Annotated in this window: 210 protein-coding genes and 4 pseudogenes (2 of these 214 cut by a window edge); 86 read left to right on the top strand and 128 right to left on the bottom strand. The window is 63.8% G+C overall.

All coding sequences use genetic code 11. From position 1 onward, the window contains the following. Positions 1 to 1,729, top strand: the 3' portion of a protein-coding gene (locus tag RMET_RS20235; protein ID WP_011518422.1) for a mechanosensitive ion channel family protein. Its footprint begins 587 nt before the window's first position; 1,729 of the gene's 2,316 nt are visible here — the last part of the coding sequence; its start codon lies off the left edge, out of view; the stop codon is at positions 1,727 to 1,729. 374 nt (positions 1,730 to 2,103) lie between these two features. Further along, positions 2,104 to 3,282 carry a helix-turn-helix transcriptional regulator gene (locus RMET_RS20230; RefSeq protein WP_011518421.1) on the top strand — a complete coding sequence of 393 codons (1,179 nt, stop codon included), beginning with the start codon at positions 2,104 to 2,106 and terminating at the stop codon, positions 3,280 to 3,282. Positions 3,283 to 3,303: 21 nt separating this feature from the next. Here the strand turns inward: RMET_RS20230 and RMET_RS20225 are convergent, their stop codons facing one another. From RMET_RS20225 to RMET_RS20210, 4 genes are all read right to left on the bottom strand, one after another. Further along, on the bottom strand, positions 3,304 to 4,842 hold the full coding sequence (locus RMET_RS20225) for a SpoVR family protein (RefSeq protein ID WP_011518420.1): 1,539 nt from the start codon (positions 4,840 to 4,842) through the stop codon (positions 3,304 to 3,306). Positions 4,843 to 4,879: 37 nt separating this feature from the next. After that, positions 4,880 to 6,151, bottom strand: coding sequence for a YeaH/YhbH family protein (locus RMET_RS20220; protein WP_011518419.1), 1,272 nt, complete (start codon positions 6,149 to 6,151; stop codon positions 4,880 to 4,882). 96 nt (positions 6,152 to 6,247) lie between these two features. Next, positions 6,248 to 8,170 (bottom strand): PrkA family serine protein kinase, encoded by a 1,923-nt coding sequence (locus RMET_RS20215; protein ID WP_008647020.1) that lies wholly within the window; start codon positions 8,168 to 8,170, stop codon positions 6,248 to 6,250. Positions 8,171 to 9,047: 877 nt separating this feature from the next. After that, the gene (locus RMET_RS20210; protein ID WP_024568962.1) at positions 9,048 to 9,962 is read right to left on the bottom strand and encodes an SDR family NAD(P)-dependent oxidoreductase; all 915 of its coding nucleotides are present in this window, start codon (positions 9,960 to 9,962) and stop codon (positions 9,048 to 9,050) included. Positions 9,963 to 10,098: 136 nt separating this feature from the next. Between RMET_RS20210 and RMET_RS20205 the strand changes: the two genes are divergently transcribed. Further along, entirely contained in the window at positions 10,099 to 11,001 is a 903-nt protein-coding gene (locus tag RMET_RS20205; protein WP_011518416.1) for a LysR substrate-binding domain-containing protein, read from the top strand. Between the two features lie 22 nt (positions 11,002 to 11,023). Here the strand turns inward: RMET_RS20205 and RMET_RS20200 are convergent, their stop codons facing one another. Further along, entirely contained in the window at positions 11,024 to 12,049 is a 1,026-nt protein-coding gene (locus RMET_RS20200) for a tripartite tricarboxylate transporter substrate-binding protein (RefSeq protein ID WP_152560190.1), read from the bottom strand. Positions 12,050 to 12,331: 282 nt separating this feature from the next. Here RMET_RS20200 and RMET_RS20195 point away from each other — a divergent pair, with 282 nt between their 5' ends. From RMET_RS20195 to RMET_RS20185, 3 genes are read left to right on the top strand one after another with little or no spacing between them, the layout of a single operon-like run. Continuing rightward, on the top strand, positions 12,332 to 13,501 hold the full coding sequence (locus RMET_RS20195; protein ID WP_011518414.1) for an acyl-CoA dehydrogenase family protein: 1,170 nt from the start codon (positions 12,332 to 12,334) through the stop codon (positions 13,499 to 13,501). Between the two features lie 8 nt (positions 13,502 to 13,509). Next, positions 13,510 to 14,889 carry an MmgE/PrpD family protein gene (locus RMET_RS20190; protein ID WP_011518413.1) on the top strand — a complete coding sequence of 460 codons (1,380 nt, stop codon included), beginning with the start codon at positions 13,510 to 13,512 and terminating at the stop codon, positions 14,887 to 14,889. A gap of 26 nt (positions 14,890 to 14,915) precedes the next feature. Then, entirely contained in the window at positions 14,916 to 15,776 is an 861-nt protein-coding gene (locus tag RMET_RS20185; protein ID WP_011518412.1) for an HTD2 family dehydratase, read from the top strand. A gap of 66 nt (positions 15,777 to 15,842) precedes the next feature. Here the strand turns inward: RMET_RS20185 and RMET_RS20180 are convergent, their stop codons facing one another. The 4 genes from RMET_RS20180 to RMET_RS20165 form a co-directional block, all read right to left on the bottom strand. Further along, complete coding sequence (locus RMET_RS20180) at positions 15,843 to 17,384, bottom strand: acetolactate synthase large subunit (protein ID WP_011518411.1); 1,542 nt, start codon at positions 17,382 to 17,384, stop codon at positions 15,843 to 15,845. A gap of 45 nt (positions 17,385 to 17,429) precedes the next feature. Continuing rightward, positions 17,430 to 18,179, bottom strand: coding sequence for a GntR family transcriptional regulator (locus RMET_RS20175; RefSeq protein ID WP_011518410.1), 750 nt, complete (start codon positions 18,177 to 18,179; stop codon positions 17,430 to 17,432). A gap of 110 nt (positions 18,180 to 18,289) precedes the next feature. Further along, positions 18,290 to 19,168, bottom strand: a complete 879-nt coding sequence (locus RMET_RS20170) for a VirK/YbjX family protein (protein WP_231138529.1) — start codon at positions 19,166 to 19,168, stop codon at positions 18,290 to 18,292. Positions 19,169 to 19,615: 447 nt separating this feature from the next. Beyond that, positions 19,616 to 20,569: a LysR family transcriptional regulator gene (locus tag RMET_RS20165; RefSeq protein WP_011518408.1), complete on the bottom strand. Its 954-nt coding sequence runs from the start codon at positions 20,567 to 20,569 to the stop codon at positions 19,616 to 19,618. 137 nt (positions 20,570 to 20,706) lie between these two features. On the opposite strand from RMET_RS20165, the gene RMET_RS20160 reads away from it, so the two are divergent. Both RMET_RS20160 and RMET_RS20155 read left to right on the top strand, forming a co-directional pair. Beyond that, complete coding sequence (locus RMET_RS20160) at positions 20,707 to 21,441, top strand: SDR family NAD(P)-dependent oxidoreductase (protein ID WP_011518407.1); 735 nt, start codon at positions 20,707 to 20,709, stop codon at positions 21,439 to 21,441. A gap of 93 nt (positions 21,442 to 21,534) precedes the next feature. Then, complete coding sequence (locus RMET_RS20155) at positions 21,535 to 22,023, top strand: RidA family protein (RefSeq protein WP_080710335.1); 489 nt, start codon at positions 21,535 to 21,537, stop codon at positions 22,021 to 22,023. 52 nt (positions 22,024 to 22,075) lie between these two features. Here RMET_RS20155 and RMET_RS20150 read toward each other — a convergent pair whose 3' ends face one another. Together RMET_RS20150 and RMET_RS20145 are read right to left on the bottom strand one after the other, a co-directional pair. Then, on the bottom strand, positions 22,076 to 22,846 hold the full coding sequence (locus tag RMET_RS20150; RefSeq protein WP_011518405.1) for a substrate-binding domain-containing protein: 771 nt from the start codon (positions 22,844 to 22,846) through the stop codon (positions 22,076 to 22,078). 180 nt (positions 22,847 to 23,026) lie between these two features. Continuing rightward, positions 23,027 to 23,749: a GntR family transcriptional regulator gene (locus tag RMET_RS20145; RefSeq protein ID WP_011518404.1), complete on the bottom strand. Its 723-nt coding sequence runs from the start codon at positions 23,747 to 23,749 to the stop codon at positions 23,027 to 23,029. 187 nt (positions 23,750 to 23,936) lie between these two features. On the opposite strand from RMET_RS20145, the gene RMET_RS20140 reads away from it, so the two are divergent. The 4 genes from RMET_RS20140 to RMET_RS20125 all read left to right on the top strand — a co-directional run bounded on the left by RMET_RS20140 (position 23,937) and on the right by RMET_RS20125 (position 28,250). Continuing rightward, positions 23,937 to 25,238, top strand: coding sequence for an MFS transporter (locus tag RMET_RS20140; RefSeq protein ID WP_011518403.1), 1,302 nt, complete (start codon positions 23,937 to 23,939; stop codon positions 25,236 to 25,238). A gap of 95 nt (positions 25,239 to 25,333) precedes the next feature. Next, entirely contained in the window at positions 25,334 to 26,062 is a 729-nt protein-coding gene (locus RMET_RS20135) for a maleate cis-trans isomerase family protein (RefSeq protein WP_011518402.1), read from the top strand. Further along, positions 26,007 to 27,506: a dihydropyrimidinase gene (hydA, locus tag RMET_RS20130; RefSeq protein ID WP_227874008.1), complete on the top strand. Its 1,500-nt coding sequence runs from the start codon at positions 26,007 to 26,009 to the stop codon at positions 27,504 to 27,506. Before RMET_RS20135 ends, hydA begins: the two co-directional genes overlap by 56 nt. 6 nt (positions 27,507 to 27,512) lie before the next feature. Then, positions 27,513 to 28,250 carry an aspartate/glutamate racemase family protein gene (locus RMET_RS20125; RefSeq protein ID WP_011518400.1) on the top strand — a complete coding sequence of 246 codons (738 nt, stop codon included), beginning with the start codon at positions 27,513 to 27,515 and terminating at the stop codon, positions 28,248 to 28,250. Positions 28,251 to 28,314: 64 nt separating this feature from the next. Here the strand turns inward: RMET_RS20125 and RMET_RS20120 are convergent, their stop codons facing one another. From RMET_RS20120 to RMET_RS20095, 6 genes are all read right to left on the bottom strand, one after another. Next, positions 28,315 to 28,755, bottom strand: coding sequence for a MarR family winged helix-turn-helix transcriptional regulator (locus RMET_RS20120; protein WP_029308874.1), 441 nt, complete (start codon positions 28,753 to 28,755; stop codon positions 28,315 to 28,317). Between the two features lie 224 nt (positions 28,756 to 28,979). Next, entirely contained in the window at positions 28,980 to 29,735 is a 756-nt protein-coding gene (locus tag RMET_RS20115; RefSeq protein ID WP_011518398.1) for a DUF4410 domain-containing protein, read from the bottom strand. 123 nt (positions 29,736 to 29,858) lie between these two features. Then, the gene (locus RMET_RS20110) at positions 29,859 to 31,172 is read right to left on the bottom strand and encodes an ATP-binding protein (protein ID WP_011518397.1); all 1,314 of its coding nucleotides are present in this window, start codon (positions 31,170 to 31,172) and stop codon (positions 29,859 to 29,861) included. Beyond that, positions 31,172 to 31,885, bottom strand: coding sequence for a response regulator (locus RMET_RS20105; RefSeq protein WP_011518396.1), 714 nt, complete (start codon positions 31,883 to 31,885; stop codon positions 31,172 to 31,174). Before RMET_RS20105 ends, RMET_RS20110 begins: the two co-directional genes overlap by 1 nt. A gap of 18 nt (positions 31,886 to 31,903) precedes the next feature. Then, positions 31,904 to 32,242 carry a hypothetical protein gene (locus RMET_RS20100; protein WP_029309810.1) on the bottom strand — a complete coding sequence of 113 codons (339 nt, stop codon included), beginning with the start codon at positions 32,240 to 32,242 and terminating at the stop codon, positions 31,904 to 31,906. Between the two features lie 71 nt (positions 32,243 to 32,313). After that, positions 32,314 to 33,177, bottom strand: coding sequence for a hypothetical protein (locus RMET_RS20095; RefSeq protein WP_011518394.1), 864 nt, complete (start codon positions 33,175 to 33,177; stop codon positions 32,314 to 32,316). Between the two features lie 251 nt (positions 33,178 to 33,428). On the opposite strand from RMET_RS20095, the gene RMET_RS20090 reads away from it, so the two are divergent. Both RMET_RS20090 and RMET_RS20085 read left to right on the top strand, forming a co-directional pair. Beyond that, positions 33,429 to 34,352: a sterol desaturase family protein gene (locus tag RMET_RS20090; protein ID WP_011518393.1), complete on the top strand. Its 924-nt coding sequence runs from the start codon at positions 33,429 to 33,431 to the stop codon at positions 34,350 to 34,352. A gap of 105 nt (positions 34,353 to 34,457) precedes the next feature. After that, a pseudogene (locus RMET_RS20085) lies at positions 34,458 to 35,246 on the top strand (YoaK family protein); the annotation flags it as partial. Positions 35,247 to 35,288: 42 nt separating this feature from the next. Here the strand turns inward: RMET_RS20085 and RMET_RS20080 are convergent. Beyond that, positions 35,289 to 38,210: an HD domain-containing phosphohydrolase gene (locus RMET_RS20080; protein WP_011518391.1), complete on the bottom strand. Its 2,922-nt coding sequence runs from the start codon at positions 38,208 to 38,210 to the stop codon at positions 35,289 to 35,291. A 38-nt stretch (positions 38,211 to 38,248) separates the two neighbouring features. Continuing rightward, the gene (locus RMET_RS20075; RefSeq protein ID WP_011518390.1) at positions 38,249 to 39,172 is read right to left on the bottom strand and encodes a LysR family transcriptional regulator; all 924 of its coding nucleotides are present in this window, start codon (positions 39,170 to 39,172) and stop codon (positions 38,249 to 38,251) included. Positions 39,173 to 39,284: 112 nt separating this feature from the next. On the opposite strand from RMET_RS20075, the gene RMET_RS20070 reads away from it, so the two are divergent. The 4 genes from RMET_RS20070 (at position 39,285) to RMET_RS20055 (ending at position 42,643) form a co-directional block, all read left to right on the top strand. Continuing rightward, positions 39,285 to 40,055, top strand: a complete 771-nt coding sequence (locus RMET_RS20070; RefSeq protein ID WP_011518389.1) for an SDR family oxidoreductase — start codon at positions 39,285 to 39,287, stop codon at positions 40,053 to 40,055. A 233-nt stretch (positions 40,056 to 40,288) separates the two neighbouring features. Next, a complete protein-coding gene (locus RMET_RS20065) occupies positions 40,289 to 40,807 on the top strand; it encodes a MarR family winged helix-turn-helix transcriptional regulator (protein ID WP_011518388.1) in 519 nt (172 codons plus the stop codon). A 278-nt stretch (positions 40,808 to 41,085) separates the two neighbouring features. Next, positions 41,086 to 42,072, top strand: coding sequence for a YeiH family protein (locus RMET_RS20060; protein ID WP_011518387.1), 987 nt, complete (start codon positions 41,086 to 41,088; stop codon positions 42,070 to 42,072). 139 nt (positions 42,073 to 42,211) lie between these two features. After that, positions 42,212 to 42,643 (top strand): hypothetical protein, encoded by a 432-nt coding sequence (locus RMET_RS20055; RefSeq protein WP_011518386.1) that lies wholly within the window; start codon positions 42,212 to 42,214, stop codon positions 42,641 to 42,643. Between the two features lie 151 nt (positions 42,644 to 42,794). On the opposite strand, the gene RMET_RS20050 is transcribed toward RMET_RS20055, so the two are convergent. Continuing rightward, complete coding sequence (locus RMET_RS20050) at positions 42,795 to 43,664, bottom strand: LysR family transcriptional regulator (RefSeq protein WP_011518385.1); 870 nt, start codon at positions 43,662 to 43,664, stop codon at positions 42,795 to 42,797. A gap of 173 nt (positions 43,665 to 43,837) precedes the next feature. Here RMET_RS20050 and RMET_RS20045 point away from each other — a divergent pair, with 173 nt between their 5' ends. Beyond that, entirely contained in the window at positions 43,838 to 44,917 is a 1,080-nt protein-coding gene (locus tag RMET_RS20045) for an alkene reductase (RefSeq protein ID WP_011518384.1), read from the top strand. 77 nt (positions 44,918 to 44,994) lie between these two features. Here the strand turns inward: RMET_RS20045 and RMET_RS20040 are convergent, their stop codons facing one another. After that, complete coding sequence (locus RMET_RS20040; RefSeq protein WP_011518383.1) at positions 44,995 to 46,416, bottom strand: cytochrome P450; 1,422 nt, start codon at positions 46,414 to 46,416, stop codon at positions 44,995 to 44,997. Positions 46,417 to 46,502: 86 nt separating this feature from the next. On the opposite strand from RMET_RS20040, the gene RMET_RS20035 reads away from it, so the two are divergent. The 4 genes from RMET_RS20035 (at position 46,503) to RMET_RS20020 (ending at position 50,212) form a co-directional block, all read left to right on the top strand. Then, positions 46,503 to 47,441 carry a helix-turn-helix domain-containing protein gene (locus tag RMET_RS20035; RefSeq protein ID WP_011518382.1) on the top strand — a complete coding sequence of 313 codons (939 nt, stop codon included), beginning with the start codon at positions 46,503 to 46,505 and terminating at the stop codon, positions 47,439 to 47,441. 99 nt (positions 47,442 to 47,540) lie between these two features. Beyond that, positions 47,541 to 48,548, top strand: a complete 1,008-nt coding sequence (locus RMET_RS20030) for a chromate resistance protein ChrB domain-containing protein (RefSeq protein WP_011518381.1) — start codon at positions 47,541 to 47,543, stop codon at positions 48,546 to 48,548. Positions 48,549 to 48,567: 19 nt separating this feature from the next. Continuing rightward, positions 48,568 to 49,740, top strand: coding sequence for a chromate transporter (locus RMET_RS20025; protein ID WP_011518380.1), 1,173 nt, complete (start codon positions 48,568 to 48,570; stop codon positions 49,738 to 49,740). 13 nt (positions 49,741 to 49,753) lie between these two features. Then, positions 49,754 to 50,212, top strand: coding sequence for a chromate resistance protein ChrB domain-containing protein (locus RMET_RS20020; protein WP_011518379.1), 459 nt, complete (start codon positions 49,754 to 49,756; stop codon positions 50,210 to 50,212). Between the two features lie 153 nt (positions 50,213 to 50,365). Here the strand turns inward: RMET_RS20020 and RMET_RS20015 are convergent, their stop codons facing one another. Continuing rightward, positions 50,366 to 51,262: a LysR family transcriptional regulator ArgP gene (locus RMET_RS20015; RefSeq protein ID WP_011518378.1), complete on the bottom strand. Its 897-nt coding sequence runs from the start codon at positions 51,260 to 51,262 to the stop codon at positions 50,366 to 50,368. A 74-nt stretch (positions 51,263 to 51,336) separates the two neighbouring features. Between RMET_RS20015 and RMET_RS20010 the strand changes: the two genes are divergently transcribed. The 5 genes from RMET_RS20010 to RMET_RS19990 all read left to right on the top strand — a co-directional run bounded on the left by RMET_RS20010 (position 51,337) and on the right by RMET_RS19990 (position 57,472). Beyond that, positions 51,337 to 51,987 (top strand): LysE/ArgO family amino acid transporter, encoded by a 651-nt coding sequence (locus tag RMET_RS20010; protein WP_011518377.1) that lies wholly within the window; start codon positions 51,337 to 51,339, stop codon positions 51,985 to 51,987. Positions 51,988 to 52,170: 183 nt separating this feature from the next. Next, complete coding sequence (locus tag RMET_RS20005) at positions 52,171 to 53,835, top strand: rhomboid family intramembrane serine protease (protein WP_011518376.1); 1,665 nt, start codon at positions 52,171 to 52,173, stop codon at positions 53,833 to 53,835. A 108-nt stretch (positions 53,836 to 53,943) separates the two neighbouring features. Further along, entirely contained in the window at positions 53,944 to 55,017 is a 1,074-nt protein-coding gene (gene selD / locus RMET_RS20000) for a selenide, water dikinase SelD (protein WP_011518375.1), read from the top strand. After that, entirely contained in the window at positions 55,014 to 56,075 is a 1,062-nt protein-coding gene (gene mnmH, locus RMET_RS19995) for a tRNA 2-selenouridine(34) synthase MnmH (protein WP_011518374.1), read from the top strand. The genes selD and mnmH overlap by 4 nt, the downstream gene beginning before the upstream one ends. 131 nt (positions 56,076 to 56,206) lie before the next feature. Then, the gene (locus RMET_RS19990; protein WP_029309808.1) at positions 56,207 to 57,472 is read left to right on the top strand and encodes an acyl-CoA dehydrogenase family protein; all 1,266 of its coding nucleotides are present in this window, start codon (positions 56,207 to 56,209) and stop codon (positions 57,470 to 57,472) included. Positions 57,473 to 57,531: 59 nt separating this feature from the next. Here RMET_RS19990 and RMET_RS19985 read toward each other — a convergent pair whose 3' ends face one another. From RMET_RS19985 to RMET_RS19970, 4 genes and pseudogenes are all read right to left on the bottom strand, one after another. Beyond that, a complete protein-coding gene (locus tag RMET_RS19985) occupies positions 57,532 to 58,176 on the bottom strand; it encodes a methionine ABC transporter permease (RefSeq protein ID WP_029308855.1) in 645 nt (214 codons plus the stop codon). Positions 58,177 to 58,213: 37 nt separating this feature from the next. Continuing rightward, a pseudogene (locus RMET_RS19980) lies at positions 58,214 to 58,993 on the bottom strand (methionine ABC transporter ATP-binding protein); the annotation flags it as partial. 15 nt (positions 58,994 to 59,008) lie between these two features. Further along, positions 59,009 to 59,830 (bottom strand): MetQ/NlpA family ABC transporter substrate-binding protein, encoded by an 822-nt coding sequence (locus RMET_RS19975; protein WP_011518370.1) that lies wholly within the window; start codon positions 59,828 to 59,830, stop codon positions 59,009 to 59,011. Positions 59,831 to 59,949: 119 nt separating this feature from the next. Further along, complete coding sequence (locus tag RMET_RS19970; RefSeq protein ID WP_029309807.1) at positions 59,950 to 61,290, bottom strand: LLM class flavin-dependent oxidoreductase; 1,341 nt, start codon at positions 61,288 to 61,290, stop codon at positions 59,950 to 59,952. Between the two features lie 213 nt (positions 61,291 to 61,503). On the opposite strand from RMET_RS19970, the gene RMET_RS19965 reads away from it, so the two are divergent. The 5 genes from RMET_RS19965 to RMET_RS19945 all read left to right on the top strand — a co-directional run bounded on the left by RMET_RS19965 (position 61,504) and on the right by RMET_RS19945 (position 66,263). Then, positions 61,504 to 62,031, top strand: a complete 528-nt coding sequence (locus RMET_RS19965; RefSeq protein WP_029309806.1) for a GbsR/MarR family transcriptional regulator — start codon at positions 61,504 to 61,506, stop codon at positions 62,029 to 62,031. Between the two features lie 73 nt (positions 62,032 to 62,104). Further along, positions 62,105 to 63,427, top strand: coding sequence for an SDR family oxidoreductase (locus tag RMET_RS19960; protein WP_080710334.1), 1,323 nt, complete (start codon positions 62,105 to 62,107; stop codon positions 63,425 to 63,427). Then, on the top strand, positions 63,403 to 63,867 hold the full coding sequence (locus RMET_RS19955) for a DUF2269 family protein (protein WP_029309805.1): 465 nt from the start codon (positions 63,403 to 63,405) through the stop codon (positions 63,865 to 63,867). The genes RMET_RS19960 and RMET_RS19955 overlap by 25 nt, the downstream gene beginning before the upstream one ends. 48 nt (positions 63,868 to 63,915) lie before the next feature. Beyond that, entirely contained in the window at positions 63,916 to 64,797 is an 882-nt protein-coding gene (locus RMET_RS19950) for a thiol-disulfide oxidoreductase DCC family protein (protein WP_011518365.1), read from the top strand. Then, positions 64,794 to 66,263 carry a TIGR01777 family oxidoreductase gene (locus RMET_RS19945; protein ID WP_011518364.1) on the top strand — a complete coding sequence of 490 codons (1,470 nt, stop codon included), beginning with the start codon at positions 64,794 to 64,796 and terminating at the stop codon, positions 66,261 to 66,263. Before RMET_RS19950 ends, RMET_RS19945 begins: the two co-directional genes overlap by 4 nt. Positions 66,264 to 66,271: 8 nt before the next feature. On the opposite strand, the gene RMET_RS19940 is transcribed toward RMET_RS19945, so the two are convergent. Continuing rightward, complete coding sequence (locus tag RMET_RS19940; protein WP_011518363.1) at positions 66,272 to 66,757, bottom strand: VOC family protein; 486 nt, start codon at positions 66,755 to 66,757, stop codon at positions 66,272 to 66,274. Positions 66,758 to 66,962: 205 nt separating this feature from the next. Between RMET_RS19940 and RMET_RS19935 the strand changes: the two genes are divergently transcribed. The 3 genes from RMET_RS19935 to RMET_RS19925 all read left to right on the top strand — a co-directional run bounded on the left by RMET_RS19935 (position 66,963) and on the right by RMET_RS19925 (position 68,452). Continuing rightward, positions 66,963 to 67,202, top strand: coding sequence for a DUF2789 domain-containing protein (locus RMET_RS19935; RefSeq protein WP_011518362.1), 240 nt, complete (start codon positions 66,963 to 66,965; stop codon positions 67,200 to 67,202). A gap of 69 nt (positions 67,203 to 67,271) precedes the next feature. Next, positions 67,272 to 68,090 carry a class I SAM-dependent methyltransferase gene (locus RMET_RS19930; RefSeq protein WP_011518361.1) on the top strand — a complete coding sequence of 273 codons (819 nt, stop codon included), beginning with the start codon at positions 67,272 to 67,274 and terminating at the stop codon, positions 68,088 to 68,090. A 131-nt stretch (positions 68,091 to 68,221) separates the two neighbouring features. Then, a complete protein-coding gene (locus tag RMET_RS19925; protein ID WP_011518359.1) occupies positions 68,222 to 68,452 on the top strand; it encodes a hypothetical protein in 231 nt (76 codons plus the stop codon). A 32-nt stretch (positions 68,453 to 68,484) separates the two neighbouring features. On the opposite strand, the gene RMET_RS19920 is transcribed toward RMET_RS19925, so the two are convergent. Further along, the gene (locus RMET_RS19920) at positions 68,485 to 69,345 is read right to left on the bottom strand and encodes a sigma-70 family RNA polymerase sigma factor (RefSeq protein ID WP_011518358.1); all 861 of its coding nucleotides are present in this window, start codon (positions 69,343 to 69,345) and stop codon (positions 68,485 to 68,487) included. After that, positions 69,345 to 69,815 (bottom strand): carboxymuconolactone decarboxylase family protein, encoded by a 471-nt coding sequence (locus tag RMET_RS19915; RefSeq protein ID WP_029308846.1) that lies wholly within the window; start codon positions 69,813 to 69,815, stop codon positions 69,345 to 69,347. The genes RMET_RS19920 and RMET_RS19915 overlap by 1 nt, the downstream gene beginning before the upstream one ends. Before the next feature lie 148 nt (positions 69,816 to 69,963). On the opposite strand from RMET_RS19915, the gene RMET_RS19910 reads away from it, so the two are divergent. Further along, positions 69,964 to 70,494 carry an ATP-binding protein gene (locus RMET_RS19910; protein ID WP_011518356.1) on the top strand — a complete coding sequence of 177 codons (531 nt, stop codon included), beginning with the start codon at positions 69,964 to 69,966 and terminating at the stop codon, positions 70,492 to 70,494. Positions 70,495 to 70,514: 20 nt separating this feature from the next. On the opposite strand, the gene RMET_RS19905 is transcribed toward RMET_RS19910, so the two are convergent. From RMET_RS19905 to RMET_RS19875, 7 genes and pseudogenes are all read right to left on the bottom strand, one after another. Continuing rightward, entirely contained in the window at positions 70,515 to 72,329 is a 1,815-nt protein-coding gene (locus RMET_RS19905; RefSeq protein ID WP_011518355.1) for a tannase/feruloyl esterase family alpha/beta hydrolase, read from the bottom strand. A gap of 296 nt (positions 72,330 to 72,625) precedes the next feature. Next, positions 72,626 to 73,642 carry a GGDEF domain-containing protein gene (locus RMET_RS19900; protein ID WP_011518354.1) on the bottom strand — a complete coding sequence of 339 codons (1,017 nt, stop codon included), beginning with the start codon at positions 73,640 to 73,642 and terminating at the stop codon, positions 72,626 to 72,628. 217 nt (positions 73,643 to 73,859) lie between these two features. Further along, positions 73,860 to 76,985, bottom strand: a pseudogene (locus RMET_RS19895) (efflux RND transporter permease subunit). A gap of 13 nt (positions 76,986 to 76,998) precedes the next feature. Then, complete coding sequence (locus RMET_RS19890; protein ID WP_049799793.1) at positions 76,999 to 78,198, bottom strand: efflux RND transporter periplasmic adaptor subunit; 1,200 nt, start codon at positions 78,196 to 78,198, stop codon at positions 76,999 to 77,001. 1 nt (position 78,199) lies between these two features. Then, on the bottom strand, positions 78,200 to 79,537 hold the full coding sequence (locus RMET_RS19885; protein WP_011518352.1) for a TolC family protein: 1,338 nt from the start codon (positions 79,535 to 79,537) through the stop codon (positions 78,200 to 78,202). Between the two features lie 330 nt (positions 79,538 to 79,867). Next, the gene (locus RMET_RS19880; RefSeq protein ID WP_011518351.1) at positions 79,868 to 80,698 is read right to left on the bottom strand and encodes an HpcH/HpaI aldolase/citrate lyase family protein; all 831 of its coding nucleotides are present in this window, start codon (positions 80,696 to 80,698) and stop codon (positions 79,868 to 79,870) included. A 12-nt stretch (positions 80,699 to 80,710) separates the two neighbouring features. Then, complete coding sequence (locus RMET_RS19875; RefSeq protein ID WP_011518350.1) at positions 80,711 to 81,883, bottom strand: CaiB/BaiF CoA transferase family protein; 1,173 nt, start codon at positions 81,881 to 81,883, stop codon at positions 80,711 to 80,713. A 142-nt stretch (positions 81,884 to 82,025) separates the two neighbouring features. Here RMET_RS19875 and RMET_RS19870 point away from each other — a divergent pair, with 142 nt between their 5' ends. The 3 genes from RMET_RS19870 (at position 82,026) to RMET_RS19860 (ending at position 85,031) form a co-directional block, all read left to right on the top strand. After that, positions 82,026 to 82,964 carry a LysR substrate-binding domain-containing protein gene (locus tag RMET_RS19870; protein WP_011518349.1) on the top strand — a complete coding sequence of 313 codons (939 nt, stop codon included), beginning with the start codon at positions 82,026 to 82,028 and terminating at the stop codon, positions 82,962 to 82,964. Positions 82,965 to 83,148: 184 nt separating this feature from the next. Further along, positions 83,149 to 84,117, top strand: a complete 969-nt coding sequence (locus RMET_RS19865) for a Bug family tripartite tricarboxylate transporter substrate binding protein (protein WP_011518348.1) — start codon at positions 83,149 to 83,151, stop codon at positions 84,115 to 84,117. A gap of 149 nt (positions 84,118 to 84,266) precedes the next feature. After that, a complete protein-coding gene (locus RMET_RS19860) occupies positions 84,267 to 85,031 on the top strand; it encodes a sulfite exporter TauE/SafE family protein (RefSeq protein ID WP_017511504.1) in 765 nt (254 codons plus the stop codon). Positions 85,032 to 85,154: 123 nt separating this feature from the next. On the opposite strand, the gene RMET_RS19855 is transcribed toward RMET_RS19860, so the two are convergent. The 5 genes from RMET_RS19855 to RMET_RS19835 all read right to left on the bottom strand — a co-directional run bounded on the left by RMET_RS19855 (position 85,155) and on the right by RMET_RS19835 (position 89,945). After that, the gene (locus tag RMET_RS19855; RefSeq protein ID WP_231138530.1) at positions 85,155 to 85,841 is read right to left on the bottom strand and encodes an RES domain-containing protein; all 687 of its coding nucleotides are present in this window, start codon (positions 85,839 to 85,841) and stop codon (positions 85,155 to 85,157) included. 20 nt (positions 85,842 to 85,861) lie between these two features. Beyond that, the gene (locus RMET_RS19850; RefSeq protein WP_011518345.1) at positions 85,862 to 86,419 is read right to left on the bottom strand and encodes a hypothetical protein; all 558 of its coding nucleotides are present in this window, start codon (positions 86,417 to 86,419) and stop codon (positions 85,862 to 85,864) included. 171 nt (positions 86,420 to 86,590) lie between these two features. Further along, positions 86,591 to 87,181 carry an HD domain-containing protein gene (locus RMET_RS19845; protein ID WP_029308835.1) on the bottom strand — a complete coding sequence of 197 codons (591 nt, stop codon included), beginning with the start codon at positions 87,179 to 87,181 and terminating at the stop codon, positions 86,591 to 86,593. An 80-nt stretch (positions 87,182 to 87,261) separates the two neighbouring features. Next, on the bottom strand, positions 87,262 to 87,876 hold the full coding sequence (locus RMET_RS19840; RefSeq protein ID WP_011518343.1) for a DUF938 domain-containing protein: 615 nt from the start codon (positions 87,874 to 87,876) through the stop codon (positions 87,262 to 87,264). An 80-nt stretch (positions 87,877 to 87,956) separates the two neighbouring features. Next, positions 87,957 to 89,945, bottom strand: coding sequence for a PhoX family protein (locus RMET_RS19835; RefSeq protein WP_011518342.1), 1,989 nt, complete (start codon positions 89,943 to 89,945; stop codon positions 87,957 to 87,959). A 198-nt stretch (positions 89,946 to 90,143) separates the two neighbouring features. On the opposite strand from RMET_RS19835, the gene RMET_RS19830 reads away from it, so the two are divergent. Together RMET_RS19830 and RMET_RS19825 are read left to right on the top strand one after the other, a co-directional pair. Further along, positions 90,144 to 90,755 (top strand): IMPACT family protein, encoded by a 612-nt coding sequence (locus tag RMET_RS19830; protein WP_029308832.1) that lies wholly within the window; start codon positions 90,144 to 90,146, stop codon positions 90,753 to 90,755. Next, positions 90,752 to 91,060: a 2Fe-2S iron-sulfur cluster-binding protein gene (locus RMET_RS19825; RefSeq protein ID WP_011518340.1), complete on the top strand. Its 309-nt coding sequence runs from the start codon at positions 90,752 to 90,754 to the stop codon at positions 91,058 to 91,060. The genes RMET_RS19830 and RMET_RS19825 overlap by 4 nt, the downstream gene beginning before the upstream one ends. 69 nt (positions 91,061 to 91,129) lie before the next feature. On the opposite strand, the gene RMET_RS19820 is transcribed toward RMET_RS19825, so the two are convergent. The 7 genes from RMET_RS19820 to RMET_RS19790 form a co-directional block, all read right to left on the bottom strand. Further along, complete coding sequence (locus RMET_RS19820; RefSeq protein ID WP_011518339.1) at positions 91,130 to 92,254, bottom strand: extracellular catalytic domain type 1 short-chain-length polyhydroxyalkanoate depolymerase; 1,125 nt, start codon at positions 92,252 to 92,254, stop codon at positions 91,130 to 91,132. Positions 92,255 to 92,357: 103 nt separating this feature from the next. After that, the gene (locus RMET_RS19815; protein WP_011518338.1) at positions 92,358 to 93,113 is read right to left on the bottom strand and encodes a sulfite exporter TauE/SafE family protein; all 756 of its coding nucleotides are present in this window, start codon (positions 93,111 to 93,113) and stop codon (positions 92,358 to 92,360) included. Positions 93,114 to 93,131: 18 nt separating this feature from the next. Then, on the bottom strand, positions 93,132 to 93,488 hold the full coding sequence (locus RMET_RS19810; RefSeq protein ID WP_011518337.1) for an antibiotic biosynthesis monooxygenase family protein: 357 nt from the start codon (positions 93,486 to 93,488) through the stop codon (positions 93,132 to 93,134). A gap of 15 nt (positions 93,489 to 93,503) precedes the next feature. Next, positions 93,504 to 94,655, bottom strand: a complete 1,152-nt coding sequence (locus tag RMET_RS19805) for a cytochrome P450 family protein (RefSeq protein ID WP_011518336.1) — start codon at positions 94,653 to 94,655, stop codon at positions 93,504 to 93,506. Between the two features lie 119 nt (positions 94,656 to 94,774). After that, positions 94,775 to 95,749 carry a cysteine synthase A gene (locus RMET_RS19800; RefSeq protein WP_011518335.1) on the bottom strand — a complete coding sequence of 325 codons (975 nt, stop codon included), beginning with the start codon at positions 95,747 to 95,749 and terminating at the stop codon, positions 94,775 to 94,777. A gap of 123 nt (positions 95,750 to 95,872) precedes the next feature. After that, entirely contained in the window at positions 95,873 to 97,378 is a 1,506-nt protein-coding gene (locus RMET_RS19795) for a class I adenylate-forming enzyme family protein (protein WP_011518334.1), read from the bottom strand. A gap of 138 nt (positions 97,379 to 97,516) precedes the next feature. After that, the gene (locus RMET_RS19790) at positions 97,517 to 99,163 is read right to left on the bottom strand and encodes an acyl-CoA dehydrogenase family protein (RefSeq protein WP_011518333.1); all 1,647 of its coding nucleotides are present in this window, start codon (positions 99,161 to 99,163) and stop codon (positions 97,517 to 97,519) included. A 97-nt stretch (positions 99,164 to 99,260) separates the two neighbouring features. Here RMET_RS19790 and RMET_RS19785 point away from each other — a divergent pair, with 97 nt between their 5' ends. The 4 genes from RMET_RS19785 (at position 99,261) to RMET_RS19770 (ending at position 102,697) form a co-directional block, all read left to right on the top strand. Continuing rightward, the gene (locus RMET_RS19785; RefSeq protein WP_011518332.1) at positions 99,261 to 99,956 is read left to right on the top strand and encodes a TetR/AcrR family transcriptional regulator; all 696 of its coding nucleotides are present in this window, start codon (positions 99,261 to 99,263) and stop codon (positions 99,954 to 99,956) included. 186 nt (positions 99,957 to 100,142) lie between these two features. Next, the gene (locus tag RMET_RS19780; protein WP_035820883.1) at positions 100,143 to 101,693 is read left to right on the top strand and encodes a L,D-transpeptidase family protein; all 1,551 of its coding nucleotides are present in this window, start codon (positions 100,143 to 100,145) and stop codon (positions 101,691 to 101,693) included. After that, positions 101,690 to 102,301, top strand: a complete 612-nt coding sequence (locus tag RMET_RS19775) for a YcbK family protein (RefSeq protein ID WP_011518330.1) — start codon at positions 101,690 to 101,692, stop codon at positions 102,299 to 102,301. The genes RMET_RS19780 and RMET_RS19775 overlap by 4 nt, the downstream gene beginning before the upstream one ends. A 216-nt stretch (positions 102,302 to 102,517) precedes the next feature. Continuing rightward, positions 102,518 to 102,697 (top strand): hypothetical protein, encoded by a 180-nt coding sequence (locus tag RMET_RS19770; protein ID WP_008651488.1) that lies wholly within the window; start codon positions 102,518 to 102,520, stop codon positions 102,695 to 102,697. 14 nt (positions 102,698 to 102,711) lie between these two features. Here the strand turns inward: RMET_RS19770 and RMET_RS19765 are convergent, their stop codons facing one another. Genes RMET_RS19765 through RMET_RS19755 form a run of 3 tightly spaced genes read right to left on the bottom strand, consistent with a single transcriptional unit; the run spans position 102,712 to position 105,164 of the window. Further along, positions 102,712 to 103,629, bottom strand: a complete 918-nt coding sequence (locus RMET_RS19765) for a tripartite tricarboxylate transporter substrate binding protein (RefSeq protein WP_231138531.1) — start codon at positions 103,627 to 103,629, stop codon at positions 102,712 to 102,714. 49 nt (positions 103,630 to 103,678) lie between these two features. After that, positions 103,679 to 104,149 carry a MaoC family dehydratase gene (locus tag RMET_RS19760; protein ID WP_008651486.1) on the bottom strand — a complete coding sequence of 157 codons (471 nt, stop codon included), beginning with the start codon at positions 104,147 to 104,149 and terminating at the stop codon, positions 103,679 to 103,681. A gap of 31 nt (positions 104,150 to 104,180) precedes the next feature. Further along, positions 104,181 to 105,164, bottom strand: coding sequence for a tripartite tricarboxylate transporter substrate binding protein (locus RMET_RS19755; protein ID WP_011518328.1), 984 nt, complete (start codon positions 105,162 to 105,164; stop codon positions 104,181 to 104,183). Between the two features lie 205 nt (positions 105,165 to 105,369). Between RMET_RS19755 and RMET_RS19750 the strand changes: the two genes are divergently transcribed. Further along, a complete protein-coding gene (locus RMET_RS19750) occupies positions 105,370 to 106,281 on the top strand; it encodes a LysR family transcriptional regulator (protein ID WP_029309804.1) in 912 nt (303 codons plus the stop codon). A 94-nt stretch (positions 106,282 to 106,375) separates the two neighbouring features. Next, positions 106,376 to 107,578, top strand: coding sequence for a CaiB/BaiF CoA transferase family protein (locus tag RMET_RS19745; protein ID WP_029309803.1), 1,203 nt, complete (start codon positions 106,376 to 106,378; stop codon positions 107,576 to 107,578). A 55-nt stretch (positions 107,579 to 107,633) separates the two neighbouring features. On the opposite strand, the gene RMET_RS19740 is transcribed toward RMET_RS19745, so the two are convergent. The 6 genes from RMET_RS19740 to RMET_RS19715 are packed head-to-tail and all read right to left on the bottom strand — an operon-like array spanning position 107,634 to position 113,777. Beyond that, on the bottom strand, positions 107,634 to 108,926 hold the full coding sequence (locus RMET_RS19740; protein ID WP_011518325.1) for a CaiB/BaiF CoA transferase family protein: 1,293 nt from the start codon (positions 108,924 to 108,926) through the stop codon (positions 107,634 to 107,636). A 17-nt stretch (positions 108,927 to 108,943) separates the two neighbouring features. Then, the gene (locus RMET_RS19735; protein WP_011518324.1) at positions 108,944 to 109,837 is read right to left on the bottom strand and encodes a MaoC/PaaZ C-terminal domain-containing protein; all 894 of its coding nucleotides are present in this window, start codon (positions 109,835 to 109,837) and stop codon (positions 108,944 to 108,946) included. Positions 109,838 to 109,850: 13 nt separating this feature from the next. Then, positions 109,851 to 110,249, bottom strand: coding sequence for a Zn-ribbon domain-containing OB-fold protein (locus RMET_RS19730; RefSeq protein WP_008651474.1), 399 nt, complete (start codon positions 110,247 to 110,249; stop codon positions 109,851 to 109,853). A 14-nt stretch (positions 110,250 to 110,263) separates the two neighbouring features. Further along, the gene (locus RMET_RS19725; protein ID WP_008651473.1) at positions 110,264 to 111,430 is read right to left on the bottom strand and encodes a thiolase domain-containing protein; all 1,167 of its coding nucleotides are present in this window, start codon (positions 111,428 to 111,430) and stop codon (positions 110,264 to 110,266) included. A 26-nt stretch (positions 111,431 to 111,456) separates the two neighbouring features. Then, positions 111,457 to 112,566, bottom strand: a complete 1,110-nt coding sequence (locus tag RMET_RS19720) for an acyl-CoA dehydrogenase family protein (RefSeq protein WP_011518323.1) — start codon at positions 112,564 to 112,566, stop codon at positions 111,457 to 111,459. Between the two features lie 17 nt (positions 112,567 to 112,583). Then, on the bottom strand, positions 112,584 to 113,777 hold the full coding sequence (locus tag RMET_RS19715; protein WP_011518322.1) for an acyl-CoA dehydrogenase family protein: 1,194 nt from the start codon (positions 113,775 to 113,777) through the stop codon (positions 112,584 to 112,586). A 212-nt stretch (positions 113,778 to 113,989) separates the two neighbouring features. On the opposite strand from RMET_RS19715, the gene RMET_RS19710 reads away from it, so the two are divergent. Next, positions 113,990 to 115,504 carry a class I adenylate-forming enzyme family protein gene (locus tag RMET_RS19710; RefSeq protein ID WP_029309802.1) on the top strand — a complete coding sequence of 505 codons (1,515 nt, stop codon included), beginning with the start codon at positions 113,990 to 113,992 and terminating at the stop codon, positions 115,502 to 115,504. A gap of 10 nt (positions 115,505 to 115,514) precedes the next feature. Beyond that, entirely contained in the window at positions 115,515 to 116,507 is a 993-nt protein-coding gene (locus tag RMET_RS19705; RefSeq protein WP_011518320.1) for a tripartite tricarboxylate transporter substrate binding protein, read from the top strand. Positions 116,508 to 116,570: 63 nt separating this feature from the next. Here RMET_RS19705 and RMET_RS19700 read toward each other — a convergent pair whose 3' ends face one another. Beyond that, positions 116,571 to 117,368 (bottom strand): enoyl-CoA hydratase/isomerase family protein, encoded by a 798-nt coding sequence (locus RMET_RS19700; protein ID WP_029308818.1) that lies wholly within the window; start codon positions 117,366 to 117,368, stop codon positions 116,571 to 116,573. A gap of 174 nt (positions 117,369 to 117,542) precedes the next feature. Between RMET_RS19700 and RMET_RS19695 the strand changes: the two genes are divergently transcribed. After that, on the top strand, positions 117,543 to 118,445 hold the full coding sequence (locus RMET_RS19695; RefSeq protein WP_011518318.1) for a LysR substrate-binding domain-containing protein: 903 nt from the start codon (positions 117,543 to 117,545) through the stop codon (positions 118,443 to 118,445). Between the two features lie 34 nt (positions 118,446 to 118,479). Here RMET_RS19695 and RMET_RS19690 read toward each other — a convergent pair whose 3' ends face one another. Then, on the bottom strand, positions 118,480 to 120,012 hold the full coding sequence (locus RMET_RS19690; protein ID WP_011518317.1) for a class I adenylate-forming enzyme family protein: 1,533 nt from the start codon (positions 120,010 to 120,012) through the stop codon (positions 118,480 to 118,482). A gap of 204 nt (positions 120,013 to 120,216) precedes the next feature. Then, the gene (locus RMET_RS19685; protein ID WP_011518316.1) at positions 120,217 to 121,179 is read right to left on the bottom strand and encodes a Bug family tripartite tricarboxylate transporter substrate binding protein; all 963 of its coding nucleotides are present in this window, start codon (positions 121,177 to 121,179) and stop codon (positions 120,217 to 120,219) included. A 314-nt stretch (positions 121,180 to 121,493) separates the two neighbouring features. Here RMET_RS19685 and RMET_RS19680 point away from each other — a divergent pair, with 314 nt between their 5' ends. The 3 genes from RMET_RS19680 (at position 121,494) to RMET_RS19670 (ending at position 124,462) form a co-directional block, all read left to right on the top strand. Further along, on the top strand, positions 121,494 to 122,627 hold the full coding sequence (locus RMET_RS19680; RefSeq protein ID WP_011518314.1) for an esterase/lipase family protein: 1,134 nt from the start codon (positions 121,494 to 121,496) through the stop codon (positions 122,625 to 122,627). Further along, positions 122,614 to 123,669 (top strand): lipase secretion chaperone, encoded by a 1,056-nt coding sequence (locus tag RMET_RS19675; RefSeq protein ID WP_011518313.1) that lies wholly within the window; start codon positions 122,614 to 122,616, stop codon positions 123,667 to 123,669. Before RMET_RS19680 ends, RMET_RS19675 begins: the two co-directional genes overlap by 14 nt. A gap of 190 nt (positions 123,670 to 123,859) precedes the next feature. Next, positions 123,860 to 124,462 carry a TetR/AcrR family transcriptional regulator gene (locus tag RMET_RS19670; RefSeq protein WP_011518312.1) on the top strand — a complete coding sequence of 201 codons (603 nt, stop codon included), beginning with the start codon at positions 123,860 to 123,862 and terminating at the stop codon, positions 124,460 to 124,462. Between the two features lie 11 nt (positions 124,463 to 124,473). Here RMET_RS19670 and RMET_RS19665 read toward each other — a convergent pair whose 3' ends face one another. After that, positions 124,474 to 125,388, bottom strand: coding sequence for a LysR substrate-binding domain-containing protein (locus tag RMET_RS19665; protein WP_011518311.1), 915 nt, complete (start codon positions 125,386 to 125,388; stop codon positions 124,474 to 124,476). A gap of 147 nt (positions 125,389 to 125,535) precedes the next feature. Here RMET_RS19665 and RMET_RS19660 point away from each other — a divergent pair, with 147 nt between their 5' ends. From RMET_RS19660 to RMET_RS19650, 3 genes are read left to right on the top strand one after another with little or no spacing between them, the layout of a single operon-like run. Continuing rightward, positions 125,536 to 126,516: a Bug family tripartite tricarboxylate transporter substrate binding protein gene (locus RMET_RS19660; protein ID WP_011518310.1), complete on the top strand. Its 981-nt coding sequence runs from the start codon at positions 125,536 to 125,538 to the stop codon at positions 126,514 to 126,516. A gap of 15 nt (positions 126,517 to 126,531) precedes the next feature. Continuing rightward, positions 126,532 to 127,755 carry a CaiB/BaiF CoA transferase family protein gene (locus RMET_RS19655; protein WP_011518309.1) on the top strand — a complete coding sequence of 408 codons (1,224 nt, stop codon included), beginning with the start codon at positions 126,532 to 126,534 and terminating at the stop codon, positions 127,753 to 127,755. A gap of 60 nt (positions 127,756 to 127,815) precedes the next feature. Beyond that, the gene (locus RMET_RS19650; RefSeq protein WP_011518308.1) at positions 127,816 to 129,606 is read left to right on the top strand and encodes an acyl-CoA dehydrogenase family protein; all 1,791 of its coding nucleotides are present in this window, start codon (positions 127,816 to 127,818) and stop codon (positions 129,604 to 129,606) included. 163 nt (positions 129,607 to 129,769) lie between these two features. On the opposite strand, the gene RMET_RS19645 is transcribed toward RMET_RS19650, so the two are convergent. From RMET_RS19645 to RMET_RS19560, 19 genes and pseudogenes are all read right to left on the bottom strand, one after another. Beyond that, positions 129,770 to 130,750, bottom strand: a complete 981-nt coding sequence (locus tag RMET_RS19645) for a Bug family tripartite tricarboxylate transporter substrate binding protein (RefSeq protein WP_011518307.1) — start codon at positions 130,748 to 130,750, stop codon at positions 129,770 to 129,772. 65 nt (positions 130,751 to 130,815) lie between these two features. Continuing rightward, positions 130,816 to 132,387 carry an AMP-binding protein gene (locus tag RMET_RS19640; protein WP_011518306.1) on the bottom strand — a complete coding sequence of 524 codons (1,572 nt, stop codon included), beginning with the start codon at positions 132,385 to 132,387 and terminating at the stop codon, positions 130,816 to 130,818. A gap of 340 nt (positions 132,388 to 132,727) precedes the next feature. Continuing rightward, positions 132,728 to 133,159 carry a hypothetical protein gene (locus RMET_RS19635; RefSeq protein ID WP_011518304.1) on the bottom strand — a complete coding sequence of 144 codons (432 nt, stop codon included), beginning with the start codon at positions 133,157 to 133,159 and terminating at the stop codon, positions 132,728 to 132,730. A 372-nt stretch (positions 133,160 to 133,531) separates the two neighbouring features. Beyond that, the gene (locus RMET_RS19630) at positions 133,532 to 134,707 is read right to left on the bottom strand and encodes a porin (protein WP_011518302.1); all 1,176 of its coding nucleotides are present in this window, start codon (positions 134,705 to 134,707) and stop codon (positions 133,532 to 133,534) included. 140 nt (positions 134,708 to 134,847) lie between these two features. Then, entirely contained in the window at positions 134,848 to 136,029 is a 1,182-nt protein-coding gene (locus RMET_RS19625; protein WP_011518301.1) for an MBL fold metallo-hydrolase, read from the bottom strand. A gap of 35 nt (positions 136,030 to 136,064) precedes the next feature. After that, positions 136,065 to 137,021: a Bug family tripartite tricarboxylate transporter substrate binding protein gene (locus RMET_RS19620; protein WP_011518300.1), complete on the bottom strand. Its 957-nt coding sequence runs from the start codon at positions 137,019 to 137,021 to the stop codon at positions 136,065 to 136,067. Between the two features lie 155 nt (positions 137,022 to 137,176). Continuing rightward, positions 137,177 to 137,866: a TetR/AcrR family transcriptional regulator gene (locus RMET_RS19615; protein ID WP_017512666.1), complete on the bottom strand. Its 690-nt coding sequence runs from the start codon at positions 137,864 to 137,866 to the stop codon at positions 137,177 to 137,179. Positions 137,867 to 138,068: 202 nt separating this feature from the next. Continuing rightward, positions 138,069 to 139,316 carry an MFS transporter gene (locus RMET_RS19610; protein WP_011518298.1) on the bottom strand — a complete coding sequence of 416 codons (1,248 nt, stop codon included), beginning with the start codon at positions 139,314 to 139,316 and terminating at the stop codon, positions 138,069 to 138,071. 65 nt (positions 139,317 to 139,381) lie between these two features. Further along, entirely contained in the window at positions 139,382 to 140,140 is a 759-nt protein-coding gene (locus tag RMET_RS19605; protein ID WP_011518297.1) for a maleate cis-trans isomerase family protein, read from the bottom strand. Between the two features lie 20 nt (positions 140,141 to 140,160). Then, positions 140,161 to 140,610 carry an acyl-CoA thioesterase gene (locus RMET_RS19600; RefSeq protein ID WP_011518296.1) on the bottom strand — a complete coding sequence of 150 codons (450 nt, stop codon included), beginning with the start codon at positions 140,608 to 140,610 and terminating at the stop codon, positions 140,161 to 140,163. Continuing rightward, complete coding sequence (locus RMET_RS19595; RefSeq protein ID WP_011518295.1) at positions 140,607 to 141,767, bottom strand: FAD-dependent monooxygenase; 1,161 nt, start codon at positions 141,765 to 141,767, stop codon at positions 140,607 to 140,609. Before RMET_RS19595 ends, RMET_RS19600 begins: the two co-directional genes overlap by 4 nt. Then, positions 141,764 to 142,642 (bottom strand): VOC family protein, encoded by an 879-nt coding sequence (locus RMET_RS19590; RefSeq protein WP_011518294.1) that lies wholly within the window; start codon positions 142,640 to 142,642, stop codon positions 141,764 to 141,766. The genes RMET_RS19595 and RMET_RS19590 overlap by 4 nt, the downstream gene beginning before the upstream one ends. 13 nt (positions 142,643 to 142,655) lie before the next feature. Then, positions 142,656 to 144,359 (bottom strand): AMP-binding protein, encoded by a 1,704-nt coding sequence (locus RMET_RS19585; protein WP_011518293.1) that lies wholly within the window; start codon positions 144,357 to 144,359, stop codon positions 142,656 to 142,658. Between the two features lie 43 nt (positions 144,360 to 144,402). Next, positions 144,403 to 145,590 (bottom strand): hypothetical protein, encoded by a 1,188-nt coding sequence (locus RMET_RS19580; RefSeq protein ID WP_011518292.1) that lies wholly within the window; start codon positions 145,588 to 145,590, stop codon positions 144,403 to 144,405. A gap of 674 nt (positions 145,591 to 146,264) precedes the next feature. Further along, the gene (locus RMET_RS19575; RefSeq protein ID WP_011518289.1) at positions 146,265 to 147,980 is read right to left on the bottom strand and encodes a TnsD family Tn7-like transposition protein; all 1,716 of its coding nucleotides are present in this window, start codon (positions 147,978 to 147,980) and stop codon (positions 146,265 to 146,267) included. After that, a complete protein-coding gene (locus RMET_RS34220) occupies positions 147,977 to 148,702 on the bottom strand; it encodes a TnsD family Tn7-like transposition protein (RefSeq protein WP_231138532.1) in 726 nt (241 codons plus the stop codon). Before RMET_RS34220 ends, RMET_RS19575 begins: the two co-directional genes overlap by 4 nt. A gap of 120 nt (positions 148,703 to 148,822) precedes the next feature. Further along, positions 148,823 to 149,272: pseudogene (locus RMET_RS34540) on the bottom strand (TniQ family protein); the annotation flags it as partial. An 8-nt stretch (positions 149,273 to 149,280) separates the two neighbouring features. Continuing rightward, positions 149,281 to 149,547 carry a hypothetical protein gene (locus RMET_RS19565; protein ID WP_029309798.1) on the bottom strand — a complete coding sequence of 89 codons (267 nt, stop codon included), beginning with the start codon at positions 149,545 to 149,547 and terminating at the stop codon, positions 149,281 to 149,283. A gap of 88 nt (positions 149,548 to 149,635) precedes the next feature. Continuing rightward, positions 149,636 to 150,822 (bottom strand): IS3-like element ISRme13 family transposase gene (locus tag RMET_RS19560; protein WP_085960481.1). Its coding sequence is split into 2 segments (ribosomal slippage): positions 149,636 to 150,567 and positions 150,567 to 150,822, totalling 1,188 coding nucleotides; the frame shifts between segments, so codons are not numbered across the junction. Between the two features lie 114 nt (positions 150,823 to 150,936). On the opposite strand from RMET_RS19560, the gene alkB reads away from it, so the two are divergent. The 8 genes from alkB to RMET_RS19515 all read left to right on the top strand — a co-directional run bounded on the left by alkB (position 150,937) and on the right by RMET_RS19515 (position 156,295). After that, positions 150,937 to 151,581, top strand: a complete 645-nt coding sequence (alkB, locus tag RMET_RS19550; protein WP_029309694.1) for a DNA oxidative demethylase AlkB — start codon at positions 150,937 to 150,939, stop codon at positions 151,579 to 151,581. An 84-nt stretch (positions 151,582 to 151,665) separates the two neighbouring features. Beyond that, positions 151,666 to 151,857, top strand: coding sequence for a hypothetical protein (locus tag RMET_RS19545; RefSeq protein ID WP_011518285.1), 192 nt, complete (start codon positions 151,666 to 151,668; stop codon positions 151,855 to 151,857). Between the two features lie 48 nt (positions 151,858 to 151,905). Continuing rightward, a complete protein-coding gene (locus RMET_RS19540; RefSeq protein WP_011518284.1) occupies positions 151,906 to 152,457 on the top strand; it encodes a methylated-DNA--[protein]-cysteine S-methyltransferase in 552 nt (183 codons plus the stop codon). A gap of 2 nt (positions 152,458 to 152,459) precedes the next feature. Further along, entirely contained in the window at positions 152,460 to 153,116 is a 657-nt protein-coding gene (locus RMET_RS19535) for a DNA-3-methyladenine glycosylase family protein (RefSeq protein ID WP_011518283.1), read from the top strand. Between the two features lie 83 nt (positions 153,117 to 153,199). After that, a complete protein-coding gene (ada, locus tag RMET_RS19530; protein ID WP_011518282.1) occupies positions 153,200 to 154,264 on the top strand; it encodes a bifunctional DNA-binding transcriptional regulator/O6-methylguanine-DNA methyltransferase Ada in 1,065 nt (354 codons plus the stop codon). A 14-nt stretch (positions 154,265 to 154,278) separates the two neighbouring features. After that, entirely contained in the window at positions 154,279 to 154,983 is a 705-nt protein-coding gene (locus RMET_RS19525) for a 2OG-Fe(II) oxygenase (RefSeq protein ID WP_011518281.1), read from the top strand. Between the two features lie 19 nt (positions 154,984 to 155,002). Further along, entirely contained in the window at positions 155,003 to 155,311 is a 309-nt protein-coding gene (locus RMET_RS19520; RefSeq protein ID WP_035820196.1) for an Ada metal-binding domain-containing protein, read from the top strand. A gap of 645 nt (positions 155,312 to 155,956) precedes the next feature. Then, positions 155,957 to 156,295 carry a hypothetical protein gene (locus RMET_RS19515; protein WP_029309692.1) on the top strand — a complete coding sequence of 113 codons (339 nt, stop codon included), beginning with the start codon at positions 155,957 to 155,959 and terminating at the stop codon, positions 156,293 to 156,295. A gap of 450 nt (positions 156,296 to 156,745) precedes the next feature. Here the strand turns inward: RMET_RS19515 and glsA are convergent, their stop codons facing one another. Both glsA and RMET_RS19505 read right to left on the bottom strand, forming a co-directional pair. Continuing rightward, complete coding sequence (gene glsA, locus RMET_RS19510) at positions 156,746 to 157,744, bottom strand: glutaminase A (RefSeq protein ID WP_011518277.1); 999 nt, start codon at positions 157,742 to 157,744, stop codon at positions 156,746 to 156,748. Between the two features lie 88 nt (positions 157,745 to 157,832). Next, positions 157,833 to 158,285, bottom strand: a complete 453-nt coding sequence (locus RMET_RS19505; RefSeq protein ID WP_080710318.1) for a PH domain-containing protein — start codon at positions 158,283 to 158,285, stop codon at positions 157,833 to 157,835. An 897-nt stretch (positions 158,286 to 159,182) separates the two neighbouring features. Here RMET_RS19505 and RMET_RS19500 point away from each other — a divergent pair. Further along, complete coding sequence (locus RMET_RS19500; protein WP_011518273.1) at positions 159,183 to 159,806, top strand: RidA family protein; 624 nt, start codon at positions 159,183 to 159,185, stop codon at positions 159,804 to 159,806. An 83-nt stretch (positions 159,807 to 159,889) separates the two neighbouring features. Here RMET_RS19500 and RMET_RS19495 read toward each other — a convergent pair whose 3' ends face one another. From RMET_RS19495 to RMET_RS19470, 7 genes are all read right to left on the bottom strand, one after another. Then, positions 159,890 to 160,141, bottom strand: a complete 252-nt coding sequence (locus RMET_RS19495; RefSeq protein ID WP_008641190.1) for a DUF1488 family protein — start codon at positions 160,139 to 160,141, stop codon at positions 159,890 to 159,892. 69 nt (positions 160,142 to 160,210) lie between these two features. Continuing rightward, positions 160,211 to 160,528 (bottom strand): hypothetical protein, encoded by a 318-nt coding sequence (locus RMET_RS19490; RefSeq protein WP_008641189.1) that lies wholly within the window; start codon positions 160,526 to 160,528, stop codon positions 160,211 to 160,213. 335 nt (positions 160,529 to 160,863) lie between these two features. Next, positions 160,864 to 161,166, bottom strand: coding sequence for a hypothetical protein (locus tag RMET_RS19485; protein WP_011518271.1), 303 nt, complete (start codon positions 161,164 to 161,166; stop codon positions 160,864 to 160,866). Between the two features lie 589 nt (positions 161,167 to 161,755). Beyond that, positions 161,756 to 162,058, bottom strand: a complete 303-nt coding sequence (locus RMET_RS32505; protein ID WP_080710317.1) for a YkgJ family cysteine cluster protein — start codon at positions 162,056 to 162,058, stop codon at positions 161,756 to 161,758. After that, the gene (locus RMET_RS19480; RefSeq protein WP_011518270.1) at positions 162,034 to 163,659 is read right to left on the bottom strand and encodes a hypothetical protein; all 1,626 of its coding nucleotides are present in this window, start codon (positions 163,657 to 163,659) and stop codon (positions 162,034 to 162,036) included. Before RMET_RS19480 ends, RMET_RS32505 begins: the two co-directional genes overlap by 25 nt. A 58-nt stretch (positions 163,660 to 163,717) precedes the next feature. Then, on the bottom strand, positions 163,718 to 164,824 hold the full coding sequence (locus RMET_RS19475; RefSeq protein WP_011518269.1) for a hypothetical protein: 1,107 nt from the start codon (positions 164,822 to 164,824) through the stop codon (positions 163,718 to 163,720). A 19-nt stretch (positions 164,825 to 164,843) separates the two neighbouring features. Next, a complete protein-coding gene (locus tag RMET_RS19470) occupies positions 164,844 to 165,197 on the bottom strand; it encodes an SHOCT domain-containing protein (RefSeq protein WP_231138533.1) in 354 nt (117 codons plus the stop codon). Between the two features lie 327 nt (positions 165,198 to 165,524). On the opposite strand from RMET_RS19470, the gene RMET_RS19465 reads away from it, so the two are divergent. From RMET_RS19465 to RMET_RS34210, 4 genes are all read left to right on the top strand, one after another. Continuing rightward, positions 165,525 to 166,604, top strand: coding sequence for a helix-turn-helix transcriptional regulator (locus RMET_RS19465; protein WP_011518266.1), 1,080 nt, complete (start codon positions 165,525 to 165,527; stop codon positions 166,602 to 166,604). A gap of 38 nt (positions 166,605 to 166,642) precedes the next feature. Beyond that, positions 166,643 to 166,849 carry a hypothetical protein gene (locus RMET_RS19460; protein WP_011518265.1) on the top strand — a complete coding sequence of 69 codons (207 nt, stop codon included), beginning with the start codon at positions 166,643 to 166,645 and terminating at the stop codon, positions 166,847 to 166,849. 44 nt (positions 166,850 to 166,893) lie between these two features. Further along, complete coding sequence (locus RMET_RS19455; protein WP_231138534.1) at positions 166,894 to 167,223, top strand: hypothetical protein; 330 nt, start codon at positions 166,894 to 166,896, stop codon at positions 167,221 to 167,223. A 775-nt stretch (positions 167,224 to 167,998) separates the two neighbouring features. Beyond that, the gene (locus RMET_RS34210) at positions 167,999 to 168,682 is read left to right on the top strand and encodes a GGDEF domain-containing protein (protein WP_231138535.1); all 684 of its coding nucleotides are present in this window, start codon (positions 167,999 to 168,001) and stop codon (positions 168,680 to 168,682) included. A gap of 362 nt (positions 168,683 to 169,044) precedes the next feature. On the opposite strand, the gene flgL is transcribed toward RMET_RS34210, so the two are convergent. From flgL to flgB, 11 genes are all read right to left on the bottom strand, one after another. Further along, complete coding sequence (flgL, locus tag RMET_RS19445) at positions 169,045 to 170,283, bottom strand: flagellar hook-associated protein FlgL (RefSeq protein WP_011518262.1); 1,239 nt, start codon at positions 170,281 to 170,283, stop codon at positions 169,045 to 169,047. A gap of 55 nt (positions 170,284 to 170,338) precedes the next feature. Continuing rightward, a complete protein-coding gene (flgK, locus tag RMET_RS19440; RefSeq protein ID WP_011518261.1) occupies positions 170,339 to 172,234 on the bottom strand; it encodes a flagellar hook-associated protein FlgK in 1,896 nt (631 codons plus the stop codon). A gap of 265 nt (positions 172,235 to 172,499) precedes the next feature. After that, entirely contained in the window at positions 172,500 to 173,522 is a 1,023-nt protein-coding gene (gene flgJ / locus RMET_RS19435) for a flagellar assembly peptidoglycan hydrolase FlgJ (protein ID WP_011518260.1), read from the bottom strand. Then, positions 173,522 to 174,706, bottom strand: coding sequence for a flagellar basal body P-ring protein FlgI (locus tag RMET_RS19430; protein WP_011518259.1), 1,185 nt, complete (start codon positions 174,704 to 174,706; stop codon positions 173,522 to 173,524). Before RMET_RS19430 ends, flgJ begins: the two co-directional genes overlap by 1 nt. A gap of 7 nt (positions 174,707 to 174,713) precedes the next feature. Then, positions 174,714 to 175,427 (bottom strand): flagellar basal body L-ring protein FlgH, encoded by a 714-nt coding sequence (flgH, locus tag RMET_RS19425; protein WP_011518258.1) that lies wholly within the window; start codon positions 175,425 to 175,427, stop codon positions 174,714 to 174,716. Between the two features lie 6 nt (positions 175,428 to 175,433). Then, positions 175,434 to 176,219, bottom strand: a complete 786-nt coding sequence (gene flgG / locus RMET_RS19420; protein ID WP_008641159.1) for a flagellar basal-body rod protein FlgG — start codon at positions 176,217 to 176,219, stop codon at positions 175,434 to 175,436. Positions 176,220 to 176,267: 48 nt separating this feature from the next. After that, the gene (flgF, locus tag RMET_RS19415; protein ID WP_011518257.1) at positions 176,268 to 177,011 is read right to left on the bottom strand and encodes a flagellar basal-body rod protein FlgF; all 744 of its coding nucleotides are present in this window, start codon (positions 177,009 to 177,011) and stop codon (positions 176,268 to 176,270) included. 26 nt (positions 177,012 to 177,037) lie between these two features. After that, on the bottom strand, positions 177,038 to 178,285 hold the full coding sequence (gene flgE, locus RMET_RS19410; RefSeq protein ID WP_011518256.1) for a flagellar hook protein FlgE: 1,248 nt from the start codon (positions 178,283 to 178,285) through the stop codon (positions 177,038 to 177,040). A gap of 73 nt (positions 178,286 to 178,358) precedes the next feature. Further along, positions 178,359 to 179,027 carry a flagellar hook assembly protein FlgD gene (locus RMET_RS19405; protein ID WP_011518255.1) on the bottom strand — a complete coding sequence of 223 codons (669 nt, stop codon included), beginning with the start codon at positions 179,025 to 179,027 and terminating at the stop codon, positions 178,359 to 178,361. A 41-nt stretch (positions 179,028 to 179,068) separates the two neighbouring features. After that, positions 179,069 to 179,476 carry a flagellar basal body rod protein FlgC gene (gene flgC / locus RMET_RS19400; RefSeq protein ID WP_011518254.1) on the bottom strand — a complete coding sequence of 136 codons (408 nt, stop codon included), beginning with the start codon at positions 179,474 to 179,476 and terminating at the stop codon, positions 179,069 to 179,071. Between the two features lie 11 nt (positions 179,477 to 179,487). Then, positions 179,488 to 179,895 (bottom strand): flagellar basal body rod protein FlgB, encoded by a 408-nt coding sequence (flgB, locus tag RMET_RS19395; protein WP_024570479.1) that lies wholly within the window; start codon positions 179,893 to 179,895, stop codon positions 179,488 to 179,490. Between the two features lie 275 nt (positions 179,896 to 180,170). Between flgB and flgA the strand changes: the two genes are divergently transcribed. From flgA to RMET_RS19370, 5 genes are all read left to right on the top strand, one after another. After that, positions 180,171 to 180,908 (top strand): flagellar basal body P-ring formation chaperone FlgA, encoded by a 738-nt coding sequence (gene flgA / locus RMET_RS19390; RefSeq protein WP_011518251.1) that lies wholly within the window; start codon positions 180,171 to 180,173, stop codon positions 180,906 to 180,908. 178 nt (positions 180,909 to 181,086) lie between these two features. Beyond that, positions 181,087 to 181,467: a flagellar biosynthesis anti-sigma factor FlgM gene (gene flgM / locus RMET_RS19385; protein ID WP_008641152.1), complete on the top strand. Its 381-nt coding sequence runs from the start codon at positions 181,087 to 181,089 to the stop codon at positions 181,465 to 181,467. Between the two features lie 7 nt (positions 181,468 to 181,474). After that, positions 181,475 to 181,939 carry a flagellar protein FlgN gene (locus RMET_RS19380; protein ID WP_008641151.1) on the top strand — a complete coding sequence of 155 codons (465 nt, stop codon included), beginning with the start codon at positions 181,475 to 181,477 and terminating at the stop codon, positions 181,937 to 181,939. A gap of 121 nt (positions 181,940 to 182,060) precedes the next feature. Continuing rightward, a complete protein-coding gene (locus tag RMET_RS19375) occupies positions 182,061 to 183,092 on the top strand; it encodes an FUSC family protein (protein ID WP_029306948.1) in 1,032 nt (343 codons plus the stop codon). Positions 183,093 to 183,459: 367 nt separating this feature from the next. Continuing rightward, positions 183,460 to 185,703, top strand: coding sequence for an NADP-dependent isocitrate dehydrogenase (locus RMET_RS19370; protein ID WP_011518249.1), 2,244 nt, complete (start codon positions 183,460 to 183,462; stop codon positions 185,701 to 185,703). 152 nt (positions 185,704 to 185,855) lie between these two features. On the opposite strand, the gene RMET_RS19365 is transcribed toward RMET_RS19370, so the two are convergent. Beyond that, the gene (locus RMET_RS19365) at positions 185,856 to 187,001 is read right to left on the bottom strand and encodes an acyl-CoA dehydrogenase family protein (protein WP_011518248.1); all 1,146 of its coding nucleotides are present in this window, start codon (positions 186,999 to 187,001) and stop codon (positions 185,856 to 185,858) included. 23 nt (positions 187,002 to 187,024) lie between these two features. Further along, positions 187,025 to 188,224: an acyl-CoA dehydrogenase gene (locus RMET_RS19360; RefSeq protein WP_011518247.1), complete on the bottom strand. Its 1,200-nt coding sequence runs from the start codon at positions 188,222 to 188,224 to the stop codon at positions 187,025 to 187,027. A 193-nt stretch (positions 188,225 to 188,417) separates the two neighbouring features. On the opposite strand from RMET_RS19360, the gene RMET_RS19355 reads away from it, so the two are divergent. Next, positions 188,418 to 188,903, top strand: a complete 486-nt coding sequence (locus tag RMET_RS19355) for an LEA/WHy family protein (protein ID WP_017512617.1) — start codon at positions 188,418 to 188,420, stop codon at positions 188,901 to 188,903. An 82-nt stretch (positions 188,904 to 188,985) separates the two neighbouring features. Here the strand turns inward: RMET_RS19355 and RMET_RS19350 are convergent, their stop codons facing one another. Together RMET_RS19350 and RMET_RS19345 are read right to left on the bottom strand one after the other, a co-directional pair. Beyond that, positions 188,986 to 190,323 (bottom strand): nucleobase:cation symporter-2 family protein, encoded by a 1,338-nt coding sequence (locus tag RMET_RS19350; RefSeq protein WP_011518245.1) that lies wholly within the window; start codon positions 190,321 to 190,323, stop codon positions 188,986 to 188,988. Between the two features lie 56 nt (positions 190,324 to 190,379). Continuing rightward, positions 190,380 to 191,909, bottom strand: coding sequence for an EAL domain-containing protein (locus RMET_RS19345; protein ID WP_224444601.1), 1,530 nt, complete (start codon positions 191,907 to 191,909; stop codon positions 190,380 to 190,382). Positions 191,910 to 192,330: 421 nt separating this feature from the next. Here RMET_RS19345 and RMET_RS19340 point away from each other — a divergent pair, with 421 nt between their 5' ends. Continuing rightward, complete coding sequence (locus tag RMET_RS19340; protein ID WP_231138536.1) at positions 192,331 to 194,139, top strand: methyl-accepting chemotaxis protein; 1,809 nt, start codon at positions 192,331 to 192,333, stop codon at positions 194,137 to 194,139. Here the strand turns inward: RMET_RS19340 and RMET_RS19335 are convergent, their stop codons facing one another. Next, a complete protein-coding gene (locus tag RMET_RS19335) occupies positions 194,140 to 194,610 on the bottom strand; it encodes a nucleoside deaminase (protein WP_011518242.1) in 471 nt (156 codons plus the stop codon). A 237-nt stretch (positions 194,611 to 194,847) separates the two neighbouring features. Between RMET_RS19335 and RMET_RS19330 the strand changes: the two genes are divergently transcribed. Then, positions 194,848 to 195,834, top strand: a complete 987-nt coding sequence (locus RMET_RS19330) for a Bug family tripartite tricarboxylate transporter substrate binding protein (RefSeq protein ID WP_008641121.1) — start codon at positions 194,848 to 194,850, stop codon at positions 195,832 to 195,834. 102 nt (positions 195,835 to 195,936) lie between these two features. On the opposite strand, the gene RMET_RS19325 is transcribed toward RMET_RS19330, so the two are convergent. Together RMET_RS19325 and RMET_RS19320 are read right to left on the bottom strand one after the other, a co-directional pair. Beyond that, on the bottom strand, positions 195,937 to 197,697 hold the full coding sequence (locus tag RMET_RS19325) for a SulP family inorganic anion transporter (RefSeq protein ID WP_011518239.1): 1,761 nt from the start codon (positions 197,695 to 197,697) through the stop codon (positions 195,937 to 195,939). A gap of 83 nt (positions 197,698 to 197,780) precedes the next feature. Further along, entirely contained in the window at positions 197,781 to 198,689 is a 909-nt protein-coding gene (locus tag RMET_RS19320; RefSeq protein ID WP_011518238.1) for a LysR family transcriptional regulator, read from the bottom strand. 133 nt (positions 198,690 to 198,822) lie between these two features. On the opposite strand from RMET_RS19320, the gene RMET_RS19315 reads away from it, so the two are divergent. Beyond that, on the top strand, positions 198,823 to 199,287 hold the full coding sequence (locus RMET_RS19315; RefSeq protein WP_011518237.1) for a VOC family protein: 465 nt from the start codon (positions 198,823 to 198,825) through the stop codon (positions 199,285 to 199,287). 81 nt (positions 199,288 to 199,368) lie between these two features. Beyond that, positions 199,369 to 200,022, top strand: a complete 654-nt coding sequence (nfsB, locus tag RMET_RS19310; RefSeq protein ID WP_029306943.1) for an oxygen-insensitive NAD(P)H nitroreductase — start codon at positions 199,369 to 199,371, stop codon at positions 200,020 to 200,022. A 100-nt stretch (positions 200,023 to 200,122) separates the two neighbouring features. On the opposite strand, the gene RMET_RS19305 is transcribed toward nfsB, so the two are convergent. After that, positions 200,123 to 200,653: a flavodoxin family protein gene (locus RMET_RS19305; RefSeq protein WP_011518235.1), complete on the bottom strand. Its 531-nt coding sequence runs from the start codon at positions 200,651 to 200,653 to the stop codon at positions 200,123 to 200,125. Positions 200,654 to 200,807: 154 nt separating this feature from the next. On the opposite strand from RMET_RS19305, the gene RMET_RS19300 reads away from it, so the two are divergent. Both RMET_RS19300 and RMET_RS19295 read left to right on the top strand, forming a co-directional pair. Next, positions 200,808 to 201,125, top strand: a complete 318-nt coding sequence (locus RMET_RS19300) for a hypothetical protein (RefSeq protein WP_011518234.1) — start codon at positions 200,808 to 200,810, stop codon at positions 201,123 to 201,125. Between the two features lie 54 nt (positions 201,126 to 201,179). Then, positions 201,180 to 201,380, top strand: coding sequence for a YgaP family membrane protein (locus RMET_RS19295; RefSeq protein WP_008641111.1), 201 nt, complete (start codon positions 201,180 to 201,182; stop codon positions 201,378 to 201,380). Here the strand turns inward: RMET_RS19295 and RMET_RS19290 are convergent. Then, the gene (locus RMET_RS19290) at positions 201,361 to 202,323 is read right to left on the bottom strand and encodes a LysR family transcriptional regulator (protein ID WP_011518233.1); all 963 of its coding nucleotides are present in this window, start codon (positions 202,321 to 202,323) and stop codon (positions 201,361 to 201,363) included. The two genes, RMET_RS19295 and RMET_RS19290, sit on opposite strands and share 20 nt — an antisense overlap. Positions 202,324 to 202,645: 322 nt before the next feature. On the opposite strand from RMET_RS19290, the gene RMET_RS19285 reads away from it, so the two are divergent. After that, a complete protein-coding gene (locus RMET_RS19285) occupies positions 202,646 to 203,122 on the top strand; it encodes an aromatic-ring-hydroxylating dioxygenase subunit beta (RefSeq protein ID WP_011518232.1) in 477 nt (158 codons plus the stop codon). Positions 203,123 to 203,156: 34 nt separating this feature from the next. Here RMET_RS19285 and RMET_RS19280 read toward each other — a convergent pair whose 3' ends face one another. The 5 genes from RMET_RS19280 to RMET_RS19260 form a co-directional block, all read right to left on the bottom strand. Continuing rightward, positions 203,157 to 203,744, bottom strand: coding sequence for a GNAT family N-acetyltransferase (locus tag RMET_RS19280; protein ID WP_011518231.1), 588 nt, complete (start codon positions 203,742 to 203,744; stop codon positions 203,157 to 203,159). 289 nt (positions 203,745 to 204,033) lie between these two features. After that, on the bottom strand, positions 204,034 to 204,465 hold the full coding sequence (locus tag RMET_RS34205; RefSeq protein ID WP_080710319.1) for a rubredoxin: 432 nt from the start codon (positions 204,463 to 204,465) through the stop codon (positions 204,034 to 204,036). 89 nt (positions 204,466 to 204,554) lie between these two features. Beyond that, complete coding sequence (locus RMET_RS19270; RefSeq protein WP_011518229.1) at positions 204,555 to 205,847, bottom strand: gallate dioxygenase; 1,293 nt, start codon at positions 205,845 to 205,847, stop codon at positions 204,555 to 204,557. Positions 205,848 to 205,856: 9 nt separating this feature from the next. Beyond that, positions 205,857 to 207,182, bottom strand: a complete 1,326-nt coding sequence (locus RMET_RS19265) for an MFS transporter (RefSeq protein ID WP_011518228.1) — start codon at positions 207,180 to 207,182, stop codon at positions 205,857 to 205,859. A 169-nt stretch (positions 207,183 to 207,351) separates the two neighbouring features. After that, positions 207,352 to 208,572 carry a LysR family transcriptional regulator gene (locus RMET_RS19260; RefSeq protein ID WP_011518227.1) on the bottom strand — a complete coding sequence of 407 codons (1,221 nt, stop codon included), beginning with the start codon at positions 208,570 to 208,572 and terminating at the stop codon, positions 207,352 to 207,354. A gap of 171 nt (positions 208,573 to 208,743) precedes the next feature. Here RMET_RS19260 and RMET_RS19255 point away from each other — a divergent pair, with 171 nt between their 5' ends. From RMET_RS19255 to RMET_RS19245, 3 genes are all read left to right on the top strand, one after another. Next, on the top strand, positions 208,744 to 209,892 hold the full coding sequence (locus RMET_RS19255; RefSeq protein ID WP_011518226.1) for a 4-oxalomesaconate tautomerase: 1,149 nt from the start codon (positions 208,744 to 208,746) through the stop codon (positions 209,890 to 209,892). Further along, positions 209,889 to 210,914 (top strand): amidohydrolase family protein, encoded by a 1,026-nt coding sequence (locus RMET_RS19250; RefSeq protein WP_011518225.1) that lies wholly within the window; start codon positions 209,889 to 209,891, stop codon positions 210,912 to 210,914. Before RMET_RS19255 ends, RMET_RS19250 begins: the two co-directional genes overlap by 4 nt. Before the next feature lie 78 nt (positions 210,915 to 210,992). Beyond that, entirely contained in the window at positions 210,993 to 212,084 is a 1,092-nt protein-coding gene (locus RMET_RS19245; RefSeq protein WP_011518224.1) for a porin, read from the top strand. A 185-nt stretch (positions 212,085 to 212,269) separates the two neighbouring features. On the opposite strand, the gene RMET_RS19240 is transcribed toward RMET_RS19245, so the two are convergent. The 14 genes from RMET_RS19240 to RMET_RS19175 form a co-directional block, all read right to left on the bottom strand. Continuing rightward, positions 212,270 to 212,716, bottom strand: a complete 447-nt coding sequence (locus tag RMET_RS19240; protein WP_011518223.1) for a flagellar protein FlhE — start codon at positions 212,714 to 212,716, stop codon at positions 212,270 to 212,272. Next, on the bottom strand, positions 212,716 to 213,432 hold the full coding sequence (locus RMET_RS19235) for an RNA polymerase sigma factor FliA (RefSeq protein ID WP_008641079.1): 717 nt from the start codon (positions 213,430 to 213,432) through the stop codon (positions 212,716 to 212,718). The genes RMET_RS19240 and RMET_RS19235 overlap by 1 nt, the downstream gene beginning before the upstream one ends. 107 nt (positions 213,433 to 213,539) lie before the next feature. Next, entirely contained in the window at positions 213,540 to 214,355 is an 816-nt protein-coding gene (locus tag RMET_RS19230) for a MinD/ParA family ATP-binding protein (RefSeq protein WP_029306934.1), read from the bottom strand. A 12-nt stretch (positions 214,356 to 214,367) separates the two neighbouring features. Beyond that, a complete protein-coding gene (gene flhF, locus RMET_RS19225) occupies positions 214,368 to 216,845 on the bottom strand; it encodes a flagellar biosynthesis protein FlhF (RefSeq protein ID WP_011518221.1) in 2,478 nt (825 codons plus the stop codon). A gap of 9 nt (positions 216,846 to 216,854) precedes the next feature. Beyond that, positions 216,855 to 218,942 (bottom strand): flagellar biosynthesis protein FlhA, encoded by a 2,088-nt coding sequence (flhA, locus tag RMET_RS19220; RefSeq protein WP_011518220.1) that lies wholly within the window; start codon positions 218,940 to 218,942, stop codon positions 216,855 to 216,857. Continuing rightward, the gene (flhB, locus tag RMET_RS19215) at positions 218,939 to 220,081 is read right to left on the bottom strand and encodes a flagellar biosynthesis protein FlhB (protein ID WP_011518219.1); all 1,143 of its coding nucleotides are present in this window, start codon (positions 220,079 to 220,081) and stop codon (positions 218,939 to 218,941) included. The genes flhA and flhB overlap by 4 nt, the downstream gene beginning before the upstream one ends. A 278-nt stretch (positions 220,082 to 220,359) precedes the next feature. Beyond that, the gene (locus RMET_RS19210) at positions 220,360 to 221,091 is read right to left on the bottom strand and encodes a YceH family protein (protein ID WP_011518218.1); all 732 of its coding nucleotides are present in this window, start codon (positions 221,089 to 221,091) and stop codon (positions 220,360 to 220,362) included. A gap of 115 nt (positions 221,092 to 221,206) precedes the next feature. Further along, on the bottom strand, positions 221,207 to 222,565 hold the full coding sequence (locus tag RMET_RS19205) for a M20/M25/M40 family metallo-hydrolase (RefSeq protein WP_011518217.1): 1,359 nt from the start codon (positions 222,563 to 222,565) through the stop codon (positions 221,207 to 221,209). 128 nt (positions 222,566 to 222,693) lie between these two features. Next, the gene (gene cheZ, locus RMET_RS19200) at positions 222,694 to 223,329 is read right to left on the bottom strand and encodes a protein phosphatase CheZ (RefSeq protein ID WP_011518216.1); all 636 of its coding nucleotides are present in this window, start codon (positions 223,327 to 223,329) and stop codon (positions 222,694 to 222,696) included. A 12-nt stretch (positions 223,330 to 223,341) separates the two neighbouring features. Continuing rightward, the gene (gene cheY / locus RMET_RS19195) at positions 223,342 to 223,728 is read right to left on the bottom strand and encodes a chemotaxis response regulator CheY (RefSeq protein WP_008641058.1); all 387 of its coding nucleotides are present in this window, start codon (positions 223,726 to 223,728) and stop codon (positions 223,342 to 223,344) included. A gap of 72 nt (positions 223,729 to 223,800) precedes the next feature. Further along, complete coding sequence (locus RMET_RS19190; RefSeq protein WP_011518214.1) at positions 223,801 to 224,874, bottom strand: protein-glutamate methylesterase/protein-glutamine glutaminase; 1,074 nt, start codon at positions 224,872 to 224,874, stop codon at positions 223,801 to 223,803. 67 nt (positions 224,875 to 224,941) lie between these two features. Beyond that, on the bottom strand, positions 224,942 to 225,604 hold the full coding sequence (gene cheD / locus RMET_RS19185) for a chemoreceptor glutamine deamidase CheD (RefSeq protein ID WP_011518213.1): 663 nt from the start codon (positions 225,602 to 225,604) through the stop codon (positions 224,942 to 224,944). Continuing rightward, positions 225,601 to 226,512, bottom strand: a complete 912-nt coding sequence (locus tag RMET_RS19180) for a CheR family methyltransferase (RefSeq protein WP_011518212.1) — start codon at positions 226,510 to 226,512, stop codon at positions 225,601 to 225,603. Before RMET_RS19180 ends, cheD begins: the two co-directional genes overlap by 4 nt. A gap of 63 nt (positions 226,513 to 226,575) precedes the next feature. Further along, positions 226,576 to 226,807: the end of a chemotaxis protein CheW gene (locus RMET_RS19175; protein WP_008641041.1), read on the bottom strand. It continues 263 nt past the right edge of the window; only the last 232 of its 495 coding nucleotides appear in the window; its start codon lies off the right edge, out of view; it ends in the stop codon at positions 226,576 to 226,578.

Genomic DNA, 226,807 nt, shown 5'->3' with positions numbered 1-226,807 from the left:
CCAACTCCCGAAAATACCTTCGTGGATCGATGTCAGCCTGTACTTCGTGCGTGGCATTGGACCGTGGATCGTCGCATTCGGCCTGACGGTACTGCTCGCCTATCAAGTGTTCGGTCGCACGCCGGCCAGTGTGGGCGCCGTTCTGGTGGCCTACGCGATCCTGGCCGGCGCCGTGATGTCGGCGGTCTGCCAGGTCATCTTCACGCTGTTCCAGTCCGCGCATCGCGCACACGCCGTGCGTGACCTGATTACCCATTCCCCGATCCTGCTGTTCATCACCGGCTCACTGGCCGCGCTGGGAGAGGTCAACAGCGATCCGCGCGTGATCGCCGCGCTTGGCCTCAACCTGACGGCGTTGATCAGCACGCTGTCCAATATCCTCGCGGCGATCCTGATTGGCGTGTTTGCCGTGCGATTCCGCCGCGCCATCGGCCAGTTGATCTCGTTCCGACCGTTTGCGATTCGGCAGGAATACCCCGCGATGATGGATCTGCTGCGCCTGGCGGGTGATGCGTGGTATCTGCCCGTGCTCGCCGTAGTCGCGGCATCGGTCATCGGCACGATCATGGCCACCGGCCATGCCGACGAGTTCCTGCGGCGCGCGGTCATCACGGTGGCATTGTTCGTGACCGCCACGCTGTTGACGCTCGTGGTGGGCCGATCGCCCAAGGCAACGGTGCGCGCCCCGCGCCTGCGCGATCGGCGGCGCTCCGCGTACGTGCAGCGCTTTGGCCGCTTTGGCGCGGCGCTGATCCGCGTGGTGATCTGGATCACATTCCTGGAACTCAACGCGCGTATCTGGCAGACCTCGCTGATACGAATTGCCCAATCGACCGCCGCCGGCCGTCACATCACCGAGTCGCTGCTCGGCGTGGTCGGCGTGGTGCTGCTGGCATGGCTGGCCTGGCTGCTGATCGACACGGCCATCACCCAGACGCTTTCCCCCACGCACGGCCGCGCCGCGCAGCCCAGCCTGCGTGCCAAGACCATCCTGCCCCTCGTGCGCAATGCGTCATTCGTGAGCGTGCTCGTGGTAGCAATGATCGCGGTGCTGGCCAACCTTGGCGTCAACGTCACGCCGCTGCTCGCCGGCGCAGGTGTGGTCGGGCTGGCCATCGGCTTCGGTGCGCAAACGCTGGTGCAGGATTTGATCACCGGTTTGTTCATCGTCGTCGAAGATACGATCGCCATCGGCGATTCGATCGAGTTGCCGGACCATGTTGGCGTAGTCGAGGCCATGACGATCCGGACCGTGCGACTGCGCGACGGCAAGGGCGCCGTGCACACGCTGCCATACAGCCAGATCAAGGCGGTCAAGAACCTGTCGCGCGGCTATGCCTTCGCCGTCTTCAACATCTCGATTGCCTATCAGAGCGACTTCGAGCGAGCATTGGAGCTGGTGCGCGAAACCGGCGCCGAGGTGGCGCGCGATCATCGCTACAGCCGCAACCTGCTGTCCGGTCTGGACATCCTGGGGCTCGACCGTTTCGATCCCACCGGTCAGGTCGTGCTGGCCCAGTTCAAGACACGGCCACTCACGCAGTACGAAATCACGCGGGCCTTCAACATCCGGCTCAAGCGCAACTTCGACGCCAATGGCATTCGACTGGCCGTACCGTTCGTGACGGTGCAGGTGGATGGCAGCGGCACTGAAGAAGAGATCGCGACAGCCGCCGCGGCTGGAGCAGGCGCCGATCTCGTCACCCGAAAAGCTGGCAAGCCGGCCTGACGACGCTGCCATTGTGAGCATAGGGGCGCGCCCGCATAGGGGTGTCTCATTTATGCAATGGCGCTCCAATACATTGGACCGGAAAATTTTGAAATACAGTGGTCACGGCATTACTATCTCGCGAGCTTCCATGATGCCTGCGTGAAGACTCGTGCACCTTGTGCAGACACCCTGAAACGCAGGCGCAGCGCGGGACTCCCCCCTCCCAAGGCGGGATGTTCCAGCCTCGCGGTTTTGCACGATCATGGTGAAATGGCAGTACGGCGATATGCATCAGGGTCATCGCCGGAAGTTGCATACAAAGACATAAAAGGACCGCGCCTCGACGCAGCGGACTTGAGGAAACAGGCGTTTGCCACCGGGGGAAAATCAATATGGGCGAACACCCGTCTACCGACGACGTATTCCATCGTCTGGTCGATTGCATCTATGAGTCCGCCATGGACGTGGCGGCCATGCCTGCCGCCCTGGATCTCTTTTCCCGCTACACCGGCACCGGCAGCCCAAGCTACCTGATATGGGACAAGCTCGCGGCGCGCGCCCGCCTCGGCGTGACCCCGCACGGCTGCTTCACGAGCGCAGGCAGCATGCCTGACAACATGCGTGCCCTGCCCCCGCACCTGACAACCACAGGCGCGACACGGGCATGTGCCACGATGTCCGTCGATGGCGCCACCGCCATGCTGGCCGAGCCAGAAGCAGCGGCAGCCACCTCCATTTATGACTGCAGCGGCCTCGCGCAAGGCATCCGACTGTTCGACACCAGCGACGTGTGCGTGCTGATGAGCGCCACTCCGGCATCGTGCGACGCATTCGCGCATTGCCAGCAACGCGTGGCCCAGGTCATGCCCCACTGGGCGCGGGCAGCCCGCATGCAGCACCGCAACTTCGAACTGAGTGGCCTGGCATCGCTGGGCCTGGCCAGCCTCGACACGCTCGACTTCGGCGTCATGGTTCTGCAAGCCGACATGCGGGTGCGCTACGCCAATAGCTGGGCCGAAGCACTGGTCCAGGCCGACACCAATCTCGCCCTCGACAACGGCGTGCTGCGCGCCCGCGCGGAATCGATGCAATCAGTGCTGGCGGGGCTGCTTGAGTCCGCGGTGCATGGCGGGCGCAATGGCACCGTCGCTGGCTCGTGGATGCACATCACCTCGGGCGGGCAACCGGTGCCCATCATCGTCATGCCGCTGGTATCGCGCCAACCGGTGGAAGGCCCATGGCAACTGCCGATGGCGATGATGCTGCTGGGCAACTCTGAGTCCCGATCCGTGCTCGACGCGGGCGTGCTGACCTCGTTGTTCGGTCTGTCGCGCAAGGAAAGCATCATCGCCATTCGCCTGGCCGCGGGCGAAACGCTTACGGAGATCGCCGAACGCGAGTTCCTTTCGCCGCACACCGTGCGGGTGCATATTCGGGATACGCTGCGCAAGACCGGCACGCATCGCCAGTCGGAACTGGTGCGATTGCTGCACCTGCTGCCGGGTGTGGATCTGGAACGCGCAGGGGTGTCCTCGACGGCCCGGCCCCGCGATACGCGCCGGAGGCACTAAGCCTCCGGGCGCTTTCGTCTTTCAGGCAGCGCGACGCTGGGGTTGATGGCGGCGTTCAGGCTTGCACTCGTACTTGAGTTCACGCCGTCCATCCTCGTAGGCCACTTCGAGCCTCACCGTGAAGCCCCATAGCCGCGTCACGTGTCGCACCACCTCGTCGAAATTCTGCGCCAGCGGCCTGCGGTCGTTCTGCAGGTGACGCAGCGTGAGCGAGCGGTCTCCACCGATATCCACATTCGTCACCTGGATGTTCGGCTCCATGTTCGACAGGTCGTACTGATTGGCCAGCAGATGGCGAATCTCGCGATAGCCTTCGTCGTCATGGATGGCCGTCACGCGCAACTTCCCTTCGCGGTCGTCGTCAAGCACCGAGAACAGCTTGAGTTCGCGGATCACGCGCGGCGACAGGAACTGCAGCAGGAAGCTCTCGTCCTTGAAGTTACGCATGGCGAAGTCAAGCGTCTGGCGCCAGTCGCTGCCCGCGATCTCGGGCGCCCAGCGCCGGTCTTCCTCGGTCGGGTTCTCGCACATGCGACGAATATCCTGGAACATCAGGAAACCCAGGGTGTACGGGTTCAGGCCGCTGTAATACTGGCTGTGATACGGCGGCTGATAGATGACGTTGGTATGCGCCTGCAACAGCTCGAGCATGAACGCGTCATTGACGAGCTTTTCCTCATAGAGCTGATGGATGATGGTGTAGTGCCAGAACGTGGCCCAGCCTTCGTTCATGACCTTGGTCTGGCGCTGAGGATAGAAATACTGCGCGATCTTGCGCACGATGCGCACAATTTCACGCTGCCACGGCTGCAGCTTTGGCGCGTTCTTCTCGATGAAGTAAAGCAGGTTCTCCTGCGGCTCCGGCGGGAAGATCGCTTCCAGCTCGAGTGCCTCTTCTTCCTGCCGCAGCGCGTGCGGCCTATGCTTGGGCAGCGTGCGCCACAAGTCATTGACCTGCATCTGCAGATAGCTCTCGCGTTCGGCCTGACGGGCCTGCTCCTCGGTGATCGACAGCTTCTTGGGCCGCTTGTAGCGGTCCACGCCGTAGTTCTGCAGCGCGTGGCAGGAATCCAGCAGCAACTCCACTTCCTGCTCGCCATAACGCTGCTCGCATTCCGCCACGTAGTTCTTGGCGAACAGCAGGTAGTCAATGATGGCGTCCGCGTTGGTCCAGGTGCGGAACAGGTAGTTGCCCTTGAAGAACGAATTATGGCCATAGCAGGCGTGCGCGATGGTCAGCGCCTGCATCGGCATCGTGTTCTCCTCCATCAAGTACGCGATGCATGGATTGGAGTTGATCACGATTTCGTAGGCCAGCCCCATGTACCCGCGCTGATATCCGCGTTCCGAGGCCAGGAAGTGCTTGCCGTACGACCAATGGTTGTAGCCGACCGGCAGACCCGACGATGCATAGGCATCCAGCATCTGCTCGGCGGTGATGATTTCGATCTGGTTCGGGTAAGTGTCGAGGCCGAAATCTCCGGCAATGCGGGCGATCTCGCGGTCGTAGCGCTGGATGAGCTCGAAAGTCCACTCCGAGCCCGTCGATAGATAGGCCATAGGCTTCCCCAGTATTCCCGGCGACGTTACCGGGCAGCTACCTGCCGGGCCACGCGGCCCGCTTCTGAAAGAGGTCGTGCAACACGGGATAGATCTCGTCAGCACCGATGATGCGCTGCATCGCGAAGTGCTCGAACTCGCCCTTCACCGTGAGGTACTCCTCCCAGAGATTCTGCGGTTCTTCCGAAGCCACCTCCACGTAGGCGTAATACTGCACAAGCGGCAGGATCGACTCGCGCAACAGGCGCCCGCAAAGCTCCGAATCGCCGGCCCAGTTGTCACCATCGGACGCCTGGGCGCAGTAGATGTTCCATTGGCTCGGCGGATACCGATCGTGAATCACCTCGACCATCAGCTTGAGCGCGCTCGAGACCACGGTACCACCGGACTCGCGCGAATGGAAGAAGTCCTCCTCGTCGACTTCCTTGGCCACCGTGTGATGGCGGATGAACACCACGTCGATGCGCTCGTAGTTCCGCTTCAGGAACAGGTAGAGCAGCATGAAGAAGCGCTTGGCCAGATCCTTGCGGCTTTCATCCATCGAGCCCGACACGTCCATCAGACAGAACATCACCGCCTGCGCCTGCGGACGCTTCTTGAGCACGCGATTGTTGTAGCGCAGATCCAGCTTCTCGATGAACGGCACCCGATCCACCTGGGCGCGCAGATGGCGCATCCTCTCCATCAGCGCCTCCGCCTTCTCGGAGTACGGATCCTTCTCGACTTCGTCGTTGTATTCGAGCTCGAGCTCGCGCAGGCGCTTGAGATAGGGGCTCGACAAGGCAATGCGCCGCCCGAGCGAACTGCGCATCGTGCGCAGGATCGAGAGATTCGATGGCGTGCCGTCGATCGAGAAGCCAGCGCGCACCTTGCGCACTTCGGCGATCTTGGCGAGGTGACGCTTGGCCAGGTCTGGCAGCGCCATGTCCTCGAAGAAGAAGTTCAGGAAATCCTCGCGCGACAGCGTGAAGACGAAGTCGTCCTCGCCCTCGCCACTATCGCTGGCGCGAGACCCGCCGCCGCCGCCACCCTGTTGCTGGCGGTCGAAGCTGTCGCCCCTGACGAACTTCTTGTTGCCCGGGTGAATCCACTCGCGCCGGCCACCCTGGCCGTGATGAAAAATCGGCTCGGAGATGTCCTTGACCGGAATGGACACCTGCCCGCTCTGCTCGATGTCCATGATCTTCCGACCGGACACCGCCTTCGCCACCGCTTGCCTGATCTGCTCGCGGTAGCGTTTGATGAAGCGTTGCTGATTGACGGCGCTCTTGTTGCCGCCGTTCTCCCGCCGATCGATGACCGTAGCCATAAGCCGCTCGCCCGTCTTGTTGAGACGCCAAACCAGAGCGTCAGGATCGGGAGCCGCCCAGGTGTCTCGGCGGCTCCGGGGACCGCGTCCGGTGGACTACGACGACTTCCTGACGCGCAGATACCACTCCACCAAAAGTCGAACCTGCTTGGGTGTGTATCCTTTCTCGACCATGCGGTTGATGAAGTTTTCGTGCTTGTCCTGATCTTCCCGCGACGATTTCGCATTGAACGAGATCACCGGCAGCAGATCCTCTGTCGTGGAGAACATGCGCTTTTCGATCACCATCCGCAGCTTTTCGTAGCTGGTCCAGACTGGGTTCTTGCCACCATTGTTGGCACGCGCCCGCAGCACGAAGTTGACGATCTCGTTACGGAAGTCCTTCGGGTTCGAGATACCCGCCGGTTTTTCCACCTTCTCAAGTTCGTCGTTCAGCGCGTTGCGGTCCAGGATCTCGCCGGTATTGGGGTCGCGATACTCCTGGTCCTGTATCCACAGATCGGCGAACACCACGTAGCGATCGAAGATGTTCTGCCCGTACTCGGAATACGACTCCAGGTAAGCGGTCTGGATCTCCTTGCCGATGAACTCCACGTACGGCGTGGTCAGATACTCCTTGATATACGACATCAACTTGGCTTCCTGCTCCGGCGGGAACTGCTCGCGCTCGATCTGCTGTTCGAGCACATAGAGCAGATGCACCGGATTGGCAGCCACTTCGGTGTTGTCGAAGTTGAACACCTTGGAAAGCACCTTGAACGCGAAACGCGTGGATAACCCGTTCATGCCTTCGTCGATGCCGGCATAGTCGCGATACTCCTGGTACGACTTGGCCTTTGGATCCACGTCCTTCAAGCTTTCGCCATCGTAGACGCGCATCTTCGAGAAGATGTTCGAATTCTCCGGCTCCTTGATCCGCGTGAGCACCGCGAACTGCGCCATCATCTTCAGCGTGTTCGGCGAGCACGGCGCGGCCGAGAGTGAACTGCTGCGCAGCAGCTTGTCGTAGATCTTTACCTCGTCGGAGACACGCAGGCAGTATGGCACCTTGACGATATAGATCCGGTCCAGGAAGGCCTCGTTGTTCTTGTCGGCCTTGAAGGTGGTCCATTCCGCTTCGTTCGAGTGCGCGAGGATGACGCCATCGAACGGAATCGCGCCGAAGCCCTCGGTACCCTTGTAGTTGCCTTCCTGCGTGGCGGTCAGCAACGGGTGCAGCACCTTGATCGGCGCCTTGAACATTTCCACGAACTCGAGCAGACCGCGGTTGGCCAGGCAAAGGCCACCGGAATACGAGTAGGCATCCGGGTCATCCTGCGGAAAATCCTCGAGCTTGCGGATATCGACCTTGCCCACCAGCGACGAGATGTCCTGGTTGTTTTCATCGCCCGGCTCGGTCTTGGAAATCGCGATCTGCGCCAGCACCGACGGGCGCAGCTTCACCACGCGGAACTTGGTGATATCGCCATTGAATTCGTTTAGTCGTTTGACTGCCCACGGCGACGGAATGGTATTCAGGTAGCGGACCGGAATGCCATAGTCTTCCTCCATGATCTTGCCGTCCTCATCGGCCGAAAACAGCCCGAGTGGCGATTCATGGATCGGTGAGCCCTTGAGCGCGTAGATGGGGATCTCTTCCATCAGCGCCTTGAGTTTCTCGGCGAGCGACGACTTGCCGCCTCCGGGTGGCCCAAGCAGATACAGGATCTGCTTGCGCTCTTCCAGCCCCTGCGCTGCGTGCTTGAAGAACGAGACGATCTGTTCGATCGTGTCCTCCATGCCATAGAAGTCGCGGAACGCCGGGTAGACCCGTATGACCTTGTTGAAGAAAAGCCGGGACAGGCGCGGATCGTGGTGGGTGTCCACCAGCTCGGGCTGTCCGATTGCGGAGAGCATTCGCTCGGCAGCGGTCGCGTAGGCAGTAGGATCCTTCTTGCAGATCTCCAGGTACTCCTGGATGCTGTATTCCTCTTCCTTGCGTGCTTCGAAGCGTGTGGCGTAGTGGCCAAAAATGTCCATACCTCACTCCCGTCTGAGAAACACTCCGAGGCGAAGGCAGTGCTGCTCCCCCCGAAAGACTTCGCGGCAATCTTGCCTTCCACCACCCCGGCATGGCGGAGCTGCCATGTTGCGAAATCTTTACTTCATCATAGTCAAATAACGGCGAACGTGGACCGTGAGTTGACGATAGATATCGTCTGTCCGGTGATGGCGTTGCACGTCATCGTCATGCTCACTATTACCGGACACCTCGTCGTCCTATTCCGCAGCGACGGGCCATTGACCATGCTTGTGACACACCTTACACCTTTCCCGCACTATGTGCACGACGCGGTGTGTAACTCGCCCACCCAATATCGTTACGACCAATACCTTCGCGCAACGCGTTCGGTATCGACACAACAACGCCTTCGCGCGCCTTCGTGCAACGCGCCCATCGCGCGCGTCAGACACATCGCGAGCAATGATTGCGCGCACAGCAAGATCATGTCCACGCGGCCAGCAGGGTCACGATCATCGCCACCTCACAACGCGTTGACGACTATCGCTGCGACATACCGTCGCGTCTTTCGTTCAACGTTTTCCGCATTAGCACTTTCGAATGACGAGTGCTAACCGGCGCCGGCAAGAGACGTGTCGACATATCGACGTATCGACGTATCGCGCGTATGCACCTGTTCAGTGTTTTCGCTATCACCAGCAGCAATCGTCACGCACTTCCCAAGTGCGCGCGCCCTGACGCCGGTACTAACGATGAAGGAGTGAGCAGAATGCGTGCCACATCGGGCACGCATGTATGGACGCGTCGCGCTGCAATGCAGCATCAACGGAAAGCGGAAGGCGGGCCGGCCTCGGGTTCAGCCTGAATTCGATCCAGGCCGGCCTCGGGACTCGGTCAGATCGGGTCCCAGTTGATGACGTCGGGCGAGCGGTCGAGCTTGAAGAAGCTGCCACGCATTGCGGGCATGGCGATCTCCGCGACGGTTTCCGGCGTCCAGCCTTCGCCGGTATGGACCGAGCGCACCGGGCGCGACTGGCTCATCAGCATGATCTCGTTGGCACGCACCGCGAAGATCTGGGCATTCACGTCCTTGGCCGCGTCGCTGGCCAGGAACACGGCCACCGGAGCGATCTTGCCGGCTTCCATCTTCTGCAGGCGGGCCACGCGCTCCTTCTCCGCAGGCGTCTCGGCCGGGATCGAGCTGGTCATGCGGCTCCAGGCGAACGGCGCGATGCAATTCGAGCGCACATTGAAACGGGCCATGTCCAGCGCGATCGATTTGGACAGCGCGGCGATGCCCAGCTTGGCCGCGGAGTAGTTAGCCTGACCCAGGTTGCCGATCAGCCCCGACGTCGACGTCATGTTGACGTAGGCGCCGCTCTCCTGATCCTTGAAATAGTTGGCTGCCGCACGGCTGACGAAGAAGGTGCCGTGCAGGTGCACGTCGATCACCGAGCGCCATTCTTCCTCGTTCATCTTGAAAAACATGCGATCGCGCAGGTTGCCGGCGTTGTTGACCACAGCGTCGATGCGACCGAAGGTGTCGAGCGCGCATTGCACGATGGCGTTGCCGCCAGCCCAGGTCGAAACGGAATCGGTATTGGCCACGGCCTGGCCGCCGGCCGCGCGGATTTCCTCGACCACGCGCTGCGCGGGGCCGGCATCGCCGCCTTCGCCGCTCATCGACACGCCCAGGTCATTGACCACCACACGAGCGCCAGCCGCCGCCATGCCCAGGGCAATGCCTCGTCCGATACCGCCACCGGCGCCCGTTACCACCACTACCTTGCCTTCCATCATTCCGCTCATCGTATCCTCCATTGGCTTGCTGTCTGCACGGACAGGGAAGCCTGCCCGTTTTATTGCAGAGCTGGATACGATAAATTGGCGGCCGAAACTTTGGAATTCATGAATCACAAAAGTGGGCTTCGTGCCCGCCGAAGCCATGCACTACGACCTGACCGACCTGCGGCTGTTTCTGAACGTGGGAGAAACAGAGAACATCACACGCGCGGCCGAGCGCAGCTTTCTCTCGCTGCCCGCGGCCAGCGCCCGCATCAAGCAGCTTGAAGAGGCGTTCCAGACCCAGTTGCTGATCCGCCAGGTGAAAGGCGTGCGCCTCACTCCGGCTGGCGACGCCCTGCTGCGCCACGCGCGCGAGGTGTTCCGGGAGCTCGAATGCCTGCATTCGGACCTGCGCCCCTATGCCAAGGGCGTCAAGGGCCGCGTGCGCCTCCTGGCCAACACCACGGCCACCAACTCGTTCCTGGCCCACGCGCTGTCGCGCTTCCTGTCGGAGAACCCGGACGTCGACATCGAGTTGGAGGAACACCTTTCGGCCGACATCGTCTCGGCCATCGGCACGGGGGCGGCGGACCTCGGCATCGTGGCGGGAGAAGTCGCCACCGCCGACCTGGACACAATGCAGCTTTGCAGCGACGAACTGATCGTGATCGCCCCTGTCAACCATCCGCTGCCAGCCTTCAAGACACTGCGGTTCGCCGAACTGCTCGATAGTTGCCGCTTTGTGGGGCTGAATCAGTCATCGGCGATCCAGTCCTTCCTGGACCGCATCGCCAGCGGCATGGGCAAACGGATCAGCCTGCGCATCCAGGTGGGCAGCTTCGACGCGGTGTGCCGCATGGTGGAAGCCGGCGCCGGCATCGCCATCGTGCCGAACAGTTGCGCGCGGCGCTACGCCAGCCGCAAGGTACTGCGTTTCATCCGGCTGGAAGACGACTGGGCGCGACGCGAGTTGCAACTCGTGCGCCGGCCGGGACGGGAACTGCCCCAGTTCGCGGAAACGCTGATTCAGTATCTGGTGGATGCGGCCCGGGAGCCGGTGTAGGTGTTTCCCCCCTCAATCCGCCTTAGTCCGCCTTCACGCCAGCCGCCTTGATAATCGGCGACCACTTGTCGATCTCCGAGGCCAGCCACGTGCGCAGCCCTTCCGGCGTCTGCTTGTCCTCGGGCACGATCACCGCGCCCAGATCCTGCATACGCGCCGCAACGGCCGGGTCCTTCAGCGCCGCGCGCAACGCGCCGTTGAGCTTGTTGATCACGGCAGGCGGCGTGCCCTTGGGCGCGTAGATCCCGTGCCAGACCTTGACTTCGAAGCCCTTCAGGCCGCCTTCGCGCAGCGTCGGCGCGTTCGGTAGCGCGGGAATGCGCTCAGCCGTGGTCACGCCGTACAGCTTGACCTTATCAGCCTTGATATGGGTAAGCGTCTGCGTGGTCTGGTCGCACAGCACATCCACCTGACCACCCAGCAGCGCAGTCATCGCCGGCGCGGTGCCCTGGTATGGGATCGTCTGCACATCCACGCCGATCGCCTTCTGGAACAGCATCCCGCACAACTGCGACACCGCGCCCAGCCCCGCGTTGGCCAGGTTCACCTTGTTCTGGTTCTTCTGGATGTAGGTCACCAGCTCGGGCAGGTTGTTGGGCGGCAGATCGTGGCGTCCCAGCAGCGTCATCGGCACATCCGCCACCTGGCCCACGAAGCTGAAGTCGGTCAGCGGCTTGTACGGCAGCTTCGAGTAGAGCGCCGGCGCGGTGGCCATGCCGTTATGGTGAATCAGGATCGTGTAGCCGTCCGGCGCGGCCTTGGCCACGTACGCAGCGGACACCGTGCCGCCGGCACCCAGACGGTTCTCCACCACCACGCTCTGGCCCAGCGTCTTGGACATCGCCGCCGCCACCGAGCGCGCCACGACGTCCGTCGGGCCACCCGCCGCGAATGGCACGACCATCACGATGGGCTTGGAGGGGTAGGCATCATTCGCTCGGCCCTGGCCGGGAACAGCCACCGCCACGGCTGCTAGCGCGAGTGCCGCCCACGTCATGCCTCGCCACTTGCCGGTACCGATGGCTGGCAACTGCGGGAATGTGGTCATACGCTGTCTCCTGAATGCGCGCGTCATACGCGTCTGGTTTCTGGGATTCGAGTAGCGCGCAGCGTGAATCCACTGACCCGGCGGCACAATTCGGCTTTGCCGAAGGGGGGGCGAGGGCATGAAAAAGTCGCGGGATAACCCGCATCCACGCCAGTCCGCGCCCCCCGTCACACCCCTGGGACATCCCTAAGCCGGAACCGAAGTCGCGCTTCCGCAAATGCGAATGTCACTGCTCCGACCGGTCGGGAATAATGCGCCTACTCGATACTGACGGACATTGCCATGCATGCTGCACAGGACCAAGACCTGATTTACCCGGAAATCCGCGAGGCCGTACGCGACCTCTGCAAGCAATTCGATTCGGCCTATTGGCAACGCATCGAGGAACACAGCGCATTTCCGGAGGAGTTCGTCCAGGCGCTGACCCACGCCGGCTGGCTGTCCGCGCTGATTCCCGAGGCATACGGTGGCTCCGGCCTGCCGCTGACCGCAGCCTCCGTGATCATGGAAGAGATCAACCGCAACGGCGGCAACTCGGGGGCGTGCCACGGTCAGATGTACGTGATGGGCTGCCTGCTGCGCCACGGCTCAGAGGCGCAGAAGCAGCGCTGGCTGCCCGGCATCGCTTCGGGCGAGTTGCGCATGCAGTCGATGGCCGTGACCGAACCGACCACCGGTACCGATACCACCAAGCTCAAGACCACGGCAGTGCGGCGCGGCGACAAGTACGTGATCAACGGCCAGAAGGTCTGGATCTCGCGCGTCCAGCATTCCGACCTGATGCTGCTGCTGGCACGCACCACGCCGCTGGACCAGGTGAAGAAGAAGTCCGAAGGTCTGTCGGTGTTCGTCGTCGACTTGCGCGAAGCGATTGGCAACGGCCTGACGGTCCAGCCGATCCGCAACATGGTCAACCACGAAACCAATGAGCTGTTCTTCGATAACCTCGAAATCCCGGCCGAAAACCTGATTGGCGAGGAAGGCAAGGGACTCAAGTACATCCTCGACGGCCTGAATGCCGAACGTATCCTGATTGCCGCCGAGTGCATCGGCGATGGCTACTGGTTCGTCGAACGCGCCAGCAGCTACGCCCGCGAGCGGATCGTGTTCGATCGCCCGATCGGCCAGAACCAGGGCGTGCAGTTCCCGATCGCGCGTTCGTTCGTCAATGTGGAAGCCGCCAGTCTGATGCGTTACAAGGCCGCCCAGCTGTTCGACGCAGGCAAGCCCTGCGGCAAGGAAGCCAACATGGCGAAGCTGCTGGCCGCCGATGCTTCATGGGAAGCGGCCAACGTCTGCCTGCAGACGCACGGTGGATTCGGCTTTGCCGCCGAGTACGACATCGAACGCAAGTTCCGTGAAACGCGCCTGTACCAGGTGGCGCCGATCTCGACCAACCTGATCCTGTCGTTCGTCGCCGAACACGTTCTCGAACTGCCCCGCTCGTTCTGATACCTGCCATGTCCGACATCGATACCCGCTATCCGACCCGCCAGCTCTGCGAGTTTCTCGCGCGGTTCACGCTCGCCGATGTGCCGTCGCCCGTCGTCGAGCGCACCAAGGATCTGTTCCTCGACTGGATCGCATCAGCCATCGCCGGCAAGGACGCGCCCGCCGTGCGGCGCATCCAGGAGTTCGCCGCCGCGATGGGCCCGGCCACAGGCCAGGCCGAGGTCTTCGTCGACCGCCGTCGCACATCGCCCTATTTCGCTGCGCTGATCAACGGCGCCTCGTCACACGTGGTCGAGCAGGATGACGTCCACAACGGCTCGGTGCTTCACCCCGCCGCAGTCGTGTTCCCGGCCGTTGTTGCCGCCGCGCAGGCGGAAGGCAAAACTGGCGCGGAAGTGCTGCTAGCCTCGATCGCCGGCTACGAAGCAGGCATCCGCATCGGCGAGTTCATGGGCCGCTCGCACTACCGCGTGTTCCACACCACCGGCACCGTCGGCACGCTGGCCGCTGCTGCGGCAGTAGCCAAGCTGTACGGACTCGATGCCGAAGGTATCAACCAGGCACTGGGTTCCGCCGGCACGCAGGCCGCCGGCCTGTGGGAATTCCTGCGCGACGCCGCGGATTCGAAGCAACTGCACACGGCCAAGGCCGCCGCCGATGGCCTGCAGTCTGCCTGGCTGGCACGCGCGGGTTTCACCGGCGCGCGCCAGATCCTGGAAGGCGCGCAGGGCATGGCAGCGGGGATGTCCAGCGACGCCAATCCGGCGGCGCTGACCGATGGCCTCGGCACGCGCTGGGCCACGGCGGAAACCTCGTTCAAGTTCTTCGCGTCGTGCCGCCACACGCATCCGGCCGCGGACGCGCTGAAGGCGCTGATGCTGCGCGAAGGACTGCAAGCCGACCAGATCGCCGCCGTCACGGCGCACGTCCATCAGGGCGCAATCGACGTGCTTGGCCCGGTGGTCAACCCGGCAACGATCCATCAGGCCAAGTTCTCGATGGGCACGGTGCTCGGCCTGGTCGCCGTGCACGCCCATGCGGGCCTGGGCGAGTTCGAGCAGCATTCGTTGAAGGATGCGCAGGTCTCGGCGTTCCGCGACAAAGTTACGATGGAGCTCGACGAGGAGATCAACGCGGCCTATCCGCGCCAGTGGATCGGCCGCGTGACGGTGCGCACCACCGACGGCCGTACGCTCCAGGCGCGTGTCGACGTGCCCAAGGGTGACCCCGACAACACGCTGTCGCGTCCCGAACTCGAGGCAAAGGCCATCCAGCTTGGCGCGTTCCGTCACGGCGCGACCGAAGCCGAGATGCGCGCGATCATCGCGCGCGTCTGGCAGCTCGACCGCGAAGCCAACGTCAACGACTGGCTGCCCGCCGCCCGCTGATTACCACGAGAGCCTGCGAGATCGACATGACCACCCCTACCCTCGAACAACTGCGCGAGTGGATCGGCCGCACCGAATCCCGCACCGAAACGCTCGCCGCGGAACCGGTGCAAGGGCTGGCGGCCACCTTCGACCTGGATGGTGACGCGCTCGTCAGCCAGCCGCTGCCACCGCTGTGGCACTGGCTCTATTTCCTGCCGCGCGCGCCGCAGCACGAAATCGGCGTGGACGGACATCCCGCGCTTGGCGGCTTCCTCCCGCCGGTACCGTTGCCGCGCCGCATGTGGGCCGGTAGCGAAGTGACGTTCAAACGCGGCCTGCGCGTGGGCGAAACCGTGACGAAGACATCGACCATCACCGATGTCCAGCACAAGTCTGGCCGCACCGGCGAACTCTGGTTCGTGACCGTCGATCACGAGCTCAGCGTCAACGGCGAAACCGCGCTGAACGAGCGTCATGACATCGTCTATCGCGCCATGCCCGAGCGCGGCCAGCCGCAACCGCCGCGTCCGCGACTGGCGCACACCGCGCAGTTCGGCCGGTCACTCAAGGCCGATCCGGTGCTGCTGTTCCGCTATTCGGCGCTCACGTTCAACGGCCACCGCATTCACTACGATCTCGACTACGTGCGCGACGTGGAGGGCTACCCGGGCCTGATCGTGCATGGACCGATGCAGGCGATGCTGATGCTTGAACTGCTGCGGCACGAGCGCCCCGACGCGCGCGTGAAGCGCTTCGGCTTCCGCGGGCTTGCGCCGCTGTTCCATCTGGATACGGTCACCGTCGGTGGCATGGACGATGCGGAGACCCCCGGGAAGGTGATTCTGTGGACCGGCGACGATGCCGGCGGCCAGGCAATGGCGGGCTGGGCGGAAGTGGAAGGTTGAAGGAAGGTTCGCTACCCTCTCCCGCCAAGCGGGAGAGGGGCGCCGTCAATCTGCGAGGAATTCCCCTCAGATCACCAGCTCGATCAGGAACGGGCCCTTGCGCTGGTTGGCCATGCGGAACAGGTCGGCGAACGTCTCCATGTTCTCCGCACGCGCAGCTTCCACGCCCATACCGTTGGCCATCTTGACCCAGTCCAGATCCGGGTTGCCGAGGTCGAGCATATCCAGCGCGGTCTTGCCGGGATTGGCACCCACACCCGCCAGCTCGCCCAGCAGGATCGCGTACTTGCGATTGGCCAGCAGCACGATGGTCACATCAAGCTTTTCACGCGCCATGGTCCACAGCGACTGCAGCGTGTACATGCCCGATCCATCGGCCTGCAACGCCACCACGCGGCGGTCCGGTGCCGCGATTGCAGCGCCCGTGGCAAGCGGCAGGCCAGCGCCAATCGCGCCGCCGGTCAGTTGCAGCCAGTCGTGTGGCGCGGCATGGACCGTGCCGGGATAGAACGCGCGGCCGAAGCTCACACTCTCTTCCACCACTACGGCCTGGTCGGGCAACAGCGCGGTCAGCGTCTGCGCCACCGCCTCGGATGTCACCGCACCCTTTGCCGGCTCCGCAGTGATATGGGCCGAGGCCGGCAGCGGAGCATTACGCGCACCCAATTCGTCCGACAGGCGGGCCAATGCCTCGCCCAGATCTTCTTCGGGCCGGGCCAGCACGTGGATGACAGCATCCTCGGGGTACGGACGCGGCGACTTGCCCGGATAGGCGAAGAACGTCACCGGTGCGGGCGCGCCGACCAGGATCACATTGCGGATACCCGCCAGCTTCTGGCGTGCCACGTCACCGGAGTATGGAATACGGTCAACAGCCAGATGGCCACGTCCACGCGTCACGCGCGAATTCGACATCGGCGTGATCAGCCGCGCATCGGTGGCGGCGGCAATCCGGTGCGCATCGGCCAGGGCGCCAGTGCGCAAGGCGTTGCCCGCCAGCACGATCAGCGTGGGCTGGCCGCTGCGCAGCACGCGCGCGGCGTTCTGCACGGCATCGGGCGACACCTTCGGCACGGCCAGCGCCGGCAGCGGCGCGGCCACCTTGCCACCCGCATCCCAGCAAACATCCGATGGCAAGATCAGGCTTGCCACGCCACCCGGCGCGGAAGTCGCGGCCTGCACCGCCGCGGCGGCATCGGCACCAACCGACGCCGCATGGGTAGCGGTACGCGTCCAGACCGAAACGGGGCGCGCCCAACCTTCGGTATCCGCGGTCAGCGGCGCGTCGAGCGGACGATGATAGGTGGCCTGATCACCGATGATGTTGATGATCGGTGTCTGCGCGCGGCGCGCGTTGTGCAGGTTGGCCAGGCCGTTGGCCAGTCCCGGGCCGCAGTGGAGCAGCGTGGCGGCCGGCTTGTCGGCCATGCGCGCGTAGCCATCGGCCGCGCCAGTGACCACGCCTTCGAACAGGCCCAGCACGCATTTCATGCCGGGAATCCGGTCCAGCGCCGCCACGAAATGCATTTCGCTGGTGCCGGGGTTGGCAAAGCAGGTATCGACGCCGCAAGCCAGCAGCGTCTTCACCAGGCTTTCCGCGCCGTTCATCGTGTCTTGAGTCTCCATTGCAGGTTCCGTATTTGGTGGGTGTTGTCAGGAATGGGGGGCGAGCAGATCGAAATCCAGGCAGACATACTCGGTCGGGAACTCGATCCGTGCGTAATAGACGATCACGTCGTCGACGCAGGCAAAACGCCGCAGTTCAGCCACGGGGGCGCCCACGGCCAGTTCGAGCGCGCTGGCGGATTCGGCACCGGCCGGAACGATCGATAGCCGCTGCCGCGCAGCATTGACCTTGAGGCCGGGAAATCGGTCGAGCACCGGCACCGACGCGCCGTGGCGGAAAGCCTCGGGGTCGCGCGCGAAGACATCGGCTGCGATATAGACCTCGCCCACGGCAAACGGTCTTCCATCGGTGCGATGAGCGCGGTGCAGGAAATGGTAGGCATCGGCGCGACGGCCGTCGCAGGGCATGCCCAGGTCATCAGGCAGCGGCACATCGGCGGTGGATTCGACGATGGCCTCCGTGGACAGCTTGTCGCCGACGGCCACGGCCTGGTTCCAGTTGATCGGCAACGCCATTCGCCGGCATTCACGGCCGCCCGCCTTGACGAACGTCCCCCGGCCGCGCGAGCGCTCGACCAGCCCTTCCTCGTCCAGACGGGAAAGGGCGTTGTGCATGGTCATGCGCGCCACGCCGTACTGACGGCAGAGCGCTTCGAGGGAAGGAATCTGTTCACCCGGCCGCCATGCGCCGCTTTCGATCTGTCGTCGAAAGATCGTGGCCAGCTGTAGATAGACGGGTTCGCGGCTGCGAGAGAGGAGATCGTTGGCGTCCGGCATACGAAACGCGCCGGCATTCAGCCGGCGCGCCAAGTCGATATCGGACTCTATTAAAAGTCTAGCTAGCTAGACTACTAGGGTTTACCACTACCACGCTTTTCAATACGCGATCAGGCAGCGACAGCTGCGGCAACAGGAAGTTGGGGATCGTTGCCGGCGGGGACTGCGTCGGCACGCAGCCAGTCCGCCACCGTCGCGCGCACCGCTTCGGCAAATGCCTGCTTGCGGCGCCAGGCCGACCGCTTCTTGGAAGGAATCTCCGCAATATCGCGTTGTGGCTGGCAGATCGGCACATCGACGTTGCCATCCGCAAGCGACGTGCCGTGGTACTCCGCCCAGAAGCCTTCGTAGTCAGCCAGGATTTCACGCGGTGTGTTGCGTTGCCTGCTAACGTGATTGGCGCGGGACACCCCCACCACACGCCGGGCGCCAACGTGTGCGGCGAACGCCAGCAACGCCTCCATCACGACATCCTTGGGCCGCAGGCCTTCGCTGGCCTTGGTGGCAAGGCGAATCCATTCACGGCTCTGCTCGCCCATCGGCCCCTGCAGGCCGCCGACATAGATTTCCGGGCCGTGGTCGCCACGCCTGAGATAGAAGCTCAGCTGCGTCAGGCAAACCCCGGTCTCGATATCGGTCCAGTAGAAAGCCAGTTCGCCTTCCTTGGGATTCGGGCCGGAATCGGCCAGGCGAAGCTCGTAGCGCCCATCCTCGGACATCCACCGGAGTCCGCCGGACAGATAGATTCGATCGCAGACGCAAACGGGCAGTGCGGATTCGGCCAGCACGTAGTGGTCCACCACCAACCTCGCCCGGTCACCAAAGCCCAGACCCAGCGCGCCAAGCGGCCGGAATGGCTTCTCCAGCATCAACGGCCGCGCCACCACCACCCGCTGCAGCAGCGGCGAGGCAGCTGCGGCGCGCAGCCACGACCGCGCCGAACCGGCCCGCACGGCCGACAGCGCAATCAGCTTGGCACGTCGCGTCAACCACTTGCGGCTGCCCGCCGGATAACAGAAAGCGGATATCGACGCTACGGAAGCGAGATATCGCAGGTAGTACGCCGGATAAAGGTCAACAAGCCCCCCCGCACGGGCGTGGACGAGCCCCTGCAAGTACGACACTGGTTCATGCACGACTGACTGCTCCCCTTGTATGGCACACACCGCCCTGGCTCGGGCTTGGCGCGCGCGGATTCAACCCTGGCCCCATGCGATACGCGCGCTGAGGCTTGCGAGCCGGCCCGTCTCATTAAAATGTGATGTGGGGAACGCAGGCCTGGTCTCGTAATATTTCGTAACGCTTTGAAATATTATCGGTTGACGCCGTTACAAGATAGAGACGATTTCCCTAAGAAAGGAGGGTGACAAGGTTCGGCCGACGCTTTTTTCACGGCCACTTGCGCAACAGCCGGCACCCGGCCATTCGCTCATTCGCTAGCCCCGGGCAGGCTTCCCCGCCCCCCGCGCGCTTGCCAGGGCCGCGGCCTGCTCCATCAGAAAATCCACGAACACCCGGACCCTCGACGGCAGCAGGCGCCCGTGCGGGTACATCAGACTGACTGGCCGTGACCGGCCAGCAAATGGCTGCAGGACCTCGACCAGCGTGCCGTCGGCCAAGTCCCGTTCGACGATAAATCGGTAGGTTTGGAACAGACCGGCACCAGACCTGGCCAGGGTGACGCCGGCAAGCACGTCCTCGGCGCACAGATAATGGCTTTCCGTGGCCAGCACCTCCCGTTCACGGCCGCCATCCATAAACAGCCACGCGATCGGCCGGCCACTGCTGGGCAGATCGAACTGAATGCACTCGTGCTGCTGCAAATCCTCCAGGGCCTGCGGCCGTCCGGCCCGCTTCAGATACCCAGGGCTTGCCACCACCACCAGTTCCGCATCCTCCAGATGGCGCGAGACCATCGTCGAATCCGGCTGCGCGCGGAACCGGATCGCCACATCGAAGTTCTCCTCGTGGAAATCGATATTGCGGTTGCCGATCTGGACCTCGAACCTGAGGAGAGGAAACCGCTCGCGCAAGGCGGGCAGCAAGGGCAGCAGCCGGTAGTGCCCGTAGGTCGTCGGCGCGCTGATACGCAGGGTGCCCGAAGGCTGGACCTGCTCGCCCGTGACCTTGCGCTCGGCCTCGATCAACTGGTTGAGCGCGCCACGGCATTGCTCGAAGTAGCTCCTGCCGCCCTCGGTCAGCCGGATGCTGCGCGTGGACCGCACAAAGAGGCGCACGCCCAGGCGCTTCTCCAGCCGTGAGATCGAGCGGCTTACGGCCGCCGGCGTGACCCCGGCGGTGTTGGCAGCGGCGGTGAAGCTACCGGCTTCGGCCGCGAGGCAAAACAGCTCGATGCTGCCGAGCAGGACGTCGTCGAAGTGCCTGTGCATATTTATTACTCCATGTAACAGGACAAGTGTACATAACCCCGTTTTTTGCTTTTTGATGCCGGAATAGAGTGTGTTCAACCGGAGGCGGCACTGCAAACGCTACGCCGGCCCCGTCACCCATCTCTCTGGAGAACATCATGAGCAACACGCATCCCACCGTCATCATCACTGGCGCCACCAGCGGCATCGGCCTGGGTCTGGCCAAGGCCTTTCTGAAGGAGGGGTACAACGTGGTCGGCACCGGCCGCTCGCAGGAACGCCTGCAAGCCACGGCCGCGCAGTTGGACGCCGGCGAACGCTTCGTTGGCGTGGCTGGCGACGTCGCGCTCCCGGACACCGCGCGCGAAGTCTTCGCGCAGGCCATTGCGCGCTTCGGTCATGTCGACGTGCTGGTCAACAACGCCGGCATCTTCTCCGCCAAGCCTTTCGTGCAGTTCACGCCCGAGGAAATCGAGCTACAGATCGCGACAAACCTGAAGGGCACGCTGTATCCCTCCCAGGAAGCCGCGCGGCATATGAGCGAGCGCCGGCAAGGCAAGATCATCAACATCACCGCATCGATCGCGCTGCAGCCGCACGCCGGCGTGCCGGCTCTGCTGGCCGTGGCACTCAAGGGCGGCCTCAATCAGGCCACCCGAGCCCTGGCGCTGGAACTGGCGCCGTTCGGCGTCACCGTGAATGCAGTCGCGCCCGGCGTGACGGACACCCCGATGCACGCAGCGGAAACTCACGACGCCCTGGGTCGCCTGCATCCACTGGGCCGCATTGCCCGCATCGACGAGATCAACGCCGCCGTGCTCTACCTCGCCAAGGCGGACTTCGTATCCGGCACCGTGCTGGCAGTAGACGGCGGCTACAGCGCCGGCCGCTGAATGGTCTTGTGCCGCCGTCGCCGCGCCCCTTGCGAGCCACGGCGGCCCCTGCCCCAACCGTCACCGTCCCGTGATCATCACCGGAGCCACCTCGTGATCCATGCCAACTCGTTCGATACCTTCGTGCTGCAACGGCTCGCGGCGCGCGGCCTGATGCTGCCCGATCCGCCCCGGCCCTTGGGCAACTACACCGCCGTCAGCCAGGCAGGCGACCTGCTCTTTGTTTCCGGACAATTGCCGCTGGCCAACGGCAAGGTCGTCTGGCAGGGGCAGGTCGGCAGGGACCTGACCCTGGAAGAAGGCCAGCGCGCCGCCGTCCTGGCCGCGCTCAACGTACTGGCCCAGATCCGCGCGTACCTGGGTGGCTTCGACCGACTGGATCACATCGTGCGGGTGGAAGGCCATATCGCCAGCGCGGAAGGCTGGCTGCAGCAGCCGGCGGTCATTGATGGCGCCTCCGATCTGCTCGTGGATGTGCTGGGCGCAAGGGCTGGCCATGCGCGGACGATCTCCTCGCATTTCCAGCAGCCCGGCAATGCGGCGGTCATCCTCGTGGTGATCGCCCAGATCGGCGCCCAATGAAAAAGGGCCGGCAAACGCCGGCCCCGGGGTAGTACTGCAGTCTCCGAAAAACCTAGTGGGGGACGGAATCGAGGCCCGTCTCCTTCACAACCGTCTGGGCGGCCGGCGCAGCCATGTAGTCGAGCAACGCCTTTGCCAGCGCGGGGTGTGCAGCGTTGACAGGAATCCCGCCGGCGAAACGCGTGATCGACTGCACGTCCTCGGGGATGCGTCCGGCGAAACTCACACCAGACACCGGCAACAGCTCGCTCACCTGCTGGAAACCGATCTCGTACTCGCCATTGGCGACGACCGAGGCCACCGGGGTCTTCTCGATCTTCTTCGCCTTGGCGCCCAGTACCTCCGGCTCACCAAGCCGCTTGAACAGTTCACGCTGAACGTAAACGCCGCTGGCGCTATCGGAATAGGCAATCGACTTCGCCTGCATCAGCGCGCGACGCAGCGCGTCCACGGTACGGATATCGGGCACCACCTCGCCCTGCCGCACCACCATGCCGATGCGCGAATCAGCCAGTTCGACGCGCGACTTCGGATCGACTACACCCTTCTTGATCAGATCGTCTAGCGCGTAGCCGACCATGATCACCACGTCGGCCTGCTCGCCGCGCGCCAGCCGGTTCGGAATGGCTTCCGGTGATTGCCCCATCGACGGCCCAAGCGTCGTTTCCAGCGTGTTGCCGCTCTCCCCGGCGAATTGCGGACCCAGGATCTTGTAGGCGGCCGTGAATCCGCCCGATGTCATCACGCGAATGTCCTCGGCCTGGACGGTCGAGGCGAATAGCGTCGCAACCGCGGCGCACGCGCCGACCCATGTCCTGATCATGTTTTATGTCTCCATCGTCGTCGCGGTAGGGGAAAGTCGCGCTGGCGTGGACTATAGGTATCGTCAGGCGGCGCAGCCAGCCACAATTAGTGAAGCCGTCTTCAGTATTCCTGAAGAGCGATGCTGATCCATCGGAAAAACGGCAGGACGCTCAGTTTGGAGAGAAATCATCAGCGCCTGTCAGCGCCGCGCGCCACCCGCCGCGCGCGCCGCGGGCTCGGCCAGCGTCTGCTCGACCACGCGCAGTACTTCCTTCGCAGTGTTCTCCGAATGCCGTCGCAGCACGTCGGCCAGGCGCGGACGCCCCGGCTCGCGCAGCGCCGCGATGATCTCCTCGTGCTCGGTATGCGATTCCTGCCAGCGCAGCATGTCCGCGTTGGCCGCGCCACGGGCGCGGTGGACCTTGCTCATCAGCATTGCATAGATGCCGGCCAGCACGGCGTTGCCGGCACCGTCGATGATGAGCTGGTGGATTTCCTGGTTGATGCGGAAGTAGTCAGTGCGGCGTCCGGCGTCGTGCGCGTCGATCATGGCCTGATGGCGACGTTCGATCTTGGTCACGGCTGCATCGCTGAGCCGCTGCGCCGCCAGTTCCCCGGCATGTGCCTCCAGCCCGTGCAACGTCTCGAATGTGGCGCGCAGTTCGTCGAGATCGAGCGGCGCCACGCGATAGCCGATGTACTGGCGATGCAGGACCAGCCCCTCGGCCACCAGCACCTTCAGCGCTTCGCGCAACGGCGTCTTCGACACATCGAAGGCCTCGCAGAAGGCCTTCTCGTCGATCCGCACGCCCGGCGGCAGCTCGCCTTCCTGAATCATCGTGCGCAACCGCGCCGCGATCTCGGCGGACATGCCCAGCGTGCGGAGCCGGGCGGTTTTGGGGAGCGCTTGTGTCACAGACATCACCAGGTTGGGGAATTTGCACCATCAGGAGGCTACCACACACCTAATCTGTGCATTCATAATCCATATAAATCAATGACTTACAGATGTTGTAATTACAGATTACGTATCCTATACTGCGTCCAGTTGCGCGACACGCTAAACCAAACGCCTCACCGAAGGCATCAAGGACAAGGAGACACCCGTCATGCAATCCACAAGCCCCGCCGCGGCCTCGCTCGCGGTTCCCCGCAGCAGCGTGCGATGGAAGATCTTCCTGATGATGCTGCTCCTCGTGGCGATCAACTACATCGACCGCGCATCGCTGTCGGTGGCCATGCCCCTGATCGCGAAGGAATTCGACCTGAGTCCCGCCATGCAGGGGCTGATCCTGAGTTCGTTCTTCTGGACCTATGCCGTCATGCAGGTGCCGGGCGGCATGCTGGCCGACAAGTACAAGCCGCGCATCGTGATCGCTACGGCTACCGTGTTCTGGGGTGCATTCCAGGCGCTGGCGGCGGTCTGCACCAATGCCACCTCGCTGCTGCTGACGCGGCTGGGGCTCGGCGCTGCGGAAGCGCCGATCTACCCGGCCGGCGGCAAGCTCAATGCCATCTGGATGACGAAGAACGAACGTGGCCGTGGCGCCACGCTGCTCGACGGCGGCGCGCCGCTGGGCGCGGCACTTGGCTCGCTCATCATTGCCGGGCTGATCAGCGAACTGGGCTCGTGGCGCCTGTCGTTCGTCGTGGCCGGCGTTGGCACGGTGCTGGCCGGCTTCGTGGCATGGTGGTACATCCGCAACTCGCCGCGCGAACACCTGGGCGTGAATGAACAGGAAGCCCGTCATATCGAGGACGCGCTTGCCCTGGAGCACAGCGAGGAGCCGACCAACCTGAGCGGCCGTTCACTGGACTTCTTCAAGTACCGCTCGGTCTGGTGCATGGCCATCAGCTGGATGTGCTTCAACGCCGTGTTCTACGGCTTGCTAACCTGGATGCCCACCTACCTGAGCAAGGCCCGCGGCTTCGACCTGAAGCAGATGGGCGGCGCGAGCTTCATCATCTTTTTTGCCGGATTCGTCGGCGAACTGATCGGCGGCTGGATCGCCGACAAGTGGAAGGAAGCCGGCGGACGCCCGAACGTGGTGATGCGCACACTGTTCGGCATCGCCGCGGTGGTGGCTACGGTGTCGATCTTCTCGGTCGCCTACGTCACCGACCCCGTAGCGGTCGTGGTACTGCTGTCCTCCACCCTGTTCTTCCTGCGCTGGTGCGGCCTGTTCTGGTCCGTGCCGTCGATGCTGGGCACCCGCAACAAGGTGGGCTTCCTCGGCGGCGTGATGAACCTGGGCGGCAACATCGCCGGCATCAGCGTGCCAATCATCGTCGGCCTGATCGTCCAGGCCACCGGCTCGTACTTCCTGGCGCTGATGTTCTTTGCCGCCTGCGGCATCGGCCTGCTGCTGGCGTCGACCAACATCGACTACGAAAAGAAGATTCCGGTCTGACGGTACCGCCGCAGCGCTGGAACCCCGCATTCCCACACACACAGAGGCGCCGCCCTGCGGACGGCGCCCGTTTGAACTCCTGAGTAATACCCATCATGACCAGACAGATTCGCCTCGGCATGCTCACGCCGTCCTCCAACACCGCGCTCGAACCCATCACCAGCGCGATGGTCAGCGGCCTGCCCAATGTCAGCGCGCATTTCTCGCGCTTCACCGTGACCGAGATTTCGCTGCGCGATCAGGCGCTCGGCCAGTTCGATCTGGAGAAGATCCTTGCTGCCGCTCGCCTGCTGGCCGATGCCCGTGTGGACGTCATCGCGTGGAACGGCACGTCGTCGGGCTGGCTCGGCTTTGACAAGGATGAAGCGCTGTGCCGCCAGATCACCGAGGCCACGGGCATCCCCGCCACCACATCCGTACTGGCCCTGAACGAAATCCTGGAAAAGACCGGCGCACGCCGCTTCGGCCTGGCCACGCCGTACCTGCACGATGTGCAGGAGCGCATCGTCGCCAACTACCAGCGCAGCGGTTTCGACTGCTCCGCGGAGCGCCACCTGGGATTGCATGTGAACTACAGCTTCGCCGAAGTGGACGAGGACACCGTCCGCAAGATGGTGCGCGAGCTGGCCGCCGAAAGGCCTCAGGCCATCACCACGTTCTGCACCAACCTGCATGCCGCGCATCTGGTGGAAGCGCTCGAGGCCGAGAACGGCATCCCGGTCTACGACACGATCGCCACCGTGGTGTGGAAGTCGCTGCGTCTGGCCGGTGTCGATACCCGCGCGCTGCAGGGTTGGGGCCGCCTGTTCCGCGAAGTCGAATGACCGACAATCCATCGGAGTGACGACCATGCCCGCAGACAACAATCTCGACCTGGTAATCCGCAACGCCGACGTGGTCACCGCCTCCGACCGCTTCCGTTGCGACATTGGCGTGCGCGGCGGCCGCATCGTGGCACTTGGCCACGACCTGCCGCCGGCTGCCAGCGAAATCGACGCCACCGGCCTGCTGGCCTTGCCCGGCGGCGTGGACGGCCACTGCCATCTGGACCAGCCGATGCCCGACGGCATGCGCATGGCCGATGACTTCTTCACCGGCACGCGCGCGGCTGCGTGCGGCGGCACGACCACCGTGATCCCGTTCGCCGCGCAGGAGAAAGGCGCGTCGCTCAAGGCAGCCGTGGACGACTATCACCGCCGCGCCGATGGCCGCGCCGTGATCGACTACGCGTTCCACCTGATCGTGGCGGACCCCACCCCCGCCGTGCTGCAGGACGAACTGCCGTCACTGATTCGCCAGGGCTATAGCTCCTTCAAGGTCTACATGACCTATGACGACCTCAAGCTGTCGGACCGCGAGATGCTGTCCGTGCTCGACGTGGCGCGGCAGAACAATGCGCTGGTCATGGTGCACGCCGAGAATGCCGACTGCATCTCGTGGCTGACCGACAAGCTCGTGGGGCAAGGCCGCATCGCGCCGCGCTTCCACGCGCTGGCGCGCCCCGATGCCGTCGAACGCGAGGCCACGCATCGCGCCATCACGTTCGCGGAACTGGTGGACGTGCCGATCCTGATCGTGCACGTCTCCGGCAAGGAAGCCATCGAGCAAATCCGCTGGGCGCAGGGTCGTGGCATGAAGATACTGGCGGAGACCTGCCCGCAGTACCTGTACCTGACCGCCGAGGACATGGGCATGGGCGGCGACGACGGCTACGAAGGCGCGAAGTGCGTTTGCAGCCCGCCGCCACGCGACCCGGAGAACCAGGCCGCCGTCTGGCGTGCGCTGACCAATGGCGTATTCAGCGTATTCTCGTCGGACCATGCGCCGTTCAACTACGACGATCCGGAAGGCAAGAAGCTGGGCGGCACGGCGCAGCCGTTCGACCACATCCCCAATGGCGTGCCGGGCATCGAAACCCGCCTGCCGCTGCTGTTCGACGGCGTGGCGCGCGGCAAGCTCTCGCTGCACCAGTTCGTGGAACTCACGTCGTACCGCCCCGCCAAGATCTACGGACTCTACCCGCGCAAGGGCACGATTGCTGTCGGCGCCGATGCGGACATCGTGCTCTGGGACCCCACGCGCAAGGTGCGCATCGCCAACGCCAACCTGCACCACGCGGTGGACTACACGCCGTATGAAGGCATCGAGGTCACCGGCTGGCCGATGACCACCTTCTCGCGCGGCGAACTGATCGTGCGCAATGGCGAGTACCTGGAGCCTGCGGCCGGCCGCGGCAAGTTCCTCGAAGCTGGACAACCCGAGATCTGATTCGCCATGAACCTGCTCATCGTCAATCCGAATATCAGTGAGTCGGTCACCGACCTGATTCACGCCGAGGCCCAGCGCACTGTGTCGCCGGACACCCGCATCACGATGGCAACCGCCCCGTTCGGCGTGGCCTATATCGAAACGCGCTTCGAAGCACTGGTGGGTGGCTACGCCACCGCTTGCGCCGCCGCCGAGCACGCGGGCCAGTTCGACGGCCTGATCGTCGCCGCGTTTGGCGACCCCGGCCTGGCCGGTCTGAAGGAGTTGTTCGACGTACCCGTGGTAGGCATGACGGAAGCCGCGCTGGCCAGCGCCTGCCTGTTGGGGCAGCGTTTCTCCATCATCGCGATTTCACACCGCATTCAGGCGTGGTATCGCGAATGCGTGGCGGCCAATGGCCTGGGCGACCGGCTGGCCAGCATCCGCTCATTGCAGGAACCGCTGCGCGATATTGGCAGCGTGCAGGAAGACCACTCGGCACGTCTGGAAGAACTCGCGCTGCAAGCTGTGCGCGAGGACGGCGCCGACGTGATCATCGTGGCCGGCGCGCCGCTGGCCGGACTGGCCCGCTCCCTCAAGGGCCGTATTCCGGTACCGGTGGTGGACGGCGTCAGCAGCGCCGTGCGGCATTGCGAATCGCTGGTGGCGCTGCAAGCCGGCAGCGCGCGAGAGGGCAGCTTTGCGCGCCCACCGCGCAAGCCCAACGCGGGGCTGCCGCCTGCGTTGTCGCGCCTGCTCGATTAAGCCGCCGCTCGCGGGAAGGGGGAAGCGGCATCCGCCGCTCACCCCAGCGATTCGCGGGTCCGGCCTAGTCGGAATCGGTGAATTTGCGCAGCAGCCGCAGGAACTCGCAGAATTCCTCCGTGGAGAAATCGCGCAGCCGATGGTTGAGCACTTCGGGCGCGATCTCGGGAATGCGGGTCGCCACTTCCCTGCCCTTGTCCGTCAGGAGCAGATGAATCACCCGCCGGTCCTCGATGCTACGCTGGCGCTGTAGCAATCCGCGGCTCTCGAGCTTGTCGAGCATCCGCGTCATCAGGCCGGTATCGATCCCAAGCACCTTGCTGATCTCAAACGGCGTGGTGGCCACGCCGCGCGTCAGCGACAGCAGGATGCCCATCTGCTGGCCCGTGATGTCGAGTGGCCGCAGTGCGGCATCCATCTCCATCAACAGGATGTTGCGTGCCCGGTTGAGATGGAATCCGATGCTTTGCGTGAGGTGGAAGTTTTCGGAGGAGTAGTGTTTCACGGCTTCGCGGCACCCTGACCCGTTCGTGAAACGCCAATGTATCTGATGCGCCAGGTCGAGAAAAGCCTTTTGGCGGGTACCGGCCTCATCCATTGCGTGAAAGCAGAAATCGGGCAGAGCTGGCGGGATTGCCCTGGCAGCCCTGTCTCCCCCTGTCTCCCCTCCTGCTTCCCAAGAGTCACCGCACTATCCGGCGAGCCTGCGCCCGGCAGGCCCACCGACGCTCAAACCGTCTTCGACAGCTTCTCCACCACGCCCGCCACTTGCTTCGCGACAGCATCGCCCACGCGCCTGGCTTCCGCCGAGATGCTGTCACGCTTCATCTCCGTCACCCCATGCACGCCCGCACCAGCCGCAGCGGCGGTCGTCAGCGCGCCAGCGGCGGCTCCGATCCCTGCGGTCTCCGCGATTCCCGGCATATGCCCACTGTTGGCGCTGGTCTGGAACAGTTCGACCGGGACCGGCGTGCCGTGCGCGGGTTGATAGAACACCTGCACCGACGTCGACACATCGCTCTTGCCCGCGCCAAGGCCAATCAGCATCCGGCGGCGGGACTTGCCTTCGTCGATCTTGTCAAAGCGGCCCTCGACAATCAGCGCGTTGACATCGGTCGGCACCGGGCCGTCGATGCGCTCGGCATGCAAACCCTTGGCCCGCAGATCGCCCACGATTTCGTCGGCTACCGCATTGCGTGCATCGACCGCGGTCTGGTCCTGCGAGAGCGCGCCGGCATCGCCAGTCGCCATGGCCTTGACACGGTGCATCACGTTGTCATCGACACGCACCTGGCTCGCGCTCACGTCGAAGCCGCGCACGTAGATCACGTCGGCCGACACGTGGGCCAGCGTGGCCGGCACGGATGCGTCGGAAATCATCGTGGTCGCGGAAGCGCAACCGGCCATCAGCATCGACGTAGCCGCGAAAGCGGCGAGGGTCAGGCGGCTGGCGTTACGCTGGATGGATTGAAATACGGTCTGCATGTCGAAGTCCTGCTAGTGGGTCTGCTAATGGGTCTATTTGGGGGCTGCGTGGTTTCGGCGCCGGCAGACCCAGTATCGGATGCGGCCATGCAACAGGCCAGGCAAGAACTATTTCATTCAATGTCATACGGGCAACGACACCACCACTTCCAGTCCTCCGCCCTCGCGCGGACGGAACGCGAGTGATCCGCCGTGCAGTCGCGCGATCCGCTCGACGATGGCCAGCCCGAGCCCCGTGCCGCCCGAGTGCCCGCGCGCATTGTCGCCGCGGCTGAACGGGGCGCGCAGCTGTTCGAGCTCGGCCACGCTGATACCGATGCCACGATCGCAAACGGCAACATGCGCGGCGCCGCCTTCCTTCCATGTGCGCACCATCAGTCCCGTACGGCCATAGTTAATGGCGTTCTGCATCAGGTTCATCAACAGGCGCAACATGCTCGTCGGGCGATACGAAACCGGCGGCAGATCGCCGAGATCGAGTTCGAATTCATGGCCGAGCCCGGCGAAGTCGGACGCGAGTTGGCGCACCAGCGCATTGAGGTCACCCGGCTGCGGGGCCTCGCGTTCGCCACTGCCCGCGTAGTCCATGAACTGCTGGAGGATCGTGTCGATGCGATCGAGGTAGCCTTCCACCGAGCCCACGAACGCATCGTCCGTCCCGCGCGGCAACGCCATCGCCATCGCCAGACGCAACTTGGTCAGCGGCGTGCGGATATCGTGCGAAATACCGGCCAGCATCAGCGCGCGCGTCTTCTCGGTCTGCTGCAGGGCTTCAGTCATGCGATTGAACGCACTGCTGACCTGCGATATCTCGGTCGGCCCATCGGTGGGCAGCGGCGCGGGCGTCTCTCCGGCGCTGACGTGCAACGCCGCGCGCGCCAGGTCCTGCAACGGCCGATTGATATGGCGCTGGATCAGGTATCCGGTCAGCGCTGCCAGCAGCCCGAGCGCCGCGGAAAGCGCAATGGCAGCCGTGATGCCGCTGGCCTGCGCATCGGCGGTCATCGGCAAGGCCACCCACGTTGGCATCCCGGCTGCGCGAATGCGGATCCAGAGCCGCTCGTTGTCGCCCGCATCCTGCCACTGCACCGGCATATCGGGTGGCAGGGCCTTGTGCAGCTCGTCCATGAACACGTCGCGCTGCCAGGTGCGGAACGGATGCAGCGCCCGCGCTTCCATCACATCGTCCACTGCCGGCGCGTCCGTCTGACCACCCAGGCGCGCCACGGCCACTCTGGCTTCTTCGGCCGGCATGGCCGCCATCACGCCATCGAGCATTGACACGTAGTGCGCGAACACCGTCGCGGCGCGCTCCACGCGCGGGCGTTGCGCGAAGTGCAGCAGCACCATCAGCGAACACACCTGCGTGAACGCCACCAGCGCCACCAGCAGCGCGATGTTGCGAGCCAGCAGCGAGCGCGGCAGTCCGATTCGCATCACGCCTCCACGCCGGCCACCAGCATGTATCCCACCCCCCAAACCGTCTTGATGAAGCGTGGTTTGGACGGATCTTCCTCGACGATCTGGCGCAGCCTCAGAATCTGCACGTCGATACTGCGATCGAGCGCGTCATGATCGCGGCCGCGCGCGCGGGCCAGCAGGTTCTCACGGCTGACCGGCCGGTTTGGCGAAGCGCCCAGCGCCTGGAGCAGCAGCATCTGGGCAGAGTGCACTTCCACCGGCACGCCCGCGCGCGTCAGCGTCTGCTTGCCGACATCGAAGCGGAACTCGCCAAAGCTCAGCGTCTGGGAAGCCACGGTGGGATCGCCGGCGGCGATCTTCTGGCGGCGCAGCAACGCACGGATGCGGGCCACCAGTTCGTCGGGCAGGAACGGCTTGGCCAGATAGTCGTCCGCGCCGGTATCGAGCCCGATCACGCGATCGGCCGGATCGCCCTTGGCGGTCAGCATCAGGATGGGCAGCGTCTGGCCCTCGGCACGAAGCCTGCGGCAGACCGAGAGGCCATCCTCTGGCTCCATCATCAGATCGAGCACGAGCAGGTCGTACGGTTCGCGCTGCAGGTAGCGATTGAGTTGCTTGCCGTCCGCCACCGCACGCACGTGAAAGCCATGCCCGGTCAGGAAGCGCTGCAGCATATTGCGCAGCTCCGCCTCGTCATCGAGCACGATTATCCGGTTCACCTGCTCCATGCCGCGTCTCCCATGCGTTCAGCGAGCCGACATCCGTTGGGCCATGAAAATCTCGATCTGCCGCAGCGTCACATAGCCGCTGCGCTGCGTGTCGATCTCGTCGAAATGCTTCGCCACCATCGGCATACCGGCAGCCGCCTGGGCGCGGGTCAGTTTGCCGTCATGCGTGGTGTTCGCGTTCGCGAAGCGGGCCTGCAATTGCTGTGCCGCCGCTTCGGCATGCTCGATACGGTCGCCGCCCGCGGCACCGCCCATCGCCCCCATCGCCCCCATCGCCCCCATTGCCATCAACCGGCTCTGTGCATGCGCGCCTGCCGAAACAATACACAAGATAAGTACTGCCATCATCTTCTTCACGATCTACTCCGTGGATGCAAAAGTTGGGAAATCAATCTGGACTGGCGCGCACCGGTGCGCACCGGTGCAAGTCAGACCCAGTGCGCGGGCACGTAGACGCGGCCGACCCAATGCGCCGGCACCCAGACAGCCACACGCGGCGGCGCCACATAGACCGGCGGCGGTGCCTTGGCCGTGACCACGACGGCCGGAAGCGGCGGCGCGACATAAACGGGCCCGGCCAGCGGCGGGGGAGGCGGCGCCACCGGCACCGTTGCCACGACTGCCACCGGAGGCGGCGGCACATACGCCACTGGCGCGGCACCGACCACGACCGTGCCCCCGGTCGACACCGCGCTGCCATGCACGACCGTCGCGCCACCGCCGGTGGTCACCACGCCGGACGACACGCGCGTGGCGCTGCCGGCGTGGGTGACGGTGCCGCCATAGCTGCCACTTACCGTTCCGGAGCGATCGCAGGTGCCGCCTGCGCAGGCCGTCGATGCCGCGTGGTTGTACGTGTTGCCGTTGCCGGCCGTCACGTTGCCGGACGAGCTGTATTGGCCCGGCGCCTCGCGGGTGACGCTGCCGCTGGTGGTAGCGCTACGGCCGTTGGCGCCAGTCATATCGCCGCTGTGCGAGCAGGTACCGCTCGCGCAACTAGTGCTGCCATCGTGCTGCACCGAACGGCCGTTCGGTCCCACCGCCGTGCCGGCGTTCGAGAACTGGCCGGGCGCGGTGCGGGTAACCGTGCCGGTGTTGGTGGCCAGGCCACCGTAGGGGCCAGCCACGCCGCCGGCGTGCGAGCAGCTTCCACCGCCGCACGATCCGAAGTGAGCGCCGTTGTAGGTGCCGCGTGGCGTATAGGCCGTGCCGTGGCCGGTCCAGGCGGATGCGGACGTGCTGGCCAGCAGGAGCAGTACGCCGGTGGCGGCGATCCGGGTGCGTGAAATCATCTTGAAGTCCTTTCGATTCGGTGCGCTGCAACACGACCTGGCGTGTCGACGGGCCGAACTATAGGACGACGATTCACTGGCGTCGTCCTGGAAATCGTGTCGGGAAATGTCAAGGCCAGCCGCGTGACATTGGGCGAAATAATTCCCTAATGGATTCCCGGATCGCCCGCCGCTAGAGTTGCCTCACCGATGCGGCACAACCGCGCCCCGCACTGAATCCACCGAATACACAGATTTCACCGAGGTTCACCATGGTCATCACTGGCAAGTTTGCGATGTACGTCACCGCGTTCGTCGTCACCGTCTCGCTGATCGAGGCATTCGTCCTGTGGCGCAAGCGTCGCGACGGCGTCAAACCGTTCTCGTGGAACGAGGTCTGGCTGTCCTTGGCCGACCTGGCCGGACGCAAGCTGTCGGTGCTGCTGCCGCTGTCGCTGGCCGCGCCGGTTTTCTCGTTCGCCTGGGATCACCGCCTGTTCACGATCACGCTGAACAGCGCGCTGGCTGTCTTCCTGCTCTTCGTCGGCCAGGAGTTCTGCTACTACTGGTACCACCGTGCCGCGCACCGCATCCGCTTCTTCTGGGCCACGCACGCCGTGCATCACTCCCCCAACCAGCTCACGCTCACGTCCGCGTACCGGCTGGGCTGGACCGGCAAGCTCACCGGCAGCGCCGTGTTCTTCGCGCCGCTGGTCCTGCTCGGCGTGCGCCCCGAAGTGGTGCTGGCCACGCTTTCGCTCAACCTGCTCTACCAGTTCTGGCTGCATAACGACTGGATGCCCAAGCTCGGCTGGTTTGAGTACGTGTTCAACACGCCGTCGGCCCACCGCGTCCATCACGCGTCGAACATCGACTACCTCGACGCCAACTACGGTGGCGTGCTGATCATCTTCGACCGCCTGTTCGGCACCTATGTGGAAGAGCGCGCCGATGAACCATGCCGCTACGGACTGGTCCATCCGACCACCACGCAGAACCCGATCGTCAACCAGTTCGAGCACTGGGTCAGCCTGGGTCGGGACATGGCCTCCGCCTCGAAGCTCTGGCACGCCGCCGCATACCTGATCATGCCGCCGGGCTGGGCGCCCAATGGCAAGGGCACCACCACCGAGATCCTGCGCCGCCAGCAAGAGGAACTGCGGCAGGCCGGATGGCAGCGGCCGGGCGTTGTCTAGATGCTGAAAACGCCGGGCCAGAGCGCCAAACCCCTCGGAGGGCTCACGGCCCGGTGGGCAGTGATCGTATGATTAGTGTTTTCGCCATACCCTGCCTCTACGACCATGCCGATCGGGTTCCTGCGCAGTCTGACCGCCCGTCACCGTAACCCGGTCTCCAATCGCCGCCTGGCGCGCGTGTTGTGTTTCGTGGCAGGCGCGGCCAACGCGGGCGGTTTTCTTGCGGTGCAGCAATACACATCCCACATGTCCGGCATCGTCTCCGCCATCGCGGACGACCTGGTGCTGCAGCGATACGGGCTGGTGGTACACGGCATCGGCGCACTGGCGTCGTTCCTGGCCGGGGCGGGCACCACGGCGATCCTGGTCAACTGGGCGAGAAGAGCCCGCCTGCGCAGCGAATACGCGATTCCGTTACTGGTCGAAGCCACCCTGCTGCTCTGCTTCGGGCTGCTGGGCAGCCATCTCAACGATATGGACTGGCTGTTCGTGCCGGCCACCGTGATGCTGCTGTGCTTCATGATGGGCCTGCAGAACGCCCTGATCACCAAACTCTCCAACGCCGAGATCCGTACCACGCACGTGACAGGCATGGTGACCGACATCGGCATCGAACTGGGCAAGCTGTTCTACTGGAACGCCGCGGTGCGCCCCAATAGCCGGCCGGTCATGGCCGACCGCCACAAGCTGCGTCTGCTCACGGTGCTGGTCGGCATGTTCCTGGTGGGTGGCATCGTCGGCGCGCAGGCGTTCAGCACGCTCGGCTATGCCGCCACGCTGCCGCTGGCCGCACTGCTGCTCATCGTGGCCATCATCCCGGTTGCCGACGATCTGCTGACACGATTGCTGCTGCGCGTCCACCGCGCCGATTCCGCGCGCCGCGCGCGGCGCTGGGGCGCGCGGGGCAGGTAACGCCATGGGCTGGCGGTGCCCCGTTCAGGCGGCATCGACGTAGTCTTCGGTATCCACCTCGTCGATCTGCGCGGGGTCCAGATAGCGCTGCGCGTACTCGCGATAGACGCCGGACGTCAGAAACAGGTCAAACAACTCGCCGTCGATGTGCTGCTGCGCTTTGAGCCGGGCCATGATGCCGATCGACTCCGAGAGCGTCTTGGCCTTCTTGTAGGGCCGATCCGCGGCGGTCAGCGCCTCGAAGATATCGGCAATCGCCATCATCCTGGCCAGCGGGCTCATCTGATTGCGCGTCAGCCCGCGAGGATAGCCGGTACCGTCCATCTTTTCGTGATGCCCGCCGGCAATCTCCGGCACATTGCGTAGATGCTTCGGGAACGGCAGGCGTGACAGCATGATCTGCGTCTGCACGATGTGGTCTTCCACCTTGTAGCGTTCTTCCTCGCTCAGCGTGCCGCGCCCGATCGTCAGATTGTGTATTTCGCCGTGGTCGTAGAGATAGCGCGGCACCTTGCGCTTGAAGCCCCACGGATTGTCCGGCGGCATGACATCGCGCGCCCCGCGCTCGATGCGATGATCGTCGCGATCGGCCAGCAGTCGCTCCTGCGTCGGCAATGCGTGGGCGGGCGAACGGCACTTGCGCGCGAACTCCTCGTGCGAGACGCCGAGCCGATCGTCTAGCGTCCGCGTCCAGGTGCGGGCGGCGATCTGCCGCAGTCGGTCCATGTCTTCCTGCGACATGGACTCGCCGCCCTGATTGCATGCGGCAACGAAAGCAAAGTCGTTGTCGAGCCGCACGATCTCTGCATCGCGCCGCGCCTGCGCGATCGGCAACGGCTCGCCCGCGGCAATGGATTGCAGGCACTGAATCTCGGCATCGCGTTTGATTACCTCGAAGCGCATGCGCACTTCGTGAATCCGGTCGTACAGTGTTTCCAGCTTGGTCGCCTTGTCGATCACGAATTCTGGCGTCGTCACCTTGCCGCAGTCATGCAGCCACGCGGCCACGTGCAGTTCCTCCCACTGCTGTTCGCTGAGCTGGAAGGACTGATAGGGGCCCTGGGTGACCTCGCACGCCGCCCGCGCCAGCATCTTGGTCAGTTCCGGCACGCGCGCGCAGTGACCACCCGTATGCGGGCTCTTGGCGTCGATCGCATCCGCCAGCAGCCGAATGAATGCATCGAACAGGTCGCGCTGGGCAGCGCTCAGTTCACGGACTTCCAGCGCGCCAGCGGACAGGCCGGCGATCGTATCGACGAAGGCAAGTTGCGCGGTCTGAAGCGGGGTGTCGCGCATCACCAGCACGACGCCCGGGCATTCGTGTCGATGATTGATCAGCGGAATCGCGGCCACGAAACAAGGCATGACCGATGCCAGCGGGCCAAGCTTTGCCTGAGCAGCCTCGGCAGCCGTCACATAGCCCGTGCGAGACACACCGTCACGCACCGCCGCCCCGATCAACGACAGTGCCTCCGGCAATGGCGTGGCCCCGATCTCCTGAACGATGTCACGCCCCTGCGCATCGAACGCGGCGGCGGGACGAGCGGTGTCGCCATCGATCAGGTACAGCACGCCCGCCTGCCCCGCTGCGGCGTCCTGCATCTTGTGCAACAGCAGGGGCAGCAACTTCTCGAGCTGTGATTCGGCGGTGACGGCCCGCATGATGATGAGCAACTGCTGGATGGTGTTGCGCATCTTGTCCATCGTTTCGCCCAGCCGATGGACCTCGCGCACCGGCGACCAGAAACGGAACGGCTGGTCGAAATCGAAGCGGCGGATGGCCTCGGCCTCATCGGTCAACTGACACAGCGGGCGGGCCACCGCGCGCGCGACCAGCCACATCAGCGGCAAGGACAGCAGGACGACCAGTGCGGTGGCAAATATTCCGACGCTCGCCTGCCGGGTCGCGTCCCTCAGCAATTCATCCTGCGGCGTGGCCATCACCAGGTAAAGCGTGCCGACACCGCCGCTCATACGGCCGATACTGGTGTACCAGCCCTTGCCGCCCAGCGTCGTCAGTTCGTTGCGGACGGCGGCCTCGCTGCCGCTCGCCACCTGTGCCGCAAGGCTGGACAGCACCGGCAGCCCGTAATCTTCCGGCTTGCCCAGCAGGCCCGTGCGCATGGCGTCTGGCGCCGACATCCATTCCGGGGGACTCCGGTCGATGGCGACCAGTTGTCCCTGCGCATTCAGGACGGCCAGTACCGATCCGGGTGTGGTTCTGTCTCGCGCGAGCGCCTGCCCCAGCGTGTCGAGCCGGAAGTCGCCACCGGCAACGGCACTACCGGCGCGCGTTGGCACGGCAATCGTCTCCCCGGCCTGGTAGTCGGAAAAGAACATGTACGGTTCGGTCCGAACCAGCTTGCCCGCCGCGATGGCCTCCATATACCAGGGACGTTTCCTTGGGTCGTATCGCTTCACGAAATCTGGCGTCGGGCGCCTGGCAAGCTCGTTCAGGTCCGTGTCGAGGAAAATCAATTGGCCAAATGCTGCCCCTGCGTCATGGTCGATGCTCTGGATCACGTAGGCCGAGCCTGCGGGTGCCTGGTATGGCCCGCGCTCGGCGTCATCGCGCACGCGGCGTACGTAGAAGAAACTGCCATCGGCATGACCCAGGAACAGGGACTGCAGAACCGGCGATGTGCCGAGCGCATCGCGGACCAGCGCAACACGTGCCATGCGCTGCGCGAGGGTGGTGGCCTCGCCCAGTGAGCTGTGGCTGACGAGGGTGACCGCGGCCTGGGTAGGCAGCACCATGTCCTCGACTTTCTCCAGCATCTCGCGACTGATGCGCTCGTTGGCGTCGGCCATCGCATGTTCCAGCGCCGACTTCGTCATCAGGTAGTTGACGCCGCAAGCCACCGCGCCAACCAGCAGCACCAGAACGGCGAACGGCGCCCAGATGTAAGCGTGGAGCGGAAAACCTCTTCGTGTTGCCGGTGGCATACAGCCCTCCGAGGGTGAGGTGCTACACGTGGTTTCGCTCAGCGCCCGTCGAATCGGTGCGCGAGCGCATTCTTCTGGAACGATTCCGCAATGAAGTCGATGAATACGCGCGTTTTCGGCGGCAGTAGCTTGCGGTTCGGATAGTAGAGCACGATCGGCCCATTGTCGGCATACCACCCTGGCAGGAGGCGCACCAGCGCACCGCTCTCGAGCCAGGGCGCGGCATGTGGCATCGGCAGCAGCGCAATGCCGAGGCCGCTCATGGCGGCATGGGCCATGGCCTCGGGGTCGTCGAGAATCACGCGCGTGCGCATCTCCGCCAGCGCCTGCTCGCCTATCTGATTGCGCAGATTCCAATGCCGCAGACGTCCCGTCGAAGCCGACCGGCGCACGATGCCGTCGAAGCCGGCCAGATCCGACGGGTGGCGGGGCATCGCCCGGTCTTTCATATACGCCGGCGACGCTGCCACCACCACGTAGGTCCGCGCCAGTTCCCGCGCCACCACCCCTTCTGTCAGTTCGATACCGCCGCCGATGGCCGCATCGAAACCACCGGCGATCAGATCGACGGTGCGGTTCTCGAAATGCCAGTCCGGCACGATGCCCGGATAACGCGCCAGGAATTCGCCAAGCAACGGCACCAGGTACTCGCGGCCGAACGCCACGCCCATGCTCACGCGCAGCACCCCGGCGGGCTTGCCGTCCTCCTGCGCGGCGCTGGCAAACGCGTCGCGCAGCGTTGAGAACGGATCGGATACCTGCTGCAGGAACTGCTCGCCGCCCATCGTCAGCGTCAGCCGGCGCGTGCTGCGCTGAAACAGCCGAAGCCCGAGATGGTTCTCCAGCCGCGCCACGTTCTTGCTGATTGCGGCCGGCGTCAGCCCGAGGCGACGCGCGGCAGCCGAAAAGCTGCCGGTTTCGGCACTCTGGATAAATGACTCGAGCAGGTTCAGCGCTTCCATGCGTCGAAGCTTATATCAACGGTTGAAAAAGTTGATACGGAATCATGACTACCGGTTGCAGATCGCCAAAACCATACTGCTTTCACCGTCCCAACCACACAGGAACACGATCATGAACTCCACCCCCACCCTCACCTCTGCCTCCGCCGCCCTCTCGAACAAGGTAGCTTTCGTCACCGGCGGATCGCGCGGCATCGGCGCCGCGGTAGTGCGGCGCCTGGCACGCGAAGGCGCCGCCGTGGCCTTCACCTACCAGAGCTCCGGCGCGGTTGCGCAAGCGCTGGCTGAATCGATCCAGGCCGCAGGCGGCCGTGCCCGTGCCTATCACGCCGACGCGGCCGATGCCGCGGCCGTCACACGTGCGATCGACGCGGCCGCCGCTGACTTCGGCAAGATCGACATCCTCGTGAACAACGCCGGCGTGCTATTCCTCGGTCCGGTCGACACGTTCCCGCTGGAAGACTTCGACAAGACGCTGGCCGTGAATGTACGCGCGGTATTTGTCGCCGCGAAGGCAGCGCTGGCGCACATGGGCCAGGGTGGCCGCATCATCAACATCGGCAGCACCAATGCGGACCGGATGCCGTTCCCGGGCGGCGCCGCCTACGCGATGAGCAAGTCCGCCCTGAAAGGGCTGGTGCAAGGCATGGCACGCGACCTGGGACCGAAGGGCATCACGGTCAATAACGTGCAGCCTGGCCCGGTCAACACCGACATGAACCCCGAGGACAGCGAATTCGCCGCATCGCTGCACGGCCTGATGGCGCTGCAACGTCATGCCCACCCCGACGAGATCGCCAGCATGGTGGCGTATCTGGCCGGCCCTGAGGCTGGATTCGTGACGGGTGCCAGCCTCAACGTGGATGGCGGATTCGCGGCTTGATTCCGCACGGAAACGCCGCGTCTTGATGCGCGGCGGCCGGATGACACAACTTGCGCGCGCCGGTGACGCGCCCCGATGTCGGGCGCGTGGCCGGCGCGCGTAACGTTTGTGAGGCGGGCGTCCAACGCGCAAACCCGCGAAGTTGCCGGCAACCCTGCATGTGAGACAATCGCGATCGGCTTCCAGCCGCGCTTTGCGGCGATTTTCCAGCACGTCTCCACGGCTCCCCCTTCATGTCCAGCACAACCCGTTCCGCCTCCGTCGACACCGGGACCACCGACCCGTGGTCGAACCTCGACGAAGCCGGCACCGATCTCAACGTCAACGACTTCCTGACGACGATGCTGAGCCAGCTCGTCACGGCGCTGCGCAGCAACGTGACGGAGCCGTACGCGTCCCGCTTCGAGCTAACCGTGCCGGAGTGGCGCATTCTGGCGCTGCTGGCGCACGGCGAGACGATGTCATTCGCGGAACTGGTCAGGCAGTCCACCTCTGACAAGGCGCTGGTCAGCCGGACGCTGCGGCTGCTGGAGGATCGTGGGCTGGTGACGCTGGAATCGGAAGGCGGAACGCGCCGGCGCCTGACATGCCGGATTACGCCCGAAGGAGCCGCGCTCCATGCGCAGGTCATTCCGTTGGCGCGTCGCGGGCAGGCATCGGTCATCCGGATGCTGAGTCCAGAGGAAAGGCGCGGGCTTTACTCAGGGTTGCGCAAGCTGCATGGGCTCTGCACCACCCCGAACAAGCCGTAGGAAGATCGCGGCCACGCCAGACAGGCCCGAGCCGATAGAACGAGCCGATAGAACGAGCCGATAGAACGAACCGCTAGAACGAACCGATAAAACCAAACCGCCGCCGCGAGCACATCGTCGCGGCGGTTTGCTTTTGTGGGGGATCTCGGTTGCCGCGGCAGGCCCGACAGCCGTCCTTATCGACATTTTCGATAGATACAACCCGAAAATACCGTTGGCGCCCATATGCGCTGAGGAAATATCGTTATGCAAAATTCATCTAAGAAGGTGTTCGCAGCATGGCGTCCCGACTCCTCTCCGCAAGGTCCACACTCCCCGGGCTACTCCTCGTTCTCGCCCTGACCGTGCCCGCCACGCTGCTTGGCAAGGCTGTGCCGCTGCTGGGAGGTGCCGTATTCGGCATGTTGCTTGGCCTGCTCTGCCGAGCCTTCCTCAAGCCATCCGAGTCGTGCAAGCCCGGCATCCAGTTCGCTTCCAAGCAGCTACTGCAGTATTCGATCGTCGGCCTGGGGTTCAGCCTGCCACTGCATGAGGTCGTCCATACCGGATTGACATCCCTGCCTATCTCGCTCGTCACACTGACGGTTGCCTTCACCGTGGCCCTTGTGGCCGGGCACCTGCTGCGCATCCCTGAGAAGCTCAAGGTCCTGATCGGTGCCGGCACGGCCATTTGCGGCGGCTCGGCAATCGCCGCGATCACGCCCGTGCTGCAACCGGACGATCACGACATGACCTATGCGTTGTCCACGATCTTCATGTTCAACGTCGTGGCCGTGGTGATCTTCCCGATCCTGGGCAAGATGCTCGGCATGTCCGATGCGGGCTTCGGCCTGTGGGCCGGCACGGCGATCAACGACACCTCGTCGGTGGTGGCAGCCGGCTATGCCTGGAGTTCGGCCGCCGGCGAGTACGCGACGATCGTCAAGCTGACACGCGCGATGATGATCGTGCCCGTCACGCTGGTCATCGCCATGCTCTTCCAGCGCAGCCAGCCCGGCGGCTCGATGCGTCGCGTGATCCCCTGGTTCATCGTGCTCTTCGTGCTGGCTTCGGCAATCAACGAATTCCTCCCGGCTGGCGTGACGCACGTCATCCAGCAACTGGCCCCGTTCCTCGTCATCGGCGCACTGACCGGCGTTGGCCTGAGCACCGACTTCAACCGCCTGAAGCGCGCTGGCGCCCGCCCGCTGCTGCTGGGCCTGATCGTGTGGGTCAGCGTGGCGCTGAGCAGCCTGGTCATGCAGCACATGACCGGGATGCTGTGAGCCCAAGGCCACAGCGGCCGGCGTCGTTGTAATCCGCCGATACACCCGCAATACGCTGAAACGGGAAAGAACTAACAGATTGCGTGCTCATGTGGGGAAATGCTCCCCACAATCATCAACCGGAGCCGAGACACGCAACATGAATCATCCCGCCCCCAACAAGCCGCGCCACACCTTCCGCCGCCAGCCGCGTATTGCCACCTGGCTGGCAGCTGCCGCCGTGCTGGCCCTGCCAGGCGTCGCCTTCAGCCAGCAGACGGCCTCGCCCCCGGATGGCGGTGATAACGACGCGGCCATGCGCAATATCCAGAGTAACTTCGCGCGCATGACGCCGGCGCCGCGCACGATCGACACCATCAATCAGGAATTGAAGCAGACCGCGACAAAATCCCATGGCGGCGGTGGCGGAGGCTTAGGTCAGCGCGGTGGCGGCCGGCATGGGCGGCAGGCGCAGCAGCAGGACAAATCTGACTCGGGGAACGGAAACACGTCAGGCACGGCGGGTACGCCGGGTGGTGGCACGGCGCCCTCTGAGTCGACCGGTTTGTCCAGCGGGCCGTCGGCCCAGTAGCAGTCTCGCTCCCCGGAACGCCACCCGGTCAACTGGCTTGCGTCAGGCGCGCCTTCGTCGGCGTTGGCACAAGACGTGGGATAAGACGTGGCATTAGAAGCTCTCTCGATTGTTGGCTTTTCAAATCGTTGAGCGCGCGGCTACGCGCCTGTTACTCGAATCGTTCACGCAGGAATTCTATGAATCGCTGCGTCTTGGCCGGAAGCAGGCGCGTCTCGGTCATGGCGTAGACCGGTACCGGCGTTCCCTGCCATTCGGGCATCAGCCGGCGTAGCTGTCCCGTGGCGAGATCATCCGCCACGATCGCTTCGGCCATCAGCACGATGCCCATGTCGAGCGCGGCCAAGCGGCGCGCCATCCCGACGCTGTTCAACGTAAAGCGGCTGCCCACCGGGATCGTGGTGGTGTCTTCGCCGCGATGCAGTGTCCACGCACCGCCCCGCTGTATGCCCAGACATTCGTGATGATTCAGATCGGCGGGAGCGCGCGGTTCTCCCGCGCGTTTGATATATCCGGGCGAGGCATAGAGATAGGTCCGGAACGACGCCAGCTGACGCGCGATCAGTTGCGAGACTTCGGGCTCCCCCGCGCGGATGGCGACATCGAACGGCTCGCTCACCAGATCCACACGCCGGGGCGTGAGATCGAAGTCGAAGCTCAGTCCCGGGTAGCGGCCAGCAAACTCGGCAATCAGTGGCGCCAGATAGGTCACCGCGAAATCAACTGGAAATGACGCGCGGAGCACGCCCACTGGCTCCGCCAGCATGGTACCGAGCTGTTCGTGAGCCAGCCTGGCATCGCCCACGATGCGCTTGCATCGCTCGAAGTAGATCCGGCCGGCCTCGGTCAGCTCGATCTTGCGCGTCGTGCGGTGCAGCAGGCGCAACCCGATCGCCTTTTCCAAGGCGCTGATCCGCCGGGACAGCGTCGAACTCGGCATATCCAGAACATCCGCAGCACTGCGAAACCCCTTCGCCTTGACGACCTCCACGAACAAGGCCATGTCATTCAGTAGTTCCACGCCGATTGCTCCATCAGTGGATCAATGCATTGCAAATTAGCAGATTTATCTCGAACAGGAAGCCACCGATGATGGCGCCATGGAAGCCTGATCCGCGCGATGGCGCGCGTCAGCGCCTGACCGGCATCACGAACTGATGCCGGCAACCTGCACTTTCGAAAGAGGTCATGCACATGAGCGCACTGTTCACCCCGGTCCGCGTCGGCCGATACACCCTGAAGAATCATCTGGTCATGGCGCCGATGACCCGTAGCCGCGCCAGCCTTGATGGCACGCCGGGCGAACTGGCAGCCGAGTACTACGCGCAGCGCGCGAGTGTCGGCCTGATCGTGACCGAAGGGACCCAGCCTTCGGACGACGGGCAGGGGTACCTCGCCACGCCCGGTATCTACACCGAAGCCCATGTCGATGGATGGAAGAACGTCACCGCCGCAGTACACGAGCGAGGCGGTCGGATCTTCATCCAGCTCATGCACGCGGGACGCATGTCCCACCCGGACAACACGCCGCATCACCGGCAAGGTGTGGCGCCGTCGGCCATTGCCCCCGGTGTGCCGATGTTCACGCTGAAGGGTATGCAGGACATTCCGGCACCGCGCGCGCTGACCACTGCCGAGGTACGCCAGACCGTGGACGACTTCCGCTTCGCCGCCCGGCAAGCGATCGCCGCAGGCGCGGACGGCGTCGAGATCCACGGGGCCAATGGTTATCTGGTCCAGCAATTCTTCGCGCCCAACGCTAATACCCGCACCGACAAATACGGCGGCTCGATTGACAACCGCGCCCGCTTCGCCATCGAGGTGGCCACCGCAATCGCCGGGGAAATCGGCGCGGACCGGACGGCCATCAGACTATCGCCCGGCACGCCGCTGTGGGGCATCGACGAAGGCGCCGAAGGTCCGGCGCTCTATCGCCACCTGGTAACGGAACTAGACAAGCTCGGCCTGGCGTACCTGCACGTCAGCCTCCAGGGCAACGAGCCACAGTTGGCCGACATCCGCGAACGCTGGCGCGGCACGCTGATCCTGAACCGGCCGGGCCGCACCCGTGAAGCTGTTGGTGCCGACGTGGCATCCGGGCTTGCCGATCTGGAAGCCTATGGACAGATGGTGCTGGCCAACCCGGACTTCGTCACCCGCCTGAAGCTCGGCGCGCCGATGAACGATGCCCTTCCCAATGCGTTCTTTGGTGGCGACGGGCGTGGGTATATCGACTACCCGGCCCTGGCCCTGACCGATACCGTGACGTCCTGAGGCGCTGGCACGTGCCGCCTCGCCGTCGCTGAGACTGGCGGGGCGGCAATCCCGGCCAATTCGCTATCAACTCGCCCTCAAATCGGCGTCACGGCAAGCCAAAGCGGCTGATCCGGCCGTAACGTCACGTTCAACAGCGGCCGCGGATGTGCCGCGCCTTCCGGCACCGACAGCTTGTACCGCTGCAGCAGCATCGCCGCGATGACCGTCATCTCAGCCGTTGCCAGATGCTGCCCCAGACAAACCCGCGGGCCGGTGCCAAATGGCATGTAGGCGCCGCGCGGGGCCTGCGGCGAACCTGTCGAGAAGCGATCGGGCTGAAAGCGCTCCGGCTCCGGGAACAAGCGCGGATCGTGGTGCATCAACTGCAAGGGCAGCATGAACAGCGTGCGCGCCGGTAGCCGCCACGGGCCCAAGGTGATGGGGCGGACCGCGCGACGGCTGATGAGCACCGGGGCCACCGGGTAGAGGCGCATCGACTCCGTGATCGTCTGCACCACCTGACGCAGCGCCTGGCGACTATCCGCCGTCGGCGCCTGGCCGCGCAGTACATGCGTGACCTCGGCGCGTGCGGCGTCCTGCGCGGACGGGTTCGATGCCATGCACCAGGCCCACCAAGTCAGCGTCGCCGCGGTGGTCTCGTGTCCGGCCAGAAACGTCGTCATGCATTCGTCGCGCACCGCCTGTAGCGGCCATGCCGTCGCGTCATCCCGATGCAGGCACAGCAGGCGCGAAAGCAGGTCGTCCGGCCAGGTATCCGTGCGCATCCGCAGACGCGCCTGCAGATGTCGCTCGATCAGGTCCCGCAACGTGTGGAGTGCCCGCCGTCTTGCGCGCTTCCATGGCACCCAGTCGGGCAGGCTCGCCGGCCAGTAGAAATCGGCGTTGGCCGCCTCGCTGATCGCGCGCACGGCGCATTCGGCAACGCGCGCGTCCTCACCGATCTCATCCGAGAACATCATCCGAACGATCACATCCATGGTCAGCGACGTCAGCGCGCTTTCCACGGGCCAGTCCGCCACTCGCGTGGGCCATGTGGCGAGCCCCTTGTCGACGATCTCCACGATGCCCGGAACGAAACCATGCACGGCCTTCGGCATGAAGCCCGGCTGCAACGCCTGCCGCTTGCGCGACCATGCGTCACCCTCTGCGGTCAGCACGCTATGCCCATGCACGCGGGAGAACACACGCGTGCCACGTTCCCAGCGGATCAACGAGTCGTGATGGGTCACCAGAAGTTCGCGGACGAGCTGCGGGTCGGTGACGACGACCGCATGTTCCGGCCACATCCGCAGATGCACGACGTCGCCGTACGTCTGCTGCCATTCGCCGAGCGTGCCGAGCAGATCGCGCGACATTCTCCGCAGCAGGTGCCAGCCAGTCAGGCCGGCCGCAGGCCCGGGCGGCCAGGTACCGTATGGATGCGGCAGTGGCGAGCCGGCAGGCGGCGGCGACTTGGCCGTCTGGAACGGGCATTGGGCTTGGGATTCGGTGGTCATGTGCAGATTCCACACGCTCCCACGCGGACTGTCTTGAATCGAAACGACATCGACAGTCACGCCGCGCCTGCCTATACTCGCCGCTCATGTCCTCCGGGCCCCTTTCGACTCCGATCCAATGCCCAGACCCGGCCGCGCGTGCACCACTTGCATCGCACGGCGGGCGGACCCCTCATGCGCGGCTCTATCCGGCCCCGCCATCGCTGCATGGCGCCATTGCGGCAATCGTGTGCCGGGACACGCGCGGCTTTCCGCTGACCGACGCACAGCGCCTGACCCACGTTCCCGCATCGCCGCTCGTTTGCCTGTCCTGGTTTCCCGATCCGGGCACCGGCCTGGTGGAACGGTCATCAAACGGCCCCCTGTGGCGCCCCTTCGGGGCCACGGTTACCGTTTCCGGCAGCCAGTCGTCACCACTCACGAGCTGGGCGCCGACCACCGGACGCGGTGGCATGGTGTGCTTTACCGCGGATGTGGCCAAGGCATTGTTCGATCTGGATCTGACGGCAATTCACGACCGTTTTCGATGCGCGCGCGAGGTGCTTGGCGATGGCTGGCGGCCACTCATCGAATCCCTGAGCGATGCCGAGAGCGACGCGGAAACACTGGCGGCGCTCGAGCAACATCTCGCTCCGCGATGGCATGCGCTTCGGCATCGGTCGTCCCCACTCGCGTCTCTGCGCCAGACCGGGCGGCGCTGGGTGGAGAGCCTGGCCTGGCAGGCCCGCGAATGGCAGCGGACAAGCAGCCCGCGTCAGGTGGAACGTCGCATCAAGGCCTATAGCGGCCGGTCCTTGCGCGAGTGGCAAGCGATCGTCCGAACCGAGGGCGCATTCTTCACGGCCCGCGATCGTTACGAAGCCGGCCAACCCTTCGACTGGCCCGGGCTGGCGCTGGAGGAAGGCTTCGCGGACCAGGCCCATCTGGTCCGCACGACGAAACGCATTACCGGCTTTTCTCCAACCGAGTTCACGCAGCGCTTCGTCGAGGATGAGTCGTTCTGGCTGTACCGGTTGTGGGTCTGAACGGACCGCACATAAAAAGTACGCGTAGCGACACTCGAACCGGGCTGCTGGCGACGCTCACCCGCCTGCTGTAGAGGTCTCTACAGCGTTGCAACGGTCATGACGGCTACCTATGCTGCCTTCATGACACCCGCCCTCAATGTACCCAACTCCGCACCCAACGCCTGGCTTCTGCTGATAGTCAGCCTTCCCACGTCCAGCGCGACGGCACGCATGCGCATCTGGCGCGCCGTCAGGACGCTGGGGTGCGCCGCATTGCGCGACGGCGCCTATCTGTTGCCGGCACACGCCGAGCAGGCCATGCAGTTGCGCATCCTCGCCGACGACGCCTTGCAGGAAGAAGGCCAGGCCTGGCTGCTTCGCGTTCAGGCTGGCGATGCGGCTGAAGACAGCGCCTACCGGGCGCTGTTCGATCGCACGCCCGACTACACCCGCTGGCTCGCCGAGTTGTCCGAGGCGCGCAAGACGTTGCCCGATCTCGTCGCTGCGGAACGGAGTCGCCTGCAGCGTCGTCACGCCCGCGCATACGACACCATCCGCAAGATCGACTTCTTTCCGAATGAAGCCACCGTTCGCGCGGACGCGCAATGGCGCGACTTTGCCGCGGCGATCGAAGCCACGCAATCTCCCGGCGAACCTCACGCCGCAGCCGGCGGCATTCCACGCCGAGATCCGTCCCAGTATCAAGGCCGGCTGTGGGCGACGCGCCGGAATCTGTGGGTCGATCGCGTCGCCAGTGCCTGGCTGATCCGGCGCTTCATCGATCCGCACGCTGGGTTCCTCTGGCTCGCCAATCCGGCCGACTGCCCGGCCGATGCACTGGGGTTCGACTTCGACGGCGCTACCTTTACCCACGTCGGCACGCGCGTGTCGTTCGAAGTGCTGCTGGCCAGCTTCGGGCTCGACGACAACCCCGGACTGGTCCGGCTCGGCGCAATGGTCCATGCGCTGGACGTGGGTGGATCGACCGTCCCCGAGGCCAGCGGCTTCGAAGCCATCCTGGCTGGCGCGCGCAAGAGACTGGCCGATGACGATGCGCTGTTGACGGAGGTCGGCACGGTGCTCGATTCCCTCTATGCCCATTTCTCCGGCAACCGGAAACCATAAGACTCCCCAGGTGCCCCAGATGAACGCTCCCCACGACCGCCCCGCCTATACGCTGCGGCAACTGGTGATGTATTTCGTGCGACTCGGCGCGCTTGGATTTGGCGGCCCGGTCGCACTGGCCGGCCATATGCGGCGCGATCTCGTGGAGGCCCGCCAATGGATCACGGATGGCGACTACAAAGAGGGGCTGGCGCTCGCGCAACTGGCGCCGGGACCATTGGCGGCGCAGCTGGCGATCTACCTCGGCTACGTGCACTACCGTATCCTGGGCGCCACACTGGTCGGCATCGCCTTCGTGCTGCCGTCGTTCCTGATGGTGGTAGCACTCGGCTGGGCCTACGTCCGCTTTGGCGGGCTGACGTGGATGCAATCCGTGTTCTACGGCGTGGGCGCTGCTGTCATCGGCATCATCGCGATCAGCGCATACAAGCTCACAACCCGAAGCGTCGGCAAGGACAAGCTGCTCTGGGCCATCTACCTGTTGCTGTGCGCCGTGACGGTGATCACCGAGTCGGAGGTCGCGTGGTTGTTCCTCGCGTCGGGCGTGCTCGTCTGGCTCTGGCGCGCGCCGCCAAAGTGGCTGGGCCATGGCCGGGCCAATGCGATCGCCGCGATCCCGGCGCCTGCCGCCAGCGCCCTGCTGGGCACGATCGACTGGCCGCTGTTGTCGCAGATTGGCCTGTTTTTCGCCAAGGCCGGCGCGTTCGTATTCGGCTCGGGGCTCGCCATCGTCCCGTTCCTCTATGGCGGTGTGGTCACCGAGTACCACTGGCTCAACGAGAAGCAATTCGTCGATGCGGTGGCCGTGGCCATGATCACGCCGGGCCCGGTCGTCATCACCGTCGGCTTCATCGGCTATCTGGTGGCGGGCCTGCCCGGCGCCTGCGTGGCGGCGGCAGGCACCTTTCTACCGTGCTACCTCTTCACCATCCTGCCTGCGCCTTACTTCAAGAAGTACGGCAAGCTGCCTGCGATCCTCGCATTTGTGGACGGCGTCACGGCCGCCGCCGTGGGCGCGATATCCGGCGCGGTCATCGTATTGGCCAGGCGCTCGATCGTCGATGTACCGACGGTGCTGCTGGCAGTGGTCACCGTCGCGCTGCTCCTCAGGTTCAGGAAGCTGCCGGAACCGGCCATCGTGGCGGGTGCGGCGGCCCTTGGCCTGTTGATCTACCCGTTGCTGCATCACTGACAAGGAGACCGCCATGCAATGGATCACGCGCGAACACCCCAAGATCGACCGGATCGCTTGTCCCTGGCTGATTGCCCGCTTTATCGACGAGACGCCGGAGTTTCTCTACGTGCCACCCGACGATGTCACGCGCATCGCCAATGAATCGGGTGCCATCCCGTACGACGTTCCCGGCGTGGAACTCACACACGTCGGCGAGCGCTGCAGCTTCGATGCGTTCCTGGACAAGTACCACCTAGGCGGCGACGCGGCCTTGCAGCAACTGGCCGGCATCGTACGTGGCGCGGACACGTCGCGGCTGGACCTCACACCGCAATCCAGCGGGCTCTACGCCATCTCGCTGGGACTGTCGCGCATGTTCAATGACGACCTCGAGATGCTTGAACACGGCATGGTGATGTACGACGCGCTCTACGCCTGGTGCGGCCACTGCCAGACAGAGACGCACAATTGGCCGCCGAAGATGGGTTGAAGGACACGACCGACGGAGGCCGCCAGATCTCTTTCCACGGACAAGCACCCGCTTGCTTCACCACGTCGATATCCCCGGCTTCCATGTCTTGTCGAAGCATGGCTGCCGCAGGCCATACGGGAACCCGCCGCCCCCAGCCAACACCAGCCAAGATCAGGGCGCCAGTAGCGCAACCCGCGCGGCAGCCAGCACCTCGCGGCTCAGCCCGTCGAGCAAGCCTGACGCCGCGCGTGCGTATTGCCAGTGAAGGGGGACATCGAGCGGCGCCCCTGGCACCAGTTCGACCAGCGTGCCATTCGCCAGATACGGCGCGACGAGCGCCTGTGGATGCAAGCCCCAGCCCATGCCAGCCAAGGCCGCCGTCACGAACGCCTGCGACGACGGCAACGTATGCCGGGGCAGTTCCACATGCCGATGGCACAAGCGCCGCGCCCACCGCACCTGCAGCTCATCCTTGGTGTTGAACACGAGGCTCGGCGCCTCGGCCAGAGTGCCTGCGCCAACGCCATCGACAAAGTAGCGTTGCATGAACGCCGGACTGGCCGCCGCCAGATAGCGCATCGCGCCAAGCGGGCGGCTGTTGCATCCTGCCGCGGGCCGGCCGGTGCCCGTCACGGCAGCCAGCACTGCGCCGCTGCGTAGCCACTCGGTGGTGTGGTCCTGATCGTCCACGGCCACTTCCATCAATACGGGATGCGCCGCGGCGAACGTGGCAATGGCGGGCGCGGCCCAGGTGGCCAGGCTATCGGCATTCACCGCCACCGGTAACGCCACCCGTGTCACACCCTCGGGCGCCAGCGCCGGCAGCGCCCCCTGAAGTTCCTGCTCAAGCAAACGCACCCGGTCCACGTGCTGGCACAACCGCCGTCCGGTCTCGGTCGCCCGGCAAGGCTGGGCACGCACCACCAGCGCGCAGCCCACGCGCTCTTCCAGCAAGCGGATGCGCTGCGAAATCGCCGACGGCGTCACGTTGAGCGCGCGAGCCGCACGCTCGAAGCTGCCCTCGCGAATCACAGCAGCCAGTGCGGAAAGCGCGGCGTAGTCCAGCATCGGTTTAGCTCAACTTAATTAGATGAAGGAAAGATAGTTTGTCTTCATCCAGAAAGACAGGCAAGCTCCCTCGGATGATCACCGCCCTCCCCGCCCCATCTCCCGCTTTTTCCGTTTCGCTGCAAGGCATGGCCTTGAGCTTCGGACTGATCGTCGCCATCGGCGCGCAGAATGCCTTCGTCCTGCGCCAAGGGTTGCGACGCGAGCACGTGGGCAGCGTGGTGCTGTTCTGCGCAGTGGCAGACGCCTTGTTGATCACGGCGGGCGTCATGGGCATGGCCCAGGCCCTTGGCGAAAGCCCCGGCCTTGCCCGCGCGTTAGCGGCAGTCGGCGCCATCTTCCTGGCGATATATGGGTGGCGGGCTCTGCGGCGCGCCCGGGAATCGCACCAGCTAAGCACCCGCACCAGCGGCGAAGGCCTCGGCCGAAGCGCCGCGCTGGCTCAGGCGGCAGCCTTCACGCTGCTCAACCCGCACGTCTATCTGGATACGGTGCTGCTGGTTGGCAGCATCGGCGCCCAGCAACCGGCGGCACTACGCGGCTGGTTCGTGGCGGGCGCAAGCTCCGCCAGCGTGCTCTGGTTCGGACTGCTGGGATTCGGCGCCCGCTGGCTGGCGCCGTGGTTCGCCCGCCCCAAAGCCTGGCAGGCGCTGGATGCCCTGATTGGGATAACGATGCTGGCGTTGTCGTTGATGCTGGTGTGGCGAGTGGTTGGCAATTTCTGACTTTGCAGTCAATGTAAGGCTGGCTGTCCAACAGGGGGCTACCCCACACAACGCAACCCCGCCAACGGGGGAGCTTGCGCCGCACAGGCAGTGCCTCTATCGTCGCGTCACGCGCGCCGTGGCTCCGTCACCGGGAATGCCACTCGAGATGACGCGAACCTTGAATCCGTTTCGGGAAGAACGATGGAGCAATCGCAACGCTGGCGGCAAAGGGCCACCCCTGCCCGCCCGATAGGCGCCTTCTACGTGCGCCAGTTTGGCGCCGCGCTGTTCATGCGGCTGATCTTGTGGGCGATCTTTGGTGGCCTGGCTGCGCTGCTGCTGGTCAGCATGCGCGGCAACGCCGGCTCCGTTTTGATGAGCCTAGTGCTGCTAGGCATCCTGATCCTCTTTGAATGGGGATGGGGACGCCATGCGCCGCTCGGCAAACCATTGCTGACCATCGATGCCAGCGGCATCGGTTCCACGGCATTCCCGCGCAAACGCCGCCATCTGCGCTGGCGAGACATCGCTGGTGCGGCGATACGCGACGTGCGGGGCGCCGGCGAGACCCTTGTCATCGAAACGGTCGAAACGAAGCCCGGCGGCCGTCGGAAAGCGCGTCGCGCCTATCAGGTACGACTGGCCATGCTGCGCAAGTCCGATCAGCAACTCGTTCAGGCACTGGTGGCGCACCACATGCGCGTGGCTGGCATCACGCCGTCCGCCGACGTTGTTGCCGAGCGGGCCTTCGTGGCGCAAATGCAGGCGCTGCCCCGCACCTGGGGCCTGTACAGCATGATCGCCGTGAACGTGCTCATCTGGCTCATCATGCTTTCGCGCGGCGCCGCGCTGGATGGCGCCGCGCCAAAGATGCTCATTGACTGGGGCGGCAATCTTGGCGCGCTGACGCAGGACGGTCAGTGGTGGCGGCTGCTGACGGCCACCTTCCTTCACGGCAGCCTCAAGCATCTGGCCGCCAATATGGTGGTGCTCTACTTGCTCGGCACGCATGTGGAACGATTCTTTGGCACGCGCAGCTTCCTGCTGATCTACGTTGGCGCCGGCCTGCTCGGCAGCGCATTGAGCCTCTATTTCGCGGCGCAGGCCTCGGTGTCCGTCGGCGCCTCGGGAGCGGTGTTCGGCATCGGCGGCGCGCTGCTTGTCGCGGCACTGCTGCATCGCCGCGAACTGCCGCAGAGCATTCGCAATCGACTCGTCAGCGATGCCGTGATCATGATCGGCTACTCGCTCGCACAGGGCTTCCTGTCGACGCGTGTGGATAACGCCGCGCATGTGGGTGGCTTGATTGGCGGCGCGCTGCTGGCGTTGTGCCTGCCGGTCCGGCTGTCGCCGGAGACTTACCGCAAGAAGCTGCGCCGTGGCACGTTGATGGCCACCGTGACGGCCATCGTCGCGGTGGTCGGTGTGGCCGCGTTTGCGCCGCCCGCACCGCTGACCCTGCGCGCCCAGCTGGCCGGTTCCCGACAGTTCGAAGTGGCCGCCGATCGCTTCATGACCGCGCTTCGGGCGACGCAAGCCGATATCGAGGCCATGAAGGCCGGCAAAATGCCCGAGCGCGAGGTCGACGCGCGTACCCGAACCATCCACGCGCCCGCCTTCGAGCAAGCGCTGTCCGGTCTGGTGCGCGTCACGCTGCCGCCCGGCGATTCGCGCGCGCCCTTGCTGCAGGACATGACCCTGCTGGCAGATGCCATGCACGAGTACCTGCGCATGGATTCCGTCTGGGACGCCAGCGCCAACAGACACGTCCCCGCCGATGCCGCGCGTGGCGACGCATTGAATGCCAATATCGAGCGACTGACGCAACGGATCAACACGCGCCTGGCTGAGAAGCGCAAGAAATAGGCATTCACTAGGCAGTCATTGGGCAGTCATCGCACGACGCCGGGCGGGCCGGACTCGTACTGTAAAGTACGGCCTATCTCCGATCCGCCTGGGCCCACGCCACTCCCTATGAACACCAACACCCCCCAAGTGGAGGCCACGCCTCCGCTGCGTCTCACCAGTTTTTCCCACGGGGGCGGTTGCGGCTGCAAGATCGCGCCCGGCGTCCTGTCCCAGATCCTGCGCTCGAGCGCAGCGTTGCCGGTCCCCAAGGAACTGCTGGTCGGGATCGAAACGTCCGACGATGCCGCGGTCTATCAGCTCAACGAAACGCAGGCGCTGATCGCCACCACCGATTTCTTCATGCCGATCGTCGACGATCCGTTCGACTTCGGCCGCATTGCCGCCACCAACGCCATCAGCGACATCTATGCGATGGGCGGACGTCCGATCATGGCGCTCGCACTGGTCGCGATGCCGGTCAACCAGTTGCCGCTCGAAGTGATCGGCCGGGTGATAGAAGGCGGTCAGAGCGTTTGCCAGGCGGCTGGCATCCCCATTGCCGGTGGCCATACGATCGACTCGGTCGAACCCATCTATGGCCTGGTGGTGATGGGGCTGGCGCATCCGAAGAAGATCCGCCGCAACCGCGACGCGCGCGCCGGTGACGTGCTGGTGCTCGGCAAGCCGCTCGGCGTAGGCGTGATGTCCGCCGCGCTGAAGAAGGAAAAGCTCGATGATGCCGGATACGCACGGCTGATCGACACCACCACAAAGTTGAATACGCCCGGCATCGCCCTGGCCGAACTCGACGATGTCCATGCGATCACCGATGTCACCGGCTTCGGCATCGCAGGCCATACGCTGGAACTTGCGCGCGGCGCCGGCTTGCGCGCGGTGCTGGAATGGCCTCGCATTCCCTTGCTGCCGAATGTGATGTCACTGGCGGAACAGGGCTTCATCACCGGTGCATCGCGCCGCAACTGGGAAGGCTATGGCAGCGAAGTCGAACTCGCCGCTGGCCTGCCCGAGCTTGCCCAGCCGCTGGTCACCGACCCTCAGACCAGTGGCGGCCTGCTGATCAGTTGCGCGCCAGACGCCGTGGGCAAGGTACTGGCCGTCTTCCGTGAGCAGGGCTTCACGGAAGCCACCGTGGTGGGCCGCATGGAAGCCGGCGAACCCGGGCTGACGGTCACCCCATGAAACCAGTCGTAAGAGTCGAAGACCGCCACGCGTTCGACACGATCATCGACGCCCGCTCACCGGCGGAGTTCGAGATCGACCATATTCCCGGCGCCATCAACTGCCCGGTTCTCGATAACGAGGAGCGCCGCATCGTCGGCACGCTGTACAAGCAGGTCGGCGCATTCGAGGCGCGACGTGTCGGCGGTGCCATGGTGGCAGCCAACCTCGCCCGCCATTTGCGCGAGCAGTTCGCCGATCGCCCGTCTGGCTGGCGGCCGCTGGTGTATTGCTGGCGCGGCGGGCTGCGCAGCGGCTCGATGACGACGTGGATGCGCATGGTGGGCTGGGATGCCCAGCAGCTTGCCGGCGGCTACAAGGCCTGGCGCCGTCACGTTATCGATGTGCTCGACACGCAGGCCGCGCGCGCGCCGCTGGTCGTGATCTGCGGCGCCACAGGCAGCGGCAAGACGCGCGTGCTCCATGCACTGGCCGCACAAGGCGAACAGGTGCTCGATCTCGAAGGGCTGGCCCGGCACAAGGGATCGCTGCTCGGCGCATTGCCCGATGTCGCCCAGCCTTCACAGACCGCGTTCGAGACCGCACTGGCGGATGTGATCGAGCGCGTCGATCTGGCCCGGCCGCTTTATGTGGAAGGTGAAGGCGCGCGCATTGGCAAGCTCAATCTGCCGGTGCCGCTGGTTGCCCACATGCGCGAAAGCGCCTGCGTGGAGATCGACGCATCGCCAGAAACACGACTCGCGTTCCTGCTGCATGACTATGCGTATCTTGGCGATCGGCCCGCCTGGCTTGCCGATCAGCTTGGGCGGCTGAAGGAACTGCACGGCAAGACCATCATCGCCGCGTGGCAGGAGATGGCGACCACAGGAAACCTGCGCCAGCTGTTCGGCGAACTGGCGACCGAGCACTACGACCCTTCCTACGCGCGCTCGCAACGCAAGCATTTTCACAAATGGGACGCGCGGCGCGTGGTGCACGCGGACAGCCTCTCCGCGCAGGGCATAGAAGCGTTGGCTAGGTCGATCGTGCAAACAGTGGCGGAGCAGCAACCCGCCTGAGTCCAGTCGCTACGCGTCTCATACGGACGGGTAGCGTCGACATGCGGAATTCGCGCTTAGTGACGCGGGCGGGATTGGTTACTCTGAACGGCCCAGAGCAACCCTCGCCGATAGGCGCAGAAGCCCGTACCGTGACTACAGAAGCTGCACTTCAAATCGTCGCCCCTGCAGGTGCGACAAAATCGAACCACCCGCATCCCGCGCCGCCCGGCAACGCACTACCGCCGGCAGCGGATGTCGCCATCCTGCGTCAGCGCGCGCAAGCGCTACTGCCCCGGATTGCCGAAGGCGCGGCAATCCGCGAGCTCCAGCGCGATCTGCCCTACGCTTTCGCGCGAGAGGTCGCCAACGCCGGCCTGCTGACGTTCCGCATTCCCAAGGTCTACGGCGGGCCGGGTGGCACGTTGCGCGATGCCATCCGCTTCGTGATCGAACTCGCGGCCGTGGACTCCAATCTCGCACAGGCGCTGCGTCCCAACTTCGGCCTGGTGGAAGGTCTGCTGGCCGCGCACGACAACGAAGCCGATCGCAAGCGCTGGTTCGGCCGTCTGCTGGCCGGGCATATCATCGGCAACGGCGGCGTGGAGCGCGGCGGCAAGCAGGGCGCCATTCAGGCCACCATCGTGCGCCATGGCGACCACTACCTCGTCAATGGCACCAAGTACTACAGCACCGGTGGGCTCTATGCGGACTGGGTCAGCTCGATCGCGCTGGACGAAGCCGGCAAGGAAACGCACTTCACCGTGCCGCGCGAACGCGCGGGCATGGAACTGGTGGACGACTTCGATACGATCGGTCAGCGGCTGACGGCCAGCGGTACCACGCGCTTCACGAACATGCGCGTGGAGACGGACGAGGTACGCGGCAGCTTTCTGCCGCGTGATCGCCGCAACCCGGTTTCGCCGGTATTCCAGCTATTCCTTGCCGCCACCGAGGCGGGCATCGCACGCAATGCGCTCAATGATGCGGTCTGGTTCGCGCGCAACAAGGCCCGTCCGATCAAGCACAGTTCGGCCGAGCGCTCGGTGGATGACCCCTACGTGCAAGAGACCATTGGCCAGATCTCTGCCGAGGTCTTTGCCGCCGAAGCCGCTACGCTACGTGCGGCCGATACCATCGACGCCGCCTGGGCCGACAACCTGAGCAACGCATCGCTGACGCAGGCATCGATCGACGTTGCCCAGGCGCAGGTCTTCACCGTTGCAGCCGCGCTCAAGGCTTCGGAGTTGGCCCTTGATGTTGGCGGGGCTTCCTCGTGCGACCGCCAGTACAACCTGGACCGTCACTGGCGCAACGCCAGGACCGTGGCGAATCACAATCCCCGCCAATGGAAGGCAGCGGCGGTGGGCGCCTGGCTGCTCAAGGATGAGCCGCCGCCCACGACCGGCCTGTTCTGATCTTTTCCGATCGCGAAGGGAAGCCCCCACGTTTTCACGTGGGGGCTTCGCGTTACCTGCTACCTGCGATGGTCGAACTGACGTGCCAGCCGCTCTCCGCTGAACTGCACCAGCGTGACCAGCGCCACCAGGATCACGATCACATTGAACATCACCGCTGTTTCATACCGTTCGTAGCCATAGCGGATGGCAAGGTCGCCCAGCCCGCCCGCACCGACTGCGCCCGCCATCGCGGATGCGCCGATCATCGCGATCACGGTCACAGTGGCGCCGCCGATCAATGCAGGAAGCGCCTCGGGCAGCAACACGTGGCGCACGATATGCCAGCGGCGGCACCCCATGGCCCGCGCGGCCTCGACCAGCCCGGAATCAGTCTCATTGAGCGCCACTTGTGAAACGCGGGCGAAGAACGGAATCAGGTGGGCGCTCAATGGCACCACGGCGGCCCAGATGCCCATCGTGGTACCGACGATCATCCGCGTGACCGGAAGCATCGCCACCAGCAGGATGATGAACGGCACGGACCGGAACATGTTCACCAGCACCGACAGCGTGCGATGCACGCGTGGTCGTGGCGCCAGGCCCGCCGGCGCGGTGATCGTCAGAACGAGCGCCAGCGCGAGGCCAGTGACGAACACCACCGCGCACGCGCTGGTCGTCATGATCAGGGTCTCACCCAGCGCCTTCAGGTACTTCTCAGCCATTGGCAACACGATCGACAATCTCCGGAGAATGAGCCTGCGCTTGCAGGCGTTTGCGCAGCGGACGCAGCAGCGCGATAGTGGCGTCGGCCTTCGGTTCGCTGAAGACACGCCAGACCGGGCCATGCTCCATCGCATGGCCGTGATCGAGTACCAGCACGCGATCGCACGCTTCGTCGATCACCGCCATATCGTGCGTGATCAGCACAATGGTCAGCGCGAACTGTCGGTTGATGTCACGCAGCAGCGCCAGGATCTGTTCCGTGGTTTCGGGGTCCAGCGCCGACGTGGCCTCGTCGCACAGCAGGATCTCCGGCCGATGCACCAGCGCGCGGGCAATGCCAACGCGTTGCTTCTGTCCACCGGAGAGCATCGCCGGGTAGGCATTCGCCTTGTCCGCCAGCCCTACCAGCGCCAGCAGCTCGTTGACGCGCGACGCTGTCTCCGCTCGTCCCACCCCCGCCACACGCAGCGGCAACGCGACATTCTCGAAGACGGTCTTGGCCGACATCAGATTGAAATGCTGGAAGATCATGCCGATGCGCCGGCGCAATGCGACAAGTCCTTTCTCGTCTAGCGTGCCGATATCGACGCCGTCGACGCGAACATGTCCCTCGTCAGGGCGCTCGAGCATATTTATCGTGCGCAGCAGCGTCGACTTGCCCGCGCCGCTGCGCCCAATGATGCCAAAGCGCTCGCCACGCCCGATCGAGAATGACACGTCGGTCAGCGCGGGCGTCGCCGCGCCGGGATAGGTCTTGCCAACCTGCTCGAACACGATATGGGAATCGCGCGCGTGCAACTGGGATACGGTGTGCATTGCTAGTCTCCCTCGTCAGAATGCCGGGATGATCGATCCCTGATACTTGGTCAGGATGAACTTGCGCACGGCGTCGGACTGATATGACTTCACGAGCGTTGCGACCCACGGCGCGTTCCTGTCCTTCTCGCGCACCGCGATCACATTGACGTAGGGATTGTTCTCCCGCTTTTCGACGGCAATGCCGTCGCGCGAGGAAATCAGCCCGGCCTGGTACGCGAACGTGTTGATGATGGCTGCGGCATCGAGATCGGGCAGCGCGCGCGGCAGCACCACCGACGCGCTTTCAACGAGATCGAGCTTGCGCGGGTTGGCCGTGATGTCCGCCAGCGATGCCGTGCCCGTGGACGGATCGAAACCGTCCTTGAGCTTGACAAGACCGTGATCGCGCAGGATGACCAGCGCGCGGGTCTGATTGCTCGGGTCGTTCGGAATGCCGATGCGCGCGCCGTTCGGCAGCGCTTCCAGCGACTTGACCTTGCGCGAGTAGAAGGCGATCGGCGAGATCAGCGTGGTGCCGACGTTGACGATCTTGTAGCCGCGCTGGCGGATCTGATCACGCAGGAACGGGATGTGCTGGAACGAGTTGGCATCGAGGTCACCATTGTTCAGCGCCTCGTTCGGGCTGGCGGTGCCCGTGATGATCACGGGCTCCACCTTCAGGCCGTTCTTCGCGGCCTCGCGCGTGACAACTTCCCAGATTTCTTCATCGACTCCGCCGCGCACGCCCACCTTGAGGGGCTTGCCCGTCGTTTGGGCGTGGACGGTGCCGATGGAGAATGCGGGCAGCGCGATGGCCAGGGCTGCCAGGGAAGCAAGTGCGGAGCGTCGTTTCATGGAGCAAGGTGCGGAAGTATTGGGAAGCACCAGTCTATGAAGGCCGCTGCCGCGGGTCCAAGAAGGAATACGAGGTAGCAAATGCAAAGTACGGCGACGATGTACCGTGGGCGGTGCCGCTACGCCGCGGCCTGCTCGCGCGTGCGTCCAGCGGGTCGTGCCAGTCCCATGTGGTCGCGCAGGGTGCGTCCCGTGTATTCCGTGCGGAACAGCCCGCGCCGTTGAAGAATCGGCACCACACCGTCGACGAAATCCTCGACGCCACCGGGCAGCACGTCGGGCATCAGGTTGAACCCGTCGGCGGCCCCATGACGGAACCAGTGCTCGATATCGTCAGCGATCTGCTCCGGCGTGCCGACGATGACGCGATGACCACCACCACCCGCCAGCTCGCGTATCAGCGCACGCACGGTCAAACCCTCGCGCTGCGCCAGCGCGAGGGTGGCGCGGAAGAATGTGTGATTGCCGTTTGCAGGCAATTGCAGATCGTTCGGCAATGGCGCATTGAGCGATAGACGATCCACCGCAATGCCCAGCGTGCCCGCCAGCCGGTTCAGGCTGTAGTCCCACGGGATCAGGTCGATCAGATCATCGCGCCGGCGGCGTGCCTGGGCCTCGGTAGCGCCGATGATCGTGGTCAGCCCCGGCAGGATCTTGACCGCGCCGGGCCCGCGCCCCAGTGCCTCGGCACGCTGATTGATGTCTCGACGATAGGCCAGCGATTCCTCGAACGACTGCGAGGCGGAGAACACCGCCTCGGCATGGCGCGCGGCCAGTTCGCGCCCGTCCGACGATCCGCCGGCCTGGAACAGCACCGGATACCCTTGCGGCGTGCGCGGCAGGTTCAGCGGCCCATGGACGTTGAAGTACTGGCCGTGGTGCGCGATGGGCTGCAGCTTGTCCGTATCGACGAAGCGCCCCGTCGCCCGGTCACCAACGAAAGCGTCGTCCTCCCAGCTATCCCAGAGCGCCTTGACGACGTTCGTGAACTCGTCGGCGCGACCATAGCGCTGCGCATGATCCGGCGGCGCGGCGCGGCCAAAGTTGCGGGCGGAACCGGCATCGGCAGTGGTCACCACATTCCAGCCCGCGCGCCCACCGCTGACATGGTCGAGCGTGGCAAAGCGGCGGGCGATGTTGTAGGGCTCGTTGTAGCTCGTGGATGCGGTCGCCACCAGCCCGATATGCGTGGTGGCCGCCGCAACGCAAGCCAACAGCACGGTCGGCTCCAGCGCGGTGATTGGGCGAAAGTTGATCTGGTCTGCGATCGACGCGTTATCAGCCAGGAAGATCGCGTCGAACTTGCCGGCCTCGGCCACCTGGGCAAGACGGATGTAGTGCTGGACATCGACGAATGCACGCGGATCGCTTTCCGGCAGGCGCCACGCGGACGGCACAAAGCCGGCGTGCAGCGCGTTGAGATTCAGGTGGAGTTGGCGGGGTGCCTCGGGAGTGGTCATGGTAGCGGTCTGCTGGCGGGCATTTCGGCGCCTCGCGCCAGCCCGGTGGGTGGATACCTTGGCGTGACAGCATAGGGATGCGTGCGGGAGGAAGGAACGAACGAAAGCCAATATCGTTATGCCCCCGGCCCGGAACATCCCCGCGGCACCTTCCCACCTCATCCCCGCTATTTCTCTCTTGACAGAAATAACTGAATGAATAGAATGCAACGCATGGAACTGAAACCGATCGCCGAACGCTTCGTGCTGCACTGGGGGGAAATGGGCTCGCGCTGGGGTGTCAATCGCACCGTGGCGCAGGTTCACGCCCTGCTCTATCTGGCCGCGCGCCCCATGGACGCCGAGGAAATCACGGATACGCTGGGCGTGGCCCGCTCCAACGTGAGCAACAGTCTCAAGGAACTGCAGTCCTGGCACCTCGTCAAGGTGGTGCATATCAAGGGCGAGCGTCGTGACTTCTTCGAGACGTCGACCGACATCTGGGAACTGTTCAAGCTCATCGTGGCCGGCCGCCGGCAGCGTGAGATCGATCCGACGGCCGTTGCGCTGCGGGAATGCCTCGACAACCCGGCAATCGGCGAAGAAGACACCGGAACGCGCGAACGTATCGAGGAAACCCTGAAGTTCATCGAAACCATGAGCACGCTGGCCGATGAAATGCTGCGGCTGAAACCGGAGACGCTGATGAAGACACTGGGCTTGACGGCGAAGATCAGCAACGCGGTACGCAAACGTAGCTAAGGCTTCCATGGGAAACGGGCATCGACCCGTTTCTTTTTTACCCGATTATTTCTGTCATTACTGAAATAACTGTATGAACAGCGAAGAGAAGGGAACGGCAGGGATGGCGGATCACAGGCGGCTCAGGGTCCTGGTGTGCGGCGCATCGGGCCTGATTGGCGCCGTGCTGTGCAAACGTCTGGAAGCGCAGGGGCATGAGGTGATTCGCGGTGTACGCACGCCAACGTCGGCTCGTGACGTCGCCATGGATTTCGGGACCGATACCACCATCGAGCAATGGCTTCCGCGCGTGCAAGGCATGCACGTCGTCATCAATGCCGTCGGCATCATCGTCGAAACCGGCACGAATCGCTTCGAAGCCGTCCATCACCTGGCGCCGGCGGCGTTGTTCCGCGCCTGCGCCAAGGCCGGAGTGGGCCGCGTCATCCAGATCTCGGCGCTTGGCGCCGATCGCGGCGACACGCCCTACTTTCGCAGCAAGCGCGGTGCAGACGACGTGCTGCGTGCTTTGCCCGTGCAGTGGCAGGTCCTCTATCCATCGCTCGTGTATGCCCAGGACGGCGACTCCGCCGCGATGTTTCGTACCCTGGCGAGTCTTCCGGTGATACCGGTACCCGAACTTGGCGATGCCAGGTTTCAACCGGTTCATATCGACGATCTCGTGGATACCGTCGTCACTGTCATCGTTCCGGCTATTCCCCCGGGCCAGTGCATTGAGGTCGTCGGCGCAAGCCGCATGTCATATCGGGCGATGCTGGACACCTATCGCCAGGGAATGCAGTTGCCAGCGCCAATGTGGGCGACCATTCCCGCCCCGTGCATGACGGTGGCCGCGTATGTGGCGCGTTGCGTGCCGGGATCGAAGCTGACCCCCGACACGTGGCGGATGCTCCGGCGCGGGTGTCATGGCGATGCCGCGCCGCTGACGCGCCTGCTCGGACATCGGCCACGCGCCATTGGCACTTTCATCGCACCCGGTGAAGCCGATTGCCTGCGCCATCGCGCCGTTGGCGCATGGCGTATGCCGATGCTGCGGATCGTGATGGCCCTTGTCTGGTTGGCCACGGCACTGGTCACGCTGTTCGCCTACCCGCTTGCCGACAGCCTGGCACTGCTCGGCGCAGTCGGATTGCATGGCACGCCCGCCATCGTGACGCTATATGCCGCGGTCTTCGTAGATGCGGCCATGGCCGTCGGATGCCTGCGCTATCCGTCACGCCGGCTATGGGCGCTTCAGGCTGCGCTTGTCGCCGGCTACTCGCTGATCATCGCCGTCGCATTGCCGCAGTTCCTCTGGCATCCGTTCGGGCCGGTGCTCAAGAACCTGCCGATTCTCGCCATTCTCTTCATCCTCTACGCGGAGCAGGAATCATGGAATACCTCGCCATCAAGGTGATTCACATCATCTCGTCCGTCGTGCTGGTCGGCACCGGTTTTGGGACGGCCTTCTACCTGTTCTTCGCCAACCGCTCGGGCTCGACCGAAGCCATCGCCGTGGTCTCGCGTCTCGTGGTGCGGGCGGACTGGTGGTTCACCACGCCTGCGGTCATCGTCCAGCCCTTGTCCGGCGCCTACATGCTCCATCTGGCCGGATATCCGCTGAACTCGCCATGGATCGTGGCATCCGCCGCGCTCTATCTTTTCGCGGGCGCCTGCTGGCTTCCGGTGGTGTGGTACCAGATCCGCATGTCCCGGACGGCAATGGCCGCGCACGAACGTGGCACGCCACTGCCGGCGTCCTATTGGCGCGATGCGCGCCGCTGGGAATACCTCGGCTATCCGGCATTCGCCGCGATGGTGGCCGTGTTCGCGCTGATGGTGTTCAAGCCGATGTGAGCGGGTGATATGAGCGGATGCGTTGAACGACAAATGGAGGGCGACCAGATGAACGCGCTGGTTCTTTACTTCGATGGCAAATGCCCGTTCTGTGCCGCCGAGATGCGGCGCCTGAGCGAATGGGACACACAACACCAGCTGGCTTTCGTCGACATCGCGCAAGAGGGTTTCGATTGCTCGTCGTTGAACGTGGATCTCGCCGCACTGAACCGCGAGCTGCATGGCCGCACGTCCGATGGCCGCCTGCTCGTCGGCATCGACTGCATGATCGCGGCCTACACGCTGGCGGGGCATGGCTGGCTGGTGTTGCCGTTGCGGGTACCCGGGCTGCGTCGTGTACTGGCGAACCTGTACCGCGCCTTTGCAGGCAATCGCTACACGCTTTCACGCTGGCTGGGCTACGGCACCGCAACGGCCTGTGACGGCGATTCCTGTGGCACTGGCAACCCGTTCCTCAGCGGCAAGGAATTAACCGATGCCGCTGAGGACCGTCCCGCTCGGCGAGATTCCCGCCAATTGGCGGTTCGCTGGATGTATGCCGCTGCCATCGCGCATCTGCTTGTCGGCGCCGCCATGCCGTGGGCGGCAGACGCAACGCTCTTTGGTACATACCACCGCATCGTCGAGCAATCGTTCTGGTCGGGCGCGGCGCCAGCGCAGGCCAGAGCGCAGCAGGTCTGGTGGATCGCGCTCTTTGGCGCCACCCTGCAATGCTCGGCGATATGGATGCTGGCGCTGGTGCATCTGGGCAACCGAACGCGACACCGGATGGCATGGGGGTGGTTGCTGGTCGGCCTGCTGGTCTGGGCGCCGCAAGACTTGTTGATCTCGCTGCAAGCGCACGTATGGCCGCATGTATTGGTCGACGCGGTGGCGCTGCTCACGATGATTCCACCATTGCTCTATCTGTGGCGAAAGGACGCAGCATGAACAACACCTTGCCGGTCCTGGACTGGACCATCAATCTCCTGATCGTGCAGGCGCTGATGGGCGCCTTCGACACGCTCTACCACCACGAGCTGACACAAGGCCTGTCACACAGCCCCCGCGCACGGCGAGAGCTGTCCATCCACGCCATCCGCGCCGTGCTGTACGGCGTGCTGTTTGCGTCGATGGCCAATCTCAAGTTCTTTGGCATCTGGACATTCGCCATCGCCGGCCTCGTGGTGGTGGAAGTATGGCTGACGCTCTGGGATTTCGTCGTGGAGGATCGAAGCCGCAAACTCCCGGCCACCGAGCGTGTGCTCCACACGCTGCTGGCCATCAATGGCGGCGCGCTGTTTGGCTTGTACGCGGTTCAGCTTGTCGAGTGGTTCCAGGCACCCACGGGACTGGCAATCGCCAGCTTCGGCTGGCGCGGCTGGCTGTTAAGCCTCGCCGCCGCAGGGGTGACGGTGTCTGGCATTCGCGATGGACTCGCCGCGAGACGCATGAGCCGTCGCGGCGCGGCCGTCAATCCATTCGCCGGGCAATCACACCTGAGCGTTCTGGTGACGGGCGGCACCGGATTCATCGGCGAGGCGCTCGTCACCCAACTGCTCGATGCCGGCCATACCGTCACGCTACTGGCACGCGACCCGCTACGCGCGGCATATCAGTTCACCGGCCGCGCCCGCAGCGTGACGTCCCTCGATCAATTGCACGCACAGGAACGGTTTGACGCGGTAATCAATCTGGCCGGCGCACCAGTACTGGGGCCGCGCTGGAGCCAGCGGCGGCGGGCGCAGTTGCTGGCCAGCCGCGTCGGTGTCACGCAAGCGCTGACACGCTGGGCCAGTCATGCCACGCACAAGCCTGCCATCTGGATTCAGGCATCCGCCATCGGCTTCTACGGCGCACGCGACGGCGATCAGCTGCTGGACGAGCACAGCGCGCCCGGAGGCGGCTTTATGTCCGAGCTATGTCGGAGATGGGAGGAATCCGCCGAGCCACTGCGTGACTACGGCCTCCGCATGGTCGTGCTACGGCTTGGCGTGGTCTTCGGACCCGGTGGCGCCCTCCCACCCATGATGCTGCCTCACTACTTCGGCCTGGGTGGGCGACTGGGAAACGGAAGGCAGGTGATGAGCTGGATTCATCGCGAGGATCTGCTGCGTATCCTCGCGCGGGCATTGTCGGACCCGGGCATGAGCGGCGTCTACAACGCGACGGCACCGGGCTGCCTGACGCAAGCAGAGTTCGCTCGTACCGTCGGCAAGGTGCTTCGCCGACCTGTGTGGTTCCACCTGCCCGCGGCGCCACTTCGGTGGGCAGCGGGCGAGATGAGCGAATTGCTACTTGCGGGTCAGCGGGTGATCCCGGCACGGCTGCAACGGGAGGGCTTTGCGTTTCGCTTTCCTGCAGCCGAATCGGCACTACGCGATCTGACCGGGGATAGAGCTTCGCTCCGGCATTAGCTCCGGAATTAGCTTCGGCCCGCCCGTGCCGCCTCGATCGCGGCGATGTCGATCTTGCCCATGGTCATCATGGCATCGAACGCCCGTTTGGCCGCCGCGCGATCGGGGTCCGTGATTGCAGCCAGGAGCGCGCGCGGCGTGATCTGCCAGCACAATCCCCACCGGTCCTTGCACCAGCCACACGCGCTTTCCTGGCCGCCGTGGCTGACGATTGCATTCCAAAGTCGGTCGGTCTCAGCCTGATCGTCAGTGGCGATCTGAAACGAGAACGCCTCGCTGTGCTTGAAATGCGGGCCGCCATTGAGACCAACACAGGGAATGCCCGCCACGGTGAACTCCACCGTCAGGACATCGCCCTGCTTGCCATCGGGATAGTCGCCAGGTGCGCGGAAGACGGCGCCGACGGCGCTGTCGGGGAAGGTCTTGGCATAGAAAGTCGCGGCGTCGAGCGCATCGCCGTCGTACCACAGACAGATCGTGTTCTTGCTGGCCATCTCGTACCTCCTGAAGCGTCAGGCACCAGCGTCCACAAGCCCGGTGCCGTTCTCGGGAAACGCCAATGTCTCACAGTATGAGGGCCGACGCAGGTATTGATGCCACCACCGCGCGCGAAAGCAGAAGTCAGCCAGTTCGCTGCATTGGCTGCTATCTTGTAGGAAGTGCCTTGCACAGATCCAACTGATCAACCGGAGATTCCCCATGGATGCCCCGTTTCACCAGTTCTCCGAACTCTTCGCCCAGCTCGGATTGCCATCGGACGAGAGCGATATCCGCGCATTCATTGCGAAGCATTCGCCGCTTCCGCAGAACGTCGAACTTTGGGACGCTGCGTTCTGGACTCCCGCCCAGGCATCGCTGCTGCGCGACGAGATCGCCGAGGATGCGGACTGGGCGGAAGCGGTGGACCAGTTGAACCTGGCGCTACGCGCCCCGGCTTAGTTCGCTTCAGAAAGCTGGATCGACCATCCCCCGGCACGCAACACCGGGGGCAGGGACAAGAGGCGAGCCATGACATCGCATGGAACAGACACGGTCTTCGCAGGCTCCGTTCCGGAGTTGTACGACACGCTGATGGTCCCGTTGATCTTCGAACCATACGCGGCGGACCTCGCCGCGCGTGCCGCAGCACTCGCGCCAACACACGTGCTCGAGGTTGCTGCGGGAACTGGCGCGCTGACACGGCGGCTGGCGAGTGACCTGCCCGACGGCACGTCGATCGTGGCCACCGACCTCAATCGACCGATGCTGGATCGCGCCGCCGCCATCGGCACCTCGCGGCCGCTGACGTGGCGGCAGGCCGACGCCATGCAGCTACCCTTCCCCGACGCAAGTTTCGATCTGGTGATCTGCCAGTTCGGGGCGATGTTCTTTCCCGAGAAGCACAAGGCTTTCGCCGAAGCGCGCCGTGTGCTGAAGCCCGGGGGCGTGCTGCTTTTCAACGTGTGGGATCGCATCGAGGAAAACGCGTTCGCGCATACGGTAACGCAAACGCTGACCGGCATGTTTCCGCACAAGCCGCCTGTGTTTCTCGCACGCACGCCTCATGGTTATCACGACCCGGCGGTCGTGGCGGCCGATCTGAGGCTCGGAGGCTTTTCCGAAGCCTCCACATGCGCAACCGTCGCCGCCGAAAGCCGTGCCGTGGACGCCAACACGCCTGCCATCGCCTTCTGCCAGGGAACGCCGCTACGCGGCGAACTGGAGGCATTCGGCCCCGATGCGCTGGTGAATGCCACGCTCGCCTGTGCGAAGGCGCTGACGAGGGAGTTCGGCCCCGGTCCGGTTAGCGGGAAGATTCAGGCGCACGTGTTCAGCGCCAGGGCTTGATCGGCGCGCAATTCAGCCCCCCTGCCACGCCGCCCCACCCATTGACCCCACCCATCGACCCACCCGGCAACACGCTCGATCCGACGCACTGCGCTTGATATGCTGACACGGACATTCAGCATTTCAGGCACATGACCGTGGTCGCTCGCATCGTCATCAGTGGTCCGCTCAATGGCGGCTGGTTCGTCACGCCCCTGCACCACGACGGGACGGCCGGCGAAACGCGGCGGTTCGCCGCGCCGGAGGAAGCACGCGCGTTCGCTGCCGCGACGTACCCCGGCAAACCCATCAGGCAAGCGAACTTGCATCCACCACCGATGCCCAAGGGTTCACGCGTTCGCTTTCCCGTGTTTCCGAAGTGAACAGCCGATAACAGACGGTACTGCGCGGGCCGTTAATGCAGATGCCGCAGCTTGTCCGGGTTGCGCACCACATAAATTGCCGCGATCTTGCCGCCCTCGATCTCTAGCGCCGTCGTCTGCAGTTCGCCGTCGGATTCGCGCGTGACGATGCCCGGCAACCCGTTGATGAAAGCCGCGCGGACAAAGGTCGAGCCATTCTTCTGGAAGTATTTCGACAGTTGTTCATGCACACGCATTACCTCGTCGAAGCCGAACACCGGATGGCCAATCGCCGGGCGCTGGCCGCCGCCGTCCGCATGCAGGCTCACATCGGCCGCCAGCATCGTGCTGAGCGTGCCCATGTCTCCGCTGCGTGAGGCGTCGAAGAATGCCTTTGCGAGTGCCAGGCCCCGCTCCTTCTCGACCTGAAAACGCGGGCGCGATTCCCTCACATTGGCACGCGCCCGCGCCGCAAGCTGCCGGCACGCGGCCGGCTCGCGCTGGATCGTCGCCGCCACCTCATCGAACGCGAGGCCGAACACGTCGTGCAGCAGGAACGCCGCGCGCTCGAGAGGCGACAGGCGTTCGAGCGCCAGCATCAGCGGCAGCGTGACGTCGTCCTGCTCCTCTTCCTCGATGACCGGGTCGGGAAGCCAGGGACCGATGTAGGTTTCGCGCTGGTGACGCGCCGATTTCAGCTCGTCGAGGCACATCCGCATCACCATGCGCCGCAGGAACGCCTCGGGCACACGCACCTCGGCGCGCTCGGCGTTCATCCAACGGATGAACGCTTCCTGCACCACGTCCTCCGCATCCGCGACCGAACCGAGCATCCGGTACGCGACGCGGATCAGCTTGGGCCGCAATGGCTCGAAGCTCGCCGCGGCTTCCGAAAGACCGGCGTCCGCCACCATCACGCGGCTGCCTTGGCCGCGGCCTTGGCAGCCGCCGGATCGACCCAGAGACCGAATCCGACCGCGAGCCGGTTCCAGCCGTTGATCACGTTGATCATGAGCGTAAGCTTCACCTGCTCCTCCTCGGTAAAGTGTTCCCTGAGCGTCGCGCTGGCACGGTCGAGCGCGTGCCCTTCGGACAACCGGGTCATGGCTTCGGTCCAGCCCAGTGCCGCGCGCTCGCGATCGGTGTAGCAAGGCGCTTCTCGCCAGGCGGACAGCAGATAGAGGCGCTGTTCCGTCTCCCCGCGTTCGCGTGCCTGGGTCGTGTGCATGTTAATGCAGTTTGCGCATCCGTTGATCTGCGACGCGCGGACTTCAACCAGCGACACCAGGCTCGGCTCGAGACTCCCGGCTATGGCAATGGATGTGCCCATCCAGGACTTCATCTGAACGGGAGCGGCGGCGAACGGGTCAAGTCTTGCAGTCATGGTTTCATCTCCTTGTGTGGGTGACGATGACATGACGAACGAGCCCCCCTTGCTTGTGACATCGAAGCGAAAAATATTTGCGAGCGAGGCCGGAAAGTGCGCCTTGCTACAATCGAACGCCCACCTCCCCCCCCACAATACGACCGGCATGAAGATCCTGATTACCGGCGCAGCAGGCTCCGGCACGTCGACGCTGGCCAACGCCATCGCCGAAGCGACCCAGACGCACGCCCTCGAAACGGATGACTACTTCTGGCGCCCCACCAACCCGCCGTATCAGGTGAAATTCGAGCCCGAGGAACGTTGTGCCCGGCTGCTGAAGGATCTGCGCGCGCGCCCCGAAACCGTTGTGGCGGGGGCGGTGATGGAGTGGGGTGAAGCGCTGGAGCACGCCTTCGACCTGGTGGTCTTTCTGTACGTACCGACGCCGATCCGCCTGGCCCGGCTCAAGCTGCGCGAGGAGCACCGCTTCGGCAAGGCCGATACGGAGTTTCTCGAGTGGGCCGCCCAATACGATGCAGGCACCGCCGAAGGCCGTAGCCTGGAGAAGCATCGGCAGTGGCTGCAGAATCTGCGTTGTCCGGTACTGTATCTGGAGGGGGATGGGACCGTCGAAGCCAGGCTGCAGAGCGTGCTGGCGGCCCGGAATGCGATCATCGAGGGCGCCGGACCCAAATAGGTCCGGCGCCCTCCGCACGCTCAAGGCGCCGCCACCCCCTGAACCTTCGCCGTATAAGGCGTATAGAAGCTCGATCCCGCCCACGCCGCCGTCGCGACGTTGTACAGCGGACCGCCGCTGACGTAGTTCGCGCCGTCATGCCAGTCGCCGGAACCCTTGTACATGGCCACTGCCGGGTACGGATAGACCGGGCGCGATGCCGTGACATTGCTGGACGTGTCGGTCTGGTACGTCATGACACTGCTGGGCCCCGTGCCCTGCTCCACCCAGGCCGTGATCCGCGATACCAGGTCGATGTTCGGATTGCCCTCCCCACCGCCGCAATGGCCCACGCCAGGCACCAGGTACAGCCGCGCGAATGCATCCACGGCCGACGTACCCATCGTGTTCTGCATGGCTTCGTAGTAAGCGATCGTGAACAGCGGCGAGATGTGCTGGTCCGCCCAGCCATGCCACAGGATCAGCTTGCCGCCCGCATTCTGGAATGCCGACAGATCAGGATTGGTGGCATCGTTGAGTGGATGATTGGCGGCCAGGTAGTCGGTATAGAAGTTGCCATCGTGATAGCCGAACGTATTGATGTTCGGCATGGTCGGCGAGCCCGTGAAGATCAGGTTATAGGCGCCCGTCACGATCATGTTGCTGAACAGGCTGGTTACCGGCGCCGGCGCATCGGTCGAGTTCGAGTTCGGCACTTCCACGCCGATCCAGTTTGCCTCGGACCCAAGTTGCGGCGAGCCCGCAAGCATCCGCTTGCCGGTGGTGGTGTCCGTCGGACCGCTGTAGATCCGGCTTGCCGTGGTGACTTCGGCTGCTGTCAGGCAATTGCTGGTGTCCGTCGCGCCAGCCGCGCACTGGATCGAAACCGGATTGAAGTTGCACGCACGCGGATCCGCGAGCAGGCCGTCTGGCGCGCCGCTGGTTCCACCACAGGCGGCGACCACGGCCTTGTGCAGTACCTTTGCCTTGTCCGCATACAGCACGACGTTGCCGGTGTTATCGCCGGTCGTGCTGTTCGACACCACGCTCCAGCCGTGATACAGCGAGTTCTGCGTCTGGAAATGGGCTGCCGGGGCGCCAGCGACGATCCCGTTGTAGTCGTTGGGATAACGCTGCGCGGCCATCAGCGCTTCGCGTCCACCATCCGAGCAACCCACGAAGTACGAGTACTTCTGCGCCTGCCCATAGTAGGACTTGATCAGCTTCTTCGCCGCAAGCGTCGTGATGTGCTGGCCGCGATAGGCAAAGTCAGCCTGCTTCTGCGTATCCGATGACCACGTCGCATCCGAACCGGTATGTCCCATATCGGTCGCCGCCGTGACGAACCCGCCCTGTTGCACCAGCGGGCAGTTGTAGCTGAAGCTGAACGAGCTTTGCTTGGTCGGATCGCTCACGTTGCCGCACAAGCCGCCGCATCCGAGTTCGGCAAACCGTTGCGTCCAGGTACTGACCGGAAGCGCCACTGCGAATGTGTTCGACGGCGCCAGCGTTCCCTTCACCGTGCAAAGCTGCACGGTGGCACCGTTGATGGTCGTGGTGGTGATCGTCGCCGAAGCGATCTTGCTGCCGGCGCCGCCAATGTCCGTGATGTCGACCGAGGCCAATTGCGAGCAGTCGATGACCGGCGCGACAACCTGCAACGTGGTGGCCGTGGTGGTGGAGCCGGTGCTCGTCGAGGTGGACCCCGATGACGTGCCGGTGGTGGCACTGGAACTGCCATCGCCACCACAACCGGCGAGACTGACAGCCGCCACGCCGATGGTGAACGACGTGAGGAATGAAATAGCGCCCGAATAGGCGTGCGCGAACAGCCCGGAACGATGCCGAGAGCTCATGGATATCTCCTGGAACGGTCTTCTCTAGTGGATTGGAATGGAAGAGCCTTTGCGCCTCCTCGACGTCAGAGGGGGAGCAGGTTCGCTGGCAGGCGCAGCGTGCTTCATCGCTCCATACACGCGGCGATGTTGTGGGGCGCAACTACATGCCAACGGCACGAAGCTTGCGCCGACGACGCGCGCGCGGGGTTCCAAACTGGCTGGCAGCCCGTTGCTGTCTGCTTATTGGTTGCTCCGGGCGTTGCGCCCGAAGCATCGGGCCGGACGCGTGTCAGCGCCGGTCATTGCTGAAGCGGTCACCCACCGTTTGGGCCAGATTGCTTGCGTTGCCGCTTCTCGCGATACATGGCGGCGTCCGCCAGTTCCAGCGCCTGTTCGACGGAGACGGGCCTGACGGCCACGACACCTGCGCTCACACCAGCGTAATCGATCGTGACGTCGGCAAGCGTGTAGACACCGCGAGTCGCCGCCAACGCACGCTTCTGCAATTGGTCGGCCAGGCTATGCGCCTGCGTTGCAGACGCCGGACAGGGCGCCACCAGCGCAAACTCGTCGCCACCCACGCGGGCCAGCATGTCGGTGTCTCGCACAATGCCGGATAGGCGCTTTGAACATTCGCTCAGGAACTGGTCTCCGACCACATGTCCGTATGAGTCGTTGATGCGTTTGAAGTCATCGAGATCGATGATGCCGACGACGACGTGGGATTCGTCCCTGGTTGCGCGCGCCAGCAGTCTGCCAAGCTCTCCGTGGAGCGCCCGTCTGTTGGGCAGGCCCGTCAGGGCGTCGGTCAACGCGAAGTTCGCGAGGTACTCGTTCGACCGCCTCAGTTCCTCAAGCAATCGTTCTCGCTCGATATGGTGTCCAATCAGCTTCGAGAAGATGTTCAAGGCGCTGAACGCCTGCGGCCCCAGCGGTTGGCTGCGCTTGCTCGCCCCGCACAACGTACCAATGATCTCCCCATCGCTCGCGCGAATGGGGGCACTGGCGTATGTCTCGATGCCGAGCGCCCTCGCGGCCTGTGAATCCCCCCAGATCTCGCTCGCGTTCGACGTGTAGCGGCGGCCTTCCTCCAGGCAACGCTTGCAGAGGGTGTCGGACCATGGAACGGACAGCCCCTCGGGAATCACAAGTTCGCCCGCGTTCCTGACAAAGTCAACGGACTGCAAACCCGCCTCTTCATCGATCGACGTCAGGTACAGGGACTCAAGGCCGGTGATCAGTTCCAGCATCTCCAGCAGCGGTCTCGTGAGTTGCTCCAGATTCTCCGCCGTGGCAACGGACTCCGAAAGCCGCTCAAGGATCAACTCCATGGGTTTTGTCTCCTCTTCCATGCTGTGCTTTCGCTCTAGAACATACCGCAACAGGCGCCTGCCGGCCAACTCGGCTGAGTGAGAAATCATATCGCTTTGCTGAACGATTTCCTCGTTGCCATCGACAGGCGGAAACCAAATCGTCCTTCCACCGAGTCCAGCAATGGTTCATAAAAAAACCGGGGCCAGAGCCCCGGTTTCTTCTACGTACCGACTGTCAGCTTGCCACATGCTCAGGCAACCGGCCGTCATCCCTACCGCTTGTGTCCGGCTCGTCCGGCCATGAGCGGCCAACCATCCATTCGTAGAGCGTGGGCAGCACGATCAGCGTCAGCAGCGTGGCCGTAATCAGGCCACCGATGATCACGATCGCCAGCGGCCGCTGCGTTTCCGAGCCGATGGCGCGCGAGATCGCCATCGGGAACAGGCCCAGCATAGCCAGCATCGCGGTCATCAGCACGGTGCGCAGACGATCCATCGAGCCGGTCAGCACGGCCTGGCGCACCGGCATGCCTTCCTCGCGCAACTGGTTGAAGTAGGTCACCATCACCACGCCGTTCAGCACGGCCTGCCCGAACAGCGCGATGAAGCCGATTGCCGCCGAGACCGACAGCGGAATGCCGGTCAGGAACAGCGCAAACACACCACCGATCAGCGCGAACGGAATGTTCGAGATGATCAGCGCCGCGCTCTTGAACGACTGGAACGCGTTGAACAGCAGCAGGAAGATCAGCAGCACCGACAGCGGCACCACGATCGACAGGCGCGCCATCGCGCGTTCCTGGTTCTCGAACTCGCCCGACCAACTGATCTTGACGTCCTAGGCATTGACGTTCTTCTTCACCAGCTCCTGCATGTCCTTCACCACGCTACCCATGTCGCGGTCGTGGATGAAGATACCGATCGACGTGGTGCGCTGGCCGTTCTCGCGGCTGATGTTCATCGCGCCCGACGCGGCCCGGAACGTCACCAGCTGCGACAGCGGCACCTGCGCGCCATCGGCGGTCTGCATGAAGATGTTCGGCAGGTTCGGTAGTTCGCGCTCGCCCGGCTTCAGGCGTACTACCACGCTGAAGTGCTTCTCGCCTTCCCACAACTCCGTCGCGGCCTTGCCGCCGAGTGCGCTTTCCATCAGGTCCTGCACGTCGGCCACGTTGATGCCGTAGCGGGCAGCCTGGGCGCGATCGAAATCAAGCACGTACTGCGGCAGCTCGCCGTCACGGTCGATGAACGCGCGCATCACGCCGCGTACCGACTGCACGTTGGCCAGGATCTGATCCGCCACCTTCTTGTTGTGCTCGAGGCTGTCGCTCTGCACCTTGATCACGATCTGGCCCTTGATCTGCGAGATGCTTTCCAGGATGTTGTCGCGCACCGGCTGCGAGAAGTTAGGCTCGATGCCCGGCATCTTGCGCAGGTTGTGGTTGATTTCCTCGATGATCTTGCGCTTGTCGAAGCCAGCGCGCCATGCCTTGTCGCTCTTCAGGTCGACCAGGATTTCCACGGTGTTGATCAACTTCGGATCGGTGCCGTCGTCGGGACGGCCCACCTTGGAGATCGTCGTGTTGACCTCGGGCGTGGTGCGAATCACGTTGCGCAGCAGACGCGCCTGATCGCGTGCCTCGTCCAGCGACACCGAGGCCGGCAAGTCGAAGCTGACCCACATCGAGCCTTCGTCGAGTTCGGGCAGGAATTCGCTGCCCAGGAACTTGCCCACGCCGACGGTGGCCACCAGCAGGCCCACGGCGATGGCCACGACCTTCTTCTTGTTCTCGAGCGCCCACGCCAGCATCGGCTCATAGAGGCGCTTGCACTGGCGCACCACGAAGTTGTCCTCGTGCGCGATGTTCTTCTTGAGCAGCAGGTGGCACAGCAGCGGCACCACGGTCAGCGAGACAATCAGCGAGCCGACCAGCGCGCCCGTCACGGTGTACGCCATCGGCGCGAAGATCTTTCCTTCGTGGCGCTGCAGCGTGAAGATCGGGATGTGCGCGGCGATGATGATGATCATCGAGAACACGGTCGGACGCCCCACCTCTGTGGTGGCCTGAAGGATCGCGTGCATCCGCGCCTTGTTGTCCTTGATCTGCTGTTCCTTGAGTTCGCCCAGCCGCTTGAAGATGTTCTCGACGACGATCACCGCGCCGTCGACGATGATGCCGAAGTCCATCGCCCCCAGCGACAGCAGGTTGGCCGGAATGCCCACCCAGGTCAGGCCGATGAACGTCGACAGCAACGCCAGCGGGATCACCAGCGCCACGATCGCCGCCGCGCGCACGTTGGCCAGGAACAGGTACAGCACGGCCATCACCAGCAGCGCGCCCTCCACCAGGTTGCCAAACACCGTGTGCAGCGTCTTGTCGATCAACGTCGAGCGGTCGTAGTACGGCACCAGCTTCACGCCCTTCGGCAGAATCTGGTCGTCGAGCAGTTCGATCTTCTTCTTCAGCGCCTCGAGCACGATCGACGGGTTCTCGCCCTTGCGCATCACCACGATGCCCGAGACGATGTCGTCCTCGTCGTCCTGGCCCATCAGGCCCTGCGGCGGCGCGGCGCCGATCTTGACCTCGGCGATGTCCTTGACCAGGATCGGCGTGCCGTTGTTCTCGGCCACCACCACGTTGGCGATGTCGGCCGAGCTACGGAAGCTGCCCAGCGAACGCAGCAGGTACTGCTGGCGTCCATGCGCCACCGAGCCACCGCCGGCGTTCGAGTTGCCGCGCTGAAGCGCCGTGAACAGTTGCGACAGCGAGATCTTGCTGTCGCGCATGCGGCCCAGATTCGGGTTTACCTCGTACTGCTTGATCGAGCCGCCGATCGTAACCACGTCGGCCACGCCCGGCACCTGACGCAGATTCTTCTCCACCACCCAGTCCTGCAGCGTGCGCAGTTCCTGCGGCGTGTAGCCCTTGCCGCTCAGGCGGAAGCGATAGATCTCACCGATGGCGGTGGAAAGCGGCGCCAGTTCCGGCTGCACGCCGTCGGGCAGGTCAACGCTGCGCAGCCGTTCGATGATCTGCTGGCGCGCGACGATGTCGGTGGCCTTGTCGTTGAAGGTCACCATCATGAACGACAGGCCGAACTGCGTATGCGAGAACACACGCACCGAATTCGGCGTGCCCGCCAGCGCGGTTTCGATCGGAATCGTGACCTGGCGCTCCACTTCCTCGGCGGCCCGGCCCGGGTACAGCGTGATCACGTTGACCTGGATGTCCGAGACGTCCGGGAACGCTTCGATCGGCAGGTTCTTGAAAGCGGCCAGGCCGCCCGCGACGAAGATGATCAGGCCAAGCCAGACGAACAGCTTCTGGTGCAGCGCGAAATTGACGATACGTGAAATCATGTGGCTGCCGTCCTTAATGCTTGGCAGTCGCACGCGCGGCATTCACCGCGGTGGCATCGCGCAGGATGTCCTGCAGATAGAGATTGCCGTCGGTGATCACCACGTCGCCCTCTTTCAGGCCTTCCACCACCTCGGTCGTGCCCGGAATCGTCACGCCGAGCTTGACCTCGCGGCGCTCGAACCTGTTAGGCGTGGTTCGCACGAACACATAGTTCTTGTTGTCGGCCAGGAACACGGCCTTCGACGGCACCGAGATCCCCTGGAACGACGCGGCCTGCATCTTCGCCGTAACGAACATCTCGGCCTTCAGGCGGCGGTCGGCATTCGGCACGGACAGACGCACCTTGACGCTGCGCGACGACGGATCAACGTAATCCGCGATCTTGACCACGGTGCCCGTGAACGTCTCGCCGGGGTAAGCGGCGCTGGCAAGCTGCACGGTCACGCCGGGCCTGAAGTGGCCAAGGTCCGCCTCGGCGGCATCGAGCTGTGCCCACAGCGTCGTGGGATCGGTGATCAGGTACAGCGGTGCGGTGGGCGGCTGGTCGGGACGCAGTTCCATCCCCGGATTGATATTGCGCTCGACCACCAGGCCGTCGATCGGGCTGCGCAGCGCAAAACGCTGGTTCACGCCGTCGCTGCCGGAAGCGCCGTACATGCGCAGCGCTGCCTGCGTGCGCTGCTGGTCAGCCGCGGCGCGCGCGTTGTCCGCCTGCGCCTGCTCCAGATCCTTCTGGGCGATGACCCCGGCCTCATACAGCTCGCGCTGGCGCGCCAGCGCCTTCGACGCCACGGCGCTATCCGCGGACGCCTTGCGGGCATCGGCCTGCGCCGAGCCAAAATCGGGCGACGTCAGCATCGCCAGCGGCTGGCCTGCCTTCACGGTGGCGCCGGGCTGCACCAGAATCTCCATCACGCGGCCGGCGAACGGCGAAGCCACGCGCACCGTCTTGTCCTCGTTCCAGACCAGACGGCCGGGCATGCTCAGCATCCGATCGCCGCCGCTCTTGACCGGCTGGCCGACGACGCCGGGCAGCGACCTGACGCTCGCCGGATACTCGATGACCTGACCAGCCACCTTCGGCTCGTCGTCGTTCTCGGGCGCTTCCTTCTTGCCGCAGGCGCCCAGCGTAAGGACGCACAGTGACAGCACGGCCGCCAGACGCGCGGCGCCGGCACGGGTGAAGCGGGAATCGCGGGAGATGAGCGGCATATCAGGGATGCGATGCATCGGTTCGAACCTGGGGAAGCTTGTTGATATCGGAAGTGGTGGCCTGCAGGGCGGCGCGGTAGGCGGCCATGGCCTTGGCGAAGTTGCCCTGCACGTCGACGGCGTCCAGGCGCGTCTGACGCAGCGCGCGGCGCGCGTCGAGCAGGTCGAGCACGCCGGTGGCACCCTTCGTATAGGCGAATTCGGCGCTCTGCGCGACGGTCTCCGCCGCCGGCAGCACGGCGGTCTGCATCTGCTGCAGCGACGCGCGCGCCGATTCGAGCTGGCTGCGCAGCCGTTCGATGTCGTTCTGCGCGGCCAGCAGGATACGATTACGGTCGTCGAGCGCCGCGTAGTAGTCCACCTCGGCGCGGCGCGCTTCACCGCCGAAGCTGTGGCGCACGAACAGCGGAATCGAGATGAACACGCCGTAGCTGTTGCCGCTGCCGGTGGTATTGGCCTCGGAAACCGGATAGTGCTCGTACTGGGCGCCGACGGTCACGTCGGGCACACGGCCGGCACGCGCCAGGTCACGCGCGGAGGCCGCGGCGGCCAGCCGGGCTTCGGCAGCCGTCACATCCGGGCGGCGCTGCAGCACTTCGGGATCGACTGACGGCACCGGGGCATCGAGCGCAGGCCAGTCCGGCACGAGCCGGTTGTCCAACAGCGTGCCCGGAAGACCGATCGTGGCGGCCAGTGCTGCCTTGCTGGTGGCATAGTCCGACTGGGCGGAGCGCAGGTCACTCTGGGCCCGCAGCGTTTCGAGCTGGAGCTTGGTCACATCGGCGCGTGCCACGTCGCCAGCCTTGAGCCGGGCCTCGTTCGCTTGCTGAGTCTTGCCATAGAGACCGACGGTTTCTGTCAGCACCTCTACCCGGCTCTGGCTGGCTACCGCGTCATACCACGCCTGCTCCACGGCGCCGACCTGCTGGGCCACCACGGCCTGCGTCTGCTCGCCGGCGGCGGCGCTGGCCTTGCGGGCCGCGTCGGTGCGAAGGTTGCCCTTGTTCGCGGTCTCGATCACCTGGTCGACGCGTACCGTCGAGTCCACGGTCTTGCTGCGCCAGTTCCCGGCGCCCACGCCAAGATGCGGGTTGATATTGGCCACACCCAGGCTCAGGACCGGGTTCGGGCGTTGGGAGGCAATCTGGATGTCGGCCTGGCTGGCTTCCTCGCCGCGACGGGCCGAGATGATGTCGCGGTTGCAGCGCAGCGCGTCAAGGCGTGCCTGCGCCAGGGTCAGCGCGGCCTTTGCCGGAGGCGGCATGCAGGGGCCATCTGGAGGCATGGGTCCGCTGGCGGCTTGCCCGGCCGAGGCGGCAATGGAGCCCACGGAGGCCATGGCCAGCAACGTCGCCACGGCGACTCGGGAAACATAAGAATGCACGGTCAGTCTGGCTCGTTTCGACTTGATCGGAAGTTAACGATCATGTCCGCCAAACGGTGCACCGGGAAGACAGCTTTATTGTCTTAGGCCCAGGACATTCATCTTCGTATTCTCCCGCAAAGCGTGCATGATCTCGCGCGCCTATTCAGCCTGAACTTCATTACAAATACCTTTCACGCCGATGGCGAACCGGCAGGTTTTGCAGTAATCCCACGCTCAGGGAAAACACGCATTGGCGCTCCATTGGCGCCCCATCAGCGCCAATTCGGAGGGCCGGAAGCGTCGTCAGGCGGCACCCGCCGCGACGATACGTTGTGCGCGTTCAAGCACTGGGCGATCAACCATCTTCCCGTCGACGGCAATCGCGGCACCCTGCGCGGCGGCGGCCTGCTCGACCACGCGACGCGCCCAGGCCAGTTCGTCGGCCGATGGCGCCAGGGCGGCATGGACACCCCCCACCTGATTCGGATGAATCAGCAATTTGGCCCCAAACCCGAAACGCCGTGCCCGCGCGGTGTCGGCGGCCAGCGCGTCGGCATCGCCGATGGCCGTGCAGACACCGTCGACCGGCGCCGGCAGTCCGGCCGCCCGGGAATGCATGACCAATTCGCTACGGAAATGGTGGAGCGGCGCGTCGTCGTCACCCACGTCAAGGTCGAACATCAGGTCGATGCTGCCGAACAGCAGTCGCGATACGCCTGGCGCGCGCGCCACATGGGCCAGATCGGCAAACCCGGCCGCGCTCTCCAACAAGGCGCCGCACGGCGTCTCGGGCAGTTCGGCACGCAGCGCGGCCAGCGCCGCCTTGTCGGCCTTGGGCAGCACGATCTCGCGAACGCCGCTTGTGCGGCAAAAGCCCACGTCTTCGGCAAAGTACGAGGTGTCAGCACCATTGATGCGGAGCAGCAATGCTAGGCCGGCGGCATCCGCCTGGGCCTGCAAGTCGCGCCAGGGCTCGGCCAGGCCAGCGCGCGCAGCCGCCTTGGCATCGGGCGCCACCGCATCCTCAAGATCGACGATCACGGCGTCGGCGCCAGCCGCGATCGCCTTGCCAATACGCTCCGGACGCGATGCCGGAACGAACAGATAACTGCGCGGCACTCGGGTGGTTGTCATCGCCCGCCTCCGTCAGACCACGCCGTCGGCATGAAGCCGGGCGATCTGTTCGGCAGTGCAACCGGCCTCGGCAAGGATGGCGTCCGTGTGCTCGCCCACCGCCGGAACCGGGTCCATGCGCGCGTCGGTCATGCCGGGCGGCAGCAGGGCCGGGATCTGCCCCGCCGGGGTATCGACGGTGCGCCAGCGCTTGCGGGCCGCCAGTTGCGGGTGCGCCCAGACGTCGGCCATCGTGTTGACGTTGGCGTTGGCGATCTTTGCTTCCTCCAGCCGCTCCACCACCTGCGCGGCGGTCAGCCGCCCGAACGCCTCAACGATGCGGGCACGCAGTTGCGCGCGATTTGCGCTGCGCAGGCTGTTGGTGGCAAACGCAGCGTGAGTGGCCAGATCCGGCTCATGGAGCACCACCTTGCAGAACGCCGCCCATTCGCGTTCGTTCTGCAAACCAAGCATCACGGTCTTGCCGTCGCCGGTCGGGAACGGTCCGTACGGGTAGATCGTGGCATGCGACGCCCCGGCGCGCGGCGGCGGTTCGGCGCCATCGAACGCGTAGTACATCGGGAAATTCATCCATTCGACCATCGATTCGAGCATCGACACGTCGATATGCTTGCCACGGCCGGTCTGGCCCCGCTCGATCAGCGCGGCCAACACGTTGCTGTATGCGTACATGCCGGCGGCAATGTCCGCCACCGAGGCGCCGGCCTTCACGCCCTCTTCCGGCGTGCCGGTGACCGACACGAAGCCCGATTCACTCTGCACCAGCAGGTCATAGGCTTTCTTGTCGCGATAGGGACCATCGCCGCCGTAGCCGGAGATATCGCAGACGATCAGGCGCGGAAAGCGCTTCGACAACGTCTCGTAGTCCAGCCCGAGGCGGGTCGACGCGCCCGGCGCCAGGTTCTGGATCAACACATCGGTCTTGGCCAGCAGGGAATCCAGCACCGGGGCCGCGGCAGGCGCCTTGACGTCGAGCGTCAGGCTTTCCTTCGAACGGTTGGTCCAGACGAAGTGGGACGACAGCCCGCGCACGCGGCCGTCATAGGCACGCGCGAAATCGCCCGGGCCAGGCCGCTCGATCTTGATGACGCGCGCGCCGAGATCGGCCAGTTGACGGGTGCAGAACGGCGCGGCGATGGCCTGCTCGAGCGAAACGACGGTGATGCCTTCAAGGGGTCGGGACATGACAGTGTCTTGGGTAGGTAGCGCAATGCCGCCAATCTACCCGCCCGCCTCCGACCTGTGAAATAGGGATTGCAGAAGGCTCCATAAGTAGAATCAATAGCCTGCACCCCCGGTGCGTCCCCATGCACCCTCTGGAGAACCCATGGACATCCGTGCCATGCGCTATTTTGTGGCCATCGTCGACCAAGGCAGCCTGACCCGCGCCGCCGAGGTCGTCTGCGTGGCGCAGCCCGCGCTGTCGCAGCAGCTTGCCACGCTGGAAGACGAATTCGGCGTGCCATTGGTGCACCGCAGCGCGAAAGGCGTGCGGCCCACCGAAGCCGGAAAGACGCTTTACCGTCACGTGCGCAACATCCTTCGACAGGTGGAAATCGCGGGCGCCGACGTGCGCGTGGCCGGAGCCGAGGTCTCGGGCACCGTGGCCATCGGCCTGCCCACCACGGCGGCAGCGGCCTTCGGCATGGCGCTGATACGCACCGTGCGCCAGCGCTACCCGCAGGTCCGGCTGCAGCTCTTTGAAAGCATGAGCGGATATATCTCCGAACTGCTGAACCAGAACCGGCTCGACTTCGCCATCCTGTTTCGCGACACGCCATCGCGCGCGGTGGAGCCGGAGCCGCTGGCCAGCGAACCGCTCTACCTGATCGGCACGCCACCCGTGACCGCGCCGCGCCCGGGCAAACGGGGCAGCGCCACGGCGGATACGGTCCCGCTCAAGGCGCTCGACGGCATCCCGCTGGTACTGCCAAGCGGCTCGCAGGGGTTGCGCGAGGTGGTCGAGCGCACGTTTGCCAAGGCCGGCATGAATCTGAATGTGGTGGCCGATCTCGACTCCCTGCCTTTCCTGCTGGCGTCCGCCCGGGAAGGATTGGCCTGCACGATACTGCCAGCGTCGTCGCTTGGCGATGGCGATGCGACCGTGCCTCGGCGGCTGATCGTTCCGGAACTCCGACGCACGCTGTCACTGTGCTGGCCGCGCGCGCTGCCGCGCTCGAATGCGGCCGAGGCGGTGGCTGATGTGTTGCGAGAGATAGTCGGAGAACGGATTGCGCTGGGCGGGTCGCTGGCGCCAGCGGGTTGATGGGAGCGGCGACTCCCGGTGTCGGTGTATGGATGGCCGGCCCGCCGCGCCCGGTCCGATAAGAAAACCTTATGCCCATAGTCACCGATTGAATTTCTCCTTAGCGGGTGGCTCCGCTAGAGTGGGCGCCACATCAGCGGGCCTCCAAGTGCATGGGCCCGCCAGAAGCCACCGAGGAGACATCATGCTTCGTACAATCCGCGCCATCGCCGGTATCGCCATGGCCCTGTCCGTTGTCGGCCACGCTCAAGCCGACACCTATCCGTCCAAGCCGATCCAGATGATCGTGCCGCAGGCGCCGGGCGGCACCAACGACATCGTCGCCCGACTGGTGGCGGCCGACCTGTCGCAACGCCTTGGCCAGCAGGTAGTGGTGGAAAACCGCCCGGGCGCTGGCGGCAACATTGGCACCCAGACGGCGGCCCGCTCCGCGCCAGATGGCTACACGCTGCTGATGACCATCAGCAGCACACAGGCCATCAACCCGTCGCTCTACCGCTCGATTCCGTTCGACCCAATCAAGGACTTCGAGCCGATCGCCCCGGTAGCTACCGTGCCGAACGTGCTGGTGGTCAACCCCGCCTTCCCGGCCAAGTCGATGTCCGAACTGATCGCGATGGCCAAGGCCAAGCCCGACTACTACCGCTTTGCCTCTGCCGGCAACGGCACGCTGAACCATCTGCTGGGTGAGATGCTGAACAGCATGGCGGCCATCAAGCTCGAGCACGTGCCGTACAAGGGCGTCGCCCCGGCGCTCAATGATGTGCTCGGCAACCAGGTGCCGATGGCCTTTGCCAGCCTGCCCTCCGTGCTGGCGCATATCAAGGCCGGCAAGGTCCGCGCCCTGGGCGTGAGCTCGGCCAAGCGCTCGCCGTTCGCCCCGGACATCCCCGCCATCAGCGAGACCGTGCCCGGCTATAGCGGCGACCTCTGGGTCGGCCTGTTCGCAGTGCGCGGCACGCCGAAGGATGTCACCCAGAAGCTTGCCGCCACGATGCAGACCGCGCTGGGCGACAAGACGCTCCGCGACAAGCTTGCTGCCCAGGGCGCCGAAGTGCTGACGGGCACGCCGCAACAGTTCTCCACCATGCTGCGCGGCGACATCGACAAGTGGGCGAAGATCGTCAAGCAGTCTGGTGCGCAGGTCGACTGACCGCTTCAGTCGGGAGTCGGCACCTGCGGGTGCCGGACTTCCACCCGATCCGCCCGACGCACCACAGCAATGTATTACCCATGTCCGCGTATGATCGCGGACTTGCCTTTTCTGAAGGCCGTTTCTCGCAACCCCGCCCCCGATTCACCATGCCCGACCATTCGCTGCTGTCCGCCCTGCTCATCTTTGGACTCGGGGGACTCCTCGGCGGCGTGGGCGGCCTGTTTGGCATCGGCGGCGGCCTGATCGCGATCCCGGCCCTTGGCCTGCTCTATGGCATGGACCAGCAGCTCGCACAGGGCACCTCGCTGGTGATGATCGCGCCGAACGTGCTGATCGGGTTCTGGCAATACCGCAAGCGTGCCGATATCGAGCTGAAGACAGCCATCGTGCTTGGCTTGTCCGCGGTGCTTGCCACTTACGCTTCCGCAAAGTTCGCCACGTCGATCGACGCGGCACTGCTACGCCGCATCTTTGCCGTTTTCATGATTGGCCTGGCGCTGTACTTCCTGTGGCGACTCCTGCCGGGCCGCGCCACCACACAACCGCAGGCACGCCTGTCTCCCTCGTGGATTCCCGCCGTGGGCGTGGTCGGCGGCGCGTTCTCCGGATTCTTCAGCGTCGGCGGTGGCGTGGTAGCCGCCCCCGCGCTTGTGGGGCTGTTCGGAATGCGCCAGGCCGCCGCGCAGGGCCTGGCACTGGCACTGGTCACCCCTGGCGCGGTTGTCGCGCTGTTCACCTATGCCAACGCCGGCCACGTTGACTGGTACAGCGGCATCCCGCTCTCGCTGGGCGGCATGCTGACGATCTCGTGGGGCGTGGCCCTTGCCCACCGTATGCCAGAACGCAAACTGCGCGCGGCGTTCGCGCTGTGCTTGATTGCGACGGCGGTGGTGATGCTAGTGCGGGGGTGAGTCGCACTGGTGCAGCCTAGCGCGCCTTAGAGGCGCCATCAAAATGACTCTGGCGTCGTTGCGCGGCCTTGCCATACTACTTGTACTGTCTGCGGCCGCGCGTCTAGCCAGCACCGCTTCGCTTCATTTTGATAGCGCCTCAGTCAGTCGACACGGATCGTCGAGAAGCTCACCGTATATGGGCAAGTCGCCGAAACGTGCCGCATCGATCGTTACCGATTCTCTCCACCTGCCAAGATGACGGGAATGAACTGCGAGTGCGGCATGGTTGCGAAGGCGCCTTGATGGATAGCGAATGCCAATCGCACCTGTCCGATTGAAAAGCGCTTCGAGAACATGGTGCATCTCCAGACCGAAATGCCTGCACCATTGGTAGTCTGGGTCTGACAACCGATCATAGATTCCGAGTCTGGCGGCTGTCGTCCCACCAATCTCGAGGAAATTCAGATCCGACTTCAGCCGCATGGTAACCAGGAGGCCGTCACTGGCAGCCTCGTTGAGTCTGAACGCGCCCGGATATCTCTCGACCTTCTCGCAAAATCGGCCCTCCCAGATCGCGGTGTAGGTATCTTCCGCGACATACAGCCAATGGAAAGGAAAGCGGCCTGCTGCCTGCCTGCAACTGACCGGCGGCCCCCATCGGTGGGTATGCGTCACGAAGTCAGGCAGCGCCGTCGCCGCGTTCCAGGCGGCTCTGGTCAGCAACGTCCCACGGCTCAGCGTGCAAACGCTCGAGGCCATCGCATCGATGACCAATCCACGCGGCGGCATCTGTGCCGCGACGTCTGCCGGCATATCGGTAGCGCCCAAGGACAACTCCGGATCGCACCTCACGGGCCGGCTCGCAGCAACCGGGAAGGGAGCAGCTCTAGTGCCGCCGTGACCGTTGCCTGCCGTTCGGCATCGGACCGTCGCAAATGATGCACCTGCCCGATCGACACCGACCCTTGGGTACAAAGCAGCCTTCCGCATAGCACTTCAGCCGGAGTGAGATCATTCAACTCTTCGTAGGCGATCATCCAGAAAAAGGGATCTTCACCTGACGGCTCGTTGCGGAGCGCCATGATGATCGGCATGATCAGGCTCGGCGCGGGCGGCACGAACTGCCAGGCCGGAAGTATTGTGGGCATTCCGGCGGGATCGTAGCCCTCGGCGTAGAAGTGGCCCGCCTCGATGGCGCGATGCAGTTCGCAAGGCGTCAGGTTCACGAGGCCCTGCGCCGAAACCTCCGCAACCGTCAGATGACCAATCGGCAGCCGGCTGGACCCGAGCACAGCACACGGGGAATCCGAAAATGGCAGATGGCCGGGACGGCTGCCTTGGCGCAACCCGCTGGGTGTATAGGCTGTTGGCAGCGGCTGCAAGCCTGCCATGGGATCGAGATACATGCTGAACCTCCGGTGCAGTGACGTGACGAGGACAGCTTATGGAATGGCTCGACACGGCTCAATCACTGCAACGGCGAAAGCGCAATCCGACACGAATTCACAGCATTGTGTGGCTACCGCCCCTCACCCTGCGTAGGTACACCTGGCACCCGCGGTGTACACCCACCCACGTCACCCTTCCCGAGGCTTCTGAAAATGCTCGCGGACAAGCCTCGACGCTTCTTCCCAAAGCGCTGGCGAGCCGCGCTCGATCGGCGGGCCGTAACGTGCCATGGCCTGTTCTTCCGTGACGTCGCACTCCACCCAGCTACCACCTCCGGTCGCTGCGTTGTGGAGTAACGGCTGCAGACGGTCCAGCGATTTCGCAAACCGTGCGTCGTCGCTTTCTCCCGCTTCGAACTCGGACCACAGACTCCGGAACTCCGCTGCCTGGGCGGCCGGCAGCAGCGAGAAGATCCGCTCTGCCGCCTGTTCCTCCAGCGCCGCCTGACCGGCTCTTGCTGCCGGGTCGTGAAACGGCACATCGCCTGCGTCGATTTCCACGATGTCGTGGATAAGCAGCATCTTCACCACGCGCAGGGCGTCGACAGGTGCCGCCGCATGTTCCGACAGGACGAGGGCATACATGGCCAGGTGCCACGAATGCTCCGCGCTGTTCTCACGGCGTGACTGATTGATAAGCGGTGTCATCCGGACGACGCTCTTCAACAGGTCGATTTCCCGGAGGAAGGAAAGCTGGCGTTCCAGGTTGGACAGGTTCACGTTGAATGCAGATGGACAGTGTTTCGCGGTGAAGTTTAGCAGCCCGCCCCGGCCGCGCGGGGCAGTGCGCCGGCCGTCGCTCACGCCTGCTTGCGAAACACCAGGCTGAAGTTGTTGGCCGGCATCTGAATCGGGGCATCGCACGTCAGGCCGTGCGTCGTGCCGAGTGCGATCACGGCTTCCATGTCGCGCACGCCCCAGTCCGAATCGGCCGAGTGCAACTGACGGTCGAACGCCTCGTTGCTTGGCGCCGTATGCGCGCCTTCGCGGCGGTAGGGGCCATAGAGGTACAGCACGCCTCCCGGCGCCAGTCGTCTGCCCGCACCCTCGAACAGCGCCTCGGCCGCGGCCCAGGGCGCGATGTGGATCATGTTGATGCAGACGATGGCGTCCACGGCATCGATGCCCCACGGCTCCTGGCGGACGTCGATGGCAAGGGGTGGGAGAACGTTCTGGACCTGCGTATGTTCGGTCCAGGCGGCAATCGACTCGCGGTGCGTCGCATCCAGATCGCTCGGCTGCCACGTCAAGCCCGGAAGCGCCGCCGCAAAATGCACGGCGTGCTGCCCGGTGCCGCTGGCGATTTCCAGTACCGTGCCCGATCGCGGCAGTACGTTGCGCAGCACGGCCAGGATCGGCTCGCGGTTGCGGTCGGTGGCGGGCGCCATGCGGCGCGCGGTCGGATCAGCGGTCATGGGGTTCCTCGTGGGGCTGCCACCCGGTCGGATGCCGGGCGCGCAGCCCACAGGGTAGCAGGACCGGCCGGAACGCGGCGTCAGGCCCGCTTGCCGAGGCGAATCGCTGCCGGCGTGGCCGTCAGGTAGCCCACCGCCGCGCCAAACCGGTCCTTATAGTTGGCGCGGACCAGCGGGTCGAGCTGTGCCTTGACCTTGTCGTGCAGCCCCGCTTCCCAGTCGCCAGGATGCTGGAAGTTGCTCATGATGTACGTCCAGCCATTGATCTCGTCCACCGCGTGCAGTCCGGTCGATTCCGCGCCGGCCGGGCACGACAGCACGCGCGACAGCTGCTTCGTGTCGACGTTGTACGCCCACAGGAAGTTGTTGACGTGCGTGTTGCTGTCTTCGCCGACGAACAGCGTGCGCAGCGACTCCGAGAACTTGAGGTTGTCCGGCGTGGCCACCTTGTCGGGGTTGGCGAAGTTGCCGAGCGCATCCTGCGCCTTCCTGGGTCCGCCGCCGAGGTCTTCGGATACCAGTGCCGGCACCGGTGCCATGTCGACCGGCACCCATTCGCTGTCGATGCGCGCGCCAGCATGGTCAGTCTGGGCGCCACGCAGGTTCAGTTCGTACACGGCGCCGGAGTAGGGACCTTCCACGCGGATATCGCCCGCGTTCGCCGCGTTGCCGGCCAACATGCTCGATTCGATACGCGAGATCGCCGAGTACGCCTTGCGGTCCGCGATATTGACCGTGGTCCCTTCCATCTTGGTGAAGCCCAGGCTGCCACCCACAAGCGCCGCGTAACGATGAGTCTCCAGGAACGCCGCCGCCTTCTCCTGGCCCGGCGCGACCTTCACCCAGTTCGGCTTGCCATCGATCAGGATGCGCGTGTAAGCGCTATCAGCCGGGTCCTTGGTCTTGACGTCCATGATGTCGGAGACCTTGATGCCACTATCCACCAGCTTGCGGATCTCGTCGCTCGTCGCGCTGCCCAGCGCGATCCACGACAGCGTGGCCGCGCCCGGCCCCGTGCCGGAAGTCTGGTGCCACTTGGCCACATAGAGCTTGCCCGACGACAGATCGCGCGGACGATCGGCGATGAACATGAACAGGCCGCCATTGGTGGCGTCGTCGCCCATCAGTACGGTGCGTTCGTCCGGCATCACCTGCACGAGTTCGTGCGAGATGCGGCCCAGGCAGTAATGCTTGCGGATCGAACCCGTGCCGTCGGCGTGCACGGTGACTTCGGGGAGATGGCCGTAGTGGTAGGGGTTGGCGCGGTCTGCGTCGCCATACAGGTTCTGGCTGAAGCCACGCAGACGCTTGTCGGTGGCGGCCTTGACCGCGTCCGGCTCGTACTCCTCGCTCGACAGGTGCGTGTTCCACGGCGACAGGCTCGCGCCACAGGTGATCCACAGGCCGTTCACGGACGACGTATCCACGTTGTGATAGCGCACCGGAGTGAGTTTGCCGGTCTTCGGGTCCTGGTCGAGCGTGATGACGGCGATCGGCGACGGCAGCATGCCGTACATGTCACCGTTGGCCTGGTCGCGCGTGGTGTATTCGAATTGCACCACGGCGAACACCGTATTGCCCTTCACGCCGGGCACGCGCGCGCCGCGCACGGTCAGCAGCGAGCTGCCGTCCGGGCAGTCCGAGAAGAACTGGCGCGTCTTGCCGGGCACCGAGGTATCCATGATCGCGCGGTTATGGATATCGTAGTAACCGCCTGCCAGCACCTTGCCGCCCTTGCCATCGGGCAGCATGTCGCCGGTGACGAAGAAGGGCTGGTATGCCAGCGCATATTCCTGCGCGCTGTCATCGCTGTAAGACACCTTGATCGACGAGCCAACCGTCGTCGTGGCCATCGTCGCCGGATTGTCGAGCGACGGCGCGGCCATGCCCGTGAACGTTGCCGAGGTAAAGGCCGCGCCAGCTTTGCGCCGGGGCGCGGCGGCGAACGCGGCCTCCATCGCGGTCATCCCACCCGCAAGACTCGCGGCGGCCGCGCCGATCGGGAGCATCGGGGCTCCACCAAGGATTTTCAGGGCACGGCGGCGGGCAACGAGGGGTTGGTCGGACATGATGGTTCTATGTGGGTGGATAGGTATGCGAATCGGGCGCCGGGGCAATGTGGACGGAACGCCCCGTGGCGGATGATAAGCACCCAGCATGACAGTTTTTTGACGGTCAGCAAGCTGTCACGCGACCCGGTTTCCGTGGCCGCCGGTCGGCCTGCGCTACACTCGCCTCCTGCCCAGCGACCACTGCATTTCCCCGTCTTGCCTACCTACACGCTTGCCGCCCCAGTTCACGCCGACATCGAGATCCGCAAGAGCCGCTTTATCGCACTGGCCGTGCCGGTGGCCGACCGTGATGCGGCGATGGCCGTGATTCAGGATCTGCGGGCGCAGCATCCCACCGCCACCCACGTGTGCTGGGCGCTGCTGGCGGGCGGACAATCTGGCATGTCAGACGATGGCGAGCCTTCTGGCACGGCAGGCCGGCCGATCCTCGAAGTTCTTCGCCATCACGACCTCGATGGCGTGCTGGCGGCCGTCGTGCGGTACTACGGCGGCGTCAAGCTGGGCGCGGGCGGCCTCGTGCGGGCCTATACCGACGCCATCGCCGGCGCGCTCAAGGACGCCGAGCGTATCGAACGCATTGCGTACACCACGTTTGCCATCGAGGTCGACTATGCCGACGAATCGCGCGTGCGACGCTGGCTGGAGTTGTCGGCCGCCGAAGGCTGCACGCTGGTCGACACCCGATATGACGCGTTGGCGACGCTGCTGATCCGCCTGCCCGCCACGCTGCGCGATGGCGCGATTGCCACGCTGCGCGACGCCACGCACGGCCGAGCCCGATTCCCGGATACCGAAGAGCAGGCATGACTGGCGACGGGAACACATTCGACGACACCGAATACACGGCGTGCGTCCTGCCCGCAAATACACGGTTTGCCGCGCCGGCTTCGCTGAGTCTGCTCGAGGCGGCGCTGCTCGAAGGCGTGTCGCTGCCCAGTTCGTGTCGCAATGGCACTTGCCGCGCCTGCATCAGCAAACTCCACGCAGGCAGCGTGCGTTACCGCGTGGAATGGCCAGGCCTGAGCCTCGACGAAAAGGAGGATGGCTACATCCTGCCCTGCGTGGCGTGTCCGACCAGCGACGTCGTGTTCGAACCCGTTGGCGCGGCCTGATCGCGCCATCATCTACGGGCCAAGCCCTGCCCACGCTCTATCTGCACTCGATCCGCGCGCTACCCACACTCAATCGTGACGACCGTTCACCGAAAAGAACCGTAGCGCGATCTTGAGTGCATCGGGGCCGGCGGGGTCGGCGAACGCCTGCCCCGGCGCGCCACCGCTCCAGGCGTGACGCAGACCCTCCACCTTTACCAGCCGCAGGTACGGGCGCGCCCCGCTCTGCCAGTCGAGCACGTCCATCTCCCTGCGCGTGCCGCGGCGCACGTGCTTTGGCGGCAACGGGGCAGGTGCATGCACGCCATGTGGGACGAGGTCGAGCCACATGGCAGCCGTAGCCGTTGCGTTGTCGTAGGACACCATCGCGTCCTCGTCGCCATGCACCAGCAGCAGCGGCGGAGGCCGACGTCCGGCCAGCAGCAACCGCGCCGCATCGATGTCAGGCGCCCGCTCCCCGCGCATCGCGCGTGACGCCTGCGACGCGTTGCTGGCACTGAGCGGCGCGGCACCGGAATGCGAACCCACGGCGGCAAAGCGATCGGGATAGCGCAGACCCAGCATCAGCGCCATGGCGCCGCCAGCAGACAAACCGAACGCGCAAACCCGGTCGGCCAGAACCGCGTAGCGCCGGCACGCATGATCGACCATCGACATCAGCAGCGCCGCCTCCGATGCGCCGCGCTCAGCGGGCCGGAACCAGTTCCAGCAGCGCTGGGCGTTGCCTTGCAGCGATTGCTCCGGCATCAGCACCACCCAGCGCGCGTCGCGCGCCACGGTGGCCACGCGGGCGCAGGCCGCGAAGCTGGCGGCATCCTGGCCGCAGCCGTGCAGCAACACCAGCAGCGGCGCTGGCCGCGCCGCGCTGACACCGGGCGGCACAAACACGCGATAGCGGCGCTGCGCCATGCTGCCGATACCGAGGCTGAAGCCCCACAGCCCCTCCTCCCAGATACCGCCGCCCTTGCTGACCGGGGTTGGGGCCGGAGTCACTACCCCTGTGAAGGCCTGACGCGCGGCCTTGCCAACGGCACGCCCCATGGCCTTGCTGACCGCCTGGCCCTGCTGCCTGGCCACGCGCAGCACCGGATCCGTCACTGTCTGCGCCACGGTGCGCTGCAGCCGGCGCGCGCTGCGCGCCGCCTGCTTGCCCAACGTTGCCAACAGCCTGGTACCGCCCGTGCGCCGCTTCATACCGCATCGCCCTTTCGTGTCCGGTGCGGCAAGGCCATGCTAGCGCCGCGATCTGGGGGCCAGTATGGCAGGCGAATATGTCAGGAATCCTCGGCGGATGGGGTCAGAATGCCCCGCGTAGCGCCAGATCGACGCCAAGCAACAACAGACCGCAGAAAAACAGGCGACGGAAGCGCTCCGCGCTAATCCGGTGGCGCAGCCACTGCCCGAAGAACATGCCGCCGAGCGCGGGAACCAGCGCCAGCGCCGAGGCCCCCAGTACCGGCGTGTGCAGCAGCGCGCCGTCCAGCGCCAGGCTGACAGCCAGCGCAATGGTAGACACGGTGAACGACAGCCCCAGCGCCTGGACCATGCTTTCCTTGTCCAGCCCAAGCCCCTGCAGGTAAGGCACGGCCGGAATCACGAATACACCCGTCACCGCCGTGATGGCGCCGGTCACCAGTCCGATCAGCGGCGCCAGCCAGCCTTCCGCGCGCGGCGGAACGTGCAGCCTCACGGCGGCCAGCCCGACGATCGCGTAGAGCACCAGCGCCACGCCCAATGCGTTGGTGGCATGCCCGAGAACCCGGGCCGGCACCAGCGCCGCGCATATCCACGTGCCCGCGCAGATCGCCACGAGCATCGGCCAGAGGCGCTGCAGTAACAGGCCGAAACGCGGTCCGCTGAATAACTGGACCACATTGGTCACCATCGAAGGCGCCACCAGTAGCGCGGCGGCCTGGGCAGGCGGCATGACCAGCCCCAGCAGGCCCACCGCCACTGTCGGCAGGCCCAGCCCGACCACCCCCTTCACGAAGCCGGCCAACAGGAATGTCAGACCGATGAATGCAATCTCCTGCCCGATATCGAACAACGTCATTCGCATTGGCTCCGGGGATCAGGGTTGCGCAGCGTCGTGCACCGCGCGGCTGTCGGCCGGCGCTTCGTCGCGTTCGTTCATGCCGTAGTCGCGTACCACCTGCGCCACGCGCAACCGATAGTTGGCAAACACGCCGCCGCGCCCGGCCGCCTGCGCCTTGCGGTGGTCGAGCGTGTTGCGCCAGGCGATCACGGCTGCCTCGTCCCGGAAGAACGACAGCGAGAGCAGCTTGCCCGGTGTGGTCAGGCTCTGGAACCGCTCCACCGAGATGAATCCATCAATGGTTTCCAGCGTCGATTTCAGATGCGCGGCGATGTCGAGGTAGGCGTCCTGGCGCCCTGGCGCGGGCTCGACTTCAAAGATGATGGCGATCATGGCTGGGGGCTCCATTTAGTTGTTGGATGAAAAGCTGGGAATGCGCGCATTGACGGATGGCCGGTAGCGCACGCCGGCAGCAAGCCGGTCCGGGTGTACGTCGCGCGCGAGCAGCGCATCGACCGTGCACGTGGCCAGCACGCGAGCCAGCGCATCGCCTGGGCAACCGTGCCGCCCCGCACCAAAGGTCCACGCGCGCTCCTCCGCGGCGGAGGAAGGATCATGCGCCGCCGCGGCCAGCAATACCAGCACCGCATCGCCCTCCTTGACCTGCTGGCCGCACAACATCGCATCCGCTGCCATGAAACGGCGCGTGTTCTGCACGGGTGGATCGATCCTTGCCACCCGATCTACGCTCGCTCCGATATCGGCCCCTTGCCAGTCAGATCTGCCGAGATAAACGAGCGTGTTGCCGATCAGCCCGGCAGTCGCTTCGCACGACTGGATCATCAGGCCGATCGCGTTTGCCGTCAGCGTGGCCGGATCCATCTTGCTGTCACCCCCCGCCTGCGCCAGCGCGGCCAGCACGCCGATGTCTGCCGTTTCGCGATCTTCGGCGGTTTGCGCCAGGCGCGTCAGCCATTGCGCGGCAGCAACGCCAGCCTCGACATCCGCCGGGGATGCCAGCGGTGACATGGCCGCGGCAAAGGTGGCAACAAAGCCGGCCACCCGCGTCGAGACGTGACCGTCCGTGTCGCGCTCAAGCGGAAGGCCCAGCAGATCGGCGATGGCGAGCACCGGCAACGTGAACATCCAGCGATTGGCTTCGTGTGCGTCGTCGTGGTCCACGCGGGGCAATGCCGCTGCCAGCGCGCGGGCCCGACTGCGTGCATCGGACAGATCCAGCGCCGCCATCTGCCGCGCCACGATTGCCTTCAGCGGGGCATGGGCCACGCCGTCATTCATACGGATCAGCCGCCCGAACAGGTCACCTGCGGCAGATCCGGCGAGCGACGGCGGAACGGGCTGTGCGGCTGGCCGCACGCGGCCATCGGCATGGTCCAGCACTTCCGCGACGGCCGCCGCGCTGGCGGCGACCCACAGCTTCAGTGCTGGATCGAAGTAGAACGGGCGAGTGCTCGCGAGGTCACGATAGTAAGGATAAGGATCGGCGTGCGTGACGGCTGCAATCGGATCGGCGGGGGCAAGGGAAGCGTTGGGGGGCATGACCTGCTCGCATCTGGTAGATGCCACCCAGTATGGTTCGCCATCGCACTGGATGTTTCACGACAACGCGAAATGTCGATTGCACCACTAAGGCACCACCGAGGCACCACCAAGCGCGGCTAGCCAGCCACCAGCCCCTTTTGCGCCAGCCATTCGGCGTTGAACAGCCGCGCCGAATACAAGCTGCCACGATCGCACAGTAGCGTCACGATGGTGTGACCCGGCCCCAGATCCTGCGCGATCTGCACCGCGGCCGCCACATTGATGCCCGTCGACCCACCCACGTACAGCCCTTCCTCGCGCAGCAGCCGGTAGACCATCGTCACGCAACGCTGGTCATCGATGCGCACCGCATCGTCGATTGGTGTGTCCGCGAGATTCGCAGTGATGCGGCTTGACCCGATCCCCTCGGTAATCGAATTACCTTCGGCCCGGATCTGCCCGGTCTTCACGAAGCTGTACAGACCACTGCCATGTGGATCGGCCAGCACCGTTCGCACCGCCGGGTTCTGCGCCTTGAGAAAGCGGGCAACGCCCGCGAGCGTCCCGCCTGTGCCAGTGGCGCAGACGAAAGCATCGATCTTGCCGTCGGTATCTCGCCAGATCTCCGGCCCCGTGGTCTCGTAGTGGGCCTGCCGGTTGACCGTGTTGTCGAACTGGTTCGCCCAGATCGCGTTGTCGAGTTCCTGCGCCAGGCGCCCTGCCACCTTCTGATAGTTATTGGGGTCGGCGTAGGGTACCGCCGGCACGGTGCGTACTTCGGCACCGAGCACGCGCAGCAAGTCCATCTTCTCTTTCGACTGGGTCTCCGGAATCACGATCACGCAGCGATAGCCACGCGCGGCGCAGATATGCGCCAGGCCGATGCCGGTGTTGCCGGCCGTGCCTTCCACCACGGTGCCGCCAGGCTTCAGCGTGCCGCGCCGCTCGGCGTCAGCAATGATGTACAAGGCGGCGCGGTCCTTGACCGAGCCACCCGGGTTCAGGAACTCGGCCTTGCCGAGGATCTCGCAGCCCGTTTCCGCGCTGAGCTTGCCGAGCCTGATCAACGGCGTGTTGCCGACTGCGCCGATAAAACCGTTCCGCGTTGCCATCGCACCTCCCGCATGCCCGAACTGTGCCGCTCATTCCTACAGCTACAGCTTAGTCCGGGCATACGGATGGCGCGGATTGCGGGCCGGAAGCATCGTCCGGCGCACAATCGTCGGCCAGCGCCGCTACGTGAAGTCCGCGCGCAGCACGTGCTTCATCAGCTTGCCCGTGGGGGTACGTGGCAGTGTGTCGCGAATCAGGAACTCGCGCGGCACCTTGTAGCGCGCCAGCCGCTCGGCGGCGAAGGCCTTGATGCCCTCCGGGTCCGGCTGCGTGCCGGGCCTGGGCACCAGCACAGCTACCACGGTCTCGCCCCACTGGTCGTGTGGCCGGCCGATCACCGCAACGTCCTGGACATCGGGGTGCGCCCCCAGTACGTCCTCGACTTCCTTCGAGTAGACGTTCTCGCCACCGGTAATGATCATGTCCTTGGTGCGATCCACCACGAACAGGAAGCCGTCGGCGTCCAGGCGGGCCAGATCGCCGCTGCGATACCAACCGTCGCGCATGACTTCACGCGTGGCGGCTTCGTTATCGAGGTAGCCCAGCATATTGGAGTCGGCCTTGATCCAGATTTCGCCAATCTCGCCGGGGCCAGCATCGGCACCGCCCGTGCGCACCACACGCATGTCCAGACCCGGCGTGGCCACGCGGCCAATCGAGCCAGCCTTGGCGACCTGTTCCTCCGGGTACAGCACGGTGCCGGACGGTCCGGTCTCGGTCATGCCGAAGACCTGATAGAAGCGATCGCTGCGATAAAGCTGCGCAAGCTGGCGGGCGGTGTCCGCGCCGATCGGGCCGCCACCATAGATCCATGCGCGGACCGACCCCAGATCGAACGCGGTGACGTCGATCTTCATCTGCAGCGGCAGCAGGTACGACACTGGCGCGCCGAAGTACAGCGTGGCGCGCTCGTCCTGCGCGGTCTGCAGGAAATGCAGCGGGTGGTACTCGCGCAGCAGGATGACGGTGCCGCCGACGTACAGCGTGCCAAGCATCCAGTTGTTAAGCGGCGACGAGTGCCAGAGCGGCATCGCCATCAACGTGCGCTCGTCGCGCTGCATCGACAACGCCAGCGCGGCGGTCATTCCTGCCATGCACACGGCCCGATGGGTCAGCACGCAGCCCTTGGGCCGGCCCGTGGTGCCGGACGTGTAGAGAATCTGGGCGATGGCGTCGTCGGCCGGCGGCAGCGCATTGTAGGTGCCGGCCGCCGGCAATTGCGCGTCGAACGAATCGAACCCGGCCGCATCGGTGCTGGTGGCCAACAGCTTCACTGGCGTCTGCAGGCGAGAGACCACGGAAGCCAGGCTGCCGTCGAACACACACACCTTCACGCCTGCATGTTCGAGGATGTAGTCGACCTCCGGTGTCTGCAGTTTGTGGTTGACCGGCACCGCCACCGCGCCAAGCCGCCACGCCCCGAACATCGCCGCCACCATACCCGGCGTGTTGAAGCACAGCACGGCCACGCGGTCGCCCGCGCCAACGCCGTGGTCGGCAAGCACGATGGCCGCGCCGCGCGACAACGCATCGAATTCCGCATAGGTGATCGACTGTCCGGCATACCGCAGGAACGGCTTGTCCGGATACTTGCGTACGTTGCTATCCAGCAAGGCAACGATGTTCATTGGGGCGTCTCCACTTTCTCTTTTGTATGTTCTGCCGGCCTTGTGCTGGCCTTGTGCTGGCCTTGTGCTGGCCTTGTGCTGGCCTTGCGCTGGCCTTGCGCTGGCCTTGCGCTGGCCTTGCGCTGGCCTTGCGGCGTCTTACTGCGTCCAGGCGCGATCCAGGATCGCGGCGTGCGCTACGCCATCCGGCAGCATGCCGAACACGCGGCCCCATTGCGCGTCGAACCGGCTGGCGATGAACGCATCGGTCACCGCCGCCGGCGCATGTTCGCCGAGCAGACGGGCCTGCACCAGCAGCACCAGAAGCTGCGCATGGCGGCGCGCAAGCCATTCCGTCGCCTCTCCCTGGGTCCGCAGCCCCGCGACCAGCATCGTGGCCGCATCGCTCAGACGCGCGTCCTGGCGGCAGAATGGCGTCAGGTCTTCCAGCAACGCCTGCATGGCCTGCGGTTCCCGGCTGATGGCACGGATCATGTCCAGCGCCATCACATTGCCCGATCCTTCCCAGATCGAAATCACCGGTGTTTCGCGATACAGGCGGCCCATCGGGCCTTCATCCATATAGCCGTTGCCGCCAAAGACCTCCATGGCCTCGCCAGACAGTTCCACGCTGCGCTTGGCCAGCCAGAACTTGGCCGCCGGCGTGACGATGCGCTTGTAGGCACGCTGCAGCGGATCCTCATCGGCCAGCGCGAAGGCCTCGGTCAGCCGCATCATCATCAGCGTGGCCGCTTCAGACTCGAGCGCCATGTCGGCCAGCACGTTGCGCATCAGCGGCTGGTCGATCAGCGTCTTGCCGAACGCGCTACGGTGGCGGGTATGGTGCAACGCCTGGACCAGGCACTGGCGAATCAGGCCGGTACTGCCCATCACGCAGTTCAGGCGCGTGAAAGTGGCCATTTCGATGATGGTCGGAATACCACGGCCTTCCTCGCCGATCATGCGCCCCCAGGCACCACGGAATTCCACCTCGCTGCTGGAGTTGGAACGATTGCCCACCTTGTCCTTCAGCCGCTGGATCTGCACTGCGTTCTTAGTGCCATCGGGCCGGTAGCGCGGCACGTAGAAGCAGGCCGGGCCGCTTTCCGTGCGGGCCACCACGAGGTGCGCGTCGCACATCGGCGCCGAGAAGAACCACTTGTGGCCTGTGATCAGATACTCGCCGCCGCGCCCCTCGCCACGCAGCGGTTCAGCGCGCGTGGTGTTGGCCCGCACGTCGGAGCCACCCTGCTTCTCCGTCATGCCCATGCCGACCAGGATCGAATCCTTCTGTTCCAGCGGGATATCCCGCGCATCGTACGTACGCGAATAGAGCTTCGGCGCGAGCGCTGCGAACAATTCGGGTTCGCGTTGCAATACTGGAATGCACGCAAAAGTCATCGAGTTCGGGCACTGCGAGCCCGCCTCGATCTGCCCGTGCATCGAGAATCCGGCCGCATAGGCAGCCCATGCGCCGGGACGCGGATCGGCGAACGGCTGTGCCACGAGGTTCTGCTCGCGCGCCATGCGCATGACGCCGTGCCAGCTCGGGTGAAACTCCACACGGTCGATACGGCGGCCCTGGCGGTCGAACGTATGCAACTCGGGCTTGAAGTGGTTGGCCTCCTCGGCCATGCGGATCGTCTCGGCGCTGCCAAGCCGCGCGCCGTAGGCGGTCAGCTCGGCTTCGTGGGCGCCCGCCCCCGCGCGGCGCACCGCCTCCTGCAAGGGAAGATCGGTGGTGTAGACGTTATAATCCTGCAGTTCCGTCACCACGTTGGTGACCTCGTGCGTGCTCCATTCCATGGGCATGTCTCCGTTGCGCCGGCTCGTCAGTCAAGCCGGTCTTGTCGACAACCAGTATAAGAATCCGTCCACCGCAAGGTGTTCGGGTTTCTCAGACATGAAAGCAGCGCGCCCCAAAGCTCCCACCGCCCCAAATCCGCCGAGCCCGTCCGGCGCCCGACGCCGCAAGCCAGCGCAATCGCGAGCCCGCGCCACGGCCGACGCCATCCGCGACGCGTTCTTCCAGCTTCTGGCCGAAAAGCCTTATGACCGCATCTCGATCCGTCAGGTGATCGGATTGGCCGGGGTCGGCATTGGCAGCTTTTACGAGTATTTTTCCTGCAAGGACGCGCTGGCGGCGGTCTGCATCCATCTTCGCGTCAAGGCCATCGCGGCCACGATGCGCGCGAGCATCGACGCCCACCGCACCGAGCCCCTGCCCGCCCGGGTGGATGCCCTGATCGACGCCCAGTCGGCCGCGCCGCTGGCCGAACCCGAACACTGGGCGGCGCTGTTCGTGGTCGAGCGCAAGGTGTCCGGCATCGAGGCGTTCCGGAACATGTACGCGGAGTTCGTGCAGCTCTGGATGGAAACGCTGTCCGGCGGACCGGAATGGCCCACCGACGCGCCGCTAGGCCCCACTGCCTTTGCCGTTCATGCGATGACGTACAGCCTGGTATCGCAAACCCTGATGACCGCGACGCGTCCCGTCGATGCCGTGGCGCTGCGACGCGCGGTGGGCAATGCGGTCCATGGTTACCTGTCGATTCAAGCGCCGCTGGCTTACCGGATGCACCGCTTCGAGCCCGGCTGAACATCTGGCAGGCCGAATAGATTGCGCTAGATCGCGCCAGATCAAGCGCGCCCGCGAGCCGACCTTCGTCTTCGGATACGATGCCATCGTGAGCCTCTCTCTCAAACTTCCGGAATGCCGATGACCGCCACCGCTGTTATCTCGACCCGTCCCTCGACACCCCACCCACGCCGGAAACGGACATGGATGCGAGCCGCGTTATGCGCCTGGTTCATCGGCGCCGCGACGTCCGCCTGGGCGCAGCCACTGTGGTTTGCCAATGGACGCCCGACGCAAGCCGCGCAGCAGGCCGTGGCCGCGCTGGCGGATGCGGGCGCGGATGGGCTGGAACCCCGAGATTACGACGCGGACGGCCTCAAGCGGGCCATCGCGCAGGCCGACTCCGGCACGGCCCTGGCTCCGGAGTCGTTGGATCGGGTGGACAATGCGCTGACTGTGGCGATGCGCCAGTACCTGTCGGACCTGCACAAGGGGCGGATCGACCCGCGCCAGATCCACGTGAACTTCTCGGTAGCGGACGAAACACCGTTCGACCCCGACAGCTATCTGCACGCCGCCGTCGCCGCGAACCGGCTGCCCGCGGCGATTCACGAGGCGGCGCCATCGTTCCCGCTGTATCCGACGCTGCGCGACGCGCTGAGCCGCTATCGGGCCCTGGCCACCCAGCCGCTCTGGAACACCCCGCTGCCGACGCCACCGGGCAACAAGCTGGCCATCGGGCAGCCCTATGACGGGCTTGCGCAAATGGCGCAGCGCCTGGAGGCATTGGGCGATCTGCCCCAAGGCACGCCGGTTCCGAAAAAGTACGAAGGCGCGCTGGTGACCGCGGTCGAGTCATTCCAGAAGCGGCATGGTCTAGATGCCGACGGCGTCATCGGACAAGGCACGCTGGCGCAACTCAACACAACACCGTCCGAACGCGTGAAGCAGATCGCGCTGACGATGGAGCGCCTGCGCTGGACACCGTTGACGGCAGGCCCCCGCGTCATCGTCGTCAACATTCCCGAGTTCATGCTGCGCGCCTATGATTACGTCGACGGAAAGCTGGACATCAAGCTGGAGATGAAGGTCATCGTCGGCAAGGCGCTCAACACCCGCACGCCGATGTTCCGCGAGGACATGCGCTATATCGAGTTCAGCCCGTACTGGAACGTGCCGCCATCCATCGCGCGCAGCGAAGTGGTCCCGAAATCGCGACGCGATCCCGGGTATTTCACGCGACAGGGCTTCGAGTTCGTCTCGGGTGGCCAGGCGATTACCACGCTGTCGTCGGCCAATCTCGATGCGGTGCTGAACGGCCAGATGCGCATCCGGCAACGGCCCGGCCCGTTGAACGCGCTGGGGGACATCAAGTTCGTCTTCCCGAACAATCAGAACATCTATCTGCACCACACACCGACCCCGCAATTGTTCCAGCGCGGCCGCCGCGATTTCAGCCACGGCTGCATCCGCGTGGAGGAGCCGGTGCAGTTGGCGAAGTTCGTGCTGCAGGACATGCCCGAGTGGACCGAGGAGCGGATCCGGCAGGCGATGAGCAAGGGAAAGTCCAACACAATTGCGTTGAAGCAGCCTTTGCCTGTTGTATTGGCGTACGGCACCGCCATTGCCAGGGCCGATGGACGGGTATATTTTCTGCCTGATATCTACGGACAGGACAAGCTGCTGGAGCAGGCGCTGCGGCAGCGCAACCCGCCGGCCACCGCACGCGCCGGCAAGCTCGCGCAGACCACACCATGACGCAATCGAAGACTCCCCCGCGCCGCCGCTTTCTGCACCGCGCCAGCGGCCTGATCCTCGGCACCGGCATTGCAGCGCTCTCCACCGGCGTGGCACGGGCCAATACGCCGGACAACACACCTGAGAACACACCTGACAGCGGCCCCGGCAACCCGCCGAATGCCCGCTCGCTATCGTTCCATCACACGCACACGGGCGAGAACATCTCGCTGGTCTATGCGATGGGTAGCGAAGTGCTGCCACAGGCACAGCTGGCGTTGAACCGCTTCCTGCGGGATCACTATTCGGGCTCGGTCGGCGCAATCGACCCCCAGCTTTTCGGCCTGCTTTTCTCGTTGCGACGGGAGCTTGAGACAGACACCCCGTTCCAGGTCATTTCCGGCTATCGCAGCCCGGCCACCAACACCCGCCTGCGCAACACGCGTGGCGGCGGCGTGGCCAAGCACAGCCTGCATATGGACGGCATGGCTATCGATATCCGGCTGCCCGGCGTATCGCTGGCCGATCTGCGCGATGCAGCCACCTCGCTGAAGATTGGCGGCGTCGGGTTCTACCAGCAAGAGGATTTCGTGCACGTCGATACCGGCCGTGTGCGGCACTGGGGATAAGGCGCCCGGATGAAACGCCAGGGCCAGGGCTGGCGGCAGCCAGCCCTCAATATGCCCTAAGCGTCTCATCATACGGCCTTGATGGGCGGTATGCCCATCGGTCCCATGGCGTGAATGGTAGTGGTCTTGCTACACTTCGGGAAAACCCTATAAGGGAATCCACCAAGGATAACCAAGGGACCGACCAACCTGACCACGCCATCTGGCGCCCAGACCATGTCCACGCAAGTCGAAACCGTCTTCCTGCCCTACGGCGCAGCCTTCAACAAGACCCCTTCCAGCAACCAGGACAAGTCGTCGTGGTGGGGCAGTTACTGGGCCGGTGGCTGGGATCTGTACCTCGACAACGCCCGCGTCGTAGGCGAGGCGTTCAAGCCCGCGCAGCAGGACCGCTGAACCGCCGCCGGGGGCTAGTCCGCCTTCAGCCCCAGACGCTGAACCATCGCCCGCTCAACCGAGATCTGCTCCGCCACGAAACGCTTGTAGGCGGCGCCATCCATGTACATGAGCGCCTGGTCCTGCCGCTTCAGCGCCGCGAGGTGAACCGGATCGACCGCCGCTTTGTGCAGCGCGTCTTCCAGTACCCGCACAACCGGCTCCTTCATGCCCTTCGGCCCCGCAATGCCGTAGGGGGACGCCGATACGAGATCCAGCCCGAGTTCGCGCAGCGTTGGCACATCGGGCCAGCGCGTGGAACGACGCTCGGTCCAGAGGTTCAGCCATCTCAGCTTGCCGCTGTCGACCAGCGTCCCGGCAGAACTGCCCGCCGCGCACATCGACACGTGACCGCCAAGCAGCGCGGGTATGCACTCGGCATCGCTCTTGTATGGAACCGCATTCAGCGAGATGCCCGTCTTCGCGCCGATCTCGAGCATCGTGACATGCGGTGTGCTGAACTGCCCCGGCGAGCCATACGAATACTTGCCGGGATCCGCGCGCGCCGATTTAAGGAAGTCAGCCCAGGATTGCCAGGGCGAGTCCGCACGCACCACGATGCCAAACGTATAGCCCGATATCCGCGCGAGGTATGTGAAGTCGCTCGCCGGATCGTAAGCCGTCTTCTGGATGAACGGCTGGCGGAATACCGTGGCCGGAATCATGGCGAGCGTGTATCCATCGGGCTTTGCCCGCAGCAATGCCTGGGCGCCCAGCGTTCCCGACACGCCGGGCCGATTCTCCACTACCACCGATTGCCCTAGCGCCGTCTGCAGCGCCACGGCGTACTGACGCGCGACGACGTCCGTCGTGCCACCCGGCGCGTAAGGGACGATCAGCGTGACCGGGCCCGACGGGAACTTGTCTTCCGCCGCCACGGCGCTCGCGCACAAGGCGAGCGCGAGCAGAGCGAAGGGCCGAATGAATCGGGTGGATCGGGTGCTAACGCGCATCCGGCACCCGCTTGCGCAACAGGTACTTCTGCGTGCCTTCCATGACGCGCACGTCGTTCTGGTTACGGATCTCGGATTGCATCACCAGCACGCCGGTGGTGCGGCCCGGAATCAGCTCGCTGACCGTCAGGCTGCAATACAGCGTGTCTCCGACATAGACCGGCGCCAGAAAGCGGCTGCTCTGCTCGATAAACCCCTTCAGCGATTCCTCGACCATATGCGGAAACAAGCCGGCGCCCGCTGCGGTCTGGATCAGCACCTGGAAACCATGCGCCAGCATATGGGGCATGCCATGCGCGCGGCAGTACTCCACGTCATAGTGCACGGGATGGTTGTCGCCGCTGGCCAGCTGAAACGCGGCGAACAGCGCATCGGTCATCGTCCGTGAGGGCAGGTTCATCCGCTCCCCGACTTCGAAATCCTCGAAATAGCGCTGGGCGCAGAGTTCGTGTCTGATCATCGTTCGGTCTTCCTTTTCCTGCGGCGCGACGTCAGTCGGCCTTCATGTTGGCGGCGACTGCCACGGGCTTCCACTTGGCGATCTCCGCGCGCACGAACTGCGCGAGCGCCTGCGGTGTTGGATTCGGTTCCAGCTGCAGCCCGAGATCGACGGCCTTGGCCTGCAGCGCGGGCTCCTTGAGCGTTGCGCCCAGCGTGTCCGTCAGCTTGCGGATAACCTCCGGCGGCGTGTTGGCCGGCGCAAACACGGCATTCCAGGTGTAGGCCTCGTAGCCGGGCACAACCTCGGCCACCGCCGGCGCGTCGGGCGTCTGCGGCAAGCGCGCAGCCATCGTGGTGGCGAGAAGCTTCACGGTACCGGCACGGACCTGGGCCAGCCCGGTCGGCGCGCTATCGAACATGAAAGCCACGTGGCCGCCGATCAGGTCAGCCATGGCCGGCGCGCTGCCGCGATACGGCACGTGAACGGTCTTCGTGTCGCTCATGTAGTTGAGCAATTCCGCACCGAGATGCGGCGCGCTGCCCACCCCGGCAGAGCTGTAGTTGACCTGGCCAGGATGCGCCTTCAGATAAGCGATGAACTCCTTCAGGTTCCCCACCGGCAGCTTCTTGTTGACCACCAGCACCAGTGGCGCGCGCGCGGCCAGCCCCACCGGGGCGAAGTCCTCGATGGTGCGATACGGCAGTGCGTCATGGATGCTGGGGTTGACCGCGTGCGCCACCGTGGTCAGCAGCAGCGTATAACCGTCCGGGGTCGCCTTCGACACGTACTCGGTACCGACCAGCGTGCCCGCACCGGTCCGGTTCTCGATCACGATCTGGGCTTTCAATTGCCGGCTCCAGCCCGCTACCAGCGCCCGCGCGAACGTATCGGTGGGGCCACCCGCGGCGTAGGGCACCACCAGGCGGATTGGCTTCGCGGGATAGCCAGCGTCAGCCGCTGCCGGCGTTGCGGTGGCCAGGAGCGCCCCGGCGCAGATCAGCGCTGCGCCGAGCCGGTAAAGCGATGGAATCATGAGGTTGTCTCCGTCCGGTTCTGTGGTGACCGGTAACGTCTTTGCAATGTCGCCATGCCACGGCGCGAGCGATCACTATAGAATCGACAGCGCGGCTCGGGCCAGTCGAAAAGTACTGAGTCCCCTTAGAAGAATTCGAACCGCGATGCCTGAAGCGCCCCTGGCCCCTCGGCACCGACCGGCGCCGTGGCAACAGGAGACGACCTTGCGATTTGAGTTAACCGACCTTCGGGTCTTCGTGGCCATTGCCGAGGCGGGAAGCCTGACGATGGGTGCTTCCGACATGCATCTGACTGCGCCCTCCGCCAGCTATCGGCTGAAGAATCTGGAGCAGACCGTCGGCGTGCCGCTGTTCAATCGCACGCAGAAGGGCATGGTCCTGACGGCGGCCGGCGAAACCATGCTGCAGCACGCCAGGACGATTCTGGACAATGTGGAGCAGTTGCAGATCGGCATGCGGCGCCACACCGATGGCATCGAAGGGCACATTCGCGTTTACGCGAACAGCAGCACCATGTGCAACCTGCCCGTGGCCCTCAGCCGCTTCCTGGCGGCCTATCCCAACGTCAATGTCGACCTCGAGGAGCACCTGAGCGCGGACAGCGTTCGCGCGGTGCAGGAGCAACGCGCCGATATCGGGCTGGTGGCAGGCGCCATCGACCTGCATGGCCTCGACTCCATCCTCTATGGCGCAGACGAGCTACTGTTCGTGGTGCCGCCACGTCATCCGCTGGGCATGCGCGATAGCGTCTCGCTGGTCCAGGCGTTGCGCCACGAACTCGTATCGATCGGCAGCAAGAGCAGCAATTTCCTCTATCTGCAGGATATGGCAACGCGCGCAGGCATCGTCCCGCATGTGCGCGTGCATGCGCCGAATTTTCCGGCCGTGATCCGCTGCGTGCAGGAGGGCGCCGGCATCGCACTGGTACCGCGTTCCGTGGCGGCACCGGCCATCGCGCAAGGGCTCGTCGAGGGCGTGGTGCTGGACGAACCCTGGGCCATGCGCGAGCAGCGCGTGGTCGCGCGCAGCCTTCAGAGCTTGCCGGACTACACGCGTGCGTTCATTCGCTTTCTGACGGAATCCAGCGAGTCATTCCCAGACACCGTCCTGCGTTAGATGTGTTTGAAGCCGTGTAAGGAAATATCGACTGGCTTCGTCACACACGTCACTCCATACTCGGCCATCCCGGACGCCGTGCGTCCCACGCCTAATGGAGCCCGCCGTGCCCCCTGCAGTTCTTCCCCTGGAAGGCGTCACCGTCGTCGCGCTGGAACATGCCGTCGCCGCCCCGTTCGCCAGCCGTCAGCTTGCCGATCTTGGCGCGCGCGTCGTCAAGATCGAACGCCCTGGTGTCGGCGATTTCGCGCGCGGCTACGATAAGACCGTGCACGGCATGTCGTCGTTCTTCGTCTGGGCCAACCGGGGCAAGGAAAGCCTGTCGCTCGATCTGAAGCATCCCGACGCGGCAGACATCCTTCAGCAATTGCTTGACGAGGCTGACGTGTTGATCCAGAACCTCGCGCCCGGCGCCGCCGACCGGCTCGGGCTAGGCTTCGACGCGCTGCACACCCGCTTTCCAAAGCTGATCGTGTGCGACATATCGGGCTATGGCGACCACGGCCCATATCGCGACAAGAAGGCCTACGACTTGCTGATCCAGGCGGCGGCCGGTCTGATATCGGTCACCGGCGGGGAGGACGCGCCGTCGCGCGCCGGGATCTCGATCGCCGACATCGCGGCCGGCATGTACGCCTACTCGGGCATTCTCTCGGCGCTGCTGCTGCGTGCCCGCACCGGCGTGGGCGAGCGCGTGGAAGTCACCATGCTGGAAGCGCTCGGCGAGTGGATGTCGTATCCGCTGAACTTCGCGCACTATGGCGGCACACCGCCCGCCCGGCATGGCCTGGCGCATCCCTCGATTGCACCTTACGGCCACTATCGCACCGGCGACGGCGGCAGCGTGATCTTCGGACTGCAGAACGATCGGGAGTGGCAGCGCTTCTGTCTGAACGTTCTCGACGATGCGGCCCTGGCGAACGACCCACGCTTCACGACGAACCTGGAACGCGTGAACCATCGCGAGGCGCTGGACGTGGAAATCGGCAAGCACCTGAACCGGATGACACGCGACGAACTGATCGAACGTCTCGATCAAGGCGGCATTGCGAACGCACCGCTGAACGACATGCACGACGTCTGGAACCATCCGCAACTGGCAGCGCGGCAACGCTGGCGTGACGTTGCGACGCCAGCCGGATCGATCCAGGCCCTGTTGCCGCCCGCCACACTGACGAACGCGCCAGCGCGCATGGGTGACGTGCCGGATCTTGGAGAACACACTGCCGCCATTCTGGGCAAGCTCGGATACACCGCGGCGCAACTGGAAGCGCTACGCCAGCAAGGGGCGATCTAGCACCACGCAAGAAAACCGGCAGTGCCTTGCACTGCCGGTTTTTTTAAGGCTTGTTTTACAGAATGCCCTTGGCGCGCAAGTCCGCGACTTCGTCGGAACCAAGCTTGAGATTGTCGCGCAGCACCTCGTCCGTATGTTGGCCGAGCCCCGGTGGCGCGTAACGCACCGTCGTGGGCGTCTCCGACAGCCTCAGCGGACTGGCCGTGCTGCAGATCCGGTTCACGCTATCCGACGGGGGACATCCTGCCTCCCCGTAACGCTCCTGCTCAACGCGCAGTCCGCGATGCTGGACATGCTCGTCGGCAAATGCCTGGGCGATATCGTTGATCGGACCGCAAGGCACTGACGCAGCCTCCAGCAGACGAATCCATTCGCTGGTCGGCCGGGTCCGCGTGACCTCGCTCATCATCGGAATCAGCGTCCGGCGATGTGTGACCCGGGCGCTGTTGGTAGCGAACCGCTCGTCGCGCGCCCAGTCGACATCGGCGGCTTCGCAGAAGCGCACGAACTGGCCGTCGTTGCCGATGGCAAGCAACATGTCGCCGTCCTGCGTCGGGAAATCCTGATACGGCACGACGCTCGGGTGCGTGTTGCCCTGGCGGGTCGGCACGACACCCGCGTTCAGGTATCCCGCGCCCTGATTCGCCAGGACCGCCATGGCAACGTCGAGCAGCGCGACATCGATATGCTGGCCTCGGCCGGTGAAGTGCCGTGCCTCCAGCGCGCCAAGAATGGCCGTGGTCGCGTACATGCCCGTGAACACGTCGATCACGGCGACGCCCACGCGTACCGGGCCCGCGCCAGGCTCTCCGTCGGCCTGGCCAGTGATGCTCATCAGGCCGCTCATGGCCTGGATCAGCAGGTCATAGCCGGGACGTGCCGCGTAAGGACCGGTCTGACCGAAACCCGTGACCGAGCAGTAGATCAGGCGCGGATTCAGCGCGCTGAGCGAGTCGTAGTCGAGCCCGTAGCGCTTGAGGCCACCGGTCTTGTAGTTCTCGATGACCACGTCGCTCTGCATCGCCAGTTCACGGATCAGCTTCTGCCCTTCCGGCTTGGCGATGTCGATCGTCACCGAGCGCTTGTTGCGATTGCACGCGGCAAAGTAGCTCGCCTGGCTCGTGGGCCCATCTTCGTCTTGCAGATACGGAGGCCCCCAGTGCCGGGTGTCATCCCCCGCGCCGGGCTTCTCGACCTTGATCACGTCCGCGCCCATGTCGGCGAGGTTCTGCGTGCACCACGGCCCAGCCAGCACACGCGATAGATCCAGCACGCGGATATGGCTCAAGGCGCCGGTCTGCCGGGACGGCAGCGGCAGGCCGGTGGTCGAATCGGAGGGTGTCGTCATGGTAATTCGTTGGATATTCAGGCGATCTCCGCCCAGCCATGGCTGAGCACGACCTTGTCGCGCTCCAGCACCTTGGCGCGCAACTGGAACTGGTTCGGCTGAGCGGGATCGCGCCAGATCTCGGTGACAAGCGTTTCGCCCGGAAACACCGGTGATGCGAAGCGGATATCGAACGCGCGCAGTCGTGCCGGGTCGTGACCCGCGCATTGCCGAAGCAGCGCATGCGCAACAAGGCCGTAACTGGCCAGGCCATGCAGGATCGGCCGCTCGAATCCCGCTGCCGCCGCCACGGCAGGGTCCGCGTGCAGCGGATTGAAATCGCCCATCAGGCGATACAACAGCGCCGCTTCAGGGCGCGTCGGCTGCGTATCGACAAAGTCGGGCGCCCTGTCTTCAGGTGTCGGCCGCAGCGCGGGCAGTGGATCATCGCTCGGTTGCCCGCCGTCCGCCTGACTGTAGCCGCCATCGCCACGCAGGAACGACACCTGCTGGACGGTCGCCAGCAGTTCACCCTGTGCGGTTTCCAGCTTCCGCTCGGTCACCATGATGGCTCCCTTGCCGGCACCCTTGTCGGTCAGGTGCGTGATGCGGTTATGACCGACAACCTCTGCCTCTGCGGGCAGCGGACGGTGCAGCCGCAACCGCTGTTCGCCGTGCAGCAGCTTGACCCAGTCGATACCGGTATCTGGCTCGCGTGCCCAGAAGCCGGGATAGCCCAGCACCACCGCCTGCGACGGCAGCGCGCGCAGCCCGCTGGCAGCGCCTTCGTAGACAAAGGGCAATGCCGATGCATTCATCGGATCATTGCCCAGGCCCAGGCTCAGCGCGTACAGCATGGTGTCGCGCGCGGTGTAGTGCTGACGGACCGGCGCGAACGGCCGGTTCCGCAGATGCTGGTAGCTGATCGGCATCCTTCCCTCTGGTTCAGACCGGTGCGAAGACAGGGACCGGCGCGCCGCCGTCGGTCTCGGCGAACCGCACCTTCACGCGCTGGCCGATGTGTACGGTATCGAGATCGGTGTCGACGATATTCGTCATCATCGTCACGCCGTCATCGAGCTTCACATAGGCGATGCAGAACGGATTGGGGCCGGCGCGGCGCGTGATGCTGAATGAGTAGATCTCGCCCTGCCCGCTGGCGGTCTTCCACTCGGTGTCACCCATGCAGAACGGGCACAGCGTGCGCGGATACCAGTGCGGCTTGCCGCAGGACTTGCATTGGCGCACCAGCAGTCGTCCCTCGCGGGCGGCCTGCCAGAAGGCGGTGTTGTCGGGCTGCTCGTCGGGAGCCTTGTACGGAGTGGGGACGTAAGGAGTCGTCATCTGTGGCATCCCTGTTATTCGCGTTCGAGGATCAGCGTGGCGGAACCATGGCGTGAGCCCATGTAGCCGCCGGTACCCTGGGCCAGCGCCAGGTCGCAGTTCTTCACCTGCACCGCGGGGTGGGCTTCGCCGCGCAACTGGCGCACGGCTTCGATCACCTTGGTGATGCCGCCACGGTTGGCCGGGTGGTTATTGCAGAGACCGCCGCCATCGGTATTGAACGGCAGCTTGCCCACGCCGGAGATCAGGTTGCCGTCCATCACGAACTTGCCGCCTTCGCCCTTCTTGCAGAAGCCCAGGTCTTCCAGCTGCATCAGCACGGTGATCGTGAAGCTGTCGTAGATCGACGCGTACTTGATGTCTGCCGGGGTGACACGGGCTTCCTCGAAGGCTGCAGCGCCGGAGAAACGCGCGGCGGACCACGACAGGTCCACCTGGCCGCCCAGCAAACCCTTCACGTGCTCGCCAGCGCCCAGGATCTTGATCTTCGGGCGATTAAGCTTGGCCGCGATTTCCGGGCGGGCCACGATGAGGGCACCGCCACCATCGGACACCACGCAGCAGTCCAGCCGGTGCAGCGGGTCGGAGATCATCGGGGAATTCACCACGTCCTCGACGGTGACAACTTCGCGCAACATGGCGTTCGGGTTGTACTGGGCGTGATGCGACGCAGCCACCTTGACCCACGCGAGCTGCTCGGGCGTGGTGCCGAACTCGTACATGTGCCGCTGGGCAACCATCGCGTACAGGTTGACCGTCACCGGGTTGAACGGTGCCTCGAACGGCTGGTCCGGCAGGTTCGCGCCCCAGTTGCGTGCCTGCGTGCCGCTCGAACCTTCCGAACGCGGACGGCCGGCCAGCGTGATCAGTGCCACGTTGCACTTGCCGGCAGCGATGGCCTGCGCGGCGTGCGAGACGTGGGCGATGTAGGAGGACCCGCCCATTTCGGTCGAATCCACATGGCGCACATTCAGGCCGAGATAGTCGACCATGTTCACCATGCCGAGGCCCGGGGCGTCACCGGCGCAGAAGTAGCCGTCGACGTCGGCCAGCGACAGGCCCGCATCCTCGAGCGCGCCCTTGGCGCTTTCCGCGTGAAGCTGGGCAACGGTCTTGTCCGGTGCCTTGCGGGTCGGGTGCTCGTACGCCCCGACGATATATGCCTTGCTATTGATGGTCATGAACAGTCATCCGTTATCGGGTCTTGTCAGGCCGCCATGGCTTCGCCGTAGCGTTCCAGGTGGAGGTCGGTATCGCCCAGCAGGACGTCTACCATGGTCAGCGCCTTGAAATAGTCGCCAACCTCCAGTTCATCAGTCATACCCATGCCGCCGTGCAACTGCACCGCCTGCTGGCCGGCGAAGCGCGCGGCCTTGGCCGTGACGACCTTCGCGGCGGACACCTTGCGGCGGCGCTCGGCCGCGTCGGTGGCATCGAGGCCCTGCGCGGCCACGTAGGCCATCGACAGCGCCAGTTCCTTCTGCAGCAGCATGTCGGCCACGCGGTGCTGAAGGGCCTGGAAAGATGCCAGCGGCTTGCCGAACTGCTTGCGGGTGCCAAGGTACTCGGCGGTGATCTCGATCAGCCGTTCGATAGCGCCGGCCGCCGCCGCGCATTGCGCGGCAACGCCGTGATCGAGTCCAAGCTCCAGGGCCTCGAGACCGTTCGTCGTGACCAGCGTGGCGGGCACGTCGGCGAGTTGCAGGCCCGCGCCCGACAGTCGGTCCATGGTCGGATAGCCGGTTACCGCCAGCCCCTTCGCGTCGCGGCTCACCAGGAACAGCGCCAGCGCGCCGTCGAGCATCGCCGAAACAATGTACGTATCAGCCGCCGCGCCATGCCAGACCACCGACTTCCGGCCATTGAGCACATAGCCGTCGGCACCGGCCTTGCGGGCCGTCGTCCTGGCGACTTCGGGGCGATAACGCGAGTCCGGCTCCAGATAGGCCAGCGTGAAGATCTTGTCGCCACTCGCGATGGCGGGCAGCCACTCGGCCTGCAGGGCAGCAGGCGCGTGATGCGCGAGGATCGCCGTGGCGATGACACCGCTCGGGATCACAGGCTCCTGCACGAGCGCGCGGCCCAGTTCGCGCTGCACGACAACCTGGCTGGCCGGGCCGTGGCCAAAGCCACCGTGGTCAGCCGGCACGGCCAGACCGAGCACGCCCATCTCCGCCAGCGACGACCAGATGCCCCGGTCGAAGCTGCCGTGTTCGCGGGCGTTGCGGCGGCGCTTCTCGAAGGAGTACTCGGATTCGACAAAGCGGCGCAGGCTGTCGGCGAGCATCCGCTGTTCTTCGCTATACGTGAAATCCATGCTTGTCGTCCTTTCGCCTAGAAACCGATGATCATCTTGGAGATGATGTTCTTCTGAACCTCGGTCGAACCACCGTAGATCGTGGTCTTGCGCATGTCGTAGTAGGTCGAGGCAGCCGGTGCCGCCCATTCCGCGCCACTAACGGGCTGAGGCGCGCCCAGCTCCATCCAGTCCGTCGAGTAAGGCCAGCCGTTCGGGCCCGCCACTTCCATCTGGAGCATGGCGATGTCCTGCTGCAGCTCCGAGCCACGAATCTTGACGATCGACGCTTCCGGGCCGGGGGTGCCCGCGGCCTGCGTGGCCACGCGCAGCAGCAGCATTTCCAGCGCCATCAGATCCATTTCGAGACGAGCGATCTTGTCGCGCATACGCACGTCGTCGATCAGGCGGCCGCCACGGCCATCGGTAGTCTCGGCGGCGTACTTCCGGAGCAGGCGCAGTTCGCGGTAGCAGTGCCCGATGCCGGCGATGCCGGTGCGCTCGTGGCCAAGCAGGTACTTGGCGTAGGTCCAGCCCTTGTTCTCCTCGCCGAGCAGGTTCTCGACCGGTACCTCGACTTCTTCGAACCAGGTCTCGTTCACGTCGTGACCGCCGTCGAGCGTCTTGATCGGTCGCACGGTCACACCGGGCGATTTCATGTCGATCAGCAGCATCGAGATGCCTTCCTGGGCCTTGGCTTCCGGATCGGTACGCACCAGGCAGAAGATCCAGTCGGCGAAATGCGCCATCGTCGTCCAGGTCTTCTGGCCATTGACGATGTACTTGTCGCCACGGCGCACGGCGCTGGTCCGGAGCGAGGCGAGATCCGAACCGGAACCGGGTTCGGAGTAACCCTGACACCAGAACTCATCCACGGTCGGGATGCGCGGCAGGAAACGTTCCTTGTGCGCGGCGCTGGCGTACTTCATCAGCACCGGGCCAATCATCGTGAGACCGAACGGCAACATGCGCGGGGCGCCAGCCCGCAGCGTCTCGATCTCGAAAATCAGGCGCTGCAGCGCGTTCCAGCCCGTGCCGCCCCATTCCTTCGGCCAGGTGGGGGCGCCCCAACCATGCGCGTGAAGGATGCGGTGCCACCGCACGTAGTCGTCCTTTTCCACACGCCTGTGGCCCAGTACCTTGTCGCGAATATCGGTCGGCAAGTTGGCCTGGACAAAGGCGCGGACTTCCTCTCGGAAGGCTTCTTCTTCCTTGGTGAAACGCAGGTCCATGAATCTGTCTCCGGTCTGATGAACAGATTCTATGGGCGCCCGGGCCGGGCTGGTTCAAGTTTGCCGAATCCTGCCTTTGACAACGCGAAATGCACACAGCCGACCGTTTCAGCGCCTCGAAGCCGCCCCTTGCCATTTACGAATGGCGTCGGCCAGGCTTTGCGGCGATGCTGGCCGGACTTTCCCCCGCAACACAAAGGACGGCAATTCCCGTGACCACCCGGATTCATCACTTGCTAGACCGCTGGCTGACCGAGTCGCCCGATCAACCGTTCATCCATCTGCCGGACGGCCGTAGCCTGACCTTCGCCGATCTGGGCGCGCTGACCACCGCGGCCGAAGCGGAATTGCTGGCGCTCGGCGTCCTGCCGGGAGACCGCGTCCTGGTCGTGGCGGAAAACTGCCCCGAACACGCCGCGCTGATTCTCGCCTGCAGCCGTGTGGGGGCGTGGTCCTGCGGCGTCAACGCGCGGATGGCGCCGGCCGAAATCGACGCCTTCGCCGCCAAGGCAGATGCCCGGGTGATCTACTTCACCGCGGCGGCGTCACGTGCCGCATCCGCCCATGCACGCCGGTTCGACGCCGTGCCTTCCGCGCTGAACGGCATGGAGCACAGCCACGTCCGCGCCAACGCCATGCCGGAAGGGCAGCCGCTGCAGGACCAGGTGGCCGCTCTGATCTTCACCTCCGGCACAACCGGCGAACCCAAGGGCGTGATGCTCACGCACGATGCCCTGATTCACTTTGCCCGCGTGACGTGCGAGGCCCGCGCGCTGAGCCCGGTGGACCGCAGCTATGCCTTTGTGCCGATGACCCACATTTTCGGGCTCGGCACCGTCCTGCTCAGTTCGCTGCTGGCCGGCGCGCAACTGGTCATGCGCCCGCAGTTCGATCCAGCCGACCTGCTGGATGCGCTGGCGCACTGCGGCGTATCGCAACTGCAGGGGCCGCCGACGCTGTATTCGCGTCTGCTGGCGCACCTGCAACATGAGGGCATCACGACACCCACGGCGCCCGCGCTGCGCTACCTCTACACCGGCGCCGGTCCGCTGGATCTGTCGCTCAAGCAGCGTGTGGAGGCCACATTTGGCCTGACGTTGCACCACGGCTACGGGCTGTCCGAGTACGCAGGCTCGGTGCACGTGACGCGGCTCGGCGACCGGCGTGCCGATACTAGCGCGGGTTATGCGGTGGCCGAGGCCGAAGTGCAGGTCACCGACCCCGTCACCGGCACACCGTTACCCCTGGGTGAACGCGGCGAGCTGTGGCTGCGCGGCAGGGGCCTGATGCCCGGCTATTTCCGCGATCCGGATGCCACCGCGAAAGCCATGCGCGAAGGCGGCTGGTACGCGAGCGGCGACCTCGGCGAAATGCACGCGGACGGCGCGCTGTTCGTGGTGGGCCGCCTGAAGGAAATGATCATCCGCTCCGGCTTCAACGTCTATCCGGCTGAGGTGGAGACCGCGCTCAACACGCACCCCAGCATCCAGCGCTCAGCGGTGGTCGGCTGCCGCGAAAGCGATGGCAACGAGGAGATCATTGCCTTCGTGGAACTGCGCCCCGGCGCCACGCTCGACGTTGCCGCGCTGCAGAACCACCTGCGTGAACGTCTGGCCCCGTACAAGCGCCCCGCGCGCATCGTGGCGCTGCCAGAGCTGCCAACGAATAACAACGGCAAGATCCTCAAGCGCGAGCTGCAGGAACAGGCCGCATCACTGCTGTCATAGGAGACTCCACATGCAATCCCCCCGTTCCTTCGCCATGCGCAGGCGGCTTCTGGCCGCCGGCCTGCTCGGCGCCGTCGCGCATCCGCTTTCCGCGCTCGCGGCCGATACCTGGCCGTCCAAGCCTGTGCGAATGATCGTGCCGTTTCCGCCTGGCGGTCCGGTGGACACCACGGCGCGAATCTTCGGCCAGAAGCTCGGCGAGATGTGGAAGGTCCCGGTCGTCATCGACAACCGTCCCGGTGCTGGCGGCGTGATCGGGGCGACCGTCGCGGCGAAGGAACCTGCCGACGGCTACAGCCTGTTCGTGGGCGCCATCCATCACTCGGTCAATCCGTCGCTGATGGGCAAGCTGCCCTATGACATCGAGAAGGATTTCGCGCCGGTCAGCTTCGCGACGATGTATCCGATCTTTGTGGTGGTGCATCCGTCCGTGCCCGCCAACAACATCAAGGAATTCATCGCGTACGCAAAGAAGAGCGACAAGCCGCTCGCGTTCGGCTCTTCGGGCAATGGGGGCGGTACCCATCTGGCAGGCGAACTGTTCAACATGGAAGCCGGCACAAAGCTGCAGCACATCCCTTACAAGGGCAGCGCCCCGGCCATGAGCGACCTGCTCGGCGGACAGGTGCAGGTAATGTTCAGCGACGCCCCGACTGCCCTGCCGCACATCAAGACGGGCCGCATCAAGGTGCTCGGCGTGGCCAGCCGCCAGCGCTCGGCGATCTTGCCCGACGTGCCGACCGTTGCGGAATCCGGCCTGCCCGGCTACGAGGCCTACTCATGGTCTGCGCTGTTCGCACCGGCCCACACGCCGCAGCCGATCCTCAACAAGCTCAACGCCGATTTCAACGTCGCCATGAACGACCCGGCCGTGCGTCAGCGCATGGTGCAGGCCGGCGCGGATGCCGACCCGGGCACGCAGGAACAGATGCGCCAGCGACTGCACAGCGAAATCGAGAAATGGAAGAAGGTCATCCAGACAGCCGGCATTACGGCTGGGTGACGGATGACCTGGAGGGCGACGTGAAACCGGGGGCGATGCCCCCGGCAGCCATCAGCCCCGAGATCAGTCCCGAGGCGCCGCAGGCCAGCGGAACAGCGGCGGCTCCTTCTCCTTGAAGCGGCGCACAGCTTCGCGGTGGTAGCTGGTAGTGAAGGCGATGCCCTGCCCCAGCGACTCCATTTCCAGCATGGCACGCACGTCGCTGCCAAGCGACTGGTTCAACGCGCGTTTGGCCATGGCGAATGCAGCCGGCGAAGCGCCGGCCAGACCACGAGCCAGTTCGTCGGCGCGGGCATGGAGCTTGTCTTCCGGCACGATCTCGAACACGGCGCCAATCTGGCGCGCTTCCTCCGCGCCAATTTCGCGCGCGCTAAACACCAGTTCCCGCGCTTTCGCCATGCCTACCACTCTCGGCAGCGTGTATAGCGCGCCGCAATCGGGCACCAGGCCAACTTTCATGAACGGCATGCAGAAGCGCGCGCGCGGCGACGCCACGATGAAATCGGCAAGCAGCGCAATACTGAAGCCGGCCCCATAGGCCACCCCATCGACCGCCGCGACCACGGGACGATCCAGATCCAGCAGCATGGCGATCCAGCCATGCATGTCGTCCATGCGCGCGCGGCCCGCGTCCGCCTCCGTCACGTTCATCGCGCGGATGTCGCCACCGGAGCAGAAGTCCTCGCCTGCGCCGCGCAACACTACGGCGCGCACCGAGCGGTCGGCGCGAATCCGCTGTACTGCGTCGCATAGCCCGTCGCGCATGGAACCGTTCAGGGCGTTCTTCTGCTTCGGACGGTTGAGCGTCAGCGTTGCCACGCCATCCGAGATTGCCACCAGCAAGCCGTCTTCTTCTGTCATGCCTGTCTCCTTTTTTCGTCTACCACGGTCAGCTTGGCCGATCCTTGGCCATCCCGCCATTTGCATGTTTTGAATCCTGCGTTCGCCTGCGCGGAAGTACCCCCCCGTAGTTGCGCGAATAGATCGAATGGGCCCGTTGGGGGGATAATCGCTGACTATTCTGGAGACAACGTCATGCGCTTCGACCTGGTCGATCTGAATCTCTTCACGCATATCGCTGAGGCCAGCAGCCTGACCCGCGGTGCAGAACGTTGCCACCTATCCCTGCCGGCTGCCAGCACCCGCATCAAGAACCTGGAAGAGCAGGTTGGCGTCAAACTGCTGAGCCGCAGCAGCCTCGGCGTCAAGGTGACGCCGGCAGGCGCGACGCTGCTTGCGCATGCCCGGCGCGTGCTGCGCCAGATCGAGCAGTTGAGCGGTGATCTGCAGGAGTATTCGTCCGGTATCAAGGGGCATGTGCGCGTATTCGCCAATACCACGGCGATGAGCGAGTTCCTGCCCGGGGTGCTGCGTACGTACCTCGTCAATCACCCCGACGTAACGGTCGACATCCGGGAGCGCCTCAGTCCGGACATCGTCAGGGCCGTGCAGGAAGGCATGGTCGATATCGGCATCGCCGCCAGCGGCGTGAACATGGAAGGCCTGGAAGTGATGCCCTATCGGCTCGACAGACTCGTGCTGGCGACTGCACTCAGCCATCCGTTTGCCCAGAAGAAGCGGGTGCGCTTCGTCGAAACGCTCGACCAGGATTTCATCGGCCTGCCCGAGGAAAGCGCCATCCACAACTTCCTGAAGCGTGCTGCATCGGACCTGCAGCGCAACCTGCGCTGGCGCATCCAGGTCAGCAACTTCGAAACCGCCGCGCGCATGATCGAGGCAAACGTGGGGATCGGCGTGCTGCCGGAGAGCACCGCCCGCCGACTTTCCCAGACCATGGCGCTGAAGATCGTGCCGATCGAGGATGAGTGGGCCGAGCGCAAGTTGCAGATCTGCGTGGCGGACCTGGACGCGCTACCCGTCTTCGCGCGCAAGCTGGTGGAACTGCTGGTCGAGGACGGCATCGGCAATCCGGTCTGACGATTGCCGATGCCCCGAGCCGCTCATACCGCGGCTAGACCAGTTCCGCGATCATTCCCCGCAGGCGGTGCTTGTGCAGCTTGCCGCTGGCCGTCGTCGGCACCGCCGACACGCGCACGATGCGCGCCGGGCGCTTGTACGGCGAGAGCCTTTCGGCAAGGTACGCGTGAAGATCCCTCTCGTCGAACGTCTCGCCTTCGCGAATCTCGACGAACGCGATGATCTCCTCGTCGCCGTCTTCCGCCGGATTCCCGACCACGGCAGACAAGCGGACCGACGGATGCGAGTTGATGACCGACTCCACTTCGATTGGATAAACGCTGAAGCCCGAACGGATGATCAGATCTCTCGTTCTACCCACGATGAACAACGCGCCATCCTGATCGATGCGTCCGATGTCGCCCGTATTGAGCCAGCCGTCGGGACGCAATGCCTCCGCCGTCTGCTCGGGTGCGCGATAGTAGCCGCGCATGACACCCGGGCCTCTCACCCACAACTCTCCGGGGCTGCCCTCGGGCACTGGTTCGCCACCCGGCCCCACCACGCGCAACTCCGCGCCTTCCACGATTTCCCCGGCAGAGCTGTCGCTGCGCGGCCGGTCCGTGCGCGTGATGAACAGCGAACCCGCATACTCGGTCATGCCATAACCGTGATGCAGCGGCTGGCCGAACATCGCCTCGACGTTGCGCTTGAGCGCGAGATCGAGCGGGCCACCGCCGGTATAGAGATAACGCAGACGCTTCGGATGCAGCGTGGTGACGCCGCTCTTGCCCAGGTAAGCCAGGATGCGACTGAACATCGCCGGCACACCCTGCAGGATCGAGATCTCGTCGCGTTGCAGCGCCGCGCAGGCATCGGCCACGTTGAAGCGCGCAACCAGATACAGGCTGCCACCGGCCTGGAATGTGGCGAGCAGCAACGTCGCCAGCCCGAAGATGTGCGACATCGGCATGATCGCGAACGCGCAGTCTTCCGGCCCCATCCGTCGGATCTCCGCCGTAACGCGGGCGTAGTGCAGCAACCCGCGATGCGTGACCATCACGCCCTTGGGTTGGCCGGTAGTGCCTGACGTGTAGATCAGCGCGGCCACGTCGCGCGCCAGTTCAGCAGGCTCGCGCTCGCTGCCGGCATCTGCGTCGGCGGCCATCAGCGGGCCGAGACCCGGTGGCGAGATTTCGCGGGCGCGATAGCGCAAGCCATGCCGCAATGCATCGGGGGATGCGGCATGAGTGAAGAGCATCAGCCGCGGTGTGCAATGCGCGCGGATCTCCTCGATCTCACGCGCAGTCAGCCTGGCATTCGTCACAACCGGCCACGCACCGAGTTCCGACAAGGCGAAGATCAGCGTGATCATGGCCAGGCTGTTCTCCGCGACGATCAGCACACGATCGCCCGTGCCGACACCCTGCGCTTCGAGATAGCGCTGGGCCAGTTCGACGCCTTCCCAGAGTTGCGCATAGCTGACGACACGGTCGCCCTCGCGCACCGCCACATTGTGCGGGGTACGGGTCGCCCAATGGCGGGGGATATCGCTGATCCGATGCGCGATCGGTCGCTCCTGCGGCATCTGGCTCAAATCCTCATGGAGAGTGGAACACGGCCCGACCGGGCCCGATCAGGGCGCGGTCGGGTCACATGTCGAAGTCTAGGGTCAGCAATGTGCCAGCGCAATTCGCCGTTCGAAAAGCAGTACTTCGCCCGCGCGAAACCGCCGGGTGATCCGGCTTGCCCGACCTCCATTCTTCGACCGCTTATACCTCGCTTATACCTTTTACTCGACCTCGATATTCGCAGTCTTGACCACGTTGCCCCAGAGCGCGAGTTCCTTCTTGATACGCTCTTGCAGCGCGGCCGGGCCGGAGACGTTCAGGTCATAGCCGCCATCGACCATCCGCTCCCGGTAGGCCGCATCCTGCACCACGGCCTGCTGCGCCTTCACGAGTCGATCCGTCACATCGGCAGGTAGCCCCGGAGGACCAACCAGCGCGTACCAGCCCGTCAGGTCGTACTGCTTGAGGCCGGATTCGACCAGTGTCGGCACATTGGGCAGCGCGGGGTTGCGCGTCTTCGACGTCACGGCCAGCGCACGTACCTTGCCGCCCCGGATATGGCCGATAGCCGTTCCGGTGATATCGAACATGAAGGTCACCTTGCCGCTGATGACGTCGGCCATAGCCGGCGCATTGCCCTTGTATGGCACGTGCAGCATCTTCACTCCTGTCATCTGCGCAAGCAGTTCCGCCGACAGATGGTTCGACGCACCCACGCCCGCCGAACCGAAGCTCACTTCACCGGGATGCTTGCGCGCGTACGAGACCAGTTCGTCCACGTTCCTGGCCGGGAAATCCTTGTTGATCAGCAGCACGTTGGTGTAGTCGGTGATCAGGCCGACATAGCTGAAATCCTGTGCCGGCTTGAAGCTGACGGACCTCTGGATCAGCGGCGTCATCGTCATCGTCGGGCTGGCCACGAAATAGAGCGTGTAGCCGTCAGGCTTGGCGCTGACCGTCATGCCGGCCGCGATGGCGCCGCTGGCACCCGCCCGGTTATCGACGATTACCGGCTGCTTGAGCACACGCCCGAGGTAGTCCGCATAGATGCGCGCGGCGGTATCGACCGGCCCACCCGGCGCATACCCAACCAGCAATCTGACGGGACGGGATGGGTAGGCATCGGCAAGTGCCGAGCCGTTCGCAAGCACAAGCATTACCGCGGCAAGAAAAATTCGTAGCATTGTCTCCACCTGTTTTCTGCATCAGGACTTCCATTGCTCACCGGCTTTATCGCGAGTTTGTCGTGCGGTGAGTTGGGGGAGACTTTGCGGCAGACCCGCTGGGCCGGCAATTTGCATTTGTTGAAGGTGGGCTTTGAGGATGCGATAGCGGGCCGGCGCCCGTGGCCGCTACCGATAGTGCGGAGCCCTTCCAAGGGATAACCCCGACATGCGCGTGTGTTTGGAGGAAACCGCCTAAGGTTTTGATTGTGCTCGCAAAGTCAGGTGTCTTTACTGTTTCAAACAAAAAATGATTCCACCACCGAGGAGACTAGATGGAACACGGCAATCGTCGTGGGCCCGGCCGGGCTTGCGCGCATCAGGACACCGTCACGCTGAAGGCAGGGACACGCAGGTCCACAAGCGCCATCGCGAGGACTGCGGCGGGAACTGCGGCGGCCATCGCCGCAGCCATCGCCATGGCCTGGCCAGCCAGTGCCACGGCCAGCAGCGACTATGCAAAGACACGCTATCCGATCGTGCTGGTGCATGGTCTGACCGGCGCGGCAAAGATGGGCGGCGTGATCGACTACTGGTACGGCATTCCCGAAGTGCTGCGGGCCAATGGCGCCACGGTCTACGTGTCCACGGTGCCGTCGTTCAACAGCGATGAAGAACGCGCGCTGGCACTGCAGGCCTATGTACGCGCGGTCAAGCTGGAAACCGGCGCCGACAAGGTCAATCTGATCGGACACAGCCAGGGCGGGCCCACCTCGCGGATGCTGGCTGCAATGTCGCCGCAGGATGTGGCATCGGTGACGACTATCGGTAGCCCGCACCGCGGCAGCCAGCTCGCCGACGTCGTGCTGGACGTCATCAACGGCATCAGCAGCATTCCACTTGCGGGGCCGGCGCTGGTCAACGTGATTCAGGGCGTAACGAATCTCCTGGGCTGGTTCAATGGCCTGTTCAATGGACAGGCGCTGAACCAGGATGCGATTGCCTCTGCGCGCACCCTGACCAGCCAGGGCGCCACCGAGCAGAACGCGCGGCTCAACGCCACCCTGGCGCCTGGCTCGCAATCCGCGCTAGGCCCGGATTGCGACACCCCGGGAGCAGTCGCCGAGCAACGGCAGGGGCGCGATGCCAGCGGAAAGCTCGTCACCTACACCCAGGCCGCTTACTCCTGGACCGGCCGGGGCGGCCCGATCAACCTGCTGCGCTCGAACCTGCTTGACCCATCCACGGCGGCCATGGCCGCCGCTGCCGGTGTCATGGGCATGAAGGGCGCCGGCCCCAACGACGGGATGGTGTCGGTGTGCAGCGCCAAGTGGGGACGCGTGCTTTCCACCGACTACTACTGGAACCATCTCGACGAGATCAATCAGATGCTCGGTATGTATCAGGACGTCGACCCACGCACGGTGATCCTGAATCACGCCAACCGCTTGCGCAATGATCAGCTCTGAGCGAAGGCCAGGGGTCACCCTGGTCCTGGTAGTAGCCGGGCTCGTGGGTGCCGCCGTCTATTGGGCAACGGCACCCACGGAACCGGCGCAAGGTCCACTGCCGGCGCGGTCCCGCACGGACGCAAGGCCGGAGCTATCGGCATCACCCACTGACAGCATGCGCGCGCGAAACATCACCGAGATGCCGTCGTTGGCGGGCGTCGATATTCCACCCGGCCCGGAAGCCGACGCGCAAGGCAATCTGCGCCTGACGCGCGCGCTGCGCACCTACTTCGACTACTTCCTGAGCGCCAGCCATGATGCGGGTGACGCCGCGGCATTGGACCAGTTGGTGCGCGACGACATCCGCAAACATGTGCCGCAACCGGCCGAGGACCAGGCGTGGCGACTGTGGCAACGCTACCGGGCATACCTGTCCGAGATGCAGCCCAAAGCCACCGATGGACCGATGACCAGTGTGATTGGCGCGCCGGACACCAGTCAGGTGCAACGCCTGCGCGCATTGATAGCCGACCGCAACGCCGCGCGAGCGCGCCACTTGCCAGACGTCGCGGCCATCTGGTTCGACGACGAGCAAACCTACGACGACGCCATGCTCGCGCGCCTGGAGATAGCCACCCAGCCTGGACTCGACGACGCCGAACGACAGCGCCGCCTGTCCACACTGGACGCCACGCTGCCCGAATCCGTGCGTGCCGCGCGCGAAGCCGAAGCAAGGCCGCAGGCGATTAGCAAGACGATCGCCAGTATGCAGACGGCAGGACGTAGCCCTCAGGATATCGGTGCATCCCTGGCTCAGGCATACGGTCCCGAGGTCGCCCAGCGCTATCAGCAGCAGGCGCAGGCCGAGCAGGCCTGGAAGCAGCGCTACGACGATTACGCAGCCCAGCGCTCGCAGATCGTGTCGTTCGCCGGTTTGTCGGAACAGGACCGCGCGCAGCAGCTTGAGACGCTGCGGCGGCAAACATTCACCAATCCAAGTGAAGCGTTGCAGGCCGAGGTGATGGACAAGGCCGTGGGGGGGCGACGGGCGGCGCAGTGAGAGCGGTGCTATCTCCTGCAAGGTGCCTTCTCATGTCAGCCTGCTTCGGCACGGCGAATCGCGATCTCTCGGAGTCGTGCGCCCGCCCCACGCAGGCGTACCCTCCCGACATTCACGTGGAATCCACTAAGATACTGGCTTCCTGACTCACGCCCTGCTCGCCTTCTGCGCCCGGCACGCCTCACATCCCATGGCAACACGACGTACCGACGAAGCCTTCCTCGAGGAATTGACGCACCTGCTGATCACCACGGGTGTCTCGTCGCTGACCATCGGCGAGATGGCTCAGCGCATGCGATGCTCGCGCCGGCGCTTGTACGAAATCGCTGAAACCAAGGAAGAGCTGTTTGTTCACGTCTGCCGCAACGTGCTGGAAGCCAATCTGGAAAAAGGCTACGCGGCAGCCAGGCGCGCTCCCGACGCAGCGCGCGCCATCTCGGCCTACATGCATGCCACGCTGAATGCCACGGGACTGAGCAAGGCAGCCCTTACCGACCTGGACGCCATCGAGACCGGCCGCAAGGTGTTCGATGACTACCAGCTCGCGCGCGTGCGCGGACTGGAAAGCATGATCGAGGAAGGTGTGAGGCAGGGGCTGATGGCCCCGCACAATCCGCGCCTGGTTTCCGAAGCCATCCTGGGCGCGGCACACCGTCTGCGCAACCAGCAGTTCTTGCAGCAGACGGGCATGAAGATCGGCGATGCCTTCAGCGAATTCTACGAACTCATTCTGAACGGCCTTTTGGTCAGGCCGTCTGCGCCCACCCGACGGGCAAAGCCGCCCCGCGGCTGAGCAGGTATCCGTCAGGCGAGACGCGGCGAGTTTGCAAGCTCGCGTTGTTGTACTGGCGCGCCAAGTGCATGCAACATCGAAAGCACGGCTGATCCTTGCTCGTCGTCGCGCCAGATCCCGACCAGTTCCGACGGAGTCGCTTGCTTTCCCAAGGGGCGGCACGCCAGATTAGGCAAAGTAACCACATCTACCGACCGCGGCACAATCGACACACCAAAGCGCTTCGCGACCAGCGTGGCAATGGTCAGCATATGACGGACTTGGTGGCGGATATTTGGTGTAAATCCGACACTCGCGCACAGCGCAACAATCTGGTCATGGAACTCTGGCGAGAAATGTCGCGGAAACAGGACGAAGTCGTCGTGTCGCAGCTCGCGGACATCAATGGTCCTGTCGCGCGCCAGCGGATGATCCGCGGGCAGCAGGCAAATGAAGTGCTCGCCGTGCAGGGAGTGGGAGGCAATCCCGTTAGGGATCACGCGCGGATGAATAATGCCGATGTCAATATGCCTGGCCTGCAGCGCGTCGATCTGCTCGAAGCTATTCAGCTCGTGCAGCACGACATCTACGTCCGGGTGAATGGCTCCGAAGGCTCGGATGCGCTCCCCCAATGGGGTGAGGACCGCGGACCCAACGAAACCCACATGTACTGCACCAATCTCGCCACGCGCTGCGCGCCCGGCCAGTTCACGTGCATTCGCCGTTAGCGCCAGGATCTTCAGCGCCTCCTTGTAGATCTCTTTGCCCGCCGCAGTCAGCGCTACCTCTCGGGTAGTGCGTTGCAGCAATTGCACCCCTAGTGATGCCTCCAGTTTCGCAATATTGAAACTCAGCGGGGGCTGGGTAATGGCCAGTCGGGCTGCCGCACGCCCGAAATGCAACTCCTCTGCCAGCGCGACGAAATAGCGTAGTTGCCTGAGATCCATGGAAGCCTCGGGGATTGATTCAAGCCGTGTATGAATGAGCCCAATAATTGTATTGGACACTGGTGACCTCGGAGCCAAGAATGGCCACAAGCGCGTCGGCGAGTCTGTCAGGCCACAGCGCCATAACGAGAACGAGGAGACCCATTGATGAACCTGCCCCGTCGGGCCGCGCTCGCCCATAGCATTGCCGCGAGCCTTCTGTTCTGCGTTGCAAATGCTGGCGCGCAAGAATTCCCCAGCCAGCCAATCAGGATCGTGGTTCCATATGCCGCGGGCGGCATGACGGACATCGTCGCTCGCGTTATTGGCCAGAAGCTCGGCGAGCATCTCGGGCAGCCCGTTGTCATCGATAACCGTCCCGGTGCCGCAACCATCGTCGGCGCGGAAGTCGTGGCCGGAGCGAAACCGGACGGCTATACGCTGCTGGCAGCCACCAATACCACGCTCACCATCAACCCATGGCTGTATCCAAAGCTCCGCTACGACGCGGGCAAGAGCTTCACGCCAATCGCGCTGGTGGCCTCCGCGCCGAGCGTGATTGTGGTCAACCCCCTCGTGCCGGCGAAGACATTGAGCGAGCTGATGCAGCTCGCAAAGGCCCGGCATGGCGGACTGAGCTATGCCTCATACGGCAATGGTTCCACGGCGCACTTGGCTGGTGAAATGCTGGCCGCACGCGCAGGAGCCGAACTCCTGCATGTGCCATACAAGGGCAGCGCGCCCGCCAAGGCGGCAGTGATAGCCGGCGAGGTCAACATGACGTTCGAGCCAGCGTTCACTGGTCTGCCACAGATTTCTAGCGGCAAGCTGCGCGCATTGGCGGTCATGAGTAGCAAGCGCTCGGCCGTGCTTCCCGATGTGCCCACGACGGCTGAGCTAGGGTATCCCGGGATGGAAATGGCGGCCTGGGTCGGCTTGATGGCCCCCGCGGGCACGCCCACGCCGATCGTGAAAAAGCTTGCAAGTGAGGTCGAGCATGCCCTGACCGATCCGGCGGTTCTGGAAACGCTGCTGAAGAATGGCGCGGAGCCCGCCGGTTACTACGGAGGCTCCTTCGCCGCGTACCTGCGTGACGAGACCGCCCGCTACGGAAAGGTCATCGCTGACGCCCGCATACATGCCGACTGAACGCAACGTACAACCATGATCAAGCCACTTTCCCATATTCGAGTACTGGACTTGACGCGTGTGCTGGCCGGGCCCTGGTGTACGCAGAATCTCGCCGACCTGGGTGCGGAAGTTATCAAGGTGGAACGACCAGAAGTCGGCGACGAGACGCGCGGATGGGGACCACCATGGCTGCCGGCCGCGGAAGAGTCCGAACGCCGCGACTCCAGCTACTACGCCTCAGCCAACCGCGGCAAGAAGTCGATTACCGTGAACCTTGCAAGTGCTGACGGCCAAGCGATCATCCGTCGCCTTGCGGCGAGCGCCGACGTGCTGGTCGAGAACTACAAGGTCGGTACGCTCGCGCGCTACGGGCTGGGCTATGACGACCTACGAGAGGCCAATCCAGGTCTGGTGTACTGCTCCGTTACTGGCTTCGGACAGACTGGGCCATACCGGCATCTTCCAGGCTACGACTTCGTCTTCCAGGGCATGGGTGGCCTGATGAGCATTACCGGGGAGCGCGACGACCTGCCTGGCGGCGGTCCGCAGAAGGTCGGTATCGCGGTGGCCGACATTACAACTGGGATGTATGCCAGCCTGGCCATAGCCGCCGCCCTCACATGGCGTGAGCGTAGCGGCCAGGGCCAGCATATCGATATGGCACTGCTCGATTGCATGCTCGCCTTCAACAGCAATCAGGCCGTCAGCTACCTCGTCTCAGGCAAGCTTCCGAAACGGCAGGGCAACGCACATGCCAACGCCGTCCCCTATCAGGTCTTCGATAGTCTGGATGGCAAGCTCATTGTCGCCGTGGGCAACGATAGTCAGTTTGCCGCCTATTGCCGCGCAGTCGGCAAGCCGGAGTTGGCCATCGACACACGTTTTGCCAAGGTGACCGGACGCATTGTCAACCGCGAGGTGCTCCTGCCCATGCTGGTGGATGTGATGCGTACCGATTCCACCGCATCATGGCTTGCCCGACTCAAGGCTGCCGGCGTGCCATGCGGCCCTGTCAACGACTTCAGCCAGACATTCGAGGACCCGCAGGTACGGCACCGCGGCATCCGCGTGGACCTGCCTCTACCGGATGGCGGCATTTGCCCGTCGATTGCGAGCCCGATGCGCTTCTCTGCCACGCCGCTTGAACACAGTGCGGCGCCGCCAGCCCTGGGTGAGCACACTGACACCGTTCTGACGGAGTGTCTGGGCTTGCTACCTGCCGAACTTTCCCGCCTGCGCGAGGCCGGGGCCATCTGATTTCCGTATGCCCGGGACCGGGCGCGGATTGCATCCAACCTGTGCCAGTGAGATTTCCATATGTCCTTTGAACCCGACTACGCCGATTACGTTAGCCCCCGTCCAGCGCGCTCCCACCAGAGTTCGCAGCATCTCGCGCCAGACTGCGCGGGGCTCGACTTCCTTGCCCTTGACCGGGGTCTTCAGGACATGCTGCGGCTCTATCTCCCGGCCGACGCGCACGCTCACCTGCTGCCACACCTGGAACGCATGGGCAAACTGGCAGGCGGTCGACTGAACACGCTTGCCATCGTTGCGGACAAGCACGCACCGGTGCTGCACGTACGCACTCGCTGGGGCGAAGATGCTGACTGGATCGAGTATCACCCCGCCTATCAGGAGATGGAGCATATTGCCTTCGGTGACTTCCAGTTCCATGCGATGAGCCATCGTGGCGGTGTGCTGGGATGGAAAGAGCCACTGCCGGCGGCGGCCAAGTATGCATTCCAGTACTTGTTCGTACAGGCAGAGTTCGGACAAATGTGCCCGATCAGCGTGTCCGATACATCGATCCACCTGATTCGCAAGTACGGCAGCGCCGCGCTGCAGGAAAAGCTGCTGCCGCGCCTGCTCTCGTCGGACCCGGGCACCATGTGGAAGGGCACGCAATTCATGACCGAGAAGGCCGGCGGATCGGATGTTGGCGCCATCGAGACCGTAGCGCGCGAGGAGGATGGCGAGTGGCGCCTGTACGGAGAAAAATGGTTCTGCTCGCATACCGATGCCGATATCGCGCTTCTGCTGGCTCGTCCCGAGGGGGCGGTGGATGGCACGCGCGGTCTGGCGCTGTTCGCGCTGCCCCGTACCCTCGATGATGGCAGCCGTAACGCCTATCGCATCGTGCGGCTCAAGGACAAGCTGGGCACACGCTCGATGGCTAGCGGCGAGATACGCCTTGATGGGGCCGTGGCCTACCTGGTGGGTGATCCGACGCAAGGGCTGAAGCAGATGATGGAGCAGGTCAACCTGTCCAGGCTGTCGCACGCGGTGCGCGCGGCCGCCATGATGCGTCGCTGCCTGAATGAAGCCCTTGTCGCGGCAAGACACCGCCGCGCCTTCGGCCGCGAAGTCGTCGGCCATGCGTTGCTGCGCCGGCAATTACTCAAAGTCATGGTGCCGACCGAAGCCGCACTATCGATGGTCATGGCTACTGCGGACATCATGGCCCGGGCTGGCAAGGGCGACAAGACCGCGGCGCTGGCGCTTCGCCTCCTTACGCCGCTGCTCAAGCTGCGGACCTGCCGCGATAACATCGAAGTTGCTACGGGTGCGATGGAGGTACGAGGCGGCAACGGCTATATCGAGGACTTCGTCAATGCGCGTCTGGTGCGTGACGCCCACATTGGGGTGTTGTGGGAGGGGACCAGCAACATCAATGCGCTCGATGCCATCCAGCGTGCGGTGCGCAAGGATGGTGCGCAACACGCGCTATTGGCGTTGATGTCGGCGCGGCTCGAGCAAGCAACGCATTTGCCGGCGGACCTGAGAGCAGTCTTGCAGCGCAGCTTGAGCCGAGCGATCGCGCTGGCCGAAACCGTTGCCGGCGATGCAGCGCTGGAGGCAGAAGTCCGCCGCGCAGCAAGCGCGCTCTACTACGCGACGGCAGCAACCATCCTTGCCTGGGAAGCCACGCAGCCCGGTGTGGACGGGCGTCGCCTGCTGCTCGCGCATGCTGTCCTCGAGCACTATCTGCTGCCCCGCGATCCGCTCGGTTCGCCGGAGTCCAAGGGGGAATCGGAGGCAGACCGGTTGCTCCTGCAGGGTGAACCGGTGAGCCTGGAGGCCGCTGGCGTCGCGTTGACCGGGCGATAGCCTGAAGATCGTCGTCGTGCGTGGCAGATCTGCATTGCCCTCGCGGTGACATGACTGCTGGAACGCCGCGACAAGGCCACGGCCAAACGCGCCTTCCTGCGGGGGCTGAACGGATACCCCCGTTCGCCCCACGCAGGGAAGGCGCCGAGTCGACGCTCGCCGCCTACTGCGGCGGTATGTTGGCGGCTTGGATGACGCGCCCCCATTTCTCGTATTCCTCCCGCACGAAGCGGCTGCTCTGTTCGGGGCTCTCCACAATGGGGATCAGCGCTGCAGCATCCAGGGTCTTGCGCAAATCGGGGTTCTTCTGTGCCTGATTGATGACCTGGTTCAGGCGCGCGATGGTAGGCGCCGGCGTGCCCTTTGGTACGAATGCCGCCATCCAGCCCACGACTTCAAACCCTGGCACGCCAGACTCCGCCACGGTCGGCACATCGGGAAGCTGCGGCGCGCGCTTGGCGGTAGTAACGGCGAGCGCCCTCACCTTGCCGGACTGGATCTGAGTGACCGCTGCGCCAATATTGGCGAACAGGAAATCGACGTGCCCACCCATGAGCGCGCTCATGGCTTCGGACGGACCGCCATATGGCACATGCGTATAGTCGAGGCCCTTCACGTCCTGCTTGAGCAATTCAGCCGCCAGGTGAGCGGAACTGCCGACGCTGCCAGAAGCGTAGTTGACGCGGCCAGGGCGAGCTTTCACGTACGCCAGGAACTCGGCGAAAGTCTTCGCCGGGAACGAATTGCTCACTAGCAGCACATTGCCATTCAGGCCGAAGATCGCGACAGTCTGGAAATCCTTGAGCGGGTCATACGGCGTGGCGGCGATCAGGCGCGGGTTGATGGCATGGGTGACGTTGGTACCCAGCAGCATCGTGTAGCCGTCAGGTGCGGCATGGGCAACGAAATTGGCGCCGATGGTAGCGCCAGCGCCCGCCTTGTTCTCGGTAACGAGCGGCTGCTTGAGGGCATCGCCCATGTACTTGGCGAAAGTACGCGCGGTCAGGTCTGTCACACCACCGGGCGCGAACGGCACGATGAAGCGGATCGGCTTGGAGGGATAGCTGTCCTGCGCGTGCACGGTAGTGCCGGCAAAGGCAAGCGTCAGGGCGCACGCGCCCAGCAGTTTGCGGGTCAAACCCATGATTGTCTCCTTCTATTTTTTGGATGGCTTTGCGCGACACCTTCATGGCCGGTGTCGCTGCGACTTCAGGCTACTTGTCGGTCTTTGCCGTTCCAGTAGCTGCCTCGGATGGCCTTTCGGTCGATCTTGCCAAGCGCCGTCATCGGCAACTGCTCCGCGAAGATCACCGTCTTGGGCGCATTGACCACGCCTTTCCTGCTCTTGACGAACTCGATAAGCTCGTTCGCATCTGGTGTCTGTCCTGGCTTCGGCACCACAATGGCCGTGACGGATTCGCCCCACTTCTCGTCGGGCACACCGAACACCGCGGACATGGCGATGGCCGGGTGTTGTGCCAGGCAATGTTCAACTTCGCTCGGATAAACGTTGAACCCGCCCGTGATGATCATGTCCTTGGCGCGATCGACGATGTAGAGATAGCCCGCCGCATCGCGGCGCGCCATGTCGCCGGTATGCAGCCAGTCGCCAGCGAATACTTTCTCGTTCTCTTCGGGCCGGTTGAGATACCCGTCCATCACCAGCGGACCGCGCACGCACAACTCGCCGACTTCGCCGACTGGCACTTCGCGCCTCGCACTGTCTAACAACTTGACCTGATTGCCGACCATGACCTTGCCGCACGAGCTCAGCAGGTGCGAGCGAGACAAGTCATGGTCGCGTCTGGACAGATAGCTGATGGTCATCGGCGCCTCGGCCTGACCGTAGACCTGGCCGAATACCGGGCCAATCCTGTTCAGTGCTTCCTGCAGGCGAGACGGCGCAATCGGCGAGGCGCCATACAGCACCAGCTCCAGACTGGACAAGTCCGCCTCCGCAAGGCCAGCGTGATCCAGCAATGCGTAGATCTGCGTTGGCACCAGGAAGGTCAGATTGATGCGCTGCTCGGCTACCCGCGACACAAAGTCAGAAGGGCTGAACTTGTCGCACAAGTACACGGTACCGCCGCGCAAAAGCGTCGGCAGGATCAGGCTGCCCGAAGCATGTGAAATCGGCGTGGTCACCAGATAGCGGATCTGCTGCGGCCATTCATACGTCGCCAGCATGGCCTGCAGCATCGTCACCACCGTGCGGTGCGTGTGGAGGATGCCCTTGGAGCGACCCGTGGTACCGCCGGTGTATGAGATCTTGCTGATTTCAGCGGCGTCGTCGCCCGGTTCCAGTTCCGCGTCGTCCATGGCCGCCGCCTGACTGGCGAGACCCGCACCTAGCACGCCGTCGTCCAGCGGCATCATCAGCACGTTTGCGACACGCGCCAGCAGGACCTGCGCGCGCGCTGCGAAACGCGCATCGTCGACTACCAGCGCTTTCACACCGGCGTCGGCGAGCACGAATGCGTGGTCCTCTTCCGACGCCATCGGATGCAATGAAACCGCCTTGAGTCCTGCAAGCTGCGCCGCGATGATCGCCACGACTGCCTCGACTCGATTGCCCACCAGAAAGGCCACGACATCCTGACGTTGAAGGCCGCGTGCATGGAACAACCTGGCCATGCGGTACGAGCGCCGGGCCAACGCCTCATAGGTGAGTGTCACACCGTCCTCGACCAGCGCCAGAGCCTGGGGACAAGCACGAAAAGCAGAGGTGTAGAGCTGCGCGATTGTGGCGCAGCCGTATCGGGCGGATGCCTGGGGGGCCATTCTGTCTCCATTGCCTTGTTTTAGGTCTGAAGGCAATGTAAGTCCCATTTCGGTACCATGTCAATCATATTGGTACCGAAAATTCCGGTGGTATCGCCCCCTGCCTGGCTCGCCTGATGCGGCGCCGGCGAACAAAAAAGCCGCCCAATTGGGCGGCTCCATGGCTCGACTCCATCGCCAGACTCCGGCCAGTGCCAGAATCGCTGCAACGCAGCCTTCAATGTTGGACAGTCTCTGGAACGCTTTCGTGTCGACCAGGTACCAAAACCTGCCCGCCCACCAGACCGACGTCGCCTTCCATAAATCGGTCGCCGGGCCGCCCTGTCGAACCCCTGCCACATCACTCACGCATTCGCAGCAGATCCGCGTAAGAGACCAGCTTGTGCTTCTCCTGTGCAAGCGTCTTTGGCTTTGACTCCGGGCGGGTTGGTTGGCCACGCTCGAATTCGACAATCGCGCGTGCGTCCTCCCGCGCGTAGGCTCGCGCGGTCCTGGCTTCCGCTTGCCGGCGCACTGTCTCCTGCCGCGCAGCAATACGTTCCTCTCGGGCAACGTCTTGCGCCGCCGACAGGATTTCGGCTTTTAGCAGATCACGCCTTTGCTTAGCTGCGGCACGGGCAGCTTGCAATTGCTCTTTCCGTTGCCGAATCCAGTCCTTCATGTTGACCGGGGCCGGCCTGGCCTCTGGCGGCACGCTCAGGCGCAAAGCCCTGCTGATTGAAACTCTGTCGGCCCGCAGCGCGCGCTGCGCGTCCTGTTTGGCATCACTCACACTGCCTCACTCTCTTCGACCAGCACAAAAGTGCTCGCCTATGCACCACATTTTTACGTCCAGGAACTCATCGTAGCGACCTTACCATAGCACTCCATTTCGAACCTCGATGACCGAGCTCCAGACGCGCCGCACGGCCGACAGCTCCCGGCAACAGCCAGCGCTGAGGAGCGCAAGCGCGAACAGCCAAATAGTGAGAAGCAGTCAAGTGTTTGCCGCGGAGTGTAGCCATACGCAATCCAGCGGCCGTCGGAAGGACGCAGCGTCGAGCACTCTGGCCGACTGACGACGCTGGGATGCCGCTGCAATTCCGTCCGATTGCGCCTGCCAACAATCGGCAGCACGGGACCGGACGGTATGTGTTCCAGTGCGTCAGAATTTGTGACGAACGCCAACCGACACACCCAGCATCGACGAGTTGCCGTTGCCAAGCACATAGCTGTTACCGAGCGAGAGGCTATTCGCATAGGCAATCAGCGCAGAGTCAAGCATCAACCCTGCATTTTTTGCGTAGGCTGCCGACAGGTACACATCCGTGCGCTTCGAGAGGCTGTAATCGGCAATCAGGTTCACCTGCCAAGGATTGGCGACGCTCGTGTTACCGAATACATTCCGGACCTTGTCATAGTCGTACTCGAGCGTGAGACTGAGCGCCGGCCCTACCTGATATATGCCACCAACCCAGAAGAAGTCATCTCGCCCGATTGTCGCGCCCGCCGGTGTCTTGTTTTGCCCCCAACGATAGCCACCCATGATGCGCCCCCAAGGCAGGCTGTAGCTCAGCGCCGCCGTTGCCTTCTTGAAACTGCCGCTGCTCGCGCTGGTTGTCGTGCCAATGGTGGGATTGAACTGGTCGTACGCGATGGCTGCCCACAGCGAACCGCCGGCGTAGGACAGAGACGCGCCATAAGCACTGTCCCTTCGCGCCTGACCCGGCACTTCGCCATTGCCACCGATCGCCAGGCCTGACTGCACGGTCTGCGGCAAAGCCAGACCAGTGCCAAATGAATAATGCGCAACGCCGGTGAACTGGCCCGCATTCAAGGTGTACTTGATCGTGTTGTCTTCACGGAAGTTCGCACCGGCAAAGAGCGTGATCGGCTCGTACTGCGTAGCAAAGTATGCCGGTACAAAGTTGACGATGCTGTCGAACAACGAGGTGTATTGGCGCCCCAGACTGATCTGGCCATAGGTCGCGTTCTTTATCCCCACAAACGCCTGCCGACCGAACAGTCGGCTCGACTGTTGCATCGTGCCGGTGTCGCCGCTGAATCCATTTTCGAGCACGAAGACAGCTTGCGTCCCTGCGCCGAGGTCCTCAACGCCGCGGATACCCCAACGGGAACCGGACAAGCCGCCCGAATTCATGCGAACGACGTCATGCCCCGGCCCTGGATTAAAGCCATTCGCCGCTGTAGGCACCGCGCCCACGTGGTTCACATACTCGATGTTTGCATCGACCACCCCGTAGAGCGTAACGCTCGACTGGGCCAATGCGGAACCCGAGCACGCGGCCAGGGCAACTGCTGCAAAACGATTCAATTTCACCACTATCTCCTTTGTTGTCGTGATACATCTGGCTTGCAGGCATCTTCAGCCTCGTCGTCGGGACGAGCGCAGGCCGCACGCCGAGGGCGCGCATATGCCATAGGAAAAAATCTGGAAAGCTAGGGGGTGCTACCCGTGCGCTATTTCGATTCCGGCGCAGCGGGAACAAGAGGAATCCACAGGAGATCGCGACCAACGATCACCTTCCCCGAAAAGCCTTGGCTGGCTGCTGCCCATCGGTGGGGATCACTGTCGGCGGGGGCCAGATGCGACAGGACGAGGGTCTTGACGTGAGCCGCTTCGGCGACGGCTCCGACATCCGATGCGGCGGTATGCGCATGAACAAGATGGTGCGCCTTGGCTTCCTGTGCCGCGCTCCGGGGCTTCGGGAACAGGGAATCCACCCAGGCGGTGTCGATCACCTCATGCACCAGCACATCGGCACCTTGCGCCAACCGAATCAGATTCCGGTCCGGGCTGGTATCGCCTGAGAAGACAACAGACCCAGTCGAGGTGTCGAACCGAAACGCGAATGCCGGATAGACCGGGGCATGGTTCACCAGTGTTGCCGTCACCCTGACGTTCTCGTCACGGTAGATCTCGAACGGAGCCATCGGCGGCGCGGGATCGCGATCGGGATCAACGTCAAGGCCTGCAGGCAGCGTGATATCCATCACGTCGACGCGGCTATGGGGATTCGGCTTGCGGCTATCCAGAATGTTGTCGTTGATGTCCGCGGCGAACGCACGGTACAGCGCTTCGGTCATGGCAACGGTGCCAGGCATCGGCTGCTCGGGCGCCACGACGTCCGCCACCCCGTCGTTGCCGCCGCTCGCGGGCGGGAGTTTTCCGCGTGAGCCGGGCCCGATCACCTTGAGTTTCTGACGCCGCTCGGCCAAGCCGTCCGACGCGCCAAACAGGACGAGCGACGGATAGTCCACGATGTGGTCTGCGTGCAAGTGCGTGATAAATGCCGCTCGTAGTGTTTCGAGGCCCTGTCCTGGTGGCGGCGCGCCCAAGCCCGCCTGGAAGTAGCGTCGCAGCCAGCCCGCGCCGAAATCGACAAGGTAGACCTGACCATTGACCACTACCGCGGAGGCGATTCCCGCAGACTGCGAACCTCGCCAGGAAGTCCGGCCGCCGGCCGTTCCCAGCAGTACGAGGTTGGCGCCGGACTGCTCCGCCGAGGTACTGTGCGGCTGTCCGATCGAATCGGCATGAGAAGTTGAAGCCAGGACGGCGAGCGCCGCGCATGCCCCCGCACAAAGCAGGCGGAAGCCATTGACCGGGCCGGCCCCTGCCCGGGAAAAAAGATCACGCATGTGTTCTCCAAGGGAAGGTCAGCACTGGATCGGCATCATTCCGGCTTCACGCCGGCGTCCGAAATCACCTTCTCCCAACGGAGCTTCTCGGCCTCGATAAATCTTGCGCCTTCTGGCCGCGACATCGGCATTGGATACGTGCCCAGATCCTTGAGCCGATCGACAAACGGCTGCTGCGTCAACGACTGGTTGACGGCGGCGTTGACGCGATCCAGCACTGGCACTGGCGTCCCCTTGGGCGCGAAGATCGTGAACCAGCCCTTGGCGACAAGACCAGGCGCGATGTCCTTGGCCAGCGGAATACCCTCCATGCCCGGCAGGTTCACATCCGAAGTCACGGCAAGCGCCTTCAGGCGACCGCCACGCACCAGGGGCACGAGCGGCGCGATGCCATCGACATAGACCGGGATGTCGCCCTTCACCACGGCCTGGATGGCTTGAGTCGTGCCGCTGAAACTCACCTGCCGAAACTTTGTCTTTTGCAACTGCCCCATCATCTCCGCCGTGAGATGGGGAACGGAGCCACGGGTCGGACTCCCGATTACTACGTCGTCAGGACGTGCCTTGGCATCCTTGATGACATCGCCAAGACTCTTGTAGGGTGTCGCGGGACCGGCCACGAACATCATCGGCGTGTACGCCAGCGTCGCAGCCACTTCAGTGTCGCGCTGGATATCGAATTTTGCTTCCTTGTACATGACGGGCGTCGTGACAGCCGCCGCTGCGTGAAACAGCACAAGCGTGTACCCGTCGGCCGGCGCCTGCTTGAGCGCGCTCATCGCGACGATGCCGTTACCGCCAGGCTTGTTCTCCACGATCACCTGCTGCTTCCAGGCGCTGGTCAGGCGTTCGGCAACCTGCCGGGCGATGATATCCGGCGCGCTGCCCGCAATCGATGGCACGAGGATCCGGACCATCTTGTCTGGATACGTGCTGGCAACGGCCGGCAGGGCCAAGGCGAGCAGCGTCAGCGCGAGGAAGGGGCGTTTCATGTTGTCTCCACGTCTGGCGTACCGGCGACATCATCGTCGCGGCACTTATTTGATATACCGTCAAATAAGGATTGTAGTTTTATTGACTGCATCTCAAATAAGTAGATACCACTAGCGAGGAAACATCGAGACAATGATGGTCCCCGCGCTACCGGTTACGCGGAACGCGCGCTTCTTTTCTTCGCAGGTTTTACGTCGCGCTGCCAGGCAGCGATGCCATCGAGCGTAATGCGAAGTCCTTCTTCAAAGGCGGTATCGGAGGACAGTTGTGAGAACGATCGGCTGACAAAGCGTGCACCGGGATACTGCTCGGCCGATACCGAATCCAGCTTGTTCTGAATAAATGCCTGGTGATAGGCGGGCAGTTGGCGCGAGGCTTCCGCCATGCTTGCCGCGACGAGGTACTGCGCCAGCAAGTGATAACCCAAGGCGACTTGCTCAGCGGAAAAACCGCCCTGCATGATCGCCGAAGTCATCCGGTTGAAGAACTCCAGGCCATAGTCGGTTTCGCCCGGCTGCACATCCTGAAACAGCCGGTACCGGTTATGCGACGCCACATAGTTGCTGACGCCGGGATTTTCCACCGCCACCTGGAAGCTGAGCCGAGCGATGCGCTCCACGTCCGCGCGCCAGTCGCCCGTCAGTGGCGGGATCCGCAGGGTGCGCTGGCGATAGTAATCGTTCAGTACACCTGACACCAGTTGATCGCGACCACCAAGGTAATAGTGGATCAGCCCCGGCGCCACGCCAAAGTCCTTGGCAAGCTGGACCATCGAGATCTGGTCCAGCGGCAAGGTCTTTGTCAGCTTGATCGCATGCTGCAGGATCGTCGTGCGGCTGAGCATGGGCTCGGCGCCGATCGGGGACTCCGTTTTCGGTGGTCGGCCGCGTCGGCGCGGCACCGGATTGGGCGAGGGCTGTGCGGCAACCTTGGCAGCGGGCGACTTACGGGCGGCAGGCATGGGCGTTGGACGATCAGACCGACTGGAAATTGGTGGTATGCCAATTCTATCCCCGATCGCCCCACACGCCATCCTTCGCGTCCACCTAGGCAGACGCCACCGCCGTTGCGTCCTTCCCTTCCGCGCCGGCTCTGTAGCGTCCGAGAGACAGAACCAGCGCGGCGGCTGCCAGCAGCATCCAGGGCAGGACCAGCAACGGCACATCGTAGCTGCCATGCCGATCGAACCAGGCGCCCAGCCCGATCGGACCGATGACTGCACCCAAGCCGTAGCCAGAAAAGGCAATGCCAAACAGCGAGCCAAACGAGGTCAGACCGAAGTATGACCGGACCAGGTAGGAAATCAGGTCGCCCTCCGCCCCGATAGTCAGGCCAATGAGCGTGGTCGCCACCAGCAACGCGGCGTAGTCGTGAGTCCCACGCAGCAGGAATACCCCGACCGCGCCCCCGATGAAGAAGACGCTTGCCACCAGTGGCGCATGGATTTTGTCGATCAGTAGCCCGGTGAGCAGACGCCCGACGAGAAGCCCAACGCCGACCATCGAGGCACTCCGCGCTGCCATGGCCGCATCGAAACCGCGATCCGCGAACAGCGATGGGAGATGCGGCCCTAGCGACAAGGTGGCCGCAGAACTCAATACGAACACCAGCCAGATCGCCCAGAGCCGGTAGCTACGCATCGCCGCTGCCAGCGCTACACCTTGCGGCACATGCTTTGCCCCACGGCTGCCGGAGAACCGCTCCCGCAACAGCCCGCAGGCCACCAACGAAAGCACGACCGAGCCAACGCCCAGACCTACGTAGGCCATACGCCAGCCAAATGTCGTGACCAGAAACTGCGCCGTGATCGGCAGGATGACGGTGCCAGCCCCGAGGCCGCACATCGCAATGCCCAGCGCGAGGCCCAGACGACGATCGAACCACTGGGGCAGCACTGCAAGGTAGCCCAGCACCGAGGTCGCCGCGCCGGACACGCCGACAACAACCGAAAGCGCCACCCACATCAACATGCTGCCGTTTTGCAGTGACATCGCGGCAGTGGCCAGGCCAAAGACGATCGCCGAACACACGATCACCCGACGAATACCGAAACGGTCCATCATTGCGCCAACGATGGGACTGACAACGGCCAGCCCGAACATCGACGCCGCATACGACAGGGACGCCTGCGAGCGTCCCCAACCGAACTCAGCGGCCAGCGGCCTGACGAAGACGCCAGCCGTGGCGTTGAACAAAGGGGCGTATCCGGCCAGCATCCCGAGGGCCGCGCCGAGGATCACGCTGACGTAAATCCAGCCGGCGGCACGGGGCAATACTTGGGGGGCGTCATGCATATCACGGTCTCCGTGGTCGTGGCGGCGCCTTCCGTGGGCGGCCGCCTTATGGTTTGCGCAGAGGCTCAGCGCAGTCCGGTCTGGCTGCCCAGATAAGCGCCTGCGCCCGGCGCCTTGGCTTCCAGGCCGAGCCTGCGCAGCATCTGCCGCACGGTGCAGGCCGCCGTCGACGTCACCGGAATGCCAAGCGCTTGCTGGGCGGGCTCGAGCGCCGCCAACGACGGCATCTGCACGCAGGCGGACAGGACCACGGTGTCCACACCCTTGGTGTCCAACCGCTTCACGTCTTCGAGCAGTCGCAGCGGGTCCCGCTCTCCAACCTCAAGGTTGTCGAGGATCGAGAAGTTGATGACATCCTTCACTTCGATGCCTTCGTGCTCGATGTACTCGACGACGGTTTTCGTCAGGGCATCGCTGTACGGGGCCATCAATGAAATGCGTCGGGCGCCGAAGTCCTTCAGTTCCTCCACCAGCGCGCCGGCCGATGTCATGATCTGCGGGCGATACGGCGCGTCCCCGATAGCGGCACCGAGCTCCTCGATGACCTGACGGTGATAACCGTTACCCATGCACATGGTGGCCACCAGGCACGCCGTGCTCATGACATCCACACGGGCGTCGGCCAGTTCCAGCGCGCAGCGGCCCATGTCCCGGTTCATCCTCTCCAGTTCCTCGGCCACCACGCGATGCATGCGCACGCGGCTCGCGTGGAAACTGAATTGCTCGGGGAGCACCTGCATGCGGGCATTGAAGATGGCGGGGACTTCGCGCTCCATCGTGATGTTGGAGCTGGGCACGATTTGCCCGATTCGGTACGTCGACATTGATATTTCCAAGAAACGATTCAGAGCGCTGGCGACAGGAAGCGGTTCAGCACCGCGCGCAGCGAGTCGGGAATTGGCGTCCCCTCGCGCCGGTCCAGCCGCACGCAGATCGGCGAGAACATGGCGTCGAAGACCGGGGCGCCGTCAGGTCGGCGGGCCACGCAGCGAATATCGAACGATCTGGTCCGAATGGCTTCGACCGCGCACGTGATATCGATCACGTCATCCGGCCAAAGCGTGCCGATGAATTCGAAACGCATGGCCTTGCATGGGGTACCGACGCCGTGGACCTCTCCCAGCCGGCCGTCGCCGCCCGCCATGTGCGCGGTGTAGAGACCGACCGCTCCAAGCAGATAGTCGGTGAACCGGCCTGTGTAGACGACGCCTGCCGGGTCGCAATCTCCCCAACGCACGGTACGCCTGACCACGAACGGACTTTCGCTCAGCACGTACTCCGTGGCGCGCATCATGATTGCCCTTCTGCCGCCACGGCTGCCACCCCGCCGGCAGCCAGCTCGGCCATCAACGCCGGAAACTGAGCCCGCAGACGTTCCGCGTCAATACGGCCGGTACGCGTCATAAAGCGAAACACGAACTCGTGCGGCGTGGGAAGATCCATCCATTCCCGAATGCGCTCGTACCAGTTATACGACGCCTCTGAAGCGCTGATCAGCTTGGCCTTCTCCGGTTTGCGCACGGCTTCGTACTGCTCCAGCGCAGCCGGTACATCGTCCGGGTGCGTCACGATGGCGTCCGCCAACGCCATGGCATCCTCCATCGCAATCCGGGTGCCAGATCCGATCGAGAAATGCGCACTGGTCAGTGCATCGCCAATCAGGACCTGCTTGCCGACATGCCAGTTGGCATTGAGGATCACCGGGAACTGTCGCCAGATCGAATTGTTCGAAACCAATCCGTGGCCAGTCAGCTCCGGGGCAAACACCGTCTCGAAGAGCGCTTGCCGCGCTTCGGCGCTCATGTCTTCCATGCCGAAGTCGACCCAGGTCTGGTGGTCGCACTCGGCCACGAATGTGCTCATCGAATCGGAGTACGGGTAGTAATGGGCCACAAAGTAGCCGCCCTCGTACTTGCGAAACACCAGAGCCGGACTCGCAAAGGGCTTTGCCACGCCGAACCAGGCGAAGTGATTCGTCAGTGTGCGGCGCGTCGTGCCAAAGGCCGCTTCATTGGCGGTACGCAATTGCGAGCCGATGCCGTCCGCCCCGACGACGAGGTCGGCATCGAGCGCATCGAAATCGGCAATGCGCTTGTTGTACGTCACCCGTACGCCAAGCTCTTTTGCGCGCTGTTGCAGTACAGACAGCAGACTGATGCGGGGAATGGCACCACCACCTGCACCGGGCTTCCTCATGACTATGGGATGCTCGTGACTGACGATCGAATGCTGGTCGTTGAACCGCATGGCCTTGGCCAGGCGGTCCACCACGATCGGCGAAGCTGCCCGAAGATTCGACAGGCCTGTGTCGGCCAGGACAACGCCGAAGCCAAACGTCGCATCCTCCGGGTTCTGCTCGAACACATCGATGTCGACCTGCGCCATCCGCTCCTTGAGCAGGATCGACAGGAACAGCCCCGACGGTCCGCCGCCAATGATCGCCACCTTCATTGCGTATCTCCCGGAGCCACCACGAGCGCATCCATGTCAAATTGTCGAATGCTGCCTGCCAGGCCGCCGGTCAGCGCCCCGTACCAGACCGCCGGCTTGAAGCCGAGTTCCTTGCGCCGGAACTGCAATGTCGGATTGCCGTCGATGCGCACGTAGCCATTGCCAATGGCAGTGGTCTGATAGCCAGCGGTCTTACGGGCCACGTCGATTAGCGGCGCAAACTCGGGCACATCGAGTACATAGACCGAAGCCTTTTCGCCATTCGGCACGGCGCGCTCGATACGCTCCGCCTTGCGCTGCCAGACCGGCTCGATCGATGCAAAGGCGGCACCCTTCTCCCGTGCGCGTTCGAGTTCGATGGCGGAATCGATCGTAAACGCGGCATCCTGCTTGTCGGCGTCGCTGAACGGGCGCACCTGCCAGGTGATCTCGATCGGGTATCCGTTCGGATCGTTGAAATAGATCGACTCAATGACCTCGTGGCGAATCTGGTAGCGCAATGGAATGCCCACCGCCTCCACGCGCTGGCGCCACTGCAACAACTCCGCTTCGTCGCGCACTCGCCAAGCGGTGTGCGTGGCGCGGTCCTGGTAGTGCTCGCGCACGGTCAGCCAGTCGGGCCGCTCGGTACCGATGTAGTAGAAGAAGGCGATCGTGCTGCCATTGCCGCTATCGAAGAAGAAATGCAGGAAGTCCGCGTGATTGTCGGGTCCCCACCCTTTCGCCGAAATCGCATGCACGAGCGGCAAGCCCAGCAGATCGCGGTAGAAGTGCACCGTTTCCGCAAGTTTCCAGGTGGGCCGCGCAGTGTGATGTACGCCGTGCAGTGCAACGACGGGAACGTTGACGTGGGCGCCTTGCGTGGATTGGTTCATGTCTCTTCCTTCTTCACTTTGCTTGGTGGACAGTGTCGTTTTCCGCTTCGGTGCGCAGCATCTGGACGATGCGGTCACGCAGCAGGACCTTGCTGAGCTTGCCCGATGCCGTCAGCGGAAATTCCGGGATGACTTCGAGCCTCTCCGGCCACTTGAACTTGGCGAGGCCGACCTCCTGCAGGTATTGGGCAAGTTCGGGAAGTGTCAGGCCCGACGCCGCTGCCGGCTTGAGTAGCACAAAGGCGCAGACACGCTCGCCGTAGACCTTGTCTGGCATGCCAACGACCGCTGACGCCAGGATCGACGGGTGCTGGTTGATGACGTTTTCGAGCTCTTCAGCGTTGATCTTTTCGCCACCGCGATCGACGACATCCTTGATCCGCCCGAGGAAGAAGTAATAGCGCTTGCCGTCGACCACTTGAGCGGACATCAGGTCACCGGAGCGGTAGAAGCCGTCGGCAGTGAAGCGCGTAACGTCTTCCTTCTCGGACTTGTAATAGCCGCGGATGGTGTACGGCCCCCGAAACAGTGCTTCGCCGACCTCGCCATCGCCCACGGTGTCTTCGGTGCCGGGATGGACGATGCGCACTTCGTCGGCATCGGATACCGGATAACCGATCGATTGCTCGCGAATCTCCGAAGGGTCTTCCGGGCGCGTGAACATGATCACGCCTTCGGTCATGCCGAAAATATGATGTGTCGGCGATCCGGTCAGGCGCGTCAGGTTGGCAGCGTTCTTCGGGGCAATGAAGTTGCGTCGCGCCTTGTCCGACGCGGTGCCGCGCAGCAGTTCCGGCGCGATGCGACTAAGGATCGGCCCGGCAACGCCGAACCAGGTCGGTTCGTAGTTGCGAACGAGAGACTGCAGCGTTTCCTCGCCGATATCCGGGGCTACCGTCACCTTCGCGCCGCACAACAGAAACGGGCCGAAGAAGCAGCCCATGTTGAGGTTGTGCATGTACGGCGTCGGGAAGAACAGCACGTCTTCAGCGGTATATCCGTTGCATGCAGCCACTGCGCGCATGTTGTACAGATACTCGTTCTGAAAACGCGGGATGATTTTCGGCACACCGGTGGTGCCACCCGACAACTGGAACACAGCCGCCTGGAACGGCTCGTGGTCGACTTCAGCCAACAACGCCTGGGCGCGCGCCAGCGGCATATCGCGGATCAAGTCCGCCAGCAATACGGCTCGTCCGCGGCGCTCACCGCGCGCCTGAAGGATGAACTGGAGACTCGGCACTTCCGCCTGCATCTCCTCGGCAAACGCCACGTCGTCGAACTTGGGGTCATCTCCCTGAACGAAATGCAGACGTGCCTCGCACAAGTTGCCCAGGTAACTCACTTCCAGCTTGCGAAATGCCTGTAGCGAACACAGCGGGATGATGCCGGCCTTCAGGCATCCGAGAAATGCGAACAGCAGTTCATTGCTGTTGCCGCATTGAAAGACCGCACGGTCGAGCGGCCTGAGACCCAGCGCCAGCAGCGCCGCCCCAAGACGGTCAGTCCGTTCGTCCAACTCCTGATAGGTAAACTCGCCCTCCGGCCCCACCAGGGCCAGCCGATCATGGTGATCGCGGAACGATTGACGGAAGGCGCCAACCAGCGTTTCGCCGGTCAGGTAACCGTCGCCGACATAACGGCGAAGGCGGTCTTCATCGGGATAGCGCACGCCATCGAGCAACACGGATGGGCGTACGTGGGTGGGTTGCAGCATCGTTGTCTACCTCTGTAGTTATATAGTTCGGCCGCGGTGCCGCTCAGGCCATCGATTCCCGCAGCCATTCGACGATATGACGTCCTGCAATGCGCTGCCCGGGCTCCTCCTCGCGGCTCAACGCCATGCCGTGGTGGTTGCCGCGCACACGAATGTGCTGCTTATGCGCCGCCGGGATCTGATCGTAGATGGCCTGGATATCCGCCGGAAACGTGCATTGATCGCCGGTGTATTCGAGCAGCAGCGTGGGCTGATGCAACGTGCCGATCGTCTTGTCCAGCGCCGCGTTGGATGACAGCCCCGACCACGTGGAGAGCCAGGATTCCGGCGTGACGACACGTCCGAAACCCACACTTCCCCAGTTGGACACGAAGGGATCCTTGCCCCAGAGCGAACCGGTCTTGCGGTCGGACGGGTCCAGCGAGATGTCCCATGAGCGCAGGTCGGCGTCGGTACGCCAGACCTCGAAGATCGGTGCATGGGCTGCGAGCCGACGGTCGGAATCGGTGCCCGCGCCGGCCTTCACTTTCTGCCGCGCCTCCTGCTTGGCCCGAAGCATTGCCCTGGCGCGTGCGTCGATGCGTGCAACGCGTTCGGTCTGTGCAGCGCGATATCGTTCGATGAAGTCGGGCGCGTATCTGCCCTTGCCGGATTCCACATCGAATCCGTTGGCCTTTGAAAACGGATCGAGCCTCGGGTCCGTCTGCATGGGATCGTCTTCATCAGCGACCGACGGGTCAATGCCGCTCATCAGGAGTTTGCCCTGCCCCGGGTGGGGCGACACAAGGATGAACGCATCGACTTCCGGCATATGCAGTTCACCCAGGTTCGTCGGGCGGCCACCCGGCGTCCGGGCAATACGCATTTCACGGGGCGTCAACGACTGCTGGTTGTAGAACGTGTACAACCCCGCGCCGCCCGAATTGCCGAGCAGCACGATCTTTTCATAACCAAGATCGCGCAGGTGCGTCATACCGGCTGCGACATCGAACAGCGCGATCTCATGCTCCAGACGCAGGTCGTTGCCGATCGAGCGTGGGCCCTGCACCCAGCAAGCACATCCGGCATCGAGCACGAACGGCACCAGATAGTGGGTGATGGCCATTTCGCGCGGGTGCATCAGGGATACAACCGTCTTTTCCTTGCCAGTGAGGCTGAACAGAAAGCCGAGCGTGCGCTGCCCATCGGCCGTGCCCAATGCATAGGGCACCATCTGATAGGGGCGATCCATCAGCCGGGCGTCCCATGAGGCACCTCGCATTCCTGCCGTCACTTGCGGCTTGTCTTGTTCGCTCACGCTGTCTCCTTCGTAAATGCGACCGTCTCAATAATCTAGTGTTTATTTGATATGCTGTCAAATAATTCCGGAGACCTCGCGAACTGCGCCGCGCCGGAAAGGAAGGTCTGGCGCGAAGGCGACACACCCGCACGACGCGCCCTAGCCGACACGTCCAGTCGACAACGATCAGAAGTCGTGCCGCCGACCAACGACGGCGCCCTGCGCAGGGCAACCCTTGTTCAAGGTGTACGAGGACGTCAAGTTCTTGTGCAGACTTTAATGTCACCGCCCATCAGGCTGAACTTGCACATCAAAGCCCTTGCATCGGCGCCGCTAAGTCATTGATTTTGTTAGGCACCGCTTTCGCCTCAAAAGGCGAAAGTCCTTGCAAGCCGGTTTGGGCCTAGACATTAAAGTTCTGTCCAAATGTATGCTCGGGGCACCGGCCGACCCTTGCTCTGTCCCTGCAGACTTCACGCATACATCGCCCTACCTCCAGGAGGATCGCAATTCAGCCGCGATCCAACTGCTTCCGGGATGCTCAACGCTTACGCCACAGAAGGGCCGCTCCCATGAACGGCCCTTTCCAGCTGCGCCGGCCTGACCTCCGACGCTACATCGAACACTTAGCCTTCAGCTTCCTTGCCCCCATCAAGGTATGGCGAGAAGGTGCTCCACGGCTTCCCACTAAGACGAGTCAAAGTCGCTATGGTTTTGGGAAAGTGACGTATGGAACCCTTTGAGAAGTAGCTGAATTCGAGCGCCGCCTCCTTTAATAGTGCACTGACTGTCGGACATTCCGCTCCGTCCATTCTTTGCAATCTTGCTGCCGCCGCTACAACGGCCTCTGTGTACTCCTCATCGCGTGCAGGCCAATTGGCTCTCTTTTGCGAATGACCGTATTTTTGTCGATACGCTTTCATCGTCTCTTGAAACCACTCCCTGTCCTCACTCAGAAGTCGAATGTGCAAGCTGGGGTACCTCTTGGTCGCCAACTTCGGCGGGCCGGGCGCGATTTTCTCGAGAATTGCCACCCATTCTGCCCTGCGAGCTTCGCTCTGCTCTGAAGACATCGGGCTATATTTCGGCCCCCCTTCGCGCGACCAGTCGAACGCCGCCTGATACTTAACCCCGAGCGCTGCCGCAACCTCATCCAGCGTCTTGCCCTCTGCACGCAACTTTAAGCACTCCTTAACCCAAGACGGTCCATATCTTGTCACCTTGATAACGTCGGCCAAGCCGATCGCTTGCTCCGCACTGGTCTCCGGCACCAATGCCGTGAATCCGCACTCGCACGAAAGGCTTGCCACGCCAGGCATACTCGGACGCCGAATCGACTTCCTGACCGGAGTCTCTGCCCCATGTTCAGCATACGGATTGGGGCAATAGAAAACGGGCGGACGGCGCCGGCCGGGTATCTCCATAGGCAGCTCATTGAGATCAATACCGAATCGGTCTTGAAAGAAGATGTCAAGCATCTCCCGGCCAACCGGTTGGTAGATAACTTCCTTCTTGGTGAACTGGCGACGAAGCCAGCCTGTGCCGACGACTTTCGTACGAAGATGTTGACTATCGATGCGATCGAGCACATCCCCCCAATACCCAGAAAACGCCTCATACAGCTTCGGATAGTCAATCTTCCCAGCCGTCTCGAAGCCGCTTCGTGCGGCGGCTTCCCTGAAATTGGGATGCTCTGGTCGATACGCAAAGTCGCCGCTGTTCAGTAGCCCTACCAAACGCGTTCTCAGCATTGCTTCCATCGAGCTGCAGTTGCGCTTCGCTCGAAAACGATGGGCATCCTCCGGAATGACAACATCAGCCGCACGAAACGGTTCCGACGACGAAGCCCGCGGAATCGCCGAATCGATAAGGTCACACCGATGTTTCTCACATTGCCAGACACCGGGAAGTTGGTGGGCCCGGCGCCAGTACGCCTCGCCACATTCAGGACGGGCACGATCCTCTGTCACGCAATCCGGGCACCACCGCATGAATCTAGGAGGAAAAACACCACGAAGGACCGCCAGCATCGGCCTGTTCTCATGTCCGTAGTACGCGTAATCCATTGCGAACGTCCGCGACTTTTCAGGGAAGTACGCGCAAAGGAATGGATACATTGAGTGCCGCCAGAATATTTCTTCCTTTGTCATCGAAAGGGATATCGCGGTTCGCTCAGAAAACTCTTGCAGGTTCCTCGGCAAATGCGGCGACAGATGCAACTCCGCGCCGAACATATCAAGCATGAGCTTGTTGCGCCAAACCATGGGAAATTCCGACAGATACCGTACGCAATGGCTGTACAGCAGCTCATCTTCATACAGAGGAGATACGAATACGTTCATTTCGCAGACTCCTGTTTCTTGAGCGTCTTCTCATCCGCCGCAAGCAAAGGCTTACTCTGGCGCCACAAGTAGCGCGCTGTGTTCTCTGGTAGATTGAGCTCCTTTGCTACCTGACTCAAGCCCTTGCCCTCGGCCCGCAGCTTCGCACATTGCTCTGGCCAGGTTGGTCCAAATTTCCCGACCTTGATCACGTCGGCCATCGTCATCGTCTTTCCAGCACTAGCCGCAGACACCATCGCGGTGAAGCCGCACTTGCATGAGATATCCAGGATGTCAGGATTGTCCTTGCAACGGGTCACTCGTTTGACTTGTTCGCCCCGCCCATGGGCGGCATACGGATTTGGACAATAGAAAACAGGCATAAATCGCTTATAAGAGGATTCCAAGGGAGGCATCTGATAGACGTCGAGACCGCACCGATCACGGAAGAAGATGTCAAACAACTCCCGAACAACCGGTTGGCCCATGAGACCTCTCGCGTTGAACTGGGCGTGTAACCAACTCACTCCCGCCGGTCTTGTGCGATACCGTTCATCAAGCCGCTCCAGTACATCACCCCAGTATTCGGAGAACGCCTCATACAGCTCGGTATAGTCAATCTTGACTGTGGGCCCGAACCCCGCACGCGCTGCCGCTTCCCTGAAGTTCGGATGCTCCGGCCGATCCTCGAAATGTCCAGCCTTCAGCAGTGCTACAAGATGCTTCCTCAGCAAGGCTTCCATTGGTGAACATGGACGCTTCTTGCGGAAGGGACGTACGTTCCGAGGTATCATCATCTCTGCAGGGTGGTCCGAGGTCACGGACGCGAATCGAGGTACCTGAGAGTCGACCAGGTCCGTACCATGCTTATCGCATTGCCAGACCCCCGGAATCTGATGCGTCCGTCGCCAGTACGCTTCACCACAGTCCGGCCGCGCTCGGTCCTCAACCACGCAATCCGGACACCAGCGTAGGAATTTCGGCGGTTCAATGGCAGCCAGGATCCCTGGCATCCTCCTAACCGCGCGCCCATAGAAGGCGTAATCCCTGGCCTGGGCGCGCCTCTCGCTGGTCTGGTATGCACAGATGAACGGATACATCGAGTGCCACCAAAACATCTCCTCCTTCGTTTTGGCGATTACCTGACCCGTCCGCTCACAGAACTGGTGCAGATTTCTTGGAAGGTGGGGCGACAATACGATATTCACACCGAAGACGTCCGTGATGATTCGCTCGCGGGATACCGTCGGAAACTCCGCCAGGTATCTCGTACACACGTTGTAGACGAGCTCATCGTCATACGCAGGAGACATGAAGACGTTCATACGGCAGTGCTTCCCATAAGCGTCCTCTGGTCTTGCTCCATCTCCTGCGCAGCACGCATTTCGAGCGATTGCGCATCCGACGCAGCAGGAGCCTCGCTCTCCCAGGCCAAGTACTGCTTCACCAACCAAGATGCATCAGCGTCAGACTTCTTCATCGCAAGTTCACGAAGCTTCTTGACGACCGTGTCTTGCTTCTTCCCGAGCATGAGCAAAGATGTCACTGCATCCGTGATCGCCTCGTTCTTGATTCGCAACTCAGCCATTTCACGCAACTGCACACGGCTAATTGCACTCTCATTGGCTTGCTTGACTGACCTTGCCCCTGTTCCACGAATCCCATAACCGAGGGAATTAGGCAGCCCGGTGTTGCTGAGCTGCGGACCAGTTTTTCTCGAACGTCATGGGGCTGACGTAGCCCAGCGTCGAGTGGAGTCGGCTGGCATTATAAAAGCCAAGCCAGTCAATTACCTCGTCCATTGCGGCGCGGCGGGTAGCGAACTGGCGACCGTGCAGGCGAGCGACCTTCAACGACCCCCACAGACTCTCAGTCGGCGCGTTGTCCCAGCAATCGCCCCTGCGGCTCATTGACGAGCGCATGCCATACGCCTTCAGGGCGTCTTGAAACAGATGGCTGCAATACTGGCTTCCCCGGTCGGTGTGCACAATCACACCGGCTTCCGGGCGGCGCCGGAACCAGGCCATGCGCAGCGCGTCCGTGACCAATTCGGCCTTCATGTGTGGTTGCATCGACCAGCCAACCACCTGCCGGCTGAACAGGTCGATGATGACCACCAGGTAGAGCCAGCCTTCGGCGGTCGCCACATAGGTTATGTCGCTCGTCCAGACTTGATTGGGTGCTGCTGGGCTAAAGTCGCGTTGCAGCAGATTGGGGGCCACCGGCAAATCGTGGTTCGAGTTGGTTGTCGCGATGTACTTGCGCTTGTGGCGGGCACGGATGCCGTGCAGCGCCATCAGCTTGCGAACACGCTCCTTGCCCACCCGCACCCCACGCGCCAGCAGTTCCTTCCACATGCGCGGCCAGCCGTACTCCCCCTTGACCCCGGCGTGAATCGCCTTGATGTGGGCCAACAAGGCATCGTCACTGAGTCGGCCTCTATCTGGCCTGTCGGTGCTTACTGTGCGTTGCTTGCGCTGGTGATAGCCGCTGGGGCTGACCCCTAACAGCTCACACAGGACCGAGACCGGCCAGTAACGTCGGTTTCGCTCGATGAACGCATACCTCACACCGACTCCTTCGCAAAGTATGCTGCGGCTTTTTTTAAAATATCGCGCTCCATCTTCAAGCGCGCCACCTCCGCCCGAAGCCGGGCCAGCTCCATCTGCTCCGGGCTGACCGGCTTCATACCCGCACCAGTCAGCTTGCCTTCCCGCTCCGCCTTGACCCAGTTATGCAGCGTCTGCGCTCTGATGCCCAGGGTCGCGCTAACCACTGCCATGCTCTGCCCGCTCTTCACCAGCCGTACCGCTTCCAGCTTGAATTCCAGCGTGTACTGCGCCCGCTTTGTCTTGCTTGTCATCACATCTCTCCTTGCTTCAGTTTAACCTCAGCAAGGGATTCGTTTTGCGGGGGCAAGCTCACTCATGGGCAAGCGCCACACTGTGGGTCTGATCTTTCACGATGCAAGGTGAGCATGGGAACGCTCGAACTCTTTGAGGAAACTGCGGAGCAACACCGTCTCGGTCCTGCCGCAGTGGTGCTGCGCGGATTCGCGCTGCCTTATGTGCCCGATCTGATGCCTGCCATTGCGGGCATCGAGACGACTTCGCCCTTTCGGCATATGGTCACGCCGGGCGGTTTCACCATGTCGGTGGCGCTAACGAATTGCGGCGCGTTGGGCTGGACGACCGACCGGCGCGGCTATCGCTACACCACCGTTGATCCCGATACGGGAAAGCCCTGGCCGGTCATGCCGGAGGTATTCTTTCGGCTGGCAAATGAGGCTGCTGCTGAGGCGGGCTTTGACGACTTCGAGCCCGACGCCTGCCTGCTCAATCGCTACCTGCCTGGCAGCAGACTTGCGCTGCACCAGGACAAGAACGAGCAAGCCTATGAGACGCCGATCGTTTCGGTATCTCTGGGCATGCGGGCTACGTTCCTGTTCGGCGGTCATGCGCGCACCGCCCCCACGATCAAGGTACCGCTCCACCACGGGGACGTAGTGGTGTGGGGCGGCGCCGATCGTCTGCGCTACCACGGCGTAATGCCGATCAAGGATGCACCTCATGCGCTGCTGGGCAGCCAGCGCATCAATTTCACTTTCCGAAAAGCGGCCTAGCTAGCTCCTGGAATTCAACCGCAAGAGACGGAGTTTCCTCCCGCGGTGGATTCACTAGAGTGACAGTAGCAGCCGAGGTTTCCTATGAGCAGGATTTCCGCGGAACCGCCGGGCCAGTTGGCTGACACGCGCCGCCAAGTCGAAGCCTATTGTCAGTCGTTGGTCGATACCGGCGAAGCGCGATGGCGGATCAACAATGACGGTGATACCGAGCTGCATATGAAAGGTGGCGAGGCTTACCTCTTTGGCAAGTTCGGCGTGACGCGGCTGAAGTGATCCACGAACGAGCGATTCGATTCATTCAAGAAGGAGTACACCGTGAAGATGTTTCTCAGCCAACTGGATTCGCCGCTGGGTGCCATGCTGCTCGTGACCGATGCGCGGCGGGTCGTGCGTGCGCTCGACTTCGCCGACCACAAGTCACGGCTGTATCGCGGTCTGCGCGAGCACTATGGCGAGGTGGAACTGACTGAGATCCCTGCCCCGGCCGAGATTGCCGATGCACTGGCCCGCTACTTCCATGGCGAGCTGGAGGCGCTGAAGGTGCTGCGGACTGCGACGTCTGGTTCGGCGTTGCAGCGCCGGGTCTGGGCCGCGCTGCGCCGCATCCCTGTGGGCACGACCACGACCTACGGCAAGCTAGCCAAGGCGCTGGGTTTCGACGACCCGCGCGCGGCCGTCGAGATCGGCGCGGCCAATGGCGCCAATCCGATCGCCATCGTCGTGCCGTGCCACCGCGTCATTGCGAGCAATGGCGACCTCAAGGGCTATGCCTGGGGCCTGCACCGCAAGCGCTGGCTGCTGGAGCATGAGAACGCGATGGTGGCAAAGAAGATGCAGCCCGAGACGCAGACCGCCATGCTGCCGGGGTTTTGATCTTGAGCGGAATTCATGCGAAGACTATTGCCGCCGACCTGTCACCACTCGCCTACCGCCGGGCCGTCAAGTTCCTGTCCGAGTTGGACGAGGACTGGGCTCTCCACATTGCCGCCATCGGACCATGTCGCCATGAGGCCAAGCCTGCACGCGAGCCCTATGAGGCGCTGGTGCGGGCCATTGCCTATCAGCAACTGCACGCCAGGGCGGGAGATGCAATCCTGGGCCGCCTGCTGGCGCTCTACCCCGGCGTGTCTTTTCCGGCGCCAGAGCAGTTGCTGGCCAGCGACCCTGAATTGCAGCGCGCCTGCGGCTTCTCGGCAGAAAAGCTGGCTACCATTCGGCGGATTGCCCAGGCTACAGTCGAAGGCCTTGTGCCGAACCTCGAAGAGGCCCGGCGTCTGCCTGACACTGCGCTGATCGAACGCCTGACGTCCCTGCGAGGTGTCGGGCGCTGGACGGTCGAAATGTTCCTGATCTATTCGCTGGAGCGATCCGACGTCCTGCCAGTGGACGACTTCGGCGTGCGGGAGGGTTATGGACGCCTGAAGGGTCTGGAGAGGGCCCCCACGCCGCGTCAGATGCGCGAGATCGGAGAGGCCTGGAGCCCTTTCCGGACGGTGGCCGCCTGGTATCTGTGGCGCCTGCCCAGTCGATAGATATCGGCCGCAAGAATCGGAGTGCTTGCGATGGAAAGCCCGCGTATTCTGGCTGTGTGATTGATGATGACGAGACTTCTGCGATGAAGACGACCATTGCCTACGAAACGGAAGACGACCGCTGGACGGCCGTACAGGCACGCGATGCTGGCGCCGACGGCCATTTCGTTTACGCCGTGCGCACCACGGGCGTGTACTGTCAACCAAGTTCGTCGGCTCGGCTGCCCAAGCGCGAGAACGTGGAGTTCTTTGACTCGGCCGAAATCGCCGAGGCTGCGGGCTACCGCTGCAGCCGCCGTGCTCATGGTGACCAGACCAGTGCAGCAGCCGAGCGCGCTGCATTGGTGGCCCGAGCCTGTCGCATGATTGAAGCATCGGAGACGCCCCCTCAGCTCGATGACCTGGCGACTGCAATCGGCATGAGTCCGTTTCACTTCCATCGCCTCTTCAAGGCTGAAACGGGCTTGACGCCCAAGGCCTACAGCTCGGCCTATCGCGCCCGCAAGCTGCGCGAAGAACTGAGCAGCCCGGAAGCGTCCATCACGAACGCTATCTACGACAGCGGGTTCAATTCAAACAGCCGGTTCTACGAAGCCTCCGACCAGTTGCTGGGCATGCGCGCGCGGGATTATCGCTCCGGTGGTGTCGGTGCTGTTATCCGCTTCGCCGTGGGCCAGTGCTCCCTGGGCGCCATTCTGGTTGCGCAGAGCCAGCGCGGCATCTGTGCAATCCTGCTGGGCGACGATCCCGACCAGCTGGTGCGCGACCTCCAAGACCAATTCCGCAAGGCGGAGATCGTCGGCTGCGACGGTGAGTTCGAGCAGTTGATTGCCCAGGTGGTGGGCTTTATCGAAGCGCCTGCGATGGGATTGCACCTGCCGTTGGACGTACAGGGCACCGCCTTCCAGGAGCGCGTCTGGCGCGCGCTGCGCGAGATCCCGCCGGGTACGACCGTGAGCTATGCCGAGATCGCCGAGCGCATCGGTTCACCCAAGGCGGTACGCGCCGTCGCCCAGGCGTGTGCCACGAATCACATCGCGGTGGCTATTCCCTGCCACCGCGTCGTGCGGCGTGATGGCGATCTGGCCGGCTACCGCTGGGGCGTGGATCGCAAGCGCGAGCTGCTGCGCCGCGAAACCCAGGTTTGATGGGAAGGTGTCCCATGACTGCGTTCGACGCAACCCTCGATCGCCTGAATTGGGTGGACATCGGCCTGCAACTCGATGCCGAAGGCTATGCCGTGCTGCCTGGCCTGTTAGGTGCAGATGCGGCGCGCGATCTGGCGCGACTGACCTCTGCGTCTGGTGCCGATCGAGTGGCTTTGGCATCCAGTGGCCTCGGGCGCGGTGAACTGCTGGTCTTCGGCACGGGTCTGCCGGCGCCGCTAGAGCAGTGGCGCACAGCCCTCTATCGTCGTCTGGTCATCGTTGCTAACCGTTGGAACGAAACCATCGGCGTGGATCATCGATATCCGGCCGAACTGGAAGACTTCTCGCGGCGCAATCGGAAGGCAGGCCAGACGCGGGGGCAATCCCACCTCAGTCGGCTCAGCGTCGAAGATCATGTATTGCTGCATCAGCGCAATGAAGGCGAGCAGGTGTTTCCCATGCAGATCGTCGCCGTGCTGTCCGAGCCGGGCGTCGATTTCCAGGGGGGCGAGTTCGTGTTGACTGAGCAGCGCCCGCGCATGCAGTCGCGCCCGGCAGTGTTGCCGCTCTGGATCGGCGATGTGGCTGTCATCACCACGGCGGAGCGCCCCTTCAAGGGTACCAAGGGCTACTATCGCGTCAATCTCAAGCACGCCATCAGCCGCGTCCGCAAAGGCGAGCGCATTGGACTGGAACTGTCGTTCCACGATGCACCGTGATGCAGAAGAGGTGCCGCACATGCCGACCCTGGACAAGACATTCATGCTGATCGGATCGGATGGCAAGCCGTACTCCAGCGCCATGCCCGGCATCTTCGGAGGCCATCGAGACAGCAAGTTATACGGCCGCATGGATTGCCGCGCTGCGCTGCAGGCGATTGCCCGTGGCGGGTACGTGAAGCACCGCGTTTTCTTCGCCGACGAAGCCACGGCCATCGCCGCCGGCTACAGACCGTGCGCCATTTGCATGCCCCAGGAATATGCGACGTGGAAAGTGAACCAGCCCACCAAGTCCTCGGGCAATACCCGAAAGGAGGCACGCTCATGAGCGCACGACTGCCCATCTCCGCTAGTGCGGACAACCTCATGCCGCACGACCTACCCGAAGCCCGTATTGCCGCAGCCGACTGTACTGAGACAACGAGAAGCGTGCTCCCTGACACGCAAAGCGCTTTGCATGCTCTCGCCCCATCGGCAGATGGAAAGAGCACCGTCGGCCGTGTTTCTGCAGTGGCGTGCGCGTACGGACGCGACGCTTTCGCTCCGTGGTCTCAAAACACTCGACAAGCACTATGTCACCCCGGCCTCCCTCGCCAAGAGCACAAGGTATCGACACGCCATTTTGATAAATCCGGCATTGCCTTCTCATCTCAATAGCGAGATGGCGCACGAAACTCGCGAAGGGCCAATCCCACAGGACGGCGTTGTCACGTTGGCGCACTTGGGCCGTAATCAGGTGAGGAGTGAACCACCGCTTCATGCGGCAGACGGAACTTTGGTGACTTCGATAGGCCAACGTGACAGTGCCGAACGATGCGCTTCGCGCCTACGCCAAGTCAAAGCCGATGCTGCCTCGATAGAATTTTTCCGCACATGTGTCGCCACAGATAGTTGGCACCATCTGCGCCCTACAAATTCCTGACGCATCTTGTACCCTGAAAGGGCTGCACTCCTGCAGTCGGAGGTACATGTGATGAAGAACAATCGAATGCTAGCAGTGGCATGCGGCACATTCATTGTGGCGCTGAGTGCCGCGCATGCGCAGCCTACGCAAGCCCCGAATTCGGGGGCGAATCCGTCTTACTCAAATAGCCAAGGGAAGTTCGATCCGTATACCCAAGGCGCAAACACTGATAGCACCAAGTCCAACCTCAGTCCTTCGGCCACGCCGAGCAGCCCGATGGATCCCTCGACGCCAATGCAAGGCACGAGCCAGGTGAACCCATATCCCCAGGGCGTACGACAGGATCCGCAGTTCAACCCGGGCGGCCATGTGTACGACGTTCGTAATCCGTTCTTCATGGGCAGCTAGACGGCACTGTCACGTTGGCGAGGTCGCGTAAGATGGGGCGATGAAGAAGACATCGCTCTATCACGGCCACCGCTTTCCGGCAGTGGTCATCAGTTGCGCGGTACGCTGATACTTCCGCTTCCACCTGAGCCTGCGCGACATCGAGGAATTGCTGTTCGAGCGTGGCGTGGTCGTGAGCTACGAGACGACCCGCCGCTGGTGCGACAAGTTCGGCGGCAACTTTTCCCATCGAGTCACGGCAGTGCGGCGCCGGCCTGGCAGCACGTGGCACCTCGATGAACGCCCTCGAAAGACACTAGGTTTCGATACACCGGCAGAACGATTCCATCAACCCGTTGCGTTGACTGGTTGAATCCGCAGTCGTAAGCGGCCCCCCACCAAATCCCCATGGCCGAGTCCGGCCATCTGTTAGCAGTTGAGTGCATGCCATTCGAGGCCGTGTCGGCGGCGCTACAGGTGCGCGGCTGGCGCAGAGATGAACAGGTTCAGCCCCAATCGTTCCGACAGGAAGCGCATGACAAGCTGCCCGCGCACGCTGTTGCCGGCGGCATCCAGTGGCGGCGAAAAGGTCGCGACCGCGCCCTTGCCGGGGGCGATCGTTAGTATGCCGCCGCTCACGCCGCTCTTTCCAGGCAGGCCCACGTCGTAGAGCCAGCTCCCTGATCGCTCATAAAGCCCTGCCGTCGCCATGACCGCCAGTACTCGCTGGCAAGTCGCGGCGCTCACAACCTGCTCGCCGGTGAGCGGATGGACACCGCCGCCGGCCAAGGTTGCGCCCATGAGAGCGAGGTCCCGCGCACTGACCAGCAATGCGCACTGGCGAGTGTAGACCTCAACCGCCTCATCCGGATCACAGTAGAGACGCCCGTGCCCGCGCAGGAGGTGCGCCAATCCGGCGTTGCGCTGGTTGTTGGCCGCCTCGGACTCGTACACGTGCTCATCGCACGCCAGCTCGCGGCCCGCGAAGCGAGACAGACCCTGGCGAACGTGGTGCCAGCGGTCATCTGCACCAAAGCCGGGTATCAGGCTAGTGGCAGCGATAGCGCCGGCATTGACCAACGGATTGCTGGTGCCGTCGGTGCGCAGTTCCATCGCCATGATGGAGTTGAAAGGCAGCCCTGTAGCGTCTACACCGAGCCGCGTTGCGGCTTCGGCCGCCCCGAGGGCCTCGCATACCAGTGCGAACACAAATGGCTTGGACACGCTCTGGATCGAGAAAGTCTCAGCCGCCTCGCCGACCATGAACGCGTGGCCCCGAGTATTGGCGACACAGATGCCAAAGGCGGACGGGTCCGCCTCGGCCAGGGCCGGGATGTAGTCAGCCAGTTTTCCGCCCGCTTCCTCCCGAAAGTTCTCATAGGCCGCTTCGACCAGCGAGCGGATCTCCTCCGGCCCGGGCAGCGTGCCAGTGGAGACGAAACGTGCTGTTGGAGTGGATGACGAGTTCATGCCTTGGCCAACCGATATGGGATGAAGCGGGTGGGCTGAATAAGTCCCGGATTGATCATGTCTCCTCCCCTATTAACACTTCCCTGTGTCAGGCGTGCGCCACCAGGTGGCGGCTCTCAGAATCGCGAACGCCCTTGGAATCCCTATGATTCTCCACGCAGCGCCGAATCTTTTCACGCAACACATAGGCGTTCGGGATGCCATGCAAGTGGATGTCCGGCGAAGCGCCATTCGAACTCACAATTGCTATGTTGGCCAGTTTTAGCAGCCACAGGAGCAACGGCTGCGTCAGTTGAATGTCGCGCACAAGGGACAACTCCACTTCATCGAGTTTCATGGACATGATGCCACTACGTACCGTCACGCGCTTAGTGGTTACCTCTATCCTGGTCGTCTGAATTCTCAGGTAACTGAGCGCTGCGATGATGACGGCCGCAGGTATGAGAAACGGTATGAAGCACATTACGACGCAAAGCACAAAGACAGGAAGGTTAGCGGCCTGCGACGGGCGTCCAGACCACAAGAGCGCTTCGTTGGACATTTGAACTCCGTAGTTTCAGAAGGGGGCTGCGACGCGCGAAGTTCCAGCGCCTGCAGAACTCACTCCGAAAGTAGGCGTAACGCGGGCGCACGACTTTTCCTGAGCCGCCCCCGACTTTGCATTCGGCGCCAGTTGGCGACAAGAGTGCCCTGGCATCCACACTACCGAGTACCGTGCAGCCGAAAGGGGTGAAGCCATCTGCACGTTGGTCGCAAATGCCACTAGGCTCCACCACCTCGAAGAAGAAAACGACGAGCCCATCCAACAAGACCTGCCCCCCGAAACGGGCGTGCCGCACAAGCAGCCTTACGAACAGTCTTACAAGCTGCCGTACACGCCGACCGTCTCGCCAGGCAAGCTTGCGCCGCCCTGCACGGCGCGATCGGCGTGACGGAGGAGTTTGATCTGCAGTTGCTGACGCGACGGCCTCACAAATGGCGAACCGCGCACGGGTCGGAGGCTTGCTGGGCTGCCGTGATCGGCGATGCATCGCTAGCGGACCAGATTGCGATCGTGGACTTTGCCAGAGGGCTCACGCCGTAACGAAGGAACAGTGCCCTCCAGTCCGCGCGAAACAAATATTACCCGGGCATAAGCGCAGGGAAACCGTGGAAACCGCCACAACTTCTGGATGCAGAGTCCGGATCAGCAGGTCGCCGTCAGCGTCGTATGCGCTCCCGACGCTTCGTCGCCAGTTCGGCGAACGCTGCGTGCGCAGGAGATAGCCTCTCGAAGTTCAAGGCATTAGCGCGATGCCCCTCGGCAGCCAGGCGCCGCCTTCAGATCATTGCAATGCGATCACATACCAACAGGCGCAGCTTGTCGCGCGCTAACATTCAACGCTGACGGCACACGCCCACCCTCGAGCCCGAGGCACTTGATTCACACGGCATCCCCATGGTCGTGCGTGAGATGCGGCTGGAGTTAGGCGTAACAAGCCCACACTGGGCCTTGAAAACGCCAGCGATCACAGTGCATTGCATCGAGCGACGCGGTGAGGACGGCTTTGGCGAAGGCAATTTCAAGGCGCTGTTCGAATCCTGGGAGCAGGGTCAGGTTCGGCGCGGCCCGCTCACCGGTTCCCACATCTTCAAGGTACACATCATGCAATCCAAGACGACAATCACCCTTGCGGATCCGCACCCCGTTCTCGGCAGCACCCAAGTTTTCAAGACTTTCAACTACGCGCCGGCTGTTGCGGCAGGTGGCCTGCTATTCATCGCTGGCCAAATTGGCATTCGCGCAGACGGGACCGTGCCCGAGACTGTGGAGGAGCAGATCGATCTCGCGTTCCAGAGGCTGCGCGCGATTCTGCAGGCGGCTGGCCTTGGATTTGAGGATCTGGTTGAGCTGGTCAGCTATCACGTAGATGTCGACAAGCAACTCACGGCGTTCCGTGAGATCAAGGACCGATACATCAAAGCGGATGCACCGGTCTGGACGATACTGGGCGTGGCCGCGTTGGCCAGGCCGACGCTATTCGTCGAAATCAAGGCTGTTGCTGCAACGCGCGCCGTGTAATTGGTCAATCGGGGAACGCTGCGGATTCAACCAGTCGACTGCACACTCCGTGGAGGCGACGAATGACGCCATCCTCCCCTCCGTCAGTGCAGCGTGTAGAGAGTCTGTCGCCCCTTGGCATAGAGGTCCATGGCGATCTGCAGGATCTCATCGCGATGCCGGTCGAAGGAGTCCAGCATCCTCGCTTCACCGGAACCGAGAGCGGGGTCGAAACTCATCAGTACGCGATCCTCCACCAGGAAGGTAATCTCGCCTGTGTTGTCATAACCCCAGAACCACACGCCACGCTTGGCCTCATCATAGGTGCGGCTTGGATTGGGAAAGGTAAGTGTCATGTGTCGTCCTGTGTCCAACGCCTTTGATTAACCGCGTTGCGCGCACACTACCACCGCGATGCGCCCCAACTAATGCGTATCGCGTTTCATGCTCTCGGCTTCCATCGCGGCATGCAATTCCTCATATGCCTCGACTGGCTCCATGTCCTGATCCACGAACGCGGCTGCGCGCTCTGCTGCGGCTAATGCGTCGCGTGGGATGTCGGTCTGGCTGTCATCCTCGGTACTTGGCGGCAGCAGCATATCCTCAAGCATCCCCCGCAACTCCGGCGTATTCCATGGCTTGCCCAGCCTGCTCTTCCTGTTCAGGTAGTGACGGATTTCCGAGTCTTGCTCGGCGGTGAGCGGCAGCCCCCGGAAAGTAGGGTCAGTGTTGTGATGGATCATGATGCGCCTCCCGAAGCGGTGTGCGCCCGCAATATAGAGATATCGACGCCCTGCGGTGTACGTTACAAGTTACGCATGATCACTGTGCCGCGTGTCCGCGGCACAGTGATTTACGTCTTCCTCTTGGCGACACCTTCGTTCCCAACGCGCGAATGCGTCGTGCCAAATGGGGTTCCCGGCACGGCTGGCTTCTTGGGCTGCTTGGGTTTTTTCGCTTCGCGAGTGCTGCGTAGTTGACTCTTAGCCATGGTATTGCTCCTGATTACCTTGCTTGCCAAGGTGCGGCAGTACCAGCATACGCGCTTGGAAGCGCCAGCAGGATGATTCTCTTGACGCTAGAGAGAAACAACGGATTCGCCCGCTACCAGTCCGTTGATGATGTCTTCGCCAAACTGCACCGCTCCCCTACGCGCGGTACCGATGTTCTCCCAAAGCGCATTTTCAAGCCGGAAAACGCGGGTATGTTCGCTACCGGGGCGATACCCTGCCCGGCAGATGACGATCGACGCATTGAACCTGCCGTCCGGCTTGACTCGCGGCCAGGTCTGAACAGGCTGGTTCTTGTAGACCAGAGGATAGAGGTCGAAGCCCTTGTAGAAGGCGAAGGGTGGGGCGTTACTGATACTGGCAATGCTCACGACTGCTCCATGCGGCGTGGCGCCGCTGTTGCCCAGTTACGTCATGGGCTGTGTTGAGAATGCCTGTTGACGACAACAACGCTCAAAGTGAAACAACGGATTGGCCGAGAATTGCGCCGTTGATGATGTCCTCGGCATAGCGAAGCACAACGTGCTCACCTCCGGCGAGGTCCGTCTTCGCGACAGATCAACACAACGGCGTTAACAATCGGTCTGGCCTGTGCCCCCGTCGGGCAGGCTCCGTTGCCGTTACGGCTTCCATTAGCCACTGTACTCTACTGGTGAGGCGAGGAGTGCTTTTATTCCACCGGGGAGAACAACTGCGCGACCGGCGAAGAAGCGAATCAATCGGCCCCGCAACCTGACCTTCCTCCCTCCTTAACGTACCGTATGACAACCGTGGCGAACCGGAGGCCGCTCTGCCTTGAAAGCCGCCATTGTGTTTGCACTGGGTCGATTGGCAGTTCAGGGGCGGCGCCGACCTCCTGGGACCGGCGTAGCGGAACTAGGATTCGACAGGCGCTTGCCCGCCAGAAGCAGGCGTAAGAAACCACCGTACACCGTGTGCGAATCTCGCTCCAAGCAGTAACTATTGCCTGGACGCCGATTGGAGTTGGTCGCACGCGCGTAGATTCAAGGCAATGAACTCTTCCCAAGTGTGCAGGCTCGCGTATCGCAATACATACATCCGATCTACCCGGCAAATGTCCGGGCGTTCGCTGTAGATGGAACAGGCTTTGCTCGCTGCCTGGTAGTGCCTGCACGTTCCGTCACCACGATCCAGGAAGAGTGTTTCGTCGGATAGATGAACGTTCTCACAGCAACGCCCGCACTGCGTACAGGGAAATGCGCGCGAAATCGGTGCGTTCACTTCGCCAGGGACGCTAGCCATTTACGTGTGCTCGTCGCGCTGCCCATTTCATAGGGCAACTCAATGCCCTGCCTGGCGATTTCATCTTTCAGAACGAGACCGCGCTGCATTTCATCGTTACAAGCGGACAAGTCGCGCGAAAACGCTGCCAACTCGTCGGTGTCCATGTTGAATTCCTGACGCGCCAACTCGGTCAGGTAGCCATCCAGCTCGGCATTGATGGCTTGGTACTTCTTCACCGTATCCGCATGCGGCATCATGGATTCGAGATAGGCCCAAGCCCGTTGCGCCACGCTGCCATGCAACAAGACGTACGTGAACCCAAGCGTTGCCAAGCCGGTTACCAAAGCGCCCACAAACGACGCCAGTTCAGCGCCAAATGGAAAACTGCACAACGGCAGTAATTGCGCATGGGCGATCGAGCCCACCGTCACGCCTGCGGCCGCCGACAGGACGCCCATGACGGCTTTGCACAGATCAGCAAAACCCAGCTTCTCAGGGTTGAAGAAGACCAGCTTGAACGCCTTGCACAACTGTCCCCAGATCTCCCGAATGATTTTGATCGTTGCCTTCTGTGTGGTGGCAAAGATGTTGAAAACCGTGGTCGTCAGGCTCGATACGATGCCACCAAAAATGCCGTCCTTGAAGCTGGTCAGGAAGTCCTTGAAGCGCAACCGAATACGACGCCAGATACCCCGAAAGGTGCTCTGGATGTCTTCGACGAACTTCTCGAAGCTGAACTGTCTTTTAAGGGTGTCCAGAATAATCGGAACTTGCGCGCGTAGCTCGAACCAGACCTCCGCCATGACCAACCCAAGCATTTGGCGAGTGCCCATCTTGAAGCCAGAAAGACCCGCAGCAAAGCCGGTTTGCTGCATGAACTTGCTGCCACCGTAATAGGCACGATCGATTGCTCCATCGTACTTCTTTCGAGCCTGTTGATCTTTCTTCCGCATTGCCTCGGCATCGATAGACTTGAGTCCCTCTATCTTCTTCTGTGCCTTTCTGACTTTTTCTTCGAGAGCTTCCGCCTTGTGCCGCTGCTCGGGGGTTTCGCGCGGCAGGTTGCGTAGTTTCTCCTGCTTTCTGGCCAAGTCCTTTTCATGACCTTCGACGAGCCTGGGAAGATTCTTCAGATAGTCATCGATGGGGGATTGTTTCTTGGACTTGTTAATCGTTTCCAGCGTCGTTTGCAGGTTACTGCCCTGGTTGGCCAACTCCACGCCGTCGAGTTCTGCCAACACCCGGCCAGCGTCGTCGTGGATTTCCTTGGCAGAAATAATATGGTCGAGATTGCGTTGCTCGTCCATTGCCATGACCTGACCGCGATAGGCATCGTTCAGTTGCCCAGTTTGATGCAGGGCCTTGTCTTTTTTGCCGGTCGATATGTAATTCGGATGCGTGTGATACGCCGTGCCATCGTAAGCCCCGCGCTGCTCGTAGGCTTGCTGTTCCTTTTCCGTGCCCCAGATGCCCTGACGCACGTTATGGACTGTGTCCACGTCGCCGCCAACCTTGTCCTTGAACAGAAGGAAATCCAAACCAAACGTGGTGACCAGACTGTTGACCACGGTTTTCTCGAGCTCTTCGGCCCAAGGGTAGTTGGCGACTGCGGTGGACATGTTTTCTTGTGATTGAGATGAACGAATCGTGTGCCGCGCCAATCGCGGCGCACGCAATTCAGGAACGAACCGCCTCGATGTTTCCTGCCTGAGACTCGGCCCGGCGCAAAGCCAGATCCAGTTCGGCATCGTTGAGGATCATGGAACCATCGGCATCCTTCTCCATTTCGGGCACACCGTCCTTGTTATGCACGACCTTGCCATTGCTCTTTGCAGGTCTGAAAATTGGAACGATGATGAGATTCACCAGAATTGCCGCCAGCGCAAAACCGTTCTCGATGACCCGGAGAACATCGTCGCCAAGTTTCTCGATCTCGGCGCCTACGTCGACGTTCCGGCCCTTGATGTCATCAATAAAGCGGTTGATGCCCTTGAGGGTGTCGAAATACTGCTGGAACTGCCCAGAAATCGTGGTCAGTTCACTCTTGATCTTGCGAGCATAGACTTCAGTCTTCGCAAGCTGCTCGCTGGCTTTCATCAGCTTTTCAACGGCACGGCTGACTTCATCGTTGGCCTTGCGGGCATTTATGAGGGCTTCCTCGCCGTGACTATCGTAAGCCCAGCCAGCAATGGCGAGCACCGGCGCTGCCACGGCTGCGCCCAGAATGACCGTGCCGCCGGCCATACCCAAGCCGCCCGCCGACAGCGCGCCGCCGCCCAAGGCCGCCAGGGTGGCATTGGTGGCAGCCACACCAGATAGCGCCGAGATGGCAGTTCCGGTGGAAGCTGCACCTAGCGCCATGACACCGCCATAGACGGCGAAGCCCACAGCAGCACCTGCAGCACCCGCCCCAACCGCCGTGCCCAATACACTGATAGCTGTGATGCTGTAGTTTTCGATCTTTTGGAGCTCATGCTTGGGAATGCTGATGTTCAGCTTGTTGTCCCGTCCGGCATTGAGCTGCTGCAGGAGCTTGTCGGCCAGAGTCTTGAACTCGCCAATGCTCTTGCCGATTTCCAACTCTTTCTTGCCCAACAGGTCGAGCGCGAGCGTCGTTTTCTCTTCCTGGGCGTCAACCGCAGATTTTCTGCGTTCGTAACGGGCCTGAGCATCCTTGACGATCTCGTCAGCTTCTGAGTGCTTTTGATAGCCGTCATAGCCTTTCTTGGCACCATAAGCGGCGGTGACAAGTGCGGCGGCGCCGATGATGAATGGCAGAGGCATGATTTGGGACCTTTCAGGTTTAGGTGGTATCACGGAAATGTCCGCTTCCGCGGACACTTGGCATTGAGCGCATGGCGCTCAGCAGGTGGTGCTTCCAGTCTTGAAACTCCTCGTTGCTAAGCGCACCTTGCTTGTGTAGTTCATAGAGCTCGCGCAGCTCGCCGATATAGCCCTGACACGAAGGAGCCGGCTCCTTCGCGCTCCCGGACTCGGGGGTCTCCGACGTAATGGGCGCAGGCAATACCGCCGGCGCCTCATCGTTTCGCCCATTGTTGAGCAGCCGCGCAAGCCCACGTTGGATGGTCTGCACGCCCGCTGAAATGCCATACAGCACGCAGACAATCGCAAACAGGCCTAACAGAAACATGATCATTCGCATCACGCGCAATCCCTTGCCAGAGAAGCAATCGTCCTACTTTCTGTTCTTTGATAAGTAGTAATTCGAGCCCCTGGTCGCCAGCCTTGTTCTTGAAGCGAAAGAAAGCACCTGCCCTTCCTTCACCCAGCCGACTTTGGGAATGATCCCTGTCCAGATGGCATATCGACCCATTACCCGATACTCGATACCCCTCTTTGGAATGGCGGGATAGTTGGGCCAACAGGGCACCAAATATCGAGTTGACCTTGATGCTATTCGTCAATCTGGTCAGATGGTGTCCATATTGTTAGCATTGCATCCACACTCAGTGAACGCCCCGCCATGAAGAGGAACAGCACCCACGCGCAGCCACTCAGCGATCTCGCAATCACTACCCTCGAACTGATGGCGAGCCGCCCCGACGGATATCCTTCTGGCGAGTTGCAAAGCGCGCTCGAAGGACACGCAGACAGACGAACGATCCGACGCGCCCTTTCTGAGCTCGAGACCTGCGGTTTCGCGAAATCGGATGGCGCAACGAAGGGACGCGTCTGGAAGGCGTTGTCGCCAACGCCTGGCGGGCGCCGACCGTCTGTCAACGAGGCCATCGCGCTCCTGACACTGCGGCACCTCGCTTACCGCCATCTTCCCGCCAGCGTTGTCGGAGCATTGGAGGCCGACTTCATCGCGGCAGCGCACGTCCTCGACGAGCATCCCACCGCGTCGAATCTAGCGGCCGCGCGCCTCTGGCTGGACAAGACCGCTCGGCTTCATGCGGGCTATCCGCTCGTCGCGCCCGCGATCAAAGATGAGCTGTTTCAGATCGTCGGTCACGCGCTCTACAACGATGAGTCGCTTGATATCACCTATCGGACATCGCGCGAGTCAGCGCCCAAGCAATATCGCGCGCTCCCCCATGCCTTGATCGAGAAAGGACCGCTTTGGTATCTGATCGTCAAGAACAAGCGCCGCACGGCCGAGGGTTCAATGTTTTCACTACGAATGGACCGCATCATCGATGCCAGGCCCGCTGGCATCGATCTGACCCGCGACCGAACATTCAATCTCGACGCCTATATCCGGAAGGATAAGAGCATGGAATTCTTTGCAGGCAAGCCGGTCCAGCTTGTTCTGCGAGTCAACGAGATGATTGATGCCAAGCGGATTGAACACGCTTTCCGCTCATTGCATCTGAGTGATGATCAGACCATTGTAGAAGAGGATGGCGGCTTCCTGCTGGTGGCGACGGTGGTGCCTTCGGTACCGCTAACCAATCTGCTGTTGGAAAAGAGCACCACCGTGGAAATCGTCGCGCCGCCAGATATGCGTGAAGGCATGATTGCTCATTTGAAGCGCGCTTTGTCGCGCTATGAGCATGGTTCAGCGCCCGTCGAGAATCTGGACACCACCGGCCCACATTAGTCCCTACCATTTGGATCGTTCTCACTATGGAGCATGCAATGCGCCTCGAAACGATCCGCGATCCGCGTAGCCTGGTCATGGGCTTCATCGCCACGGCAGAGCATGGAGTTGGCGTCGCCCACGACACCCATATGAAGGTGCTCGGCACATACAGCGTCGAACGAAACTTCACATACGATTCACTGGGTTGCCCGTTCGCCCGTGGCAATAGGTTGCTCGCGTTGGTTCACCGCAGCGCCGACTGAGGCCTGTCACCATGTGGATGCCTTGCCATGACGAGTTCAACCTCATGTGGGCGGACAAGCCCGGTACCGGCCACTATTTTGCGCCGCCGATTCACCCCGACCCTCACATGTACAAGTACGTCTGGTGGGTCTGGACCCGAGCATCGCCGTGGGACGGAACCTCCTTTTTCACGAATACGCCTGCGCTATCTATGGGCGAGTTTCGTCAGATCGAACGGCAGTTGATCGATGCGCGGGAGCATTTCTTTGTCTATGGCATTCAGCGTCCGCGCCGTGGTAGTGCGCTGGAGCGATCTACCCCTCAATGGGCGCACCCTATATTTGCCCCCGCGTATGACGAGGATGAGGACATCGCGTGGCAAGGTCACAAGTAGCGTCTGGAACGCGAAGCCATAAGGCACATGGAGTCCGGAGAAGCGAGTAAGCTCGCGGCTTCCCTTCGCGTCCCAGATTCATTCGGGAACCGCTAGCTCATTTTGGTCTTGGTCGCGCTGCGGCAGGATGGGACCGCTCATTCATTTGATTCTCTCGAATCCAGGGACTTACGCTGAAGATGGCTGTCTGGTGCGCATCGCGCTACGAGGTCAAAACCTGGCTCGGCGAGTCGGACAGTGCAAGGCGAACAGGTAGCCGTCTGGCACAATATCAAATCATATGTCCCCAACCCACAAGCCGATGCCAGAACCTACCGAGGTCTTCACGCTGCCGCGCTGGAAGATAACAAGATGGCTAACGGACACAGACAGAGACGTCCCTACTGACATCAAGCGTGCGCTTATCGGAAGCTTGTTCGGGACTTTATCCATCTTCGTTGGCGGGGTCGTCAATACGCTGTTAGTCGCTGCGTTAATAGCCTGGCATATCCAACGCCCGGCATTCTTTGCATGGTTCGGATTGGAGTGCCTGATTTGCATCGCTCGAATCAGCATCTTGGTTTCGGCGCGGCGACGAGCACGTGCTGCACGGTCGACCCATACCGACTTGCACCTGGCGCTTAGTCTGGCTTGGGCCTTTAGCGTAGGATTGGGAACCTACTTGAGCATTACAAGCGGAAACTGGCTTGCTGCCGCCCTAGCATGCCTTTCGTCCGCTGCAATGATTGGTGGCATTTGCTTTCGGAACTTCGGGGCACCCAGGATGAGCGGGCTAATGATTCTGCTGGCCCTGGGTCCATGCTGCCTTGGTGCAATCGTCGCACGTGAGCCGCTGTTCCTTCTGACACTGATTCAGTTGCCCGTCTACGTGGCCAGCATGACGAGTGCATCCTTTCGCATGCATGCGATGCTGGTTGCGACAATGCAGTCGGAGCGCGAGAACGCACACCGCGCTCGCCACGATTCAATGACTGGACTTCTGAATCGAGGCAGTTTGCTGGCTGAAATCAGGGCGACAATGGAGTGCAATGCCATTTCCCCACTGCGCTCTGCGCTCCTCTATCTGGACCTGGACGGCTTCAAACGCATCAATGACGTACATGGTCACGGCTGCGGAGACGAACTGCTCCAGCAAGTGGCGGACCGAATGCGAGCGACGGTGCCCGAAGGCACTCACGTCTCTCGCATTGGAGGAGATGAGTTTGTCATCCTGCTGAACCTCCATGAGAGTGATGACGTGCAAGTGCTCGCGCAACGGCTGCTACGAGACATAGCTGTACCGTATCTGCTGGCCAATGGAGAGACGGTGGCGATTGGCGTAAGCATCGGCATTACCCATATCTCTCCCAACGGACAAAGCGCCGATGCAGTCCTTAATGTCGCCGACCGCGCACTATATGTCGCAAAGGCGCGCGGCAAGGGATGCTTCCATTTTTCGGAGGCGGTCCAGGCGCTCTAGGCGCCCTAGTCGGTCATCGGACACAACGCTGCTTGTTGGTTGTTCGTATGAAGTCGCGACATTCCCGCTAGCCTCAACCAAGTCGATGGTCTCAGCCAGCCCCATGCTGCGTAGCGCGACGGGCCACCTCAGTCGGGTCGGCTGCTCACTAGCAACTCTGGGCTCAAGACCCTGTCAACCTGGACGATACAGCCCGTTATTCCCTGAGACGTGCACTGTGTCTCGTGGAAAAAACAAGAAGGCTGCAAGCCTTGCTGGACAAGGGTTGCAGCCTTATTCTTGATGTGCTCAACAGCTGTAGTTTGTGCTGTTTGCAGCTATGTTTTTTCATTGCCACCCGCTCATGGCGAGCGGAGCCCCGATCACCTCAAATACTGAAACAGGTTCATCCCCTGGATCTGCATGAACGATTGCTGGGCGCCCTGGAGTGCAGTCTGGCGCTGGTAGTACTCGGTGATGGCCGACGCGTAGTTCAGGTCCTGCAGGTCGGACAGCGCGGACTTGCTGTTCAGGTCGCGGTTCTGGCCGATCGTGTCCAGCGCGTCGAGTTCCTGCATGCGCGAGCCCACCGACGACCGGACCGTCAGCACGTTGTCGAGTGAGTTGCCCATCTGGCGAATGCCGGTAGCCAGCACGTTCTGCAGGTTGGCGTTGGCGGCATCCGTGTTCGCGCCGGTGTCGATCGGCTTCTTCAGCGCGCTGATGACGTTCTGCAGGTTCGCGAAGATGTCCGCGCCGGCCTGTTGCGCGGGCACGGCCGTTAGCGAATCACCAGCGGCCGGCGTGCCCTTGACCGTGAACGACACGCCGCCCACGTTGATGGGCGTGCCATCAGAGTAGGGCTGCGCCGTGCCAATCGCGGTGCCCGTGGTGGCGTTCGACACCTGGTACTCCATTGCCCCGGTCGTGGCATTGGGCTGGAAGGTCAGCTTCAGCGGCGTGCCATAGAGCGGGTTGGTCGGATCCGAAACGGAGATCGGCCCATACGTGGCGGTACCGGCGTTGCCGGCATTGCCATTGAGCACGTAGCCGGCGTTGGTCGTCACGCTCATGAAGACCTCGGCGCCGGTGTTGCCCGATTCCATCTGGCGCGCGACGTCAACCTGCAGCAGCTGATGGCTGTTGTCGCCCTGATACACAGCCGCGCCGGCGGCGTTCTTCGCAAACGGTACCGTGTTGGCCTGCAAGCCCGCGAACAGGTAGTTGCCATTGCCGTCGTCGGCGTTGGCCAGGCCCATAAGCTGATCGTACTGCCCCTGCAATGCCGTGGCCAGCGACGCGCGGTCGGTGTCGCTCATCGTGCCGTTACCGGCGTTCACCAGCAGCGACTGGATATTCTGGATCGTGGTCGTGACCGACTGGAGCGTGTTCTCCTCCAGGCCCAGCGATGCGTTCGCCTGCTTGCGGGTCGTGGCGTACTGCCCGTTCACGGACTGGGCCTGGGCGACACCCAGCGCGCGCGTGGCAGCCACGGGGTCATCAGACGGTGTCAGGATGCGGCGGCCGGTGCCAAGTTGCTGTTGCACATACAGCAGCTTGGACTGCTGGTTGTTCATCGAGGCCAGGCCTTGCTGGTACAGGGTGGAGGTAGCGACGCGCATGGCGTGATTCCTTCGTATCCGTTTGAACTAACTGTCAGTGGAGAACGTGGCCCGGTCAGCCGATGCTGAGGAGCGTGTCGATGATCGTGCTGGCCGTCTGGATGACCTTCGCATTCGCCTGATAAAGCTGCTGGAACTTGAGCAGGTTCACCGTTTCCTCGTCCATGTTCACGCCGGACACCGACTGCTGTGCCGACGTAACCTGCGTAGTGATGCTGTCCTGCGACTCCGAGGCAATGCTTGCCGACTTGGCATCGCTGCCCACCTGGTTGACCAGCGACGCATAGGCGTCGTTGAAGCTGGACGTGCCGTTGATCGTCTTGGCGGTCTGCAGCTTGGCCAGCGCCAGGGCGTTGCCGTTGTCAGCCGTCGCGCCGGAGTTGCTCGACAGCGTGAACGTGTCGCCCGCCTTCGGCGTGCCGTCGAAATGGAAGGTCAGCCCACTGAAGGTGTAGTCGGTGCCGGTACCGCTGGCGGCAGTGCTGGTCGGGGTCACTACGTTACCCAGGGCATCGGTGAACGTGTAGCCGGCGCCCGTGTATTTCGCCGTGATCTTGCCCGACAGTTGCGTGAAGCCCTGCGCCACGCCGCTGAGCTTGGCCGTGCCGGATCCGGTGTTCTGCGTGCTGGCGTCGGCGCGTGCCGGCGAAGCGGCGGCCACCTTGGCCGGGTCCGTGATCAGCGTGCCGAAGCCTGCCGCGGCATTGCGTGTCGGCTGGATCAGGAACGAATCGTTGGCGCTCATCGGTCCGTTGAGACTGACGGAAATGCCGTCCGCGGAGATGCCGCTCAACGAGGTCGACGTCGCCACGACGGTGTTGTCCGACAGACGCGTCAGCGAGTAGTTCGTGCCGTCGAACTTCAACGAGTAGTCACTGGTAGTCAGGCTGCCGGCGTTGGTGATCGTGGCCGTGGCGACCGCGTTCGACTTATTGTTCGCGTTCGCGTACGTCGTCGGCTGGCCCAGCGAGAAGAGATCGGTGCCCGTTGCGCCGTTCAGGTCGATACCGAGCTTGTGCTGGTTGTTGAACACCTGGCCAATCGCCAGCGACAGGCGGCCGATGGCGTTCTGCGCCTGGTCGAGCGACTGGCTGCGGAAGCGCAGCAGCCCGCCGATCGAGCCACCGGTCACCGAACCGTCCTCCGACTGCACTGTGTTGCCGTTTGGCAGCGTGTAGCCGATCGTGATGCGGCTCGGGTCCGCCGCCGACGGCACCGCGGTCATATCGTACGATTCGGAGCCCATCACCAGCGGCTGGCCGTTGCCGACGAAGACGTTATACGTATTGCCATCCTGCACCACGACCTTCGCGCCCACCAGCTTGGTCAGCTCGGACACGGCCTGGTCGCGCTGGTCCAGCAGGTCGTTGGGAGGCTGGCCGCCCGATGCGGCGGTCAGTTGCGAGATCTGCTTGTTCAGGCTGGCGATCTGCTTGGTGTAATCGTTGACCTGACGCACCGACGACGTGAGCTGCGTGTTGATGCCGTCCTGAAGCTGCTTGAAGTAGTCGCTCGACGCCTTGACCTGGCCGGTCAGCGCCTGGGCGGCGGACAACATGCCTTGCCGCGCCGCGGTGTCGCCCGGCGTGTCCGATACCGTCTGGACTGCGGCAAAGAACTTCTGCATCAGCGGGGCCAGGCCCGCGTTCTGATCAGCCAGCAGGTTGTCGATCTGCGAGATCTGGCTCGAGAACGTGGACAGCTCGCTGCTGGCCGATGTGGCCGTGCGAAGCTGGCCGGTCAGGAAACCGTCGTAGACGCGCTGCACGGTAACAGTGCTGGAGCCCTGGCCGAAGAATCCGGAGCCCGTGAACTGGCCGCCGGCCGACGCGATGATCGTGCTCTGGCGCGTGTAGCCCGGAGTCGCGGCATTGCTGAAGTTGTGGCCAGTGGTCGTCAGCGCGTTCTGCGCCACGTTCAGGCCCGACAGACCGATATTAAACAGAGACATGTTTGTCTGACTCCGGATCGAATGGCAAGCCGGCGGCACACGGCCGACGGCGGTGGATGTGCTGAATAACGGCCGGAACGCCGCTCAACTTTAGCGCGGCAAATCGTGAAGATGCGGGGTAGTTGTGAGCGCGCACTCTCGTGAAGAATTGCTTCCACAAACGCCAATAGCGCGACTGACAAGCGCCGCGCCATGCAGGTTCACCGATTGTTTTCTCCCCTCGCCCACAACGCGGCATAGGGGACCAACCCGCTATCGCGATGCTTCAGGTTGAAACCTTCTTCATGATCCGGACGAGCTTCTCGCCGTAGGCCGGATCGGTGGCATATCCCGCGCGCTGCAAGCCGTGGGCGGCCTCGTCGGCGCTGTTTGCCGCCACCACGCCCGCGTAACGCGGATTGGAGGTCAGCAGCCGCGCATAGTCATTACAAGCCTCTTCGTAGGAGCCATAGGCTCGGAAGCGGGCACGCACCTTCTGCGGCTGGCCATCGACGTATTCGGTGGTCAGTACCTCCGTCGTCGGGCCCTTCCAATTCGCACCGGCCTTGATACCGAAGACGTTGAACGACGTCGAGCCATCCGAATTCAGGATCTCGCGGCGTCCCCAGCCCGATTCGAGCGCGGCCTGGCCAACGATCAGCTTGGCCGGCACGCCCGATGCGCGCGACGCGACCATTGCCGGGCCTGCCATGCGGTTGACGAAGCTGCTGATGTGTTCGGGTGTGTCGTTGGGCAGTTGTCCCAGTTGGGCCTGGCCATTGCCCTGCCAGTCGGCCTGGTTCTGGTACTGGCGCACGCCGGCGGTCGGGTTCCACGCCGGGCCGGGCAACGTCGTGCCCACCGGCAATGCCGGGCCATCGGCATCGGTCGCGCCACGGCCGTCAAGCAGCCCGGCCATCTGGGCGTCCTGGATGCTTGCCGCGGTGACCCCGCCAGCCGTAGCCATGTTCGGCGGTAGTTGCTGGCCCGTGGCGCGCGCAAGCTGGCGGATCATGACATCGGCCAGGCCGATACCACGTGTGGAGAGCTGTTGCGACAGCTGCTGGTCCATCATCGACATGTAGAGCTTGGTCTGCTCGTTGTCGAAGAGGCCGTCAGACGGCGTCGCGTCGCGCATGCTCTTCAGCACCATGTTCGTGAACACGGCTTCGAACTGCCTGGCGGCGGCCTGCAGCGAACCGCTGTTGTTGCCGGCGCGCGCCTGGTTCTTGAGCGCCTCGAACCCTTGCGTGTCGAGCGCGAAGCGCTGCGAGATATCGGACTGCCCGGAGAGCGTCGCGCCCGTCATCAGATGATCTCCAGCTCGGCGCGCAGGGCGCCCGCGGCACGCATGGCCTCCAGGATCGTCTGCAAGTCGGCCGGGGTCGCGCCAAGCGCGTTCAGGCCCTTCACCACTGCCGCCAGCGATGCGCCGGCCTTCACGATCTGGAGTGATCCACCGCCCTGCTTCATGTCGATCTGCGACACCGGCGCCACCACGGTCTGACCCTGGCTGAACGGCCCGGGCTGGCTGATGACCGGCTGCGTGTTGATCACGACCGACAGGTTGCCGTGCGCGATCGCGCAGTCTTCCACGGTCACTGCCTGGTTCATCACGATCGAGCCCGTGCGGGCATTCAGGATTACCTTGGCGGCGGCCTTGGCCGGCGTCACGTCGAGGTTCTCGATCCGGGCCATGAATCCCACGCGCGCCGATGGCGCCTGCGGCGTGCGCACCTGCACCACGCGGCCATCCATGGCGGCAGCCGTTCCCGCGCCCAGATTGCGGTTGATCGCCTCGACCACGCGCTCGACGGTGCCGAAGTCGGTGTCCTTGAGCTCGAGGTTCATGAAGCCGCCTTCCGGCTGGAAGGAAGGCACGGCGCGCTCTACGATGGCGCCGTTGGCGATGCGGCCCACGGCGAGCTGGTTGATCTGCACCTTGCTGCCGTTGGCCGATGCACCCGCGCCGCCCACCAGCATGTTGCCCTGCGCCACGGCGTACACCTGCCCGTCGATACCCTTGAGCGGCGTCATCAGCAGCGTGCCGCCGCGCAGGCTCTTGGCGTTACCCATCGACGACACCACCACGTCGATCTGACTGCCAGGCTGTGCGTACGCCGGCAGCGCTGCGGTCACCATCACCGCCGCCACGTTCTTGAGCTGCATGTTCTTGCCCGCTGGCAGCGTGATGCCAAGCTGCGACAACATGTTCTGCAAGCTCTGCGTGGTGAACGGCGTCTGCATGGTCTGGTCGCCGGTATTGTCCAGCCCCACGACCAGGCCATAGCCCACGAGCGGGTTGTCGCGCACGCCCTGGAACGTCGCCAGGTTCTTCAGGCGTTCCGCATGTGCGTGGCCAAAGCCCAGGCCCAGGAAGAGCGCGAGCAGCAGGCCAGCAAGAAAGACCGCACGACCTGAGCGGGAATGAAGGCCGGGCGGGGTGCCCAAAAGCGAGCCTGGCTTGTGGAAAGGCATCGGAGGCAAAAACATGGCGAAATCAGAACGGAAGGACATTGAGGAAGAAGCGCTGCAGCCAGCCCATGTTCTGTGCTTCGTCGATATACCCCTTGGCGGTGTACTCGATACGCGCGTCCGCCACCTGGGTGGAGAGCACCCCATTGTCGCCAGTGATCGTGCGCGGATTGACTACACCCGAGAAACGAATGAACTCCGCGCCCTGGTTGATGGCCATCTGCTTTTCGCCGGACACCACCAGGTTGCCGTTGGGCAGCACCTCCAGCACGGTCACCGTGATGGTGCCGTTGAACGTGTTGTTCGCGGAGGACCCGCCGCTGGCCTTCAGCGTGTTGGTACCGCCGATGTCGGCGTTCGAAGCGGAGCTGAACAGCCCAGCCAGCGCGCGCGGCACCGCGTTGAAGCTCAGCGTGCTGTTGCCGGCGCGGCTGGCGTTGGAGCCCGAGTTCTTGCTGGCGTTGATGTTCTCCGTGATCACGATGGTCAGGATGTCACCAACATTACGTGGCCGCCGGTCCTCGAACAGCGGATTGCCCGCCGCGTAGGAAGACGCAAAGATCGAGCCCGTGGGTGCGCTCACCGGGCGCGATTCGGCGCGCGCTGTGGTGGGCAGTTGCACGAGCGGCTCCTTGGGCATCATCGCGCAGCCGCCGCTGGCCAGCGCGGCCAGGCCGACGATGGCGTGCGCGACGAATGCGACGATGCGAGAGCCAGAGCGAGTGGCGGCCATGGTCATTGCCATTTATCCCATCTGGGTCAGACGCTGCAGCATCTGATCCGACGTCTGCACCGCCTTGCTGTTGATTTCGTACGCGCGCTGGGTCTGGATCATGCTCACCAGTTCTTCCACCACGTTCACGTTCGACGCTTCGACGTAGTTGTTCTGCAGCGTGCCCGCGCCGTTCAGGCCCGGCACCGTGGTGTTCGGCGCGCCCGAGGCATCGGTCTGCACGTACAGGTTCTCGCCCATGCTTTCCAGCCCGGTCGGGTTCGGGAAAGTGGCGAGTTGAAGCTGGCCCACCGTGGCTGCGTTGGTCGAGCCCGGCTGCATCACGGTCACCGTGCCGTCACGCGCGATGTTCACCGAGGTGTAGTTGGCCGGCAGCGTGATGGCCGGATTGATCACGAAGCCGCTCGACGTGACCAGCTGACCGTTCTGGTCCACCTGGAACGAACCATCGCGTGTATAGGAGGTGGTGCCGTCTGGCATCGTCACCTGGAAGAAGCCGTTGCCGATGATGGCCACGTCCTTGGCGTTGCCCGTTTGCTGCGGGTTGCCTTGCGTGTGGATACGCTCGGTTGCCACGGGACGCACACCGGTACCGATCTGCATGCCGGACGGCAGCACCGTCTGGTCCGACGACATCGCGCCCGGTTGGCGGATCGTCTGGTACATCATTTCCTCGAACACGGCGCGGCTGCGCTTGAAGCCCGTGGTGGACACGTTGGCCAGGTTGTTCGAGATCACGTCCATCTGCGTCTGCTGCGCATCAAGACCGGTCTTGGCAATCCAGAGAGAGCGGATCATGGTGTTCCTTGTCTTAGCTTTTCCGCGCTGGCTTCAAGCCCGCGCGCTTCAATTGTTGGAGAGCAGCGCGTTGGCCCGCTGATCGTTGCTGTCGGCGCCCGTGATCATCTTCATCTGCATTTCGAAGCGACGCGCGTTGGCGATCATTTCCACCATGGACTCGACCGGGTTGACATTGCTGCCTTCCAGCGCGCCGGAGATTACGCGGACGTTGGGGTCCTGCTGAAGCGGGTCCACGCCCGGACGCAGGCGGAAATAGCCGTCGTCACCGCGCGCCAGCCCTTCGGGCGGCGGCGTGACGACGCGCAGCTTTCCTACCTGGGCCAGGCCGTTCGCGGCCTCGCCCGGGCCACGCGCGGTCACGGTTCCATCGGTGCCGATCGACACCGTGGAACCGGGCGGAATCCCGATCGGACCGCCGTCGCCCATCACCGGCAGGCCCAGCGAGGTCTGGAGTTGTCCGTCCGGCGACACCTGCAGCGATCCCGCTCGGGTGTATGCCTCGGAGCCGTCCGGCATCTGCACCGCCAGCCAGCCGTTGCCCTGCAGCGCCACGTCCAGGTTGCGGCCCGTGTAACTGAGCGGACCGGCTTTCATGTCGGCGCCTGGCGTCGAGGCCAACGTGAAGGCGCGTGTTTGCGTCTCCTGCCCCACCACCGGCACGGCGCGGTACATGTTGACCTGCGCCTTGAAGGCCGTTGTGGAAGCATTGGCCAGGTTGTTCGATACCGCGGCCTGCTGGTCGAGTATCTGCTTGGCGCCCGACAGGGCGGTGTAGATCATGCGGTCCATGACGCTGCTTGAAGTTCAGGCTGAGATCAGAGGTTCACCAGCGTCTGCATGACCGTGTCCTGCGCCTTGATGGTCTGCGCGTTGGCCTGGTAGTTGCGCTGGGCGACGATCAGGTTCACAAGCTGGCCGGACAGGTCCACGTTCGACTCTTCCACCGAGCCCGACTGCAGCGTACCCATCGAACCGCCGGCCACGCCGAGCAGTTCCTGGCCCGAGGCGCCGGTGGCGGACCACACGTTGTTGCCTTCCGGCTTCAGGCCTTCGGCATTGCCGAACGCGGCCATGGCGATCTGGCCCAGCGACTTCGTCTGCTCGTTCGAGAACGAACCGAGGATCGTGCCGTCTGACTGCACCGAGAAGCCCAGCAGCGAGCCCGACGTGAAGCCGTTCTGCACGATGCTCTTCGGGTCGTTGTCCGCGCCGAACTGGGTGGTGCCCGACAGATCCAGCGTAGCCGTCATCGCGGCGGCGCCATTGGCGGCCGGCAGCGTGACCGTCGGCATCGTGGTGGCGCTGGGCGCCTTGAGCATGCCGTTCGCATCGAAGGACAGCTTGACCGTCTGCAGCACGTTGCCGGACGCGTCGGTCACGTTCATGTCCCAGTCCGTGCCGCCGAATGCGTTGGGCGGTGCCGGGGTCGTCGCCGGGATGCTCTTGCCGAAGTACGCGGTGAGCTGCTGCTTGTTGCCCAGCGAGTCATACACCGTCATCGCCGTGCTGTAGTTGAACATGGTCGAGTTCGGCAGCACGGGCGGCGTGGCGCCCGGCGTGCTGACGAACGCGTTGGTCGGTACCGTGCTGCGCGAATCGAGCTGGAACTGAGCCTTGATGTTCGTGGTGGCCTGCGGCGGCATCTGCGCGTTGCTGATCACGATCGGCTGCGGCGCCACACCGCCGGCCGTGGTGCCGGCCGGGTAACCGGTGACCTGCAGGCCCGACGCATTGACCAGACGGCCATCGTCCAGGCGCTGGAACTGGCCATTGCGCGAGTAGTACACCCCGCCGTCCGTGCTGGCCAGACGGAAGAAGCCGTTGCCGTTACTGATGGCCACGTCGAGGTTGCGTCCGGTCGACGAGATATTGCCGTTGGTGAAAGACTGCACCACCGAATTCACGCGCGTGCCCAGGCCGATCTTCGAACCTGCGTAGACATCCGCGAACTGCGCGGTCGATTGCTTGAAGCCAACCGTGTTCGCGTTGGCGATGTTGTTGCCGATCACGTCCAGGTTGGACGCCGCGGCGTTCAGGCCGCTTACCCCTTGACCAAAACCCATGATTAACCCCTATGTAGGCTGTCGTTCGTGAAATGCCCGCGCGTATGCCGGACCGGGTGATATGTGAATGCGTTCAGGAAATGCGGCGTACGTCGTCGACGCTGGCAGTCTGGCCGTTGCCGAGGTCGACCAGCACGCCCGAACTGTCGCCGCTGATCGCTTGCACCTTGCCGTAGACCAGCGCCACCGGCTTCACGTCCTTGCCATTGGCTGTCGCGGCCACCTTGAAGCTGTAGTCGCCATCCGCGACCGCGTTGCCCTGGTCGTTCTTGCCGTCCCAGGCAACATCCTTCACGCCAGCGGTCTGGCCCTTCATGTCGATCGTGCGCACCACGTTGCCGCTGGCGTCAAGCACCTGCACGGTCACGCTGTCGGCGGTCGAAGGAATGTCCACGCCAATCTGGCCCGGCACGCCGCCGGACACGCTCACGGCAGAGCCCGGCACCATCACGGTCTTGCCGATCAGGTTGGCGGAGTCCATCGCACGGCTGGCAGCGGTCTGCTGCAGCAGCTGAGTCATCGTGGTGTTCATCGTCTGCAGGCCGCTGACGGTGCTGATCTGCGCGAGCTGCGAGGTGAGCTGCGAGTTGTCCAGCGGATTGAGCGGGTCCTGGTTGTTCATCTGCGTCACCAGCATCGTCAGGAACTGGTTCTGCAGATCGGCGGCGCTGGCGCTGCCGTTCTGCAGCGCCTGGTTCACGGCCGAAGTAGTGCTGCTGCCAACGTTGGAAGTGGTGGTCATGGTGGGTTCCGGCTAGTCCTGGAGATTCGGAAGGTTGGGCTTCACTGACCGATGGTCAGCGTCTTCAGCATCATGTTCTTGGCGGTGTTGAGCACCTCGACGTTGGCCTGGTACGAACGCGATGCGGAGATCATGTTGACCATCTCTTCCACCGGATTCACATTGGGCATCGTCACGTAGCCGTTGGCGTCCGCGAGCGGATGGCTCGGGTTGTGCACCATGCGCGCCGGCGCGGTGTCTTCCATCACCCCAGCCACCTGCACGCCGCCAACATCGCTCTGGCCGGGCGTGGGCGCCATCTCGAAGATCACCTGCTTGGCGCGATACGGCTGCCCGTTCGGGGCCACCGCGCTGTCCGCGTTGGCCAGGTTCGAAGCCGTCACGTTCATGCGTTGCGACTGCGCGGCCATCGCCGAGCCCGCCACATCGAAAATGCTCATCGTTCCCACGGCAGTCTCCGTCAGCTCTGGATCGCGGCCAGCATCGTCTTGATCTTGGAACTCATCACCGTGAGGCCCGCTTCGTAGTGGACGGTGTTGTCGGCAAACGCCACGCGCTCGGTATCCATTTCAACCGTGTTGCCGTCGATGCTCGACTGCAGCGGAATGCGGTAGTCGAGTTCATGGCCGGTGGACGTGGGCGCCTGCCCCGGCAGGTGACGCACGGACGTGGTGGACAACGACGTGCCCTCGCTGCGCTGGCCGCGTTCCACCGACTGGGCCAGCGTGCTGGCGAAGTCGAAGTCGCGGGCCTTGTAGCCCGGCGTGTCGGCGTGCGCGATGTTCGAGGCAATCACCGATTGCCGCTGTGTCCTCAGGCTCAGGGCGTCCTGCTGGAAGCGGAACGCTGCGTCAAGTTTGTCCATGATGTCTGCCTTTCCTGCGTGGCTTCAAATGGCTGCATTGCGGGGAGAACGCCGTCGCGTGGCCAGGTATACGTGTCCGGCGCCGCAGTCGGGCTTCTTCAGGGTTGCCATCTTAGGGGTCGGGTTGTCACGCCAATCGCTGGAATAGGGACGGGAAACCCGCGCATTTCCGCTGCGGTCTCTCGCGACACGCTGCCTACAATGAGCCCCACTGAATGACAACGGCGCATCGCGCACTGGCGGCGCGCCACACTTACATCCTTGCTGGGATGAACGCCATGAATCTCTATCGCCAGGCCGCCGCGCTGTTGGCGCTGGCCGGCATTGCCATGAGCCAGCCAGTGCTGGCCGCGCCCGCCGTTGCCACGCCTGTGACGGCACAAACCCCATCCACACCGTTTGTCGATGACCCGGCCCGCGTGGCCGTGGAGCAGTTCCTGCTGCGCCAGGCCGGCGGCCTGCCCGGCAAGGTCAGCGTCCAGGTGGGAACGCCCTCGGGCGGCCGCGCGCCGGAGTGCGTCGATCCGCAACCGTTCCTGCCGCCCGGCGCGGCACCTTATGGCCGCGTCAACGTGGGATTGCGCTGCGGTGGCGACCGGCCGTGGACCCGCTACATGCAGGCGCGCGTGTCGGTGCTCACTGACTACTATGTGGCCGCGCGCGCGATGGGCCCGGGAGAAACCATTACCGCCGCCGATCTCGAGGTCCGTCAGGGCGATCTGGCCATGCTGCCGCGCGCCGTGGTGACCGACCCGTCGCAGGTGGACGGCGCCGTCTCCGCCAATCGCATCGCGGCCGGTTCGCCGATGCGCACCGACCTGGTCCGGAAGCCGATTGCGGTGAAATCGGGCCAGACCGTCAACGTGACCGTGGAAGGCGATTCGTTCCAGCTCAGCAGCGAAGGCAAGGTGCTGACCGACGCCGCCACCGGCAACATGGTCCAGGTGCGGCTGCGCAACGGCCAGGTCGTCAGCGGGCTGGTTCGCAGCGGCGATACGGTCGTGCTGCAGCAATAAGTCGATGAAAATTGCGGCTTCGGCACTTTTCGCCGTGGCCTGAAGTCCCCGGAAGTTAGTCGTCACACGGGCTGGAGGCCTTGGCACAACAGGAAAATGGCAGCGTCACAACCGGCACGGGCCGGGCGTGCGAAAATGCCGCGGAACTGTCAGGCGATCGCGCCGCACCACACCGGAAATGCCTAAAGTTTCCGGCGGCGCATCCGATAAGCCAGAGGAACCCAGCAAGGATTTCACCGTGAAGATCAACAATTCCCCCTCGTCCCGGCCCACCGAGCCGTCGGCATCCGAAGGCGGCGCCCGTCCGGCCGCCAGCGGTGCCGCCGCGTCGTCGGATCCCACCGCCCTGACCGGCGTGCGTGTCAGCCCGCTGGCCGCGCAGGTTCGGGAAATCGGCACGCGCCTGCTGCAGGACAGCGACAGTGATATCGATGTCGCCAAGGTTGCGGAAGTGCGCAAGGCGATTGCGGAGGGCCGGATCCAGATCGATCCCAGCAAGATTGCCGACGGCCTGCTCGCATCGCTTCATGAGCTGAGCCAGGGCGGCAGCAAACCCTGAACTTCACATGACCCAGGCAGCCCTGATCCAGACCCTTTCGATTGAAGCCGGCGCCATTGCGGCCTTTGGCCGCGCCCTTGCGGATGAACGCGAGGCCATCAAGCGACAGGACTTCCAGGCATTGACCGATCTGCTCGGCAAGAAGATGGAACTGGCTCAGGCGCTGACCCGCGCCACCGCCGCGCGCGAGGCGCAGATGATCGCGCTGAAGCTGCGCGTGGGCGCCGGCGGACTGCTGATCGGCGGCCCGCTCGAACCCGGCGTGGCCGAAGCGTGGCGCAAGGTGGTGTTCTTTGCCCACAAGGCCCGCGACGCCAACGAACTCAACGGCGCCATCGTCAACGCGCATCTGGAATTCACGCAGGAAGCGATCCAGGTACTGCGCCAGGGCGGTGCCGGCCCGAACGAAATGTACGGCCGCAATGGCAAGGCAAGCGCCACCGCGGGCGGCGTCAGTCTGGCCGCCGGCTGACACACACCCCGACCGCGACGGGTGCGGCCCCGCACCCAGGTATTCCTGCGCCGGGATGTAAACATTGCGGAACCCGGGTTCCGCTCTATACACTCGAAGCGTTCACTTCTCGGTGATCGCCATGTTCGAGGCCCTGCGAAAGACAACCAGCGCGCTGTTCGACCCCGACCGACGATTCCGGCAGGCCCGCATCTTTCACGCCGTGCGCGTGGCGCTGGCCCTGCTGGTCTCGATTGCCCTCACCACCGGCATTCACATCCCGCACGGTGAGTGGGCCACCATCACCGTTCTGGTCGTCATCGGCGGCCTGCAGCACCACGGCAATATCCGCCGGCGCGCCGCCGAGCGCGGCGCCGGCACGGTGATCGGCGCATTCCTCGGGCTGCTTCTGATCCTTCAGGAAGCCTATTTCCACATCCCCGTACTTACCTGGCTGCTGCTGGCCGTGATCTGCGGCTACTGCGCTTACCACGCCGTGGGCAAGGGCGGCTACATCGCGCTGCTGGCGGCCATTACCGTCGTCATCACGGCAGGCCATGGCAACCAGCATGTCGAGGATGCCCTGTGGCGCACGCTCGATGTGCTGATCGGCACGGTGATCGCGCTGGCCTTCTCGTTCGCGCTGCCTGCCTATGCGTCCTACTCCTGGCGCTTTAAGCTGGCCGGCATGCTGCGGAGCTGCGCGGCCGTGCACGCGAAGATCGCGCGCGGGATGCGGGACGAGAAAGAGCGGCAGCAGGACATGATGAAACTCTCGGCGTCGCTGGTGCAGTTGCGCAGCCTGATCCCATCGGTCGCCAAGGAAACCGGCGTGCCGACGGCCGATCTCGAAGAGGTACAACACAGCGCGCGGGTCTGCATCAGCGCGCTGGAAATGCTCGCGGCCATCGACCCCGTGGCGGCCGAGCCGACGGACGAGGAGCGCCACATCCGCGATCTGCTGCTGGAAATGGCCAGCGCGCTCGAGTCCGGCGACGAATCCATGGTGCAACTGAACCTGCCGCTGCCCGAACCGCATCCGGATGACCCCTCGATCGGGCACAGCTCCCATACCTTCCTGACGCTGCACCTGGCCGCCGAGATCGGTCATCTGCGCGATCACCTTGCGCAAATGGCCCGGCAGAGCCGCTTCCCGTACAACGGCACGCACTGAGCGACCGGCCCGTGATGTCGATTCCAGTGAATGCGTCTGGCCGCCCATCCAAATCTTAAAAATGAATTTTGAGTCACATGGATGAGGTGTTATTCCCGAGTCCGCCAGTCGGACTCTTCTATAAGATATAAGAATGATGGTTTTTCATCGATTCCTGTCATTGGCTAAATCGATGATTTTGAACGCAAATGGCAGCATGAAGACGGGGTGATAGCCAGACCGATGGTGAATGCGGCTGCATACATTGCGTAAATTTCACATGAAGGATTGCACCTCCGCCATGCAAAATCAGGCAAAATTCGAGTCTTGCCTCGAACCGCGACCCGGAAGAGGCATTTCCCAACCCGAATCTGATGCGAGATAAGCGATGAGCAACCAGCAGCCAACCATCATTTACACCCTAACCGACGAAGCTCCGCTGCTGGCCACCAGTGCCTTCCTGCCCATCATCCGCACGTTCGCTGGCCCGGCCGGCGTGAACGTCGTGACCAGCGACATCTCGGTCGCTGGCCGTATCCTGGGCGAATTCCCCGAATTCCTGACCGAAGCACAGCGTGTGCCGGACAACCTGGCCGAACTGGGCAAGCTCACGCAAGACCCGGACACCAACATCATCAAGCTGCCGAACATCAGCGCCTCGGTGTTCCAGCTCGTCAGCGCGATCAAGGAACTGCAGTCGAAGGGCTACAAGATCCCCGACTTCCCCGAAGATCCGAAGACCGAAGAAGAGAAGGCCATCCAGAAGCGCTACTCGAAGTGCCTGGGCAGCGCCGTGAACCCGGTCCTGCGCGAAGGCAACTCGGACCGCCGCGCGCCTGCCGCCGTCAAGAACTACGCGCGCAAGCACCCGCACAGCATGGGCGAGTGGAGCATGGCCTCGCGCACGCACGTCGCCCACATGAAGCACGGCGACTTCTACCATGGCGAGAAGTCGATCACGCTGAACGGCGCACGCGAAGTCCGCATGGAACTGCTGACCAAGAGCGGCAAGACCATCGTGCTGAAGCCGAAGGTCGCGCTGCTGGACGGCGAAGTCATCGACAGCATGTTCATGAGCAAGAAGGCCCTGCTGGACTTCTATGAAGACCAGATGGAAGACGCGCGCAAGACCGGCGTCATGCTGAGCTTGCACGTGAAGGCGACGATGATGAAGGTGTCGCACCCGATCGTGTTCGGCCACGCCGTCAAGGTCTTCTACAAGGATGCGTTCGCCAAGCACCAGAAGCTGTTCGACGAACTGGGCGTGAACGTCAACAACGGCCTGGTCGACTTGTACACCAAGATCGAAACGCTGCCGGAATCGAAGCGCGAGGAAGTCATCCGCGACATGCACGCCTGCCACGAACATCGCCCGGAAATGGCGATGGTAGACTCGGCCAAGGGCATCTCGAACCTGCACGCGCCGAACGACGTGATCGTCGACGCATCGATGCCGGCCATGATCCGTATCGGCGGCAAGATGTGGGGCGCGGACGGCCGTACGAAGGACACCAAGTGCCTGATTCCGGAATCGACTTTCGCCCGCATCTATCAGGAAATCATCAACTTCTGCAAGACCAACGGCGCGTTTGATCCGGTGACGATGGGCACGGTGCCGAACGTCGGCCTGATGGCCCAGAAGGCCGAAGAGTACGGTTCGCACGACAAGACGTTCGAGATTCCCGAAGACGGCGAAGCCCGCATCGTCGACAACGCCACCGGCGAAGTGCTGACCGCCCTGACGCAGCAGGTTGAAGCAGGCGACATCTGGCGCATGTGCCAGGTCAAGGACGCCCCGATCCGCGACTGGGTGAAGCTGGCCGTTACGCGCGCCCGCAATTCGGGCATGCCTGCCGTGTTCTGGCTGGACCCGTACCGTCCGCACGAGGCCGAGCTGATCAAGAAGGTGGAAACGTACCTGAAGGACTACGACACCAACGGCCTGGACATCCAGATCATGTCGCAGGTTCGCGCCATGCGCTACACGCTGGAACGCGTGATCCGCGGCCTGGACACCATCTCGGTGACCGGCAACATCCTGCGCGACTACCTGACCGACCTGTTCCCGATCATGGAACTGGGTACCAGCGCCAAGATGCTGTCGATCGTGCCGCTGATGGCAGGTGGCGGTATGTACGAAACCGGCGCGGGCGGTTCGGCACCGAAGCACGTCGCGCAGCTGGTGGAAGAGAACCATCTGCGTTGGGACTCGCTGGGTGAATTCCTGGCCCTGGCCGTGTCGCTGGAAGAGTTGGGCATCAAGTCCGGCAACGAACGCGCCAAGATCCTGGCCACGACGCTGGACGCCGCCACCGGCAAGCTGCTGGACAACGCCAAGAGCCCGTCGCCGAAGACCGGCCAGCTCGACAACCGCGGCAGCCAGTTCTACCTGGCCATGTACTGGGCCCAGGAACTGGCCGCGCAGAAGGGCGACGCCGATCTGGCGAAGATCTTCGCGCCGCTGGCCAAGACGCTGACGGACAACGAGTCGACCATCATCGGCGAACTCGGCGCTGTGCAGGGCAAGCCGGTGGACATCGGCGGCTACTACATGCCGGACGCCGCCATGCTGGAAGCCGTGATGCGCCCGAGCCAGACGCTGAACTCGGCGCTGGCGGCAGTGAAGGCCTAAGTCGCGCTCGCCTCGCCGCTGGCCCGGTAGTTCTGGCTGGCGGTGGTGGTTGAAAACAGAAAAGCCCCGGAGCAGGAATGCTCCGGGGCTTTTTCTTTGATGCTTTGCCGACTTAGGGGCGGGCTAACGCGCCATCGGTCCCCATCTCGCGATCACGCCATCGCCGCCTGAATGGCCTCGGCGCAGATTGCCTCGTGCCGATCCGCCGAGCCGAAGATCAAATCCGCAACAATGGCGCGCTTGTAGTAGTGGCCGATCAAGTACTCGTCGGTCATGCCGATGCCACCGTGCAACTGAATGGCCTGCCCGCAGACATACCGGGCAGCACGGCCGACAAACGCCTTGGCCTGGGAAACCCGATGCAACAGCGTGGCTTCGTCCTCATGGTCGATGGCTGCCAGTAGCGAGAACAGCATGGAACGCGCCAGCTCCATCTCCGCGGCCATGTCGGACATGCGGTGTTGCAGCGCCTGGAAGCTGCCGATGGGCACGCCGAACTGCTTGCGCACCTTGAGGTAATCCGCCGTGACCTCGACGGCTTTCTCCATGCCGCCGACAAGCTCCGCGCACAGCGCCGCCGTCGCATGCGCCAACCCGTGGCGCAATGCCCGCAAACCTTCGCCCGGCTGGCCGAGCATGGCCGAAGCCGGCACGCGCGCCCCATCGATCTCCAGCTCCGCCGCCCATGTGCCGTCATGTAGTGGCAGCGCGTGGCACGTCAGACCCGGCGTGCCGGCGTCGACGAGAAAGAGCGTGATCGCAGACGGCTCCCCACTATCGGCAAGGCGCGCCGACACGATGAAGGCATCGGCGTCCACACCGCCCAGCACCAGCGTCTTGGTGCCACGCAACGTGTAGCCGTCCGTGCCAGCCTCGGCAGACGTCGAAAGGATCTCCGGCATTCCACGCGCATCGGCCTCGCTGTACGCAAGCGCGTAACGTCGTGTCCCTTCGGCCAGTGATGGCAGCAGTGCCTCTCTCTGGCTCGGCGTGGCTGCGGCCAGCAGCGTCTGCGTGGCCAGCACGCCGCTACCCAGAAATGGCTCCAGCACCAGGCCACGCCCGAGTTCCTGCGCGATCAGGGCGGTGTCGATCACCGAACCGCCCAGGCCGCCGCAAGTCTCCGGCAGCGCGGCGGCAAGCCAGCCGTTCTCGGCAAAGGTCTGCCAGTGACGGGTACCGCCAGTCTGGCCCGCCTGGATCAACGCGGTGCGGGCTTCGAATGCATATGCCTTCTCGACGAAGCGGCGGGCGCTGTCCTGCAGCATTTGCTGCGCATCATTCAGCTTGAAATGCATGGATATGGAACACTCGTGTCGGGTCAGAACTGAAACAGCGACTTGGCGATGATGCCGCGCTGCACTTCGCTGGTACCACCGTAGATCGTGGTGGCCCGCCGGAAGAGCATGTCGGCCGCGATGGACTGCGCCACCTCCTGCATCGGCAGCGACCGGGCGCCTGCCGTGGCCGCGTGCGATCCCGGATACGCCACCGCGCCATGGTCGCCGAGCGCCTCGACAAGGAACTCGCTCATCTTCTGCTGCAGCTCGGTACCTCGCACCTTGAGGATCGAACCCATCGCGTGAGCGGCGGGACTATGGTCCGCCTCCATGGCCGCCACACGCTGCACCATCACCGTGATCGCCTGCAACTCGGCCTCCAGGCGCGCCAGGCGCAGGGCAAATTCGTGCCGGCCGATCAAGGTCCCGCCGCCCGCCCCCCGCGTGGCAGCCAACGCACGCAATTGCCGCTGGAATCGCTGCAGCGTCGGCAGGTCCGCCGTCGACGCGTGCTCGTTATTGAGCAGGAACTTGGTGAGCTTCCACCCCTCGCCCTCGGCGCCGACGAGGTTGCTCACGGGTACCCGTACGTCCTCGAAGAACGTCTCGTTCAGATGATGCGCGCCGTCGATGCTGATGATCGGCCGCACGGTGATGCCTGGCGTCTTCATGTCCACCAGCAGGAAACTGATCCCGGCCTGCTTCTTCACCTGCGTGTCGGTACGCACCAGCAGAAAGATCCAGTCGGCCTCATGCCCATAGCTGGTCCAGATCTTCTGACCATTGACGACGTAGTGATCGCCATCGCGCTCGGCGCGGGTCCGCAACGAAGCGAGATCCGACCCGGAACCCGGCTCGGAGAAGCCCTGACACCACATCCGCTTTCCGGCGAGAATCGCCGGCACGTGGGCGGCCCGCTGCTCCGGCGTCGCGAAATAGTTCAGCACGGGCCCCACCAGCTTCTGCGCGAAGCCATCCTGCGTCGGCGCGCCCGCGGCGCTGCACTCCTCGTCGAAGATCAGCCGCTGCGGCACGGTCCAGCCGGTACCGCCGTGCTCGCTGGCCCAGTACGGCGCGCCCCAGCCCTTGGCGTGCAGGATCCCCTGCCAGCGGGCCAAATCCGCGCGTGGGGAGCGAAAGCCACCCTTGCGGCGCGGCAGGTCGGGGGGAAGACTCTCGCGCAGGAACTCGCGCACCTCCTGCCGGAATGCCTGCAGGCTGGGGTCGGGTCGGAAATCCATCTGAAGCTCTCCTGATCAAGCCAATGGACTTCACAGTAAGCGGCCAGACGTTGAAAGACAGCCCCCCGCTACTGGTGGGGGGGCCAATATGCGCCAGGCCCCGTCGCCACATGACTTCGCTATTCCATATGCCGGGTCTCGCCGGAAGCACTACACTAATCCTCACCCGCAGACTCTCCAGACGAGGCCCACCATGCAGGCTCCCGACACACGGCGTTCCATTCGCCTCTACGTCCTCTGCCTTTGCATCCTTGCCTGGCTCGGCGGCTGCGCGGCGCTGACGGGTCAGGAACCGCTGCGGGTTGCCGTGGCTGGTGTCGAACCGATACCGGGCGAAGGGCTGGAGATGCGCTTCAACGTCAAACTGCGCATCCAGAATCCCAACGATGCGCCGATCGAATACAACGGGGTGTCACTGGAACTGGACCTGAACGGCCAGTCCTTCGCCAGCGGTGTCAGTGACCAGAGTGGGACCGTACCCCGGTTCGGCGAAACGGTGATCGACGTGCCATTGACCGTCCCCGCGTTCTCCGCCGTGCGTCAGGCGTTCGCCTTCGCCGGCGGTGTGAGTTCGGGCAACATTCCATATGAAGTGCGCGGACGACTGGCAGGCGGCTTTGCTGGCGGCACGCGCTTCACCGATCATGGAAAGCTGTCGCTGCCGACAGGGGGCACTTGAGTGCTGATCCCACAAGTCAAACGCCCCGAAGCATCGCTGCTCCGGGGCGCCGATCAAGCACGATTATCTTCCGCTGATCACCTCAGGCAAGCTCCTGCACCAGCGTCTCGCCTTCGACTTCCTCGTCTATCGCATCGACCTCGCGGCCCGGCAGGCACAGGTTGAGCACCACGGCCACCAGCGCGCCGACGGTGATCCCGGAACCGAATACTTCCTTCACGAACGCGGGCAGCTTGGCGAGCAGATCTGGACGGATCGTCACGGCCAGACCGCAGCCGATCGACACGGCGATGATCAGGCTGTTGCGCTTGGTCGGTGCGGAATGGCCCAGCATGCGGATGCCGGCCGACACGATCATCGCGAACATCATCAGGCCCGCGCCACCAAGCACGGGCTGCGGAATCGTCACCACCAGCGCGCCGAGCACCGGGAACAGCCCCGCAAGCACCAGCATCCCGCCCGTCAACGCCACCACATGGCGGCTGGCGACACCGGTCAGCGAGACCACGCCCACGTTCTGCGCGAACGTCGAGACGGGGGGGCTAGACAGCAGCGCCGCGAAAGCGGAGCCGACACCATCGCAAAGAATGCCGCGCGCCAGCGTCTTGCCAGGCATCGGCGTGCGCGTCGCCGAACCTAGCGCCATGAACGTGCCAGTCGTTTCAACGATGGTGACCAGGAACGCCAGGGACATCGCGGCGATACCGGAAATCGGGAACTTCATGCCGAAGCTCGCGGGCTGCGGCAGCGCGAAGACCGGCGCATCATGAAGCTGCGAGAAGTCCACCATGCCAAGCGCCAGGCAGATGAGGTACCCGATCATGATGCCGAGCACCACGGCCGACGCCGAAACGATGCCCTTGCCCCATTGCACGAAGCCGATCACGAGCAACAGCACGATGCCTGCAATCGCCAGTGAGCCGGGCGCCGCGTAGTTGGCGCTACCCGCGCCACCCGCTGCCCAATCGATTGCAACCGGTGTCAACGACAGGCCGATCATTGTGACGACGACACCTGTCACCGTGTGCGGAAACAGCTTGCGAATTGTCGGCATGAAGAAGCTGCCCACAATCATCACCAACGATCCGGCCAGCGATGCGCCGAGAATGCCTGGCACACCATGCTCGAGGCCAACACTGATGCCGGCGCCAACAAACGTGAAGCTGGTGCCCATGACGCAGGGCAGTCGAATGCCGACGGGACCGACACCCTTGCATTGGATGATCGTGACGATGCCGGAGCCAAGCAACGCGGCATTCACAAGCGCGACGATCTGATCTGGGGGAAGTTTGAGCGCGCCGCCCAGAACGAGCGGTACGGCGATGATGCCGCCAAGCGCGGCGAGCAGATGTTGTGCGGCAAGCAGCACGGTCGTCAGGATCGGTGGACGATCCTCGACCTTATAAAGCAACGTCTCCATGCTTCAGGGTCTCCTCGGTTGATCCGGTCATAGCCGAATTTGTCCTCGGGTTTTTATCACAGAACCTGTCGCTTTTGCATACAATTTTTGTAATACAAATTATGCATCCTAATGGCGGAAACGAAATCCTGCATCGGCATCGCCTTGCCAAACAACCACCCTTGCGCGTATCGCACGCCGCGCGCCATGAGATAGTCCGCCTGTTCCTGGGTCTCCACACCTTCGGCAATCACCGCGACGCCGACGTCCTTCGCCATGTCGATGATGTGCGCCACGACATGCCCCCTGACCGAGTTCGTGCCGATGGCCGACACGAACGATTTGTCGATCTTGATGTAGTCCACGTCCAGTGAGCCAAGGTACGAGAGTGACGAGTAGCCCGTGCCGAAATCATCGATCGCCACGCGGATGCCAAGCTTGCGTAACCGCTCGATGTTCGGGATGACGCGGCTGGCTTCGAGCAGCACACCTTCGGTGGCTTCGACCATCACGCCGTCAACGCCACACGCTTGCCTGACATCGGCAACGCGTTGCGCGATCGCGCAAGCGGCCAGATCCTCCGCAGACAGATTGACCGAGAAGTACATCGCACGGGCAAGGTCCCGCGGTAACGCCTGTGCGTCGGCGACGAGCAGATCGAGCATTCTGTTCGTGAGCTTCCTGATGCGGTGATGCCGCTCCGCCAGCGGGATGAACTTGTCGGGCGCGATCCACTGCCCGTCGTGGCACCAGCGCATCAACGCTTCGGCGCCGATCCATTTCCCGCTTTCCAGTTCGACAATCGGCATGTACGCGAGGGACAGTTCATCGTCACGTAGTGCGCGATCAAGCTGCCGCAGCAACCCATGCCGCCGACGCAGCCCCAGGCGCGCGAGCGCCACGAGCGCACCGCCGAGCAACGCGCCGAACGGTACCAGCCACGTCGCGACATTCCGCCAGTTGGCGTGGAGCGCGCTGGCCGGGGACATCACGACAGCTGCATAGTCACGCGAGGGAGAGAGGCTGACCGACCCCGTGGCGCCACGGTGCTGCCACGTGATTGTGCCGCGTTCCCGAATCAGTGGCGGCATGCCGCCAAGGTCTATCGGGTCGCGTTGCACGACGATCTGTCTGTTGGAAATGGCGACCAGCGCGATCGCGAAGCCGTGACCGCCGCCGCCGGTGTCGAGAAGCATGTCCGGCAGCGCCAAGCTCGAATAGCCGGTGACCGAGTCAGTCAGCGCAATGTATCGCCGGCTCTCATCGAACGGCAACTTCACGGACGTCCGCACCCAATTGCCAAGACGGCTTCGGTAGGCTGGCGGACCGATCGGGATACCCGCGTCCCCGTCTCCGTACCCGTAGGACGAGCATTGCAGCACGTTGCCTTCGACATAGCCCACCACCTGCAGATAGCTTGCGCCGACGGCGAGGTTGCGCATCAGCGCAACGTTGTCCGGGGAACATGGAGATGTGGCGCCATGCCGCCTCAGGGCCGCATTGATACGCAAGTTCTGCTCGCTGAAGACGTGGACCCGGTACAGGACCTCCGCAGCAAGGATGCCGGTGTGCAGCTGCTGCTCGCTCAGCGCGAGGCGGTAACTCATCCAGACAGAGGCACAGACGGGAAGCATGAAGGCTAGTGCAAGCGCCGCATAGGTCACGATCCTTGTTATCAGCCCCCTCATCCGCACCTCGATTCGTTTTTTTTGAGCCGATCAATCTATGCACTACGGCGGTTCGACGCTTAACCACTGGGGACAATAGCTTGACGGCTCGGGACATGACACCGCTGCATTTGAGAAATGACATATTGATGCTCAATAAAGTCCGCCCGGCATCCGTTAGCGCTTCGGATCGGGATATGGGGCGTTCCCCCGGGGCTGCTTCTTCGCCCGCTCCCGACAGTCAATGACAACAATCGAAGACCACACAGGAGGACCACAATTCATGCGCCTGCTTCGCGGTATGACAATTCAACGCAAGCTCATCCTGAGCACAATCACCTGCCTCCTGCTCGTTGTGACAATGACCGCGATGCTCATCCTGTGGCAGATCAGCAAGGGGCTGCAGGAGCGCGTGGTCGATCTGGAATTGCCGGCGATCGTCGGCGAGATTCGCAATGACATGCTGCATCAGATCGCACGCCCGTTGGCCGCCGCGCAGGCAATGGCCGGCAACACGATGCTGCGTGACTGGGAGAGCAACGGACTCGCGGACGACTACGTGCCGACGTGGCGTCGCTACGCTGCGGAGATCAAGTCACGCAATCAGGCGGACGCGGTCTTCTGGGTATCGGCCAGCCAGGGCAAGTACCTCACGGAGAAAGGCGTGGACCGCACCGTGCAGGCGGATTCCGCCGGGGACAAATGGCTCTTCGACTTTCTCTCACGCGGCAAACCCTACGAGCTGTCGCTGGACAAGGATCGCAATTCGGACAGCTACATGCTGTTCATCAATGCGCGCGCGGAAGCCGGTAATGGCAAGCTCGCCGTGGCGGGTCTGGGGCTTTCCATCAATCATCTGGCCGAGACGATCAACGGATATCGCCTGGGCAGGACCGGCTCGATCTTCCTGGCTCGCGCCGATGGCAACGTACTGATGCATCGCGATGCGAGACTGGCGGAGGCCGGCACGCCGCTGGCGGACCTGCCAGGCTTCACCACTGATGCCGCGCGGACGCTGCTCGCGCGGCAGCCGTTCGCGCACACGGAGGTTGATGCCCCGGAAGGCAAGCGAATCGTTGCGGCATCCTATGTGCCCGAGCTGGACTTGTACGTGGTAGCGCAGGTGCCCAAGTCCGAGGTTCTCGAAGAGATTCGCCACTCGTCGATCATCGCGGCCGTGACCGCGGGCCTGTCGGGCAGCCTGCTCGGCGTCATCGTGCTCTATTTCGTGATCCGTGCGCTGGTGGCGCCGATCGGTCGCGTGGCCAGCGCGCTCGACGCGATCGCCACGGGCAACGGTGACCTGACCCAGCGGCTGCCGGTGGACTCGCAGGATGAGGTTGGCCGGCTTGCGGATGCCTTCAACCGCTTCGTCGCATCACTGAATCGCACGATCGGAGATGTTCGACAAGGCGTGGTGGCCATCGCGGATGCGACACGCGAAATCGCGCAGGGCAATCACGACCTGTCCACCCGCACGGAGAATCAGGCGGCGGGCGTGGAGGAAACCGCCTCCGCCACCGAACAGCTCACGGCCACCGTGGCCACCAACGCGGACACCGCGCGCCGCGCGAGCGCGCTGGCAGCCTCGGTATCCATGGACGTGCGCCGCAGCGGCGAGATGATGACCAACGCGGTATCGACCATGGAAACGATCACGCATAGCGCGGGCCAGATGTCGAGCATCATCGACGCCATCGAGGGCATCGCATTCCAGACGAACATCCTGGCGCTCAATGCAGCCGTGGAGGCCGCGCGTGCCGGCGAGCATGGTCGCGGCTTTGCCGTGGTGGCGGGAGAAGTACGGGGACTGGCACAGCGCTCGGCAAACGCCGCCAAGGACATCAAGACGCTGATCGTCGGCACCGAGGAAGCCGTTCGTACCGGACGCTCGCTCGTCAATGAAGCCGGCGATGCCATGCAGCAGATCGTGCCGGCGATGCAGCAGGTCAGCACGCTGGTGGAAGAGATCGCGGAGGCCAGCGGCGAACAGAGCCGCGGCCTGGGCGAAATCAATCTTGCGATTACCGAGATGGACAGCACCAACCAGCAGAATGCCTCGCTGGTGGAGCAGGCGGCCGCCGCCGCGAAATCGCTCGAGGATCAGGCGACCGTGCTCAATCGCGTGGTCGCCGTGTTCAAGCTGGACGAACGCCTGCTGCAGGCCTGATCAGCCGGCCCTGCGCTTCCATTCCGCGTAAAGATCCGGGCACGATGCCGGCCGCACCGGCATGTACCGGATCTTCATCGACTGCTCGGCGAACGGCTTCGCCAGGTCAGCATAGATGGCCGCGGTGGAAAGACCGTATGGCTCGCCATCGTCGTTCGAATAGGCGTAGGTCACTTCCTTCACGCCCGCCATCCGCATCGCCGCCATGCACATTGGGCAAGGATGTCCGCTGGCATACACGGCACAGCCATCCAGGCTGGGGCTGCCGAGCTTCTGGCTGGCGGCGCGGATGGCCGTCAGTTCCGCATGAGCGGTGGGGTCGTTGGTGCTCAGGATCTGATTGACGCCGGTGGCGATCACTTCACCGTCCTTCACGATGACGGCCCCGAACGGCCGGCCGCCCTGTTCCAGGTTGGTGCGAGCCAGCTCAATGGCTTCGCCCAGATATCGTTCCGCGTGATTCGTGTTCATGTTGCTTCCTGCTCTTTATGGATTGCCGCTCTGGCGGCGGGCCAATGGTAACCGCGGACGACGCATCCTCGCTTCGTTCGCTTATCGCACATTTGCATTGCAGCGCATCCGTTTTTGACCGTCGTTGACACGCCATTGCGTGGATGCGTCCCCGATAATGACCCGCGCCGATCCCATCGGCTGCATATGTTCCGCCATGCGGACGCAATAAAGAGAATCAAAGTAGGAGATGACGTCTTGCGTATCAAGCATCAAGCCTCGCGCATTGCGCGCGTTGTAGCCATTGCCGTTGCCGGCCTTTCCATCCACCACGGCGCCATCGCCGCCGACGCATGGCCGGCCAAGCCGATCAAGGTGATCGTGCCCTATACCCCGGGTGGCTCCACCGATACCGTTGCGCGCGTGGTGTTCGAGAAGGTTTCACAAAGCCTTGGCCAGCCGATCGTGATCGAGAACAAGCCGGGCGCCAACAGCACGCTGGGCGTCGGCGTGGTGGCCCGTTCGGCGCCCGATGGCTACACCTTCGTGTCCGTGCTGGCCGCGTACAGCGCGAACATGTCGCTGTATTCGAAGCTGAGCTACAAGCCCACCGACCTGGCGCCGGTCGCCGAGATGGCTGAACTGCCGCTGTTCCTGTTCTCCAGCAAGAAGCTGCCGGTCAAGACCGTGGCCGAACTGGTCGACTACGGCAAGAAGCATCCGGATACGCTGACGTTCGGCTCCAGCGGCATCGGCAGTTCGGCGCACCTGACGGGCGAGCGGCTGGCGATGGAATCGAAGGTCAAGATGACCCACATTCCGTACAACGGCAGCGCCCCGATCCTGCCCGCGCTGGTCTCGGGCGAGATCTCGATGGCGTTCGATCCGCTGCTGGTGCCGATGCCCCACGTGAAGTCGGGCAAGATCAACGTGCTGGCCGTGGCATCGGCCAAGCGCTGGCCGAGCGAGCCGAACATCCCGACGATGGAAGAGTCCGGTTTCCCGGGCTTTGTGATGAGCTCCTGGACGGGCCTGCTGGCACCGGCAGGCACGCCGCAGCCCATCATCGACCGGATGGCGAAAGAGATCGCCGCCGCCACGCGTAACCCCGACGTGACGAAGAAGCTGACGGAGCTGGGCTTTATTCCAGTCGGCGGCACGCCCGAGGAGTTCCGCAAGCTGATCGAACGCGATACGTCGCGCTACGGGCAAATCGTGAAGGCTGGCAAGATCACGCTGGACTGACGACTGACAGGTACGGGCGCCGCCACGGCGCCTGTGCTTGTGCCTGTATCCGCGCAGCGTGGGCAGTCTCTCCGCGTCGCGCGCTGTTTCAATCACCCCACCCTACTCGTTCCGGCCCCACGCTTCCGGCCAGTCTCCCTGCCGGCCGACATAGTCATCCACCGCGCTGCCCACCGTCGGGTGAAAGCGGTCCTCGCCGATCACGTCCATCAGTTCGAAGCGCCGCAGCTTGTCACGGACCGGGTCCTTCATCTCCGCGAAATGCAGGGCGATACCGTGCTCGCCCAGTGTGCGACTCAGCTCGCGCAGCATGTCGGCGGACGTCACATCCACACTGGTCACCGGCTCCGCGGCCACCACCACGCGATACACGGGGGCTGGAGACTCGTCGATCGCCTCCTGCAGGCGTTCCTGGAACAGCTCGGCATTGGCAAAGAATAACGGGGCATCCCAACGGAACAGCACAAGCCCGGGAATCCGCTTGCCGTGCGGATAGCGCTCCAGGTCATGGTAGCCGCGCAGGCCCTCGACTTGTCCGAGTATCGCGTAGTGGGGTCGCCAGCCGTCCCAAAGGAATTCGATAATGGCGAGCACCACCGCAAGGCCGATGCCGGGAATCGCACCGAACACGGCAACCGCCACGAAGCAGACCATCGAGAGCCAGAACTCCCATTGCTGGATGCGATAGATCCGCTTCAGATCCGCGAACTCGAACAACCCCAGCGCGGCGGCAATCACCACTGCCGCGAGCGCGCTGTTTGGCAGATAGCGCATCAGGTCAGGCGCCACCACCAGCAGCGCCGCGACAGCCAGCGCGCCCACCACGCCAGTCAACTGGGTCCGCGCGCCGGCCGCCTCGGCCACCGGCGTGCGTGACGCGCTGCTGCTGATCGGGAAGCCCTGGAAAAAGCCCGCGGCGAGATTGGCGGCGCCAAGGCCAACCATCTCCTGGTTCGGGTCCACGCGGTGATGGTGCCGGGCCGCGAAGCTGCGGGACAGCACACTGGTATCCGCGAAGGCGATCATTGCCACGGCGCAGCCACCCGCCACGATCTTGACGAAGTCGAGACCGCTGGCCCAGGGCACCGCGAAGGCCGGCAAACCCTGCGGGATCGAACCCAGCACCTTCACACCCATCTGGTCCAGGTCGAACATGATCACGCACAGCGTTGCCACGATCACCGCTATCAGGATGCCCGGCACGCGTTCGAAACGCTTGAGCGCGAGGATCAGCACCAGGCTACCTGCCCCAACCGCGGCGCTATACCAGTTGACCTGGCCAGCAACCAGCGCCTGGCCCAACAGCACCAGTTCCCGCAACGGCCCGGTGTCCTCCACACGGATGGCGAAGATCTTCGGCAACTGGCTGACCAGCACCGTGAACGCAATCCCGTTCATGTAGCCGTAGCGGATCGGCTTGGACAGCAGCTCGGTGATAAAGCCCAGCCGCAGCAGACCCATGACGATGCAGAACAGCCCCGAGACGATCGCCATCATGCTGGCCACCGCGATCGCGCGCGCCGGATCACCACCGGACATCTGGACGACCACTGCAAGCACCGGCGCCGCCAGCGCCGAATCGGGGCCGAGCACGAGAATCCTGCTGGGGCCGAATACCGCATAGGCAAGCAGCGGCACGATGGTCGCGTAGAGGCCGTAGACGCCTGGCACACCTGACGCTTCCGCATAGGCAATGCCAACCGGCACGAGCATCGTCGTCAGGACCAGCCCCGCCGTCAGGTCCCGTGGCAGCCAGCTTGCCTGGTAGTCCCGGGCCATCGCCACGCCCGGCAGCCATCGCAGCCAGGAATTGGGGATCCGCGCTTTACGCGAGGCGCCTGGGTTGCGGCCGTCGGATAGCATGGTCGGTCCTCTTTTCTAGTTGCGATGCACCGTGGGGATTCGGCAAGACATGGCCATACATCCCTAAGCATAGATGTGGATCATCAATACCGCGCGACTAGTCGCTCCACCCGTTCGGCCACGAAATCGCGCAACCCGCGCAGCAGCGGCGTCAGTTGCGAACGCCCCGCCACGACCATGTACAGCGGCGATGCTTCGGCCGTCCACGCGGTGCACAACGCACGCAGGCGACCCGCCGCGAGATCGTCGGCCACATCGAACCAGGCCTTGTAGGCGATGCCCTTGCCGGCCAGCGCCCAGCGGCGCACGGCGTCCCCATCGTTCGAAACATTGGCCGGCTTGACGCGCACGGTCAGTGTCTCGCCGTCTTCGCGCGCGAAGCGCCAGCGATCATGCACGTCATCGCCAAACATGTAGCAGAGACAGCGATGCGCGGACAGGTCATATGGCGTTTGCGGCATGTCGTGACTGGCGAGATAGCCCGGCGAAGCGCATAGCACCCTGTGGATGCCCGTTGCCACCGGCACCGCCACGAGATTCGAATCCGGCGGCTCACCATAACGGAAGGCCACGTCGACGGGATCGCTGTAGATATTCGCCATGCGATCCGTCAACTGCAGCCGGAATTCGACCAGGGGATGGCGGTCCTGGAACGCATCGAGCCAGGGCAGCAGCAGGTTGCGTCCGAAGTCAGACGGGGCCGACAACCTGACCACGCCCTGGAACGCCTGGTTGCCGGTGAGCAGATCCCGGCTTGCCTGCTGCAGCACCTCGAGCGCGGGCCGGCATTGCGCCAGGTACTGCTCGCCCTCGCGGGTCAGCCGCATCGTGCGTGTGGAGCGCACGAACAACTGGACGCCCAGTTCGCCTTCCAGCCGCTTGAGCGCCGCGCTGGTGGCCGCCGGCGTCAGGTCCAGCGCCCGCGCGGTGGCGGACAGGCTGCCGTTATCGGCGGTGCGCACGAAAATATCGAGTTCCTGAAGCAATCTCATGGGCGTCGAGGCACAGGGCCGATCTGAGGTGATCTTCAAATTTTATTTGAATACGGGTACAAGTGAAGCCCAGTTTTTCAATCGACTGCGTAGTGGGATCATTCGCCATCCCCATCACTTCGAAGGACGCGCCATGGAACCCGCACATCCCGCCAGCCCGCGCGACGCCTGGCAGTTCGACCACCTCAACGTGTCGATCGGTGCCGATCATGCGTTGCGCGCCCTGTTCGAAGGCGTGATGGACATGCATCCCGGGTATCGGCCGCCGTTCCCTTTCCCGGGCTTGTGGCTCTATGAGGGCGACCAGGCCATGGTGCACGCGGTGGACGACGACTCGCTGTCGGCCAGCAGCGGCGAAGTCCGCATGGGCCATATCGCGTTCCGCAGCCAGGCCAGGGCGACAGACGTCATCGCCCGCCTGCAGGCAGCCGGCCTGCGTTTCCGGGTGGCCCATGTTCCCGCCGACGGCACCATCCAGATTTTTGTGCCACTGCCCGGCGGACTGGTGGTCGAGCTCGATGTGCCGGGCGATCCGGACATCGCCACCAGTCACCAGTACAGCGCCGAGCGGCGCGCGCCGGACGCTAGCGACATCTGAATTCGCTAGCCGCGCCAGGTACCCGTTATCCCCCCTTCCCCAACATCGCATCCACCTGAACGAGGAAACACCATGAAAGCCATGAAGCTGTCGGAGATGATCGCCACCCGCCATACCGTGAAGGCGTATGAGCCGGGCCGCGCCATTCCGCAAGACGTCATCGACGAACTGCTGGCCGTGCTGCACAAGAGCCCGTCATCCGTGAATTCGCAACCGTGGCACTTCGTGGTGGCGTCCACGCCGGAGGCCCGGGCACGCGTGGCGCGTGCCGCCAGCGGTGGCTACAGCGCCAACGCGCCGAGGATCGAGAATGCCTCGCATGTGATCGCGCTGGCCGTGCGCGCCGACATGGACAACGCCCACCTGAACAAGCTGCTGGAAGCCGAGGAGCGTGATGGCCGCTTTACCGCGGAAGGCGCGAAGGCGGGGCAGGACAAGGGACGTCGATATTTCGTCGACCTGCACCGCTTCGCGTTTCGCGACGTGCAGCAATGGATGGCGAATCAGGTCTACCTGGCGCTCGGCAGCCTGCTGACGGGCGCCGCGGTACTTGGCGTGGATGCCACGCCGATGGAAGGCTTCGACCGCAACATCCTCGATGCGGAACTCGGCCTGCGCGAGCGTGGCTATACCAGTCTCGTGCTGGTGTCGCTCGGCTACGGCAGCGAGCAGGACTTCAACGCCGACCTCCCCAAGTCGCGGCTCGGCAAGGAAGAGGTCTTCACGTTCCTGTGACGGACGCCACTGAGAACGTCATTAGGGGCGTCATTAAGGGACGCCAGCACGACGATGCTGGCGTCCTTGCGTGGGGATACGCGCGCGGGTGGGTTCCTGCTCATGCCTCGTTCGGCGACAGCCACGCCGAGCGCGGCGCGGCGTCTCCGGCGCGCGGGTCGCGCTGCAGGATGCGAGCAAATTCGTCGAGATCCGCCTTGGCCTCACCGGTGGTCACCTGCTGTTGCAGCAGCACCATGGCCGGATGCGGCGGACGGCCCATCGCCGTGGCCACCTCTTCGGCCGCACGGAATCCGCCGCGCGCGGCCATCACCGCGATTGCCGCCAGCGGCCCCTTGTAGCTGCTTTGGTCCTGCAGGAAGCTCCGCATCGGCGCCGCCAGATGCTCCACCCAGACCGGCGCCATCACCACCACGCTGCCGCAGGTATCGAGCGGCGGACCGTCATAGCGATAGCCAACCTTGCGGCCCAGCCGATTGTCCAGGACACAACGCAAATCTCCCCACCAGCCCGCCCGGCTGACCGCGTCACGCAGTTCGACTACGCGCCAGCCCAGGCGCGAGCCGAGCATTTCGGCAGCTTGTCGCGTGGTGCCGGTGCGGGAGTAAAAGATCACGAGGTTTTCAGCCATGTTGTCTCCTGATTGCCGAATGGATGGCGCTGACAGATTTCATCTGTCAGCCTAGCGGCAGACGTTGTCACGTGTTTGACGTGCGTCAATCTGCGATCAGGCCTAGTGTCTAGACTCGAGACACAATCTTGCAGCTCAGACCCAAGAGGCCGTCATGCATCGCAACACATACTTCCTGGCCATTGCCGCCGCATCCGTGGCATTGACCTCGCTTCCAGCCAGCGCGCAGAAGAACTACACCGATGGCGGCGACCTCTACGGCGGCGCGCACGCGCCGGTGACAAAGGACGCACAGGCACCCGCCAAGTCTGGCAAACACAAGAATAGTGCTTCCCGCAGCGGCAAGTTCGATCCCTATTCGGAAGGTGCGCAGACGAAGTCCAATCTGACTCCGCAGAAAAAGGGCGCTGGCGACGCGGCGCACGCCGCGAAATTCGACCCATACACCGAAGGCCAGGCTGCCAAGCAGTAACCCGCGCCAAAGCCACGCATATCCGTCTCCCCCTCCCACCTGACTGGAACGCTCATGCAAAAAAACGCTGGAACCCTTGACCGCCTGGTGCGCGTCGCCATCGGAGTCGTGCTGATTGCCTTGACCCTGACGGATCAGATCGGCGTCTGGGGATGGATCGGCGCGGTGCCGCTCGTGACCGGTCTACTCGGATACTGCCCGCTCTATCGCGTGTTCGGCTTCAACACCTGCCCCATCACTCGCCGCGGCAGTTGACCACCAAACCCTGAGGCGACATCGTCGCCTCAGGAATCGGGCAAACCGCGAACCTGTCGGATATCACGTTCCGCAGCCACTGGTTGCCCACCTCCCGGTGACGGGTAGCGTGCCAGAACACGTTGACACTGATCTCGGATATCTTCACCGGACACGGCGCGGAAACCAGGTTGAACAACACCAGCGCGCGCTCCGCATAGGCCTGTGGCACCACCGCGATCAGATCGGTCGATTGAAGGATATGACCCAGCGCCGCGAAATGCGGCACGCTCAGCCGCGAGCGCCGCGTCACACCCGCCTGCTGGATTGCCGCATCCACCCTGGTGTGGCCCGTGCCTTCCGCGCTGATCGACACACGATCCGCCATGGCGAACGCTTCCAGCGTCATATCCCTTCGGCCAAGCGGGTGCCCTTTCCGAAAGATGCACACGTACTGCTGCGACAATAGCCGGCGCTGGAAGAAGCCCGCCGTCAGGCCTGGCAGGAATCCGATCGCCAGATCGATACAACCACTTTCCATTGCGCCCTTGAGTGAGTCGCCGTGTATGCACACCGTGCTGATTTTCACCCCTGGCGCCAGTTTGCCAAGCCTCTCCATCAGGCCTGGCAAGAGATAGATCTCGCCGATATCGGTCATCGCCACGGTGAACGCTCGCGTGCTCGTCAAGGGGTCGAACGTGGCGCGTGCGTTGAGCGAGTGGTGGATGACATCGAGCGCTTCGGTGATAGGCCCGGCTAGCGTGCCAGCAAGCTGCGTGGGGATCATGCCCTTCGACGTCCGCAGAAACAGGTCATCGTCCAGTAATTTGCGCAGGCGATTCAGCGCATTGCTGACAGCTGGCTGGGAGATCCCAAGCGTCCGCGCCACGGCGGACATTTTGCGTTGACGCAATAATTCATTGAATACGACAAGCAGGTTCAGATCGATGTCCTGCAGTTCCATTACTACGTCTCCACCCCGATTTATCAGGCACGACCGCTGCATTATCACTAACGGTGATAGTGCAATTCAACCGGGCCCCTATTGTCAACGCCGTAGTTAACGGCACTATGGTGCCCGGACAAAAAACCAGCAAAAACAGTGCTGTGGACGTTCGATCCAATCACCGTATTTCGCGACGCCGGCACACGACCGACGCAAGGCGATACGACAGGCCCCAAACCGCATCACCGCCGAAACTGGCAACGCCAGTCTCGCGGAACCTGAAGCAAACGTCCGTGGCAACTCCCCACCATCAGGGTGGGCCACGACCTGGAGATTGAGGATGACTACCGTCGAAACCTGGCAGCAAGTACTGTTGCTTTACGCCGATTACACTGCCGCGCTCGATAACAAGCAATGGGAGAAATGGCCCGAATTCTTCCTGGAACAATGTGTGTGCAATGCGCAGTCGCATGAGGCTCATATATGCGGCTTGCCGATGGCAACACCCGCTTTCGAGAGCTGTGGACTGCTCATGGAAAAGGCATGTGCGAACGGAATAGGCGCCCAGGATCTCCATTACAGGCAGCAGGTCGGCATCCCGCGCATTCTGGAGGACAGCGGTAGCCAGATCCGCACCGAGACCAGCTACGCGGTCTTCCGCACCACGCCCGACGATACGTCGGCCATCCACAGCGTCGGACGCTACCTGGACACCATTGCGCGCACCGACGCAGGCTTGAAGTTCGCGTCGCGCGTCTGCATTCTTGAAAGGAGGGCGATCCCGGATTTGCTCGCAGGCCGATGCATGAGCCGTTGAGCCAGCGCATCAGCCGCACGAAACACGGATCGAATCATTTGCCCGGGTCAGGAATCCTGCTGCCCGTGCCAGTGCTTCCATCCCATTGGGCGCCGGACAGGCGGTAGAGCACATGCCTGGCGAGGCGATCCCCCGAAGGCAGTGCCGGATGATCGAAATCGTCGCTGGCCGCGTGATGCATGCCAAGCCGCTGCATCAGCTGTTCCGAACGCTGATTGATCGCCGCAGTGAAGGACACGATCTCGGCAAGCCGCAACGCGCCGAATCCGAAATCCAGCGTCGCGCGAGCCGCCTCCGTGGCATAGCCGCGTCCCCAATGCTCTCGCGCGAGACGCCAGCCAATCTCCACGCATGGCCCAAATGGGGGAGCCCACGACGGTATCGCCAGTCCGGTGAATCCGATGAAGGTCGACGTTTCGCGCAACTCGAGGGCCCACAGCCCGAAGCCATGCTGCGCGTGATGCTGACGGATACGGTCCATAAGCGCATCGCTCTGGGCATCAGACAGCGTCGACGGAAAGAACGCCATGATCTCTTCGTCCGCATTGATGGCGCGAAACGGTACGCGGTCTTCCTCGCGCCACTGACGCAGGCGCAGGCGAGCGGTGGGGACAGGTTCCATGTTCAGCAGGCTCCGTCTCTTCGGATCTTCGGGTTCCAGAGGGTTCCCGGTCACACGACCAATCGACCAGTCACCGATGCCCCATCACCCAGCGTCAAGGCCCTCGAACCGCCTTGCCGCATGGCACGACGGCAGGCCGATCATGCCACCATTGTCAGGCCGCGTGGAATTGTTCTCCACGTCACCCGGTGGCAACGAATGGGTAGCGCAGAGTAGCGCACATGAATCGGCCGCTGAAACAAGGATGCCCTGTTCTGAAGGTCTCCCCGAATGATCTTGATGGCGCCGCCTAGAACTCCACCATGGCAAAGTCTTCCTTGCCGACGTCGCACTCGGGGCAGCGCCAGTCGGCAGGAATGTCCTCCCAGCGCGTGCCGGGTGCGATGCCGTCCTCGGGCAATCCGGCCGCTTCGTCATAGACCCAGCCGCAGATGATGCAGACCCACTGCTTGAATTCGCTCTCGGCGTTTGCGGCAGGCTCTTCTTCGGCGTTTGCCTTCGTGCGGGCGGGCGCGATGTCAGCCCGCACGGGCGGCCCTTCGAGACTGAACACCAGCGGCGCGGTGGTACCCGACGCGGCCTGTGCCAGATGTGCCTGAAGCTGCGCCAGTAGAGCCTGGGCCTCGTCGATGGTCAGGTCCACCCAGTACGGATCGCCTGCGGCGTCGTTCAGCCGTTGCGGAGAGAACTGGATTTCGACGGAAGTGCCTTTCTTGTACATACGGAAACCGAGCGGGGGCTGGTGCGAGTCAAAAACAGCCTCGCACATGGCGGCATTGCGCCGGAATTCAAGCCCCCGACATCGTCCGGTCAGGACTTCGCACTCCATGAAGCGCTGCCGCTACCGGCCACCGAGTACAGCGCACCCGGCGCATTGCGCGTCTTCTGGAAGTCTTCAAGGGACTGGCCACGCATCGCCGCGTAGATATGCAGGTTCGAGACACCGCAGACCGCGCCGAGCTTCTCCAGCATGAAGAAAATCACGCCGTAGTGGATCATGCCGCGCCAGTCGCGGCGCGTGATCATGTCGCGCTCTTCCGGCGTCAGGGCCGCCTCGTCGTAGGTTGCCAGCGGATCGGCGCGGAATCGCTCGCGGAATGCCGGATCGATAAGTTGATGCAGATAGCGGTTGATCCGGTATGCGCGCACGCTGGTTTCCAGCGTGAACGGGTACGTCCCGTCCAGTTGCTCGATCCCGTGCAACTGATGACCAATGTGCTCGCGCTGGCGTTCGGCACGCGCCTCTCGCAGCGCGGGGGCGTCGGCGGATTCGTTCTCGTAGACCGCCACTGCGATGCCGGTCATCGACGGCAGATAGTAATCACGATGCAGGCAGCGGACACGGCTCGACATCGCGCCACGCATCACCATCCACATGACCACTTCCGCGCTCTCGAAGCCGCCTCGCTTCGCGTACTCGGCATGGGTGATGTCTAGCAGCGACTCGGGATCGGATTCGAACAGGTCGAGGAACTGGTGATCCCACGCGGTATTGTTGAAGCCAGCACGCTCGCCATGCACCTGGTGCGACAGACCACCGGTGGCGACGATCGCCACCTTGAGGTCTTCCGGGTAGCTCTCCACCGCGCGGCGGATCGCCTGTCCGAGCTTGTAGCAACGACGCGCCGACGGTGCCGGGAACTGCAGCACGCCCACCTGCAGCGGCAGAATCTTCACGGGCCACTCGCCCTCGTGCGGCAGCATGACCGACATCGGCGAGAAGCAACCATGATCGAGTGGCTTGTCCTGGAAGAACGACATGTCGAACTCGTCGGCCACCAGCGATGCGCCGACGTGCCGCGCCAGTTCGACGTGGCCGCGCGCCGGCGGCAGGTTACGCGGGCCACCGCCCTCATCGGCAGCATGGTAGGTATCGCCGATACCCAGCGCAAAGGCCGAATAGTGATCGAAGAAGAACGACGTGACGTGATCGTTGTAGACGACGAGCAGCACGTCGGGCTTTTTCCTAGCGAGCCACTCGCTCACCGGCGCATAGGCCGCGAAGATCGGCGCCCAGGCGGGGTCCTGTTGCTTGCCCGCGTCGAGCGCGAATCCGATGGTTGGCGTATGGGATGAGGCGATTGCGCCGATGATGGTGGCCATGGCAATACGTCAAGCGGTTACGGCGCGAGGCTGCGCCTTCGTGGAAACAATGGAGATTGCCGCCATGGTCGCCGGAACGGCCAGGATGGCAATCACCGCGCTGAAACTCCAGCCCATCGACAGCAGCACACCGCCCGCCATGGAGCCGGTGATGCTGCCGAAGCGGCCGATGCCGAGCATCCAGCTTACGCCAGTGGCACGCACCGGCGTGGGATAGCACTGCGGCGCGAAAGCGTTGAGCCCGGTCTGCGCGCCGCTCATGCAGAAGCCGGCCAGCAGCACGTAGAGTGCGAACATCGACGACGTGACGCTGCCCGAAGCCAGCATCAGGATGAACATCGCGCCCAGCACATATGACACGCCGATCACGCGATGGGGCGCGAAGCGGTCCATGCAGTAGCCCACCACCAGCGCGCCGACGGTACCGCCGAGCTGGAACAGTGCCGTCAGGTTGGCGGCGCGATCGATCGGCAGGCCGGCGTCCTTGATCAGCGTGGGCAGCCAGCCGCTCAGCAGGTAGATCACGAGCAGCCCCATGAAGTACGTGACCCACAGCGCCAGCGTCATGCTGCGATAGCCCGACGACAACAGCGTGCGGACGGGCTGCTTGCCGGAAACCGGCGGCTCGCTGATCGTGAACACGGTGTCATCGGCCACCACGCTGCCGATCACGCGGCGCAGCGTGCGGGCGATTCGCGCCGGCGCGACATTGCGGACCACCATGAAGCGCGCCGATTCCGGAATCAGCATGATGTAGAACGGCAGGCAGATCAGCGGAATCGCGCCACCGGCGACCAGCACCGCGCGCCAGCCATGATGCGGCAGAAGCGCGGCGGCACCGAAGCCCACCAGCGCGGAGCCGAGGTTGAAGCCCGTGAACATCGTCGCCAGCAACATGCTGCGCGAACGTTCCGGCACATACTCGGAGAGCAGTGTGGTCGTGCTCGGCATGGCCGCGCCCAGACCAAGGCCGGTCAGGAAGCGCAGCAGCGACAAGGTTGCCGTGCCATCGGCGAATGCGCTCAGCAGATTGAATACGCCGAACAGCGCGATGGAACCGACCAGCAGCTTCTTGCGGCCGAAGCGGTCGGACAGCGGTCCGACCACCAGCGCGCCGATAGCCAGGCCGATCGGCGCGGCGCTCATCACCACGCCAAAGGCGGCCTTCGAGATGCCCCATTCGCGTGTGATGTCCGGCGCGAGGAAGCCCATGATGGCCACATCCATCCCGTCCGTGGCGACGATCAGGAAACACAGCACCAGCAGCAGCCACTGGTAGCCGGACATCTTGCGTTCGTTGATATGGGCCCGAATGTCGAGCCGTTGCGTTGTCATGTTGCCGTCTCCTGGCGTGATCCGCCGTGCGGGAGTCAGCGGATTCTAGTTATCGACATGGCTAATCGCCGCGGAAGCGGCCGGCCGCGCATCCCCCATGCACGGCAACGGCAGTCTACGTTCAGCAGGGGATAGCAGTATTGCTTTGTGGCGCGGGCTGCGTTGCCATCTACTTATCGACGGCCTGTTCCATTGACCCGCTGGCGTGCCGCAGCGCGGCGATCAGCGCATCGGCGCCGGGCGAGAGACGCGCGCCCACGCGAGTGGTGATGCCGATGCTGCGCGCCGTGTCGGGCAGCGGGAGCCCCAGTTCGCGCAGCCATCCCGCGTCGATCTCGTGGCGAAGCTGATGGGCGGACAAGGCGGTCACCATGTCCCCCTGCAGCAACATGCCGCGCACCAGCGCGAGGTCTCCGGTTTCAACCAGCGGCTGTGGCAACGGCAGGCCACGTGACGCAAACACGCCGTCCAGGGCCTGGCGCGACGGCGATGCGGCGCGAGACAGCACCCACGGATACGGTTCGAGATCGGCCAGCGTCACGCGCTTTCTGGCCGCCAGCGGATGCGCGGCGCGAACGATCAGCGAGATCCGGTCCTGGAAAAGCCTCTCGGTGGCAAGCCCTTGCGAGGCCAGCGGACGTACCGCGCCAAGAATGAAATCGATCCGCCCGGCCAGCAGGCCCGCGGTCAGTTCCTCATACGGGCTTTCGAGCGTCCGGAAACGCAGATGCGGATGGCGCCGGTGCACGTCGGCAATCGCCATCGGCAACAGCAGCGTGCGGCCCAGCGGCAGCGCGCCAACCGTCACCACACCTTCCAGCACCCCCTTCAGCGCGGCGATATCGGCGCGGATATTGCGCAGTTCTGCCAGCACGCGCTCGAAGCGAACCACCCAGCGGCTGCCTGCGTCGGTGGGCACCATGCCCCGCGCCGTGCGCGCGAAGATGGGCTGGCCCAATGCATCCTCCAGCCGGGCGATTGCCTGACTGACCGCCGGCTGCGACACGCCGATCGACGCCGCCACGCTGGGCATGTGATGCACCTCGGCCAGCATCGCCGCCACTTCGAGCCGCCGTTCGTTGTGCAGCGCGTCGATACTAGCGACGGCGGCGCCCGATTGCGCCCGCATCCGTACCGCTTCCTCCCGCACCTCGCGCAAGGCGCCTTCGATATGCCGCGCGCGCTCAAGCACGATCTCGCCGGCACGTGTCAGCAGCATCCCCCTGCCCTTGCGCTCGAACAACACCACCCCGAGCGTCTCCTCGAGCGCGGCCACCGAGCGGGCAATCGCAGACGACGCCCGATGCAGCGACTCAGAGGATCGCCGTACCCCTCCGGCAGCGGCGACACCGGCAAAAACGTGAAGGTGATGCAGGCTGATGGTCTCCATGGCGTCGTCCGACCCGATGTTGTATTTGTGCTGTCGATAAGCAGATTAGAACAACTGTCCCGCGACATGGCAACCAAGGGATTCCACGGTACGCCGATACTTCGGCCACCCGATGGACAACCTGATGGACCACCGATCGGACCCCTGATCGGGTCCGACTACGCACCCGCCATGACGCCCTGCCTCGCCTCCGATCTCCGCGCGATTCCTTGCACGCTGATGCGCGGCGGCACGTCACGCGGACCGTTTTTTCTCGCGAGCGATCTGCCGGAAGACGTGCCAGCACGCGATCGCGTGCTGCTGGCGGCGATGGGCAGCCCGGACCCGCGCCAGATCGACGGCCTCGGCGGAGCCCATCCACTGACCAGCAAGGCCTGCATTGTGTCGCGCGGCACGCCGGGTCATGCCGACCTGGACTTCACGTTCGCGCAACTGCAGCCGAACGCCGACACCGTCGATACCACCCCGAATTGCGGCAACATGCTGGCGGCGGTGCTTCCCTTTGCGATCGAACGCGGACTGATTGCGCCGCAGGGCGACATCACCCGGGCACGTGTGCTGACGCGCAACACCGGGATGCTCTGCGACATCACGATCCAGACGCCCGGTGGCGTGCCACGCTTCTCGGGCAACGCGCGCATCGATGGCGTTCCCGGCGCCGCGGCTCCAATCGTGATCGATTTTCTCGACACCGCAGGCTCCGTCTGCCATGCAATGCTGCCCACCGGCAACGCCATCGACGTCTTGACGATCAACGATCCGGTGCGTGGCGGCTCACGCTTGATCGCCGCCACCTTGATCGACAACGGCATGCCGATGGTGCTGATGCGCGCGGAGGATCTCGACCGCACCGGCTACGAAAGCGTGGCCGCGCTCAATGCCGATCACGAACTCAAGCAACGCATCGAAGCCGCGCGGCTCGTCGCCGGCGAACTCATGGGGCTTGGCGACGTCTCCGACAAGAGCTATCCGAAGATGTGCCTGCTGGCCCGGCCACGCCAGGGCGGCAGCATCGCCACGCGTTGCTTCATCCCGCGCGTCTGCCACGATGCGATCGGCGTGCTGGCCGCCATCACGGTGGGCACTGCCTGCGTGTTGCCAGGCACCGTGGCAAGCGACATCGCAGTCACCAGCGTCGGGCCGCTCCACGCCATCAGCGTCGAGCACCCGACCGGCGAGTTCACCGTTGAACTGGAAACCGATCCTGCCAAGCCGGGATCGATCGTACGTAGCGCGCTGATCCGCACCGCGCGTCCCATCATGCGCGGCGAGGTACTGGTGCCGACCAGCGCATGGCCTCTGTCTGACGAACTCCCATGATCATCGATTGCCACGGGCACTTCACCACCGCCCCCAAGGCCCTGGAAGACTGGCGCCAACGCCAGATCGCCAGCCTGAACATCCCTGCGCTCGCGCCTTCCGTCAGTGAACTGCGCATCAGTGATGACGAACTACGTGACGCCATCGCCAGCAATCAGCTTCGCCTGATGCGCGAGCGTGGGATGGACCTGACGATCTTCTCGCCGCGCGCGTCGTTCATGGCGCACCACATCGGCAGCTTCGAAACCAGCGCCACGTGGGCCGCCATCTGCAACACGCTCTGCCACCGTGTCAGCGAGCTGTTCCCCGACCAGTTCGTCGGCGCCGCCATGCTGCCGCAATCGCCGGGAATCGATACCAAGAGCTGCGTCAAGGAACTCGAACGTTGCGTGCTCGAGTACGGCTTTGTTGGCGTGAACCTGAATCCAGATCCGTCTGGCGGACACTGGACATCGCCACCGCTATCCGATCCGTACTGGTATCCGATCTACGAGAAGCTCGTCGAACTCGACGTGCCGGCCATGATTCACGTCAGCACGAGCTGCAACGCGTGCTTCCACACCACTGGCGCGCACTACCTGAACGCCGACACCACCGCATTCATGCAGGTGCTGACCAGCGACCTGTTTCGGCGCTTTCCGACGCTGAAGTTCGTGATTCCGCACGGTGGCGGCGCGGTGCCCTACCACTGGGGCCGGTTCCGTGGGTTGGCGCAGGAGATGAAGCTGCCGCCGCTTGGCGAACACCTGCTCAATAACGTCTTCTTCGATACATGCGTCTATCACCAGCCTGGCATCGACCTGCTGACGCGCGTGATACCGGTCAAGAACGTGCTGTTCGCCTCGGAGATGATCGGCGCGGTACGTGGCATCGACCCCGAGACCGGCCACTACTACGACGATACGCGGCGCTACATCGATCAGGCCGCGCTCTCTGACGAGGAACGTCACCAGATTTACGAAGGCAACGCGCGGCGCGTTTACAGCCGACTTGACGCGCGACTCAAGGCACGTGGCCACTAGGCACGCGGCCGCCAGGCAGCGCCATCGAAGCCAGGCATCAACGTTGTTCCAGAAAAATATCTAACGGAGGAGAAGAAGATGAAACTGCGCCACCTGGCGCTGGCGGCCGCGCTCGGCCTGCCCGCCATCGCCAACGCCCAATCCGTGACGCTCTACGGCGTCATCGACACCGGCATCGAGTACCTCAACCACGTCGGCACCGCCAGCAACTCCGTCGTCAAGATGGCCAACCTCAGCGGCACCGTACCCTCCCGCTGGGGCCTGCGCGGCACCGAGGACCTCGGCAGCGGCATGAAGGCTAACTTCGTGCTCGAATCCGGATTCGCCCCCGACAGCGGCGTCTCCAACCAGGGCGGTCGCCTCTTCGGCCGCCAGGCATGGGTCGGCCTCTCCGGCAACTGGGGCCAGGTCAGCCTCGGCCGCCAGTACACCATGCTGTTCTGGGCCACGCTCGACTCCGACATTCTCGGCCCTAACGCCTACGGTTCCAGCTCGCTCGACAACTACCTGCCCAACGCGCGGGCCGACAACGCCATCGCCTACAAGGGCAAATTCGGCGGCTTCACCATTGGCGCTACCTACAGCTTCGGGCGCGACACCGTCAACGCTGGTCCCAGCCCCTCCGGCACCAACTGCGGCGGCGAGAACCCCGCCGACAAGACCGCCTGCCGCGAATGGTCGGCCATGCTCGGGTATGAAACCAACTGGTGGGGCATCCTGGGCGCCTATGACTCGCAGCGCGGCGGGCCCGGCGCCTTCGGCGGCCTGACCTCGAGTTCGCTCAAGGATGATCGCGCCACTCTCGGTGGCTACATGCTCGTGGACCGCGCCAAGATCGGCGCCGGCTGGATCGGGCGTCGCAACGGCGCCATCGCCACGCCGCGCAGCGACATGTTCTACGCCGGTGTCGCCTACGACATCACTCCTGCGGTGACGCTCTCCGGCGAGGCGTTCTACCTCAAGTACCACAACAGCGCCGACAAGGCGTGGCTGGGCGCGTTACGTGCCAGCTACGCCTTCTCCAAGCGCACGTCCGTCTACACCACGCTTGGCTATATCGACAACGGCGGCAAGCTGGCGCTGTCCGTGGACAGCGCTTCCACCGGCGCATCGCCCGCGCCTGGCGGCTCGCAGTTCGGCGCCATGCTTGGCATGAAGCACGTCTTCTGACGGCACTTCATTCGTCGGCTTGAGACTGGGCTCCACCTGCCCGCTTCTGGTCATGACTGGCTGGGAGCGGGCTTTTTTTGCGACTGCAGTCCTGTGCCGAGCGGCCCGTAGTGCCAGTGACGTGCAGATAGGTGCAGATTGAACCCGTCCACGGGCCGTTTCATTGCCGCGCCGGGCCCGGCGCGCTATCGGTAGCTCACCGTCACCTCGTTACTGCGGCCTTGCAGGGTGGGAGACAGCCCCCCACGGCCAGCAACCCGGTAGGCAAACACGAACCCGCCGGTCGCATCGTCGCCCGCGAACGCATCGGTCTTCCCCTGCGCGCCAGACAGCAGCACGCAGCGTCGCGCGTTACACAGGTATGCTTCCAGATCGATAGGCGGGGTACTGGCGAAGCTGTAGCGCCAGCGTACCGATGTAACGATGCCACTTGCCTGAGGCATCGTGCCGGGGGGCAGCACCGGCGACGACATCGTGCGCTGGCCGCGACTGGCAATCAGCGGTCCCTGCGCGGAGCTGGTCCAGGCATAACGCGACCCACTGAGCTCGTAGGTGGCGCGCACGTATGTCTGCGCGTCGACCCATGTGGGGGCCAGACAAAGACACAACGCGAATGCCAGAAGATGACGCATCACAACATGCCGCGAAGCTGGTTGCGCAGCCGCGTAATGGCCTGGCTACGGATCTGGCAGACGCGCGATTCGGTCACTTCCAGCACGGCCCCGATCTCACGCAGGTTCAACTCCTGGTCGTAGCAAAGCGAGAGCACCAGCTTCTCGCGCTCGGGCAGCTTCTCGATGGCGCGGATCAGCGCGTCACGCATTCCCGATTCCATCAGCACCGTGAGCGGATTCGCTTCGTCGGTCACCCCAAGGTGCCGATCCAGGAAGTCTTCTTCCCCGGAACGTTCGAAGTCCTCATAGTGCAGCAACTGGCAGCCATGGACTTCGTTGAGCAGTTCCTGATACTCCTCCAGCCCCATTTCGAGTTCCTTCGCCACTTCGGAGTCGATGGGGCTCCGGCCGAGTTTCTGCTCGAGCTGGCGCTGCGTGCGTTCGATCTTGCGTGTGAACTGGCGCAGACTGCGCGATTGCCAATCGTTGGCGCGCACCTCGTCGAGCATAGCGCCGCGAATGCGCTGGCTCGCATAGGTCTCGAATCGCGCGCCATGGTTGTCCTCGTAGCGCTTGGCGGCGTCGAGCAGGCCGATCATGCCGGCCTGGATCAGGTCGTCGATCTGCACGCTGGCCGGCAGCTTCGCCGCCAGCTGCAACGCGATGCGTCGCACCAGCGGCGCGTGCGACTTGACCACGTCTGCCTGTTCGAGCTTTCCCTGAATCGTGTACATGGTGGAACTCTCGGTAAATGCTTTCTATCGGTGCCAGCGCCGCGCAAGCATGGCCGCGGCTGACTGTCTGGCTCGGTGTCCGGTCTTGTCGACTTCTTGTTCTGGCTTCATGCGGGAACGGCCACAGCCGCTCCCTGGGGCGTTGTATCGTGTCGCAACGGCCATGCGCCGATACCGCTGGCGATGTGGCGCAGCGCGCTGGTGGATGCCGCTGCGGGATATGCCTCCACCACGCAACGGCTAAGCTGGAATGCGCGGGCCACCAGCGGGTCGATCGGCAGGTATCCGGTCAGACCAGCCTCGACGCCGAGGTACTGGCTCGCGGTACGTGCAAGATTGCGCGCCAGCGCGGCAACGGTCGCTTCGGTGGCCGCCATATTGACGACCAGATGGAAGCGGCGGCATGCGTACTCGTGATGCAGACGCTTGATGCGCGCGTAGGCCGCGGTAATCGACGTTACCTCCGGGCGCATGACAATCACCACGTTGTGGGCGGTTGCCGCCAGAGGCGACAGCGCGCCGGTCGCATCCGTGCGCGCGTCGATCAGCACCGACCGCATGTCGGGAATCAGATCGGATAGCGCGCGGTCCATGTTCCCGGCATCGACTGGGATGTCACCTGCCGGCAGTACCGCGATGCCACTGGCGGGACGCGTGCCAATCGCGGCGGCCGCAGACACTCGGCTGGCCAGCACATCGGCGAGCGTTGCCACAGGCGCGGCGCCCGACAGACGCGTGGCACGCACGCCATGGCGATCCTCGTCGACGAGCAGCACGCGTTCGCCCTGCATGGCCAACGCATTGGCCAGACCCAGTGTCACCGTGGTGGCGCCCGCCCCCGCATCGGCGGCAACCACCGCGATGCGCCGGGTGACGCGCGGCGCCAGCAGACGGCGCAGGCTTTCTGCCTGATCGGAACCCATGACGTTCAAGGCTTATTCCCCCGCGACTGCCAACTGCGGCAGTCCGACTGTCGCCTGCATTGCCACGTCGGCAGTGATATCACCGACGAGCGCAGGCGAGGCGGCACGTCCGGGATAGTTCTCCAGCACATCCAGTAGCGCCAGCAGGCGACCCATGCCCTCGTTGAGCACGGAGCCTGGCACCGGCACATTCGCACGCGTCGCGGCACGGCCGGCCAGGCGTGACAGGAACGCCGGTGCGGTTGCGGTGGGGGTGTGCTGCAGGCGCAGCGTGGTCAGCCCGAGCTGGAGCGACACCAGGCTGGTCCCCTGACTGTCCGACGCATCGCCGTCCTGCGCGAAGTGTTCGGCGGCATGACGCAGCGTGCGGAACTGCTCGTCCGCGGCGTTCGCCCATTGCATCCAGCGAGCGACCTGCGCGGCGTCATCGGTCAGCGCCGCGTCGCACAGCACGTACTCGACCGCCAGCGTTTCGCCGGTATCACGATCCGCCATGCGGGAGACAACGAGGCACGCTTCGGTGCCGGTCTCGGCCGTGTTATCGCGAGCGCGTCCAACCGCACGAACCGTCCCTTCCGGAATCCGCACGGCACAGTGACCAACCCAGTGCACAGCGTCGCGGTCGCGCCAGGTCGTGTCGCCAATCGCATGAAACGTCAGCGTGTCGGCGATCGCATCGAGCTTGCTGGCCGCGCCACCAGTGATCACGCGCGCGGTTTTACGCGTACCCGCCACCCAGCGCTCACCGAGCTGATGCCAGCGCGCAATCACGGCGGCCGATGGCACCGAAGCATTCAGGTTGACGACGGTACGTGCCGCAGAAAGCGTGGCGCGCACGGTCTCGGCTTCGGCATCGGCGTCCGCTTCTGACATCGACTGCCGCGTACGGCCAACGGGCGCGGTGGTACCGGCCAGCGGCATCCCGTCCCGATCGGCAAGCCACAGGGTGCATTGCATCAACTGCGGCGCGCGACGACCTTGCACCGGCTGGGTGAAATTCTGCGATACGGCGAGCACATAGCGCTCGCAGGCCCGGCTGGCGTCGCGGCACATCGCCATGCGTGCCTGCTGGCCCATCTGGCGCAATCCCACGGCACCGGCGCCGCGCTGTTGCCAGAGCTGGCGCGCGACATCGAAGCCGTAGCCTGCGGCGTTCAACTCTTCCACGCACGTGCCTACGGCATTAGCGCTGTCAGTCAACGAACGCAGCATGTCATCGGCGCCATTGCGCTCGGCCGGGCGCGGCGTTGCAGCGTCCGCTGCAACGGCATGGCGGCGTGCCATGTCGGCGTCATTGAACAGCGAGCCACGACGCGGCGTCATGAACGCGCGTTCCACCAGTGTGCTGGCCTGCGCGAGTTCCAGATGTTCCGGCACGCGCTGGCCAGTGGAAGCATAGAAAACCGGCAGGCGATGGCGGATCACCACATCGAGCACCGAGCCCAGATGGGTCGCTTCATCGAGCTTGCTGATGATGCACCCGTCGATGCCACCAGCGTCGCCGGCTGCGTCGTGCCGATAGGCGTGCACGACTTCATTGAGCGTATCGCCATGCGCGGCGCCGTTGAGCAGCAGCACGCGCTGCATCGGCGCCTGCACGCCAGCCAGCATCGCGATTTGGTCGGACAAGCTGCGATCGCGCTGGCTCATGCCAACGGTGTCGATGATGACCAGATGCTTGTCCTTCATCGCCGATAGCGCGAAACGCAGGTCAGCGGCGTCTTTCACCGCATGCACCGGCACGCCCAGAATGTCGCCGTAGATGCGAAGCTGCTCGTGCGCGCCGATCCGGAAGCGGTCGGTCGTCAGCAAGGCCAGGCGATCGGCGCCGTGGCGCAGCACGTAGCGCGCGGCCAGCTTGGCCGTGGTGGTGGTCTTGCCCACGCCGGTCGGTCCGATCAGCGCCAGCACGCCGCCCTGATCGAACAGAGCGTCCTCGTTGGACAGCACAGGCACCTTCTTCGCGATTTCCTGCCGAATCCACGACATGGCGGCCGGACGATCGGTACCCACTGGCAGACGGGAGATCAACGTACGTGACAACTGGCCAGAGAAGCCCGCGTTCACCATCCACTCGAACAGCGACTCGCGCAGCGGATCGCCCACGGCCACATTGCCGGCGCCGCTGGACAGGCCAGCAAACTGGCGCTCGAGCATCGAACGCATCGACGCAAGCTCGCCACGCAGATCGCCAATGGCACCGTCGTCGGTCCGGGTAGCCTGCCCGTCGACGGCATTGGCCGCCGCGATGGCAATCGGGCCGATCTGCGCCGGGGCGGTCTCAAGAATCTGGGATGCGGCCGGCGTGGGCGACACATAAGGCTGCGCATTGGCGTTCACCGCGCCGAGATCGGTGTCGCGCATGGCGACGATCTCCACGCCACCATCGATGGTCCGGTTCGACAGCACCACGGCATCCGGGCCCATCGCCTCGCGCACCTTGCGCATCGCTTCACGGCCGTTGGCCGCCACAAACTTTGCCACGCTCATGTTCAGTCCTTACGCTGCGCCGCCGATCATGGCGGTGATGCGGATATTGCGGTTGTCCGGTACTTCGGCATGCGACAGCACTTTCAACTGCGGCAGGGTGCGGCGCAGGAAGCGCGCCATCAGCGGCCGCAGCGGCGACGGCACCAGCAGGACCGGATCGAGACCCAGTTGCTCCTGGCGCACCACCGCGCCCTGCGCCTGCTGCAGCACCGCATCGGCCAGGCCCGGCTCAATGCCGCCGCCATTGGCCAGCGCCTGCGACAGCACGCGCTCCAGGCCGGCGTCGAGGCCGATGACCTGCAGGTCGGCGTTGTTGGGGAAAAGCTGCTGCGTGATCGCGCGGCCCAGCGCCACGCGCACGAGCGTGGTCAACTCGGCCGGATCGCTGACCTTCGGCGCGTGTTCGGCGATGACATCGAGAATCGTGCGCATGTCGCGGATCGCCACACCTTCGTCCAGCAGGCTCTGCAGCACCTTCTGCAGGCCAGTCAGCGTGATCGTCTTCGGCACCAGGTCCTCGGTAAGCTTGGGCGATTCCTTGGCGATGCGGTCCAGCAGCGACTGCACTTCCTGGCGACCCAGCAGCTCGGATGCGTGCATCTGGATCAGGTGGTTCAGGTGGGTGGCCACCACGGTGCTGGCGTCGACCACGGTGTAGCCATACGCCTGCGCCTGCTCCTTGAGGGCGGCGTCGATCCACACGGCCGGCAGCCCAAAGGCCGGGTCGCGCGTGGCCGCGCCGGGCAGCGTGCCGGTGACCTGGCCCGGGTTGATCGCCATCCACTGGCCCGGGTTGGCTTCGCCACTGCCGACCTCTACGCCCTTGAGCGTGATGCGATAGGCGGTCGGCTTCAGTTCCAGGTTGTCGCGGATATGGACCACCGGAACCAGAAAGCCGATGTCCTGCGCGATCTTCTTGCGGATGCTCTTGATGCGGCCCAGCAACTCGCCGTTCTGGGCGCGATCCACCAGCGTGATCAGGCGATAGCCCACCTCCATGCCAAGCGGATCGACCATCGTGACGTCTTCCCACGACGCTTCGGCGGCCTCGGCCGGCGCGGCAGGCGCGCGCGCCTCGTTCGACTTCGTTTCTTCTGCCGTGGCCTCGCGGCGCATCATGTGCCGACCAAGCCAGATCAGCCCGGCAGCCAGCAGCAAGAACGCAAAATGCGGCATTCCCGGGATGATGCCCATCATGCCGATAATGGCGGCCGTGATGAACAACACGCGCGGATTCGAGAAGAGCTGGCCGGTCAGTTGCTGGCCGACGTCCTGCTCGTTCGACACCCGCGAGACGATGACACCGGCGGCCGTGGAGATCACCAGTGCCGGAATCTGCGCCACGAGGCCGTCGCCAATCGTCAGCAGCGTGTAGTTATGCACCGCCGTGCCAAAGTCCAGGTCGTGCTGCACCATGCCCACGACCATGCCGGCCACGACGTTGATGAACATGACCAGCAGGCCCGCGATGGCATCGCCACGCACGAACTTCGACGCACCATCCATCGCGCCGTAGAAATCGGACTCCTGCGCCACCTCGGCACGACGCTTGCGCGCGCCCTCTTCATTGATCAGGCCGGCGTTCAGGTCCGCGTCGATCGCCATCTGCTTGCCCGGCATCGCGTCCAGCATGAAGCGCGCGCCCACCTCGGCGATACGGCCCGCGCCCTTGGTGATCACCATGAAGTTGATCACCACGAGGATCGCGAACACCACGATACCGACCGCGAAGTTGCCGCCCACCAGGAAGTGGCCGAAGGCTTCGATCACCTTGCCGGCGGCGTCCGGGCCGGTATGCCCTTCCAGCAGCACCACGCGCGTGGAGGCAACGTTCAGCGACAGGCGCAGCAGCGTGGAGAACAGCAGGACCGCCGGGAACGCCGCGAAGTCGAGCGGACGCTGCGTGTACATGCCGACCAGCAGCACCATGATCGACAGCGCAATGTTGAACGTGAACAGCAGGTCCAGCACAAACGCGGGCAACGGCAGGATCATCATGCCGAGGATCATGATGATCAGCACCGGCCCCGCGAGCGCCTTCATCTGGGCACCAGAGCGCAGGCCCGGCATGTTGAGGATGTTCGTCAGTGCGTTCATGCGCGGCTTTCCGGTACGGCAAGTTCATCCGGCACCACCAGATCCGCGGGCCCATTGGGCTGTGGACCGTAGCTGTAGTGCCAGTTCTTCAGTTGATAGACCCAGGCCAGGACCTCGGCCACGGCGGTGTACAGACCGGCCGGGATCTCGTGACCCAGCTCGACGTGGCGATGCAGCGCACGTGCCAGCGGCGGCGCCGACAGCATCGGCACGCGGTGTTCCGCGGCCAGTTCGCGAATCCGCGCGGCCACTTCATCGGCGCCCTTTGCCACCACGCGAGGCGCGCCCATGCGGCCTTCCTCGTAGCGCAGCGCCACGGCGTAGTGCGTGGGGTTGGTCACCACCACGTCGGCCTTGGGCACTTCGGCCATCATGCGGCGGCGCGCAATGGCACGCTGCTGCTGGCGGATACGCGCCTTGATGTGCGGATCGCCATCGGTTTCCTTCATCTCCTGCTTGATCTCTTCCTTGGTCATGCGGAGCTTCTTGTGGAACGTATAGAGCTGCCAGGGCACGTCCAGCGCGGCCACCAGGATCAGCGATCCCGCCACCACACCGCTGACATACAGCACCAGTTCCATCATGTGCAGCAGTGCCTCCTGGATCGGCGCGTCCATCAGCGCGATCGCCTCCGGCAGCTTGCGCCAGATCATCCAGGCACCCACGCCCCCCACCAGCAACGACTTGGCGATGGCCTTGGCCAGTTCCACCAGCGAATGCGCCGAGAACAACCGGCCGAGGCCGGAGATCGGCGACATGCGCGAGAAATCGGGCGAAAACGACTTGGTCGAGAACATCCAGCCGCCCAGAGCCAGCGGCGTCACCAGTGCCGCGACGCCGAACATCAGCAGAAGCGGCAGGAATGCCAGCAGGGCGTCCCAGACAATGGCGGCAAACTGGGACAACATGCGATTCGTGTCGAAGGCCGTGGCCGGCTCGAACGCGAGGCCGGCATGCATTACGGCATCGAGCTTGCGGCCCAGCACGCCGCCCGTGGCCCAAAGACCGATCACGCCGGTCATCAGCATCGCGAACGTGCCGAGCTCGCGCGAACGCACCACCTGCCCCTCTTCACGCGCCTTTTCAAGGCGCCGGGCTGTGGCGGGTTCGGTTTTCTCGAGATCGCTTTCCTCGGACATGGACGCTCCAGGCGCGAAGCGCGGACGGCACTTCGTCACCGAGGATTATCAAATCCCCGGGCGGGAAGCATTGGGAGGAAAAGGCGGGGAAACAGGTCCCTGTTTCAGGAATGGAGGGGGCAGCGGCGTTAACGGTCCCCTGGGTGCCGATCTTTAGGGGGAACGCCCGAAAATGCCGGGATCGCGCACTGTCCGGCTGGCATCCGGCGGCATGATGTCGCCTTTACGATGCAGCGCGATGCCGCGTCAGGCGACGCCGCATCGCAGGGCGCGCGGGCTCAGGACAGGCGATCCGGATCGATGGAGATGCCCAGCTGTTCGGCCATCTCCTCGACCAGCGCTTGCAGGCGCGCCACCTTGTCTTCCAGCTCGCGATGGCTGATCCGGAGCGCCTCCAGCTCCGACGGCGCGATCTCGATGCTCGCGCTCGTGCGAAGGCCCGGCGCTTCGGCCAGACTGACTTCGCCGCATAGCAGGTGCGTCCAGCGGTGTTCACGCTCCCCCGGGCCACGGGGCAGCTTCACGACCAGGGCGGGATCGCGTTCGGCCAGCTCGTCCAGGAACGCCTCGACCGACGAGATATCGGCAAATGCATGCAGCCGCGCCGTGTTCAGGCGCAGTTCCGCCGCTGTCTGCGGCCCACGCAACAGCAGCGTGGACAGCAGCGCCGCGGACTGGCTTGGCACGCCAAGCACGCGGGCAAGGTTTTGCTCGAAGCGGGGCACCCGGCTGCTGCTGCCTTCGAACACGAGGCTCAGCGATTTGAGGCCATCGATGGCGGTCAGGATCTCGTCCTCGCCGACGCTCATCACCGGCGATCGCGCGGTCTTCTGGTTGCAGCCTGCGGCCAGCGCGTTGAGCGACAACGGATAGGTATCGGGAACAGTGAACTGCTTTTCAAGCAGCACCGCCACCACGCGGCCCTCAAGCGGCGTCAGCGCACGCAGTGGCGGGCGGGACGAAGCCCCGGTTGCCATGGGGGTGTCAGGAGTGTCGGGGGTATCGGTCATTTCAGGCTACGGCATTGGTCGGCAAGGCGACCATTGAAGCGCAAGCGGGCGGCTGGCGCAACCTCGCCTGGAGATGGCGGAGCCCGCGCCGCCCCCCGTGGCCCCCCGTAGCCCCTTACCGTGTGATCGGCGGATTGCCCCGGCGCCGTGCCAGCAGCGGCGCTTCCACACCGTCCACGCCGACCAGACCCAGCACAGTGGTCAGGCCCCACTGCGCGCCTTCCCAGGCATTGGTGGGGTCAAACCACTCGTCACGCGAGTGTGCGCCACCCGATTTGCCGCCGCTGCCGATGATAATGGCCGGAATGCCCAGCGCCATCGGCACGTTGGCGTCGGTGCTGCCGCCCCGCAGGGTTGGCGGCTCCTTGCCGTTGGCGCGGATCACGCGGACAGCCGATTGCACGATCACCGAGTCGGTCGGCGTCTGCCCGGCCGGGCGATCGCCGATCAGCTTTGTCTGGAACGTGATTTCCTGACTCTTGGCTGGCGCCCAACGACGATTCTCGTCCGCAACCCCGGCTGCAATCGCATCCATGATGTGCTTTTCGGTTTCCAGCAGGGCCGGCGTGCCGTTCGAACGGATATCGACCGCCATGCGCGCATCGCCCGCGATCGCATTGACCGACGTGCCGCCAGAAACCGTGCCGACCGTGAACGTGGTCTTGGGATCGGATGGCGTGCGCACATCGCTGATCTTGCTGATGGCGCGCCCCATGGCGTGGATAGCGCTGGGCAGGCCAAACGCGCCAAAGCTGTGGCCGCCGGGACCGCGGAAGGTCACTTCGTAGCGATGGCTGCCGGTGCCTTGCGTCAGCACGCGATCGCCGGTGCCAGGTTCGATGCCGACCATGCCGTCGATGTCGGGATGCTCGCGGAACACCGCCTTCATGCCGCGCAGGTTGCCAAGCTCTTCCTCGCCGACGTTGCCCACGAAGACCAGATCGCCAGCCGTCCGCACATTGTTGTCGTTGAGCACCTTCAACCACGACAACAGCACGGCTAGTCCGCGCGTGTCGTCGCCAATACCGGGGGCGTAAAGCTTGCCGTCGCGCGCCTTGACGGTGACGTCGGTGCCTTCGGGGAAGACCGTATCGAGGTGGGCGGATATCAACAATTTCGGGCCATTGCCAACGCCCTTGCGGATCCCGATCGCATTGCCTTCGGCATCAATGTGGGCATCGGCCAGGCCAAGCGCCTTGAGCCGCGAGACGAAGTACTCGGCGCGCGAGCGCTCCTTGAAGGGCGGCGCGGGAATCTCGGTCATGGTCTTCAGCTCGGTCAGCGCGCGCGCGTCATCGGCGCGGACGTCCGTCATCAGCTTCTTGTAGGCCGGGGATGCTTCGAGTTTGGTGTAGGCAGTGTCTACCGCTGGGGAGACCTGTGGGAGGGGCAGCGTCTGCGCGTGGGCAATTCCGACAAGCATTCCGGCAAGTGCGGCGGCTGCGAGGGCAACAACGGTACAGCGAGCAGGCATGGGGGCAATCCTCTGGCAGGGGGAAACCGTGTTTGCTGCGATTGTGCCAGTGAATGCGAAGGTACGCTGAAGCGCCGCTCTCCCGCGATGCGGGAGAGCGGTAGCCTATCTACTATCTACAAACAACCTCAGAAGCCGAGGCTCGCCAGCAGATCGTCCACCTGCGACTGGTCCGACACCACATCGGCCTTGCCTTCGGGGTTGATCTGCGGACCGTTGATCAGTGAAGGGGGCGCTTCCACGCGCCGATCGGCCGGCACGTTGTCGATCAGCACCTGCAGCAGTTCCTGCTCCAGCGTGCGGATCATGTCCATCATCTTCTTGATCACCTGGCCCGTCAGGTCCTGAAAGTCCTGGGCCATCATGATCTCGAGCAGATGGCTGCCGGTGGCCTTGGTCTTCTCCGGAACCTCGGTCAGGAACTCGCGCGTGTCGAGCACCAGCGCGCGGGCATCGCCCAACTCCACGGGTTGCTCGAACCACTCGCCCCAGCGCTTGTCCAGCGCGGTGGCCTTGGCCTCGAGTTCTTCCTGCAGCGGCTGCGCCAGTTCCACGGCCGTGAGCGAACGCTCGGCAGCCTGCTCGGTCATGGCGGCGATGTAGCTCAGTCGGTCGCGCGCGTCGGGAATGGCCTGGGCGGCACGCTCGATTTCCTTGTCGAGCCCCAGCTCCCGCATGTTGTCGCGCAGCATCCGGGTCAGGTTGCCGATGCGATGGATGATCTGCTCGGCCGCTTCATTGCTGAAAGTCGGAGTCGTCGACATGTCGCGTCCCTCTTATTGACCCATTTTCTCGAAGATCTTGGTGATCTTCTCGTCGAGCGTGGCGGCGGTAAACGGCTTGACCACGTAGCCATTGGCGCCTGCCTGCGCGGCGGCGATGATGTTCTCCTTCTTGGCTTCGGCCGTCACCATCAGCACCGGCGTCTTGGCGATCTCGGGCGTTGCACGGATCGTCTGCAACATGGTCAGGCCGTCCATGTTCGGCATGTTCCAGTCCGAAACCACGAACTGGAAGCTGCCATCCTTGACCTTCTCCAGGCCGGCCGCGCCGTCCTCGGCTTCGTCCACGTTGGTGAAGCCAAGCTCCTTGAGCAGGTTACGGATGATCCGGCGCATGGTCGGGAAGTCGTCGACCACGAGAATCTTGATGTTCTTGTCCACTGTTACGGCTCCAAAACGGTTGCGGATGGCCATGCCATCCGGATGATTGCTGCTTATCTGACCTCTCGCGCGCTATACGCGCTGCGCCCGCGCGCCAAACGTAGCCAGGTGCGCCATGACGCGCTGGCTCATCTGGTGCAGGGGCACCACTTCATGCACACCGCCGGCCGCGATGGCTTCCTTCGGCATACCAAACACGATGCAGGATTGCTCGTCCTGCGCCAGGTTGTAGGCGCCTGCCTCGCGCATGCGCAACATGCCGCGCGCGCCGTCCTTGCCCATGCCGGTCAGGATCACGCCCGTGACGTTCTTGCCACCGTGAATCGCGGCGGAATCGAACAGCACATCCACGGACGGTCGGTGCCGATTGACCGGCGCTTCCTGAGACAGGTGCGCCACGTAGTTCGCACCGCTACGCGCCAGCAGCAGGTGCGAATCGCCGGGCGCGATGTACGCATAGCCCGGCAGCACACGCTCGCCATGCTCGGCTTCCTTGACCGTGATGCGGCACAGGCCGTTCAGGCGGTGCGCGAACGACTTCGTGAAACCTGCCGGCATGTGCTGGACGATCATGACCGCTGGGGAATCGGGCGGTAGCGGCGTCAGGAAATCCTTGATCGCCTCGGTGCCCCCCGTGGAGGCCCCGACGATGATCAGCTTTTCCGTCGACAACAGCGGCGCGCGCAGCATCGGCGCGACGGGCGCCGCGCCAGCGCTCTGCTCCGCACGCGCACGCACGCGGGCGCGCGATGCGGCGCGGATCTTGTCCGCGATCGTCTGCGTGTAGTCCAGCAGGCCTTCGCGGATACCGAGCTTCGGCTTGGTCACGAAGTCCACGGCGCCAAGTTCCAGCGCGCGCATCGTGATCTCGGACCCACGCTCGGTCAGCGACGACACCATGAGCACCGGCATCGGCCGCAGGCGCATCAGGCGCTCAAGAAAATCCAGGCCGTCCATACGCGGCATTTCTACGTCCAGCGTCAGCACGTCCGGATTGACGCGCTTGATCAGGTCGCGCGCCACCAGCGGATCCGGGGCGGTACCCACCACCTCCATGTCCGGCTGGCTGTTGATGATTTCCGACATCAGGCTGCGTATCAGCGCGGAATCGTCCACGCACAGCACCTTGATCTTCGCGGCAGTCATGTTGGTCTCTACGTCTCTTGCGTGTATTTCGTGTATGACGCGTCTTGTACGTCCCGCGCGCCCGACATCAGGTCGGGATCCTGGCCGTGGTCTGTCGCGTGAACAGTTCCACGGCGCCTCGCGCGGGTGCCTTCGTCGACGTGGACAGCGCGCGTGCCAGGGCACGTTCCTCGCGTTCGATGCCTACGGTATCGTCCTGGCGCGTCAGCCGGCGGACCAGTGCAAGGCCGGTACGTGGAAAGTAGCTGACACGTCGCGCGTGCGGTCCGCGCAGATCCTGCGCGGCCACGCGCACTTCTTCCGTGCGCAGGTACTTCAGTACGAAATCGGCATTCCGATCCCCGATATTTAGGGTCGTCATGTTGGCCAGCACCGCGCCACCGCCAAATACTTTGGCCTCCAGCCGTTCACGACGCGCGCCCATCTTCAGCAGTTCATTGATAAGCACTTCGAGCGCGTAGCAGCCGTAGCGCATCGACGTAGAGAGCATCCGGTCGGCGCCGGCGTTCTCGTCGTCGGGCAGCATGAAATGGTTCATGCCGCCGACGCCGGCCACTTCGTCGCGAATGCACGCGGACACGCACGATCCCAGGACGGTCGTGAGTACGACGTCCTCGGCCGTCACGTAGTACTCGTTGGGCAACAGCTTGATGGCCTGCCGGTCGAATTCGCGGTCGAAATACTTCCGGGTGGCGATGGCCTCCGGCATCTGGGGCGTGCCACGCATCATGCAGCTCCGCTCTTGTTCGTCAGCTCGTATACGGTCTGCCCGCGCAACTGGAATGCGCGGGTGACGTACGAGAAGTTCTCCGAGTGCCCCGCGAACAGCAGGCCGTTCGGCTTGAGCAGCGGTGCAAACCGTTCGAGAATCTGGCCTTGGGTCGGCTTGTCGAAGTAGATCATCACGTTGCGGCAGAAGATCGCGTCGAATTTCTCGCGCAAGCCCCAATCCGGCGCCAGCAGGTTCAGCGGCTCGAAGGTGACCGTCGCCGCAAGCTCCGGCTTGACCTTGACCGACCCGGCCCGCGCGCCGGTGCCCTTCAGGAAGAAACGCTTGAGCCGTTCCTGCGACAGCCGCGAAACCTGCTCGGCGGTGTAGATGCCGCTGCGCGCCTTGGCCAGCACCTGGGTGTCGATGTCCGTGGCCAGCACCGTGCCCGCGCGTTCGCCCAGCGCTTCCGCCAGCGTGATGGCGATCGAGTACGGCTCCTCGCCGGTCGACGCCGCGGCGCACCAGACGCTGTAGGGTCGCCCGATTTTCTTGGCGTGCTCGGCCAGCAGCGGAAAGTGATGGGCCTCGCGAAAGAACGACGTCAGGTTCGTTGTCAGCGCGTTGGTGAAGTACTCCCACTCCGACGAACGCTCGTCGGCTTCGAGTTGCGCGAGATAGGTGCTGAAGTCCGCAAGCTGCAGTGTGCGCAGCCGCCGGGCCAACCGGCTGTAGACCATCTCTCGCTTATGGCTGCCAAGCGAGATGCCCGCGCGCTTGTGAATCAGCGCGCGGATCTTCTCGAAGTCACGCTCGGTCAGCAGAAAGTCGCGCATCTCATCGCGCAATGGCGCCAGCACGGGCGCACCCGGCGTCATAGCCGCGCCTGGCTTCCTGATGGCGCTGGAGGAAGAACGGAGCGGCGTCATGGTGTATGTCCTTCAAGGTACCGGGGAGTCGGCGATGCGGGCTGCCGGACGTGCCGGCAAGCATCAGGCGAGCTCGGCCTCGATCAATTCCATCTCTGGGCTGGTCATCATGCGTTCGATGTCGATCAGGATCAGCATCCGGCCTTCCACCGAACCCAGCCCGGTCAGATGTTCGTTGGAGACCGACACGCCGAACTCCGGCGCGGGCTTGATGTCATCGCCAGTGAGCGTCAGCACGTCCGATACGCCGTCGACGACGATGCCAACCACGCGGCCGGCCACGTTCAGGATGATC

Origin of the sequence: Cupriavidus metallidurans CH34, assembly GCF_000196015.1 — a bacterium.
GTDB classification, from domain to species: Bacteria; Pseudomonadota; Gammaproteobacteria; order Burkholderiales; family Burkholderiaceae; genus Cupriavidus; species Cupriavidus metallidurans.
The sequence above is the reverse complement of the archived record's forward strand: the minus strand, read 5'-3'. Positions and strand labels throughout refer to the sequence as shown.

Excerpts from the sequence above, each read along its gene's own strand:
- RMET_RS19565 (WP_029309798.1), bottom strand. The coding sequence starts at position 149,547 with ATGGCTGAGTTGCGAATCAAGAACGAGGCGATCACGGATGCAGTGACA.
- cheD (WP_011518213.1), bottom strand. The coding sequence starts at position 225,604 with ATGATGCGTGGCACGCCCCAGATGCCGGAGGCCATCGCCACCCGGAAG.
- RMET_RS19245 (WP_011518224.1), top strand. The coding sequence starts at position 210,993 with ATGAAACTGCGCCACCTGGCGCTGGCGGCCGCGCTCGGCCTGCCCGCC.
- flgG (WP_008641159.1), bottom strand. The coding sequence starts at position 176,219 with ATGATCCGCTCTCTCTGGATTGCCAAGACCGGTCTTGATGCGCAGCAG.
- RMET_RS20185 (WP_011518412.1), top strand. The coding sequence starts at position 14,916 with ATGACCACCCCTACCCTCGAACAACTGCGCGAGTGGATCGGCCGCACC.
- RMET_RS19600 (WP_011518296.1), bottom strand. The coding sequence starts at position 140,610 with ATGATGCGCGCCACGGAGTACGTGCTGAGCGAAAGTCCGTTCGTGGTC.
- RMET_RS20070 (WP_011518389.1), top strand. The coding sequence starts at position 39,285 with ATGAACTCCACCCCCACCCTCACCTCTGCCTCCGCCGCCCTCTCGAAC.
- RMET_RS19730 (WP_008651474.1), bottom strand. The coding sequence starts at position 110,249 with ATGACGACTCCTTACGTCCCCACTCCGTACAAGGCTCCCGACGAGCAG.
- flhF (WP_011518221.1), bottom strand. The coding sequence starts at position 216,845 with ATGAGCGTGGCAAAGTTTGTGGCGGCCAACGGCCGTGAAGCGATGCGC.
- RMET_RS19235 (WP_008641079.1), bottom strand. The coding sequence starts at position 213,432 with ATGTACACGATTCAGGGAAAGCTCGAACAGGCAGACGTGGTCAAGTCG.
- RMET_RS19810 (WP_011518337.1), bottom strand. The coding sequence starts at position 93,488 with ATGATCGCCATCATCTTTGAAGTCGAGCCCGCGCCAGGGCGCCAGGAC.
- RMET_RS19405 (WP_011518255.1), bottom strand. The coding sequence starts at position 179,027 with ATGACCACCACTTCCAACGTTGGCAGCAGCACTACTTCGGCCGTGAAC.
- flgK (WP_011518261.1), bottom strand. The coding sequence starts at position 172,234 with ATGTCTCTGTTTAATATCGGTCTGTCGGGCCTGAACGTGGCGCAGAAC.
- RMET_RS19320 (WP_011518238.1), bottom strand. The coding sequence starts at position 198,689 with ATGAGATTGCTTCAGGAACTCGATATTTTCGTGCGCACCGCCGATAAC.
- RMET_RS20055 (WP_011518386.1), top strand. The coding sequence starts at position 42,212 with ATGAATCATCCCGCCCCCAACAAGCCGCGCCACACCTTCCGCCGCCAG.
- RMET_RS19305 (WP_011518235.1), bottom strand. The coding sequence starts at position 200,653 with ATGGCTGAAAACCTCGTGATCTTTTACTCCCGCACCGGCACCACGCGA.
- RMET_RS19975 (WP_011518370.1), bottom strand. The coding sequence starts at position 59,830 with ATGAAACGACGCTCCGCACTTGCTTCCCTGGCAGCCCTGGCCATCGCG.
- RMET_RS19935 (WP_011518362.1), top strand. The coding sequence starts at position 66,963 with ATGGATGCCCCGTTTCACCAGTTCTCCGAACTCTTCGCCCAGCTCGGA.
- RMET_RS19815 (WP_011518338.1), bottom strand. The coding sequence starts at position 93,113 with ATGACGTTGTTCGATATCGGGCAGGAGATTGCATTCATCGGTCTGACA.
- RMET_RS19490 (WP_008641189.1), bottom strand. The coding sequence starts at position 160,528 with ATGATCCATCACAACACTGACCCTACTTTCCGGGGGCTGCCGCTCACC.
- RMET_RS19740 (WP_011518325.1), bottom strand. The coding sequence starts at position 108,926 with ATGACGACACCCTCCGATTCGACCACCGGCCTGCCGCTGCCGTCCCGG.
- RMET_RS19620 (WP_011518300.1), bottom strand. The coding sequence starts at position 137,021 with ATGAAACGCCCCTTCCTCGCGCTGACGCTGCTCGCCTTGGCCCTGCCG.
- RMET_RS19190 (WP_011518214.1), bottom strand. The coding sequence starts at position 224,874 with ATGACTGCCGCGAAGATCAAGGTGCTGTGCGTGGACGATTCCGCGCTG.
- RMET_RS19745 (WP_029309803.1), top strand. The coding sequence starts at position 106,376 with ATGGAGCCCGCCGTGCCCCCTGCAGTTCTTCCCCTGGAAGGCGTCACC.
- flgE (WP_011518256.1), bottom strand. The coding sequence starts at position 178,285 with ATGGGTTTTGGTCAAGGGGTAAGCGGCCTGAACGCCGCGGCGTCCAAC.
- RMET_RS19825 (WP_011518340.1), top strand. The coding sequence starts at position 90,752 with ATGACTGGCGACGGGAACACATTCGACGACACCGAATACACGGCGTGC.
- RMET_RS19180 (WP_011518212.1), bottom strand. The coding sequence starts at position 226,512 with ATGACGCCGCTCCGTTCTTCCTCCAGCGCCATCAGGAAGCCAGGCGCG.
- RMET_RS19495 (WP_008641190.1), bottom strand. The coding sequence starts at position 160,141 with ATGACACTTACCTTTCCCAATCCAAGCCGCACCTATGATGAGGCCAAG.
- selD (WP_011518375.1), top strand. The coding sequence starts at position 53,944 with ATGAACACCAACACCCCCCAAGTGGAGGCCACGCCTCCGCTGCGTCTC.
- RMET_RS20080 (WP_011518391.1), bottom strand. The coding sequence starts at position 38,210 with ATGCCACCGGCAACACGAAGAGGTTTTCCGCTCCACGCTTACATCTGG.
- RMET_RS19605 (WP_011518297.1), bottom strand. The coding sequence starts at position 140,140 with ATGTCGACGTACCGAATCGGGCAAATCGTGCCCAGCTCCAACATCACG.
- RMET_RS19690 (WP_011518317.1), bottom strand. The coding sequence starts at position 120,012 with ATGCCGCAGGAGCGACCGATCGCGCATCGGATCAGCGATATCCCCCGC.
- RMET_RS19790 (WP_011518333.1), bottom strand. The coding sequence starts at position 99,163 with ATGGAATGGAGCACGCACGAGGTCACCAACGTGGTGACGGAACTGCAG.
- RMET_RS20160 (WP_011518407.1), top strand. The coding sequence starts at position 20,707 with ATGAGCAACACGCATCCCACCGTCATCATCACTGGCGCCACCAGCGGC.
- RMET_RS20005 (WP_011518376.1), top strand. The coding sequence starts at position 52,171 with ATGGAGCAATCGCAACGCTGGCGGCAAAGGGCCACCCCTGCCCGCCCG.
- RMET_RS19985 (WP_029308855.1), bottom strand. The coding sequence starts at position 58,176 with ATGGCTGAGAAGTACCTGAAGGCGCTGGGTGAGACCCTGATCATGACG.
- RMET_RS19300 (WP_011518234.1), top strand. The coding sequence starts at position 200,808 with ATGCATCGCAACACATACTTCCTGGCCATTGCCGCCGCATCCGTGGCA.
- ada (WP_011518282.1), top strand. The coding sequence starts at position 153,200 with ATGAAGACGACCATTGCCTACGAAACGGAAGACGACCGCTGGACGGCC.
- RMET_RS34205 (WP_080710319.1), bottom strand. The coding sequence starts at position 204,465 with ATGTACAAGAAAGGCACTTCCGTCGAAATCCAGTTCTCTCCGCAACGG.
- RMET_RS20205 (WP_011518416.1), top strand. The coding sequence starts at position 10,099 with ATGCACTACGACCTGACCGACCTGCGGCTGTTTCTGAACGTGGGAGAA.
- RMET_RS19525 (WP_011518281.1), top strand. The coding sequence starts at position 154,279 with ATGACTGCGTTCGACGCAACCCTCGATCGCCTGAATTGGGTGGACATC.
- RMET_RS19795 (WP_011518334.1), bottom strand. The coding sequence starts at position 97,378 with ATGAACATCGTTGCCTTGCTGGATAGCAACGTACGCAAGTATCCGGAC.
- RMET_RS19540 (WP_011518284.1), top strand. The coding sequence starts at position 151,906 with ATGTTTCTCAGCCAACTGGATTCGCCGCTGGGTGCCATGCTGCTCGTG.
- RMET_RS19350 (WP_011518245.1), bottom strand. The coding sequence starts at position 190,323 with ATGGAGACGTTGCTTTATAAGGTCGAGGATCGTCCACCGATCCTGACG.
- RMET_RS34220 (WP_231138532.1), bottom strand. The coding sequence starts at position 148,702 with ATGGAAGCCTTGCTGAGGAAGCATCTTGTAGCACTGCTGAAGGCTGGA.
- RMET_RS19880 (WP_011518351.1), bottom strand. The coding sequence starts at position 80,698 with ATGACAACCACCCGAGTGCCGCGCAGTTATCTGTTCGTTCCGGCATCG.
- RMET_RS19520 (WP_035820196.1), top strand. The coding sequence starts at position 155,003 with ATGCCGACCCTGGACAAGACATTCATGCTGATCGGATCGGATGGCAAG.
- RMET_RS19430 (WP_011518259.1), bottom strand. The coding sequence starts at position 174,706 with ATGTTTTTGCCTCCGATGCCTTTCCACAAGCCAGGCTCGCTTTTGGGC.
- RMET_RS19470 (WP_231138533.1), bottom strand. The coding sequence starts at position 165,197 with ATGATCATGTTTCTGTTAGGCCTGTTTGCGATTGTCTGCGTGCTGTAT.
- RMET_RS19900 (WP_011518354.1), bottom strand. The coding sequence starts at position 73,642 with ATGGAGTTGATCCTTGAGCGGCTTTCGGAGTCCGTTGCCACGGCGGAG.
- RMET_RS20060 (WP_011518387.1), top strand. The coding sequence starts at position 41,086 with ATGGCGTCCCGACTCCTCTCCGCAAGGTCCACACTCCCCGGGCTACTC.
- RMET_RS19660 (WP_011518310.1), top strand. The coding sequence starts at position 125,536 with ATGAACCTGCCCCGTCGGGCCGCGCTCGCCCATAGCATTGCCGCGAGC.
- RMET_RS20065 (WP_011518388.1), top strand. The coding sequence starts at position 40,289 with ATGTCCAGCACAACCCGTTCCGCCTCCGTCGACACCGGGACCACCGAC.
- RMET_RS19360 (WP_011518247.1), bottom strand. The coding sequence starts at position 188,224 with ATGGATTTCCGACCCGACCCCAGCCTGCAGGCATTCCGGCAGGAGGTG.
- RMET_RS20125 (WP_011518400.1), top strand. The coding sequence starts at position 27,513 with ATGAACCTGCTCATCGTCAATCCGAATATCAGTGAGTCGGTCACCGAC.
- RMET_RS19615 (WP_017512666.1), bottom strand. The coding sequence starts at position 137,866 with ATGCTCAGCCGCACGACGATCCTGCAGCATGCGATCAAGCTGACAAAG.
- RMET_RS20145 (WP_011518404.1), bottom strand. The coding sequence starts at position 23,749 with ATGTCTGTGACACAAGCGCTCCCCAAAACCGCCCGGCTCCGCACGCTG.
- RMET_RS19295 (WP_008641111.1), top strand. The coding sequence starts at position 201,180 with ATGCAAAAAAACGCTGGAACCCTTGACCGCCTGGTGCGCGTCGCCATC.
- RMET_RS34210 (WP_231138535.1), top strand. The coding sequence starts at position 167,999 with ATGATTCTGCTGGCCCTGGGTCCATGCTGCCTTGGTGCAATCGTCGCA.
- RMET_RS19515 (WP_029309692.1), top strand. The coding sequence starts at position 155,957 with ATGAAGAACAATCGAATGCTAGCAGTGGCATGCGGCACATTCATTGTG.
- RMET_RS19505 (WP_080710318.1), bottom strand. The coding sequence starts at position 158,285 with ATGTCCAACGAAGCGCTCTTGTGGTCTGGACGCCCGTCGCAGGCCGCT.
- cheZ (WP_011518216.1), bottom strand. The coding sequence starts at position 223,329 with ATGTCGACGACTCCGACTTTCAGCAATGAAGCGGCCGAGCAGATCATC.
- RMET_RS19840 (WP_011518343.1), bottom strand. The coding sequence starts at position 87,876 with ATGACCGCTGATCCGACCGCGCGCCGCATGGCGCCCGCCACCGACCGC.
- RMET_RS20175 (WP_011518410.1), bottom strand. The coding sequence starts at position 18,179 with ATGCCGGACGCCAACGATCTCCTCTCTCGCAGCCGCGAACCCGTCTAT.
- RMET_RS19870 (WP_011518349.1), top strand. The coding sequence starts at position 82,026 with ATGGACATCCGTGCCATGCGCTATTTTGTGGCCATCGTCGACCAAGGC.
- RMET_RS19955 (WP_029309805.1), top strand. The coding sequence starts at position 63,403 with ATGGAATACCTCGCCATCAAGGTGATTCACATCATCTCGTCCGTCGTG.
- RMET_RS19270 (WP_011518229.1), bottom strand. The coding sequence starts at position 205,847 with ATGGCCACCATCATCGGCGCAATCGCCTCATCCCATACGCCAACCATC.
- RMET_RS20025 (WP_011518380.1), top strand. The coding sequence starts at position 48,568 with ATGAACGCTCCCCACGACCGCCCCGCCTATACGCTGCGGCAACTGGTG.
- RMET_RS19925 (WP_011518359.1), top strand. The coding sequence starts at position 68,222 with ATGACCGTGGTCGCTCGCATCGTCATCAGTGGTCCGCTCAATGGCGGC.
- RMET_RS19780 (WP_035820883.1), top strand. The coding sequence starts at position 100,143 with ATGCGAGCCGCGTTATGCGCCTGGTTCATCGGCGCCGCGACGTCCGCC.
- RMET_RS19835 (WP_011518342.1), bottom strand. The coding sequence starts at position 89,945 with ATGTCCGACCAACCCCTCGTTGCCCGCCGCCGTGCCCTGAAAATCCTT.
- RMET_RS19575 (WP_011518289.1), bottom strand. The coding sequence starts at position 147,980 with ATGAACGTATTCGTATCTCCTCTGTATGAAGATGAGCTGCTGTACAGC.
- flgJ (WP_011518260.1), bottom strand. The coding sequence starts at position 173,522 with ATGACGGGCGCGACGCTCTCCGGGCAGTCCGATATCTCGCAGCGCTTC.
- RMET_RS19890 (WP_049799793.1), bottom strand. The coding sequence starts at position 78,198 with ATGCCGCTCATCTCCCGCGATTCCCGCTTCACCCGTGCCGGCGCCGCG.
- RMET_RS19590 (WP_011518294.1), bottom strand. The coding sequence starts at position 142,642 with ATGAACCAATCCACGCAAGGCGCCCACGTCAACGTTCCCGTCGTTGCA.
- RMET_RS20135 (WP_011518402.1), top strand. The coding sequence starts at position 25,334 with ATGACCAGACAGATTCGCCTCGGCATGCTCACGCCGTCCTCCAACACC.
- RMET_RS19805 (WP_011518336.1), bottom strand. The coding sequence starts at position 94,655 with ATGCCCCCCAACGCTTCCCTTGCCCCCGCCGATCCGATTGCAGCCGTC.
- RMET_RS19355 (WP_017512617.1), top strand. The coding sequence starts at position 188,418 with ATGCAGGCTCCCGACACACGGCGTTCCATTCGCCTCTACGTCCTCTGC.
- RMET_RS20110 (WP_011518397.1), bottom strand. The coding sequence starts at position 31,172 with ATGCGAATCGGACTGCCGCGCTCGCTGCTGGCTCGCAACATCGCGCTG.
- RMET_RS20220 (WP_011518419.1), bottom strand. The coding sequence starts at position 6,151 with ATGGCTACGGTCATCGATCGGCGGGAGAACGGCGGCAACAAGAGCGCC.
- RMET_RS19285 (WP_011518232.1), top strand. The coding sequence starts at position 202,646 with ATGACTACCGTCGAAACCTGGCAGCAAGTACTGTTGCTTTACGCCGAT.
- RMET_RS19280 (WP_011518231.1), bottom strand. The coding sequence starts at position 203,744 with ATGGAACCTGTCCCCACCGCTCGCCTGCGCCTGCGTCAGTGGCGCGAG.
- RMET_RS19210 (WP_011518218.1), bottom strand. The coding sequence starts at position 221,091 with ATGACCGATACCCCCGACACTCCTGACACCCCCATGGCAACCGGGGCT.
- RMET_RS19500 (WP_011518273.1), top strand. The coding sequence starts at position 159,183 with ATGGTCGTGCGTGAGATGCGGCTGGAGTTAGGCGTAACAAGCCCACAC.
- RMET_RS19625 (WP_011518301.1), bottom strand. The coding sequence starts at position 136,029 with ATGCGTGATCTTTTTTCCCGGGCAGGGGCCGGCCCGGTCAATGGCTTC.
- RMET_RS19915 (WP_029308846.1), bottom strand. The coding sequence starts at position 69,815 with ATGACTGCAAGACTTGACCCGTTCGCCGCCGCTCCCGTTCAGATGAAG.
- RMET_RS20090 (WP_011518393.1), top strand. The coding sequence starts at position 33,429 with ATGGTCATCACTGGCAAGTTTGCGATGTACGTCACCGCGTTCGTCGTC.
- RMET_RS19640 (WP_011518306.1), bottom strand. The coding sequence starts at position 132,387 with ATGGCCCCCCAGGCATCCGCCCGATACGGCTGCGCCACAATCGCGCAG.
- RMET_RS19205 (WP_011518217.1), bottom strand. The coding sequence starts at position 222,565 with ATGCCTGCTCGCTGTACCGTTGTTGCCCTCGCAGCCGCCGCACTTGCC.
- RMET_RS19910 (WP_011518356.1), top strand. The coding sequence starts at position 69,964 with ATGAAGATCCTGATTACCGGCGCAGCAGGCTCCGGCACGTCGACGCTG.
- RMET_RS19380 (WP_008641151.1), top strand. The coding sequence starts at position 181,475 with ATGACCCAGGCAGCCCTGATCCAGACCCTTTCGATTGAAGCCGGCGCC.
- RMET_RS32505 (WP_080710317.1), bottom strand. The coding sequence starts at position 162,058 with ATGGCTAGCGTCCCTGGCGAAGTGAACGCACCGATTTCGCGCGCATTT.
- RMET_RS19260 (WP_011518227.1), bottom strand. The coding sequence starts at position 208,572 with ATGGAGACCATCAGCCTGCATCACCTTCACGTTTTTGCCGGTGTCGCC.
- RMET_RS20105 (WP_011518396.1), bottom strand. The coding sequence starts at position 31,885 with ATGGAGCAGGTGAACCGGATAATCGTGCTCGATGACGAGGCGGAGCTG.
- flgF (WP_011518257.1), bottom strand. The coding sequence starts at position 177,011 with ATGGACCGCATGATCTACACCGCCCTGTCGGGCGCCAAGCAGATACTC.
- RMET_RS20150 (WP_011518405.1), bottom strand. The coding sequence starts at position 22,846 with ATGATCAGGACATGGGTCGGCGCGTGCGCCGCGGTTGCGACGCTATTC.
- RMET_RS19705 (WP_011518320.1), top strand. The coding sequence starts at position 115,515 with ATGCAATCCCCCCGTTCCTTCGCCATGCGCAGGCGGCTTCTGGCCGCC.
- RMET_RS19290 (WP_011518233.1), bottom strand. The coding sequence starts at position 202,323 with ATGGAACTGCAGGACATCGATCTGAACCTGCTTGTCGTATTCAATGAA.
- RMET_RS19820 (WP_011518339.1), bottom strand. The coding sequence starts at position 92,254 with ATGAAGCGGCGCACGGGCGGTACCAGGCTGTTGGCAACGTTGGGCAAG.
- RMET_RS19700 (WP_029308818.1), bottom strand. The coding sequence starts at position 117,368 with ATGACAGAAGAAGACGGCTTGCTGGTGGCAATCTCGGATGGCGTGGCA.
- RMET_RS20115 (WP_011518398.1), bottom strand. The coding sequence starts at position 29,735 with ATGCAGACCGTATTTCAATCCATCCAGCGTAACGCCAGCCGCCTGACC.
- RMET_RS19680 (WP_011518314.1), top strand. The coding sequence starts at position 121,494 with ATGGAACACGGCAATCGTCGTGGGCCCGGCCGGGCTTGCGCGCATCAG.
- RMET_RS20045 (WP_011518384.1), top strand. The coding sequence starts at position 43,838 with ATGAGCGCACTGTTCACCCCGGTCCGCGTCGGCCGATACACCCTGAAG.
- RMET_RS20195 (WP_011518414.1), top strand. The coding sequence starts at position 12,332 with ATGCATGCTGCACAGGACCAAGACCTGATTTACCCGGAAATCCGCGAG.
- RMET_RS19860 (WP_017511504.1), top strand. The coding sequence starts at position 84,267 with ATGCCCGACCATTCGCTGCTGTCCGCCCTGCTCATCTTTGGACTCGGG.
- RMET_RS19665 (WP_011518311.1), bottom strand. The coding sequence starts at position 125,388 with ATGGATCTCAGGCAACTACGCTATTTCGTCGCGCTGGCAGAGGAGTTG.
- RMET_RS19725 (WP_008651473.1), bottom strand. The coding sequence starts at position 111,430 with ATGACCATCAATAGCAAGGCATATATCGTCGGGGCGTACGAGCACCCG.
- RMET_RS19315 (WP_011518237.1), top strand. The coding sequence starts at position 198,823 with ATGGAACCCGCACATCCCGCCAGCCCGCGCGACGCCTGGCAGTTCGAC.
- RMET_RS19670 (WP_011518312.1), top strand. The coding sequence starts at position 123,860 with ATGGCAACACGACGTACCGACGAAGCCTTCCTCGAGGAATTGACGCAC.
- RMET_RS19375 (WP_029306948.1), top strand. The coding sequence starts at position 182,061 with ATGTTCGAGGCCCTGCGAAAGACAACCAGCGCGCTGTTCGACCCCGAC.
- RMET_RS20010 (WP_011518377.1), top strand. The coding sequence starts at position 51,337 with ATGATCACCGCCCTCCCCGCCCCATCTCCCGCTTTTTCCGTTTCGCTG.
- RMET_RS19650 (WP_011518308.1), top strand. The coding sequence starts at position 127,816 with ATGTCCTTTGAACCCGACTACGCCGATTACGTTAGCCCCCGTCCAGCG.
- RMET_RS19755 (WP_011518328.1), bottom strand. The coding sequence starts at position 105,164 with ATGATTCCATCGCTTTACCGGCTCGGCGCAGCGCTGATCTGCGCCGGG.
- RMET_RS19685 (WP_011518316.1), bottom strand. The coding sequence starts at position 121,179 with ATGCTACGAATTTTTCTTGCCGCGGTAATGCTTGTGCTTGCGAACGGC.
- flgH (WP_011518258.1), bottom strand. The coding sequence starts at position 175,427 with ATGACCATGGCCGCCACTCGCTCTGGCTCTCGCATCGTCGCATTCGTC.
- RMET_RS19930 (WP_011518361.1), top strand. The coding sequence starts at position 67,272 with ATGACATCGCATGGAACAGACACGGTCTTCGCAGGCTCCGTTCCGGAG.
- flgL (WP_011518262.1), bottom strand. The coding sequence starts at position 170,283 with ATGCGCGTCGCTACCTCCACCCTGTACCAGCAAGGCCTGGCCTCGATG.
- RMET_RS19850 (WP_011518345.1), bottom strand. The coding sequence starts at position 86,419 with ATGTATCTCGATCCCATGGCAGGCTTGCAGCCGCTGCCAACAGCCTAT.
- RMET_RS19475 (WP_011518269.1), bottom strand. The coding sequence starts at position 164,824 with ATGCCTCTGCCATTCATCATCGGCGCCGCCGCACTTGTCACCGCCGCT.
- RMET_RS19455 (WP_231138534.1), top strand. The coding sequence starts at position 166,894 with ATGTGGGCGGACAAGCCCGGTACCGGCCACTATTTTGCGCCGCCGATT.
- RMET_RS19480 (WP_011518270.1), bottom strand. The coding sequence starts at position 163,659 with ATGTCCACCGCAGTCGCCAACTACCCTTGGGCCGAAGAGCTCGAGAAA.
- RMET_RS19695 (WP_011518318.1), top strand. The coding sequence starts at position 117,543 with ATGCGCTTCGACCTGGTCGATCTGAATCTCTTCACGCATATCGCTGAG.
- flgA (WP_011518251.1), top strand. The coding sequence starts at position 180,171 with ATGAATCTCTATCGCCAGGCCGCCGCGCTGTTGGCGCTGGCCGGCATT.
- RMET_RS19965 (WP_029309806.1), top strand. The coding sequence starts at position 61,504 with ATGGAACTGAAACCGATCGCCGAACGCTTCGTGCTGCACTGGGGGGAA.
- RMET_RS19720 (WP_011518323.1), bottom strand. The coding sequence starts at position 112,566 with ATGGATTTCACGTATAGCGAAGAACAGCGGATGCTCGCCGACAGCCTG.
- RMET_RS19800 (WP_011518335.1), bottom strand. The coding sequence starts at position 95,749 with ATGGCAACGCGGAACGGTTTTATCGGCGCAGTCGGCAACACGCCGTTG.
- RMET_RS19585 (WP_011518293.1), bottom strand. The coding sequence starts at position 144,359 with ATGCTGCAACCCACCCACGTACGCCCATCCGTGTTGCTCGATGGCGTG.
- RMET_RS20210 (WP_024568962.1), bottom strand. The coding sequence starts at position 9,962 with ATGAGCGGAATGATGGAAGGCAAGGTAGTGGTGGTAACGGGCGCCGGT.
- RMET_RS19875 (WP_011518350.1), bottom strand. The coding sequence starts at position 81,883 with ATGTCCCGACCCCTTGAAGGCATCACCGTCGTTTCGCTCGAGCAGGCC.
- RMET_RS20225 (WP_011518420.1), bottom strand. The coding sequence starts at position 4,842 with ATGGCCTATCTATCGACGGGCTCGGAGTGGACTTTCGAGCTCATCCAG.
- RMET_RS20095 (WP_011518394.1), bottom strand. The coding sequence starts at position 33,177 with ATGATTTCACGCACCCGGATCGCCGCCACCGGCGTACTGCTCCTGCTG.
- RMET_RS19885 (WP_011518352.1), bottom strand. The coding sequence starts at position 79,537 with ATGGCCTCCGTGGGCTCCATTGCCGCCTCGGCCGGGCAAGCCGCCAGC.
- RMET_RS19675 (WP_011518313.1), top strand. The coding sequence starts at position 122,614 with ATGATCAGCTCTGAGCGAAGGCCAGGGGTCACCCTGGTCCTGGTAGTA.
- RMET_RS19940 (WP_011518363.1), bottom strand. The coding sequence starts at position 66,757 with ATGGCCAGCAAGAACACGATCTGTCTGTGGTACGACGGCGATGCGCTC.
- RMET_RS19370 (WP_011518249.1), top strand. The coding sequence starts at position 183,460 with ATGAGCAACCAGCAGCCAACCATCATTTACACCCTAACCGACGAAGCT.
- RMET_RS19715 (WP_011518322.1), bottom strand. The coding sequence starts at position 113,777 with ATGGACCTGCGTTTCACCAAGGAAGAAGAAGCCTTCCGAGAGGAAGTC.
- RMET_RS19770 (WP_008651488.1), top strand. The coding sequence starts at position 102,518 with ATGTCCACGCAAGTCGAAACCGTCTTCCTGCCCTACGGCGCAGCCTTC.
- RMET_RS20040 (WP_011518383.1), bottom strand. The coding sequence starts at position 46,416 with ATGACCACCGAATCCCAAGCCCAATGCCCGTTCCAGACGGCCAAGTCG.
- RMET_RS20190 (WP_011518413.1), top strand. The coding sequence starts at position 13,510 with ATGTCCGACATCGATACCCGCTATCCGACCCGCCAGCTCTGCGAGTTT.
- RMET_RS20075 (WP_011518390.1), bottom strand. The coding sequence starts at position 39,172 with ATGGAAGCGCTGAACCTGCTCGAGTCATTTATCCAGAGTGCCGAAACC.
- flhB (WP_011518219.1), bottom strand. The coding sequence starts at position 220,081 with ATGTCCGAGGAAAGCGATCTCGAGAAAACCGAACCCGCCACAGCCCGG.
- RMET_RS19865 (WP_011518348.1), top strand. The coding sequence starts at position 83,149 with ATGCTTCGTACAATCCGCGCCATCGCCGGTATCGCCATGGCCCTGTCC.
- alkB (WP_029309694.1), top strand. The coding sequence starts at position 150,937 with ATGGGAACGCTCGAACTCTTTGAGGAAACTGCGGAGCAACACCGTCTC.
- RMET_RS20015 (WP_011518378.1), bottom strand. The coding sequence starts at position 51,262 with ATGCTGGACTACGCCGCGCTTTCCGCACTGGCTGCTGTGATTCGCGAG.
- RMET_RS19465 (WP_011518266.1), top strand. The coding sequence starts at position 165,525 with ATGAAGAGGAACAGCACCCACGCGCAGCCACTCAGCGATCTCGCAATC.
- RMET_RS19950 (WP_011518365.1), top strand. The coding sequence starts at position 63,916 with ATGAACGCGCTGGTTCTTTACTTCGATGGCAAATGCCCGTTCTGTGCC.
- nfsB (WP_029306943.1), top strand. The coding sequence starts at position 199,369 with ATGAAGCTGTCGGAGATGATCGCCACCCGCCATACCGTGAAGGCGTAT.
- flgM (WP_008641152.1), top strand. The coding sequence starts at position 181,087 with ATGCCTAAAGTTTCCGGCGGCGCATCCGATAAGCCAGAGGAACCCAGC.
- RMET_RS19945 (WP_011518364.1), top strand. The coding sequence starts at position 64,794 with ATGAACAACACCTTGCCGGTCCTGGACTGGACCATCAATCTCCTGATC.
- RMET_RS19775 (WP_011518330.1), top strand. The coding sequence starts at position 101,690 with ATGACGCAATCGAAGACTCCCCCGCGCCGCCGCTTTCTGCACCGCGCC.
- RMET_RS19960 (WP_080710334.1), top strand. The coding sequence starts at position 62,105 with ATGAACAGCGAAGAGAAGGGAACGGCAGGGATGGCGGATCACAGGCGG.
- glsA (WP_011518277.1), bottom strand. The coding sequence starts at position 157,744 with ATGAACTCGTCATCCACTCCAACAGCACGTTTCGTCTCCACTGGCACG.
- RMET_RS19645 (WP_011518307.1), bottom strand. The coding sequence starts at position 130,750 with ATGGGTTTGACCCGCAAACTGCTGGGCGCGTGCGCCCTGACGCTTGCC.
- RMET_RS19365 (WP_011518248.1), bottom strand. The coding sequence starts at position 187,001 with ATGCATTTCAAGCTGAATGATGCGCAGCAAATGCTGCAGGACAGCGCC.
- RMET_RS19265 (WP_011518228.1), bottom strand. The coding sequence starts at position 207,182 with ATGACAACGCAACGGCTCGACATTCGGGCCCATATCAACGAACGCAAG.
- RMET_RS20035 (WP_011518382.1), top strand. The coding sequence starts at position 46,503 with ATGTCCTCCGGGCCCCTTTCGACTCCGATCCAATGCCCAGACCCGGCC.
- RMET_RS19580 (WP_011518292.1), bottom strand. The coding sequence starts at position 145,590 with ATGGATCGCCCCTATCAGATGGTGCCCTATGCATTGGGCACGGCCGAT.
- mnmH (WP_011518374.1), top strand. The coding sequence starts at position 55,014 with ATGAAACCAGTCGTAAGAGTCGAAGACCGCCACGCGTTCGACACGATC.
- RMET_RS19255 (WP_011518226.1), top strand. The coding sequence starts at position 208,744 with ATGACGCCCTGCCTCGCCTCCGATCTCCGCGCGATTCCTTGCACGCTG.
- RMET_RS19785 (WP_011518332.1), top strand. The coding sequence starts at position 99,261 with ATGAAAGCAGCGCGCCCCAAAGCTCCCACCGCCCCAAATCCGCCGAGC.
- RMET_RS19610 (WP_011518298.1), bottom strand. The coding sequence starts at position 139,316 with ATGCATGACGCCCCCCAAGTATTGCCCCGTGCCGCCGGCTGGATTTAC.
- RMET_RS19545 (WP_011518285.1), top strand. The coding sequence starts at position 151,666 with ATGAGCAGGATTTCCGCGGAACCGCCGGGCCAGTTGGCTGACACGCGC.
- RMET_RS19325 (WP_011518239.1), bottom strand. The coding sequence starts at position 197,697 with ATGCTATCCGACGGCCGCAACCCAGGCGCCTCGCGTAAAGCGCGGATC.
- RMET_RS19920 (WP_011518358.1), bottom strand. The coding sequence starts at position 69,345 with ATGGTGGCGGACGCCGGTCTTTCGGAAGCCGCGGCGAGCTTCGAGCCA.
- RMET_RS19340 (WP_231138536.1), top strand. The coding sequence starts at position 192,331 with ATGACCGCGATGCTCATCCTGTGGCAGATCAGCAAGGGGCTGCAGGAG.
- RMET_RS19905 (WP_011518355.1), bottom strand. The coding sequence starts at position 72,329 with ATGAGCTCTCGGCATCGTTCCGGGCTGTTCGCGCACGCCTATTCGGGC.
- RMET_RS20200 (WP_152560190.1), bottom strand. The coding sequence starts at position 12,049 with ATGACCACATTCCCGCAGTTGCCAGCCATCGGTACCGGCAAGTGGCGA.
- RMET_RS19735 (WP_011518324.1), bottom strand. The coding sequence starts at position 109,837 with ATGCCGATCAGCTACCAGCATCTGCGGAACCGGCCGTTCGCGCCGGTC.
- RMET_RS20180 (WP_011518411.1), bottom strand. The coding sequence starts at position 17,384 with ATGAACGGCGCGGAAAGCCTGGTGAAGACGCTGCTGGCTTGCGGCGTC.
- RMET_RS19250 (WP_011518225.1), top strand. The coding sequence starts at position 209,889 with ATGATCATCGATTGCCACGGGCACTTCACCACCGCCCCCAAGGCCCTG.
- RMET_RS20215 (WP_008647020.1), bottom strand. The coding sequence starts at position 8,170 with ATGGACATTTTTGGCCACTACGCCACACGCTTCGAAGCACGCAAGGAA.
- RMET_RS19595 (WP_011518295.1), bottom strand. The coding sequence starts at position 141,767 with ATGAAGGTGGCGATCATTGGCGGCGGACCGTCGGGGCTGTTCCTGTCG.
- RMET_RS20165 (WP_011518408.1), bottom strand. The coding sequence starts at position 20,569 with ATGCACAGGCACTTCGACGACGTCCTGCTCGGCAGCATCGAGCTGTTT.
- RMET_RS20030 (WP_011518381.1), top strand. The coding sequence starts at position 47,541 with ATGACGGCTACCTATGCTGCCTTCATGACACCCGCCCTCAATGTACCC.
- RMET_RS19460 (WP_011518265.1), top strand. The coding sequence starts at position 166,643 with ATGCGCCTCGAAACGATCCGCGATCCGCGTAGCCTGGTCATGGGCTTC.
- RMET_RS20230 (WP_011518421.1), top strand. The coding sequence starts at position 2,104 with ATGGGCGAACACCCGTCTACCGACGACGTATTCCATCGTCTGGTCGAT.
- RMET_RS20140 (WP_011518403.1), top strand. The coding sequence starts at position 23,937 with ATGCAATCCACAAGCCCCGCCGCGGCCTCGCTCGCGGTTCCCCGCAGC.
- RMET_RS19760 (WP_008651486.1), bottom strand. The coding sequence starts at position 104,149 with ATGATCAGACACGAACTCTGCGCCCAGCGCTATTTCGAGGATTTCGAA.
- flhA (WP_011518220.1), bottom strand. The coding sequence starts at position 218,942 with ATGAACGCACTGACGAACATCCTCAACATGCCGGGCCTGCGCTCTGGT.
- RMET_RS19230 (WP_029306934.1), bottom strand. The coding sequence starts at position 214,355 with ATGGGTTCCGATCAGGCAGAAAGCCTGCGCCGTCTGCTGGCGCCGCGC.
- RMET_RS20020 (WP_011518379.1), top strand. The coding sequence starts at position 49,754 with ATGCAATGGATCACGCGCGAACACCCCAAGATCGACCGGATCGCTTGT.
- RMET_RS19345 (WP_224444601.1), bottom strand. The coding sequence starts at position 191,909 with ATGAGTTACCGCCTCGCGCTGAGCGAGCAGCAGCTGCACACCGGCATC.
- RMET_RS19240 (WP_011518223.1), bottom strand. The coding sequence starts at position 212,716 with ATGCGTCATCTTCTGGCATTCGCGTTGTGTCTTTGTCTGGCCCCCACA.
- RMET_RS19970 (WP_029309807.1), bottom strand. The coding sequence starts at position 61,290 with ATGACCACTCCCGAGGCACCCCGCCAACTCCACCTGAATCTCAACGCG.
- RMET_RS19655 (WP_011518309.1), top strand. The coding sequence starts at position 126,532 with ATGATCAAGCCACTTTCCCATATTCGAGTACTGGACTTGACGCGTGTG.
- RMET_RS19335 (WP_011518242.1), bottom strand. The coding sequence starts at position 194,610 with ATGAACACGAATCACGCGGAACGATATCTGGGCGAAGCCATTGAGCTG.